Raw genomic sequence first — 182,118 nt, 5'->3', positions numbered from 1 at the left:
CGTGGCCGTTCAGTTGTGCTACAAATCGGGCAATTTTAGGATTACGGGTCACGCTGCTCTGGCCCCAGACCAGCCCGTCTAACCAACTTTCTGAAGCGATTTCCAGCCGGGAGTCCAGCGGGAACAGAATACACTGAACGCGTTATCACTATTGATTAAATTTATGACCTGCCGGGTGACGTTTTTTTCCATTCCGCCATGACCATGCAGCGTTTCGCTTAAGAGAGAGATTTTTTTATGGTTTGCGTCATGCATTTTATCTCATTGAAGTAGGTCACTAGCGCCTAGCCCGATTCCGCGCATTTCTGACCGCTTTCTTCGCACTATCCCTGGTCATCACAATGAGCATAGATAAAGACTCACTGGAGAGGTGGCCTTTCTACCATTTTTGTACTACCCAGGCAACCTGCCTGACTCCAGGAATTAACTGGATTGATATCCGTCAAATTCTGGCAGACACATTTCCTGCAAAATTATAACGATATTAAGGTGTTGCCTCATTTGATTTGCCGCGCACAGCAGAGTAATCTGCTGGGTTTCCTGTCACGACAAAGACCGATTTTATGGCAAGTACACGTTTTTCCGTCCGTTTGCGTCAGACGCTGGCGCTGGCATTACTGGCAGGTTGTGCGTTTGGCGTAAAGGCAAAAATTGATCAGGTGCGTTTCGCCGTTGATATTTCCCTCCTTTCGAATCTAAAACGCCGCAGGGCAAACTGGTCGGTTTTGATATCGATCTGGGTAACGCTCTGTGTGAGCAAATGAAAACCAAATGTGTCTGGGTAGAAAGCGAATTCGACGGCATGATCCCAGCGCTGAAAGCACGCAAATTTGATGCCATTTTGTCTGATATGGGCGTGACTGAAGAACGCCTGAAACAGATCGATTTCACCATGCCGCTATACGATACCAAAACACAGTTGATCGCGCGTAAAGGCTCTGGCCTGCTGCCAACGGCTGAATCGCTGAAAGGCAAAACAGTGGGTGTAGAACAGGGTACCGTTCAGGAACGCTATGCACGTGCCAAATGGCAGCCCAATGGTGTAAACGTGGTGCCTTATGGCGATCAGGCTCAGGTTGAGAACGACCTGGTTTCTGGCCGTCTTGATGCGGTGTTTACCGATGCCGCACAGGCCGCCATCGGCTTCCTCAAACAACCGCAAGGCAAAGACTTTGAACTGGCTGGGCCAACGGTACAGGACCCCATCATTGGACCGGGAACGGCTATCGGCCTGCGTAAAGGTGATACCGAGCTGAAGACCGCGCTGGATGACGCCTTCAATGAAATCAAAAAGAACGGCACCTTCGACAAAATCCAGAAGAAATACTTCGCGACAGATATCTCCATTCAGCAGTAAACCCAGGGCGGCGTTTGCCGCCCTTCTTTTCAATCACACTATAATAATTGCCATTCGGACAACTCTTGCCGGTGTGAGTCAGCCTGCACCGTGGCGAACAACAGGACATCATCAACGTCATGCAACAACAACATCATCCTCTGCTCAGCGCGTCGCTGGGAACACAGCGCGAAATCTATAGCTTCCACTTCAGTGGCGATGGACATAAACGTGTGTATATTCAGGCCGCACTACATGGTGATGAGCTACCCGGCATGGCGGTGGCATGGTATCTGAAGCAGAAGTTGCTGGCGCTGGAGTCTGCCGGACAACTCAAAGCCTCATTCACGCTGGTGCCCGTCGCCAATCCGTTGGCGCTGGGGCAACACTGGCATGGTACACATCTGGGACGCTTTCATACCCTCTCAGGCCAGGATTTCAATCGCCGCTTCCCGGCACTGGGGGAAACACTGGTCGATGAACTGGCTGGAACGCTGACCCACAGCGAATATGAAAACAAGCGGCTGATTCGTGATGCTATCGACCGCCACTACCGCGACAAGATCGCCAAAACCGAGCTGGATGCACAACGTTTCACGCTGATGCGCATGGCTAGCCAGGCGGATTTAATGATCGACTTGCACTGTGACTGGGATGCCCTGCCACATTTGTACACCACACCTCACGCCTGGCCTGATATTGAACCGCTGGCTCGCTGGCTGGGAAGTGAAGTCCAGCTTCTGGCGCAAATCTCCGGTGGTGAACCTTTTGATGAGGCCTGCTGCGAACCCTGGCAGACACTGGCCGAACGCTTTGGTGATGAATATCCCATGCCGCGTGGCTTGCTGCCGGTGACGCTGGAACTTCGTGGTGTAGTGGATGTTGCCGCCGATCAGGCGGAGAAAGATGCCGACGCCATTATCAATGCGTTGATTGAGAGTGATTATATTGCCGGAGAGGTGAAAGCATCCCCTGCCCTGATTAACCCCGCGACACCATTAGCCGGGTGTGAGTATATTTTTGCCCCGCATTCAGGCCTGATTCTTAATCGCTGTGCGCTCGGTGAAAAGATAAAAGCGGGTGAAGTGGTGGCAGAGATTGTTGATCCAATTACTGATCAGGTCACACCGTTGGTGGCGGAATTTGGTGGTGTGCTGTATGCACGTCATCTGATGAAGTTCGCGACAGCGGGCATGCTGGTGGTAAGACTTGCGGGGGAAAGTGCGGGTCGGGAAGGGGATTTGCTGGTGGGTTAAAAAATAAGGCTTCCCGAGGGAAGCCTTATTATGATCAGTCCAGCCACTCAGTGTGGAACACACCGTCTTTATCGATACGCTTGTAAGTATGCGCACCAAAGTAGTCACGCTGAGCCTGAATCAGGTTGGCAGGCAGAACTTCTGAACGATAGCTATCGTAGTAGGCAATGGCGGCGGACAGGGTCGGCGTCGGGATACCGTTCTGTACCGCATAAGCGACGACATCACGCAGTGCCTGCTGATATTCGTCAGCAATGTTCTTGAAGTACGGAGCCAGCAGCAGGTTGGCAATGTTCGCGTTTTCCGCGTAAGCATCGGTGATTTTCTGCAGGAACTGAGCACGGATGATACAGCCCGCACGGAAGATTTTAGCAATCTCGCCGTACTGCAGATCCCAGTTGTATTGCTCAGATGCAGCGCGCAACTGAGAGAAGCCCTGTGCGTAAGAAACGATTTTGCCCAGATACAACGCGCGACGTACTTTCTCAACGAATTCAGCTTTGTCGCCGGTGAAGGCTTTTGCCTGCGGACCGCTCAGCACTTTAGATGCCGCAACACGCTGTGTTTTCAGCGAAGACAGGTAGCGGGCAAATACTGATTCGGTGATCAGAGACAGCGGTTCTCCCAAATCCAGCGAGCTTTGGCTGGTCCATTTACCGGTGCCTTTGTTAGCCGCTTCATCCAGAATTACATCAACCAGATATTTTCCGTCTTCATCTTTCTTGGTGAAGATATCTTTGGTGATGTCAATCAGGTAGCTGCTGAGCTCGCCGTTGTTCCAGTCAGTGAAAGTTTTCGCCAGTTCTTCGTTGGTCAGACCCAGCGCACCTTTCAGCAGTGCATACGCTTCTGCGATCAGCTGCATATCACCGTATTCGATGCCATTGTGCACCATTTTCACGTAGTGACCTGCGCCGTCCGGACCGATATAGGTCACACAGGCTTCGCCATCTTCGGCACGTGCAGCAATTTTGTCCAGAATCGGCGCAACCAGTTCATAAGCTTCTTTCTGGCCGCCAGGCATGATAGAAGGCCCCTTCAGAGCGCCCTCTTCACCACCGGAAACGCCAGTACCAATGAAGTTAAAGCCCTGGTCAGACAGTTCTTTATTACGACGGATGGTATCTTTGTAGAAGGTGTTACCGCCATCGATCAGGATATCGCCCTTATCCAGATGCGGGGTCAGCGAAGCAATGGTTTTATCAGTCGCTTCACCAGCCTGTACCATCAGCAGGATACGACGGGGTTTTTCCAGTGAGTCAACAAACTCTTCAATGGTGTAGTAAGGCGCGAGTTTCTTGCCCTGATTCTCAGCAATGACTTCGTCAGTCTTTTCACGAGAACGGTTGAAGATAGATACAGTGTAGCCGCGGCTCTCAATGTTAAGCGCAAGGTTACGGCCCATTACCGCCATACCAACAACACCGATTTGTTGCTTGGACATTTCTTACTCCTGTCTGGATATAAAAGCTCTAACAGCTTTGGCCTTATCTAAGGGAAGTATCGATTACATTATCAATGACCGCACCATCATACATCACCAATGATGCTAAGTGCTCTCCCAAAAACACGAATCGATAATTTCAAATCACTGATAAAAATGAGGTTTTAATTTGTACAATCTTGACCATCATGAGATTTTATCGTCCGTACAACCTCTTATTATCAGGATGACTTGTCAAACATTTCGTGCCTGAGGAAGCTCTGATAAACAACGCGTGTTCAACGCATCGCGGTCTGTATCCAGGAACCATCCCCACTTATTAAAGTAGCGAACAGCAGAAAAAACATGGTACATCAGGAACTTGATATCACGATATGAGCGTCGCTGCGATTCATGCACCACGGTTGAACCAGGGCAATATTCAACCGGCAATGCCGATGTACAGACCCGACGGCTGAGATCAACATCTTCGAGATAGAGGAAAAAACGTTCATCGAAACCACCGGTCTTTTGCAGAGCCTGCCGGCTGATCAGCATAAAGCAACCTGACAATGAGGGTGCAAAAAAAGAGCAGCTGTAATCGGCCTGGCGAAGTTCGTAATCCTGATTCATTTTGTCAGCAAGTGACGAACCAAAGCGACGGACAAAAAGCTGCCATGGTGTAGGCAGCAGCTTACAACCGTGCTGCAAACTACCATCGGGATAGACAACTTTAGGTATGGAAAGCCCTGTCTGCCGCTGCATGCTGAAGCTATAGAGCTTATCAACCTGCCCGGTAGTAAAAGAGATGTCTGGATTGCACACCAGAATGTAGTCGCAGTCCTGGTTGAACTTTTGGAATACCGCATTGTGACCGCTACCAAACCCACGATTGACCGCTAGCCTGATCACTTCAATTTTAGGGTGGCGTAAACCTTCCAGCCAGCCGCAATGACCACCGTTATCGACGATGCAAATCTTATCGATACTTTGCTCGGAAGATAACGATTCCAGCGTTTTTTCGATATCGGCCTGGCTATGGCGATATAAAACTAAGGAGGCAATAATTTTCACTCAAACACCAGTTGGTTACATACGGTTCAATAGTGTGTAAGACACAGTGGTTAGCGTACCAGCCAACTGTTGGTGATAGACACCAGACTGCCTGAGTAAACATAAACGCTGTATTAATGAGCTATCGCGGATCGCGAGAAAATCATTCAGTCTGCGTTGGTTCTCAGGAGTCATCTGCCCACCTATTAACTCCATCATGGCAATATTAGTATCATTCCAGGCAGCCTTTCGACCATGGTGTGCTTTCCGAAAATTAGCCATACGCGTCATAAGGCCCATGCCATTACCAATAACGTTGTTATCGTGCTGACGATATAAAACGGTTGGTTTACGATCAAAGAAAACGCGGCCACCACAGGCTGTCACGACCAGGTACAATGCCCAGTCATGAATCACCATCTCGGCATCAGCTGCCTGCCTCAACAATTCACGAGCTTTATTATTGAACACCATGGTATTACCGCTGGCGATATTTTGCAGTAAAGCATTAGCGAATGAAGGAGGTTTAGCATAATCAGGAGAAAAGCCAATCTTTTCCCCTTCAGTGTTGATAAGTTCTGTCCGACTGCAATAGAGCGCAGGAACCTCTGGATCAACTGCATCAAGCCACTTTACGGCCCGTTCTAACTTATCATTTATCCAGATATCGTCCTGATCAGAAAAAGCATAATAGGACGCATTAATATTTTCATTATTAATTAATGAAACAAAATTGCGACAAACGCCCTGTCGGGGACCTTCCAACAGGTTAATAGACTGCGGCACAGACAGGGAAAAATCTTTAATGGCTCCTAAGCCCTGATCTGTGGATCCATCGTCTGAAGCCCATAAAGACCAGTTGCTGTACGTCTGTCGCTTATAGGAGTCCAGTTGCTGATTGATGAAATGGGCACCATTATAGGTGCCCAGCAGAATAGCAACAGAAGATGAAGAGTTATTCATCATTAATATTTATGGCTTCTTGAAATAATCTGCAAATTTCACGGTTTGATTGCGAGAGCTCCCCCAGGAATCAAAATTCTCAACCTGCTGAAAAAGTGGATTCTGGCGCCAGCTATCTTTAGTTACCAGCTCGACGAGAGGAGAAGATAACTGCAATGGAGTCAGGCTGACCTGAAGTTTGCCAATCAGATTATGGTAATCGTTGCAAAAGGCATCGACACCAATATTGAGCTTATCATTGATAACGTTATGATCTTTTGCCTTGGAACGCCCCACATCGGTAACAGGAATTACACGCTTCCCAACCGGTTTATAACCAATAACTGTATTATGTGGTGCAGAGAAGAAGAGTTCCACTGCAACGCGGTTTTCATAGACTTTATCAATAACGGCCTGTGGGAATGATTCGGCATTAATCAATGCCTTCATATTCAAATGTGAATCACGGCGTCTACGTTCAATGGTATTGGCAAGGCAAAAATAATAACCCACCACATTGATATTAAAGAAGGACTTCACTGTTTGTTCAAATGCTTCCTGAGTCGTGCCACTCCAACCCACGTCTACGAGGGCAACTGTATCGCCGGGTTTAATGCCAAGATTATTGAGATAAATAAAGAGTCCACGGCGATTACGCTGACAAACTTTTAAAATCTCAGCCTTATAACCAAGAAGGAATTTTTGGACTAAGGCGTAATTCTCTGGTTTGATGATCATTTGTGGCGGCACACCGATGGAATACATCACATCATCGGTGGGCGGCTCAATCCCAATACGTTCCAATAACTCACCGGGTGACAAACCATCGGAACCTGACATCAGAAAATTGATATGTTGGCCAAAATTATCTTCTGTCATCAGTGCCAGATTGAACGCAATGCGAGACCCCATGAAATAAGAAAAATCAGGGAGCCGACCGCTAAAATAGTTCCGGGCCAGACGTTCGAGTGAAAACCCATCGCGAGAGACGAACAGAAGGTTATCAACTTCGTCTTTAATACATTGTTTTCTAATCCACTCAAGAAAACCTAGCGTTGCAGGCCCCTGATAGACATACCCTAACTGCTGAAAAGTATGATTGGGCACTTCTTCAGGCGCACTTGTTCGATAGAGTCCCTCGATCAAAGAGGTGCCAAGCGACTGGCCTTTGAGCTTGGAACGCAGATGCTTAGTGCGGAGATGCTCAGGCTGGTAATGCCAAACTTTTAGCCCTTTCTCCCGCGGACGAACAACATCAGCAAGTTCATTATCGCCAATGTGCAAAATGTCATCTGCTGATACTTCGCAATCCTGAATAATAAAATCAAAAATTTCGCCTGTATCACGTTTGGTTGCATTGCGTGTAGCTGAAATATAAAGGGGAACCTGAGGTATGTTATATTTATCTAATGCAGCACGGAAAAACCCCTCCCCCATATACATGTCTGAAGTAATGACAACTGTTTTTCCCGCTGCCTGCATCTCGTAAAAAAACTTCAGAAAGAAAGGGTTGGGTTCAACAAGTGCCAACTCAATATCATATTCTGCACGAGCCAAAGCACCAACGTCACTTCTTACGTCAGGAAATTGATTATAGATATTCTCTAATGTAATTTCCTTCCTTCCCTCTTTAACCATTTGTTTGAAAGCAAGAGCCTGGGCCTTCCTGCGTAACTGGCGAAAGTTATCAAGGCCAAATTTACAACCAACAAGGTCAAAAGCATCCTCTGGATCATTGAGAGGCCGAACAAACAGGGTATCAAAAAAATCAAAAGAAATAACTCTGGCCTGCTTAGCCTGGTGGCGCAATGATGCCAATTCCATTTCATCATCCTTAAAGTTCATCGTCTTTAATATGTCTTCATCATTCATTTCATGATCTCAAAGTTATAACCATTAGATGAAAAATTGATATTAAAAAATGGATCATACTGATAATACTGCGGGTGTTTATTATTGAGTCGACTTAATTCATTCATCAGTCGATTGTATTTTTCAGCATTCATATGATCCAGGCCACGCGATAACGACTCGTGATGAATCAGCGTTACAGCCTGGCACATCACATTGTAATAGCCTTCTTCAACCAGAAGCATGCAAAGATCAACATCGTTGTATGCAACCGGGAAAGTCTCATCGAAACCACCGATTTTTTCATATTTAGCTCGCTCAACCATTAAACAGGCACCGGTAACAGCAAGCCAGTTATACTCAATTTGGTTTCGCAGGAAATAGCCTGGATGATCTTTATGCTGGCGCAAGTAAGCATGCATCGGACCCGAGTGCAGGTTGATAATGCCAGCATGCTGCATACTATGTCCGTCAGCATAGAGCAACTTAGCACCTACCGCACCAATATGTTTTTGCTGGGCGTAGCCGCCGAGGCGCTCCAGCCAATCGGCCTGCATCACTTCAGTGTCATCATTCAGAAATAGCAACAGTTCGCCTGATGAGTTCGCCACACCAATATTATTGAGTTCCGAAAAATTGAATGGTACATCATGACGAATGACTTTTACGCCTTCACGCTTATTCAGCGTTGCTAAATAATCAAGCGCAGCTGGCTGCTGAGAACCGTTATCAACAACCACGATCTCAAAGTTATGCCAGCGAGTCTTCTCGAAAATAGAATCAATACAGCGTGCAAGTACTTCATGGTTATCCCGACTAGGAATAATGATCGATACCAGTGTATTATCTTTAATATGATAATTAACGCGAAAATAACCTAAATACCCGTTAAGCTCTTCAACTTCACCTTTGACACCACGACGCTCAAGTGCGGCTTCACGTACTGCCTTCGATGCAGCAAGAACGTAAGGTTTTGCCGTAATATCCGATGCTACAGAAGCAGGAATAATACGCCAGTGATAAAGGATTTTGGGAATATGGCTAATTTTATCAGTAATTTCACTGAGACGTAATATGAAATCCCAATCCTGACAACCATTATATTCCGAACGCAATCCACCTAACTCGAGCGCTTTACTGCGGCGAACACAAGCTGCATGGCAGGTATACATCGTGCCCATCATGGTATCAGGTGACCAATCTGGTTTGAAATGGGGTTGTGAGAAATCTCCTTCTGGCGTGAATTTATCTTCATCGCTGTAGATAAAGTCGGGATCTTCCTCATTAATGCATTGCACGAACTCGTACAGGCAATCATCGGTCAGTTCATCATCATGATCCAGGAAGACAATATAATCACCCGTCGCGGCCTCAATTGCCACATTTGTCGCGCCCGCAATCCCCTGGTTTTCAGGCATATGAATCACCTTAATACGAGGATCATTAAACGCATCTAACGCTGGGGCAATCTCAGGCATCGGACTGCAATCATTGGCTAATACCAGTTCCCAGTTTTCATACCATTGATTTTTTACCGAGTTAACCATCAACTCAAGCAGATCTAACGGCGTATTATAAATTGGGACAATGATGCTAAATGTTGGCTTAATTTCCAGCTCAGAAATTAAATCTTCATAATGATGAGGTTTTCTTGCCGGAATATAAACATACTCATCCGGGCGCTCGGCAAAATGATAAGTCCCATCATTATGGTGACTTATAAAGACCGGAGGACGGGATGCATCAATCGGATTTTGCAGTTGCTGGTCATAAGCAGCCTGCATGAAAGATGGATGGTGAGCGAACCAGCTCGGGCGGATTTTCATTGCTAACGTCAGCGCTTTCGCCTTGTAACGCTCAGGTAAACGATAGTAAAGGGAACGGGCACTACTCCGTAAATTACGCTTCAGTTCAGCTACTGCTGAATGTTGTAATACTCTTCTCAACACTTGTCCGGCCTTAACTTTAATACGCTGACCAAGATAAAAACAGCGGAAAAATATCCGTTTGACAGGTCCGCGCACAGCAAATGGCACGCGTCGACCCAACACACGGAAAGGTGCTGAGATTTTCCAACTGGCAGAGGTCAGAAGACTATCCATATCATGCTTATACTGCGCCAGTAAATTGACATCATGCTGATGAGCAGCCTGCATTGCCTGCAGTTGTTGACGTAATTCAGCCGAAATTGCTTCTTCGCGGTTCAGCGATGCCTTTAATTCGTCAATTTGTGCACTATCATTATTATGCGTGGTTTCAGCCTGTCCTTGTAATGAAGAGAAGTCTTCAGCATTTATCCAATATTCAGCACGTACGGTAAGATTCAACGTCTTCAGTGTAGTATAAATTTCCTGTTCATCTTTATGTTGCACCTGAGAAAGAAAGGAGGCCTCTTCTTTTAAATAATTTCTCAGATCTTCACCATCTACCTGAAAACCTACCGCTTTTAACACTGCGAGACACAGTTCTGATATATTGTTGGTCAAACAATAGCGGCTATTACCTACCGATGTGATACGCAGGAATGAGTGGAAAACACCACGGAATGCTAAATAACCTAATGTGACCTTATCAGCAGCTTCCCATTCCTGATCAAAAAACACATAATTACCAGAACTATCCAGAATAACATTAAATGGCAGTGCATCTAAATATTCTACGGGCAATGAGGTCGCAGCATCAAGCTCTAATGATTTTCCTGTACGAAGCAAAACCTGATTAATCCACCCTCTCGCCCAGTCGGCAACCTCTTCAATTCGCCAATGTGGACGATTGATTATATGCACGAAGTCGACCCATAATGACTGACCTTTAATAAAGGCCTCTGAATATTTCACAGGCACAACATCGGTGGTTAAATGGCCACTATCCTGAATAATGCTTGTCGTTAATTCATTATCATTACTAACAAAAGCAATGGTTTTTCGCAGCGCGACCTGGCGGCTGTCAGAGTAATGGAAAGCCGCAACACCCTGATTCAATTCTGGCTGAATCTGAACACTTGCTATCATAAGGAATGAGCTTGACATATCTGCAGCCAGCCCGTTATCCCAGATATTTTTAATACCCTGTTCAAGAGAAAACAAATGCTCAGGTACAGCCTGCTTATCTTTGTGTGCACTTTCAAGCGCCAACTGACTTAACTCTCTGGAGTATTTTTTCCATCCAAGTGGCGTTACGACAGTGCAAGGTAACTTATAATCCGGTAACGGAATATACTCTTCCTGGTGAGAAAAACCACAATCACCCAGCAGCCTGATTAACTCCTGACGACCAAAGGTTACTACCCCTTTTTCATTATAACTATTGTTAATGCCAAACATGGGCAAATTAACATGGTCTTCGCATGCGCCAGAAAAATACTTAATCCCTAATTTGTTTTCGATAGCAACAAATAATTTACCGTCACTATTTAAGCGCTTACGGCAATCTTCCAGCAGGGCATATTCACCATTTTCTGCCACAAAGACTCTGGCATACTCAAGTACACCAATCAAAAGGACTGCATCAAATTCGCCCAGGTCAGGCAAAGTATCCGCAGGTGCACAGATCACTGTTACATTCGGAAGATCGCGGCTGCGTGAACGTGCTATTGATGCACGTCGCAGACTCCCTTCAACAGAAACCACCTGTGCTCCGCATTCCCCCAAAAATCGGGTTATTGCGCCGCAACCGCAGCCAATCTCTAAAACACGCTTGTTTTTGAACCAGGCACTAAAGGGTTTGAGCAAGTTGGAACGAGATGAACTCAAATGATAAATCGATGGCCAGTCAACCATCTTTGCCTCAAGTTCTTCAGAATTGATGCTCAAATCACTGACGCTTGCAATGGCATCAGCAATATAATTTTCTGCATCATCGCCATCACTGTAGCCAAATTCATTGTGCTCAGCCGGATACCAGAGTTGATTATCTTCATGTTGCCTGAAGCCTGAAGTTGACAATATTTCAATCAAATTAGTCTTGTTCAATTTTAATTCTCGCGTTCAAATCGGCCAAACCAGTAAAAGTACCAACCGTGCCTACAGCTAAATGAATGGAATCATATCTGCGATCATGCGGTATTACTTCTCCATGAATATTACTACTGGCAATTCCCACGGATAAGAAGTAGTCACCTTCGAAGAGAAGATTTGGTAGAGAAACAGAGATAATTATTTCCTGTCCCCTTTTCCCTTCATCGATTAACGCAACAGACTGCCATTCGCTGTTGGTGTTATAGATGGTCACACCCTCTTTGGTTTTAACAGCGAAACCAAAAATGGGTCGAAATACCGTATCCTGAAATTCAATTTTAAAATAACAGTCAATCTGCTTGCGTGGTTCTAAACTACCTGGAAATGCTTCACCAGCCTGCTCAAGATAAAAGTCTGTAATTTTCGCCGCCCCATCACCCCATCGATACTCAGCTGGGTTATAGTTTGGCCGCTGGTCATATATACCGTGTAGTTTTGCATGAGAAGATGTTTCGCCATCTTTTTCAGTTGCTACACCCGATTCACGTTCGAGGCGTTCTTTTTCACCTGCGGATGCCTGCTCAATTTGACGATCAACTTCATCTCGCTCGCTGTCATTATTCTTTTTCTTACCAAAAAGAATATCCAGATAGCGGTTAACAATATCGCGTGGTTTGCCGTTAGCCTGACATACACCGCCATCCAGTAAAATTGCACGATCGCAGTGCGTGACGATTTGTTCTGTTGCATGGGAAACAAAAAGTATTGATGTCCCATTTTCCTTCAATTTTTTCAGTCTGGCGAAACATTTAGCCTGAAATTTGGCATCGCCCACAGCCAATGCCTCATCAACAATTAAAATTTCAGGATCGATTTGTGCCTGAACAGCAAAGGCCAGACGCACCAGCATACCACTCGAATACGAACGGACAGGTGAATCAATAAAACGTCCAATATCGGCAAAGGAAAGAATATCGTCTAATTTAGCATCCGTTTCTTCACGAGAAAGGCCAAGTAGTGAGGCATTCAGATAAACGTTCTCCAGGCCTGAAAAGTCACTATTAAATCCAGCACCAAGTTCCAGCAACGCTGCAACGCGCCCATTAACCACCACATGGCCTGCAGTTGGCGTTAACGTACCAGCAATAATTTGCAGAAGCGTGGATTTACCCGAACCATTTCGCCCTACAATGCCCATCGTTTCACCCTTGGGTAAAACAAAGGACACATCATTAAGTGCCCAGAAATCCTCATGATAGACACGCGCTTCACGCCCAACCAGATTATCTATACGGGGCATAATGAACTGTTTCAGGCGACGTGTGGGATTCTCATACACCTGGTAGCACTTGCTGACATTATGAATTTCAATTGCATTGTCTTCAGAGGACATCAGCAAATCCTTTTCTTGTTTTCTGGAACCATGCATAGCACAACCACATAATCACCAATGAAATTAAAGCATAAATACCCAGCCCGGAAAACGAGGGAAGTTTACCCCAAATAAGTACAGCGCGAGCTTGTTCAATAATGAATGTCAGTGGATTTAACATGATAACTGGTTGAAGATTTTTCGGCAGTGAACTAATAGGATAGAACACCGGCGACAGAAACATCATTACCGTCATGATAATTGTGATTGTTTGTCCAACATCGCGCAAATACACACCTAATGATGCGAGGAACCATGAAAGTCCCAGAATCAGCAGCACCAAAGGAAGTAACACTAAGGGAATGAAGACCAGAGTCCAATGAATAAAACCATTGAAGATAAAGAATGCAATCAATAAAACCAGAAGGCTAATAAAACTGTGGAACAGTACGGAGCCAAGGTTAATAATCGGCAGTATTTCTAATGGAAAAACAACTTTCTTAACATAGTTTACATTAGCAAGAATCAACGTGGGTGCCCGATTTAACGTCTCTGCAAATAGACTATGGACAATCAACCCAACAAATAAAATTACGGCAAAGTCTGTTCTCGATTCCTGAACAGCTGAAGCTCCCCAGCGTGCTTTAAATACCACGGAGAAGACAAATGTGTAGACGGTCAGCATAAACACAGGGTTGATAAATGACCACAGCAGTCCCATTGCTGACCCGCGATATCGTCCAACAATTTCACGCTTAGTCATCTGGTAGATAAGATTTCTATTTCTCCAGGAATGAACGATCAATGAGCGCAAGGATGAGGGTTTCGAAATATGAGGATCCATGAATAGTCTCTTATGAACACTGGCACCATTGGGTTAAAGATACGTGCGGTACCATCTGGATTTTACGCAAACACTTCCGTAAGCAATACAAAAATAAAAGCCTCAACTTCTGAGGCTAATTAACATATCAAACTAATTCAGACAATAGTTTGCCCTGAATATCCTTTGCAGATAGCAGAGGTTCAGTAATCGGCCACTCAATTCCGATTTCCGGATCGTTCCACAGTAAGCAACCTTCACTGCCTGGGTCATAATAGTTCGTACATTTATATTCAAAGTCAGCGAAGTCAGAGATCACCACAAAACCATGCGCCAGGCCCGGTGGAATCCAGAATTGTGTTTTATTCTCTTCAGAGAGATACACACCAACCCACTGCTTAAAGGTAGGTGATTCAGGGCGAATATCAACTGCTACATCAAATACTTCGCCTCTTACCACTCTCACCAGTTTTCCCTGCGGATTTTCACGCTGGAAATGTAATCCGCGCAAAACACCTTTAGAGGACCGCGAATGGTTATCCTGAACAAAATCACCCTCAATATTCAGAGCTGACAGGTAACGTTCTTTCTGAAAGGTTTCCAGGAAAAAGCCACGCTCATCGCCAAATACTTTCGGCTCGATAATTTTTACATCCGCAATTTTCGTGTCGATAATCTTCATACTAACTTACCTTCATACAGCGCCATCAAATATTGGCCATATTTGTTCTTCATCATAGGTTCGGCCAGAGATTTCAAACTTTCCCGGTCAATAAAGCCCATGCGATACGCAATCTCTTCCGGACATGCAACCTTCAAGCCCTGGCGTGTTTCGATGGTTTGAATGAAGTTATTTGCTTCAATCAGGCTTTCATGAGTTCCGGTATCGAGCCAGGCGTGGCCGCGTCCCATAATTGAAACGGAAAGCTCACCTTTCTCCAGATAGAGATTGTTGATATCGGTGATTTCCAGCTCGCCACGCGGAGAGGGCTTGAGATTTTTAGCCATTTCAACCACGCTGTTGTCGTAAAAATACAGGCCGGTCACAGCATAATTACTTTTTGGCTCTTTGGGCTTCTCAACCAGTGAAATAGCTTTTCCTGTTTTATCAAACTCAACAACGCCATAGCGCTCTGGATCATGAACGTGATAGGCAAAAACGGTTGCACCCTGCTCTTTATTCGATGCCTCTTCCAACTGCTTATAAAGATCGTGGCCGTAAAAAATATTGTCGCCAAGAATCAAAGCACAGTTATCATCGCCCACAAACTCTTCACCAAGGATGAATGCCTGAGCGAGTCCGTCCGGACTTTCCTGAACTTTATATTGCAGGTTTAATCCCCACTGGGAACCATCGCCAAGCAGGCTTTCAAAACGCGGAGTATCCTGCGGTGTACTGATGATCAAAATATCCCGAATCCCCGCTAACATCAGGGTGCTCAACGGATAATAGATCATAGGTTTGTCATAGATAGGCAATAGCTGCTTACTGACCGCCATTGTTACAGGATAAAGGCGTGTTCCTGATCCACCCGCGAGAATTATTCCTTTTTTACTTTTCACAACGTTTACCCTTCAATTTGTTAATCTGATGTCACAACATTCAGTTATATAATTCATCCAGCATACGAATCACCCCGAACTGCCAATCCGGCAGATTAAGTTCAAATGTGGCAGTGAACTTATCTGTACTGAGACGGGAGTTCGATGGTCGCTTAGCGGGTGTTGGAAAGGCCGAGGTTTCAACTTTATTTACGGTTGCAACTTTCAGCGGCAAACCTTTTTTCCTGACATGTTCAATAACCGTTTCAGCATAGGCATGCCAGGTCGTAACACCTGAGGCAATAAGGTTATAAATTCCAGACTTTTCAGGTTGCGCGACTGTCATACGAATCGCATGAGCCGTGCAATCTGCAATTAATTCGGCACCTGTTGGCGCTCCGTACTGGTCATCAATTACCGATAATGACTCGCGTTCCTGAGCAAGGCGGATCATGGTTTTCGCGAAGTTATTTCCTTTCGCGGCATAGACCCAACTGGTACGGAAGATAAGATATTTTTCAGCGACGCTGATAATCGCGTCTTCACCTTCAAGCTTGGTCAGTCCGTAGGTATTTAGCGGTGCCGTGGCGTCCGTTTCCTTCCACGGTCTGGTACCGCTGCCATCAAAGACATAATCCGTTGAGTAGTGAACCACTAAGGCGTTAATTTCTTTCGCCGCTGCTGCCATCGCTTTGACGCTGGTAGCGTTGATCAGCCGGGCTTTATCAACTTCGCTCTCAGCTTTATCCACGGCGGTATAGGCCGTCGCGTTAACAATGACATCAGGTTTGAGCTTCAGAATACTATCGGCAATACCCACTGGGTTTTCGAAATCACCACAATAGTCCAGAGAGTGACGATCCAGTACCACTACCTTACCTAATGGTGCGAGCGCACGCTGCAGTTCCCAGCCGACCTGGCCGTTTCTGCCAAATAACAAAATATTCATTATTTGCGATTCTCATAGTTTTCTTTTAGCCAGTTCTGATAGGCACCACTTTTCACATGCTCAACCCATGTCTGGTTATCCAGGTACCATTCAACGGTTTTCCTTAATCCGCTTTCAAACGTTTCCTGAGGTGACCATCCCAGCTCTTTCTTGATCTTCTCAGCATCAATGGCATAACGACGATCATGACCCGGACGATCCTGGACATAAACAATCTGCTCTGCATAAGACGCAGCTTTCGGGCGCAGTTCATCCAGCAATTCACAAACCTTCAATACCACATCAAGGTTTTTCTTTTCGTTATGCCCGCCGATGTTATAGGTGGTGCCGGTAGCAGCTTTAGTCACCACGGTATAAAGCGCGCGGGCATGGTCTTCAACATAGAGCCAGTCGCGGATCTGGTCACCTTTACCGTAAATCGGCAACGGCTTCCCTTCCAGCGCATTGCTGATAATCAACGGAATAAGTTTTTCCGGGAAATGGTAAGGACCATAGTTGTTGGAACAGTTGGTGACAATCACAGGCAGGCCGTAGGTACGTCCCCAGGCGCGAACTAAATGATCGCTGGCCGCTTTAGTTGATGAATAGGGGCTGCTTGGTGCATAAGGGGTGGTTTCAGTAAAAAGCGGTAAGTCGCCGGCCATTTCATCCGGGTGAGGAAGATCGCCATAAACTTCATCGGTAGAAATATGATGAAAACGGAATGCGTCTTTCTTTTCGGCAGGCAGCGAAGACCAGTATTGACGGCTCGCTTCCAGCAATGTGTAGGTACCCACAACATTAGTCTGGACAAATTCAGCGGGACCGGTAATTGAACGGTCGACGTGGCTTTCAGCAGCCAGATGCATTACCGCATCGGGTTTAAATTCATTAAAAACTTCCTGCAACCCAGCCCCATCACAAATATCAACTTTTCTAAAGTTATAGCGTGCGCTTTGGCTGACTGCGTCAAGAGATTCGAGATTGCCAGCATAGGTCAGTTTATCAACATTAATCACTTCATCATTGGTATTGTTGATAATGTGGCGAACCACCGCTGATCCGATAAACCCTGCACCACCCGTAATTAAGATTTTCATAACGTCTCGTTTATCCCGACTTACTCAGTAAGACTTACACCAAAATGAAATGGAAAATGCCTGTCTAACAGGCACGCTACCGCCCCTGGGTTACAGCTCCCACATAGCTGAGACGGAATCAAATTGCAGAAGCGGCATATCAAACTTATTTGCAGCTATCTTTCTGAATAATCACTCGTTTATCAAGGTAATTAATAAAGGAGGATTATCTTTAAACAGTCATTAATTCTATCACTCACTAAGATCAATGACGAATAAATTGCATTTCTCATCGGGGAGTTAGTGCAAATATTGACCGCTGTGTAGCGCGGAAGATGGTTACTGAGTCACAGAATCAACTCAATCAGATTTTGATGAAACAGACGTAAGCCTGATTATATGAGAGGGATGGAAGAGATTGGCGGGTTGTAAACCCGCCGGGGAAGAGATTACTTAAACCCATTCGGGTTTTTTGACTGCCAGTTCCAGGTATCACGCATCATCTCATCGATGCCACGCGTTACACGCCAGTCCAGCTCGGTGTTCGCCAGCGATGCATCGGCCCAGAACGCTGGCAAATCACCATCACGACGCGGTTTAAATTCAAACGGGATCTGTTTTCCGGAAGCCTTCTCGAAGGCCTTAATCATTTCCAGCACCGAGAAACCTTTGCCGCCACCCAGATTGTAGGCTTTATAACCGGTGACCTTCGGCAGATGATCCAGCGCTTTGAGATGACCTTCAGCAAGGTCGACCACGTGGATGTAATCACGCTGGCAGGTGCCGTCTGGCGTATCGTAGTCATCGCCAAACACACCCAGTTTGTCCAGACGGCCAATCGCCACCTGAGCAATATACGGCAACAAATTGTTCGGGATACCAGCAGGATCTTCACCGATTTCACCCGACTCATGCGCGCCCACCGGGTTGAAGTAACGCAAAGCAATCGCATTAAAGTTGCTATCCGCTTTGGCGAAGTCACGCATGACCAGCTCAATCATCAGCTTGGAAGTGCCATACGGACTGGTGGTACCGCCAATCGGCGTGGTTTCCACATAAGGAACCGGGGCATCAGCGCCATATACGGTGGCAGAGGAACTGAAGATAAAGTTCCACACACCCGCACTGCGCATCTCTTCCAGCAACACCACCGTACCGGAGACGTTGTTGTCGTAGTATTCAAGCGGCATACGGGTGGATTCACCTACCGCTTTCAGTGCCGCAAAGTGGATAACCGCTGAAATATCATTAGCAGCGAACAGATCACGCAGGCAGGCGCGGTCACGGACATCACCTTCAACAAATACTGCCTTTTTACCCGCCAGCTTTTCAACGCGATCAACAGCTTCGCGCGAAGCATTACAGAGGTTATCCAGCACCACAACGTCGTCACCGCGCTGAAGCAGCGCCAGCACCGTGTGAGAGCCGATGTACCCTGCCCCACCCGTTACCAAAATAGCCATGTTTACTCCTTTCAGCCGCGCAATGGCGCGGCACACGATGAGAAAAGCTTATTTTGCCAGGATTTTCTGAATGGCGGCGCGGAAATCACGGCCCTGGCTGTTATTACGCAGACCGTAGGAGACGAATGCCTGCATGTAACCCAGTTTACGGCCACAGTCGAAGCTGGTACCCGTCAGCAGGGTGGCATCAACCGGTTTTTTCTTGCCCAGCGCAGCGATAGCATCGGTCAGCTGGATACGGCCCCAGGCACCCGGCTCAGTGCGCTCCAGTTCCGCCCAGATATCAGCAGAAAGGACATAACGCCCTACCGCGGCCAGATCCGAATCCAGTGTGTTGACTTCTTCCGGCTTCTCAACAAAGTTGGTGATAGTGCCGACATCGCCAGGGTTATCCAGCGGTTGTTCAGTGGTGATCACCGAGTATTCAGAGAGGTCAGCTCCCGGCATATGTTTAGCCAGTACCTGGCTGCGCCCGGTTTCCTCAAAACGCGCTACCATGGCTGCCAGGTTATAACGCAGGTGATCGGCTGTCGAGTCATCCAGTAGCACATCCGGCAATACCACCACGAAGGGATTGTCGCCGATCATCGGACGCGCGCACAACACCGAGTGGCCGAGGCCCAGCGGATTGGCCTGACGGACGTTCATGATCGTCACGCCCGGCGGGCAAATTGATTGCACTTCGCTCAGCAGCTGACGTTTCACACGAGCTTCCAGCAGGGCTTCCAGCTCGTAAGTGGTATCGAAGTGGTTTTCCACCGCATTTTTGGAAGCATGGGTGACCAGCACAATCTCCTTGATGCCTGCAGCCACGCACTCATCAACGATATATTGGATCATCGGTTTATCAACGACAGGCAGCATTTCTTTTGGAATCGCTTTTGTCGCAGGGAGCATATGCATACCGAGACCCGCAACCGGGATTACAGCTTTAAGCTTGGTCATATTTATTCCATTTCATGAAGTGAATACGTGGGGTCGATTATGCAGGATCGGCCGGAACAGCAAGTATAATCTTTATCTGAAAAACCGGCACTAACTCTCTGTCATAACATGAAAAAACGCTTTTTTCGGCCCCAACCGTGACGCCAATTGGCGGGTAATTAGAATCGCTAACCCACTGTAAAACAGTGAGGGAGCCAGGAGAAAGTCAGAATTGATAAGACCAGCCATTTTCAGACTGATCGTGTCGTCGCGGCGCACTTAATTACGCCGCGACCTTAGGTTGTCAAAGGTTACAACCAGCCTGCAAACCATTCTGGCATCACAAACAGGTTAAAGTGGTTTACCAGCAACATCAGGCCGACAAACACCACCGAGACCGAAACCCACTGGCGCGCATAAGGCATAAAGCGAATACCGATAACGGGTTTGATAAAGAAGGGATGGGCAAAAGCGGAGATCAACACCTGTGAAATCGACAGTGTCAGCGCCACGTAGATGACGTTAGGCCAGATCAGCGTGGTCGCCAGTACCACCAGCACCACCAGGCTGGCAACAACATTCCAGTAAAACTCAACGTTGGTACGCCCGTTCGCCTGGGAAATCGCCCCGGTCAGCCCGCCCATCGGACGCAACATGCCAAACAACAGCATCAGTGGGATTAGATGGTAGACCTGCTCATGAGATGCACCATACAGCAGACGCACAATCACCGGGGACAGAATACCAATCGCCAGATACATGGTACTGCTGAACAGCATGATGACGAGCGTGCCTTTCAGGAACAGCTTCTTCAGCTGTTCCTGATCGTGCTGCTTCTCAGCAAAACGCGGTAGCGCCAGGCGGTTGATCACCGGCGACACCAGTTTCAGCGGTTGCAGGATCAGCTCTTTCGCCAGCGAGTAGATCCCCAGCATATCGGCACCCATTACTTTCCCGACGATCAGGGCATCTGCCTGCGTGCGTAGCTGGTTAATGGTCTGCGACCCCAGCTGATAGATACCGTAACGCACGGCGGCGATAAACGTTGCCCGATCGAATTCCCAGGTTGGACGCCAGGATTTCTCGCCAAAGTAAATCATGCACAGAATGCGCGTGAAGGCATTAATAAACAGACCGAGGATGGCCGCCGCAACGGTCAGCGATGTGAAGTACAACATCGCCACGGTGCAAAGAAAGGCAAACAGCTTGGTCACCATCTCAATCTTTGCCAGCAGCACCATGCGTTTGGTTTTGACAAAGTGCGCCTGATACTGCGAAAGATGCCCGAGAACCAGGAAGTTGAGGCTGGTCAGCATAATCAGCCCGGTCAACTCCGGCAGGTGATAAAACCATGCCACCGGCCAGGCAATCATCAACATAATCAACCCGGTACAGAAGCTGAGCGAAACGTTCACCCAATAAATAGTGCTTTGCTCACGCCGGGTAATGTTCTGACGATGCACGATGTAACTGCTCATCCCCATGTCCTGCAGTACCCCGGCCACCGCCAGAATGGCGTTGATAATCGCCAGTAAACCCAGCTCATGCGCTTCCAGCCTGCGTGCCAGTACGCTGAGTTGTAATACCTGCAACACTGCGGCGAAGCAAGTGCTGCCAAATAGCCAGACGGCTTGCGACTTTAATCCACTCACACCATGCGCTCCAGAATTTTTGCCAGCTCGCCATAGGCGATATGCTGATTGAACTCGGTTTCCACTTTGTGCCGTGCGGCAGCAACGACGGGTGCGATATCCACATCCCCACGCGACAGACGCAACAACATTTGCGCCAGTTCCTCAGGATCGTTTTCCGATACCAGCCAGCCGCTAACATTGTTCTGAATCAGCTCGGGAATGCCGCTGTGGAAGGTGGAAACCACCGGCAGCCCTACTGCCATCGCTTCCATCAGCGCCACCGGAATCCCTTCCATATCGCCGTCCGCTGCAGTTTTGGAAGGCAGCAGGAAGATATCGGCTTCACTTAGTGCCTGACGAATCTCCTCCTGAGGCTTAAAGCCCGGCATGCTGACATAATCTTCCAGACCGGCGCGCGCAATATGTTCGCGCATCATGCCGTCCTGCTCACCGTTACCAATGATGGTGAACTGGAACTGCCCACCTTCATTGCGCAGGATTTCACTGGCTTTCACCGCCACATCCAGACCTTTCTTTTCAGTGAGGCGTGCGACTGAAACAATACGTAGCGGTGTATGGAAAGTTTCACGCGGCTGGAAATTAAATTTCTCCGGCTCAATGCCCATCCGCGTGACGTGTATCTTCTCTGCCGGGCAACCCATCTCAATCAACTTGTTTTCCCACAAATGGCTGATGGGCAGCATCAGCTCGCTCTGGCGGAACAGATTGAGATAGTCCTGTTTATGTTCTTCCAGAATATGACGACGAGAGATGTCCGCGCCGTGGAAGACCGTGGCCTGTTTACCCCGCAGCACACCAAGCTCGCGCAGCTTATTCGCCAGTGCACCTGCGTAGCCAAAGTGCACCAGAAATACGTCAGCGGTGAAGGTTTGCCTGGCATTGGCCACGATCGCGGGCAACAACAGTTTGCTGGATTGTGCGCCATAACGGCGCACGTTGAGGGATTTAAGCAGTGAAGGTTTGCCGATTTTCGGCAGCATCAGTCCGATGCGTTGGGTGAGCTTATCGAGGTTCGATACCTTCTCTTCCGGCAGCAGATAGTGGGTTTTTGCTGCCAGCTTGTAGTCATCAAACGCGGCATGGCGATTAATCAAGTCGCCCGGAAACACGGAGATCACCTCCACGTCATAACCGGCATCAATGAAATGCGTTACCTGATTGAGGACAAAGGTCTCAGAGGCAACCGGAAAACGCATGGTGAAAAAGGTCAGCTTCATCACTTCACCCTAAAACGTTGAGAATTTCTTCAGTGATTCGGTTGCCAATCTCACGCTCCTGCGCCACCGCTGCATCAACTTTCTGCTTCACATTGTCGTAGTCAGCCAGTACGGTCTGCACTTTATCGATGAGCGAGCCATCCATCAGGCTCTGCACATCGGTTGCCATTTGCGGCAGGCCAAGCTGGTTCATCACACCCAGTGACTTGTGTTCATAGTTGATAGCAACGGCAGGTGTGCCGAAATTCATGGAAATAATGGCGGAATGCAGGCGGGTGCCGATCGTCAGATGGCAGTGACTTAACAAAATGCCGAGTTCGAGGTCGTTGAATTCGTCCATGATCACATGGTAATGCTCCGGATGATCAACGCTGTCACGCAGCGTCAGCGCCACCATGCGGTCATCTTTGGCATAGCTATCGATACCGGTGCAGGTTGAGAAGGCCACCACCTGATAGCCGTCGGCGATCATCGCATTGATCACCCGACCAAACGCCGCTTCGTATTCTTTTTGCGTAACGCCGAGACGTTTATCGAACGGGGCCAGCTCACGCACGGTAATCGCGATAGTTTTGCGTGAGCTGATAATCTCTTTCCAGTGCAACAGGTTATGGCTGGGATTTTCTACCTCACGCGCCTGCACCAGAAACGCGGTATCGACACCTTTCTTAACTTTGCTGGTGGTGACGCCATCCTGCTTCAGCCGCTCATAGCTGACCTCTTCACGCAGCACCAGGCTATCAACGCGGTCGAACACGAAGTTAGCCAGTGCATTGACGCGCGGGTTTTCAAAAGGTCCGACGGAATGCCCAATCATATATAGCGGCTTTTTCGCCATGAGCGCGCACAGCGCATGGTCAAACTGAGTCACGCCATACAGATCGACGAAGAAAGATCCCCCGACCTGGATAATGGCATCATAAGGTTCAAGGCTTTTGGTGAATTCGGCCAAATGCGGCGGCACAGAGAATGATTTATATAATCCCCCCTTACCCAGATGCGCCATCATAATATCCGGCATCAAACGGTTAGCCACTTTACGCTTTACGCTTCCCACTAACCCTTTAGCTGATTTGTTATTGTGCAGGAACAGAGAATCCTGCTGGATTTCCTGTTGCAGTAAGTACCCAGAGCTGGTTGGATAACGGCTGATGACGTCGATATCCAGATCACCACGCGCGGACTGAAGTGAATCAATCAGCCCGCGTAAAATCGCGCCATCCCCACGATTTCCACAGGTATGGTTACCCACCAATAAAATCTTCATAAAAACTCCAGATAAATTTTTGTAATTTTCTACAAGCCGCCATTTTCCTGGCCTGGCAAAAGTGAACTCTGTGTAAAAAGGACTGCAAGAGAGGTGAACGCCTGAAAAAAACTGCTCCATTTAATCCGGCCGCACTCCTGTTTGCGGCCGGTTTGCTGATAAACGTATTACGATTTCAGAGCGAAATACGGCAGTGCACAGGGCTCGCCATTAATCACCACCGAGATAAAACCTTTGGGTTCACGGGTATCAACCTGCTCCGGTTTCAGCATGCGTGAGGCCATCAGCAGATCGCCCTGCTCATTGCCGCCAATACCGGCTTTACCGTTGTGCAGACTGAAACGCTGCGGTGCCTGCTGGCTACCGCTGGCAGGCGTTCCCTGCGTCATGGTGGCATCGACGCGCGCACAGCGACCGGCGAGAAAGCGATCCTTCGCGGTACTTTTGATCAGCACAACAGTGGCGGGTGTCCAGCCGGCCAGTTTGACGAACACTTTGGTGTCCGTGTCAGTACGCGGTTCATAGCGCACATCCACCAGCGGTGAACTGCCTTCCGCAGACCAGCTGGCTTCCGCCTTGCTTTTCTTGCGCTGCAAGTGAATAACCGCCCGGCCACCGGTGCCTTTGCCGTCGATCGGGTTCATCAGCGGTTGATTGTCCGTCCCATTACTGAATTGCGCCTGACCAAACACCTCAATTTCCCAGCTATCACCCACGGCAGGTGAATAAAAATTCCCCAGCTCAAACCAGGTTTCCTGATTGGTGTTGTTCGACAGGCGAAAACGTGAAGTGATGTAGTTGTAATTCAGGCTGCCGTCGATGGCGACGCCATAGGATTCAACGCGCGTCGAACCCATCTCCCAGATATTCAGCCAGCGCTCGCCCTCCAGCGAGTTATCGATCCAGCTACCGGCCTGCAGATTGGTCTGGCGCATATTCAGCCGTGAGTTACGGGCAATCAGCGGGTTCTTACAATCTTCCAGGCTCAGTGCATCGATGATCCATTGGCCATTGGAGATATCGCCGGGATTTTCGGTGTGCTCAATCCAGCCGTTATGAATGATCGACTGGCTGCAACGTGGCAGATTCAGCACCATCCCGCCTTTACAGTGCTGGGCATTGAAGTTGGAAAGCTCAATGGCGGTGCTGTGATCCCAGTTGCCCGCTTTCTGCCCGGACCAGCTGGCTTTAATCACATCGCCTGTACAGCCGTTGGCGTACCACTGATCGATTTTGCAATCCAGCGTATCCAGCAAACTCAACGAAACGCCGCCCACCTGGTTAAAGCGCAAACAAGCCCCACGGAAGAACTGGCCTCCCGGGCAGGTATTACGGAATAACCCCTGCTTATTCGGACGCTTGTCGCTGTTACCGTTAAAAATCAGGTTAGAAATTTCGGTCCAGCGGGCATTTACCTGAAACAGGAATTCGGAACGACCATCCGAAACCAGCGTGGTGGCCGGGAAATAGCCAAAGTTCACCATCGCGCCAGAAATACGGAAGAAGCGCTGTTGCTGGTCACCGAAATCACAACCGGAAACAAAGAACGTCCCCGCCGGGAACTGCACGCAAATCGGCTGATTAGCATCCTGCGACCATTGATACATCGCCTTGATGGCAGGTGCGGCATCGGTTTTGCCGTCAGCGATCGCGCCGAAATCGAACAGCGTCAGACGGTTGAAATCTTCCACCACGCGACGCCAGGTAAAACCGTTACCGCTGAACATCACGCCGTTATCGTCTTTGCCATCACCAAAGGCACCGACAAATTCACCACCGCCCACTTCCAGACCTTCATGCCAGCTTTTCAGCTTGATTTTGGCACCGGCAAACAGCGGACGGGTTTTACGCAATTCCTCGACCGAGGGGATTTCCCCGATCAGCTGGTAACCATTGGGTTGCGCCAGGCGCTGACTGAAGTTGCTTTGATTGGGACGACTTACGTCATCAATGGAAAACAACGTATTGCCGCTGTTGTCTTCAACGGCCATCGAGTGGGCAGGATCAGCGATTAATGCCGCATTATCGTGGATAAATTGCGCAAAATTACCCTTATTCAACGCAATCGGCTGACTGATTTGCGATATTTTTCCGCTGGCATCACGCAGATAAACCGGGATTTGGTTACCCGATTTGCTGGCATCGCTACCGGCCTTACCAATCCACAATTTGCCCTCAAAGTTCTGCCAGAATTGCGGCGGCATGGTGTAAACATTTTCCGGCGTGAGAATCGGGACATCTCCCTGCGGTACGCTGGAAGGGTCGACCGCCTTCAATGCTGGCTGGCCATTTTTTGCGGCATAGCTGGAAAATGCACTCACCGAGAGCGCAGCAACAATGGAGGAGGCTGCGGTTTGTAAGACTTCTCTTCTTTTCATGCATCAAATCCCGTGGTCATGGGGCCGCCAGGCGGCCATAAGTGTGTCCCCGAGGTAGCCGTAGGCTTCATGCGGCGCTAAATCAGCGCCAGCCAGCTTTGTTTGATCTCTTTGCCGTCAAACTTCAGCGCCGTTTCTTTGGTTTTCTCGCTCATGCGGTAGAACAACGCATCGTCACTGGCGAGTTGGTCCATACGTGCCAGGAAAGTGGTTTTGTCATTCATGGGTACCAGGAAGCCATCTTCGCCATGATTGATAATTTCCTGCGGTCCGGTCGGGCAGTCATACGCCACCACCGGCAGCGACCAGGATTTGGCTTCCAGCAGCACCAGCGGTAATCCTTCATAACGCGAGGTCATCAGCGCCATGTCGCTGCCACGGTAGTAATCATTGATGTTGCTGACTCTGCCGACGAAATTGACGCTGCCCGTGATCCCGAGCTGTGCAGCCTGATCGTGTAATTGCTGGCGTACCTCACCGTCTCCGGCGACAACCAGCGTCCAGTCAGGGTGGGTTTTGCTGAAATCAGCCCAGATATCCAGCAGCAGGTCGAAACCTTTCTGATGTTCGAGGCGGCCAATGGCCAGCGCCTGACGGGTACGCGTGTGACGCGCAAAAGATTTGTACACCACCGGATTGGGAATCTGCTGGCTGGGAATATTCCAGCGGCTGAAAACCTGATGGTCTTTATCGGTCAGCACGATCACCTGGTCATAGAAGCGCAGCAGCAGCCATTTCAGCACTTTGATCGGTTTACTAAAGGAGTTGATGGCGATGTGCTCGCAGGCATAGGCTTTGAAGCGCTTTTTCTTCATGGACATCAAGTTCCAGAAGGCAAACATCACGCTCAGACGCCCCATGCTGATGAGGAAAACGCTGTCGAACCCTTCCTGCTGGATGCGGGCCACCGCGCTTTTAATCGGATTACTGTGTCCGGCAAAGCTGACAATCTCTTTGGCATGGGTAAAGGGGTAAAACGGCTTTCCGCTACCTTCCAGCGAATAAACGGTCACCTCATGCTGTTCGCCGAGACACTCCGACATAAAGTTGCAGATGTTTTCCGTACCCGCGTACGAATAAGCATCCTTAATCACCAGTACAATCTTTTTCATGAAACGCTTTCCACCTCAAACGCGCAAATGATGCCGGGTATCAACGATGCTTCAGGGTGAAAAGCACACCGTTCACCATATACCAGCCGTAATAGTAATAGATTTTTAAGGGATTGTTTTTATAGATAATTCTTAATAATTCGAGGTGCCATTTTGCCGCTTTATTTTTGTTACGAGACAGCGAATCACCCAACTCGTAGTAGTTCACCAGCGTCTTCTGGATCACCCGGGCTTGCCGGTAACGGAGAAACAGCTCGTAGAGGAACAGGAAATCTTCATGGCCTTTACGCTGAAAGAAGATGCCCTGTGGAGGACGGCGAAAACAAACTGAAGAGAAGCAGACACGATACTGCTTCTTCACGAAGTTTTGCTGTTGCAGATAGGGTTTGCTGTAGATGATATCGTGGTCAGCGCTTTTGGTTTTGTAGTGGTAATGGGTAATAACAAAATCGTCACCGGCAGCAATAGCGGCGGCCTGATCAGCCAGCTTTTCCGCATGCCATTCATCATCGCTATCAAGGAAAGCGATGATCTCTTGCTGTGCTGCACGCAGCCCGACATTACGGGTCTCTGCAGCACCCTGGTTCATCTCATTGTTGAGAATAGTGATACGCGCGTCCTGGCAATGTTCACGTACCAAAGCCAGCGAATCGTCGGTCGATTTATCGTTGATCAGATAGAGATGCCAGTCGCTATAGCTCTGATCGAGAATCGACTGCACCGCACGCAATACCGTCTGGCGCGCGTTATACATCGGCATCACAATGCCGATGGTGCCTACATGATTTTTCATCTGAATACCCGTAAGAGGAGATGACAGGAAGTACAAAAAAATTGCCCCGGTCTGGGAGCAAGTGAAATCAAAAGAACCACCAATCAGGAAACAGCCCTGCTGCCAAAGAAACGGGATTTCACCTTGTTCATCAGACGGCTCATGAAGTAAGCCTGGTTATCTTTGTTAGTCAGGAAGAAGTAACGCGCGAAGCTGACGCTCGCCAGCAGCGAGTTGCCATCCATTTTGTACCGCAGCGGCAGTTTGAACGCTTTGTAGGTGTGGATATCGCGCGCCGTCAGATAGGGTTTCATGGTATCAAGCCAGAAGAAGGAGTATTTCACCGACTCCCCTTTATGCTTCGAGCCAAATTTGGTCACCAGATGGTAGGTCGCCAGCGGTTTATCAATCATGACGAATTGATAGCCCATGCGATCGGCGCGAATGCAGAAGTCATAGTCCTGGTGGCGAATATAGCGTGTATCGAATTTGATCTGTTCGGCATCGGCACGCTTCAGCACGATGGTACTGGTCTGGATGAAGCCATAACAACCAAACAGATATTCAGCCACGGTTTCGTTGTTACCGGGTGGCTGCATCGGCATCACTTTCAGGAAGCTACCGTCCTGGTGAATATTCACCTGACTAAAGATGACATAACGCGACTTGCCCTGTGCCTCAAGATTAGCGATGGTGCGCGAGACTTCCAGCAGCTTGTCCGGATGCCATTCATCGTCGGCATCAAGAAAACTGATGAAATCACCGCTGGCGAGTTCAATCCCTTTATTGCGCGCCCCTGCCCCGTTGAGTTTTACCTCAGAGAGCTCCAGCCTGATGTCCAGGTCCTGATAGCGATCGCTGCGCACCACCTGCGCCAGTTCAGCCGCATCGGCTGATTTGTCATCCACAATGATGACTTCAAAATTGCGATAACTCTGCGCATTGACGCAATCCAGCGTCGTCACAATCGACTTCGACGCGTTATAAGCGGGAATTACAATTGAGAAGTGGATATCCTGCATTGCCAGCACCTCTTAAACAGCTGTTCCAGATTCAACGGTATACTCCGCCACCTGATGATGGGAATCGGCTTTTTTCCTAAAAAATCATGCCGTTATATCCATTCCTCATTAAGCAGTTGCCTACCATTACGGAATTACCTAAGCGTGTGCTGTGTGTATAAGTGTTTAAAAATCAGTGCAAAACGCACGATAAAAACGGGGCGGATAAACCGCCCCGGAAGAGTGTCTGTCTCTTAGCTTTTGGTTTCTTTGCCGTATTCGTAGTTGTAGTAGTCGTAGCCATAACCGTAGACATTCGACGCTTTACGCACCACGGCGTTGAGGATGACGCCTTTGATCTCAATACCGTTCTGCGCAAAGCGACGATAACTGACATCCAGCTCTTTGGTGGTGTTGGTCTCAAAACGCGCCACCATCAGCGAGGTTCCGGCCAGCTTACCGATAATGGAAGCGTCGGTTACGGCCAGGATCGGCGGGGTATCGATCAACACCAGGTCATAGTTTTTACCCGCCCAGTCCAGCAACTCACCCATGCGACGATGCATCAGCAGCTCTGAGGGGTTAGGTGGCACCTGACCACGCGGCAGGAAATCAAATCCGTACGCGCCTTTCTGAATCATGCCCGGAGAGAACTCACTCTTGCCGGATAACACGTTAGACAGGCCAACTTTGTTTTCCGCTCCCAGCAGTTCGTGGGTATAGCCGCGACGCATATCACCATCGATGAACAACACGCGTTGACCCGCTTTCGACACCAGCGTTGCCAGGTTGGCACAGATAAAGGTTTTACCAATACCCGGGCTGGCACCGGTGATCATCAGAATGTTGTTCTTCGCTTCCATCATCGCGAAGTGCAGGCTGGTACGCAGGCTACGAATCGCTTCGATGGAGAGGTCAGTCGGGTTGCCCAGCGCCAGCAGCGTATTGTGCGGGTCACTTTTCTCTTTGTGCCCACGCCGCGCCAGTGCTTCGGTATCCTTCTTACGCTGCCAGTCAGACAACGGCACGCTGGCATAAACGTTCATACCCAGTTCTTCCAACTGCTCCGGGTTTTCAATACCGTGATGGAACACCGCTTTCAGCAGAATAATGCCGACGGACAGCACCAGACCCAGAATCAGGCTGGCGGCAATGATCAGCAATTTCTTCGGTGCGACAGGCGAGCCAGCGGTTTCTGCCTGGTCAATGATGCGCACATCCCCGACGGTACTGGCTTTACTGATACCCAATTCCTGCTGACGATTCAGCAGCTGCATGTAGATTTCCTGCCCTGCCTGCACATCACGGGTCAGACGCAGAATCTCCTGCTGAGTCTGCGGCATCTGCGCAATTTTCTTGTTCAGATTGGCCTGCTCGTCTTCCAGCGTTTTGCGTTTTTCCAGCAGCGCACGGTAAGTCGGATGATCTTTGGTGTACAGCTGCGACACTTCAGCTTCACGGAAGGTCAGCTCATTCAACTGGCTCTGTACGCTAACGGAAGAATCCAGCGCTGATTTCGCCTCCAGTGACATATCTACCGATTCGTTTTCACGACGATAGGCGTTCAGCTTGTCTTCGGCTTCATTCAGGTTATCGCGTACCATCGGCAGCTGATTGCGCAGGAAATCAAGGCTCTTCGCTGCCTGTTCCGATTTGCGCTCAACGTTCTGCAACAGATAGTTGTTCACGATCTGATTCAGCACGCGGCTGGCCTGATCCGGATCTTCGTGCTGGTATTCCAGACCCAACACACCGGTATCTTTCGCTTTATCGGCAACCGTCAGACTGCCCAGCACCGCTTTGATCGCCTGCAGATCGCTCAGCTTGGTGACATCAAAGCTGGTGCCGGCATCCGCCTGAATACCGCTTACCAGCATGGTGACTTCACCGTGCTGTTCCAGCTGGCCCACGCGGCCTTTAAACAACTCGTCCCCATTGCTGGTCACGGTGTAGGTCTGCGGCCCGGTTACTTCCAGCTGCACGGTACGTTTGTCGATTGAACGCGGGATTTCCAGACGCGTGATCGCGATCTGCGCCGGTTTGTTACCCATCAGACGCGACAGACCTTTACCGATGATCGGGAAATAGTTCTGCTGCACCACGGTATCCAGACCAAGATCGTCCACCGTTTTACCGATGACCATGCGCGATTCAAGAATCTGAATTTCGGTATCGGAAGCCGGTGTTGACGGCAGGATATCCTGCAGATCGTTCAGCACCGAGTTGGTGTTCTTCTGCTCGACCTGCACCATGGCATCGGCGCTATAGATCGGCGTGGCAAACAGTGTGTAGAGGGTTCCCACCAACATGAAGAAGGCGGTAACGGCAACAATGACCCACCGATGGTCAATGAGTTGTCCCACAAGATGCGCCAGATCCCATCCATTCGAATCCTCTTTCGGCGCTGTCATAACCTTGTTTTTTATATTCATGGATAATCCCAACTATCGGCTTAGTACGTTGACCCATTTCTGGGTAGCGTGTTCCAGTAACCCGTAAACCTCTTCAAAGGCCTCACGGCTTTTTTTGTACGGATCCGCTATTTCCTGTTGGTTGAGCCAGTGCCCAAGCAGCATGGTTTTCCCGCGTGCGGCTGGATCGATCCGATTTACCTGCTCAACATGACGCTTTTCCATCACCAGAATCAGGTCATAGTCACGGCACATTTCGGCCGTTAACTGCTGAGCCTGGTGACCTGCCAGTGACACGCCATGTCTGGCAGCCACATCACTGGCAGTTTGATCTGCCGGGGAGCCACGCAGAGCACCCAGCCCCGCAGACGCTACCCGGGTTTCAGGTAAAGCGCGTTTGAACAAACGCTCCCCGGTCGGGGAGCGGCAAATGTTGCCGACACAGACGACTAACACGGAGCTAATCATGGTTAAACCTTAGTTATCCCATGTATGGAAACGCAGAGCTGCGGAGCTTGCATCGTCGATACCTACGATGGTTGGCAGCAGCGCGGAAATAACACGGTTCCAGCGGGTGAGCGGAGTGGAGGTGACATACACGATGTCGTACGGCTCCAGTTGGAATTCAGTACCCATCACCATTGATGCAGCATCTTTGGTATTCAACTGATAGATGTTGGCGATCTTGGTACGGTTGCTGCCACGAATAGGACGAATGACGAACACGCCGGTGGCATCTGCCGTGGTCTGATCCATGCCCTGAGCATTGCCCAGCGCTTCAGCCAGCGTCATGCCGCTGCGGTCCATTTTCAGCGTGGTCTGCTGCTTCACTTCACCCATAACGAAGACCTTCAGATCGTCGTTACGTGGGACGTAAAGAATATCGCCCGGATACAGCAAGTGGTTCTGGCTCAGGTCACCGTTTTGCATCAGCGCCTGCAGCGAAATACGCTGTTCACGGCCACCGTGCGTCAGCACCACGTTACGCCAGTCGGCATCCGCCGTCAGACCCCCTGCGGCGTTGACCGCGTCCAGTACCGTAAGCGGTACGTTGGTAATCGCCTGTTGGCCTGAAGTCGTCACCGAACCGCTGATATAGGTTTTTTGTGAACGGAAGGCAGCGACGTTCACATCCACCTGCGGACTTTCGATGTACTGCGCCAGACGGCGCGCGATTTCGGCACGGATCTCAGTCACGGTTCTACCCGCAACCCGCACTTTGCCGATATAGGGATAGAAGATCGTACCATCAGCCTGCACCCAGTTACCGGTGTCGCTGGCACTGCGGTACTGGCCCGCAGGGGTGGTCAATTCCGGGTGATCCCACACGGTGACGTTCAGTACATCACCAATGCCGACACGATATTCATAGCTCTGAATTTCGTTCTGCAACGCCGGGTTGGCTTGCGCCACCAGCGGTTTCGGACGCATCTGCTCAACCAGACGCGGTGTTAAAGGAAAGACGTTAACGTATTTGTCGATGTCAAAATTGCTGTCCTGCTGCTCAATGACATCTTTTCCGCTAGTGGAAAGGCGCTGACCTGGCTCGATCGTGCACCCGGAGAGAATAGTGGCCGATACCAGTAACGGTATCATTTTAATTTTCATTGTAATCATCTGGATCTTCGCTATCAGTTAATGATTGATAGAGGCGAAAACGCCGCTGTGTAAGCGTCTTACAAAAATAAAGCCGACGGGTTAAACACCGAAACTGTGGGTCATTATCATTGGCTCCCTGGGTTTTATGTTGTCGCCGTGCCCTCGCTGTCTATCAATAAGCTCCGTCGCGTTTCAGCACTACGCCAATCGTCTTAAACAGAATCGCGATGTCATTCCACAGCGACCAGTTTTTGACATACCACGAATCGAAATAGACGCGCGTTTCATAGTCAACGTCGTTACGACCGCTGACCTGCCACAATCCCGTCATGCCTGGTTTCGCCATCAGGTAATAATCGACGTCACCGGCATAACGGCAGAGTTCATCTTCGATAACCGGACGCGGTCCCACCAGGCTCATATCGCCACGGACCACGTTCCACAGTTGCGGTAACTCATCCAGACTGGTTTTACGGATAAAGTGACCGACTTTCGTAATGCGGGGATCGTTCTTCAGTTTGAAATCTTTGTCCCACTCGGCGCGCGCCACCGGATCGGTACGCAGTACCTCTTCCAGCACCTCTTTTGAGTTGATCACCATCGAGCGGAATTTGAGACATTTGAACTTGCGACCATTCATACCAACGCGTTCATGGCCGTATATCGGGTTGCCACCGTCACGTCCCACCAGGAATCCCAGTACCAGTAATGCCGGTGACAGCGCAATGATGATGCTGAGCGCGCCAACAACATCGAAGACACGTTTCAGGCAACGCGAAGTCCGCTTCGCCAGGTTGTTATTAACCCGCAGGATCATCACTTCGTGGCTGAAGATATACGCCATATCGGTGCCGTAGAGCGGCACACCACGCAGCGTTGGGATAACGGAAACTGAGCGACAGTTGTGCATAGCGAGCGTCTTCAGCCAGTTATCACGATGCTGGCTCTGCTCAAACTCCACCGCGACGATAAATTGCGTCTCAACGTTGGTGAGCTGCCACAATTCCTGCTCATTACGCAGCACCGGAACACCGGCAATGCTGGTCTGTGGGCAACTGCCATCCACATCGAAAAAAGCGATCACATCAAATCCCATCACTTCTTCGCTTTGCAGTGCCTGCCAGGCTTCCTCGGCATTCTTGTTACTGCCGATGATAATGGTCTGCTTTTTCCACATGCCAAAATGGTTCAGGACGCGTTTTGACAGGGCACGACCCAGTGGAATTAGGATTAATGCCAGAAGCCAGGTCAGTACCCAGACAAAACGCGACATCTGCCACTGTGACAGTGCGGTAATTGACAAATCGATGACAGAGAAAATAAGAATGGTACGAAAGATCTCTTTTAGCTCGAACCAGAAAGGCTTGCGATAGGTGAAATGTCGCAGGCGAACCCAGAACCAGCCAACACAAATAATCGACAGACAGATGTGTGTGGCGATTTTTAAATCGAGGTCTTTTTCAGAAATATCTGCCAGTGGGGAGTTCGTGAGCGAATTAATCAGCGCCAGAGCAATAAACAACGCCGCGTTGAAACAAATTAAATCCGAGCACGCCAGTAAAATTTTAGTGAGGAGACTTTTATAGGTAAATTCGTTATCGCGCATAATTAACTCTTTATTTTATTTCCCTAATCCTTAATGCCACAAGACTGCGTAATAAATGAGCGATATAAAAAACTGTCACGAAAGCAGCAACCTGGGGGGTATATCTTCGGCGTTGATGCCAATTCCTTTGCAGTCACACCCAGAAAATTATGATAAATACCAACAGATTAGTCCGAGTTCCTGCTGATACCCCTGCAAAGCAAATCCCCCGGAGAGAAAAGCACTTCGGACACGCTACCGCCCTTGGCTGTCGCTGCCAATACCGCTTTACTCACCCTATTTCCTGTCTGTGAACGACCTTAAAAGCCATGACAATAACTGGCCTTAACCTGGGCACGATCACAATTCTCAACATTAAGAAGCTAAACAGCGCGCTATTAACAACATAAGCGCAGACATTTACTAACACGTTGCTATACTAGTTATTACTGGCTTGTTTACAAGTAGACCCCGTGTTCCCTGCTCTATTTTAGGAAAAAGACTACCAGTCATTAGTATTGATGCCATCCCTTTCAGGCCATTCCCACGCAAAAATCAGAATAATTCGATACTCACCTTCTGCGCATTTCGCATTAAAAATGCACATCGACGCATGAAGAAAAAAATTAATAGTGGTGATATCAGGCGCATGTTGTTTATCCATACATTCAACTTATCTGTACAAAATAGCGTTTAGGAATATTCCTTATTATCATGAGCACCCTATGTAATACGGTGCTCAGGCGCTATTTGTTCCCTGGCTGAGGATTAACTATGATAAGACTAAGCTCATTCTCAGACATTCAGGTGATGAAAGCATGTTGGCGTGGATCACTGATCCCTCGCTCTGGGCCGGATTAGTCACGCTAATCGTTCTTGAGCTGGTGCTGGGCATTGATAACCTGGTTTTCATTGCCATTCTGGTGGAAAAATTACCTTCGTCGGTGCGCGATCGCGCCCGTGTGATTGGTCTGCTGCTGGCGCTGGTATCGCGTCTGCTGCTGCTGGCCTCGCTTTCCTGGTTGGTTACCCTGACCCAACCCCTCTTTACCTTCTGGCAACATAGCTTCAGTGCGCGCGATCTGCTGCTGTTTGCGGGCGGTGTATTTCTGCTATTTAAAGCCACAACCGAATTAAATGACCGGCTGGAAGGCAGCGACGAAGACGACGGTCAAACTAATAATGGTGCTAAATTCTGGCCCGTCGTGGCGCAAATCGTGGTGCTGGATGCCATCTTCTCGCTTGATGCGGTGATCACCGCAGTGGGTATGGTGAATGAATTGCCGGTGATGATGACGGCAGTCACCATCGCCATACTGCTGATGTTGCTGGCCAGTAAACCCCTCACGCGTTTCGTCAATGGCCATCCCACCATTGTCATTCTCTGCCTGAGTTTCCTGCTGATGATTGGCTTCAGCCTGGTGGCAGAAGGCCTTGGCTTTATCATCCCCAAGGGATACCTGTACGCCGCCATCGGCTTCTCAATCCTGATTGAAATATTCAACCAGCTGGCGATATTTAACCGCCGTCGTTTTCTTTCTGCTGGCCGTCCGCTGCGTCAGCGCACTGCTGAAGCGGTGCTGCGTATTTTACGTGGTGAAGCGCAACGTGCGGAGCTGGACGCCGACACCGCATCGCTCCTCGCGGATAGCGAGGAAGGCGCGCTGTTTAATCGCCAGGAACGGCGCATGATTGCGCGCGTACTGGGGCTGGGACAGCGACAAATCAGCAGCATCATGACCTCACGCCATGACGTTGAACATATCGATTTGAGTGAAGACCCGGCAGAAATTATGGCGAAGCTCGATCGCAATCAGCACACCCGCATTCTGATAACCGAAAAGGGCAATGAGCCACTGGGCGTGGTGCATGTTATTGATCTGATGCATCAGGCTTTGCATGTTAAATCACTCGATTTACGTTCGCTGATTCGTCAGCCGCTGGTGTTCCCCGAACGCCTCACGTTGCTGCAGGCGCTGGAACAGTTTCGCCAGGCACGCACCCATTTTGCCTTTGTGGTCGATGAGTTTGGCTCGGTGGAAGGGGTGGTCACGCTTAGCGATGTGATGGAAACCATTGCGGGCAATCTGCCTAATGAAGGAGAAGAGATTGATGCCCGCTATGACATTCAACCCAGCTCCGACGGCGGGTGGATTGCTAACGGCCATATGCCGCTGGAAGATTTAGCGGTGTATGTGCACCTGCCACTGGATGAGAAACGTAACTATCACACGCTGGCTGGTTTACTGATGGATAGCCTGCAACACGTGCCACACGAAGGGGAAGTTTTACAGGTGGGAGATTACCTGCTGCGGACGTTGCAGGTAGAAAATCACCGCGTGCAGAAGGTGGAGATTGTGCCGCTGGCATCGGAGGTTGTGCAGAACCCGTAGCGGCGCAATAAATCGCGCCGCTACAACATCATCAGGGTTTGGCTTTGGACGGCTGTTGTTTATCCAGCCACTGATCCAGGCGGCTTTTCGCTTCACTCTGCAATTGCTGGCGCAAAACCTGATCCACCGGCAGCGAATATTGCAAATTGTCCCACTGACCGTACATACGCAGCGGGATAGTCTGCTCATTCATCACCGCAGCAAGCTTATCGTCGCCTTTCCAGCCACGCAGCATCATATTAATGGTGACATCCAGCTGACGAGTGGCGAGGTTAATATTGCCCTGGCTCTGCACGGCCAGATGGCTACTGCCACCCTGCAAATCCGGCAGGACGATGTTGCCATGATTCAGACTGATGCGACCGCTCAACTGCTGGATATTCTGGTCGTCGCTGGCGTCGTTGGTGACGCGATTGCTGATACGATCGACGGCACGGCGCACCATCTGCTGCAAATTGATCTGCGCCAGTTGCAGGTTGTTGGCGGTTAATTCCGCACTCCCCTGCCAGTTCTGTTTAGCATCATCGATACTCAGGCCGCTGCCACTCAAATCACCCTGCAGTGACACCGTTCCCTGTAACGCTTCCGGCAGTTCAAATGCCTTCAGCAGCGGCGCAATCGCCACCTGTGACAGTTCCGGTTGCAGCGTCACCTCAGTGACCGGATGACGAATATCTACCGTTCCCGGTATCGAGAACTGCCCGTCGCCCAGCTTGCCCTGCAATTGGCTGAGGGTCATCAGGCCCTCCTGATTGCTGGCGGCCAGTTGCAGATTGCTTAACGTCAATCCACGCCACACCGCTTTGTCCGCGTTGAGGTTCAGTGACAGGTCCATCATATTCAGCGGCGAATCGCTGTTGTCACGCTCACGCGGCTCGGCGATCACCGGGGTGCGTATCACGCTGACATGTTGCGGGGTACCGCTATCACTGACCGGGGCACTGGCCATCAGATTATCGAGATTCAGCGTCGAGGCATGCAGCTTTAGCGCGAACTGCTGCGGCAGAGAAATACGTCCTTGCGCGCTGCCATCAAGCGAACTGTCATTGGCACTCAGTTGCATTTTATTCAAGGCAAACTGCTGGCGGTCATTATTCCATTCACCTTCGCCACTCAGCGTCCCTTTGATTCCCTGGGTCGGCAAATTGGCGCCATCCAGCGTGTAATCCAGCGCATCAATCTGACCAGTCAAACGATGGGGATATTGCGCAGCATCAAGCTGTCCCTTGAGGCTGACCACAAGGTTGCGCTGATTGCGGGAAATACGGGTGCTGAGATCAATGCTGGCTTGCTTGCTGGCATCCTGAATCAGGTTGAGGTTCAGCGCGCGGAAGTTGTATTCGTCACCGCCCTGCTGCTGCCAAATCAGCAGGCTATCGGCAAGGCGCAGCTTACCAATATCAAATGACCAGCCATTGTTACTGGCAACCGGTTCGGCATCACGCGGCCCTACCGGTGCTCCCGTCGGCTTTTTCGCATCACTATCAGGCGTGACGCGGATGATGGCATTTTTCAGCATCACCTGGCTGACGCTCAGTTGATGAGAGAGTAACGGCCACAGGTTAACGTCGAGACGCATATTTTCCGCGATGACCACCGGCTGACTAGCCCCGGGCGCAGTCAGGCTCATCCGGCCAGCCAGAATGCTCAGCTGCGGCCAGACGTGCCAGCGCAGATCGCCACTGACCTGGAGCCGATAACCACTGCGTTGTTCCACCTGTTGTACCATATAGGTACGAAAGTCGTTGGGATTCACCAGCAACACCAGTGCTGTCATTCCCGCTACGACCACCACTAACAGGATGGCCAGCGTGGTTATCACTCTTCTCATTACATCCTCAATATCCGGCGATCAATCTTTGTCGATACGGCTGGCATCAGCACCCTGCTGGCCACGATATTTAGCATCTTCACGACGGTTGTACGGACGCGCCGCCGGGCCGGAGAGCGGCTCAAAACTCAGGGCACCAATCAGCATGCCGGGACGCAGTGCCAGCGGTAGCTTACCGGAATTATAAAATTCCAGCACGATGCGCCCCTGCCAGCCTGGGTCGATACGGTGTGCCGTCACATGCACCATTAACCCCAGACGGGCCAATGATGAACGACCATCCAGCCAGCCGACCAGATCATCCGGCAACGTCACTGATTCCAGCGTCACCGCCAGCGCCAGCTCGCCCGGATGCAGGAAGAACGCTTCCCCTTCCGGCAGCACAATTTCATCGCTCATCACGCGATCCAGTGCAGCACTCACCTCATGCTTTGGACCACTGAGGTCGATAAATGCCGCGGTGTGGCCGCGAAAGGTGCGGAACTGATTGCCGAGGCGCACATCGACCGTGGCACCATTAATACGCTCAACTGGCGGACGTGGCGAGATCGCCAGCTTACCGCTGTCCAGCCAGGTTTCTATATCGCGATCGCATAATCTCATCGCTGTGACTCCATGATTTAAGTGTAGCGAAAGGCTGCCGCTGATGTGACAACCTGAGCGCGTCACGTCCATCCGGACGCGGTTTATTCGAAGAACTGGTTAATTTTTGCCTTGAGGATATCAATGGCAATGCGGTTTTTCCCACCGCGCGGCACAATAATGTCGGCGTACTGCTTGGAGGGTTCGATAAACTGCAGGAACATCGGGCGAACCGTCTTCTGATACTGGCTCATCACTGAATCCATCGAACGGCCGCGTTCGTTAACATCACGTTTCATGCGACGCATCAGGCAGATATCCAGCGGGGTATCGACGAAAATGGAGAAATTCATTTCCTGACGCAGACGCGCATCAGTGAGCAGCAAGATCCCTTCGAGGATAATCACCTTTTTCGGCTTCAGGTGGATACACTCAGTGGTACGGGTGTGCTCAACATAGCTGTAAACCGGCAGTTCGATGTCCTGCCCCGCCTTCAGCGCCTGAAGATGTTGCAGCAGCAGGTCATGATCCATCGCACTCGGATGGTCATAATTGGTTTTGACCCTCTCTTCCATGGTCAGGTGGCTTTGATCTTTGTAGTAGGCATCTTCCGGGATTACCCCGATATGCTCGTCACCGACCTGGTCACGGATTTCACGATAGAGCGTGCTGGCAATAAGACTTTTTCCGGATGCGGATGCACCTGCAATGCCAACGATCACGCACTGATGGGACTTGTCAGTCATACTTTTTTAAGACCTGATAACTGGAGCCTGTTGAAGTCGGAACTTCGACGGGCCGATAATGAGAGGGTTTGGTTGGCGGCAATTATAGGTATTTCACCGGTTTGATGCCAGAGAAATGCGGGCCGTGGCTTTTCAGATTATCCCCTTTTGCAGCAAGCCGCTTAATCGATACACTGTTCTTCTGCCAATATTGCGTGCAATGTTGTGCCTGACCGTGTGTAAGTCCAAAGGAGATGTATGAGCTGGAAAACCCTGACCTATTTCGGTGACAGTATGCTGCTGATCCCCACTGCGGTGATCATCGCACTGGTGCTGCCGTGGAAAAGCGACAACCGCCGTACCGTGTGGTATTGGCTGCTGGCGTTTGGTCTGGCTGGTTTGCTGGTCAGCATTTCTAAAATTATGTTTCTTGGCTTTGGCATTGGCAGCGCCCGGTTTAACTTCACGGGCTTTAGCGGCCACAGCGCGATGTCTGCCACACTCTGGCCGGTAATGATGTGGCTGGTTTCCGGTCGCTGGTCCAGTTTCTGGCGCACGCTGACCATCAGTATCGGTTATCTGATCCCGATGATGGTCGGGTTATCCCGCCTCGCGATCCACGCACATTCACCCAGCGAAGTGATCGCTGGTCTGGCGCTGGGTTTTACACTCAGCAGCGCCTTCCTGCTTAGCCAGCGTGACACCGCGCTGAAAGCCTTTAGCCTGCCGCAGATGGGCGTAGCTTTTCTGGTGCCACTGTTACTCGTCAGCCATGGCCGCGTTGCCACCACACAGCAATTCCTTGAGCGCTTCTCTGCCGACCTTGCCGGTCTGGAAAAACCGTATACGCGTGCCGACCTCTTTCGTCAGTAACCTGACTGGCCCTTTGTTAACAAAGGGCCAGTCAATCTATTGAACAAGGGGCAAAAGTGAATTGGCGGCAGACATCTGTACCAGATGTGCTAGCATGCCTGATAGAGAATGACTGGCGCATTTTTCGTCGTGTTGCGAATGCGCGCTGCTGGATTCGTGCATGACCCTCGACATATTGACCTCGCAGTATGGCTCTAAGAAATATTGGCTCAGCGCCCTCTATCTGGGGGTAATCGCGTTTCTGCTAACGCTGTTTTGTCTGGAGCTAATTGTCGTCAGTGGGCGTATTTCGCCGCTGTGGTATTCCACCGCATTGATGACCATTGTGGTGTTCCGCGCCCCTGCGCCGCGCGTGCCGCTTCTGTTGCTGGGCTGTCTGATTGGCACTGCGCTAGCCAATCTGCTGATGATCGGTCCGGCAGTCAGTAACCTCAAATTTGCCTTACTGAATATGCTACAGGCGCTGATCGGTGGCATGATGCTCCGCGCGTTGCTTAACCGCAATGCACCACTGAATTCGCTGCTCGACTGGGGGCGTTACGTGGTGTGCGCCGGGCTGCTGGCACCGCTGGCAGGTGGGGTGCTGGCGCTGTGGATCCTGCATGTTGATGGCCAAGCCACACTGCCCTTTTTCTCGACCTGGGTAGTTTCAGAGATCATCGGTATGCTGGCGCTCGGTCCGGTGCTGCTGCTGTGGCCATCAGGTAAGCAGGAAAACCCGGTAGCGCGTCATCGCGGTCTGGAGACACTCTTCACCCTCGCCGTTACCCTGATCGCCAGTTATCTGAGCCTGCGCTATCTGCCGTGGCCCTTCACCTTTATTGTGGTGATTCTGTTCTGGTGCGCAGTACGCCTGCCGAAGTTTGAAGCTTTCTTACTTTTCCTGATCAACTCCAGCTTTATATCGTTCCTGCTGGCGTTTGGTCTGGTCAATCTCGGCCATGAGGATCGCATGCTGGGGCAGACCGGGACCTGGCTCCCCTTCCTGCTGGTATTACTCCCCAGCCATGTGATGGCTCTGGTGATGGATGCCTTTCAGCGTGAGAAAAACCATATCTCCGAAAATGAAACCCGCTTCCGTAATGCGATGGAATATTCCGCTATCGGCATGGCGCTGGTATCGCCGCAGGGCGGCTGGTTGCAGGTAAACCAATCGCTGTGTCGCACGCTGGGTTTCCCGGCTGATGAGTTGAAAAAACTCACCTTCCAGCAAATCACCCACCCGGACGATCTGGAATCCGACCTGCAGCAGCTGAACCGCCTGCTGAAGGGAGAAATCATGACTTATACCATGGAGAAGCGCTATTTCCGCAAAGATGGCGATATCGTCTGGGCGCGTCTGACGGTATCCATGGTGCGGGATACACAGCAGCAGCCGCTCTACTTCATTTCGCAGATTGTCGATATTTCCGAGCTGAAACAGAGTGAGCAGGTCAATCGTCGTCTGATGGAACGTATCACGCTGGCAAATGAAGCCGGGGGTATTGGCGTATGGGAGTGGAACCTGCTGACCGGTGAACTGATGTGGGATAAGCGCATGCACGAGCTGTATGGTCTGGCTGCCCATGAAGTGCCAACCTACGACCTGTGGATGCAGCGCGTGCACCCGTCAGAACAGGACTACGCCGCGCTTACGGTACAGGAAGCGATTGAGCGCCGCAGCGCGTTTCACATGGAATATCGCATCAACCTGCCGGATGGCATTCGCTATGTACGCACCGAGGCCAACCGTATCCTCAGCCAGGATGGGCAAATCGAACGCATGCTCGGCATCAGTCAGGATATCACCCATCTGCGTACCCTGAACGATGCGTTGTTCCAGGAAAAAGAGCGCATGGCAATCACCCTCGATTCGATCGGTGAGGCGGTGATCAGTACCAATGACGAAATGTGTGTCACCTTTATGAATCCGGTAGCGGAAATGATGACCGGCTGGACCCAGGATACGGCGGCGGGGCTGCCGATTTCTGAGTTACTCAATATTACGCGCGGAGCCAGTGGCCCTCGTCTCGAAAATTTATTGCTGTGCCAGTTACCGGCGGAAAAAACCACCCCCGGCCTGGAAGAGGAGCTGGTGCTGCATACCGCCGACGGTGGCGTGTTCGAAATCCATTACAGCATTACGCCGTTGAAAACCCTGACCGGCGAAAACATTGGTGCCGTGATGGTGATTCAGGACGTTAGCGAATCACGCAATATGATGAAGCGCCTGAGCTACAGCGCCTCACACGATATGCTGACACGTCTGCCCAACCGGCTGAGCTTTGAACAGCAACTCAAGCGTCTGCTGAGCGATGCCACGGTGCATCAGCATCAACACGTACTGGTGTTTATCGACCTCGATAAATTTAAAGCGGTGAATGATACCGCAGGCCATGCGGCCGGGGACGCGTTGTTGCGCGAGCTGGGTGAACTGATGCAGCATCATTTACGCAGCAGTGATTTCCTCGCCCGCCTCGGTGGTGATGAGTTTGGGCTGCTGCTGCCGGATTGTGAGGTGGACCAGGTTAGGGATGTGGTGCATCGCCTGGTCACGGCGGTCAATCAGTATCGCTTTATGTGGATGGAGAACGTCTACCAGGTCGGTGCCAGTGCGGGTATGACGCAAATTGATGAACATAACTGCATCAGCAACCTGGTGATGTCACAGGCGGATGTTGCCTGTTACAGCGCCAAACACGCCGGACGTGGTCAGTATCACGTTTACCAGGAAATACAGATGTAATCTGCCTTGCCTGCCCGCCTGAGCTGCGCTAAAGTCGCCCCCTTTTTTCAGGCATGGGGGAAATGATGTTTATCGGATTCGATTACGGCACAGCCAACTGTTCCATCGCAGTCAGCGATCGGGGCGTACCACGACTGCTTACGCTGGAGAATGGTCAGCGCCTGCTTCCCTCCATGATTTGCGCCCCGACCCGCGAAGCCATTAGCGAGTGGCTGTATCGCCATCATCAGGTACCTACCCCGGATAACGAAGGCCAGGCGTTGCTGCAACGCGCGTTACGCTTTAACCGCGAAGAAGATATCGATGTCACGCCGGGCAGCGTGCAGTTTGGCCTCACGGCGTTGCAGAACTATATGGTCGATCCGGAAGAGGTGTGGTTTGTAAAATCACCCAAATCCTTTCTCGGGGCCAGCGGCCTGAAACCACAACAGATCGCGCTGTTTGAAGATTTGGTGTGCGCCATGATGCTGCATATCCGTCAGCAAGGCGAAAGCCAGCTGGATCAACCGATTGAGCAGGCGGTCATTGGCCGTCCCATCAACTTCCAGGGGCTGGGTGGCGATGAGGCGAATGAACAGGCTCAGGGCATTCTGCTGCGTGCAGCAAAACGCGCCGGATTCCGCGATGTCGAATTCCAGTTCGAGCCGGTCGCCGCGGGCCTCGATTTTGAAGCCACGCTGGAAAAAGAAACGCGCGTGCTGGTGGTGGATATCGGCGGCGGCACTACCGACTGTTCGATGCTGCTGATGGGACCCGAATGGCGGAACAAAGCCGATCGCCGCGAGAGTTTACTCGGCCACAGTGGCTGCCGCGTCGGGGGTAACGATCTCGATATCATGCTGGCATTCAAAACCCTGATGCCCCTGCTCGGTCTTGGTGGCAGCACGCAAAAAGGCATTGCCCTGCCCGCTTTGCCGTGGTGGAACGCGGTGGCGATTAACGATGTTCCGGCACAGAGCGAGTTCTATTCCGCCGCCTGTGGCAAGTTGTTGCGTGATTTAATCCGCGATGCCCAGAACCCCGACCAGGTCACTCACCTGCTGAAAGTGTGGCAGCAAAAACTGAGTTATCGCTTGGTACGTGCGGCAGAGGAAAGCAAAATCGCCCTGTCCGAGCAGCCGATCACATCCGCCTCACTGGCATTTATTGCCTCACAGTTGCAGGCGGAAACCAGCACCAGCCAGCTGGAAGAGGCGATCAATCAGCCGCTGGAGCGGATTCTGGAACAGGTTCACCTGGCGCTGGCAACCTGCGCCACCAAACCTGAAGTGATCTATCTGACCGGCGGCAGCGCGCGTTCACCGATTCTGCGCGCGGCACTCCAACAAGCATTACCGGATACGCCGATCGCCAGCGGCGATGATTTTGGCTCGGTGACCGCAGGTCTGGCTCGCTGGGCTGAAATTATGTTTGCCTGAGATAAAAAAAGGCGTCCCGCAGGACGCCTTCCGCAAAGTTTCTGATTAGAAACTGATATTTGCCGCGATACCACCAATAAACGCATCTTTCACTTCGCTCACTGCACCCGGCGCCGTGACATATTGCAGGTTCGGACGCAGCTGGAGCCATTTGGTCAGCTGAGCGTTGTAGTAGATTTCATAGTTGTATTCTGAACCATCCTGAATCGGCAGATAGGTCGGGCTGTTGTAGTCCGTCTCACCGTTAGCCGCATTCTGCTGGCGTAATGCTGTGGTGTAAGAGCTGTTGACGTGAATACGTGCCGCACCAATACCAATTTCATCGGCAGGACGCGCGTCAAACGGCCCTTTCCAGGTAAAGCTGATGGATTGATAGTTGTCGGTTTTCGAGGTTTTGTGGTCGTTCATTACCGCCTGAACCGTCACGCCAAGACCACGGCTGGCATCGCCACCCTGTGCAGTCAGCTGTTGTTGCAACAGCACATAACCGCCGTAGGCATGCGCCTGATCCTGGTAACCACCGTTGCGCCAGCTACCGTAGACATCGCCATCTACTGAAGAATAGTAATAACCGATACGGTAGTTACCCGGCAGTTTGTCCGGACCAAAGGTGGGTTTCCAGCCCAATTCCACCGGCACCATATTGCCTAAGGAATTGCCCATATCGAGACGGAAGCCATTGCCGGTATCGTAGTTTTTCGGGTTATCGTTGTAGAAGCCCACCTGGAAGAAGACTTCCGGGGTAATGTTAAATTTGATACGACCGCCCCACTGGGAAACCGGCCAGTTGTACCAACGATCGCCACGCCAGTTACCGGCCTGGCCGCTACCGAATGCCAGGTTCTGGAACTTGCTATCAAAGTTATCGAAGTCTTCGCCCACCGTGACACGACCGGCTTTGATATCAACCACATCGTTAAATAATCCCTGACGTAACCAGAACTGCGTTAAACGCCAGGTCTGTCCACGACCATAAACTTCCTGCACAGAGGAGAGCATGCCGCTACGCGGATCGCCCACCTGATCAGAAATATTCTGGCCATTACGGTCGGTGATGGTCATCTGGAATTCAGCATCCTGCCAGTTCAGCAGTTTTTCCAGGTCTAAATTAACGCCAAACGCCCATTGGTCGCTGTAGCGCATTGAGGTGTTTTTATCGTAACCGCCACCCAGGTTAGAAGCACTTTCCATGGTGTAGTTAACATCAAACTTAACGCCATCATTCTCCAGTTGGGTTCGGTAACCGCCCCAGTCACCGAACATGTAGGGTGAATCGTAGCTGAATGCATCCGCTGCCACGGCAGAGGCACTCAGCAGAGCAAACATAATGGTTCCCGCGGCCAGACGGCTCGGGAGGCGTTGCACTGCTTCTTTTCTGTTCATGATGATTATTCTTTTGTGAGTTTCTGGAAAGATCGAGCAGAGAATAGTGCTGGGGTAGGGGGCGTTTTTGCAAATATGTGCTCAGAGTTCCGTAGAGTGACAGTTTTTTAACGCAATTGTGACAGCGATCTATGAATGAAAATCTTTTGCCGAAAATGGCATTTTTTGACTGGAAAAAATAATCGGACAGTTCCGAACCTATCTTATTGTTACGGCGCGATAAACCGTGCCGTAACCCTTCAATCATTAATTGGCTGCGCTGGCGCGGGACAGTTCTTCAATCTCCTGTTTGCTTAGCGTCAGCTGTGTCGCTTTCACCAGATCATCAATCTGCGACAGCGAGGTCGCGCTCACAATCGGCGCAGTGATGCTCGGGCGCGCAATCTGCCAGGCCAGTGCCACCTGGGTTGGCGATGCATCGTGCGAGTCGGCCACATCGTCCAGCGCTTCCAGAATAAGCAGGCCACGCGGATTGAGATATTTGGCAACCACGCCCTGCCCGCGTGCACTTTTGCTGGCATCCGCGGCTTTACGATATTTTCCACTGAGGAAGCCGCTCGCCAGTGAATAATAATTAATCACGCCCAGGCCATGTCCCACCGCGACCTGCTCCAGGCCGTTTTCGTAACCCTGGCGATCATAAAGGTTGTACTCAGGTTGCAGAGTTTCATAACGTGCTAATCCCTGCTGCTCGCTGATTTTTAGTGCTTCCTGCAAACGGTCGGCGCTGTAGTTAGAGGCTCCAATGGCACGGACCTTGCCCTCTTTGATCAGCGAATCAAACGCGGCCAGCGTCTCGGCCAGCGGGGTATCCTGATCGTCGCGGTGTGCCTGATACAGGTCGATGTAGTCGGTTTGCAGACGGCGCAGCGAATCTTCCACTGCCTGACGAATATATTGTGGCTTCAGGCCGGTTTTTTCCGGTGACAGCTCCATACCCACTTTGGTCGCCAGTACGATGCTGTCGCGTTTGCCGCTTTTCTTCAGCCATTTGCCAATGATAGTTTCGGATTCACCGCCTGCATTACCGGGTACCCAGCGTGAATAAACATCGGCGGTGTCGATGAACCACAATCCCTTCTCCACCAGCGCATCCAGCAGGGAAAACGAGGTTTTCTCATCAACGGTCCAGCCGAAGACATTACCTCCAAAAGTGAGAACCGGCACTGCAATACCACTGTCGCCAAGCTGGCGGGTAGATTGTTGACTCATTTTATTTCTCCTTAATTGAAACGAGACGGTATAGCTTCCGAGCTTAGCAAAGGGCCGAAACATGCTGGTGAAAAAATCCTGATAAATTCGTACAGAATATGAATAATTAGCAGGCTCAGAACGATATTCTTAATTCCTTCAATTTTTGCCCAGACCAGGCGATTACAATTCTTTGGTTTGCGCTCCGGTTGGTTGGGTTGCGCATTTTGGGAAACGACTACGCAGGAGAGCGCATCAATTCATGAAGAACCGACATCCGTTGTGGAAAAAAAGTCTCATCACCCTGGCGATCGTCGCTGTGCTGGCCGGAGGTTATTACTGGTGGCAGCATCCGGCAGAACCGAATAAACAACCACAGGCCGAAGGACAGCGCCATCATGGTCGTGGTGCCGGTGGCGCAAATGGTGGGGGTCGTCCACTGGCGCCGGTGCAGGCCGCAAACGCCGAATTACAAAGCGTTCCGCATTATCTGAGTGGGTTGGGCACCGTCACCGCCGCCAACACCGTCACAGTACGCAGCCGTGTGGATGGTCAGCTCATGGCGCTACATTTCAATGAAGGTCAGCAGGTGACTGCCGGGGCGTTACTGGCAGAAATCGATCCGCGCCCTTATCAGGTCGCATTGATTCAGGCTCAGGGACAACTGGCGAAAGATCAGGCCACACTGGCTAATGCGCGGCGTGATTTAGCCCGTTATGAACAACTGGCGAAAACCGCGCTGGTGTCGCAGCAGGAACTGGATACCCAACGTTCACTGGTGAGTGAAACCCTCGGTACCATCAAGGCCGATGAAGGTAACGTCGCCAGCGCCCAGCTCAATCTGACCTATAGCCGTATCACCGCCCCCATTTCCGGGCGGGTTGGCCTGAAACAGGTTGATGTCGGTAACTACGTGACTTCCAGTGATACCACTGGGTTAGTGGTGATCACGCAAACCCACCCGATCGACGTGGTGTTCAGCGTGGCAGAGAATAATATCAGCCAGATCCTCAAAGCACAGAAAAGCGGCCAGCCGCTGGTGGTGGATGCCTGGGATCGCAGCAATAAAACCCTGCTGACCTCCGGCACCCTGCTGAGTATTGATAACCAGATCGATGTCACCACTGGCACCATCAAACTGAAAGCGCGCTTCAGCAACGAGGATGACGCGCTGTTCCCCAACCAGTTCGTCAATGCGCGCCTGAAAGTCGATACCCTGCAGGATGCGGTGGTGATCCCCACCGCCGCATTGCAAATGAGTAATGAGGGGCATTTCGTCTGGGTGGTGAACAGCGAGAATAAAGTGAGTAAAAAACGGGTCACCGCCGGTTTGCAGGACAGCCAGCAAGTGGTGATCAGTGCCGGGCTGGCCGCAGGGGATCGCGTGGTCACAGATGGTCTGGACCGCTTAACTGAAGGGGCGACGGTCGAAATTGTCGCACCGCAAAGCACCACGCCGCTGAACCGGCGCGCCACCCAACCGGCACGTGGAGAACGTCAATAATGCAGGTGATGCCTCCCGACGCCAGCGGCGGACCGTCGCGCCTGTTTATTCTGCGCCCGGTGGCGACCACGCTGCTGATGATCGCCATCCTGCTGGCCGGTATTCTCGGTTATCGCTTCCTGCCGGTGTCCGCGTTGCCGGAAGTGGATTATCCGACGATTCAGGTCGTTACCCTCTACCCCGGGGCCAGCCCGGATGTGGTGACCTCCTCAATTACCGCACCACTGGAGCGTCAGTTCGGCCAGATGTCCGGGCTGAAGCAGATGTCCTCGCAAAGCTCCGGTGGCGCTTCGGTGGTCACACTGCAATTCCAGCTCTCATTGTCGCTGGATGTGGCGGAACAGGAAGTGCAGGCGGCGATCAACTCCGCCACCAACCTGCTACCCAGCGATCTGCCTAACCCGCCGGTTTACAGTAAAGTCAATCCGGCGGATCCGCCGATTATGACTCTCGCCGTCACCACCACCAGCATGCCGTTAACTCAGGTGCAGGATATGGTGGAAACGCGCGTGGCGCAGAAAATTTCCCAGGTCTCCGGTGTCGGGCTGGTGACCCTTTCTGGCGGGCAACGCCCGGCAGTACGAGTGCAAATGAACGCCCAGGCGCTGGCGTCGCTGGGGCTAACCAGCGAAACGGTGCGCACAGCGATCAGCAATGCCAACGTCAATTCAGCTAAAGGCAGCCTGGATGGCCCCACTCGTTCCATCACCCTGTCCGCCAACGACCAGATGACCTCCGCCGAGGATTATCGCCGCCTCATCATCAGCTACAACAATGGCGCACCGGTGCGTCTGGGTGATATTGCCACCATTGAACAGGGAGCAGAAAACAGCTGGCTCGGTGCCTGGGCCAATCGGCAGCCCGCGATTGTGCTTAACGTACAACGTCAGCCGGGGGCCAATATCATTGCCACCGCTGATAACATTCGCGCCCTGCTGCCATCACTCACCGCAGCGCTGCCTAAGTCGGTTGAGGTCACACTGCTGACCGACCGCACCACCAATATCCGCGCCTCCGTTGCGGATACCCAGCATGAACTGATGCTGGCGATTGGTCTGGTGGTGATGATCATTTACCTGTTCCTGCGTAATGTCCCGGCGACCATTATCCCGGCGGTAGCGGTGCCACTGTCACTGGTGGGCACCTTTGCCGCGATGTATTTCCTCGGTTTCTCCATTAACAACCTGACGCTGATGGCGCTGACCATTGCCACCGGCTTCGTGGTTGATGATGCCATCGTGGTGATCGAGAATATTTCCCGTTATCTGGAGAAAGGTGAGAAACCCCTGACCGCCGCACTGAAAGGCGCAGGCGAAATCGGGTTCACCATCATCTCCCTGACCTTTTCGTTAATTGCCGTGCTGATTCCGCTGTTATTTATGGGCGATGTGATTGGCCGCCTGTTCCGCGAATTTGCCGTTACCCTCGCGGTGGCGATCCTGATTTCCGCCGTGGTGTCGCTGACGCTGACGCCAATGATGTGCGCGCGTATGCTAAGCCTCGAATCGCTGCGTAAACAAAACCGTTTTTCCCGCGCCAGTGAAGCGATGTTTGACCGTATCATCGCCGGTTATGGTCGCTGGCTGACACAGGTACTTCGACATCCCTGGCTGACGCTGTCGGTGGCGCTCGGCACCCTGCTGCTTACCGTGTTGCTGTGGATAGCGATTCCCAAAGGCTTCTTTCCCCAGCAGGACAACGGCATTATTCAGGGGACATTGCAGGCTCCGCAGTCGGTTTCCTATGCCAGCATGGCGCAACGCACGCGTGATGTGGCGTCGATTGTGATGAAAGATCCGGCAGTGCAGAGCCTGACGTCATTTGTCGGTGTTGACGGCACCAATGCCGCGCTCAACAGCGCACGGCTGCAAATCAACCTGAAACCCCTGTCCGAGCGTGATGACCGCATCCCGGCGGTACAAAAAAGGCTACAGGCAGCGGTGGCGCAGATTCCGGGGGTCTCGCTCTGGTTGCAGCCGGTACAGGATCTCACCATCGATACCCAGGCCAGCCGCACCCCCTATCAGTTCACGCTGCAATCGGGTTCGCTGGAGTCGCTCAGTACCTGGGTTCCTGCGCTGCTTAACCAGCTCAATACCCTGCCTGAGTTACGCGATGTCAGCAGCGACTGGCAGGATCAGGGGCTGGAAGCCTTTATTCGCGTCGATCGCGACAGCGCCAGCCGACTCGGCATCACCATGGCGGATATCGACAATGCGCTGTACAACGCCTTTGGTCAGCGCCTGATCTCCACCATCTACACCCAGGCAAATCAGTATCGCGTGGTGCTGGGGCAAAACAACGATGCCACACCCGGCCTTGCCAGCCTTGACGGCATTCGTCTTGCCAGCACCGCTGGTGGCAGCGTACCGCTCAGCGCCATTGCCACGGTGGAGGAACGTCACGCCGCACTGAGCATCAACCATCTTGACCAGTTCCCGTCAGCCACGTTTTCATTTAACGTCGCCGAGGGCTATTCACTGGGTGAAGCGGTTAAAGCCATCAGTGCGGCGGAAGACCAGGTGGGGATGCCTGCCGAGATGATGACGCAATTCCAGGGCAGCACGCTGGCGTTCGAGGCGGCGCTGACCAGCACGGTGTGGCTGATTATCGCGGCGGTGGTGGCGATGTATATCGTGCTCGGCGTGCTGTACGAGAGTTTTATTCACCCCATCACCATCCTCTCAACGCTGCCCACCGCCGGGGTGGGTGCGCTGCTGGCGCTGATGCTGAGCGGTAACGAGCTGGATATTGTGGCCATCATCGGCATCATCCTGCTGATCGGTATCGTGAAGAAAAACGCCATCATGATGATCGACTTCGCGCTGGCCGCCGAACGTGAACAGGGGATGGCACCCTATGAGGCGATTTATCAGGCCTGCCTGCTGCGTTTCCGCCCGATACTGATGACAACCCTGGCGGCGTTGCTTGGCGCGTTGCCACTGATGCTGAGCATGGGTGCGGGTGCTGAGCTGCGGCGTCCACTGGGGATCGCGATGGTAGGGGGACTGATCCTCAGCCAGATCCTGACGCTGTTCACCACGCCGGTGATCTACCTGTTATTTGACCGTCTGGCGCACGCCACGCGCCGCCGCTTCCAACGTTCGGAGGCACAACCGTGAAGTTTTTCGCCCTGTTTATCCACCGGCCTGTCGCTACCACGCTGCTGACGCTGGCGATTGCGCTGGCGGGTATTCTCGGCTTCCGCCTGCTGCCGGTTGCGCCACTGCCGCAGGTGGATTTTCCGGTAATTGTGATTTCCGCTTCCCTGCCCGGCGCCTCGCCGGAAACCATGGCGTCGTCAGTCGCGACCCCGCTGGAGCGCTCGCTCGGGCGTATCGCCGGGGTCAGCGAGATGACCTCCACCAGCTCGCTCGGCAGCACCCGTATTATTCTGGTGTTTGATTTTGACCGCGATATTAACGGTGCGGCGCGCGATGTGCAGGCGGCGATCAATGCCGCGCAAAGCCTGCTGCCGACGGGTATGCCGAGCCGTCCGACTTATCGCAAAGCCAACCCGTCCGACGCGCCCATCATGATTCTGACGCTGACCTCGGACATTTATAATCCCGGTCAGCTGTATGATTACGCCTCAACCCAGCTGGCACAGAAATTGTCGCAGATTGAAGGCGTTGGCGATGTCACCGTCGGGGGGAGTTCATTACCGGCGGTGCGTGTCGATCTCAATCCACAGGCGCTGTTTAATCAAGGCGTATCGCTGGATGCGGTGCGCACTGCCATTGTTAACGCCAACCAGCGCCGCCCGCAGGGTGCGATTGACGATCAGCAACTGCGCTGGCAGCTGCGTACCAACGATGAACTGCAATCGGCCAGCGATTACCAACCGCTGGTGGTGAACTATAACAACGGGGCGTCCGTCAGACTGAGTGACGTGGCCAACGTGCAGGATTCAGTGCAGGACGTGCGTAACGCCGGGATGACCAATGGTAAACCCGCAGTGCTGCTGATCATCCGTAAGTCACCAGATGCCAACATTATCGATACGGTTGACCGCATCCGCGCCGAACTGCCGCTGCTGCATGATGTGATCCCGGCGTCTATTGACTTACAGGTCGCTCAGGATCGTTCGCCGACCATTCGCGCCTCTCTGCATGAGGTGGAGCAGTCGCTGGTGATTGCTGTGGCGCTGGTGATTCTGGTGGTATTTTTCTTTTTACGCGATGGCCGCGCCACGCTGATCCCCGCCGCAGCGGTGCCGGTTTCGCTGATTGGCACCTTTGCCGCCATGTATCTGTGTGGCTTCAGCCTGAACAACCTGTCGCTGATGGCGCTGACCATCGCCACCGGCTTTGTGGTGGATGATGCCATCGTGGTGCTGGAGAACATTGCGCGCCATGTGGAAGCGGGGATGAAACCCCTGCAGGCCGCGTTGCAGGGGGTGCGCGAGGTCGGATTTACCGTGCTGTCGATGAGCCTGTCGCTGATTGCGGTATTCCTGCCGCTGCTGATGCTGGGCGGCCTGATTGGGCGTTTCTTCTCCGAGTTCGCCATCACCTTGTCAGTGGCGATTCTGATTTCGCTGTTTGTCTCCATCACCCTGACACCGATGATGTGCGCGTATTTGCTCAAGCCCCAGGCCCGTCGCGCGCAACCGCGCTTACGGGGTTTTGGTCGGCTGCTGATGGCGGTACAGCATGGCTACGGTCGCTCGCTGGGCTGGGTTCTGGATCATGCGCGTTGGGTACTGCTGGTGTTGATCGCTACCGTCGGTCTGACCATCTGGCTGTTTATTTCTATCCCCAAAACCTTTATGCCAGAGCAGGATACCGGGCGGCTGACTGGCTTTATTTCCGCCGATCAGAGCATCTCCTTCCAGGCGATGCGCGGCAAATTGCAGGATTTCATGAACATCATCAAAGCCGATCCGGCGGTGGATAACGTCACCGGCTTTACCGGCGGTTCGCGTACCAACAGCGGTTCGATGTTCATCTCGCTTAAACCTTTATCTGAGCGCAGCGAAAATGCGCAGCAAGTGATTGCGCGCCTGCGCATCAAACTGGCGAAGGAACCGGGCGCAAATCTCTACCTCAACGCGGTGCAGGATCTTCGCATCGGAGGACGTGAATCCAACGCCAGTTATCAGTACAGCCTGCTGTCCGATAATCTGACGGACCTGCGCACCTGGGAACCGCAGATCCGTCAGGCATTCTCCAGCTTGCCGGAACTGGCCGACGTTAACTCGGATCAACAGGACAAAGGCAGCGAAATGGACCTGACGTACGATCGCGACAGCATGGCACGGCTGGGCATCGATGTCTCCGCCGCCAACGCGCTGCTAAATAATGCCTTTGGTCAGCGTCAGATTTCCACCATTTATCAGCCGCTGAATCAGTACAAAGTGGTGATGGAAGTCGATCCACGCTACACCCAGGATATCAGCTCGCTGGACCAGATGTTCGTGATCAATAGCGATGGCAAAGCTATCCCGCTGAGCTGGTTTGCCCGCTGGCAACCGGCCAACGCGCCGCTGTCCGTTAACCATCAGGGCTTATCGGCCGCTTCGACTATCTCATTCAACCTGCCGGAAGGGGTATCCTTATCCCAGGCGTCGGATGCCATCGACCGCACCATGACGGCACTCGGTGTGCCCGCCAGCGTACGCGGCAGCTTTGCTGGTACCGCGCAGGTGTTCCAGCAATCACAATCCAGCCAGCTGTACCTGATTCTGGCGGCAATTGCGGCGGTCTATATCGTGCTGGGGATTTTGTACGAGAGCTACGTCCACCCGCTGACCATTCTCTCTACCCTGCCCTCGGCCGGGGTCGGCGCGCTGCTGGCGCTGGAGCTGTTTAATACGCCGTTCAGCCTGATTGCGCTGATTGGCATTCTGCTGCTGATTGGCATCGTGAAGAAAAACGCCATCATGATGGTCGATTTTGCCCTCGAAGCTGAACGCAAAGGCAATCTGACCGCACGTGACGCGATTTTCCAGGCCTGCCAGCTGCGTTTCCGCCCGATCATGATGACCACACTGGCGGCGCTGTTTGGTGCACTGCCACTGGTGCTGACCAGCGGCGACGGCGCGGAACTGCGTCAGCCGCTCGGCATCACCATCGCCGGTGGCCTGGTGATGAGCCAGTTGCTGACGCTCTACACCACCCCGGTGGTGTATCTGATGATGGATAAGCTGCGGCGCAGGAAGCGTCCGGTACTGATCAACATTCAGGAGAATTGACGGGATGAAGAAACCATGACCACTCAGAACGCGACAGTGCGCTGGCAGCTGTGGATTGTCGCTTTTGGCTTTTTTATGCAGTCGCTGGATACCACCATCGTTAACACAGCCATCCCGTCGATGGCGCATGACCTTAACGTCAGCCCGCTGCATATGCATTCGGTGATTGTGTCCTACGTCCTGACAGTGGCCGTCACCCTGCCGCTCAGCGGCTGGCTGGCGGACCGCTTTGGCGTGCGCAATATCTTCTTCACCGCCATCGTGTTATTCAGCATTGGCTCGATATTTTGCGCCTTCTCCTCCTCGCTGGATCAACTGATCCTGGCGCGTGTGATTCAGGGGGTGGGCGGCGCGATGATGGTGCCGGTCGGGCGCTTAACGGTGATGAAAATTGTCCCACGCGAGCAGTACATGTCGGCAATGACTTTTGTCACCCTGCCCGGCCAGGTGGGCCCACTCCTCGGCCCGGCGCTCGGCGGCATCCTGGTGCAGTACGCCAGCTGGCACTGGATCTTCCTGATTAATATCCCGGTAGGCATTATCGGCGCGATCGCCACGCTGGCCATCATGCCCAACTACACCATGCAAACCCGGCGCTTCGATTTTCTCGGTTTTGGCCTGCTGGCGGTGGGTATGGCAACTCTGACGCTGGCGCTGGATGGACAGCGCAGCACCGGCGGCTCACCGTTGCTGCTCGGCCTGCTGATCCTGGTTGGCGTGTTTTCCCTGCTGTTCTACCTGATGCATGGTCGCAACAACGACAACGCCTTGTTCAGTCTGAAATTATTCGATAACCGTATCTATTCCATCGGCCTGCTCGGCAGCTTTACTGGCCGCATCGGCAGCGGCATGTTGCCGTTTATGACACCGATTTTCCTGCAAGTCGGTCTCGGGTTTAGCCCGTTTCATGCTGGCCTGATGATGATTCCCATGGTGCTGGGCAATATGGGGATCAAACGCGTGGTGGTCAGGATCGTCAATATGTTTGGCTACCGCAACGCGCTGGTGGGCGGCACCTGCGCGCTGGCGCTGGTGGTGCTGCTGTTTCCAGCGGTGGCGCTGCTCGGCTGGACCTGGCTGTTGCCGGTGGTGTTGTTACTGCAGGGCATGGTTAACGCTATCCGCTTCTCCTCAATGAATACCCTGACGCTGAAAGAGTTACCTGACGATCTGGCGTCCAGCGGCAACAGTTTACTGTCAATGATTATGCAGCTCTCCACCAGTATCGGGGTGACCGTGGCTGGTCTGCTGCTCGGTGCTTTCGGTCATGGCGCGGTGGTGAATAGTGCTGCGGCCCATCAAACCTTTATCTACTCCTACCTGAGCATGGCGCTGGTGATTATCCTGCCTGCGCTGGTGTTCTGGCGCGTGCCGCAGGATGTGAGCAAAAACGTCGATTTGCGACGAAAAAGGAGCGAAGGATGAAGCGGCCAGTAAAACTCGGGATTGGTCCCAAGCTGTTTTTGGCCATTTTTTCCACCTGCATGCTAGTGATTATCATCATGCACTGGGGAGTGCGACTCAGCTTTGAACACGGCTTCGTGGATTACATCCGCAAAGGCAACGAACAACGTTTGACGCTGCTCAGCGATGCGCTGGCCGATCAATACGAGCAGCACGGCAACTGGGATTTCCTGCGCAATAATGACCGCCTGATTTTTACCATCCTGCGTTCGCTGGAGCAGAATCCCGGCAGCGAAAATCAGTTGCCACCCCACGGCTGGCGTACCCAGTTCTGGATCATCGACCAGCAGTACAAAGTGCTGTCCGGCCCGCGTTCACCGGTACCGCCTGAAGGCACAAGGCGCAACATTACCACCAGCAACGGTAAAGTGGTTGGCTGGGTGATTGGTTCTCCGGCGGAACGCCTGACGCGCAGCACCGATATCAATTTTGACCAGCAACAACGCCGTACCAGCTGGATCATTGTGGCGTTTACCGCACTGATGGCGGCGCTGGCGACCTGGCTGATGGCGCGCGGTTTACTGGCCCCGGTGAAACGGCTGGTGGATGGCACCCATCATCTGGCCGCAGGGGATTTCGCCACCCGGGTTGAAGTGGGCAGCAGCGACGAGCTTGGTCAACTGGCGCGTGACTTCAACCAGCTCGCCAGTTCACTGGAAAAAAATGAGAGCAATCGCCGCGCCTTTATGGCGGATATCTCCCACGAACTGCGGACTCCGCTGGCGATTTTGCGCGGTGAGCTGGAAGCGATGCAGGATGGCGTTCGTAAACTGACGCCGGAGGCCATCGTCTCGCTGCAAAGCGAAGTGGTGGTGCTGACCAAACTGGTAGACGATCTGCATCAACTGTCGCTGTCGGATGCAGGCGCCCTTGCCTACCGCAAGCAGACAGTGGATTTGGTCCACCTGCTGGAAGTGGTGGCAGGCAGTTTTGGTGAGCGCTATCGCAGCCGCCAACTGACATTACAGCTGTCGCTGCCTGCTGAGGCGGCCAGTTTCGGCGATCCGGATCGGCTGATGCAGTTGTTCACCAATCTGCTGGAAAACAGCCTGCGCTATACCGATGCGGGTGGTCAGGTACGTCTGACCATGAAAAACCAGGGTGACCATTGGCAGCTGTGCTTTGCAGACAGCGCACCCGGTGTCGATCCGACCCATCAGGCACGGCTTTTTGAGCGCTTCTTCCGTGCCGAAAGCTCACGCAACCGTGCCAGCGGCGGTTCGGGCCTCGGCCTGGCCATCTGCAAAAATATTGCGGAAGCGCATGGCGGCAGCATCAGTGCAGATCTCTCTGATTTAGGTGGACTGCAAATCACGCTAAACTTGCCCTATGTTCCTCACTAAGCGCAGCCTATGAGCACGGAAAAGCAAGACCCTTTAATCCTTGTTGTTGAAGACGAGCCAAAACTGGCGCAGCTGATGATTGATTATCTGCAGGCGTCTAACTACCGCACCCATCACATTGGCGATGGCAGCGAGGTGCTGACTTATGTGCAGCAGTCTCCGCCAGATCTGATGCTGCTGGATTTAATGCTGCCTGGCCGTGATGGCCTGACCCTGTGCCGTGAAATCCGCCGTTTTTCCGATCTGCCGATCATTATGGTGACGGCGCGCACTGAAGAGATCGATCGCCTGCTGGGGCTGGAAATCGGTGCCGACGATTACATTTGTAAGCCATTCAGTCCGCGTGAAGTGGTGGCTCGGGTGAAAACCATCCTGCGCCGTGTCAAACGCTCGCCGGAAGAAGCCCAGCAGGCGTCCCATTTGCTGATTGATGAAAGCCGCTTTCAGGCCAGCTGGCGCGAACAGCCGCTGGAGCTGACGCCCGCCGAGTTTCGTTTGCTGAAGACTCTGGCGCTGGAGCCGGGCAAAGTATTTTCGCGCGAGCAGCTGCTTAACCATTTGTACGACGACTACCGCGTGGTCACCGATCGCACCATCGACAGTCACATCAAAAATCTGCGCCGTAAGCTGGAAAATCTCGATGCCGAGCAACCCTTTATCCGTGCGGTATACGGTATGGGCTATCGCTGGGAAGCCGATGTGTGCCGCTTAGTGTAGCAGGCAGCGCATTACCTTGATCCAGGTCAATTTACTTCGCGGTGGCCCTGCCTAAAATTCCCCACCTTTTGCAGGGCCGTCTGACACGGCCACTGCACATGCTATCCACAATGGCATGCTGACCTGACATCAGTGAGATCCCATGTTTAAACCTGAACTGCTTTCTCCAGCGGGAACGTTGAAGAATATGCGCTATGCCTTTGCCTATGGTGCCGACGCGGTGTATGCCGGTCAGCCTCGTTACAGCCTGCGCGTGCGCAATAACGAATTCACCCATGAAAACCTCGCCAAAGGCATTGATGAAGCCCATCGGCTCGGTAAAAAATTCTACGTCGTCGTTAATATCGCACCGCATAACGCCAAGCTGAAGACCTTTATCCGCGATTTGACGCCGGTGGTGGCGATGCAGCCCGATGCGCTGATCATGTCCGATCCCGGTCTGATTATGCTGGTGCGCGAAGCCTTTCCGGCGATGCCGATTCATCTTTCGGTGCAGGCTAATGCCGTCAACTGGGCGACAGTGAAATTCTGGCAGCAGATGGGCCTGACGCGGGTGATCCTGTCGCGTGAATTGTCACTGGAAGAGATTGCCGAGATCCGCCAGCAGGTGCCGGAAATGGAAATCGAGATCTTCGTACACGGTGCGCTGTGTATGGCGTATTCCGGCCGTTGCCTGCTCTCGGGCTACCTGAACAAACGCGATCCCAACCAAGGTACCTGCACCAACGCCTGCCGCTGGGAATACAAGGTGGAAGAAGGCCAGCAGGATGAAGTCGGCAATATTGTCGGTTTTCATCAGCCGGTGGAGATGCAGGACAGCACACCGACGCTCGGCATCGGTACCCCCACCGACCGGGTGTTTCTGCTGGAAGAAAAGATGAAACCCGGCGAGACCATGAGCGCCTTTGAGGATGAACATGGTACGTACATCATGAATTCCAAAGATCTGCGCGCGGTGGCGCATGTTGAGCGTTTGAGTCAGATGGGAGTGCATTCACTGAAGATTGAGGGGCGTACCAAGTCGTTTTATTACTGTGCACGTACCGCGCAGGTTTATCGTCGGGCCATTGACGATGCCGCCGCCGGTAAGCCCTTCGATCCCGCGCTGCTGGAAACGCTGGAAGGGCTGGCACATCGCGGCTATACCGAAGGTTTTCTGCGTCGCCATACCCATGACAGTTACCAGAATTATCAGCAGGGTTACTCGGTATCCGAACGCCAGCAGTTTGTCGGCGAGTTTACCGGCGAACGCCGGGGTGACTGGGCGCAGGTGGCAGTGAAGAACAAATTCCTGCTCGGTGATGAACTGGAGATTATGACTCCCAACGGCAATCTGAACTGTCGGCTGGAAGCAATGCAGAATGACAAAGGCAACGCAGTTGAGGTAGCTCCGGGTGACGGTCACCGCATCTGGTTGCCGGTGCCGGAACATGTCGATCTCACTTTCGCCCTGCTGCTGCGTAATTTTATCGATGGCGACAGTACGCGCGATCCGCACGCCAGCAATCGCACGTAATGAAAAGAAATGGTTGAAATTAGAACAAGATCACAGACCGCCGTTTCGCCCTGGCGTAAACTCGCTTCCGCTGCTAACGAGTAACAATAAACAGCAGGTAGTACCAGGAACCACCTCATTCACCCGCCCGGCTCCCCCGTGCGGGTTTTCTTTTTTCGTCACCTGCCGATAAAGTTCCCTGCCCAGCTATGCTATAACCACCTGTCTGAGAAAGCATTAAGGGACGAATCATGCAAAACAAACCGCTGACGTTATTGATCCTCAACGGCAAAGGCGCCGGAAATGAGGAACTACGGACCGCCGTCAATCAACTGCGTGACGAAGGCTTTAATCTGGCCGTGCGTGTCACCTGGGAAAAAGGCGATGGTGACCGTTATGTCCAGGAAGCGGTCAGTTTACAGGCTGAAACCGTGGTGGCGGGTGGCGGTGATGGCACCATCAATGAAATCGCTACCGCACTGGCCGCATTAGCGGAATCACAACGACCGGTACTGGGGATTTTACCGCTTGGCACGGCCAATGATTTTGCTACCAGCGCCGGTATCCCGCTGGAGATGGAACCGGCATTGCGCCTGGCGGTGCTTGGCAAGGCCAGCGCCATCGACCTGGCGCGGGTGAATGGCGATCGCTACTTTATCAACATGGCAACCGGGGGCTTTGGCACCCGTATCACCACGGAAACGCCAGAGAAACTCAAATCGGCGCTCGGCGGCGTCTCGTATTTTATTCACGGTTTGACCCGCGTTGATACCTTAAAGCCGGATAGCTGCGAAATCAGCGCCGCGGATTTTAACTGGCAAGGCGATGCGTTGGTGATCGGCATTGGTAATGGTCGCCAGGCGGGCGGTGGGCAGAAATTATGCCCGGATGCGTTGATCAATGATGGTCAGCTCAACCTGAGTATCGTCACGGCTCAGGAGTTGCTGCCTACCCTGCTGCATTCACTGACGCGCGATGATGAAAACCCGAACATAGTCGGCGCGAAGTTACCGTCACTGCATATTCGCTCACCCCATGAGATGACCTTCAATCTCGATGGCGAACCGCTCACCGGCAGTGAATTCCAGATTGAGGTACTGCCAGGCGCGCTGAGCTGCCGTTTACCGCCGCAGTGCCCGTTGCTGGCGTGATCTGAGCAATATCCCCCGAAGCAGCGCGATTTATCGCGCATTTTTTCACCACACCGCGCAAGACGTTGCGCGATAAATCGCGCCGCTACCACTCTGTGTCTGTACCTGCCCATCTTGTGACCCTCTTCACAACTCCGCAACGTAGACTTGTATGGTAGTATTTGTGCGCGTATTTTTTCCTCATTGAATTCCCGTTAATGCCCAATCCCCCCTGAAGAGGATGCCAGGCAAGGAGCTGATGATGAAAAGTGTCGTGATTAAACAACCGGGTGAACTGGTGCTGGCGGAGCGTCCTGTGCCGCAACCTGCCGCCGGAGAAGTGCGCGTTAAAGTCCAGTTTGCCAGCATCTGTGGCTCCGATGTGCATATCTGGCACGGTCATAATCCATTCGCCAGATATCCACGCGTGATCGGTCATGAATTCTTTGGTGTGATCGATGCCACAGGTCTCGGTGTTGATGAACGTCGTATTGGTGAACGCGTGGCCGTCGATCCGGTGGTGAGTTGTGGTCACTGCTATCCCTGCTCCATTGGTCGCCCCAATGTTTGCAAAGAACTCCAGGTGATTGGCGTGCACCGCGATGGTGGCTTTAGCGAGTTCGCTGTCGCCCCGGCCAAAAATGCCTTCCGTTTGCCCGACAGCATTCCCGATAAACTGGCCAGCATGGTCGAGCCTTTCACCATCGCCGCCAACATCACCGCGTTCCTGCAACCGCAGCCGCAGGATGTCGCATTGATTTATGGTGCCGGTCCGATGGGTCTGACCGCCATTCAGGTATTGAAAGGGGTCTACGGCGTTAAACAGGTACTGGTGGTGGACCGTCTGCCAGAGCGCCTGGCGCTGGCGCAACAAAACGGTGCCGACCAGGTGTTTAATAACAGCGAGATCCCGCTGGCTGCCCAGCTTGAAGGGGTGCAGCCCACGCTCATCATTGATGCCGCCTGCCATCCGACCATTCTGGCGGAAGCGGCCGCCCTCGCCTCACCGGCAGCCCGCATCGGCCTGCTGGGCTTCTCAGGCGAACCCTGCAGCATTACGCAGCAGAGCCTGACCAGCAAAGAGCTGTCGCTGTTTACTTCGCGTCTCAACAGCAACCGTTTTCCGCAAGTGATTGAGTGGATGGAAAAAGGCCAGATTCAGCCAGAGAAACTGGTTACGCACTATTTCCCGCTGGCGGAAATTGAACGCGCGATGACGTTGTTCGAAAAAGACCCACGCACCTGCTGCAAAGTGATTCTGCACATGGCCTGAGTTAACCTTCACACCAGGTGTCCTCCTGCCGGTACGTACCCACCGGCAGTACTACTATAAAGATGATGATGTCGGAGTTTCTATGTTGAAGAATCTGCGCTGGACCCTCGTACTGCTGTTGTTCCTGGTTTATATGATCAACTACCTCGATCGTATTGCCTTGTCCCTGACCGTTCCGCTGGTGGAAAAAGATTTGATGATCAATGCCGAGCAGTTCGGCATGATTTTCGGCAGTTTCTTCTTCGGCTATGCCTTGTTCAACTTTATCGGCGGCCTCGCCACCGATAAATTCGGTCCGACCATTGTGCTCGGCACTGCGGTGGGCATGTGGTCGCTGTTTTGCGGTATGACCGCGCTTGCTACCGGCTTCTGGTCGATGATGATCCTACGCGTGCTGTTCGGCATGGCAGAAGGGCCAATCTGCGCCTCGGCCAACAAAGCCATCAATGGCTGGTTCCCGAAAAAACAGGCAGCCACTGCCATGGGCTTATTAAGTGCCGGTTCCCCGCTCGGTGGCGCAGTCGCTGGTCCAATTATCGGCTATCTGGCGCTGTCATTCGGCTGGCGTCCGGCCTTCGTTGCCATCTGCGTGATTGGTCTGGTGTGGATGGCAATCTGGTTCTTTATCGCGGCGGATAACCCGACGAAAAGCAAACGTGTCTCACCGGCAGAGCGTGCGCTGGTGGAAAAACTGAAAGCTGAACAGTCGAATGAAGAAGAGGACCTGGCCGGGGCCGCGCACGGTATGGGTTACTATCTGCGCCAGCCAATCATCCTGGTCACGGCATTCGCCTTCTTTTGCTACAACTACATTCTGTTCTTCTTCCTGAGCTGGTTCCCGGCGTATCTGGTGCAAGCGCATGGTCTGGATATCAAAGCCATGAGTATCACCACCATGATCCCGTGGATTGTCGGTTTCGTCGGTCTGGCGCTGGGTGGCTGGATTTCCGACAAAATTTTCAACATCACCGGTAAGTTACTGTTGTCGCGTAAAATTGTGCTGGTGGTCTCACTGCTGGCCGCCGCAATTTGTGTCGCACTGGCGGGTACGATAAAAGAGGTCAATTCGGCGGTGATCATGATGTCGATCTCCATCTTCTTCCTCTACATCACTGGCGCGATCTATTGGGCGATTATTCAGGACGTGGTGCACAAAAGCCGTGTCGGCAGCATCAGTGGCTTTATCCATCTGGTGGGTAGCCTGTCGGGCATCATTGGTCCTATCGTCACCGGCTTTATCGTCCAGCACACCGGTAAATTTGACAGCGCCTTTGTGCTGGCCGGAGTGGTCGCTGGCCTGGGTGCGCTGCTGGTGCTGTTTGTCATTCGCAGCCCGAAAACCAGCAACAAACCGGTTTCCGCTTAACAGATTGATCATGACGGGGCGGTTCCGCGCCCCGTTTGCTAAAAGGAATGATGATGTTAGAGATTGAACGCCTTCCCGCCGACGTACAACGTCCGAGCTATGACCGCAACAAACTGAAAACCCGCATGGTCCACATCGGGTTTGGTGCCTTTCACCGCGCCCATCAGGCACTGGCGAGCGACAAACTGGCCGCTCAGGGCAGTGACTGGGGTTACTGTGAAGTCAACCTCAACAGCGGCGTATTAATCGAGGCGCTGCGCCAGCAGGACTTACTCTACACCCTGACCGAAATGGCCGATGACAGTCTGCATACCCGGGTGATTGGGGTGATCACCGCCGCCCTGCATGGCAAGGGGGATGGCATCGAGGCGGTGATTGAGGCCATGAGCCAGCCGGATGTGGCGATTGTGTCGATGACGGTCACCGAAAAAGGCTACTGCCACCTGCCTGCCAGCGGCAACCTCAACCCGGATCATCCTGATATCGTTCACGACCTGGCCCAGCCGCAGGCACCACGCTCTTTACCGGGGCTGATTCTGGCTGCGATCATCCGTCGCCGCGAACGGGGTTTAGCGCCGTTTAGCGTGATGTCCTGCGACAACATGCCGGAGAACGGTCACGTGACGCGCAACGTGATCGTCCAGCTGGCGGAACGTCACAGCAGCGATCTGGTCGATTATATTAAAGCCCACCTCTCCTTCCCCTCGACCATGGTCGATCGCATCGTTCCGGCCATGACTGATGCCGCATTCGCCACCCTGGCGGCACGACTCGGCAGCAGCGATCCGGTTGCCGTGGAAGCGGAACCCTTCTTCCAGTGGGTGATCGAAGACAATTTTGTCAGTGGCCGTCCCGCCTGGGAGAATGCCGGGGCTGAGCTGGTGAGCGATGTGCTGCCGTTCGAAGAGATGAAGCTGCGTATGCTGAACGGCAGCCACTCCTTCCTCGCATATCTTGGCTACCTGGCGGGTTACGAACATATCAGCGACTGTATGGCCGATCCCCATTATCGCAGCGCCGCCCGCGCGTTGATGATGCAGGATCAGGCTCCCACCTTGCGTACCCAGGGAGTGGATCTGGCGGCCTATGCCGATTCGCTGATTGCTCGCTACGAAAACCGCGCGATCAAACATCGCACCTATCAGATCGCCACCGATGGCACGCAAAAGCTGCCGCAGCGCATGCTGGATAGTGTGCGCTGGCATTTGCAAAATGGTTCAGGCTGCGATTTTCTGTTGCTGGGGGTGGCGGGCTGGATGCGTTATGTCAGCGGTGTGGATGAACACAGCCAGCCGATTGAGATTCGCGACCCATTGAAAGATGAGCTGGCGCGCATTGTGGCGTCGAGCGAAGAAGGTGCACCTCGTGTTCGCGCCTTACTGGGATTGAAAGCGGTATTCGGTGAGGACTTACTGCATCATGCTGGCTTCGTGGCACGCGTCACCGAACTCTATCAGCAATTGTGTGCCGCAGGTGCTCGCGCCACAGTGCATGCCCTCACCCGGGCTGCAACAAACTTGTAGCGCAGAGGCAGCGTGCTGATTAGACTGCTCCCTTATAACCTCCATAATTCGATACGGATATTGCTGCATGTCGATTGCCTATACCATAACCACCAGCGAACCCGTAAATCAGCAGATTTACCGCTATCTGCGTCGGGATATCGTTACCTGCGCCATCCATCCCGGCTCACTGCTGTCGGAAAAAGAGGTTTCAGCGCGCTTTAATGTCTCACGCCAGCCAGTGCGTGAAGCCTTTATCAAACTGGCTGAGGCTGGACTGGTACAGGTATTACCGCAACGCGGCACTTTTGTACGCAAGATTTCCGCCCAGCGCGTCGCCGATGGCCGGTTCATCCGTGAAGCAGTGGAAATCGCCGTGGTGCGCCGTGCGGCGCAGGAAATCACGCCAGAGGCGCTGATGGCGCTGGAACATAATCTTCAGTTGCAGCGTTTAGCGGCCGAACGCCATGACAGCCAGTCATTCCTCTCGCTCGATGATGAATTTCACCGCCTGATTGCTGAAGGCATCAACTGCCTGCTGGCATGGGAAACGGTGGAGAACATTAAAGCCACCATGGACCGGGTCCGTTTTCTGACACTGAGCGAAGTTTCCCCGCCGGAAAGCCTGATTCAGCAGCATGAAGAGATTTATGCCGCTCTGAAAGCGCATGATGTTGAGGCTGCCGAGTCTGCGATGCGTCGTCATTTGCAGGAAATGATTCTGACCATTACGCCGATTGCGGAACGGAATAGCGAGTGGTTTGAAGCGCCTTGAATCAGTGCCCCTCCCGTTTACGGGAGGGGCACTACTGCACACTATGCAATCGTTACATCTTTGGATAAATACACATCCTGCACCGCGTTAATCAGTTCCACGCCCTCTTTTAGCGATTTCTTAAACGCTTTGCGTCCCAGGATCAGCCCCATACCGCCCGCACGTTTGTTAATCACCGCCGTACGCACTGACTCGGCCACATCGGTCGCCCCGGCGGCTGCTCCGCCAGAGTTAATCAACCCGGCGCGCCCCATATAGCAGTTCGCCAGTTGATAACGCACCAGGTCAATCGGGTTTTCCGTGGTCAGCTTGCTGTAGACACGCTCATCGGTGTGACCGAAGTTGACGGCGGTGTAACCCCCGTTATTTTCCGCCATTTTCTGCTTCACAATATCCGCACCAATGGTCGCCGCAAGATGGTTGGCCTGGCCGGTTAAATCGGCGCTGGCATGATAATCCACACCATCTTTCTTAAAGCCATTATTGCGCAGATAGGCCCACAGCACCGTCACCATGCCCAGCTCATGGGCGCGTTCAAACGCAACGGAAATCTCTTCAATCTGTCGACGAGACTGCTCAGAGCCGAAATAGATAGTTGCACCGACCGCAATGGCCCCCATATTGAACGCCTGCTCCACGCTGGCGTACAGGGTCTGGTCGTACTGGGTTGGATAGCTCAGCGTCTCGTTATGGTTCAGTTTCACCATAAAGGGAATCTTGTGTGCGTAACGGCGCGCAACCGAAGCCAGCACGCCATACGTAGAAGCGACACAGTTGCAGCCCGCTTCAATCGCCAGCTCCACGATATTTTTCGGATCGAAGTAGTGCGGGTTGGCAGCAAACGAAGCACCCGCCGAGTGCTCAACGCCCTGATCAACCGGCAGAATCGACAGATAGCCCGTGCCCGCCAGTCGGCCAGTGTTGTACAAGGTTTGCATATTACGTAACACGACTGGAGAACGATTGTTGTCCGTCATTACGCGATCAACATAATCCGCGCCCGGTAAATAAAGGCTTTCCGCTGGAATGGTCATGCAGCGATGTTGAAGAAGACTGTCCGCTTCTTTGCCCAATAACTGAACGATGTCCGTCATGCTGACTCCTGAATAAATGGCTGGATTGGAACCGACACCTGCCGATTCGCCCCCAACAGCCTGGACCCAAATCCGCCAGGCTGGCAAATTGCTGACTCCATTTTTCAGACAGATGCGCAGGCAAAAAACGGCAATCCGGCGTTACGCCCTACCACCAGCGATGGAAATGGTGCACCGGCCCAATACCTTTGCCGACCTCTAGCGAATCCGCCTGCAACAACGCCTGTTGCAGCCACGCTTTGGCTTCTGCCACCGTGGCTGACCAACTGTCATGCCGTGGGCGCAGTGCCGCCAGCGCCGCTGACAACGAACAGCCGGTGCCATGCGTGTTGCGGGTCTTGACACGAGGTGCGGTAAAGCGCTGGCGTCCGCTGCGAGTGATCAGCCAGTCCGGGCTTTCCGCATCACTCAGATGTCCTCCCTTCATCAGTACCGCTTCACACCCGAGATCAAGCAACGCATCGCCCTGCTGGAGCATGGTGGCTTCATCCTGCGCCATGCTCCGTCCAAGCAACGCCGCCGCTTCCGGTAAATTTGGCGTAATCAGGGAAACCTGCGGTAGTAGCAGTTCACGGATACTGTCGATGGCATCCGGTGACAACAACGCGTCGCCGCTTTTGGCAATCATCACCGTATCCAGCACCACAAACGGCAGGCTGGCACGCTTCAGCTTCGCAGCGACAATTTCCACTATCGCTGTTTCCGCCAGCATGCCGATTTTAGCGCTATCGATACGCACATCATCAAGTACCGAATCCAGTTGTGCACCGACAAATTCCGGATCGATGCGATACACCGATTGCACGCCACAGGTATTCTGCGCCACCAGAGCGGTGATCACGCTGGTGCCGTAAGCGCCGAGTGCCGAAAAGGCTTTAAGATCGGCCTGAATTCCCGCGCCACCGCTCGGATCGGTGCCCGCAATGGTTAATGCATTGATGCGATTCATGGCGTCACCTCCAGCGTCCACAGCTCATCGAGGAAGGCGGCCACAAAGCTCCCTGGTCCCTGCACCTGACGCGCAGCCCTTTCCCCCGCCAGCGACATCACGCGACAGGCGGCAGCCACATGTTGCAGGCGCTCACCCGGCAGGCTGGCAAAGCCCGCCACCACTGCCGATAGTGCGCAACCGGTGCCCACCACCCGCGTCATTAATGGGCTGCCGCCGGGAATTGCCAGGATGTTGTGGCCGTCAGTAACATAATCCACTTCGCCAGTGACCGCGACGATGCTGTGATAATCACGCGCCAGTTGCTGTGCAGCACTGATTGCCGCGTCGGCCTGATGCAGGCTATCCACACCACGCCCGCCTGCCGCCTGATTCGCCAGCGCCAGGATTTCTGAGGCATTGCCACGAATAGCCGCGGGTTGCTGGCTCAGCAGCTGCTGACAAAATTCGGTGCGAAACGTTAACGCGCCGACCGCTACCGGATCGAGCGTCCAGGGCGTCCCCGCCCGGTTGGCTGCGGAGACGGCTGCCTGCATCGCATCACGACGATCGCGTGTCAGGGTACCAACATTGATCAGCAACGCATCGGCGAAACCACTGAACTGTGCGGCTTCATCAGCATCGATCACCATGGCAGGTGAAGCGCGCAGCGCCAGCAGGACATTCGCGGTAAAGGTTTGTACGACGTCATTGGTCATGCAATGCACCAGCGGCATATGCTGACGAAGTAACTGAAGAGATTGCGCGAGTTGCGCTGTGGAGAGAAGGTCAGGCTGTTTCATAAGGCTCCCAACCGGCGATCAAGAAGGCGAATGCGGTCAGGCATCTGACTTCCCTACGCTGGCATTATCCAGATCAGGTCAGCGGGTGTATCTCAGCCCCGTTTAAGAGGGCACCCCGAGTCATTTAAAATCAAAAGGTTGCGTCAATGTTCTTCATTAACTCATGAACAGGATAATGCCAGCAGAAAGCCCGACAAACAAGCGATAAAATCTACGTAAATCCGATGATGATTAACGTTAGCGTCCAACTGGTGGGCTAATCTGCTGCAGACCATTCAATGTTGAAAACACAACGGAAAGGTAACGCCCACTATCAATATCGTTTTTTTCAATCGTGTAATAGGCAGTATATGTATGGTCCCGTTTGAAATCATAACCAAACGTTGGCAAACATTGTCCATTGGTTACATACACAGGTTTTTTGGCTAATGTCCTGAGAAGATGATTATCTTCTCCATCTGATATCTGTACCGCAGAAACATATTCACCCGTTCGTATTGGTGCGGTAATACAAACCCGGTTATCTCTTATCGCGACATTAGCTGGCTCTTTAGGTGGAATTCTATCGCCCGGCCCGGGACAACCGGAAAGCAGAGCGGCTGCCACTATTATTAAATAATTTTTATACACTTACGTTCCCCTGCCTGTCACAATCTTTTTATAAAGTACTGGAACATCTTTTAAGGGGTGTTTGCCCCGGTATTTTCCGAAACGCGAAGCCCTTTGGTAGAAAGGCCACTGTTCGATTCCGTAAACCAACAATTGCCAATAATCAGCAATAATTGATACCTGCTGCTCAAGCGAATAATCTTTTAATCCATTATTTGATGTAGTAAACCCCGCAGAGCGGGGTTTCCAGGCAGAATGGACACCTACTTACCGAGATATTGCTTAACTTTCTGCGTATCCTTACCCACGTTTGCGACTGCGGTTCGTAATTGTGCGACAGAAACATCCAGGGTTTTAGTCCAATATTCGACTTCCCAGGTTTCACTGAGACGAATAACGCGTTTGTCTTCAGGTTGTCTTTTCTTCAAAGCATCAGTCATTTTACAGCTCCTGAGGTTAAATTAAGTGGCATAACGCCCCCTTCAGATCAGCAGCCAGAAGTGTGCTGGCTATCGGCGAAAATCCTAGGCAAAATCCTCATCGAGATCAAGGTATAGAAACTACACCAAAGCACAACAAGTCGTAATTATCATCGATAAGAAAATTTTTATCTTTGGATTCATGAACTCCCTGCTTTGTAAAGAATACACTTCGCCTCCCACCTTTTAGCCTGTCCTGTTTCGCAATGTCATTACCCTCGTCCGCCTGCTGGTCTCATGAAGGGATTCATCACGATAAGAACATCCTCCCCCTGACCTGAAACCTCTTTATTTAATTAAATATCATACAGATAAGACGAACCATCCTGTCTAAACCTGAGATCCTGTGTTTTGCGTGCCGCGTCATAATTTGCAAAAAATGCTATTGATAATTCGCGTCGCGAAAAATAACATCACACCACTTGTTACATGAGGTAACAGTTTCACCAAACATCATCACTAAAGGAATTATCACGGAGGATTTACCATGAACCGGACTCTTCGCACGCCACTGGCTGCTGCTATTGCTTCCATCCTGGCTATTACGGCATTGATTCCCTGCACACCCGCACTGGCGGCAGGCTTTGTTGATGACTCCTCTCTTAGCGGTTCGCTCTTCTACTGGCAACGCCAGCGCGATCGTAAAGAGATGGATCCGCAGCATGGCAAGTACGGTCAGTATGATGCCAACCTGCACCATGCTTCTGCCAATGCCAGCCTGGACTTCTCTTCCGGCTATCTGGAGAATTTTATTGGTCTCGATCTCGCCGCTTTCGGTGCGCTGGAATTAACCAATGGTGGCCCCGCCGCCCCCAATGAAATCGGCTTCAGCGATGCCCGCACACGCTGGGATGAAAAATGGACCGGTGATAAGAGTGGTGCCAGCCTGTACAAGGCTGCACTGAAAACCAAATGGCAGGATAACTGGCTGCGTGCTGGTTATTTGCAACCAACCGGCCAGACGCTGCTGGCACCGCACTGGAGCTTCCTGCCAGGCACCTATCGCGGCGTCGAAGCGGGAACCACCTTCGACTTTGCAGATACCGGCGCGCTTTCCTTCTCCTGGATGTGGACAGATCAGTACAAAGCTCCGTGGTATCAGCACATGTACAACTTCCGCAAAGCGGACGGCAAAACGGGTATTCCGTGGCTGCAATCCTTCGGCGCGAAGTATGACTTTAAAAACGATTTCATCCTGGAAGGCGCATATGGTCAGGCGGCAGATTACATGGATCAGTATTTTGCCAAAGCCTCATATCAGCTGCCGCTGGCCGGGTCACCGCTACGCACCAGCTATCAATTTTACGGGGCCAAAGATCGCGAAAGCGGCGGCACCAGCAATATCAACCATGTCTATGACGGTTTAGCCTGGCTGCAGGCCATGACGCTGGGCTACACACTGGGTGCTTTTGATTTCCGTCTCGAAGGGACCTGGGTCAAAGCCGAAGGCAATCAGGGCTTTTTCCTGCAACGCATGACGCCTTCCTATGCCAGTTCCAATGGCCGCATGGATGTGTGGTGGGATTCGCGTTCAGACTTGAACGCCAATGGCGAGAAAGCATTGTTTGCCGGAGTCATGGTCGATCTTGGCCACTGGCAATTGCCGGGCTGGCAGGCGGGTGGATCTTATGCCTATGGTTGGGATGCAAAACCCTCAACAAATCCCATCTACAACCAGCAACAACGCCTGACGGAATCTGCGTGGAGTCTCGACCTGGTTTATACCCTGCAGGAAACGCGCGCCAAAGGTACTCAGTTCAAACTGCATTACACCCAGTATGACAACCACAGCAACCTGCCCAGCTACAGCGGTGGCTACGGCAATATTTTCCAGGACGAGAAAGACATCAAATTTATGGTCATCGCGCCCTTTACCCTTTTTTGACCCTGAGCTGGCTGGAGCCAGAATTCATCCGCGCATAAGGATAACAGCATGAAAAAATTGAAATTAAGCCTTCTGGCATTGAGCGTCATCGCGCTCGGTGCCTGTAAATCGGTACCACAAAACCAGCAAGCGATCGTGGATCAAATCAGTCAGTTTGGTGTGCAGTACCAGGTAACCGACAATCAGGCCGCCAGCCATGGCGTAGATTGCGCCCAACTTGGCGCTGACTGGGCTTCCTGCAATCGGGCCACCATCAGGCTAACCAACCATGGCCCGGCCATCACCAGCAACAACTGGGCGATTTACATGAGCAACGTGCATGAGACCCTGCGCGTCGATAACGACCAGTTTAAGATGACACATGTCGTCGGCGATTTAACCCGCCTGGAACCGACAGATAAATTCACCGGCTTTGCTGCGGGAGCCACTGTAGAGATCCCCATCGTTAATGAATACTGGCAGCTGTTTATCACCGATGTGATGCCGCGCTGGTACGTCACCGCAGAAGGGGCATCGCCAAAAATTATCAGCAGCACCGACACGGAAAATTTAACTGACTTCGTCCAGCCGTTTGGCGATCAATGGAAGCGTGTGGCTGACGATAAAAACGTGCTGATGCAACCCGGCAGCCGTTTCGCCAAAAATGCTGATATCAAATTGCTGCCGGTAACTACGTTGCGTGGACAAATTACCCCCACTCCACGTTCGGTCAACATCCATGCAGCTGATGTCGATCTGAGCAAGGGTGTGGTGTTGCATCTCGATGCTTTGTCAGCCAACCAGGCTCAGGCAGTACAGCAACGTTTCGCCATGCTGGGTATTCAACCGAATCTGAAGGGCTACGGCATCAAAACCCGTATTGACTCAAGCAAGTTCCACGGCGAAGAGGCGGTATCGGGTGCTTACCAGCTACGCATTACCCCCCGTGGTACCGATATCGTTGGCTATGATGCGGCTGGCGCATACTACGGCCTGATGTCGTTGCTCTCGCTGGTCCCGGCCGAGGGCAAACCCATTATCGCCACGCTGGAAGCGCAGGATGCACCGCGTTTTGCCTATCGCGGGGCTTTCCTGGATGTGGCACGTAACTTCCACAGCAAACAGGCGGTGTTGCGGATGCTGGACCAGATGGCCGCATGGAAGATGAACAAATTCCACTTCCATCTTAGCGACGATGAAGGCTGGCGCATCGAAATCCCCGGTCTGCCGGAACTGACCAATGTCGGGAGCAAACGCTGTCACGACCTGAGCGAACAACAATGCCTGGTGCCGCAGCTCGGTTCCGGTCCGTTCAGCGATAATCATGGTAGTGGGTATTTCAGCCGCACCGATTATATTGAGATCCTGAAATATGCTCAGGCACGCAATATTGAAGTGATTCCGGAAATCGATATGCCTGCCCACGCCCGTGCCGCCGTCATCTCGATGGAAGCACGCTATAACCGGCTGATGGCAGCAGGCAAAACGCACGCGGCCAGCGAATTCCGCCTGGTTGATCCCACCGACACTTCCACTACCACCTCGGTACAACTGTACGATCGTACCAGCTACCTCAACCCCTGCCTCGACTCCTCGCAACGTTTTGTTGACAAGGTGATAGGTGAAATTCAACGCATGCACCGCGAAGCAGGTCAGCCGCTGACGACCTGGCACTTTGGTGGTGACGAAGCGAAAAACATTCGTCTTGGCGCAGGCTACACCGATATAAAAAATCCTGAGGCAGGTAAAGGCATTCTCGATCAGAGTCAGCAAGACAAGCCCTGGGCTAAATCACAGGTCTGCCAGGCATTGGTGAAATCCGGCAAAGTGCAGGACCTGGAACATTTGCCAAGCCACTTTGCGCTGGAAGTCAGCCAGTTGGTCAAAGCGCACGGCATACCGGTGATGCAGGCATGGCAGGATGGCCTGAAAGATGCCACCAACGCTCATGCTTTCGCCACCTCACGCACGCGCGTTAACTTCTGGGACACCTTGTACTGGGGCGGCTTCGACAGCGCCAATGACTGGACACAAAAAGATTACGATGTGGTGATCTCCAATCCGGATTACGTCTACATGGACTTCCCCTATGAGGTTAATCCGCTGGAACGCGGCTATTACTGGGGGACACGTTTTAGTGATGAGCGCAAAATGTTCAGCTTCGCACCGGATAACCTGCCGCAAAATGCTGAGACCTCAGTTGATCGTGATGGCAATCCTTTCGCCACGACGTCAGACAAGCCGTGGGGTGGTGCATATGGCCTCTCTGCCCAGCTATGGAGCGAAACCGTGCGTACCGATCAGCAGATGGAATATATGATTTTCCCGCGTCTGTTAGCGGTTGCGGAACGTGGCTGGCATCGCGCCAGTTGGGAGCTGGATTATCAGCAGGGCCGCAGCTATAAAGGCGGCGAAACCCACCATGTCAACCAGGCACAGCTCACTGGCGACTGGCAGCGTTTTGCCAATCTGCTGGGCCAGCGCGAACTGGGCAAACTGGATAAAGCCGGTGTTCATTACCGTCTCCCAGTCCCTGGCGCGCGCATCAATGCAGGCAGGCTGGAAATGAACATTGCACTGCCCGGTCTGCCGCTGCAATACAGCCTGGATAATGGCAACAGCTGGATTGACTATCATCCGCAGGCACAACCGACCATTGCCGCAGGCGATAAGGTGATGGTGCGTAGCCTGAGTCTGGATGGAAAAAGGGCGAGCCGCAGCGAAAGCCTGTAATCGAATAAATTGCGCTGGATCATTTCTCATCATTGACGTACCAAATCGTCATAACTGATTCAGCGCAAATAACATCCCGGATGTTGAATGGCAAAAAAAGGAGGTGGCACAACAAATAACTCAAAATAGTTATTGGCGTTAATAAAATAAGACCGGGTAAATCAAATTATATTGCGCGCAGGCTGAGTCCCCTGCGCGCTTTTTTATTTGAAATTAATAAATAATTTCAAAATGAGAGCAACATCACTGTTGCTTGATTAACATCAAACTATGAGCGGGTAAAAAACGGCCTAATTTCATTCCGGACCTGAAGAATATAATTAAATCCGGCAGACACCATGAAATTAAAATTACTCAGTTTTATTCCGCACGCGCATAAATGGCGCAATATTCAGATCTCACGTAAAGGCGCAGTTTCACCCTCTGGTCGTCACTATCATTCCACGCATGTCCAGGCACATTGCAAAGGATGCGGCGAGCGTATTCATCGGATTTATTACCGTGATATCAGTGATGCGGAAGCACGCCGCTGGTTAGGATAATCAGGCAGATATCAGCGGATTGTATGTTGCAGAGATGTTATAGCGTGGTAATCTGCCCATATTAACCTCTTGACAATATCACCGCTATGCCTGATCTATTAACCACATTGAGTCACCAGATTTACCTCTCGGCCCCATTATTTATTCTTATTTTTCTCGGTTATTGCCTGACGCGTTTTGGCAAATGGCCCGCCAGTATCAGTGAAGGGATGAACTGTTTTGTGTTCAATGTGGCCCTGCCCTGCATGCTGTTTGATGTAATGAGTGATTTCTACAAAAGCCCACCGGTGGATTTTCGTCTGCTGCTGGCATTTTTTGGCAGCTGTCTGTTGGTGTTTATTGCCGGGCGCGTGATCGCAGCAAAAGTGTTCCGGCTGGAAAGCATTGCCGGGTCGGTGTTTGCGCTGGGTGGTATTTTTTCCAACAACGTGATGCTGGGCATTCCCATCGCCACGGTGTTGCTGGGCGAACAGGCATTGCCATCGGTGGTGCTGGTGTTTAATAGCCTGATCCTCTGGACCCTGCTGACAGTATCAGTGGAGTGGTCAAAGCATGGCAGCTTCTCGGTACAGGGGCTTGGCCGCACGCTGATTAGCGTACTGAAAAACCCGCTAATTATCGGCATCCTGAGTGGTACGGCCTGGAGTTTCCTGCAACGACCGCTACCGCTGATTGCGGCACAACCCATTGATCTGCTCGGCTCCATTGCCGCACCGCTGTCGCTGGTGACGCTTGGCATGAGCCTGGCGCACTATCGGGTGCGTGATGGTCTGAAGGAGAGTTACAGCATCTGCCTGCTAAAGCTGATTTTGCAGCCGATGTGCATCTGGGCGATCGCCTGGCTAACCGATTTACCGGCGCTGGAGAGTAAAGTGGTGGTGCTGCTGGGATCGATGGCGGTAGGCGTCAATGTCTACCTGATGTCGCAAAAATTTCAGGTGCTGACCGGGCCGGCTGCGGCCAGTATGTTGTTTTCCACGCTGTTCGCGGCCGTGACCACACCGGTATGGATGATGCTGATGACACTGGCCGGGTACTGACGTGCAAAAAAAGCCCTGCAACACGGGTTGCAGGGCGCATGCGTGGCTATCGCAACAAAATTATTCAGCCGGATTGGTGCGGATCAGATAATCGAACGCACTCAGTGAGGCTTTGGCTCCTTCACCACTGGCAATGATGATCTGCTTGTACGGTACCGTGGTGCAGTCACCCGCCGCGAATACACCTTTCAGGCTGGTTTCGCATTTCGCATCAATGATGATCTCACCCATGCGGTTGCGCTCAACAGCGCCTTCCAGCCAGGTGGTATTCGGCAGCAGACCGATCTGTACAAAAATGCCGCTCAGCGCGATTTCATGGCTGTTCTGATTGGTGCGATCGGTATAAACCAGGCCGGTCACTTTGCTGCCATCGCCTTTCACTGCCGTGGTTTGTGCGTTAAGGATCACATCCACGTTTTTCAGGCTACGCAGTTTGTCCTGCAATACCTTGTCAGCACGCATTTCGCTGGCGAATTCCAGCAGGGTGACGTGCTCAACGATACCCGCCAGGTCGATGGCCGCTTCAACACCCGAGTTACCGCCACCGATAACCGCCGTACGCTTACCTTTAAACAGCGGACCGTCACAGTGCGGGCAATAGGTGACGCCTTTGGTGCGATACTCTTCTTCACCCGGCACACCCATATTACGCCAGCGAGCGCCGGTAGCCAGGATGATGCTGCGTGATTTCAGCACCGCGCCAGAAGCGGTTTCAATCGCATGCAGACCGCCCTCTTTGGCTGCCGGGATCAGTTTGATCGCGCTCTGGGTATCAATCACGTCAACATCGTAATCATCAACGTGGGCACGCAGTGAACCTGCCAGCTTCGCGCCTTCGGTTTTCGGTACGGAGATGTAGTTTTCAATGTCCACGGTATCCAGTACCTGGCCACCAAAACGCTCCCCCATCAGACCGGTACGAATACCTTTACGTGCCGAGTAAATCGCTGCTGCTGCGCCCGCCGGACCACTACCGACGATCAGCACTTCATAGGCATCACGCTTATTCAATTCTTCCGCCGCACGTTTGTCAGCGTTGGTGTCCACTTTACCGACGATTTCCGCCAGGCTCATACGTCCCTGACCAAACTCTTTGCCGTTCAGATAGACCGCCGGAACGCCCATCACGTTACGTTCGGTGATTTCGTTCTGGAACATGCCACCGTCAATCGCCGTATGGCTGACATTCGGATTGAGGATGGCCATCAGGTTCAGCGCCTGAACAACATCCGGGCAGTTGTGGCATGACAGGGAATAATAAGTTTCGAAATGGAACTCGCCTTCAAGCTGAGCCACTTGCTCCAGCAGGCTCTGCGCTTCTTTCGAAGGGTGTCCACCGGTCTGCAACAGTGCCAGTACCAGTGAAGTAAATTCATGGCCCATCGGCGAACCGGCAAAACGCGGGCCGCTGTGGCTGCCAGGGTTGGTAATCAGGAATGAAGGCTTACGCACCGGACGATCATTCTCTTCGCGGAAGCTGACTTTGTCAGACAGGGTCGCGATATCAGCCAGCAGGGTCCGAATCTCTGCGGATTTGGCGCCATCATCCAGTGTGGCAATTAACTCAACCGGTTTCGTTAATTTCTCAAGGTAAGCCTTGAGTTGGGTTTTTAAGTTGGTGTCGAGCATAATGAGTTCCTGTTGCTGGTCGAAAAATCGGGTGCCGTAGCACCCGATTGGAGAAACATCGAAGGGCTGCGTGGTGGCTTAGATTTTGCCAACCAGGTCCAGTGATGGAGCCAGAGTCGCATCGCCTTCCTGCCATTTAGCCGGGCAAACTTCACCTGGGTGAGAAGCAACGTACTGTGCCGCTTTCACTTTACGCAGCAGGTCAGAGGCGTCACGGCCAATGCCTTCAGCAGTGATTTCGATAGCCTGGATGATGCCTTCCGGGTCAACGATGAAAGTACCACGATCTGCCAGGCCTTCAGCTTCACGCATGATTTCAAAGTTACGGGTCAGTGCACCTGTCGGGTCGCCGATCATCGCATATTTGATTTTAGCGATGGTTTCAGAAGAACCGTGCCAGGCTTTGTGGGTAAAGTGGGTGTCAGTAGAAACAGAGTAGATATCTACGCCCAGTTTCTGGAATTCTTCGTGATGATCAGCCACGTCGCCCAGTTCGGTCGGGCATACGAAGGTAAAGTCAGCTGGGTAGAAGAAGAAAACACTCCATTTACCCTCAACGTCTTTCTCGGTTACGTCGATAAATTCGCCGTTTTTGAATGCTGCGTTTTTGAACGGTTTAATTTTGGTATTAATGATAGACATCGGGTGACCTCCGTTAAAAGATGTGATGCAGGTTACATAATTTTCGGGCCAACATCTAATATGCAGCCGTTATCAATTAGATAAACAAAAGCTATCAAACGCGGCAAGGCCCGATTGCTGCGGCCTGCCGCGGCATTCTACACAGAAACTCCCCTGATTTAACGTGGTTTATCTTTTTGCGCCGGAACTGCTACTTTTGATTGAACTGACTGCTGGAGTTCATCAGTGCATATTCGATTGTTTCAGGAAGCTGACCGCCCTTTTCTGCGTACGCTGTTCCTTGCAGCGCGCCGGACCAACTGGACCTGGCTCGACAGTGATGACTGGCAGCTGGAGGATTTTGATCGGGTGATCATGGGTGAGACCGTGCTGGTCGCGGAAATTGACGGCCATCGTGCCGGTTTTGCCGGTGTGCTCGATAATGATAATTTCCTGCACAGCCTGTATGTCTCCCCCGATTTTCAGGGCCAGGGAGTGGGCAGTGCGCTACTGGACGCGGTACAGGCACGTTTTACCGGCACCGGGGCGCTGAAATGCCTGCTGCTGAACCAGGCTGCACAAACCTTTTATCTGAAGCATGGCTGGCAAAAGGTGGCGCAGGGTGAAAGCGATCAGGGGAAATACCTGTTGATGCACTATCCGCTGACGGCGCGCGCCAGCGGATAATCAGTCGGTTAAACCGCGCGGAAGGCGATATCGTCGGGGATCACTTCCCCATGCCAGTATAGCTGCGACGCCACGCGCCCGGCCAGCTCGCGATACATCACGGTAAACTCACTGTCAGGACGACGAATCACCGTTGGCTCACCGTCATCCAGATCTTCGCGCAGATTAATATGCAGCGGCAGCTGTGCCAGCAGACGGGTGTTGTAATCCTGCGCCAGTTTCTGCGCCCCCCCCGTGCCAAAGATCGGCTCATGATGACCACATTCGCTACAGATGTGGATGCTCATATTTTCCACCACACCCAGCACCGGTACGTTGACCTTCTCGAACATCACTATGCCTTTGCGCGCATCAATCAACGCGATGTCCTGTGGCGTCGTCACTACCAGCGCGCCAGTCACCGGGATATTTTGCGCCAGCGTCAGCTGGATATCACCGGTGCCGGGCGGCATATCCAGCACCAGATAATCCAGGTCCGGCCACATCGTTTCATTGAGTAGCTGCATCAATGCCTTGCTGGCCATAGGGCCACGCCACACCATTGCGTTATCATCAGTCACCAGATAACCAATGGAGTTGGTCGCCAGCCCGTGCGCCATGATCGGGGCCATATGGGTGCCATCCGGCGAAGTCGGACGCTGATTTTCCGTACCGAGCATGTTGGGAATCGACGGTCCATAGATGTCCGCGTCAAGAATCCCCACGCGCGCCCCTTCCGCTACCAGCGCCAGCGCCATATTCACCGCGGTACTGGATTTGCCCACGCCTCCTTTGCCGGAACTGACCGCAATGATGTTCTTCACACCATTGACGCCAGGATGGTTTTTCACCCGCTTCAGGGTGGCGATATCGTGGCGTAGCCGCCAGTCAATCGCCCGGGTTTGCGTCAGGCGCAGCAGCTCGCTGCTGGTTTGTGCTTTCAATTCCTCAAACGCGCTGGCCCAGGCGAAAGGCATCACCAGTTCCAGATGCAGTATGTCATCCAGCAACGCGACATGGCGCAAGGCTTTCAGTGTCGTAAGATTGTGCTTCAGTGTCGGATGTTCAAAGCCACTCAGCACGCCTATCACCACGGCGCGAAGGGCCTCAGGTGAATGTTGTTCCCGGGATTGTGAAGTCATCCCCGCTCCTTACTCTTTATTCTGACGCTGAACTTCAGCGATGTGATTTCAATAATATCAGATAGGGCATAAAGTGACGTGACTGTCAGGTTGTGTTTACGCCAGAGAGTGCTTCGGTTAACATCTTAAGCCCGATTTTTCATTTACAGAAAGCTACGCAAACTATGACTCAAGTCGCTAAAAAAATTCTGGTAACGTGCGCGCTGCCATACGCGAACGGCTCAATCCATCTCGGCCACATGCTCGAGCATATCCAGGCAGACATTTGGGTGCGTTACCAGCGAATGCGTGGCAATCAGGTTTACTTCATCTGCGCCGACGACGCGCACGGCACACCGATCATGCTGAAAGCACAGCAGCTCGGCATTGCGCCTGAGCAGATGATTGCTGAGATGAAGCAGGAGCATGAGACTGATTTCGCCGGTTTTGACATCAGCTATGACAACTACCACTCGACGCACGGCGACGAAAACCGCCAGCTGTCGGAGCTGATTTATGGCCGTCTGAAAGAGAACGGCTTCATTAAAAATCGCACCATTTCTCAGCTGTACGATCCGGAAAAAGGCATGTTCCTGCCCGATCGTTTCGTTAAAGGCACCTGCCCGAAATGTAAATCGCCGGATCAATATGGCGACAACTGTGAAGTCTGCGGTGCCACTTACAGCCCGACCGAGTTGATCGAACCAAAATCCGTGGTATCTGGCGCGACGCCGGTAATGCGTGATTCCGAGCACTTCTTCTTCGATCTGCCTTCCTTCAGTGAAATGCTGCAGGCGTGGACGCGTTCTGGTGCGTTGCAGGAACAGGTGGCGAACAAAATGCAGGAATGGTTCGAATCCGGCCTGCAACAGTGGGATATCTCGCGCGATGCGCCCTACTTCGGCTTCGAGATTCCAGGTGCGCCAGGCAAATACTTCTACGTGTGGCTGGATGCGCCAATCGGCTACATGGGGTCGTTTAAAAACCTGTGCGATAAGCGCGGCAATATCGATTTCGACGAGTTCTGGAAGAAAGATTCCACCACCGAGCTGTATCACTTTATCGGTAAAGACATCGTCTATTTCCATAGCCTGTTCTGGCCCGCGATGCTGGAAGGTAGCCAGTTCCGTAAGCCGACCAACCTGTTTGTGCACGGTTATGTGACGGTTAATGGCGCGAAGATGTCAAAATCTCGCGGCACCTTTATCAAAGCCAGCACCTGGTTGCAGCATCTGGATGCCGACAGCCTGCGTTATTACTACGCGGCGAAACTCTCTTCACGTATCGATGATATCGACCTGAACCTGGAAGATTTCGTGCAGCGCGTGAATGCGGACATCGTCAACAAAGTGGTCAACCTGGCATCACGTAACGCTGGCTTCCTGACCAAACGCTTTGACGGCAAACTATCGTCCGAACTGGCCGATCCGGCGCTGTATCAGACTTTTGTCGATGCCTCGGGGAAGATTGGTGAAGCCTGGTCCAGCCGTGAATACAACCGTGCCATCCGTGAAATCATGGCACTGGCGGATCTCGCCAACCGTTATGTGGATGAGCAGGCACCGTGGGTGGTGGCGAAACAGGAAGGCCGTGATGCTGACCTGCAAGCCATCTGCTCAATGGGTATCAACCTGTTCCGCGTACTGATGACCTGGCTGAAACCGGTATTACCCTCTCTGAGCGCCCGCGCTGAAGCTTTCCTGCAGAGCGAACTGAGCTGGGATGCTATCCAGCAGCCGCTGCTGGATCATAGCGTTGCACCGTTCAAAGCATTGTATGGCCGCATTGAGATGACCAAAGTTGACGCGCTGGTTGAGGCATCGAAAGAAGATGCTGCTGCCGCTAACCAGCCTGCGGTGACCGGCCCTCTGGCTGAAGCACCGATTGGCGACGCGATCACCATTGATGATTTCGCCAAAGTCGATATGCGCGTGGCGCTGATCGAAAAAGCAGAGCTGGTGGAAGGTTCAGATAAGCTGCTGCGCCTGGAGCTGGATTTGGGCGGTGAGAAACGCCAGATCTTCTCTGGCATTCGTGCCGCCTATCCGGATCCGTCAGTGCTGGTCGGCAAGATGACTATCATTGTCGCTAACCTGGCACCGCGTAAGATGCGCTTCGGTGTATCGGAAGGGATGGTGCTGTCAGCGGGTCCTGGCGGCAAAGACCTGTTTGTGCTGTCCGTGGATAGCGGTGCACAGCCAGGAATGCCGGTGAAATAAAGTTCTGAGCCGCCATTTAGGCGGCTCCTGCTCCTCCTGTAGCGGCGCGATTTATCGCGCGTGTTTTGTCGAAAAACAGCGCGATAAATCGCGCCGCTACAGACTGCAAACCTTACCCATGATGCGATCTCTGGCACGCTAAGCGCTTAATGCGTATGATGAAGCCCTATGAAAACAGGAGCCTGTCATGCCCACCGTGCTGTCTGTCAGCTGGCGCTATTTGCGCGCCTTTATCATCATTTACGCTGCTCTTTATGCCGGAATCGGCATTTCTACCCTGCTTCCTATTAACATTCCCGGTAGTATCATCGGCATGCTGCTGTTGTTTATGCTGCTGGCGCTACAAATCCTGCCCGTGGACTGGGTCAAACCCGGTTGTCATTTGCTGATTCGCTATATGGCGCTGCTGTTTGTCCCGATCAGCGTCGGAGTGATGAGTTATACCGATATCCTTACCGCGCAATTCGGTCCTATCGTTGTTTCCTGCCTGATCAGTACTTTCCTGGTACTGGTGGTGGTCGGCCTGAGCGCTGAGCGAATGCAGCGGTCTGGTGTGCCAAAGGAGCCAGGAAATGAGTGATATCTGGTGGTCCCTGCCACTGACGCTGCTGGCCTATTTCCTCGCCCGTAAGTTTGCAGCAAAAATCAAAATTTCCATCGTTAACCCGTTACTGGTGGCGATGGCGATTGTCATCCCCATTCTGCTGCTGACACATATGCCCTATGCCCGCTATTTTGCTGGCAGCGCGCTGCTCAATCAGCTACTGCAACCCGCTGTGGTGGCGCTGGCCTTACCGTTGTATGAGCAGATGCATCAAATCCGCGCCCGCTGGAAAACCATTATCAGCGTCTGCTTTATTGGCAGCATCACGGCAATGATTTCCGGCACAGCCATCGCCTTATGGCTGGGTGCAACGCCGGAGATTGCTGCCACCATCATGCCGAAGTCGGTCACAACGCCGATTGCTATGGCGGTTTCGGCCTCAATGCATGGTATCCCAGCTATCAGCGCCATTTGTGTACTGATTGCGGGTGTGCTGGGCGCGGTATTCGGCCATATGCTGCTCAATCTGTTGCAGATAAAAAGTAAGGCATCACGCGGATTAGCGATCGGCAATGCCTCGCATGCGCTGGGCACCGCGCGCGCCGCAGAGATTGATTATCAGGAAGGGGCGTTCAGTTCTCTGGCGCTGGTGATTTGCGGCATTATTACCTCGCTACTGGCACCGTTTCTCTACCCGGTGCTGATGCACTGGTTCGGGTAAACTTGCGAGAGATCTCGCAAAGTTGAAACAAGCAAGGCGGCTTACATTGTCAGAGCGATATAGATCACATATAACCCTTCAGGCGGCGCACCGCCGCTGACGCGTTAACGAGGCCATCATGCATCCAAGATTCACTTCCGCTTTCTCTGCCCTGCCGGTCAATCTGCAACAGGCGTTGCAACCCATCATGGATGCCGCCGATTTTCATGGTGTCCTGCAGGCCAATGAAGTGACGCAGTTACAGCAGGCTACCGCGCTGGAAGCCGATGCCCTCGCTCTCGCCTTGCTGCCATTAGCGGCGTCCTGTGCCGTCGCGCCGGTTTCAAATTTTAATGTCGGTGCCATTGCGCGTGGCAGCAGCGGTAACTGGTATTTCGGTGCCAATATGGAATTCCGCGGTGCACCTTTACAGCAGACGGTGCACGCGGAACAAAGCGCCATCACCCATGCGTGGCTGCGGGGTGAAACGCAGCTGGAGACCATCACCGTCAATTACACACCGTGCGGCCACTGCCGCCAGTTTATGAACGAGTTGAACAGCGGCACCGCCATTCGCATCAGCCTGCCAGGCCGTGCTGTCAGCACCCTGGGCGATTATTTGCCGGATGCTTTCGGCCCCGCGGATTTGAATATCGCTGAGCGTTTGCTGACCCCGGTCAATCATGGCTTTAGCTTGCAGGGCGACACTCTGCAACAGGCAGCCATTGAGGCAGCCAATCAGAGCCATGCCCCCTACAGCCACAGCTACAGCGGAGTGGCACTGCGTAGCCGCAGCGGGCAGATTTTTACCGGACGTTATGCGGAAAATGCCGCATTCAACCCCAGCCTGCCTCCGCTACAGGCAGCCTTGATTCTGCTGAATATGCACAACGAAGCGCTGGATAGCGTGCAGCAGGCGATACTGGCGGAATGTCAGGGGGCAGTGCTAAGCCAGCATGACGCTACGCGTGCCACACTGGCGGCGCTGGGATGTGGCGATTTTACCGCTGTCACCTTGTCAGTTTGCGCAGTTAAGTGATCCTTTTACCGCTTTTGTGACCTTTTATTAACAAAAGCTGTACATCTGCAGGAAATTTCATAGGATCTGGCGCCAGAAATCACTTCACAATAAGAAAGTCTGGCGTTACCTTTCCCGGCGACACGCCAGAAAACACTGCAACCGGAGCAAAAACTGCATGGAACTCGAGTACGAAAGTAAACGTCCGCTGTATATTCCTTATGCCGGTCCGATCCTGCTGGAATTTCCGCTGTTGAATAAAGGCAGCGCCTTCTCCCTCGAAGAACGTAATGAGTTCAATCTCAATGGCCTGCTACCCGAAGCAGTTGAAACCATTGAAGAACAGGCCGAACGTGCATGGCGTCAATTCCAGGATTTCAAGAACAATAACGACAAACACGTTTACCTGCGCAATATCCAGGACACCAACGAAACCCTGTTCTACCGCCTGCTGGACAATCATCTGGAAGAGATGATGCCGATTATCTATACCCCGACGGTCGGTGCCGCCTGTGAACACTTTTCTGAGATTTATCGTCGTGCGCGCGGCGTATTTATTTCCTATAACAACCGCGATCGCATCGAAGACATGCTGCAAAACGCCACCAAACAGAACGTGAAGGTGATTGTGGTAACCGACGGCGAGCGTATCCTTGGTCTTGGCGACCTGGGTATCGGCGGTATGGGGATTCCGATCGGTAAACTTTCGCTGTATACCGCCTGTGGCGGCATCAGCCCGGCTTACACCCTGCCCGTGGTGCTGGATGTGGGTACCAACAACCAGCAACTGCTGAATGACCCGCTGTACATGGGCTGGCGTCATCCGCGTATCTCGGGTGAAGAGTACGAAGAATTCGTTAACGAATTTATCCAGGCGGTGAAACGTCGCTGGCCGAAAGTGCTGCTGCAATTTGAAGACTTTGCGCAGAAAAATGCCATGCCGCTGCTGGAGCGTTATCGTGATGAGATCTGCTGTTTTAACGATGACATCCAGGGCACCGCAGCCGTGACCGTCGGTACGCTGATTGCCGCCAGCCGCGCTGCGGGCAGCCGCCTGTGCGAGCAAAAAGTGGTGTTCCTTGGTGCCGGTTCTGCCGGTTGTGGTATCGCCGAGCAGATCATCGCGCAGATGAAATCAGAAGGCCTGAGCGATGACGAAGCGCGTGCCCGCGTGCTGATGGTGGATCGTTTTGGTCTGCTGACTGATAAACTGCCGAACCTGCTCGATTTCCAGAGCCGTCTGGTGCAGAAGAGCGACAACCTGAAAGCGTGGGATATCACCAGTGATTCCATTTCCCTGCTGGATGTGGTGCGCAACGCTAAACCGGACATCCTGATCGGTGTTTCCGGTCAGCCGGGCCTGTTCACAGAAGAGATCATCCGTGAGATGAACAAACACTGTAAACGTCCGATTGTGATGCCGCTGTCAAACCCCACCTCACGCGTGGAAGCCACCCCGGCGGATATTATCGCCTGGACCGATGGTGCCGCGCTGGTGGCAACCGGTAGCCCGTTTGCACCGGTTAGCTGGAAAGGCAAAATCTATCCGATTGCCCAGTGCAACAACTCCTACATCTTCCCGGGCATTGGTTTGGGTGTGATCGCCTCTGGCGCCTCACGCGTTACTGATACCATGCTGATGACCGCCAGCCGTGCTTTAGCCGATTGTTCACCACTGGTGAATGACGGCGAAGGCCCGGTGCTGCCGGAAATCAAGGATATCCAGGGCGTCTCCAAAGTGATCGCCATGGAAGTGGGTAAAGCCGCACAGCTGGCTGGTGTTGCCGTGGTCACCTCGGAAGATGTGCTGTCCAGGGCCATCAATAACAACTTCTGGCTACCGCAGTATCGTCACTACCGCCGTACCTCAATCTGATTGAGGTTAATTGCCGGGCAAATCCGCCCGGCAATGCGCAAAAAAACACCAGCTGACTGGCGTTAACTTGCTTCCCGCAGAGGCCTCAAGTAGCCTTGAATCATTCCTTTTTCCGCCAACCGAGTGCCTGCGCGCATGATTAAACGCGTTTTCTTTGGTCTGCTTTTCATCATCTTACTGATGGTGGCGACCGCACTTGGCCTCGATCGCTGGATCAGCTGGAAAACCGCCCCCTTCATCTATGAAAATGTCGCTGCATTACCGCATCGCCAGGTCGGTGTGGTGTTAGGCACGGCCAAATATTACCGCACTGGCGTAATCAACCAGTATTACCTGTATCGCATTCAGGGTGCCCTCAACGCTTACAACAGCGGTAAAGTGAATTACCTGCTGTTAAGCGGCGACAATGCGCAGCAAAACTATAACGAACCGATGACGATGCGCCGCGATTTGATCAAAGCAGGCGTCGATCCGGCCGATATCGTGCTCGATTATGCCGGGTTCCGCACGCTGGATTCGATCGTTCGTACCCGCAAAGTTTTCGATACCAATGATTTCATCATCATCACCCAGCGTTTCCACTGTGAACGCGCGCTATTTATCGCCCTGCATCTGGGGATTCAGGCGCAGTGCTATGCCGTGCCGTCACCGAAAAATATGCTGACGGTGCGTTTCCGCGAAGTGGGTGCGCGCTTAGGGGCGCTGGCAGATTTGTACCTGATGAAACGCGAGCCGCGTTTCCTCGGCCCGCTGGTGCCGATTCCGGCGGTGCATGAAGTGCCCGAGGATGCGCAGAGTTACCCGGCGGTGACGCCAGAGCAGTTGCTGGAGCTGGAACAGAAGCTAAAAAAATAAAAAGGTCGGGATAAATCCCGACCCTGCAAAACGGCAGGGTCACCATTGATGGTGACCCATGCACAGATAAGAACGTTACTTTTTACGGGCGTATTTCAGCGAGTCCAGCGCCACGGCGAAGATGATGATGCCGCCCTTGATGATGTACTGCCAGTAAGGGTTCACGCCGATATAGGTCAGACCGTAGTTGATGACGGTGAAGATGATCACACCGGTCACCACACCTGCGACCGTACCCACCCCACCGGCGAAGGAGACACCGCCGACCACGCAGGCCGCAATCGCATCCAGTTCATACATAAAGCCGAGGTTGTTGGTCGCACTGCCGATACGCCCCGCTTCCAGCATCCCACCAAAGGCATAGAACACCCCGGACAGCGCATATACCAGAATCAGGTTCAGCGGCACGTTAACACCGGAAACTTTCGCGGCTTCCGGGTTACCCCCGATAGCAAAGATGTTTTTACCGAAGCGCGTTTTGTTCCACAGGATCCAGACGAAGATGATGGCGATAATCGCGTAGAAGGTGATGTACGACAGTTTGAAATCACCAAAGCGGAAGAAGCCCTGGGCAAATTTCGAGAAGCCAGCATCAAAACCCGCAATCGGCGATGCACCGACAAAGTCGTAGTACAGCGAGTTAATGCCGTAAACGATAATCATGGTACCCAGGGTGGTGATAAATGGCGTCACTTTCAGATAGGCGATGATCACGCCGTTCACCAGACCGATGATGCCACCAATGATGCACACCGTCAGAATCACCAGCGGAATCGGCACGGTATCCAGATGCGGGAAGACTTTGTTGGCGTTATCCATGGCCTGCAACAAGGTTGCCGCCACCACCGCCGCCAGACCCACCTGACGCCCTGCCGACAGGTCAGTACCCTGGGTAACAATTAACCCGGCCACACCGAGTGCGATAATAATACGCACTGATGACTGGGTCAGAATATTACTCAGGTTCATTAAACTTAAAAATGTCGGATCCTGGAAAATAATAATAGCCAGCAGTACCAACAGGACAACATAAATGCCGCCCTCTTTTAACCAGGTTAGCGCATTCTTTTTAGTAGTCGCTTTCATGTTAAAGCCCTTGCTTCATTAAAGGTGTAATGACGCTAAACGCAGGATTTCATTCTGCGAGGTCGTTTTAGTATCAACAATGCCCGCTACCTGTCCATTACTCATCACCAGAATGCGATCGGTAATGCCCAACAGTTCTGGCATTTCAGAAGAGATAATAATGATGCCTTTTTCTTTCTTCGCCAGCTCGGCAATCAGCTGGTAAATTTCGAATTTTGCCCCGACGTCAATACCACGAGTCGGTTCATCCAGCATCAGAATTTCCGGCTGAGTTAATAACCAGCGACCAATAATCACCTTTTGCTGGTTACCGCCAGAGAGCGATCCAATTTGTGTATGATGGCCCGGAGTTTTCACCCGCATCGCATCAATCACCCATTGGGTATCGCTTTTCATCCGTTTATTGTCCAGCAGTCCCATATTGTTTTTATACTTTCTGATATTGGAAATAAGTGAGTTAAAACCAATATCGAGGTAAGCATAAATACCGGTGGAACGCCGTTCTTCCGTTACCAGGGCAAAACCGTGGTTAATCGCTTCATTCGCACTGTGGTTATTAATCGCTTTGCCATGCAGCTTAATAGTGCCGCCTGATTTCTCGCGAATACCAAACAGGGTCTCGACGATATCAGTACGCTTAGCCCCCACCAGCCCGGCAATGCCAAGAATTTCACCTTTATGCAGATCAAACGAGATATCGCGAATCGACGGCTGGCGCAGCGATGTCAAATGACGCACTTCCAGAATCACTTCACCCGGTACGTTAATTTTGTCCGGGAAGCGCTGGTTGAGTGAACGGCCAACCATCATGGCGATGATCTTATCCATATCCAGCCCTTCCAGCGGCTGGGTAGTAATCCATTGTCCGTCGCGCAGGATGGTGATCTCATCACACAGCTGGAAAATTTCTTCCATCTTATGCGAGATATACACAATACCGCAGCCACGATCTTTCAACTTCCGAATAATAGTAAAAAGATGATTAACCTCTTTTTCCGTCAACGACGACGTTGGCTCATCCATAATAACGATTTTGGCGTCATAGGAAAAAGCTTTGGCGATTTCAATCATCTGCATCTGCGAAACAGACAGATTGGCAACCTTATCGCGCGGATCAATATCAATATCCAGCTCTTCAAAGATCGCTTTAGTATCGCGATACATTTTATCCTGATCGACAAATACGCCTTTGCGTGGATAGCGGCCAAGCCACATGTTATCCATTACGCTGCGTTGCAGAACCAGGTTTAATTCCTGATGCACCATCGATACGCCATTTTCCAGCGCTTCTTTGGAGCTTTTGTAATCAATTTCTTCACCCTGAAACAGGATGCTCCCCGTATCCTTTTTATAAATCCCAAACAGACATTTTAATAATGTGGATTTGCCGGCTCCGTTTTCACCCATCAATGCGTGAACCGAGTGAGGCCGCACTTTTAAATTCACATTATCTAAGGCTTTAACCCCTGGAAATGATTTCGAGACATTCGTCATCTCCAGCAGATATTCACGCTGTGTGGTCGGATTATCACTGGCCATAATTTACCTGGCTAAAAAAAGCGTTGGTCAGATGCAATAAGGCGCGGCGTAATGCCGCGCCCGGGACGGATTACTTCACAAACTGAGACAGATTATCTTTATCTACCGGTACATAAGGAACGCGAACGATCTTATCAACCATCTTGAAGTTAGTGCCTTCAGTTGCTGGCTTACCATCAGCCAGGTTTTTCGCCATATCCAGCGTCGCTTTTGCCTGGTTTTCCGCATCGTTCAGCACGGTACCGGCCAGTGCGCCAGATTTGATCAGCGCCAGCGCTTCTGGCAGGGCATCAACACCGAACACCGGGATAGAGGTCATGTTGTGCGCTTTCAGTGCTTCTACCGCACCCATTGCCATGGCGTCGTTGTTAGCGATAACCACTTCGATTTTCTTCGCATTCGGGCCTGACAGCCAGGCGTCCATTTTGTCTTTCGCCTGTGCGGTATCCCACATCGCGGTATCCATCGCTAACTGCTGCGTTTTGATGCCGTCTTTGTTCAGGGTATCGATAACGTATTTCGTACGGGCTTCAGCATCCGGATGGCCCGGTTCACCTTTCAGCAGGACATACTGAATTTCGCCGTCTTTGTTCAGATCCCATGCCGGGGTGGCTTTCCAGTGTTTCTCAATCAGTTTGCCCTGGATAACACCGGACTCTTTAGAGTCGGTACCCACGTAGTAGGCTTTGTCATAGCTGGCCAGCACTTTGGCGTTCGGTTCTTTGTTAAAGAACACCACCGGCACATCATTGGCTTTTGCTTTATCAATGACCACTGCGGCAGCAGCCGGGTCTACCAGGTTGATCGCCAGCGCTTTCACGCCTTTAGCCATCAGCACGTCAATCTGATCGTTCTGTTTTGACTGGTCATTCTGCGAGTCATTCATCAGCAGCTGTACGCCACCAATTTTCTTCGCTTCACTCTCAATGTCCTTACGCACCATGGACATAAAATTGTCGTCATATTTGTAAATGGTGACGCCAATGCGTGCATCTGCGGCGTGAGCCGTCGCACCAAACATCATGCTGGCAACCAGTGCTGTGAGCGTGAAAACCTTCTTATTCATGGTATCTCCGGTTTTTTTATGCAGGGTATTTCATCGCGCCATGCTGCTCTGTGGCAGACAGCGCAGTCGGTTGAAACTCTCTGGTGGGGCGGATGCATCAAGCTCAAAGCCAAACCACCACCGTTTTCCTGACTTCCCTGTGCGTAACCGCTTCCTGAAGAATGTTGTGAACCATTTCAATCGGCTGCTGAAACCATGTCGGGGAAGGAAAACCCGGCGTTACATAATGTTTCAGTCCGGTAAGACGCTGCCATCATAGTGATCGGCATGTTAATTAACTGTGAATACAATCACAGATTGAAAACGGTTACACAGCCCCATCGCCTGAATTAGTGACAGACTCCACATTTTGCCGCTGGGCCACCGAATGGCGGCGTACCAGCGTCGGCATAAAGCAATGGGTCGCATGCGGATCCAGTTCCCCGGCGGCACCTTTCAGCGCCAGCTCGGTGGCCAGTTTCGCCATAGAAACAATGGGATAACGCACAGTCGTTAACTGTGGATCGGTATAACGTGAGATGGGTATGTCATCAAAACCGATGACGGAGAAATGCTGTGGCACCTGAATACCATTGTCTTTCAACGCAGTGAGCGCGCCTGCGGCCATGCCATCGTTGTAGGAAAATACGGCGGTTAAATGTTGGTTACGTCCCAGTAACTCTACCATGGCCGCCTCACCGCCCTGCATATCCGGCTCGGCCTGGGCGACCCAGCTTTCCGGTGGACGGATCCCCTGCTCTGCCAGGGCCTGCAGCCAGCCTTCACGTCGCTGGGCCACATCTTCAATCGGGTGACTGGAGCTGAGAAAACCAATGCGTTGATGCCCCTGTTGTAACAACATGCGCGTAGCAACCAGCGCACCGGTTACGTTATCGAGACAGACGCAACGGTGTTCAAAACCCGGAATAGTACGATTTATCAGTACCATACCAGGAACCTGTTCGAGGAAATGCGCCAGTTCGGCGTCTGAAAGCGTTTTCGCGTGAACCACCAGCGCGTTGCAACGCTGGCGGATCAGCACCTCAATGGCATGACGTTCTTTCTCTTCCAGATGCCAGGAGTTGCTGATCAACACATGTTTTTGCATGCGCTGAGCAACGGTATCTACCGATTTCACCAGCGCACCAAAAAAGGGGTCGGAGACATCCATGACGACAACGCCAATGGTATCGCTGACCTGAGTTGCCAGTGCCTGAGCATTGGCATTAGGCCGGTAACCCAGCGTATCCACCGCCTGGAGTACGGCTTCGCGGGTATCCGCGGTAACGGCACTGCTGTTATTGAGCACACGCGAGACGGTGGCTACCGACACGCCGGCCTGACGGGCGACATCACGAATCGTTATCATGCAGCTGTTCCACAGAGGAGAAAATGCGCCTGGTGCGCGTAACGGCGCTATTCTGTCAGGGCCTCTGGGGATGCAGCGTGAATTACGTCACACGAATGAAAACGGTTACATACAATTCTGCAACCTTTGTGATGGCCGTCATTATCTTACTGGATCGCGTTACGCGATTTACCCGCCGCTAATGCCGTCAGTTTGCGCCATAACCACTCCATGGGTCCCTGGCGGAACCGGCGCAGCCACAGCACGGAAAACAGGATGTTAACCAGCCACACAGGGGGAACAAAGACCAGCAATTGCAGGCGGTCATACTTCATAAACAGACCGAAACGATAAAACAGCGTGGTGCAGATCAGCGTTTGCAGCAGGTAGTTACTCAACGCCATCCGCCCGACGCACTGAATGGCGAAACTGATACGCGTTGCGGCAATCTGTGGCCAAAAGCCGAGGCACAGCGCGGCATAACCGAGGCTGAGAAACGGGCTGGCGACATCACGCGGTACCTGCAAATAAAATCCGCTCCAGATGAAATCCCAGCCAAGATGCCACTGCCCGATGATACCTGGAATGGCGATCAGCCAGCCCACGCTCAGCAATATCACAGCCGCGCGGCGATAATGCTGCACGCTGAATTGCCCGCTCAACCAGCCGGTACGCATCAACGCAGCACCAATCAGCATCAGGCCCGCCAGCTGCCAGCCATATTGCGAGGCCAGCGCCATCAGGCTGGAAGAAAGATGATCAAGGCGGTTCTGCACCGCTTCCCAGCCCCCCAACAGCTTCCAGTAGCGTTCATACTGGAGATCGGCCACACCCGGCAACCAGGAACGGCTGGGTTGCGGCGAGGAAATCGCACCAAACACCAGCAGCACGCCGCACCCCACCAGATACAGTAGCGCGCCGGTTTGTAATAATGCGCGGTTCGAGGGCACTTCACGTAACATCCGCCAGATAACCAGACCAATCAGGCCATAATCCAGCAGGATATCCCCTTCCCAGAAAAACAGCGCATGGATCAAACCCAACAGCACCAGCAACGACAGACGCGCCGAAATCCAGCGGCTGCCGCGCGGAATCTGCATATGCAGCCCGGCACCAAACAGTAACGCGAACAGCGTGAGGAATTTGAGTTGCGCCAGACCGTCCATCACCGCCCAGGTCCAGGCGTCAGACAACGAAATCTCGCCCTGCCATGCCGGATTGAGATACGCCGCCGATGGCAAGCCGAAGCCAACAATGTTTAACAGCAGAATGCCGAGAATGGCGCAACCACGAATGAAATCCAGCGCGAGATAGCGTTGCATCGGGTGTCCTGAGGGAAAAATGAAAACGGGCGGCAAACGCCGCCCCAAACAGTCTTAGTTATGACGTACCGCGCGCAGAAACTCCTGACGGGTATTCTGGCTGGATTTAAACAGGCCACCTAATGAAGTGGTCGTGGTGGCGCTGGTGGCATCTTTCACACCGCGCGCTTTGACACAGTAATGCACCGCATCAATCGACACTGCCACATTGTTGGTGCCAAGCAGCGTCTGCAACGCAATCAGCACCTGCTGGGTCAGACGCTCCTGCACCTGCGGACGCTGGGCAAAGAACTGCACAATGCGGTTGATTTTCGACAAGCCAATCACTTTATCTTTCGGGATGTAAGCCACGGTAGCTTTACCATCGATGATCACGAAGTGATGTTCGCAGGTGCTGGTCAGGGTGATATCACGTACCGTCACCATTTCATCAACCTTCATCTTGTTTTCGATAACGGTGATTTTGGGGAAGTTGGCGTAGTCGAGACCTGAAAAAATTTCATCCACATACATCTTAGCGATGCGATGAGGGGTCTCCATCAGGCTGTCATCTTCCAGGTCAAGATTCAGCAGCTGCATGATTTCGGTCATGTGACCGGCGATCTGACGCTTGCGGGTTTCATCGTCCATTTCACGCACCGGGGCGCGTAACGGCGTTTCCAGGCCACGCGCCAGCAGCGCTTCATGAACCAGGGCGGCTTCCTGACTTAAGGTGCTCATCGTAATCTTCTCCGGCAGGTGATGCGCCCGCAGGTCGATGCCTGCGGGGGAATTTCTGAGCGCGTATTGTGAAACACTCCGCGCGCTTAATCCAGCAATCAATCTGATTGGAGATGAAAGCTTTTCATGGAGCGCTACGACGAAATACCAGCGCGCCCGCCAGCAGTAAACCGGCCCCGGCAACCCATAAGGCCGGTTCCAGCTGATGCCACAGCAGAGAAGAGACCCACGACAGCAATGGCCCGCCGAGTTGTCCAACGGCATAGCCCGTAGTCAGCAGCCCGGCCAGATAACGCGTATGCTGCGGAGCCAGCTCACGGCCATATTGCAACGTCAGTTGTACCACGCACAGGAAACCACCCCCGATCAACACAGCCCCGATCATCAAACCATTCAGCCCTGGCAGCACGCTTGCGGCGATCACGCCCAGCGCCTGCGCCCACAACACCAGCGCCAGCCGGACATGACTGCTGCCCCAGTGGCGGGTCATGATGCCAAGGAGGATGCCGATGACCGCCGCACCGCCAAACACCGGCCAGACAAACTGGGCGAAGTCGCTATGCGGGAAACGGGCTGCCGCCATTTGCGACAGGAAGGTTGCAGGCAGAATGTAACCAAAGCCGGCCAGGCTGTAACTCAGTACCAATCGCTTCAGGTTACCATTCAACACCAGCGGCGCAGGGGCCTGCTCGGGCCGATGCAGCTGGCCCTGGCGTGGCAGAAAACGGGCGATGGCCGCAATCAACAGCAACGCCAGTAAACCATACGCGCCCCACGCCAGCGCGGCACTGGCACCGGTGGCATGCAACAACACCGCCAGCATCCCGCTGAGGAAGATCCCGGTGCCCGGTCCGGCAAACACCGCCGCTGACAATCCCGGGCGTCCATGATGCAGCAGTTGTTCATTACTCCATGCCGCCACCAGTACCATCGCCCAGCCGCTGGCACAACCGATAAGAAAACGAATCAGACCATGCAACCATGGGCCAGATACGCAGGCAGAGAGCAACGTCAGCACCACCGCGCCCCATACTCCCAGCTGCAAGCGCCATTCGACGCGCGTGCGTGCCCGCATGGCATCAAAGGAGCCGCACAAATACCCCAGATAATTCAGTGCCGCCACCAGGCTGGCACTGGTCAGCGTCAACTGATGGTCCTGAATCATTAATGGGACCTGCGGCGTAAAAGCAAACCGCCCAATCCCCATCGCAACCACTAAACTTAAGAATGCACTGAGCGCGACGCGAAACGCCATAACTAACCCCTGATATTGTTTTATCACTTGCTTCAAGCATGCGCGATGTTTAAACTCACGAAAAGTGAATAATACTAACGAAGTTGTTTACGAGAAGAGAATATGGATCTGGTCCAACTACGCATGTTCTGTTCTGTGGCTGAAACCGGTTCTCTGGTTCGGGCGGCGGAACAGCTGCATCGGGTTCCCTCGAACCTCACCACCCGTCTGCGCCAGCTGGAAGAAGAATTGGGCGTGGATCTGTTTATCCGCGAGAAGCAACGCATCCGCCTGTCACCGATGGGCCATAACTTTCTCAACTACGCCCAGCGTATTCTGGCGTTGAGCGATGAAGCGCTGAGTATGGCACGCGCCGGTGAACCCGGTGGTAACTTTGCTCTCGGTTCAATGGAAAGCACCGCAGCAACGCGTCTGCCTGGCTTGCTGGCGGCATATCACCAGCGTTTTCCCTCGGTAGCGCTATCGCTGATCACAGGCACCTCGGGCGAGATCATCGATAAAGTGCGCGAAGGCACGCTGGCAGCCGCGCTGGTTGATGGTCCGGTGACCCATGATGATCTCAACGGCTGTATCGCTTTTCGCGAAGAGATGGTGTTAATCACCAGCCTTGAACATAAGCCGATCATCAATGCGCGTGATACTCAGGGCGATACGTTGTTCGCCTTTCGTAACAGCTGTTCGTATCGCGTCAAACTGGAATCCTGGTATCGCGACAGCCAGACCGCGCCGGATAACGTGATGGAAATCCAGTCTTATCACGCCATGATGGCCTGCGTTGCAGGCGGTGCGGGTGTGGCGATGATCCCCGCATCGGTGCTGAACCAAATGCCCGGCAAAGTTCGGGTACAGGAACATGCGCTACCCCCGGCGTATCGCGACACCGCAACCTGGCTGATGTGGCGTCGGGATGCGTTCACCCCCAATGTCGAAGCATTGAAGTATTTGATTATTGAATTATTTGATGACCGGCCGCTCAACGATGAGCTGATGCATCCGCTGCATGCGACCGAGTAATTTTAACCGTTATAAAGACCAACGGGCCGCCTGGCCCGCATCTACAGGAAGAGGAATTGCATGAACATGATTAAAACCCGTGCCGCCGTTGCCTGGGCAGCTGGCGAACCACTGAAAATCGAAGAAGTGGATCTGATGCCACCACAGAAAGGCGAAGTGCTGGTACGCATCGTGGCGACCGGTGTATGCCATACCGATGCGTATACCCTGTCAGGTGCCGATCCGGAAGGCGTGTTCCCGGCGATTCTTGGTCATGAAGGCGGCGGCATCGTGGAAGCGGTGGGTGAAGGCGTAACCAGCGTGGAAGTCGGTGACCACGTGATCCCGTTATATACCCCGGAATGCGGCAAATGTAAGTTCTGTCTGTCAGGCAAAACCAACTTGTGTCAGGCGATCCGCGCCACGCAGGGCAAAGGGTTGATGCCGGATGGCACCACGCGTTTCTTCAAAGACGGCCAGCCGATTTTCCACTATATGGGCACCTCGACGTTCTCTGAATACACCGTGGTTCCGGAGATTTCACTGGCGAAAATCAGTAAAGAAGCCCCGCTGGAAGAAGTCTGCCTGCTGGGTTGTGGCGTGACTACCGGCATGGGCGCGGTAATGAACACTGCCAAAGTGAAAGAAGGCGATACCGTGGCCATTTTCGGTCTCGGTGGTATCGGCCTGTCCGCGATTATCGGGGCGAAAATGGCGAAGGCTGGTCGCATTATCGGTATCGACATCAATACCAGCAAATTCGACCTGGCGCGCAAACTGGGCGCAACCGATCTGATTAATCCAAAAGATTATGAGAAGCCGATTCAGGACGTGATCGTTGAACTGACTGATGGAGGTGTGGATTACTCGTTTGAATGTATCGGTAACGTTAACGTGATGCGTTCCGCGCTGGAGTGCTGCCACAAGGGTTGGGGTGAGTCGGTAATTATCGGCGTCGCCGGTGCCGGTCAGGAAATCTCCACCCGTCCGTTCCAGCTGGTTACCGGTCGTGTGTGGCGTGGCTCTGCATTTGGCGGCGTAAAAGGCCGTTCGCAGCTGCCGGGCATTGTGCAGGATTACCTCGACGGTAAATTCGCGCTCAATGATTTCATTACCCATACCATGCCGCTGGAAGATATCAACGAAGCGTTTGAGTTGATGCACGAAGGGAAATCCATCCGTTCCGTGGTGCATTTCAACAAATAACCAGGAGGCGTTATGGCATCCACTCTGGAATTGCTTGAAGAACATCGCATGTTTGGCGGCTGGCAACAGCGCTGGCGACATGCTTCATCGGTACTCAATTGCCCGATGACTTTCAGCATTTTTCTGCCACCGCCCAGGGACGACACACCACCGCCGGTGGTGTGGTTCTTCGCCGGGCTGACCTGCACCGATGAGAACTTCACCACCAAAGCGGGCGCTCAACGCGTGGCGGCGGAACTGGGTCTGGTGCTGATTATGCCAGACACCAGCCCGCGCGGTGACGATGTGGCGAACGACAGTGGCTACGATCTCGGCCAGGGCGCCGGGTTCTACCTCAACGCCACACAGCAACCGTGGGCGGCGCACTATCGCATGTTTGATTACGTCAGCCATGAGTTACCGGCGCTGGTCGCTGCTAATTTCAAGCTGAGTGAGCGACAGTCGGTGATGGGCCATTCGATGGGTGGCCACGGCGCATTGCTGCTGGCGTTGCGTCTTGGCGGGCGTTTTGCTTCGGCTTCGGCCTTTGCGCCCATCGTCAATCCAACTGAAGTGCCGTGGGGACAGAAAGCGTTTAGCGCCTATCTCGGTGACGATCGCGCCAGCTGGCGTGAATACGATAGCTGCCTGCTGATGCGTGAGGTGGAGCATCGTCTGCCAATCCTGATTGACCAGGGCGACAGCGATCAATTCCTTGCCGATCAGCTGCATCCGGAACGTCTGGAAGCCGTGGCGCGTGAGCAGGGTTTCCCGCTGGAATTACGCATTCAGCCGGGATACGACCATAGCTACTTCTTTATCGCCAGTTTTGTGGAAGACCATCTGCGTTTTCACGCAAAACATTTGCTGGTGTAGGGCAAAATAAATCTCAGCCGCGAACGTTCGCGGCTTTTTTTGCTTATAAAAAGCGTGGTATGAAGCTGTGGGGAGTATCGAAATCATGTTTCAAGGTGAAACTTCCCTCTTCGTCCTCAACATTAAAGACTTTATTGGTGGTGATGCTCATCGCCTTTAATGATTTAATCACAATGGTGTCGGCAGAAAAATGTGCGGTTTTATCTGCAAGTAAAGTGTCATAATTCACTATCGGTCGATAAAAATAACAAAAGTCCATCGATTCGCGTTCAGGTATATTATTTGCCACCATCACACGACAACGCACGCCTCCCTCCGGGGCCATGCGCTCTGTGGCGCTGACATGGTAATGCGGCGCGACAATCAGCGTTTTCGTCTCTATCTGTTTTATTTTCTTACGGCCAAACAATATTTTTACCGCATCAAGAATATCCTGCCTGACCGCACGCACCGAACTAATGGGGTTATCGCGGCTGATCAGCATCGCACCCGCTGGGTCAAATATAAGATTTTGACAAACGATATCGTTCGCTCTGACTTGCTCAAATAAAGCGACCGGAGAATTTTTAATTTGTTCGATCATTGCCGTACATTGAAAAATCACTTCCGGCTGGGTTGCAGGGCGCTCTGTCCAAACGGATAGTGACGCACGAGGAATCTTCATCATTTTTTCTCCATAAAAAATGTGTCCCGTGGTTCTATCCTGGATTGGCCTGGCGATCAGTGATTGGTACGACAAAATATCATTAAGAAAGCGGCGCGATAGATCGCGCCGTGATGAAAGGGCTAAATAATTGACTCCGCCACCAGGCCATCAATCATGACCTGCGGCATTCCCTGTGAGCAACATTCGATACGGCCACGCACACCGTAAACCTGCGCCAGCGTATCCGGGGTGATGACCTGCGCCGGTGCGCCATCGGCCAGCAAAGTCCCATTCTTCAGCATCAGGGCGTGATCAGCATGACGCAGGGCGATGTTAATATCATGCACCACCACCACCGTAACGATATTACGCAGCCGCGTTTCACGGCGTACCAAATCCATCACGTGGAACTGGTAATTGAGATCCAGCGCGCTGAGTGGCTCATCCAGCAGCAGCAGCTCGGGACGACGAATCAGGGACTGGGCCAGACCCACCAGCTGCTTCTGTCCACCGGAGAGCTGATCAAGATAGCGCATCGCCAAATGAGCAATACCGAGTTGCTCCAGCAGATGCATGATCTCCGTCTCACTGGCGGCACTATGCAAACCGCCTGAGGCGCGCTGTGCCACGATGATTGATTCCAGCACGTGCAGATGCACCCCGGCAGGCAGCGTTTGCGGCAGGTACACCACACGCTGCGCACGACGGGCAAACGGCTGAGTCATTAACTCTTCACCGTTCAGCCAGAGCTCGCCCTGCCCTTTGCTCAAACCCGCCAGTGCACGCAGCAGCGTCGATTTGCCACAACCGTTCGGCCCGAGCAGCACGGTGATCTTGCCACGCGGCAGCTGTGGAACGTTGAGGTCCTCGATGACTTTACGCTTCGGATAGCCTGCGTAAAAATGGCTGAGACTTAATCCCTGTTCCATTACACATTCCCCCGATGACGCAGAATAATGCTCAGGAAGAACGGCACACCAACCAGCGAGGTGACGATACCGACCGGAATGATGACGCCAGGAATCAGGTTTTTCGATGCCACCGACGCCAGCGACAGTACCAGCGCACCGGTCAGCGCACTGGCTGGCAGATAATAACGATGGTCTTCACCAAACATCATACGGGCAATATGCGGGGCCACCAGGCCAATAAAACCAATCGGCCCGACGAAGGCCACCGCCAGCGCCGAGAGAATGCTGATGCGTAATAATGTGGCGAGACGCAGGCGACGCACATCGATGCCAAAGCTGATCGCGCGGTCTTCGCCAAGGCGCAGCGCCGTCAGTTTCCAGCTGCTGAGCATGGAGAACGGAATCAGGATGGCAAAGGCAGCCGTCAGCACGCCAAGTTTCTCCCACGAGGCGCGCGCCAGGCTGCCCATGGTCCAGAACACCAGTCCCTGCAGGGTATCTTCACTGGCAATAAACTGCATCATGGAGACCAGCGCATTAAAGGTAAACACCAGCGCGATACCAAACAACACCACACCTGAAGTGGAAACCCGTGTCCAGCGCGTCACGCCGTCCAGCATCAGCGCGGCAAACAGCGCAAAGATAAAAGCGTTGGCCGAAATAAACCACTGATCCGGCACACCCGGAATACCAATTCCGAGAATAATCGCCAGTGCCGCACCAAAGGCCGCAGCGGAAGAGACACCGAGGGTAAAGGGACTTGCCAGCGGGTTATTCAGGATGGTTTGCATCTCTGCCCCGGCCAGGCCAAGGGAGAAGCCCACCACAATGGCCATCAGTGCATAAGGCAGGCGGATGTCCCAGACGATGACCCGCGTACCCGCATCAACGCTATCGGGCTGTGTCAGGGTCTGCCACAGGGTGTGCAAAGAAAGCCCGGCCGGACCGAGCGTGAAATCAAGAACTAACGATGCCAGTATTGCCAGCACCAGAACACCGATCAGCAACATCCGCTGACGCAGCACCTGATGATAGTGCGTCATGGTATCGACATCGTTGCCGTTTTCCGCCACCAGCGCGGCTTCCGAGGTACGCATTGTTTTACCTGTTTCTCGTCACAATCATAACGGCAGTCACAATAGAGCAGGTGATAATAATTATCAATTTTATCTGTGTTACTAAACACCAAAAAAAAGCGCGGACATTGCCGCGTCTTTCAATATGTTGCAATCACTCTTTAAACGTCGGGAATTCCATTTCGCTGTATTTCACAAAGCGGGAACCCCGTACCAGTTTGTAACCCAACCAAATCACCAAAAATAGCGGAATACCAATATAGGTTGCCGCTACGCCGTACCAGTCGATACGGTCAGCAAGGAAGGCCTGGTAGTTCTGACCGAGGGTGATAATCAAACACAATATAAAGGCGAAAATCGGCCCGATGGGGAAGAAGCCCGAGCGATAAGGTAAATCTGCCAGATCGCGCCCCTGCGCGGTGTAACCACGACGGAAACGATAGTGGCTGATGGCAATCCCCAGCCAGGCGATAAAGCCGGTCATACCTGAAGTATTCAGCAGCCACAGATACACTTCCTGGTTGCCAAATTTGGAGGTCAGGAAGCACAGGCCAGCCACTACGGTGGTGGCAATCAACGCATTGCGCGGAACACCGCCTTTCGACAGTTTGGCGAAAATACGCGGCGCTTTGCCTTCACTTGCCAGGTTAAACAGCATACGGGTGGAAGCATACATACCGGAGTTGCCGGCTGACAGCACCGCCGTCAGGATAACCGCGTTCATTACCGCCGCAGCCGACAGCAGACCGGCATTCTGGAACACCAGGGTAAACGGGCTGATGCTGATATCTTTGATATCGTTGTGCAGCAGCTTTGGATCGGTGTAAGGCAGAATCAGGCTGATAATCAGAATCGCAAAGACATAAAACAGCAGGATACGCCAGAACACCTGACGCACCGCGCGTGGAATGTTCTTTGCCGGATCTTCTGATTCACCGGCAGCGATACCGATCAGCTCAGTCCCCTGGAACGAGAAACCGACAATCATCGCCACACCAATCATCGCCGCAAAGCCACCGGCGAAAGGCGCATCACCTACCGTCCAGTTGTGCCAGCCTGCGTTTTCCGCGCCGCGCATAATGCCAACGATCATCAGCACACCCACCACGATAAAGATGATGACGGTGGCGACCTTGATCAGGGAGAACCAGTATTCCGCTTCACCAAAACCTTTTACGGAAATGTAGTTGAGCAGGAACATCAGGCCGAGGAACAGCGCGCTCCAGATCCAGCCTGGGGTATCGGGGAACCAGTAGTTCATCACCAGCTGAGATGCGACGAGGTCAACAGCAATGGTGACTGCCCAGTTGTACCAGTAGTTCCAGCCGAGGGCGAAACCGAAGCCTTCCTCAACATATTTTGCGCCGTAAGTCGCGAAGGAGCCGGACACCGGCATAAATGCGGCCAGCTCGCCGAGGCTGGTCATCAGGAAGTAAACCATCAGGCCAATCAGCGCGTAAGAGAGCAGTGCGCCACCTGGGCCTGCCTGTGAAATCGTTGCGCCCGAGGCGACAAAGAGGCCTGTTCCGATCGATCCGCCAATGGCGATCATCGTCAGATGACGTGCCTTTAATTCGCGTCGTAACGCAGGTTGTTGTGTTGTTTTTGAGTCATTATGCATGTGTAAACGCTATGCCGGATAAAAATAAGGCGCGATTGTAGCAGCTAAGCCTGCTCTGTATAGCATTCACGTCGGGTTATTAGTTACCTTCATAATCGCCACGAAATTATTAGCCGCTGCGTTTGTGTTTACTCGCGGCAATAGGTTAAAAAGCGGTTAAGCGCCTTGGAGAGATGTTTCTGGCGATGGTGGATGCGATACAAAGTGCGCGTCAGACGCGGCAGCGGCACCGCCACTTCCACCAACGTGCCCGCCTCCAGCAAATCGGCGATCACCCGCCGTGACAGGCAGCTAATGCCCATGCCGTGGCGTACCGCATGTTTGATCGCCTCCGAGTTGCCCAGCTCCATACCCAGTTGAAACTGCGGCAGATGGGACAACAGCAGATAATCGACGATTTCACGCGTACCGGAGCCACGTTCACGCAGGATCCACGGCGCAGCAGCCAGGCTTTCCAGAGTGACGGGCTGTTGCAGAATGGCGGCATCCGGTGCGGCAAACACCACCAGCTCATCCTCCAGCCATGGCTCGCTGATCAGTTCGGGCACATGGCACGGCCCTTCAATCAGGCCAATATCGACCCGGAAATCCGCCACCGCATTAATGGCATCCTGACTGTTGCCGACGCTTAGCTCCAGCGGCAGCGCAGGAAAATCGCGACGATAAGCAGCGATCATCCCCGGCAGCAGATAGTTGCCGATGGTGCTGCTGGCGAACAGACGAATGGCGCCATTGTCTTCTTTAAACAATTGTTCGATTTCACCCGCCTGTTCCAGTAACCCCACCGCGCGCGGATAGAGTAAGCGCCCATGTTCGTTCAAAACCAGCCGTTTGCCGACGCGGTCGAACAGTTGCACACCAAGCTGGCTCTCGAGGTCCGCCAGCGCAGCACTCACCGCCGACTGGGACAGAGCCAATACCTGCGAAGCCTGAGTCGTGGAACCACTCTTCAGCACTTCGGTAAAAACTTCGATCTGACGCAGCGTAATGTGCACGCGCCCTCCTCACATTGCTTACCACTAATCATGGTTAATTATTAATGTATTATCAATTTTAGTTTTATACCAGCTACACTAGTCATTATATGGAGAATCCAGCTCGGGAATAGCGTTTATCCCCGATTGACGACGCAATGTGGTGTAGCGTGTTGATTGATGTAATGACGATGGCGGGATGCAGAATATGCTGGTATGGCGTAGACGCATTGATTGAGGTGAGGTTTCTTGCCAGCTCACAAATAAATAATCGCCGAGTTATCGTTGCTGGCAATATCACCACCTTCTGAACCCAGATCAATGTGCACTGTCTGGTTCCGGAATGATATACACGCTGGCATTGTTATATCCCGTAATATTGCTGCCACGTTCTATACAACGGACCAGGAGTTTTGTGGCGGAATCCAGACGCGATTTGATTTCTCGCAGGGCAGATAAACATCTGCTTCCGCAGGTATAAAGATCAATACTGATGTAATGACTTTTAGGGTAAGTATGGTAAGAAAGATGAGATTCGCTGAGTAAAAACAAACCGGTTACACCCTCACCTTCTGCCGTGAACTTTTGTGAGAGATAGCCAATAACGTTAAGTTCCGTTACGCTCAGGACTTCTGCGAAAAACTTTTGCAACCGCACTTCATCTTGCAGGAAACACTCATCGTTGATAACAATATCCAAAACATAATGACAGACCTTATCTTCCATAATAAAACCCCATTTACTTTCAATTTTATAAACTCAGGATCTGAAAATCATAAAAACAACTTAGTAAATATACTAACCAATTTAATTAAGATGAGATCGTCAAATACTAATATCTGTGATCGGAATCATGAAAAACATTAATTACATCCAAATGAATGGTTTTTATTAACCATTCAAACCTGATTGATCAACTTGCTCATATCATTATAAACCGAGTCCACTTTAACCCCTCAGCTGTTTCCATTTTAAGCGGACACTCATCCTGCAATAATAAGAGTATGCAATGTCTGGCATTGTTCTTTTCTCAGATTTGGCGTTTTAACGCCCTGAGTCACCCGGGGCAATACCCGGGCTTTGCACATACAAGATATATCTGAGATACTTATTAATATTGCGTTGATTTTAAACTTATTTAAACAACAGAAAAACAGACATGCCGCAGTACATTTCGCGGTTAATAGCAGGAGAATGTCATGAAATATATCGGCGCACATGTCAGTGCATCAGGCGGCGTAGACCAGGCAGTGATCCGTGCCCATGAACTGGAAGCCACGGCGTTCGCGCTGTTCACCAAAAATCAGCGCCAGTGGAAGGCTGCGCCGCTTTCAGGTGAGGTGATTGATGCGTTTAAGACAGCCTGCGAAACCTATAAATTTACGCCGGGCCAGATTTTACCGCACGACAGCTATCTGATTAATCTCGGCCATCCGGTGATGGAAGCGCTGGAGAAATCCCGCGATGCGTTTATTGATGAAATGCAGCGTGCCGAACAGCTCGGCCTGACCTTGCTAAATTTCCATCCGGGCAGCCATCTGCAACAAATTGATGAGCAGGCGTGCCTGAAGCGTATCGCAGAATCTATCAATATTGCGCTGGATAAGACGCACAATGTCACCGCAGTGATCGAAAACACCGCAGGCCAGGGAAGCAACCTCGGTTTTCGCTTCGAACATCTCGCCACCATTATTGAGCATGTGGAAGATAAATCACGCGTCGGTGTTTGTATTGATACCTGCCATGCCTTTGCCGGGGGTTATGACCTGCGCACGGAAGATGCCTGTGTCGCGACCTTTAATGAATTTGAACGCATTGTCGGATTTCAATATCTGCGCGGCATGCATCTGAATGATGCCAAGAGCACGCTTGGCAGCCGTGTTGACCGTCACCATAGCCTTGGCGAAGGTAATATCGGCAAGACGGTGTTTAGCTGGCTGATGAAAGATGCACGCTTTGATGGTATTCCAATGATCCTGGAAACCATCAATCCGGATATCTGGAAAGACGAGATTGCATGGCTGAAGTCGGAGCAACAGAGATAAAAAAAGGGGCGGCCTTGTGGACCGCCCCTTTGCTATGCCTGGTGTTGGCGTCGATAAACGTTATCAGGCGGCTTTAGCCAGCTCTTCTTCCGGACGTTTCAGGATAGCGTAGCCCAGGCCCGCCACCGCAGTACCAATCACGATGGACATCAGGTAACCCAGCACCGGTGTAATCGCTCCCGGAATCAGCAACACAAACAGACCACCGTGCGGTGCCATCAGTTTGGCACCAATCGCCATTGAAATCGCACCGGTCACCGCACCACCAATGATACAGCACGGCAGTACACGCATCGGGTCACGGGCGGCAAACGGAATCGCACCTTCAGAAATGAAGCACAGACCCAGCACCAGCGCTGCCTTACCACCTTCCTGCTGACCTTTGTTGAACTTACGACGAGCCACGATAGTCGCCAGACCCATGGCCAGCGGCGGAACCATACCGGCGGCCATAATTGCAGCCATCGGGGCGTAGGTCTGCGAACTCAACAGGCCAACACCAAACGCATAAGCCACTTTGTTCACCGGACCACCCATATCGGTACACATCATGCCACCGAGGATAGCACCCAGCAGAACCGCGTTAGCCGTACCCATGTTTGCCAGCCAGTGAGTCAGGCCGCTCATGATGCCCGCTACCGGTTTACCCACCACATAAATCATCAGCAGGCCGGTAATCAGGCTGGCAACCAGCGGAATGATCAGTATCGGCTTCAATGCCTCCATACTCTGCGGCAGCTTCACTTTGCTGCTGAGCATCTTCGCGGCGTAACCGGCAATAAAACCAGCGATAATCCCGCCAAGGAAACCGGCGTTAATGCTGGTAGCGATCATACCGCCAATCAGGCCAGGGGTCAGACCGGGACGGTCTGCAATGGAGAAGGCGATAAAACCTGCCAGCACCGGCACCATCAGGGCGAACGCGCTGCCGCCACCAATCTGCATCAATGCTGCCGCCAGGGTACCCGGCTCTTTAAATGCGGTGATACCAAACGCAAACGACAGTGCGATGCTCAGACCACCCGCAACCACCATCGGCAGCATGTAAGACACACCGGTCAGCAGATGACGATACGCGCCCGCTTTCTCTTGTTTGTCTTCCTGACCACCTGAAGCGCGCGCGCCACTCGGCTGGTAAGGTTTGGCTTCAGTCTGTGCTTTATCCAGCTCCTGGGCGGTTTTCTTCAGCGCCAGGCTGGTTGAGGTGCGATACATCGGCTTACCGGCGAATTTCGCCAGATCCACATCGATATCTGCTGCCACCACCACCAAATCAGCCGCCGCCACTTCTTCCGGGGTGATGGCATTGCCAGCACCCACTGAGCCGCGGGTTTCCACTTTCACCCACCAGCCACGTTTTTTGGCTTCGGCTTCAATCGCTTCAGCTGCCATAAAGGTATGGGCAACACCGGTCGGACAGGCTGTCACTGCAACGATGCGCTTCTGACCGCTGCTCTGCGCCACAGCCGGTGCGGCAACAGCCACGTTTTGTACCGTCTGAGCATTAGCTTTTGCCTGATTGATCGTTGCCAGCGGATCGCGCAGCAGCTGCTGCACATCAACCAGCGCCAGTGATTTGCCTGCCAGCTGCGCATCGTGCGGTGCGTTGTGACCCGCCACCAGCACCAGATCGGCGTCAGCGGCGTTTTCGGTAAGGGTAAGACCAGCCTGCGCCGCGACAGCACGCAGACTTTCCATCGCTAAATGTCCTGAGGCGAGGCCCAGGGAAGAATCTTTAATCAGCAGCGTTTTCATTATACCTCTCCTGCTGTTAGTTAACGGGTTGTAAGTCAACACGCGCCATCATCGCGGCCAACTGGGTACGATCGGTAACCCCTACGTTGCTCTGGCTGACAGCCATGGCCGCCACCGCCGTTGCAAGGCGCAGGGTATGTTCACTGGACTCACGCATCAGCAGGCCATAAATCAACCCGCCAACCATAGAATCCCCGGCACCTACGGTGCTGACCACTTCACACGCAGGTGGTTTGGCAATCCATTCGCCTGAAGCATTCACCCACAGCGCCCCTTCTGCTCCGAGTGAAATCACTACATGGGCGATGCCCTGTTCGCGCAGTTCATGCGCGGCGTCAATCACATCCTTCAGCGTCGGCAGCTTGCGTCCGGCCCAGATTTCCAGCTCGCGACGGTTGGGTTTCACCAGCCAGGGCGCGGCTTTCAGACCCGCGACCAGCGCCTCACGGCTGCTGTCGAAAATAATGCATGGACACTGGGTACGCAGATCGCTCATCCATTTTGTGAACGCTTCTGGTGCCACACCCGCAGGCAGGCTGCCGCTGACACACACCATGTCGAACTGACCCAGCCAGGTCAGAGAATCTGCTGTGAAGCGATCCCAGTCCTGGGTGGTAACGTCAAAACCCGAGAAATTCAGGTCGGTCACTTCGCCGTCTTTTTCCGTCAGTTTGACGTTAATACGGGTACGGCCCTGCACCACCTGAAAGCGGTTGGCGATACCCAGCTCGCTGAACAGTTGCTGGAAACCATCCTGGTTCTCTTTACCCAGGAAACCGCCAACGGTGACATCAATACCTAAGTCCTTCAGTACCTTAGCGACATTGATGCCCTTACCTGCGGCATGCAAACCGGTGGTTTTTACCAGGTTCACTTCCCCACGTTCGATCTCCGGCGTAAAGCCAACCAGATCGTACGCCGGGTTCAGAGTGATGGTGGCTACGCGACGACTCATGCTACCCCCTCGCCCAGGCCACTATTAATGGCCTCTTCAATGGCACTCAGTGCCTGCTGTGCATCTTCGCCGCTGGCAGTAAAGCGCAGGCGGTGACCTTTTTTGACGCCAAGCGCCACCACTTTCATCAGGCTGCGGCCATTGGCTGGTTTACCGCTGCCATCGAGGTTAGTGACGGTGATTTCGCTGTTGAACTGCTTGATAACGGTAACCAGCGCCGTACCCGGACGGGCATGCAGGCCATGTTCGTTACGAATGGTGAACTCTGCGGTCAGCACATCGGCCTGCTCATCTACTTCACTGGTCAGCAGCGCCAGAATCCCGGCGGCATCTGCTTTCAGCAGACGTTCAGCTTTGCTGGCATGCAGCAAGCTGCTGAGGTAACCCAGCACTTCCAGCGGACGGTTGTCGCTGGCGGCAACCGTTACCAGCAGCGCTACGTTTGCACCGGCATGGTCAAAAGGCGTTGCTGCACGGCTGACTGCGACGCCGCTGTTCAGGTTACCTACCGGGCTGTCGCTCAGCCAGATACCCTGCCCGAGGTTTAACGGGGCGTTAGACACGACGTTAGCGACGAAACTGGCATCGACGGCCCCTGCCGCCTGCAGGCGACCGGCATTCAGCGCTTGCAGCGTCATCAGATCGCTGGCAGCTACATCAACAGCGATCAGCGAGGTATCGAACTGGAATTCCGCAGCCTGCTTCTCACCCATCAGCAGCGCGCGCAGGTCTTCCGCTGAAGCGGTTTTCAGTTGTTCAGCAATGCTGTCGTCGCTGAGTACATGAGTCAGCTGACGCAACAGCGCGAGATGTTCGTCGGATTTTGCAGCGATACCGATAGCGACATAGGCCGTCTGACCGTCGCCCCATGCCACACCCTGCGGAAACTGGAAAACCTGTACGCCCGTTTTCAGCACTAAATCACGGGTATCCGTGGTGCCGTGTGGGATGGCGATGCCGTTACCCAGGAAAGTGGTGGTTTGCTGTTCACGCGCCAGCATGCCGTTAACGTAGCCTTCAGCTACATTGCCCGCAGCGGTTAATGCCGCCGCAACCTGACGAATGGCCTCTTCTTTATTCTGTGCACTTGCACCGGTATGAATGGCCTGAACTTCGAGCTGGAACATATTTCTCCTCGCTTGCTGAATTGAATCGTTTCAGCTTGATGGCGAAAAAATACGCTGTACGACATCGGCTTAGCCGGGACGACAACGCTGAAACGTTTCAGGGAATATGGTACAGCTGTGCCAGGCAGGCAAGAAAATGCGTAAATGGCGTAGCAGATTTTTGAAGCGACGCACACTTCAGAGGTGATTTAGGAATTTAGCCAAATGCCACGCTGACGTTTTTGCTGTAACGCAAGCGTCATTTAAGGCAAATGCTTCAGCAACATGTCAGCAAAAATTCAGGGAGCGGTATCGGCTTCTAATTTAAGCAGAAAAGTCATGGCATCAGCACGGCTGTTGCCGCACATTTCAGCGCTGGGCTGCAGGCTGCCACACACCGCCGGGCGCAACGGCGAACCGAATATTTTACAACGCAGCTGCGCATCAAGCTGAATGCAAGGGGTATTCGCCGGTTTGCCGTTGGGCATACCCGGGATCGGGGAAGAGATGGAAGCAGCAATGCAACAGGCACCGCAATGGTCACGACACAACATCACGCGCTCCTGCACGGGGATTTCGGCGCGACAATAGCAGGCTGTCCTCAGGAACACCATCCCGCATTCCCTAAATTTTGCGCTAGTCCGCTTGCCTGTTTTTCATCGCGCGGGTAACGTGGCGCGATCTATTCTCTCTTAGCGAGTAACACACGATGCCAAAGGCAAACGAAATTAAAAAAGGAATGGCGCTCACCTGGAACGGCAAACTGCTGCTGGTGAAAGATATCGACATTCAAAGCCCCAGCGCACGCGGTGCGGCTACCCTGTATAAGATGCGTTTTACTGACGTGCGCACGGGCATGAAAGTCGAAGAACGCTTTAAAGGCGATGACATCCTGGAAGCCATCACCCTGACCCGCCGCTTCGTCTCCTTCTCTTATATAGATGGCGATGAGTACGTGTTTATGGATGATGAAGATTTCACGCCATACACCTTCAAAAAAGATCAGATCGAAGAAGAGTTGCTGTTTATTCCTGAAGGCGGCATGCCGGGCATGCAGGTTCTGACAATGGATGGCCAGCTGCTGGCACTGGAACTGCCGCAAACGGTTGACCTGGAGATTGTTGATACTTCACCAGGCATCAAAGGCGCTTCCGCCAGCGCACGCACGAAACCCGCCGGGATGAGTACGGGTCTGGTTATCCAGGTGCCGGAATATCTCAGCAACGGCGACCGTATTCGTATTCATATCGCCGAACGTCGCTATATGGGACGCTCTGACTAAGTAAACCGCGCTGTCCGGCGCGCAGAAAATGTTATAGTATAACAATCTGTTGTGCGCGCCGGATGGATATTTCCCGCGCGCGTTGTTCTCGTTTGCTGAGGCATGATTGTGACGCACGTAAATGTTATTACCGGATTTCTCGGTAGCGGCAAAACCACCGCTCTGCTGCATCTGTTAGCCAGTAAGCCTGCCGATGAAAACTGGGCGGTACTGGTCAATGAGTTTGGCGACATTGGCATTGATGGCGCATTGCTCGCCGATCGCGGTGCCACGCTGAAAGAGATCCCTGGTGGCTGTATGTGCTGCGTTAATGGCCTGCCATTGCAGGTGGGTCTGAATATGCTGCTGAAGCAAACCAAACCTGACCGCCTGCTGATTGAACCCACCGGCCTTGGACATCCCAAACAGTTGCTGAATATGCTGCGCGCTGCGGTATATCAGCCGTGGCTGCAAGTCGATGCCACGCTGACATTACTCGATCCCCGCCATCTGGCTGACCCGCGCATTGTGCAGAATGAAAATTTCCAGGATCAGCTCACCGCCGCCGATATCGTCATTGCCACCAAAAGCGATCGCTGGAGTGACGAGGATCGTCAGTTGCTTGCAGACTGGCGTCAGCAGCAGCTCGGCGATCGTCAGTGGGTGGAAGCAGCCTGGGGAGAGATCGATCCCGCCCTGCTCAGCCAGCGGGGATTGGCCGATCGTGCGGTTCCGGAGGCGTTGCATCATCACGCTGAATCACGTCCACAAGGGCTGGCAGCGCTCAAACTTGACGGCCAGGCACGCTGGCGGCGAGCGCTCAATGAAGGCCAGGGGTATGCCTCCTGTGGCTGGATTTTTGATGGTGATACGGTATTTGATACCATCAAAATCCTTGAGTGGGCGCGGCTTGCGCCGGTAGATCGGGTGAAAGGCGTGCTACGCACTGCGGAGGGTTTAGTCACCATTAATCGTCAGGGTGAGGACTTGTTTATCGAGACGCGCCCGACGACACCACCCGACAGCCGTATTGAATTGATCCATCATCAACCCGTTGACTGGAACCTGTTACAGACCGGGCTGTTGAAGATTCGTTTAAAATAGATGCGGTACGTTTTGCCGTTATTTTTCTTTTTTGAGTTGGACTATGCGCGCTTCACGTTTATTCACCATCCTGCTCCTTAATGTGCTGGGTGTGGTGATTTTCTTTTCCTGGTATCTGCCGCCTGAACACGGTTTCTGGTTTGGTCTCGACAAAGCCATTTTCTTCGGTTTCAACGATCAGATGGTCGTGCATCACGGTTTTGCACTGCTAGTGGCGATCACTAACTTCCGCGGTTTTGACCTGGTTTCACTGCTGGCAATGGGTTCACTCTATATGTGGTTCTGGCGACGCGAAACGCCACAGGGCCGTCGCCGTATGCTGGCGATTGGCATTACCATGCTGCTGACCGCCGTCATCCTCAACCAACTGGGGCATTTAATCCCGGTGCAGCACGCCAGCCCGACGCTGTTTTTTGAACACGTTCATCGCGTGAGTGAACTCACCGGTATTCCGGCTAAAGATGCCTCAAGCGACAGCTTCCCGGGTGACCACGGTATGATGCTGATGATCTTCGCCTGCTTTATGTGGCGCTATTTCGGTTGCCGAGCTTTCCTGATGGGTTTACTGATTGTGGTGGTATTTGGCCTGCCTCGCGTGATGGCGGGTGCACACTGGTTTACTGATATCGCCGTGGGTTCGTTGTCAGTGGTATTAGTGGGCCTGAGCTGGTGGTTGCTAACGCCAGCCAGTGACAAATTAGTTAACTGGCTGTATCGCTCTTTACCGGGCAAACATAAGCCGCAGGCATAATTGTTTAGCGCGAGTGATCAAAGCGTAAAATAGCGATCGCTCGCGCTTAATGAAACCAGAAATAGATTATTAGCCTGCTAATAAATTTCTTATAAAAAGAAAAGATTATGATGGAATTCGCCGCACAATAGCCTTTTTCCTAAGCTGTCCAGTCAGAACCCTCTTAAAATCGGCCTTAACGCCAGAATTAGCCCCTGATCCCACCGCTATTTCCCTGTTTAAACGCTGCCAGTTGTCGATAAAGTAGCCATTGTGTTACGGATTGATTTCACATCGAAAAAACCTATAAAAATTTATATAAAAGCACTCGCCACGCGGTCTGTAATCGGTTAACCTCAAACGCAATTAGTAGGTGAACAGCATAAAATGTGGTTCCGAAGGCAACAAAAGTGTGTTCTTAAACACATTTTGGTAATTAAGGAATTGTCTTAGCTGCTCCCTCTTATTAATCTCGACTCGTTTTGTCATCTGGCTGGCGACATTTTGTCGTAAGGATTTCGAAGGAAAACACCCATAATGGTCAAGTCTCAACCAATTCTGAGATACCTCAGGCGGATTATTCCCGCAGTAGCTCTGGCAACACTTTTATCGGCATGTAGCAGTACCCATAACGGTCAGAACGCGAATAACGAGAATCATGAAGTTAACAACCAGAATGGTTTTTTACTTCAGGCGTCTCAGGACGAATTCGAACAGATGGTGCGGAACGTGGATATCAAATCCCGCATCATGGACCAATACGATGACTGGAAAGGCGTGCGTTATCGTTTAGGCGGTGACACTAAGCGCGGCATCGATTGTTCTGCTTTTGTTCAGCGCACCTTTCGCGAACAGTTTGGTTTAGATCTTCCGCGTTCAACCTATGAACAGGAAGATACAGGTAAGCAGGTTTCACGCACGAAACTGCGTCCGGGTGATTTAGTGCTGTTCCGCGCCGGCTCCACCGGTCGCCACGTTGGCATCTATCTGGGCAATGACAACTTTGTGCACGCCTCCACCAGCAGTGGTGTGATGATTTCCAGCCTTAACGACAGTTACTGGAAAGCACGTTACCGTGAAGCACGGCGTGTTTTGGGACGAAATCCCAGCTAATGAATCCCCTTTGAAGATCCTCTCAGCCAGAGAATCAGAAAACGCTGCCCCGGCAGCGTTTTTTTTCGTCTGTCATTTTTTTCCCCATCAAAATCGATAAAAAGTTTTTGAGAATCAAAAATATAACAAGACTTTTCGCGCGCTCTCGTTATATTCTCGTTTACTTACTTACCCCAACTAATTCGGCTCAGAAGCTGGTGTAAAACACAGCGGTGGCCGGGCTAATGACGGGGCTACACCAGAGAGTAGTAGTGCGCAGTTAACATAATAAAATGGCAAGACAAGGGGAATTCACTCCATGCCACTGTCGGGGACGTTTAAACGTCATGCAACCTATTCGCGCCGAATCGCCTGGAGCAGCGTGATTGTCGGCGTTGTGTTCTTTCTGTTGTTTGTCACTGTGATGTTGACACTGGCCTGGCAAAAAAGAGTACAGCAGCATGCGCTGTTACTGACACACAGTCGGGACGATTTACAGCAGGTGATGACAACCCTGGTCGGTACCCTTTATCCGCTGCAACAATATACTCAGCTGGAGTGCAGCAACGTTGGTCGCGAACTCACCTCACGCGCGGCCTTTGCCGGTAATATTCGCGCCATTTTGCTGGTACGCGATGGTGACGCTTATTGTTCCTCTGCTACCGGTGCCTTCAGGTTACCGGTGAATGATATCTCCCCCGAATCTGAACTTGAACGCGATCGCGATGTGCGCTTGCTGGAAGGCACGCCGCTGCAACCCGCCAAACCTGCGCTGGCACTGTGGCTGAAAACCCCCGGCAAAGCGGAAACCGGCATCCTCACCACCATGAATCTCAGCCTGACACCTTATCAGTTGCTGGCTTCATACCATCCGGAAATCACCGGGATGGCGCTGATCGTGGGTGATCGGGCCATCATGAGTGGTAGCAATCAGGTGGTACGCGTCAGTGATTTGCCGCCGGCACTGGCCTCCATGTCGCTGAATAATGATGCGATGCGCTTTGTCCTGTTCGGTTCCATCCTCGCCTTACGTGATTATCATCTGATTCTGCTGAGTGGCATTCTGTTTGCTCTGGTGGTGGGAGGAACCTGCTGGCTGTTGCTGACGTTGCACCAACGCCCTGGCAAAGAGATAATGCAGGGGATTAAACGCGGCCAGTTCCATGTGGAATATCAGCCGCTGGTGACAGCCCATGATGGCCGACCCTATGGCGTCGAAGCCCTGCTACGCTGGACCCACCCCAGCGAAGGGTTGATCCCGCCCGATGCCTTTATCAGTTATGCCGAAGCACAGAATCTGATCATCCCCCTCACCCGCCATCTGTTTAAATTAGTCGCTCGCGATGCGCATGCCATGTGTGATCATCTGCCGCGCGGTACCCGGATGGGACTGAATTTGTCACCATTGCACCTGGCCTCAGACAGCTTCCGCAACGATGTACAAAACTGGATCGCCGATATGCCTGCTAATCACTTCAACTACGTGTTTGAGATAACTGAACGCACGATGGTGAAGGAAAAAAACGCCGGTGAAATCTTTGCCTGGCTGCATGATAACGATATCAAGATTGCTATTGATGACTTTGGTACCGGGCACAGCGCGCTGATTTATCTGGAAAGATATCCCTTCGATTATCTCAAAATCGACCGTGGTTTTGTGCAAAGCATCGGCACCGAAACCGTCACATCCCCGGTGCTGGATGCCGTGCTGCAACTGGCGAAAAAGCTCAACCTGAAAACCGTGGCAGAAGGTGTGGAAACAGGTGACCAGGCGGCCTGGCTGGTCAATCGTGGCGTCACCCATTTACAGGGCTATCTGTTTAGCCGCCCCTTGAAGCCGGAAAATCTGGTGGACTATTATCAGCAGCAGCAACTGGTTGCTGCCGGTTAACGTCACGCAAACGTCATGAAACTGCTACCATAAGGTGCGGATAACGAAAGGAGAGCGTCCCTCTTATGCTGCTTCGTTTAGTCACAGCGTTGCTGCTTGGCTGTGTAATGTCGCCATTGCATGCGGAAACCATCAACGAAAGCTATGCCTTTGCCAAACTGGGTGAGCCGAAGTATGTGGTGAACTTTACCCATTATGACTATGCCAATCCGGCCGCACCAAAAGGCGGCAAGCTGACCCTGGCCGTCATTGGCACTTACGATAACTTCAACCGTTATGCCTCGCGCGGCAACCCCGGCGCCGCAACCGATACCCTGTATGACGGCCTGTTCACGACCTCAGATGATGAGCCTGCCAGTTACTACCCTCTGATTGCCGAGTCGGCGCGTTATCCCAGCGATTTTCACTGGATGGAAGTCTCAATTAATCCTCATGCGCAATTTCAGGATGGCACACCGATTACCGCTCAGGATGTGGCTTTCACTTTTAACAAGTTCATGACCGAAGGGGTTCCCCAGTTCCGCGTGGCGTTTCGCGGTGTGGAAGTCAAAGCCCTGAACCGTCTGACGGTACGTATCAATCTACCTAAGCCGGATAAAGATCTGGCGTTGAGCTGGCTGACGTTGCCGGTGCTGCCAGAGAAGTTCTGGCAGAACAAAAAATTCAATGAACCCATTGGCTATCCACCGCTGGCCAGCGGGCCTTATCGCGTCACCTCTTACAAACCCGGGCAGTTTATCCAGTACAGCCGGGTGAAAAATTACTGGGCAGCCAATCTGCCGGTCAATCGCGGACGTTTTAACTTCGACACCATCCGCTATGACTACTACCTCGACGATAACGTGGCGTTTGAGGCGTTCAAAGCCGGGGCCTTCGATCTGCGTATAGAAGGCTCCGCAAAAAAATGGGCCACCCAATACCGGGGGCGCAACTTTGACAGCCACGCCATCGTCAAACAGGTGACGCCTAATGATGTCTCCACCAACACCAGTTGGCTGGCGTTCAACAATGAGAAGCCGCTGTTTAGCGATATCAGGGTTCGTCAGGCGCTCAGCCTGGCCTTTGATTTTGAATGGATGAATAAAGCACTGTTCTATGGTGCCTATAAGCGTACCAGTAGCTATTTTCAGAACACCGCGTATGCCGCAGCAGGCTACCCTGATGCCGCACAGCTGATTTTACTGGCACCATACAAGGATCAGTTACCAGCGGAAGTGTTTAACAACGAATACGCCCCACCCCATTCTGACGGCAGTGGTTTTGATCGCGGTAACCTGCTGAAAGCGATGGACCTGCTGAAAGAAGCAGGCTGGGAGATTAAGAACCAGCAACTGGTCAATGTTAAAACCGGCCAGCCGTTTCGTTTTGAACTGTTGCTGAACAGCGGCTCCAGCAATGACTGGACGCTACCATTCCAGCACAGCCTCGCACGGCTGGGTATTCAGGTTTCACTGCGTCAGGTGGATAGCTCGCAATATCTGCGTCGCCTGCGTCACGGCGATTATGATATGACGCCGTCGGTGTATTACGCCATGCCCTGGCCATCGACCGATCTGCAAACCATCTGGCAATCGGAGTACATCGAGTCAACATGGAATACTGCGCGGGTGAAAGATCCGATCATTGATCACTTCGTGCAGCAGATTGTCGCGGACCAGGGGAATGAGAAAGCGCTGCTGCCGCTGGGCCAGGCGCTGGATCGTATCCTGCTGTGGCGTGCCTATATGATCCCGATGTGGTTCAATGCCGAACAGCGGCTGGCTTACTGGGATAAATTCTCGCACCCCGAAATTAAGCCAGCCTTCGCCACCGGCCTGGAAAACTGGTGGTACGATGTGAACAAAGCCGCGCGTTTGCCGGCGGATCGACGCTGAGGAGTGCGGTTTGGGTGCTTATTTCCTGCGCAGGTTACTGCTAATTATCCCCACCCTGTGGGCCATCATCACTCTCAACTTTTTTATTGTGCAGATAGCACCGGGAGGGCCGGTGGATCAGGCGCTGGCGAATATTCAATTCGGTCACAGCAGCATCATTCCTGGTGCTGGCGATAGTGGTAGTGGTGGCACACGCGGTGCGTTGAGCCGGGAAAATCCCGGCGACAGCCAGTATCGTGGCGCACGCGGCCTCGACCCGGAAGTGATTGCCGAAATCAAAAAACGCTATGGCTTCGATAAACCCATGTGGCAACGCTACGTGGAAATGCTGTGGAATTATGTCCGCTTTGATTTTGGCGATAGCCTGTTCCGCAGCGCTTCGGTATTACAGCTGATTAAAGATAGTTTGCCGGTCTCCATCAGCCTGGGGTTGTGGAGCACGCTGATTATTTATCTGGTGTCGATTCCGCTCGGTATCAAAAAAGCGGTACGTAACGGCAGCGCCTTCGATATCTGGAGCAGCAGCTTTATTATCATTGGCTATTCCATTCCGGCATTTCTGTTCGGCGTGATGCTGATCGTGCTATTTGCCGGTGGCAGTTATCTCGACTGGTTCCCGTTACGCGGCCTGACCTCACCCCAGTTTGATTCCCTGCCGTGGTACGGCAAGGTAACTGACTACCTCTGGCATATCACCCTGCCGGTGCTGGCAACGGTGATTGGCGGTTTTGCCACACTGACCATGCTGACCAAAAACTCGTTCCTGGATGAGATCCGCAAGCAATACGTGGTGACAGCTCGCGCCAAAGGGCTGGATGAAAAACGTATCCTCTACGGCCACGTCTTTCGCAACGCCATGCTGCTGGTAATTGCCGGTTTCCCGGCCACCTTTATCAGCATGTTTTTCACCAGTTCGGTGCTGATTGAAGTGATGTTTTCCCTCAATGGTCTCGGCCTGCTGGGCTACGACGCCACCATTCAACGCGACTATCCGGTGATGTTTGGCACGCTGTACATTTTCACGCTGATCGGCCTGCTGATGAATATTCTCAGCGATTTGACCTACACCCTGGTCGATCCACGCATTGATTTTGAGGGCCGCTGATGCGCTTGTCTCCATTGAACCAGCAGCGCTGGCAGCGCTTTCGCCATAACCGCCGGGGTTACTGGTCGTTATGGATATTTCTGGTCATTTTCCTGTTGTCGCTGGGAGCGGAGCTACTGGCGAACGATAAGCCACTGCTGGTGCATTATCAGCAACGCTGGTATGTCCCGCTGCTGTTTAACTACAGCGAAAGTGACTACGGCGGGGATTTTTCCACCCCGGCAGATTATCAGGATCCGTGGCTGAAGCAGCGTATTGATCAACAGGGATGGGCCATCTGGGCACCGATTCGCTTTAGCGACAGCACCATCAACTTTGCCACTCAGGTGCCCTTCCCTTCCCCGCCTTCAACGCAGAACTGGCTCGGCACCGATGCCAACGGCGGCGATGTACTGGCCCGCTTACTCTATGGCACACGAATTTCTCTGCTGTTTGGCCTGCTGCTGACGCTGTTCTCCAGCGTCATCGGCATCGTGATGGGTGCGGTTCAGGGTTACTTTGGTGGACGCGTCGATTTGGTGGGGCAACGTCTGATTGAAGTGTGGTCCGGTATGCCGTCGCTGTTTTTGCTGATTTTGCTTTCCAGTGTGATCCAGCCCGGTTTCTGGTGGCTGCTGCTGGTCACCGTGGTGTTTGGCTGGATGAGTCTGGTCAGCGTGGTGCGCGCAGAATTTCTGCGTGCGCGTAATTTCGACTATATCCGCGCCGCGCGCGCCCTCGGCGTCAGCGACAGCCGCATTATGCTGCGCCATATGTTGCCCAACGCGATGGTCGCTACCCTGACCTTTCTGCCCTTTATTCTGTGCGGATCCATCACCACGTTGACCTCACTGGATTTTCTCGGCTTTGGTCTGCCAGTCGGATCGCCTTCGCTGGGTGAACTGCTGTTGCAGGGAAAAAATAATTTGCAGGCACCGTGGCTTGGGCTGTCGGGCTTTTTTGCGCTGGCGATTTTGCTATCGCTGCTGATTTTCATTGGTGAAGCGGTGCGCGACGCCTTCGATCCAAGCCGGGGAAGCTGAATGAGCAATTTACTCACCGTCAATCATCTCGCCGTCGCCTTTCAGCAGCGTACCGTGGTGGAAGACATTTCGCTGCGGGTAGATGCGGGTGAAACCCTGGCGCTGGTCGGAGAATCCGGTTCCGGTAAAAGCGTCACGGCGTTATCGATTATGCAATTATTGCCTCAGCCACCCGTCACCTACCCGCGAGGCGAAATTCTGTTTAACGGACAGAACCTGCTGCAAGCCAGTGAGCGTTCGCTGCGCGGTTTACGCGGTAACCAGATGGCAATGATTTTTCAGGAACCGATGGTATCGCTTAATCCGCTGCATAGCGTAGAGAAGCAATTGTACGAAGTACTGTCGCTACACCGGGGCATGCGGCGTGAAGCGGCGCGGGCGGAAATTCTCAGCTGCCTCGATCGCGTCGGTATCCGCCAGGCGGCGACACGCCTGCAGGATTTCCCACATCAGCTTTCCGGTGGCGAACGTCAGCGCGTGATGATCGCCATGGCGTTACTGACACAACCTAAGCTGTTAATTGCTGATGAACCGACCACCGCGCTCGACGTCACGGTGCAGGCGCAGATTCTGCAATTGCTGCGTGAATTACAACGTGAACTGAATATGGGCATGTTGTTTATCACCCATAACCTCAGCATTGTGCGTCAACTGGCGCATAACGTGACGGTGATGCGCAATGGCCGTGAAGTGGAACATAACCGCTGCTCCACCCTGTTCAGCCAGCCGCAACATGCTTATACCCGCGAGTTACTCGCCGCCGAGCCAGATGGCCGACCGGCCCCCCTCAGCGACAGCACGCCATTGTTGCAGGTGAAGAATCTGCATGTCGGATTTCCCATTCGGCGCGGTCTGCTGAAACGCACCATTGCCGAAAAGATGGCGGTGCAGGATCTGAGCTTTACCCTGCGGCGTGGCGAGAGTCTGGGTCTGGTGGGTGAGTCCGGCTCCGGCAAAAGTACCACCGGGCTGGCGCTGCTGCGTCTGATCGCCGCTCGCGGGGAAATCTGGTTCGACAATCAACCGCTGCATCAGCTGTCGTCTAAACAGTTGTTGCCGCTGCGGGAAAAAATTCAGGTGGTGTTTCAGGATCCCAATTCCTCGCTCAATCCGCGCATGACGGTGCAACAGATCATTGCTGAAGGGCTGGCGGTTCATCGCCCGACACTGACCGCAGCAGAGCAGGAAGCGAAAGTGATTGCGGTGATGCAGGAGGTGGGGCTGGATGCTGAAACCCGGACACGCTATCCGGCAGAGTTTTCGGGAGGACAACGCCAGCGTATCGCTATCGCCCGCGCCTTGATCCTCGAACCACAACTGATGGTGCTGGATGAACCCACCTCGTCGCTGGACCGTTCGGTACAAAAACAGATCCTCAGCCTGCTACGCCGTTTACAGCAGCAGCATCAACTGGCTTATCTGTTTATCAGTCACGATTTGCAGGTGGTACGCGCCCTGTGCCATCAGCTGATTGTGCTGCGCCAGGGGGAAGTGGTGGAACAAGGAGAATGTGATGCGCTATTCAATGCACCGACGCAAGAATACACCCGTCAGCTACTGGCTTCGGCCCAGGGAGAAAGCCTGACTTAATGGCCGTCAAAGGTTTCGGCGATAGCCACACCCTGATTTTTCAGGCAGCAATTGGTGGCGCTTTCGTCACCGCGCTGGATCAGCAAACAGGGCTGTCCTTCACAATGGGCGATTTTGCATTCCACCTGAATCTGCGCCAGCGTATCCTGCAACTGGCGCAGGATTTCCATCGCCGGATGCCCATCATGACTGAGCAGGCGTAGTGCGACCAGATCCTGGTCATTTTCAGCATCGGCAGATTCCTGTCGCTCAATCTCACCAGCATGATCAACCGACCAGCGATAATGTTGCGGCAGACGATGCACAACCGAAAGTTGCAGCATAGATACGTAATCCCCAGAGACGTTAACATTCACGATTCACTGCGCACCCATGGTGAATCCCTTTCCTGGTTAACTCAGAATACGGACGTCAAGGCTTGCCTTCTCGTTTTAAGCACAAAACATATAGCAGATTTATTATTTGCGAGAATGCTCGCATTTATCGCTATATGTACCTTGTTCGGCGACAGTTAACAATCATTTTAGACGCAATGTGGTTACTTTTTTACTTATTAATTTTCACAATATGGAAACATCACACACGGGAAAGGGTTTGAGAATGGATGAAAATTGCCCGTAACGGCGCGATAAATCGCGCCGCCAGTGACGAAACCGCAGAGAGGATTCAGGCGATATTATGACGAGGTCGTGTAGCGTAACTGAACAACATAATAGAAACGGTGGCGCATAACGCAATGGTCGCGACCATCGGCCAGGCACTGCTGACGTTGACCATAGAAAGCAACGCCCCCACCAGCGCACCGACGCCGAAACGCAGCGTACCGGCCAGCGACGATGCGGTACCCGCCATATGCGGAAACTCATCAAGAATCACCGCCATCGCGTTGGAAGAAACCGTCGAGACACAACCGATAAACATCGCCACGCCCAGCACCAACGGCAGGAAACCCAGGTTGAGTGCACTCGCTACCAGCAGCCAGACGCCCATACAGAACTGAATGACCAACCCGATACGGAACATCGCCAGCGGACCAAAACGACGCACGGCGCGGCTGTTAATCAACGTCATCACAAACAGGAAAACCACGTTAAGGCCAAAGTAGTAACCGAAGTTCTGCGGCGAAACGTGGTTCACCTCGATATACACGAAAGGCCCGGCATTAAGAAAAGCGAACAACCCGGCAAACGAGAAGCCACTTGCCAGCATGTAACTGAAGGCGCGTTTATGTCGTACCAGCGCGACAAAATTCCCCATCGTGGTACGCAGATGAAAACGCTGACGCTGCTCAGGTTTGAGCGTCTCGCGGATCTGGGTCACCACCAGCACGGTGGTCACGATAGCCGCTATCGACAACGTCCAGAAAATGGCATGCCAGCTCCACAACAGCAGCAACCAGCCACCGATAATCGGTGCCAGCAACGGCGCAATGGTGGTAATCAACATGACGAACGACATCATGCGTGAGAATTCCTCTTTCGAGTAGCTGTCACGCATCAGGGCGTTAATCACCACGCTGGCCGCCGCTGCCGACAGGCCGTGCAGAAAACGCATGAAGATCAGTTGATCGATGGATTGCGATAACGCACACGCCGCCGCCGCACAGGCAAAAATCAGCGTACCAAGGGCGATCACCGGTTTGCGGCCATAGCTATCCGCCAGCGGTCCATACACCAGCTGACCAATGGCAAAGCCGAGAATATAAAGGTTAAGCGTCATCTGCACGCTGCCGGATGAAACGGCAAACTGACGTGCAATTTGTGGCATTGCTGGCAGATACATATCGATGGAGAGCGGCATCAACATCGCCAGCAATCCGAGGATAACCACTAACCCGACCGGTGAGTTCTTGTCCTTTGGCACCACGTGCTCCCGCTATTTCTGTTGTTTTAATTCGTCAGGTAAACCAATGCTCGCGACCTCTTCCCCGGTCAATTCACGGTACTCCCCTTCTTCAAGATCGGCATCGAGCGCGATAGCGCCGATACGTTCGCGATGCAGGGTCACCACATGATTACCCACCGCCGCAAACATGCGTTTCACCTGGTGATAACGCCCCTCGCTGATGGTCAGCAACGCTTCCTGCGGGCCGGTAATTTCCAGCGTCGCCGGTTTGGTCAGATCTTTTTCATTGTGCAGCTGGATACCCGCGGCAAAGGTGTCTACCAGCGCCGGAGCGAGTGGGGATTCAACCCCGACACGGTAGGTTTTTTCACAATGGTGACGTGGCGAAGTAATACGATGCGACCACTGGCCGTCATCAGTCAGCAGCACCAGACCGGTGGTATCAATATCCAGACGCCCTGCCGCGTGCAGCTTCCAGGCCATAGGTTCTTCAATAAAGAACAGGATGGTCGGGTGATCCGGATCATCAGTGGAGCAGACATAACCCTGCGGCTTGTTCAGCATGAAATAGCGCGGGCCATGCTGCTGAACCAGTGGATTACCGTCGTATTCCACTTCGTCATCCGGCAGCACTTTATAGGAGGTGTCACGCACCGTTTCGCCATTAATGGTGATTTTTTTTGCACGTATTTCACGTGCGGCAATGGCACGGCTGATTTCCAGTTGCTGAGATATGAATTTGTCGAGTCGCATGAATTCGCTTTGCCTGTTACTGCGGAGGGAAACTGAAACGGTGTTTTTATCCGTTGAAAATGTGAGGGCAGTATAGCCTGAACCATCGGCGGCTAACAGAGCTGATCCTGCGTTTCAGGCGCTTTCATGGCATAATGCGGGTCCGTTTCAGAAAAAAGTTTTGGCCCGATGTCTTTCACCCTGCGCCCCTACCAGCAAGAAGCGGTTAACGCGACCGTTGCTCACTTCCGCCAGCATGCGACACCCGCAGTGATTGTGCTGCCCACCGGGGCAGGAAAAAGCCTGGTGATTGCCGAACTGGCACGACTGGCGCGCGGGCGCGTGCTGGTGCTGGCGCATGTCAAAGAGCTGGTGGAGCAGAACCACAGCAAATATCAGGCATACGGACTGGAAGCCGATATCTTCGCCGCGGGATTACAAAGGAAACAAAGCGAACGCAAAGTGGTGTTTGGCAGTGTGCAGTCGGTGGCACGCAACCTCGATCGTTTCGACAGTGCCTTTTCCCTGGTGATCGTCGATGAATGCCACCGCATCAGCGATCACAGCGAAAGTCAGTATCAGCAACTTTTCACCCATCTGCGCCAGCATAATCCGCAGTTGCGGCTGCTGGGGCTGACGGCTACCCCATTCCGCCTGGGTAAAGGCTGGATCTATCAGTTTCATTATCATGGAATGGTGCGCGGCGATGAAAAGGCGCTTTTTCGTGATTGCATCTATGAATTGCCGCTGCGCTATATGATTAAGCATGGCTTTCTGGTACCGCCAGAACGGCTGGATATGCCGGTGGTGCAATACGATTTCAGCCGCCTGATGCCGCAAAACAACGGTCTGTTCAGCGAAGCCGACCTGAATCGGGAACTGAAACAGCAGCAGCGCGTTACGCCGCACATTATCAGTCAGATCGTGGAGTTTGCCGACGATCGCCGTGGCGTGATGATTTTTGCCGCCACCGTCGAGCACGCGCGTGAGGTGTTAACGCTGTTGCCGGAAAATAGCGCTCTGGTCTCGGCCGAAACGGCGGTGAAAGAACGCGACCGTCTGATTAACGCCTTCAAGGCGCAGCAACTGAAGTTTCTGGTGAACGTCGCGGTGCTGACCACCGGTTTCGACGCCCCCCATGTCGATTTGATTGCCATTCTGCGCCCCACCGAATCTGTCAGCCTGTATCAGCAAATCGTCGGACGCGGCCTGCGCCTTTCCCCCGGCAAAACCGACTGCCTGATCCTCGATTACGCCGGTAACCCACACGATCTCTTCACGCCTGAAGTGGGTGCACCCAAAGGGGCCAGCGATAATCAGCCGGTGCAGGTTTTTTGTCCCGCCTGCGGCTTCGCCAACACCTTCTGGGGCAAAGCCACTGCTGATGGTCATGTGATTGAGCATTTTGGCCGCCGTTGTCAGGGGGTGCTGGAAGACGACGACGGGCAGCGTGAGCAATGTGATTATCGCTTCCGCTTCAAAAGCTGCCCGGATTGCGGTGCCGAAAACGATATCGCGGCGCGTCGTTGCCACCAGTGCGACAAGGTGCTGGTTGATCCCGATGATATGCTGAAGGCCGCGCTGAAACTCAAAGATGCCCGTGTGCTGCGCTGCGGCGGCATGACGCTGACGCAGGGACGTGATGAGAAAGGCGAATGGCTGAAGGCGACTTATTATGATGAGGATGGTCTGGACGTCAGCGAACGTTTTCGCCTGCACACGCCCGCGCAACGTAAGGCATTTGAACAACTGTTTATGCGCCCCCATCAGCGCGCACCGGGTGTGCCACTCGGATGGCAGACCGCCAGCGATGTGGTAGCTCTGCAACCATTATTACGTCATCCTGATTTTGTCGTGGCGCGTGCTAAGGGCCATTTCTGGCAAGTCCGCGAAAAGATATTTGATTATCAGGGCCGTTTTCGTCGGGCCAATGAACTGCGTTGACCCACGGAATCATTTGCCCGTGCGGCGCTTAGCGGCTATAATGCCGCCCGCTTTTGCATTCGCAATGGCGTTTGAATAATCGTTCTGTTGCTGGGTCGCCTGTAACAGGAATCAACGAAGAGATATTAAGATGTTTACTATCAACGCAGAAGTACGTAAAGAGCAGGGTAAGGGTGCGAGCCGCCGCCTGCGCCACGCTAACAAGTTCCCGGCCATCGTTTATGGCGGAACTGAAGCACCGGTTTCTATCGAACTGGATCACGACTCAGTCATGAACATGCAGGCTAAAGAAGGCTTTTACACTGACGTTCTGACCATCGTTGCTGACGGTAAAGAAATCAAAGTTAAAGTTCAGGCTGTACAGCGTCACCCGTTCAAGCCGAAACTGCACCACATCGACTTCGTTCGCGCTTAATCGCCTGACGAGTTGAAGAAAAAACGCCGCATCTGCGGCGTTTTTTTATGGGCGGAAATCAGTTGCCGCCGGTGCGACGTTGCAGCTGATCGCGCAGATTAGGCGGCGTGCCTTTGATGGTCAGCGTATCCGTCGTCGGATCCCAGAAAATACGCTCACCCAACAGCATGGCGTCGAAGTTCAGGGTTAACCCACCACCGCTGCCGGCAAATTTAGTCAGCTGACGTAAGGTGCTGCGATCGGCAGGAAAATGCTCTTCCAGCTCGTAGCCTTGCTCTTGGGTAAACGCCTGAAAAGTCTTTTCGCCCAGCGGCGGCAGTTCGCTGGAAAGGTCTTCCAGCGCAATTTCCTCACCGGCCTGCAGCTGATCGTTACAATAGCTGTAAACCTGCTGACGGTAATTCTGGCGTTCATTTTTATCGAGATTCGATTCCGCACAATAATCATCCACCGCCTGCAATAAGCCGCGGTTTTGTGCTTTGGTATCGAGGCCCACGCTGGCACCGAGGAAATCCATAAAGAAGTCGGCAACTTTACGCCCTATCCGTCCGCGCAAAAACGTCAGATAACGGGTCGATTCCGGGTTAGTTTCCCATTCGGTGAGGTCAATGCGCGCGACGATATCGGCATGATTAATATCGAGATAGTGTGTGCTGCTGATATCCAGTTCTTCGTTAACCCGCATGCTGGACTGGCTGTTCAGCACCGCAACCAGCAGGTATTCCACCGCCAGATAACGATAATGGATAAACAGCACGATACCGCCTTCAGCAAAGGAATATTTGCCGAGTTCATCGCGCAGACGCCCGGTCGCCGCCCGGCTAAAGGCGAGAAAGTCATCTTCCCCTTTGCGGCAATTACGCAGCGCAGCGGCCAGTTCGCTCTCTTCATCGAACAACCCATAGGCTTTGTTCTTGGCGCTGTACACCCGATGCAACTCTTCTGCCATCTCCTCAACCGCTTTGGTGGCAGGCAGCAGGGTATCACGCAGCACCAGCTCAAGCTGGTTCTCATCACGTTTCACTAACTGATGCAGGGCAATCTGGTCGATATCCAGACTCATGATAGACTCTCCTTTAAGCACAGGCGCGTATTCAAACACCGCACGCCGCTGCTTTCAACTCCATACACAACACGAACATTTCGCGTTTGATAAAATTGCGGAAAAAATCGCGTTGTTACGGTAATATACCGCCTTTTGATACTTGATTAGTCGACGATATGCCACAATCATCCCGTTACAGTGACGAACGCGTGGAGAAACTCCTCGCGCAAATGGCGCAGATTCTTGAAAAAGACAAAGCGCCAACCGACCTTTCCCTGATGGTACTGGGGAATATGGTAACCAATTTGATCAACACCAGCGTTTCTCCGGCACAGCGCCGCAGCCTGGCACGATCTTTTGCCGATGCGTTGCAAGCGTCGGTTCGCGATGACAACGCCCATTAATTTGCAGATTTGACCTTATAATATGGTAACCAACCGGCAGCGCTACCGTGACAAAGTCTCCCAGATGATCAGCTGGGGGCATTGGTTTGCCCTGTTTAATATTCTCTTCGCATTAGTTTTAGGCAGCCGCTACCTGTTGGTTTCCGACTGGCCAGCGTCGCTGGCTGGTCGTATCTATGCCTATACCAGCTGGATTGGCCACTTTAGCTTTCTGGTATTTTCCGTTTATCTGCTGGTGATCTTCCCGCTCACCTTTGTGGTGATGTCGCAGCGATTGCTCAGGTTCCTTTCAGCGATCATCGCCACCACAGGGCTGACGCTGATTATGGTCGACAGTGCGGTATTCAACCGCTTCCATCTCCATCTCAATCCGGTGGTGTGGGAGCTGGTGATAAACCCCGACCAAAGTGAGATGGCGCGCGACTGGCAGCTGATGTTTATCAGTGTACCGGTGATATTTCTGGTTCAGATGCTGTTTGCCACCTGGAGCTGGCAGAAGCTGCGCAGCCTCAACCGTCGTTCGTTTGGCAAACCGCTGGCAGCGCTGTTTATCTGTGCGTTCTTCGCCAGCCATCTGCTGTATATCTGGGCTGATGCCAACTTCTATCGTCCGATCACGATGCAGCGCGCTAACCTGCCACTTTCCTATCCGATGACGGCGCGACGTTTCCTTGAGCGTCACGGTCTGCTGGATGCGCAGGCTTATCAGCAGCGTCTGGTGCAGCAAGGCGATCCGGAAGCGTTATCGGTGCAATATCCGTTAAGCGATATCACCTTCCGCGATGGTGGTACACGCCATAATTTGCTGGTGCTGACGGTGGATGGCCTGAATAACGCCAACGTGGAAAAAGCGTTACCGTCGCTGAATCAGTTCGCTACTGGCAACGTGCGCTTTACGCAGCACTACAGCGCCGGAAACCAGCCTGAAAAAGGCTTGTTTGGCCTGTTCTACGGCATCTCATCAAGCTATATGGATGGGGTACTGGCAGCACGTACGCCTTCCACATTACTCAGCGCGCTGAACAGCCAGGGTTATCAGTTCGGGTTGTTCTCCTCCGATGGCTTTAATCAGCCGTTATATCGTCAGGCACTGCTGGCGGACTACTCCCTGCCCGCCATGGACAGCCAGCCGAATAGCGCGACCGTCGCCCAATGGCAAAACTGGCTCAACGGGCAGAAGGACAACAGCACCCCCTGGTTCTCCTGGGTGGCACTGAATGGCGTCACCGTCACTGGCGATAGCCTAAAAGCGCAACAGCGTAGCTATTTACGTCAGGCTGCGGGTGTTGACGCGCAAATCGCCGCTGTACTGCAAACCCTGCAACAGCGCGATTTACTGAAGAATACCGTAGTGGTGATTACCGCTCAGCGCGCCATTGCGCTGGATGGTGATGACAACAATCCGGGCAACCGCGCTACCCTGCAGGTGCCGCTGGTGGTGCACTGGCCGAATACGCCAGCGCAGACTATTGACCGCCTCACCGATCAACAGGATGTGATGGCGACATTGATGCAACGTCTGCTGCATGTGCGGACTAACCCGGTGAACTATTCTCAGGGTGAAGATCTGTTCGCCGCTCAGCGCAGCCATAATTGGGTAGCAAGCAGCGAAGATGGCAGGCTGGTGGTGACCACACCGGACATGACTCTGGTACTGAACAATAATGGCAGCTACCGTGCATACGATGCACAGGGTAAAGCGCTGAAGGATCATAAACCGCAACTGGCGTTGTTGTTGCAGGTACTGACGGAAGAGAAGCGCTTCATCGCAAACTGATTAAATATGAGGCAGTTAAACCGCTCACATCTTGCAATCGTGCGCGGAAACGGTAGTATATGCCTCCACGTTCGGCACGTAGCGCAGCCTGGTAGCGCACTGTCATGGGGTGTCAGGGGTCGGAGGTTCAAATCCTCTCGTGCCGACCAAAATTCCCAAAAAAAAAGCAGCCATTTACGGCTGCTTTTTTATTGCCTGAATATCGTGATGGCAATACCGTGGTCCTGCATGCTAACCTTTACGCCCCTAATTTCCCTTCCATGCGTTGACCAGGATATACGAAGAAGAACAGGACATGATTAATACGATAAACGCAAACTATAATGTTAAATTCTATTTCTTAATCGCCTTTTTCATATTAATAGGCTACAGCCCGATATATCTCTCAAATTATGCTTTTTCTGATGACTGGTTTTACATATATGCATCAAATACGGACCCCAATAGCATATTAAAGTGGGATGTTTTATCTGGCAGGCCATTGTATGGTTCTTTTCGTTATCTTTTTTCATTTTTTATTGACGATGTTAATAGCCTTATCGTTCTGAGAGTATTTTCACTCCTGTCACTGATTGCTCTGGGATGTTATCTCTATTATTTCACCAGCAAACGTCAGATTCTTGAGAATAACCTGCAGCGCTTCACTTTCAGTACGATGCTATGCCTGCTGCCTTCGTTTCAGGTGTACACGGCCTGGTCGGTATGTTTCCCTTACGTACTTTCCGTCATTTTTTCTGGCCTGAGTTATACCTGCCTTACCAGCCACAGAACATCATTAAGCAGATTATTATTATCAGCGATCTTTATCTCGGCTTCTTTTGCCATTTATCAGCCTGCTGGCATGAGCTTTTTATTCTTTGCGATGATTGACTTTTGTCTGTCAAAGCGAGTGGTTGATCGTAAGATTTTCATCAGGACGATATTGATGTTAGGCTTTGGTATGTTCAGCGCACTGCTGTTTGCCAAAGCACTGCCGTACTGGCTTTACCATGACATTCTGGCCAGAACGAATGTAACTCTGGAGTTTGGAAAGAAATTATTGTGGTTCATTAAAGAACCGCTAAAAAACGCCATTACCAATTATGACTTAGGCAGAACGTTATTTTCTGTCATCCTCTCACTCGTTATTATGGGTATTGGTATCGCTGCCATGACAAAACATGGCAGAAACAAACCTTATTTGTTTGCCTTTTTCGTGCTTGCATCCGGATTACCAAACTTACTGGTCAGTGAGAGCTGGGCAGCGTATCGCACCATCGTCGCCATTGCATTGATCACCACGGCAGTATTCATCGTTGGCCTATTGACGATTTTTAAGAACATCAGATACCCGCAAATACCTTATATTATTTTCATCTTACTGACGGTATTTGCTAGCAACCAGAATATCCGCAATGGTTTTTCTCTACCTCAGCAGGAAGAATATCATCTGTTCAACGCTGAAGTCCTGAGAACTGTTCCTGCAGAATTCAAAGGTGAGTTGTATTACAGCATCAACTCAGATAATTTACCGAGAGTTGCAAAATCCACTAAATATGATGAGTTCGGTGCCCTTTCATTAGGCATGCCCTGGACATTTGCGGGCATGGCGTATTCAGCCAGAAAAGAGCACGCGATGAATTATGTCATTCCAGCTGCGCCGGTGATTGGCCTCAACAACACTTGTACTGAGCCTTGTCTGGTCATCAATGCCAGCGCCGTGCTAAATCATGGTGTGAAATAACTCATTAGCCTTAAATCAAATTTCGCTATTTTACACCACCAGGGTATCACCCTGGTGGTGTTCCAGCTCCAATCCGGTGCTACAAATCAAAAATCACCCCTCATTCACCCAAATCCGCATCTCCCCTGCTCCACGATTCGCCCAGCTAAACCACGGAATAAACGTTAAGGTCTGAGTTTGCCGGGTGGAAGGTGCACGATCATAATGCCAGAGCAATTGCTGCTCAGGCTCATGAGAAGTGTGCTTGCTGCCCTCAGCCTGAATGAGCACCTTATGCGCAAACAACCCTTTACCCTCAAAAGTCGTGAAGGTGGCGGAGTCAGACAACCACAGGTTATGCAGCTGCTCGCCGTTATCCGCCTGTTCCAGACAATACACCAGCGGACCGCGTTGAATCGCCACTTTGCCTGCGACGTGACGTACCAGCGGATTGCCATACACACGGCGTACCGGCATGGGCAATGTCAGCGTCAGGGTGTCGCTTTCCACCCAGAGCCGATTGATATGCAGATAACCTTTGCGGATGTCATGCGCTACCGCCACGCCATTAAGCGCCACCTGCGGCGCATCGCACCAGTCCGGCAAACGCAGAGCCAGCGTATGCCGCACCGGCTGCGCTGAATCGATAGCGATGGTCACATTTTCCTGCCACGGGAAGTTGCCGCTGATACGCAGGCGTAGCGTTTGTTCGCCTACCGGCACTTCCACGCTATTGCCGACATAAAGATTGATGTAAAGCGCATCCTCGCGCGGTGTATAGATATAGTGCCCCAGCGAGGTCAGCACGCGGGCGATATTCGGTGGACAGCAGGCGCAGCCGAACCACCGCTGGCGTACCGGTTTAACATGATCGTAGATATGGTTAAAACTGAGGGTCTTAGGATGTACTTCCAGCGGATTGACGTAAAAGAAATGTTTTCCATCCAGCGCCATCCCTCCCAGCACGGTGTTATATAACGCGCGTTCCATCACATCGGCGTACTGGCTGTCGGCTTCCATCTCCAGCATACGCCGGGCAAACATCATCAGGCCAATCGAAGCACAGCTTTCGGCATAGACGCTGTCGTTCGGTAAATCGTAATCGCTGCTGAAGGCCTCCCCGCTGCTTTGCGAGCCGATGCCGCCAGTGATATACAGCTGGCGCTGCGCCATGTTATGCCACAGACGCAGGCAATCCTGCCGTTTCGCTTCATCCTGGCTGAGTCTTGCCAGATGTGCCACGCCAGTCATCAGGTAGACGAAGCGTACCGCGTGACCAATCGCCGTCTGTTGTTCCGCAATGGGTTGATGAGCCTGACTGTAGGCCTTGTCTTTTACCATCCATGCCGGGCCGTAAGTATTCCAGTAGGATGTTTCGCCCCGCTTTTGATACTCAATATCGTAGAAATGCGGCTGCGTGCCGCGCTGTTCGACAAAGTAGTTCACCAGCGTCATATAGCGCGGTTCCTGGGTTACCTCATGTAAACGCATCAGCGCCAGTTCAATTTCCGGATGTCCCGGATAGCCATGCAGCTGTGTGTCCCCCGGACCAAAGACGCTATCAATATGGTCGGCAAGTTTGCAGACCACCTCCAGCAAGCGGCGTTTGCCCGTGGCCTGAAAGAAAGCCACACCGGCTTCAATCATATGTCCGGCGCAGTAAAGTTCATGGCATTCGGCGAGATTGGTCCAGCGATCCGCTGGCGCTTTGACCGTGAAATACGTGTTGAGATAGCCATCGTCACACTGGGCGGCTGCCACCAGTTCAATCACCTCATCTGCGGTTTTCTCCAGCTCCGCGTCGGGTTTCTGACACAAAGACCAGGCGACAGCCTCCAGCCATTTCGCCACGTCACTGTCCTGGAACACCATGCCGTAAAACTCCCCTTGTTGCAGTCCAGCGGCAATTCGGAAATTTTCGATAGCATGGCTGGGATCAGCTTCCGCGATGCGGTCATTGAGCGCATCCCACTGATAAGGGATCACTACATCGCGTACCAGTTGCTGGTACTGGCCGAGGAACGGGTCGCTGATTTTGAGTTTATGCAGGTTAACTTCCATCACAGACATTATGGTCTCCTTAAGACTGAACATGGCGGACGCGCAGGTCACTGGCAATGCGTGCCATCATCGGATTATTAAGTTTGCAGGCACGAATGCTGAACGCCAGCAGCAGGTGAAATAAGGCGGGTAGCAGGGTTTCCATGGTGGTAATTCCCTGCAGTGAAGCGGCGGTCTGATTACCGGCACCTGGCTGGTAGGCCACGAAGATAAACACCAGGCTGATGATCCCGGCACTGGAAGCCCAGGCGAGCTTGATACAGAACAGGTTGAAGGCAAAGTTCATCCCCGACGAGCGCACGCCGGTTTTCCACTCACCGTAATCATCGGCAAACGCCATCAGCGCAAAATGCAGCGGCAGCGTAAAGCCGAGGATAATGCCGTTACCGAGGATCACCGCCAGCCACAGCGTCTGCCACGCCGCGCCAGTGGGCAGCAACCACATCAAAACCGCCAGGGCCGCCAACACAATATTGGTGCGATAGTAAAGTTTGACGGTATCGATGCGTTTTGACAGCGGGCTGACGATGACTGAGCCAAGAATCGAGGCAAAGGTCACCATGGTGAAAAATAGCGAGGTATAGGCAGTGCTGCCCTTCAGCACATAGGTGATGAAGTACATATAGCCACCACCACGGATGTTAAACACATTAATCAGCAGGAAGGACATCAGCAACATCAGCAACAGTTGGTCGTTGCGGCGTAACCCGGCCAGATGTTGCCGCAGGGTAAATTTGCCCATGCTGTCCAGCGGTACGCGCTCACGCACCCAGAAGAAGCAGCAAAGAAACATCACCACCGCCACCGTGCACAGCAGCCCTACGCCCGCCTGATAGCCGAGTGCGGCATTACCTTTACCCAGCGCCGACACCAGCCACGGCAGGCCAACGGAGACCAGAAAACCCGCCACGCCACACAACACAAAACGCCATGACTGACAGGAAAGCACTTCCGTATGGCGGGTGGTCATGGTGTTGATCAGCGCACAGTAAGGCACGTTAATCGCCGTGTAGCTGATCGAGAGCAGCAAATAAGTCCCGAATGCCCAGGCGATTTTCATGTTCATGCTGACATCAGGGACGGTAAAAGTCAGTACGCCAATGATGCCAATCGGCACCGCAATCCACAGCTGCCAGGGGCGGAAACGTCCCCAGCGGCTCTGGGTGCGGTCGGCGATGATCCCCATGATCGGATCGGATACCGCATCAAACACGCGCAGAGCAATAAACAAGGTTCCGACCAGTGCCGGAGTCAGGCCAAAGACATCGGTATAGAAAAACGTGAGAAAATTCATAATCAGGCAGGTGATCACCGTGCCACCGGCGTCCCCCAGCCCATAACCGATTTTCTCGCGCATCGACAGCACATCGCTGGTGGCCTGCTGCGTCAGCTCGGTTTGCGTAATCGGGGTAGAAGTCATCGAAAACTCCTCGTCAGGGTCAGAGTACATTACCCGCATCATGGCGGGCTTATTTACAGGTACCTGACTCATTCTGCCTGCAATCTGGCAACCAACAAGGGAACGGAAAAGTATAAAAACAGGGTAATTCCGACCTGATAGCTGAAATGTGAACTGGATCGGGCATCGCCTCACTTTATGATTAATAATCAGGCACAAAGTGATTTTATGGTCACCAAAAAGCAGGAAATTGAATATCGATGTTCGAATTATCCATAGCGTTTCCGATTCAGGTGCAAAACGGTGGTTTGTTTATTTCCCGTGGCGTGGGAAGCCATCCGGCGCGCACCCTGTCCTCCTGGGAAGTCATCTTTGTCGAGCGTGGCGAGCTGCAAATTCGTGAAGAGGATCGGTTGTTTTCCGTACAGGCGGGTGAAAGCCTGCTGCTGAGACCCGGATATCGGCACGTCGGGGAAGGAACATTTCCGCCAGATCTGAAATTCTACTGGCTGCATTTTGAATGGCTGAAAGGAGCCAGGGAAACCGGGTTGCATCAGGCGCTGTTAACTCTTCCCCAGCACACCCGCGTTGGCGATCCACAATACGTTATTGCGCTGTTTCGGCAGTTTCTTAGCGAACAGGAAAACATTCATCGCAGTATCGCGCTGGAGTGCATTTTGCTGCTGATTCTGCAACAAATCGCTGCCCCAGGCCCGCAGGAAAGCGCCGATGACAGCCCCGGCGTCGCCCTGGCATGGAAAGCGCATCAGATCATCCGCAGCCGATTCCATCTGCCGCTTTCCACTGCGGTGCTGGCAAAAGAGCTGCACTGCAATGCCGATTATCTTGGCCGGGTTTACCGCCGGACATTTCGCCTGACGCTGACGGAAGCCATCCACCGCCAGCGCGTCCTGGCAGCAGAAAAGCTGCTGATCAGCAATTCATTGTCGTTAACCGAAGTGGCCCGACAGTGCGGGTTCAGCGATACCAGCTATTTTCGGCAAATCTTCCGTAAACATACCGGCCTGACGCCAGCAGGCTGGAAGCAACGCTACTGTAAAGAGCACATTAATTCCTGATATTTCGTCTCATCCCTGTAATGCAAAGTAGCGTTGTGGCGTCAGTCCCAGCGTTTTACTAAACATGGCAATCAGCGCACTGCCGTTACAATATCCCAGCTGGCTGGCAATCTCCTCCACCGCCATCCCCTGTGACAGCTGGTTGATTGTCGTTGTAATGGTTAACTGCTGACGCCATTGCGCGAAGCTTAGCCCGGTCTCCTGACGAAACAAGCGGGACAGGGTTCGCGGGGTGATCCCAGCCTGATTGCCCAGGCTCTCCAGCGTAGCGTTATTGCCTGGCTGCTGTAGCAATGCCCCGGTTATCGTCAACAGTCGCGGCTCTTTCGCTACCGGCAAGCAACTGACCTGCGCCGATTGTGCCTGGCTTAATTCATTGAACAGCAACGCCAGGATGAGCAGATTGCGCCGCTGATGCTGGGGTAAATCATCCAGTTCGGTTACCAGCTGATGGACGAGACGGGTGATTAGCAAAGGGCAAAGTGCCTCAATACATTTTTTCTCACCCGCATCGGTCAGATATAAATTATGAGTCTGCGTCCCTGCCTGCGCATGGGTTTGATGCGTGAGCCCGGAGGGGATCCATAACGCGCGGTAAGGGGGTAAGGTCCAGCTTGCCTCGGCGGTATGGATAGTGACCGCCCCACTGCTGCAATATGTCAGCTGCGCCGTGGCGTGTGAATGCCAGGCCTGTGCCTGCTGGCGCGTGTAGAAATAGGACACGACAGAAGGAGCCGGAGTTAACATCTGCGGTTGCAGCTGCGGAATTTTACTTTTCAGTTTGAGTGCGCTATTCATTTCACCACCTGCCATCACCTCTCCCCCGCCTGATACCCGAAAATTTCGCCACTATTTATCGATTGCGACAACCTTTGTCACTTTTTCAGGGTGATTTCTCAGAACACAGAATAACAGACAGCCACCATCTTTTAATAAGAAATAAAATCATTATCATTCGCCTTCTCCTGGTCGGGATTGCCCGTTACGCTGCTGGTGCAGCTTTTGTAACGCGAGTCAAAAAAGCCTTATCCAGACAAACTTTTATGTGGTGAGCATTTATTTAACTTATTAAGAGATAGGGAAAATTGATGTGCAAGATGACAGGCATGGGTAAGGGTCCATTCGTACTGAGTGCGCTTGCGTTAGTGTTGATGGCTGCTAAAGTCAGCGCAGCAGATCAGCAAATGGTGGTGACGGCCAGCCAGGCTGCCCGGCAATCGACAGATGACACCAGCGTGGTATCCACCAGCAGCACCAGCGCGACCAAAACGGCAACACCGAAAATTGAGGTGCCGCAATCAGTATCCAGCGTGACGCGTAAGCAGATGGATCTACAGGCAGCGCAGACCACGGCTGAAGCCTTGCGCTACACCTCCGGTGTGGTGTCAGAGATACGTGGCGCATCCAGCAACGGCGCGAGTTATCTGTTCAGCCGCGGCTTCTATCTGGAACAATTTCTGGATGGTGCCAGAATGCCGAGCGACAGCAGCTTCGGTTATGCGATTGCCAATTATGATACCTATGGCTTTAGCAACATTGAGGTGCTGCATGGACCAGCCTCGGTGTTATATGGCCAGGTCAATCCCGGCGGCGTGGTCAATCTGACCAGTAAAAAACCCACGGCAACGCCAGTAAACGAGGTGTTTGTTACCGCAGGGAGCCACGACCATCTGCAAACCGGTTTTGATGTCGGTGGCAAAGCCAACGACGATGGCACCCTGCTGTATCGCCTGACAGCCAGCGGCACCGACAGTAAAACTCAGGTTGACGATACGCGGCAAAAGCATGTGTATGTCGCGCCCGCACTGACCTGGCAACCCAACGAGGATACCTCGCTGACGGTGCTGGCCAAGTATCAGCGTGATCCGGATATCGGTTATTACAACTTTGTTCCGGCAGTCGGCAGCGTATTCGGCACGGCGAACGGTAAGATCTCGCCACATACCAACCTCGGCGATCCCAACTTTGATCATCATTCACGTACCCAGTTCTCCGTGGGCTATGAATTCTGGCATCGCCTGAATAACACCCTGATGATGCGGCAAAATGTGCATTACAGCGATGTGAAAGATAACCTCGAAAATGTCTTCACCAACGGTTACGCCAGTGGTTCCAGCCGCGTGCTCAACCGTTATGCCTTCTTCAACCATGAACAGGCGAAAACCCTTTCAGTAGATAACCAGCTGGAAGCCGATTTCGATACCGGCGCGATCTCGCACCAGTTGTTGTCAGGTGTTGATTTCCAGCGGGTGCTGTATCGCGAAACTGTGGGACTGGGGGCTGCGCCAACCCTGGATGCCTTTGCGCCAGACTACAGCGCCGTCACCATGCCCAACACCACGTCAGACGATCATATCCGTCAGAAACAACTGGGCGTTTATACCCAGGATCAGATGCGATTTGGCAACTGGAGTTACCTGCTGGGGATGCGTGAAGACTGGGCGCATGCTGATGACGTTAACCCGGTAACAGATTCCTCTACCGAACAATCTGCCCGTGCCTTCACCTGGCGCTCCGGGCTGGTTTATCAGTTTGATAACGGCATTGCCCCGTATGTCAGCTTTGCTAAATCCTTTAATCCGCAGGTCGGTACGCTATATGGCGGCGGCATGGCAAAACCCACTACGGCCAACCAGTATGAAGTGGGGGTAAAATATCAGCCGACCGGCTTTAACGGCTTTATCACCACGTCCTGGTTTGATCTCACTGAAAAGAATGTGCTAACCAGCGATCCGCAACATTCGGGCTATAACACGCAGGCCGGACGCGTCAGATCGAAAGGTGTCGAGGTGGAAGCGCACGCCAACCTGACGCCTTCACTGACGCTGATCAGCGCCTATACCCGGCTGAACGCGGTCACCATTGATTCCAACGACAGCGCCACCACGCTGGACGGCGGCACTACCTCACTGGAAGGCAAACGCCTGTGGGGAATACCACGCAATACGGCATCCGCCTGGCTGGACTACACCTTCCATCAGGGGGTGATGCAGGGATTTGGTGTCAACGCGGGTGTTCGTTACATCGGAGCCAGTGAAGATACGTCAAACACCATTCGTGTGGCCTCCGCCACCGTGATGGATGCGGGTATTCAGTTACGATACCGGTGATCATTGGTTGTTTAGCCTGAACGCCAGCAACCTGCTTGACCGCCATTATGTCGCCTCGTGCTATAGCGCCACGACCTGTACCTATGCCGATGGCGCAAACGTACTGGCCAGCGCACGCTACCGCTGGTAATGGCATGAGAAGACGTACGTTTTTACAGTGGTTCGCGTTGCTCTCCCTGGTGGGGAGCACGCGTTATGTGAGTGCGTCTTCACTCCCGGCCCCACGTCTGGTGGTACTCGACTGGGGGCTGGTGGAAACGCTACTGGCGATAGGTGTGATCCCGGCTGGCGTGGCAGAAATCGAGGGTTATCACGACAACGTGGTGGAACCACGCATTCCCGCCGAGGTGCCGGATGTCGGCCTGCGCCTGACTCCCAATCTGGAGTGGTTACAACAGTTAGTGCCGGATTATATCCTGATCAATTCCAGCCAGGAGTCGCAGCGCGAAATCCTTGAGCGCATCGCTCCGGTGCGGGCATTCACCATTTACAGCGACACAGGGACACCCTGGCAACACGCCATCGAGGCCACCCGCCAGCTGGGTGAACTGTGTCACCGCCAGTCCGCTGCCGCGCAGCTGATAAGCGGTGCCGCAGAAACCTTACGCCAGGCAGCATCAGGCCACGCAACCGACTTAACCGTTTTCCTTATCCGCTTTTTCGATGCCCGCCACATCGGTGTCTATGGTCAGCGCAGCCTGTTTCAGGACGTTCTCACCGCCATGAAAATTAACAATGGCTGGCAGCGAGAAACTGATTACTGGGGAATCAGCGTCGCTGGGCTGGATAGCCTGGCCCCGGCCACTCAGGCACAGATTCTTTATTTCACCCCGTTACCCGCCAGTATGCCGCACGGCCTGGCGGATAATGCCTTATGGCAGGCGCTACCTGCGGTGCAGGCAGGCCATAGCGCGCCATTACCCGCCTTTTGGGGATTTGGCATGCTCCCCTCCGCCATGCGTTTTGCCCGGCAACTGTCCGCAGCACTCAGAGATCGGTCCGCATGAAACCCCTGAACCTGCGCGCCCGGATAATATTGCTACTGGCGTTACTGCTGCCATTGCTGTTGTTGAGTCTGCATAACTTTGCCCAGTTGCTGCCGATGCCAGCGCACTCTATCCGGCAACTGATCGTTTTGCAGGGATGGTTACCGCGTCTGGTGATCAGCCTGTTGTGTGGGGCAGCGCTGGGGTTGGCGGGTCTGCTGTTTCAGCAAACGCTGCGTAACCCGCTGGCAGAACCGATGACGCTGGGAGTGGCTGCCGGTGCCCAGCTCGCGCTCTCACTGGTAACGATATTTCTCCCGCACTGGCTGGTGGCAGGGACGCAAACGGTGACGCTGATCGGGGCGATCACTGCCGCCGGGCTGGTACTGGTCCTTTCAGCCTCACGTGGGCTGGAGCCTTCGCGGGTGGCGATTGCCGGTTTGGTGGTGAGCTTATTCTGTGGTTCAGTGATCACCGTGCTGCAATTGCTCTACGCCCCTTATCTGCACAGCCTGTTTATCTGGGGAGCCGGTTCGCTGGTCCAGGCGGGCTGGGGATCGGTACGTCAGTTGGCCGGGCAGTTGCTGGTTGGCTGGCTGCTGGCGTTACTATTACGGCGTCCGTTGCAGCTACTGGGCCTCGGTGAACTGCACGCCAGCAGCCTCGGACTACGCACCCAATATGCCAGGCTGGCAGGATTTGCTCTGGCGGTGCTGCTGACCGCCGCAGTGGTCAGTGCGGTCGGGGTCATAGGTTTTGTCGGGCTGGCAGCCCCTGCCCTGGCACGGTTGATCGGCGCACGTCGTCAGCTGCACCAGTTGCTACTGGCCCCGCTGTGTGGCGCGCTATTGCTGTGGGGTACCGATCAGGCCGTCCAGCCTTTTGCCAATGCGCTGGGGGAATTGGTACCCACCGGAGCGGCCACCGCGCTGTTTGGTGCTCCGCTGATACTGTGGTTACTGTTCAGGTTGCGCACTACGTCCATGCCGCTGGCCCCGGTGTCTGCGGGTGCTGGCGAGTCGATCCACACAGACCACCGTGTCTCCCCTCTTAGCCTCGGTTTGTTTGTGCTGCTGGCGCTGTGTCTCCTGCTATCGGTGTTTTTTGGTCGCTCCCCCAGCGGCTGGGCGTTCACACCACTCTCGCATCTGACAGCGCTGTTGCCATGGCGTGTACCCCGTGAGGTGGCCGCCTGTGCTGCCGGGATGATGCTGGCCGCAGCCGGGGTGTTACTGCAACGATTAACCGGTAACCGGCTGGCAAGCCCGGAAATGATGGGAGTGAGTGCTGGCGCTGCTTTGGGGATGCTGGCATTGACTCTGATGGTGGGAAGCACATCACATGCGCTGCGTCTTGGCGTTACCACGGGTGGGGCGTTGGTTACGTTGCTGATCATTTTATCTTTTTCCCGCCGTCATCATTTTTCCCCGGATCGCGTTTTGCTGGCCGGCGTGACCATCAGCGCGCTGTTCCAGGCATTGGTGGCGACGGTCATCGCAGCCGGTGATGAACGCGCCATCACCTTGCTGAACTGGTTATCCGGCTCGACTTACTCGATCATGCCGCGCGATGCAGAAGTCGCGGCAGGGATGGCGCTGATATTAAGTGTACTGACGCTGTTTTTCCGGCGCTGGCTGAGCATTCTACCGCTGGGTGCAGCCTGTGCCGCCTCCGTCGGCGTCACTCTGGCGCAGGCCCGCCTGCTCACCCTGACCTTTATCGCCATGCTGACGGCATCGGCAACCTTGATCGTCGGCCCGGTATCCTTTGTCGGCCTCACCGCTCCGCATATTGCGCGCCTGCTGGGTGCGCGGCGTCCGGGGCAGCAACTCCTGCTTGCCCTGCCCAGTGGCGCGTTAATGATGGTAGTGGCAGATTGGGCCGGGCGCACCTTGCTGGCCCCACGCGAACTCCCCGCCGGACTGGTCGCCACCCTGCTGGGCGCACCTTATATGATGTGGCTACTTACCCGGCGTGGTGAGAGATCATAAGAGAGGGTGTTACGCCTGCTTATCTGCTCGGATCCGTAGCGGCGCGATTTATCGCGCTATTATCAGCTGCGCCTCTGCCAAAAGCGCGCAATAAATTGCGCCGCTACGACCTGGTGCGATATTGCATCACGGAGCAGATTTCTGCGTCCGCTGTGCCAGCCACTCTTCCTGCGTGATTTCCCAGTTGCCCGCCAGCATTTCGCCACCGACAAAGGCTTTACTGAAGGTATCGATCAGCCGCATCCCGGTGCGTTCGGAGATGCGTCGAGATGCGAGGTTATCCATCGCTTTGGGCACGCGCAGACGAGGTTGTTTCAGGGTCAAAAACCAGTAGTCAGTCACCACAGCACAGGCTTCGCTCATCAACCCCTGCCCCTGCCATTCTGGCACCAGCCAGAAACCCCGGTTATCTTCCTCACCGGCGCGCAGGGAGATCAGTCCAATCACTGTCTCTGGTGCGGAACGATGGCGTAAACTCCAGTGCCATGCCTGACCGGCCTCCATTGCGGGTAACGCGATGTGGTTAATGTAATAACTGGCCCCATCCGCAGGGTATGGCCAGGGGACAGCATTAGTCAGATGCCGTACGATTTCCCAGCGTGGGAAGATGTGTTGTACCTGGATGGCATCGCTGCTTTGTAGCGGTTCCAGAAGCAATCGTGGCGTTTCGAGCCGGGGTACTGTCATCTCAACCTCCTGTTGTCCAATCCCTTAATGGGTATCAGAAAATAGCCAGAATTAACATTGTTTTCACCAAATAATCAGTAAGTTACCGTGAGCAATAAATTCTGCCCCAGATCACATTTTTGCTAAATTGTGACAGCAATTCATCTGAGTGAAACAAAACTGTCACACTATTACCCTAACCTTTAGTCTCCTGTTTTACGATGGAAAACCGTTATGGTCATCAAAGCAAAAAATCTGCAGGACGCTGAAGAACTCCTGCACTCCGGTATCAGTAAAGTCGAACTGGCTTACGATATTGGCAGCGACGATTTCTTCCGCCTGGCGTCTCGCTGGTGCGATCGCGGTGCGCGCATCAGTAAAGGCCATCAGCATTTTGTGGTATCGATCAAGAGTTTTGCCATTCCCCCTAATGACTAAAGACGGTGAGGGCTGAGCTTGCCCTCTCTCCGGCTGACTGGTTAAATGCCCTTTTCCGTCAGCCGTGATTCCTTATGTTTACACCCGCTACACCGCTTACCGTTCCTGAATCACCCTTTTTGCTCGCCGCTGGCATAACACCGGGCTCCCCGTTGCTCGCCTGGTGTCAGTTCGATAAACAGCACTGGCAGGCCGAGCTGCATCAACGTTGGCAATTGCCACTGCCTGCGGCACTGGAAAAGGCGGTGATTAAGCGTAAGTCCGAACATCTGGCCAGCCGCTGGCTGGCGCGCGAAGTGATGGCACAATTTGGCGTGGCGGATTTTATGCTGCTCAACGCTACCGATCGTTCACCCTGCTGGCCCGCAGGCGTGCAGGCCTCACTTTCGCATAGCCATGATATGGCGGTGATTACGGCAACGCGTGAACCGCTGTGCGTCGGTGTTGATGTAGAACAGGTGATGGCTGCCAGGACGGCGCAGGAAACGGCGGAAATGTTGATGAATGCGCAGGAACGTGCGCTGCTGCAACAGCTTGCGTTGCCCTTTGCTATGGGGGCGACGCTGTTATTTTCCCTGAAAGAGAGTGTGTATAAGGCATTGTGGCCGCAGTTACATCAACCCATGGAATTTCTCCAGGCGGAGCTGATCCATCTCGATCTGACGACCCATACCGCCCGGCTGCGCTTAACCGAGGATTTTTCTGCGCACTTTAACCAGCAAACCTTGCTTCAGGCGCGTTTCAGTCAAAGTGAGCAGCGCGTGGTAACGCTGGTCACGCATCCTCTGGTGCTTCAATAACACATCAGCCGTTAATGGCCGGTATCGGTGCGTTTTACTGCATCCAGCGTTGCCATTTCACGTTCGCTACCGGTCAATTCACTCAGCTTACCGTCACGCATTTCCAGCAGGCGATCGGCGTGAATGAAATAGTGATCGTCATGGCTGATAGCAAACACCGTTTTGCCGGATTCCTGTAACCAGGGCAGCAGCTCGCGATAGAAAATACGGCGGAAATGCGGGTCCTGATCGGCGGCCCATTCGTCAAGCAGCAGAATGTCGCGCTCCTCTGCGGCTGCCAGCAGCAGCGCCAGGCGCTTACTTTGTCCTTTCGACAGTTGCAGATTCAGTACCTTGTTGCCCGTCAGCTTCAGTTTATCCTGCATCTTCAGACGCTCCAGCCAAAGCTGTACCAGCGCCGGATTGGCGGGTTGACCAGCCTGGCCGATAAGACGATCAAACAGATGCACATCGGTGAACACCGCAGAGAAATGCTGGCGATAAACTTCCAGATTGTGCCAGTCAACCGCTTTGCCATTCAGCAACAAGCTACCGGATTGCGGCTGATATAAGCCGGTCAGTAGCATCGCCAGCGTCGATTTACCGCTACCATTACCGCCAATCAGGAACACCAGCTCGCCCCGACGCAGCGTCAGGTTGATCGGCCCCACTTCGAAGCCATGTTCGCCATAATGGAAGCAAACATCACGTAATTCGAGGGATTCCCACTCACTGGCAGCGGGCAAGGCTTTGAACTCCTCTTCATAAGGTGCGAGGTCAAAGGTATTCAGCTTACGAAATGCCACCTGAGCACTGAGCAGCGTAGGTAAAGCGCCCACAGCTGCCAGTAACGGCGTGCGCAGAAACAGCAGCGTCAGCGAGTAAGTTGCCGCCACGGCGGTATTGGCCCAGCCAAGACCATTGGCCATCCAGAACACGATGCCAATCGCCCCAAGCATCATAATGTTTGACCAGTTCACCGCACTGAGATGGAAGGTATCGGCACGCACAATATGGTGACGATAGCTTCTGGCGTTTTCCTGGTAAACGCTGTCGTAAATCTGCTGCGCGCGATCGCGGTTCAGCTGTAGCTCTTTGCGCCCTTCAATGATGGTTTGATAGTCACGATAGAGGTCATCTTCCACCTCGCGCAGCTTCGCCATATGTTGATAAACACGCGACACCAGCAGCCAGCCCCCCACCAGCGTGACCACCAGCCACAACGAGGTCACCGCCAGCATTTTCGGTGATAACCACGCCATATATAGCGCGGAACCAAGGGTAATGATGATGCCCTGGATCAACTCCGGCAGACGGACAAAAGCAATGGTAATGGCACGCACGTCACTGGTCAGCCCGGCCAGCAGTTGTGCGTTGCCGATCTGCTCAATACGCTCTACGCGGGTATCCAGAATACGTTTGATAAATTCGCCACGCAGACGCCAGACGAAGTGATGACCCAGCAGCGTCAGCGACAGCTGTGAGCCGAGCGTCACCGCCATCAGCAGAAACAGCTGCAGCAGGAACGCCGGTAATACGCTAACCGAGGTATTCACCGCCGTGATCAGCTCGTTATTAATCCAGGCAATCATGCCAATGCCGAGCGCGGCGCTAAGTAAAGTAAGAAGGATGACGCCAATAAAAGGCCAGCGATACTGGCGATAGACAACCTGAAGCAGAGCCATTAAACGGTTCCAGCAGTAAACTTTTGCAGCCTGCAGTTTAATGGTGCGTCAGATGATAGCAAGAATAATTCTCATCCAACGCGCCCTCAATGGGCGCGACGGAAAGTGAGGTTATAGCGAAAGGCACCGGCCTGCGGATGCACACCCGGTTTGAGCGGCAGAATGCCGTGATAGCGCAGACGCGAAGGCCCACCCCATACCACGATATCGCCGTGTTCCAGTAACACGCGCTGTGTGGCATCACCACGTTCGAAACCACCAAACTGAAACACGGCGGGCAGCCCGAGCGACACCGAAACGATCGGCTGGCGCAGGTCCTTCTCATCTTTATCCTGATGCAGCGTCAGTTTGGCTCCGGGCTCATAACGGTTGATCAGACAGGCATCCGGGTTAAAACCGCTGAACCCGGCTTCCAGCGCCGTCTGTTGCGCCAGCTCGCGGAACAAGGTCGGCATCGGCGGCCATGTATGTCCGCTGAGGTTATCCTGTTCGGTGTACTGGTAGCCGCGTGAATCGCTCGACCAGCCCAAATTGCCGCAGTTGGTCATGGCGACCGACATACGGTGCCCACCCGGCGTAATGCGATGAGCAAACGGGTTAAGTGCGGCGATGGTATGAATTTCCGCCAGCAATGCATCCGCCTGCTCGCGGGCGCGACGACGCAGGATCACCGCCCCCTCAGCCAACGGTTCCTGCCACGGCGCTTCATCACTAAACAAGTCCAGCATTTGCGCCTCCGTAATCAGTGGTCATCCTGTGAAATCAGGAATGGTTTGAACTGCGGCGACATCCAGTGACTGAAGCCGTCGCCCTGCCTGGTTATCAGATACACCGCCAGATGCTCCTTCAGCGCCAGCGCTTTAGCGCGCTCAGTGCCAAGCACCATCAGCCCGGTATCCCAGCCATCCGCTTCCAGCGCGGTGGTGGCGATCACCGTTGCCGACACCAGTTTATGCTGGATTGGCCGCCCGGTGGCCGGATCGATAACGTGCGAAATGCGTTTGCCATCCAGTTCATAATAGTTGCGATAGCTGCCGGATGTACTGATGCCGTGGCCCTGTAAATCCACCCGCGCTTCCACCGCATTTTCCCGATCGGTTGGTTTCTGGATCGCTACACGCCATGGTTGGTTCTGGGCATTCAAGCCGCGACTCAGTACCGCTCCGCCCACCGATACCAGATAATCGGTGATGCCCTGCTGCTCCATCAGGCGCGCCAGATGGTCGGTTGCATAGCCTTCACCCATGGTGGAGAGATCAACATACAAGCCCGGCAGATCTTTTTGCAGCCACTGGCCGTCAACCGCCTGGATCACCCGCAGATGCTGTAAACCGGTTAGCGCTTTCGCCGCCGCAATTTCAGCATCCGTTGGCGTATGCGCAGGTTGTTTGGTCGGCCCAAAACCCCACAGATTGACCAGCGGTCCGACGGTAATGTCCATCGCGCCACTGGTTTTTGCGCCGATGCGCAATGCTTCGGTAACGATATCCGCCATATCGGCACTGACTGGTTGCGGTGTGTTGCCCTGATATTGATTGAAACGCGATAGCACGGAGTCCGGCTTCCAGGTAGAAAGCTCGCCATCGTCACGATCCAGCTGTTGCTGAATCGCCTGCTGTAATGACGCTTTACGCTGTGCATCAACTCCGGCGAGGCTAACCCGCCATACCGTACCCATGGTTTTACCTTCCAGCACCATACTTTGTCGGCCCGGCGTTTGATCGCAACCACTCAACCCGATCACCATCAGGCTTGTCAGCAGAATATTCTGAAAACGCATTTAATCCTCATCTGTAACGCTTTAATTAAGCCTGTTACAAAGCATAACTCGCTTGTAAATCAGGCTAAAGCTGCTTGAAGTTGACTGAAGGCTGGCACAGGATAACCCGTTCCTGCACAACCGCGCATACGGGAGCGTCAGATGATTTATACAATTCTTGTGGTGGCCACTGGCCTGTTTTTTTACAGCAGCCTGCAATGCTGGCGGCATTATCGTCAGCGTCATCTGCGCGGGCGTTAAATTTCTGCACCAGAAAAACCCGCGTTGCACCGCTTCAGCGCTGGCGCAGTGTAGCAAAGTGAAACCGATCCGCGTGGCGCTGAGAGCGGTGTTGTGGCATGAATTCTGCAATGTTGAAGCTAAGTTGAATATCGCTGAGGCAGCAGAATGGAAAAGTCAAAAACACAACATGGCAAATGGCAGCAGTGGCTGAGTTTCTCAGCCTTTACCCTCGCGGGCGTGGCGCTGGAAGGCAGCCCCCCTCCAGCACAACAGCAAGCGCCAAAAGCGAAGAAGTGGCGCACTGCGCAGTAATGCTGCGTTTATAGCCCCAGTTCACTCAGGCCCGGATGATCAATCGGGCGTGTTCCCAGCGGCCAATGGAATAAACGCTGCGCTTCAGTGATTGCGAGATCGTTGATACAGGCGTAGCGCGTTACCATCAAACCCTCTGCCCCGAAGTGCCAGTTCTCATTACCGTAGCTGCGAAACCAGTTACCACTGTCATCATGCCATTCATAAGCAAAGCGCACCGCCAGCCGGTCGTTATGCCACGCCCATAACTCTTTAATCAGCCGATAATCCAGCTCTTTAGCCCACTTGCGTTGCAGAAACGCCTCTACATCTGCCCGTCCATTGACAAACTCACTGCGATTACGCCAGCGCGTATCTTCACTGTAAACCTGTGCCACCCGGTGCGGATCGCGGCTATTCCAGGCATCTTCCGCCATCCGCACTTTCTGCGTGGCGCTTTTTTCATCAAACGGAGGAATCAGCATCATGGTCTCCTTATTTATGTAGACAGGTCTGTCTACTTGATTCATCCTGCCGTATGTAGACAATTCTGTCTACTTCCTTTTTACGGTGACGCTATGCTCGCTCCTCTGACTTTCGATCCCCAGGCCGCCGCGCGCGACCGCATCCTCAATACCGCCCAGCGCCTGTTTTATCAGCAGGGCATTCGCGCCACCGGCATTGATAAAGTGATTGCCGAAGCGGGCGTTACCAAAGTGACCTTTTATCGACACTTCCCCGCCAAGAACGCCCTGATTGTGGCGTTTCTGCAACAGCGCCATCAACGCTGGATGACAGCATTTCGCACAGCACTGGCGCAGCAGCCTGCGCTGGTGGATGCCCTGCCCGCTGCATTGCAAAGCTGGTTTAGCGAAGCGGATTTCCGTGGCTGTGCCTTTATTAACAGTGCGGCGGAATTGGGAGACACCCTGCCGGAAGCCAGTGCGCTGATTCTGGAGCATAAAAGAGAGATGGCGGCGGCGATTGCGCAGCAACTCACGACAGCACAACAGAGAACAGTTGGGCAGATTGTCTTGCTGGTGGAGGGGGCGATTGTGCAGGTTCAGCTGGGAGAAGTGGCGGAGCAGATTATCGCTGCGTTACATGATGCGCTGACTACGTTGTTAAAAACCGGAGCGTGACCGGCAGGCCACGCTCCGACAAACTTCTTAGAACTGGTAAACCAGACCCAGAGCAACAACGTCGTCGGTGTTGATACCGGCGGCCTGGGTGAAGTTGTTGTCGTCCAGCAGGTTGATCTGGTAATCAACATAGGTGGACATGTTTTTGTTGAAGTAGTAGGTCGCGCCTACATCGATGTATTTTTTCAGGTTCTGAGTGCCGTAGTTCTGAACATCACCGCGTGAAGAGATGAAGGCCAGAGACGGACGCAGACCGAAGTCGAACTGGTACTGTGCAACCATTTCCCAGTTATCCGCACTATCCGCATAACCAAACGCAGAGCTGTCGCTGGAACCGAAGCGTGTTGCGTTGATGGAACGGGTATACATCGCGGCCAGGTAGATGTTGTTGGCATCATATTTCAGACCACCGGTATAAGCCTCGGCTTTGTTACCGCGACCCAGGATACCGTCGTAGCCACCGTTCTGCGAGTTGGTACGATCAGACGACATCATCGCCGCACCGATACCAAAACCAGAACCCAGGTCATAGGTGGTGCTCAGACCAAAGCCATCACCGTTCTCACCCAGCACATCACGGCCAGATGCGGACTCAGTCGGGTTGTCATTTTTGCCCTGGTACTGCACGGCAAAGTTCCAGTCATCCACCAGACCGAAGAAGTTGGTGTTGCGGTAAGTCGCCAGACCGTTGCTGCGCTGGAACATGAACTGGTCAGCGCCGTAGGTATCACCACCGAACTCAGGCAGTACGTCGGTCCATGAACCGATGTCATACAACACGCCGTAGTTACGACCATAGTCGAAAGACCCGGCATCACCGAATTTCAGACCAGCAAAGCCCACACGCGTGAAGCTGTTAGCTGTACCCTGGTTCTCTGTGGTATTCAGAGCCGCCTGGTATTCCCACTGGCCGTAACCGGACAGTTGATCGGTTACCTGCGTCTCACCTTTGAAGCCAAAGCGCAGATAAGACTGGTCACCATCACTGCCAGAGTTGTCAGAAAAATAGTGCAGACCGTCGACTTTGCCGTACAGATCTAATTTGTTGCCATCTTTATTGTAAATTTCCGCTGCGTTTGCAGCACCTGCAACAAGAAGCGCAGGAATCATCAGGGAGAGAACACGAAGTTTCATTTTATTACCCTCTTTAATGTGCCTTTATTTATGCCACTGCTAACTGAACGATTAAAAATTCAGCCGGCAAGCCATTGTTATTTTATAGAGAGCAATAATCTATCACGAAAATGATACTAAATTTCCGAAAGTGTTTCATTGTATGAAATAAATATTTCCAAATGTAAATTCTGGGGAACTAATAAGCAGCACGCATCGGTAAAAAATATAGCACATATTGATAAACCGATTTTTAGTTACTTAATATCAACCAGTTACATTGAAAACCCTTTCAGCACTGAATGATAAAACTTTTCAGCCATCAGAGAATACAATTACTCCCGCTATCATCATTTATTTCATTATTACCTTCATTCACCCCGAATGAGATGTTTACCCTAAATTCCCGCCGGACATGTTTGTCCGGCATTTTTTTGCCTGCCATTTATCGCCTTTTTGTCATCTTCCGTAAACTTACTTGACCACCTTTAATTAAGACAGCCCCCCAATAACATTATTTGTTTATTTCCGCACGTTTTGTTCAATAACAAGTCAAAAACCAGCCATGTTAATTTCCCGCAGTAACAAAGATCATCGTAATTATTTGCGGCCCGTAATATTCACCCTCACATATCGCTTCTTTGCCTTTATTCAGCAAGTTAAGCTCTGCATTCATTACGTCATTGTGACCAGTTCAATTTAAACATGACTTATTCAATCGGGGGAAAATAGCGATTCTCCAAACCGGTACGGCGGTGAGATAACCTTATTGGTTATTCCTCGTCTGATAAATCGCTCAATTAATCTTCCGGAAAAGCTGAAGTTTTCTATTTATCTCGTGATCAACATCACAAATTATTCCGCAGCCGGGAAAGTGTTTTTCAGCTAACCTATTGAATCAACTCATCATGATTTGAGTTAAGTCACACACCCGCACGGTCCCGCCGCCAGGAAAGTTCTGGAAAAAAATTGCAGTGGCTGAAAAGTCGGTAAAATGCCCTTTTTCCGGTTAATTCATGGCATGGGACGAACCCTTAACCTGCCGTTGCAGCGGGTTGATGCTAAAATCGCCCTTTTGACGAGAAAGATAATAACTTCATGACAGCACTGGACGCCGCACAACATCCGCGAGACGCTCGCCTTCTGCACTGGTCAACACGTACCGTGTTTTTAATCAATGGTCTCGGCATGTCCGCCTGGGCTCCTCTGGTACCGTTTGCCCGCGATCGTCTGCATTTAACCGGCAGCATGCTCGGTGCATTGCTGCTGTGTCTTGGCATTGGTTCGCTGGCCGCAATGCCGGTTACCGGAAAACTGGTGGCGCGCTATGGTTGCCTACGAGTCATGCTCTGCTCCACTGCGTTGGTGCTGATGATGCTGCCGCTGCTGGCGACAGCCAGCCAGACCGGAGTGATGGCAGTGGCGCTGATGTTGTTTGGTGCCGGACTTGGCACGCTCGATGTCGCCATGAACTATCAGGCAGTAGAAGTAGAAAAGGCGGCGCGTCGTCCGATGATGTCCGGCTTTCATGCTTTCTTTAGTCTGGGCGGGATTATCGGTGCCGCGACAGTCAGCCTGCTGATGAGCGCCGGATTATCGCCTCTCGCCGCAGTGGGCGTGGTGATGGTGGTAATGGTATTGCTGCTGCTACGCAGCCAGCCGGGGATGATGACCACCCGTTTACACCAGCCTGATCAGCCATGGCTGGTGATTCCACGCGGCTGGGTGGCCTTTCTCGGCCTGCTGTGCTTTATCCTGTTTCTCGCCGAAGGCGCGGTACTCGACTGGGGTGCCCTGCTGCTGCTACAAAGCCCGGAGATGCCCGCCACATGGGCCGGACTGGGCTATGCGGTGTTTTCTGTTGCCATGACCCTCGGACGGTTTACCGGAGATAAAATCATCCAGCGCTGCGGGCGTTATCCGGTGATGCTGGGCGGCGCTCTGGCGGCAGCGGCGGGTATGACGCTGGCTGTCATCATCCCCTGGCCTGGTTTGGCGCTGCTGGCTTTTCTGCTGGTGGGGTTCGGCTTGGCCAATACGGTGCCGATATTGTTCAATGCTGCCGGAAATCAACACGATATGCCGTCAAATCTGGCGATTTCCGCCATGACAACCTTAGGCTATGCAGGTATTCTTTCAGGTCCGGCTTTGATCGGATTAATATCCCAGTGGATCAGCCTGAGCGGCGCATTTCTGCTTATCGCCCTGCTGCTGCTGGCTGTAGCTGCCAGTGCCCGACTGGTTGCGCGATAATTTCAGGTGCCTGAGACGCTATGTTGCCTTACAAATTTCCTCTGACATCCGGCAATGTGACCCGCTTTTTTGTGGTGTTCAATCTGGTGCTGTTCCTCGCGCTGGGCGCGATGGTGCACAACAGCGTTAATGCCTGGATCACCGATAAGCGCTATGCGATGACCGATCTGGCGCGCGCCATGCAGAAACGCATCGATGCGTACCGCTTCGCCACCTGGCAGATTTATGAAAATCTCGCCACCAGCGCTGCCGGTTCCACACCGAACAGCAGCCTGCAGGAAACCCGTCTGCGTCCGGATGTGTATTACCTGGAAAAAACCCGTCGCAAAACCGAAGCGCTGATTTTTGGTTCCCACGACAGCAGCACGCTGGATATGACCATGCGCATGTCCAGCTACCTCGATACCCTGTGGGGGGCGGAAAATCCCACCTGGTCGATGTATTTCCTCAATGGTCAGGATAACAGCCTGATCATGATCTCAACCCTGCCACTGAAAGATATGGCGACACGCTATAAAGAAAGCGCGATCAATTCGCTGGTGGATAGCCGCCGTGCCGAGATGTTGCAGCAGGCTAATGCGCTGGATGAACGCGAGAGCTTTTCACCGCTGCGCCATTTTGCCTGGCAGAATGACCATTACTTCACGCTGCGTACCACCTTTAATCAGCCGGGTCATTTAGCCACGGTGGTGGCTTTTGATTTACCGGTCAACGATCTGATTCCGCGCAGCATGCCGGTGGAGAATTTCCTGCTACGTCAGGACACCACGCAGTCCAGCAGCAGCAACAGCGATGATGAAACCAGCGAAACCACTCATGTTTCACTGGTTAACCCGAATCTGGAGATTGCGGCATCGCTGCCAAGCACCTCGTTGCAGCTGGTATACCGTGTGCCCATCACCAGCCTGATTATTGATAGCCTGCATAATCTGCTGTGGCCGTTACTGGTCAATCTGCTGCTGTTCCTGCTGTCGATAGCCGGTATCACCCTGCTGCGTCAGCAGTCGCTGCGCCCGAATGAGAACCAAAGTGCGGAGCTGGATTCCCTGCGCATGTTGAATGAAGAGATTGTCGCCAGTTTGCCGGTCGGCCTGCTGGTGTACGATTTCGCCACCAACCGTACTTTGCTGAGCAACAAGATCGCTGAACATTTGCTGCCGCATCTGAATCTGCAAAAAATCATCAATATGTCCGATCAACATCAGGGCGTGTTGCAGGCCACCATCAATAACGAGGTGTATGAGATCCGCCACGCGCGCAGCGTGCTGTCGCCGCATACGCAGCTATTTATGATGCGCGATCAGGATCGCGAGTTGCTGGTCAATAAAAAGCTGCAAAAAGCCCAGCAGGTACTGGATCGTAATCACCAGATGCGTCAGCAGTTGATGCATAACCTCGGCCACGCCCTGCACCGCCCTCTGGAAAGTATGGTGGCGCAGCTGGTGCAGCTCAGCCAGCGCGACAGCGATGAAAGCGTGCTCGATCTGCTCGACGAAAGCCAGGGGCTGGCGCGTCTGGTGGATGACATCGTGCTGCTCAACCGTCTGGAGGCCCATGACTGGTCGCCAGATGCCAGCCGTTTCAACCTGCAGGAGCTGCTGGATGAAATTGCGCTGGAAAGCCTTCCGCTGCTGCGCCGCAAAGGCCTGGCGCTGGTGGTGAATAATCACCTCGCCAATGATGAGATCCGCTTTGGCGATCGCCGTGCGCTGCGCAAAGTGCTGACCACCCTGATGCATTACTCGCTGACCACCACGCTTTGGGGCAAGATTTCCCTCGACATTAAGGCCAGTGAAAGCAAGCCAGACCGCATCCTGTTGCAGCTGGTCGATACCGGTTCCGGTCTGACGGTTGACGAGCTGGCAAACGTCGATTTCCCGTTCCTCGGCGATACCACACAGGATCGTTTTGGTCAGGCATCCGGCATGGCCTTCTTCCTGTGCAAACAGCTGTGTAAACAGATGGGGGGTTCTCTGGAAATTGTGGCAAAACCGGATATCGGCACCCGCTACAATATCCAGTTACCGCTGGCGCTGGAACAGCAGACCGAGCAGGAAGAGAAGCTGCTGGAAGGCGTCAATGTGCTGGTCGATATCGCCATGGAAGATGTGCATAAAATTGTTTGTCGCCACCTGGAGAACTGGGGGGCGAAGTGCCTGACTTCTGACGAGCGTTTGTCAGGGCAGGAACATGATGTGCTGGTAACTGACGACCCTTCACGCCTTAACGGCTGGGCGTTGTTACTGGCGGGTGATGAGATGGGTCACCACGCGCTGAACGATCAACAATTCCGCGTTAACTTTAACCTCAGTAATGCATTACTCGATGCGTTGCTGGCATTGATCGAGAAGCAACTGGCCCATGATTTAATGGAGGAGACTAACGAAGATGAGGCTGCCACACCGCTACTAAGCGGAGGCTATTTTCAGCTGTTTACCGAGACAGTTCCGCCTGATGTCAAGAGACTGTATACTGAAGCAGCGGAGAAGGATTACCCCTCGCTTGCTCAGACAGCGCATCGCCTGAAAGGCGTGTTTGCCATGCTAAATCTGGTGCCAGGTAAACAGCTTTGTGAAGAGTTAGAACAGCACATTAAAGTATGTGACGATTCAACCATTAAAAATACCACCAGTGAAATTGACACTTATGTCAATCAACTGCTGCAGCAAGGTAACCCATAAGATGAATAACCTGAATGTAATTATTGCCGATGACCATCCAATTGTTCTGTTTGGTATCCGTAAGTCTCTGGAACAGATTGAATGGGTCAACGTTGTAGGTGAGTTCGAAGACTCAACAGCACTGATTAATAGCCTGTCCAAACTCGATGCCAATGTCCTGATTACTGACCTCTCCATGCCAGGCGAGAAGTATGGTGACGGTATCACCCTGATCAAATACATCAAACGTCATTATCCGGACCTCTCGATTATCGTTCTGACCATGAACAATAACCCGGCGATCCTGAGTGCCGTACTGGATCTGGATATTGAAGGGATCGTGCTGAAACAGGGTGCACCGACTGACCTGCCAAAAGCGCTGGCAGCATTGCAGAAAGGCAAAAAATATACGCCGGAAAGCGTGGCCAAGCTGCTGGAGAAAATCAGTGCGGGTGGTTATGGTGACAAACGTCTGTCACCGAAAGAGAGTGAAGTGCTGCGTCTGTTCGCCGAAGGTTTCCTGGTCACTGAAATCGCCAAGAAGCTGAACCGCAGTATCAAAACCATCAGTAGCCAGAAGAAATCGGCGATGATGAAGCTGGGCGTAGATAACGATATCGCGCTGCTGAACTACCTCTCTTCCGTCAGCGCCACCCAGGTCGACAAAGAGTAACCCCGTTCAGGCGGTGCCGTCGCACCGCCTGTTCTGCCAATCCCTACCCTTCCCGCGTTTTCCGTACCCGCTCTGCGTAGATCGCCAGCGTGGTTTTCAACACATCCAGCGTCACCGGTTTGGACAGACAGTTATCCATACCCGACTCCATACAACGCTGCTTCTCTTCGGCCAGCGCATTCGCCGTCACGCCAATCACCGGGAACGCATGTCCCAGTTGACGCAGGCGTTGTGTCAGACGGTAGCCATCCATATTCGGCATGTTCACGTCGCTGAGTACGATATCAATGTGGGTACGGCTGATGACATTCAGCGCATCAACACCATCCTGAGCGGTTTTCACCTGATAACCCAGCGTACTGAGTTGTTCTGATAGCAGCATACGGTTGATCGGATGGTCATCGACGATCAGGATCATAATATCTTCATAGCTGGCCTGCTCTGTCACTGCGCCCGGCAGCGCCAGCGGCGTAGTGGTTTCGCTATCAATCGCGATGCGATAGATACGCCCCAGCAACACCGGCAATTCGTGCAGCGTAGCGCTGCTGTGCAGCCACTGTCCTGCGGCTATCTCCTGCGGCATATCGATGTGTTCGCCGCTGATGCGGATACGCGCTCTGACGCTTTGCAACGGCAGATCTTCATGGTCGCTGATGATCACATCGTCGCTACCGGCCTGTCCCTGATAACGGGCAACCTGCATGCCCTGCTGTTGCAGCAGGCGCAGCAGGAAGCTGGCGAGGTAATCGTTACGCAGGTCGAGCCAGAGCGCTTTTTCCTGCAACCCCTCCAGCAGAGGCGGCGCAGCCTGTTGTCCGGCGTAAATCGGGATGCGCACCACAAACTGACTGCCCATGCCCGGCTCAGAATCCACCTCAATATCCCCGTCCATCATATTGATCAGCTTTTCGCAGATCGCCAGTCCGAGGCCGGTTCCCTGGAAGTTTCGCTGCACGCCACTGCCGACCTGGAAGAACGGGTCAAACAGCCGCGTCACCTCTTTTGCCGGAATGCCGACGCCGGTATCACGCACGCGAAACGCCAGATAGCCTTCTTTCTCATAGGCATGGAGGATGATACACCCGGTATGGGTAAATTTGATGGCGTTATTCAGCAGGTTAGAGATGACCTGTTGCAGACGTAACGGATCACCATCCAGCGTCAGCGGTACATCATTTTCGATAAACACATACAGCACGAGGCGTTTGCGCACCACCAGCGAAAGGTAGTTGCCGACGATATGGTTAATCACCTCGCGCGGCGAGAAAGGACGCGGTTCAATCTTCAGCTGCTCAGACTCAATTTTCGAGAAATCGAGAATGTCGCTGATAATTTTCAGCAGCAGACTGGAGGAGTTATTCATCGCCGTGACCAGCGAATCCACCCCTTTCGGTAACGCTTTGGTCTGCAACAGATCGAGGTTACCGATGATCCCGTACAGCGGCGTACGTAATTCATGGCTGACGGTGGCGAGGAACATCGATTTCGACGCACTGGCCTGCTCTGCCGCCTGAGCCATCTCCTGTAACGATTGCTCCATACGCACGCGCGCCGAAACATCCACCAGCACGCAGATCGCTACGTTTTCATTGCGATAGCGCGAATGAACAAAGCTGATTTGCAGGTTGGTATTGCTGCCCGTCAGCACATCAACAAAGTTAACCTGCTGGCCACCAATGATTTCGTTCAGGCGCTGCCGGTCTTCCTGGGTAAGCAACGTCAGGTAATTGTGCGCCAGTTCATTGCTGAGAATATTGGTGCCGTCACTGGTGCGCAGGATACAAATCCCCACCGGCGCAGAGGCCACAATTTTACGGTTGAACTGTTCATGTTCTTCCAGCCGATGTGCATTATCTTCCGCAGGCAGAAACATGCGGCGCTCAAATATCCACGCCAGAGTGAACAGCAATAATGCGCTGAGAATATTCAGCAGCAGCGCGTTAATCAGCATCAGTTTCAGCTGATCAACCAGCACATCGGTGGAAAGTGACCAGACAATATTGAGGTCAGACGGCGGCAACGGTTTTTTCAGCACCAGCTGACGGTAACCGTCCAGATAGCCGAACCAGGTTTTGTCGTCAGGCAGATCATCAAGGGAGTAACCCGGGCCACCGCGACGTGTGGTCAGCAGAGGGCGGTAATTCTCATCGGTGATGGTCGCCACCAGCGGCAATCCACCCGGCTGAATAAATTCATCGAGGCGAATATTTTGCTCCACCCCGAGCAGCGCCTGCAGTTTATTCGCCACATAGACTGGCATCACCATATAGAAACTGCCCACCCCTGGCTGGGTGCCTTCGGTGATCCAGTACATCGGATTACGACGCTCGTCTTCGTTGCTGCTGCGATAGTGCAGCACACGCTCGCGCAGTGCTTTCAGGCTACGATCCCGATCCACCGTATTACTGCCAATGGTGAAATCGGCCAGGCACTGATTTTCCCCGCCGATAAAGAACACCCGATTCAGCTCATAGGCCGAAGCAAAATTACTTTTCCAGTAATTGATGTAGTAACTGAGGGAATCGAGGGAGTTACGCCAGGTGCTGCTCATTGAGGTGCAATCACCGTCGGAAAACAGCGGCGTGAATTGCGGCAGCGTGCCTTTGCTGGTGGGCATGCCGTTCAGCACATCCAGACCACTGGCACTGCTGGTGAGGCGGTTTTCCGTGATGTACTTCAGTTCACGCATCACATCCGCTGAGTGGCGGACATACCATTCCGCCTGACCGTAGTTGGCGTCAAACTCCTGGCGAACCGCATTCTCTTTCTCGTGCAGCACATTGATGATGTAAAAGGTGGTCAGCAACGCACCCAGCGACCAAAGCAGCAACGCCAGTGCGCGGAACAGGTAGCGCGAGATACGGAGCGTGGTACGGAAGGAGACGAGATATTTCAATGCAGGCTCAACTCACGGCAAGGGGTAAAGGTCAGGGAATTATTATGCCCATACACTAGCTTTATCATCCCGAAAAAGCCAGACGGAGCGCCGCTTCCGGCCAAAACTCAGAAAAAGAAACGGCAGGTCGGTTGCCCTGACCTGCCGTTGGTTATCACCGAGACAGATTACTCTTCTTCGTCTGCTTCCGGTGCATCGTCGTCGTTGTCTGTTTCCGGCGCGATATCCTCTTCGCCTTCGGCAACGCTACCATCGATGGCGTCGAGTTCTTCCTCTTCCACCGGTTCGACCACACGTTGCAGACCCACCACGTTTTCATCTTCTGCGGTACGAATCAGAATCACGCCCTGGGTATTACGACCCACGATGCTGACTTCCGACACGCGAGTACGCACCAGCGTACCGGCATCGGTGATCATCATGATCTGATCGCTGTCGTCCACCTGCACCGCGCCGACTACCGGCCCATTACGCTCGGTGACCTTAATGGAGATCACACCCTGAGTCGCACGGGATTTGGTCGGGTATTCGCTGTTGGCGGTACGTTTACCGTAACCATTTTGCGTCACGGTCAGGATGGCACCTTCTTCACGCGGCACAATCAGCGATACCACTTTGTCGCTTTCGGCCAGCTTGATACCGCGCACGCCTGAAGCTGAACGCCCCATCGCACGGACGGCACTTTCCGCAAAGCGCACCACCTTACCGGCGGCAGAGAACAGCATGGTTTCATCGCTACCGTTGGTCAGCGCCACACCGATCAGCTCATCATCTTCACGCAGATTGATGGCGATGATGCCAGCACTACGCGGACGGCTGAATTCCTGCAACGCGGTTTTCTTCACGGTGCCGTCAGCGGTTGCCATAAAGATGTTGAAGCCTTCGGTGTACTCGCGTACCGGCAGAATGGCGGTGATGCGTTCGTTCGCTTCCAGCGGTAGCAGGTTGACGATCGGACGACCACGTGCGCCACGGCTGGCTTCCGGCAGCTGATACACCTTCATCCAGTACAGACGGCCACGGCTGGAGAAGCACAGAATCGTATCGTGGGTGTTGGCCACCAGCAGACGGTCGATAAAGTCTTCTTCTTTAATACGTGCGGCGGATTTGCCTTTACCACCGCGGCGCTGGGCTTCATAGTCCGTCAGCGGCTGGTATTTGACATAACCCTGATGCGACAGCGTCACGACCACATCTTCCTGGTTGATCAGGTCTTCGATGTTGATGTCAGCGCTGTTGGCGGTAATCTCAGTGCGACGCTCATCGCCAAACTGGTCGCGCATCGCTTCCAGTTCTTCACGGATCACTTCCATCAGGCGCTCTGCGCTTGCAAGGATATGCAGCAGCTCAGCGATTTGATCGAGCAGTTCTTTATATTCGTCGAGCAGCTTCTCGTGTTCCAGGCCGGTCAGTTTCTGCAAACGCAGATCCAGAATGGCCTGAGCCTGCTGCTCAGTCAGATAGTATTGACCGTCACGAATACCGAACTCGGCTTCCAGCCACTCCGGACGCGCAGCGTCATCACCGGCACGTTCCAGCATCGCGGCCACATTGCCGAGATCCCACGACTGCGCAATCAGGCCTGCTTTCGCTTCTGCTGGCGTCGGGGCACGACGGATCAACTCGATAATCGGATCGATGTTAGCCAGCGCAATCGCCAGACCTTCAAGGATATGGGCACGGTCACGCGCTTTGCGCAGTTCGAAAATCGTACGACGCGTCACCACTTCACGACGATGGCGAACGAAAGCTTCAAGGATCTCTTTCAGCGCCATAATTTTCGGCTGGCCCTGATGCAGCGCCACCATGTTGATACCGAAAGAAACCTGCAGCTGAGTCAGCGAGTAAAGGTTGTTCAGCACCACTTCACCGACCGCATCGCGTTTGATCTCGATAACGATGCGCATGCCGTCTTTATCCGACTCATCACGCAGGGCGCTGATGCCTTCGACACGCTTCTCTTTCACCAGCTCGGCAATCTTCTCAATCAGGCGTGCTTTGTTCACCTGATACGGCAGCTCGTGAATGATGATGGTTTCACGGCCGCTTTTCGCGTCAGCTTCCACTTCGCCACGCGCACGAATATAGATTTTACCGCGACCGGTACGGTAGGCTTCTTCGATACCACGACGACCATTGATAATGGCGGCGGTCGGGAAATCTGGCCCCGGAATGTGCTCCATCAGCCCTTCAACGCTGATGTTTTCATCATCAATATAAGCCAGGCAGCCGTTAATCACTTCGCGCAGGTTGTGCGGCGGAATGTTGGTGGCCATACCTACGGCGATACCGGAAGAACCGTTAACCAGCAGGTTAGGGATTTTAGTCGGCAGAACCTCAGGAATCTGCTCGGTTCCGTCATAGTTAGGAACGAAATCGACAGTCTCTTTTTCCAGGTCCGCTAACAGATCGTGGGCGATTTTGGCCATACGCACTTCGGTGTAACGCATCGCTGCGGCGGAGTCGCCGTCGATGGAGCCGAAGTTGCCTTGACCGTCTACCAACATGTAACGCAGGGAGAAAGGCTGGGCCATACGAACGATGGTGTCATAAACGGCAGAATCACCGTGCGGGTGATATTTACCGATAACGTCACCGACCACACGGGCGGATTTTTTATAGGGTTTGTTCCAGTCGTTACCCAGTTCGCTCATGGCAAAAAGCACACGGCGGTGCACTGGCTTCAGGCCATCACGGACGTCGGGTAAGGCTCGGCCAACGATGACCGACATGGCGTAATCGAGATACGAGTTTTTCAACTCTTCTTCGATATTGACCGGTGTAATTTCTCTCGCAAGGTCGCTCATGGAGCCGCTATCCCTCTACATAATCCCGGAATTCAAAGGTGCGAAAGTATATCACATTGCTTACATGGGGTGAATGTTAAGCGCGGTTTAATCCGGCTTTTCCTTTGTTCTGAGAGGTGCGCAGGCCGCGCTTAAGCGTTTATACTGAAGCCACATTTTGTCAGGAGTCATGATTCAATGAATGAACAACCGCAGGAAAGCCGCCAGAACGTCGATCATAACGAAATTGCCAAGTTTGAGGCAGTCGCATCGCGCTGGTGGGATTTAGAGGGTGAATTTAAGCCGTTACACCGCATTAATCCCCTGCGTCTTGGCTGGATTGCCCAGCACAGCAATGGTTTGTTTGGCAAGAAGGTGCTGGATGTAGGCTGCGGCGGCGGCATTCTGGCGGAAAGCATGGCGCGCGAAGGCGCAGAAGTCACCGGGTTAGATATGGGTGCTGAACCGCTGGAAGTGGCGCGTCTGCATGCGCTGGAGAGCGGTATCAGCGTCAACTACGTGCAGCAAACGGTGGAAGATCATGCCCTCAGCCATGCGGGCCAATATGACGTGGTCACCTGCATGGAGATGCTGGAGCACGTGCCGGACCCACGTTCGGTGGTGCTGGCTTGTGCGCAGCTGGTGAAACCTGGCGGCGAAGTCTTTTTCTCCACCATCAACCGCAACCCGAAAGCCTGGCTGCTGGCAGTGTTTGGTGCCGAATATGTGATGCGCATGGTGCCGCGCGGCACGCATGACGTGAAGAAGTTTATCCGTCCGGCGGAGTTGCTGAACTGGGTGGATGAAACCCCACTACGTGAGCAGGGGATGATTGGTTTGCATTATAATCCGCTGACGAATCAGTTCCGTCTGGGTCGTGGCGTCGATGTGAATTATATGGTGCATACGCACCGGCAGGATTAAGGCGGCCCTGCGCCCATCAGCAGCGGTTTAGCTATGAGAAGGTTCCGCCCGTCAGGCATTGCCGAGTTTCAGGATCGCTGTGCAAGGCCGGGGAATGCAAAGGGGACGGCCAGGTCCCCTTTGCTCGGTCGCCGCACTGGCGAACTGAAACTCCCTCAGCCCATAGCGAACGAAATCACTCAGAACCGAACTCCTTTCGGGCCAGCCCGTAAAATCACGGATATATCCCTTTAAACATCGTTTTCTTTCTTGGTTCGGTCATCAGCGCTTCCAGCGCCTCAACACAAGCCAGATAATGCGGTGTTTTTTTATGGGCCAGCACCGCCGCCTCATCCGCATAAGCTTCATAAATAAAAAAACGCGTCGGCACGTTGCTGTCCTGCAAAACATCAAAACGCAGGTTGCCGGGTTCCTGTACTGCCCCTAGATGATTTGCATGGAATACTCGTAAAAATTCGTCGATACAGTCGGCTTTTACGTTGATTTCCACCAGAGTGACTTCCATTCACGTTCTCCTTAAAAATCGTAGTTGTCGATGTTGTCTTTGGTAAACACCACGCGCTCAGGCAGCAGCACGATACCGTTGCCTTTGGCTTCATAATTGTAGCCCTGCACGCTGTTGTCGGAGACCGTCACTTTGCCCACATCCGGTACCTGTAAACTGTCTCCAGGATTGAGATCGCCTTTCAGCAACTGATTCGCCACCGCAATCGAAATCCGGCCCTGCTTCACCACATCCCACAGGCCGAATTGCTGCACCGTGCCGCGCTTAACATAGGGTCGCATCACGTTCGGGGTACTGAAACCGACAATCGTCACATCCTTCCGTCCGAGATTTTCCGCCGCCTGAGCCGCGGCCGGTAACGCATTGGCATCCGGGGCGATGATCGCATCCAGATCGCTCCAGGATTTCAGGATGCCCTCCGCCGTCTGCAACGATTTGGTGGCATCGTTATAGCCATACTGGGTGGTGACAACCTCCCAGTCAGGGTGATCTTTGGCGATCTTCGCTTTCGCTTCTTTTACCCATTGATTCTGATCGGTCACCGTCGGGCTGGAATAGAAGAACGCAACCTTGGCTTTATCCTTTTTCACCTGGCTGGCAGCCATATCCACCAGCATGCCACCCAGCTGCGCAGGGGTGCCCTGATTGATATAAATCGAGCGGCATTCCGGTTTGGTGTCGGAGTCCCAGGTCAGCACCTTCACACCGCGTTGCATCGCGCGTTTCAACGCCGGGCACAGGCCGTCTGGCGAAACTGCGGCCACTACGATGGCGTTATAACCCTGATTAACAAAGTTATTGATCATCTGCACCTGGCCGGAAACGCTCGGCTCGGTGGGGCCATCATAGGTCACATCAACGCCGAGGGCTTTTCCGGCCTCGGTGGCCCCTTTGCCGCCGCTGGTGAAATACCCTACCCCCACCAGCTTGGGGATAAAGGCGATCCGTTCGGCTGCCTGAACGCTCAGACTGGCACCGAGTACACAGCACAGGGCCAGAGATAACCGCTGCATTTTCATGATTTTTACTCCTGGTAAGATGCGCGATCGCGCGTGAATCGCGCACGCAAACGCCGGCTAAGCTGGCGCACAATGCCTGGATTCAGGCTCCAGGAGCGTCCGATCACCGCAAGAATCAGCAGTGCGCCAGAAAGCGCGCTACTGACCTGACTCGACACTCCCACCATTTGCAAACCCTGCTGCAAAAAGCCGATGACCAGCGTGGCCAGCGCGGTGCCCAGCACCGAACCCGCCCCACCGTAAATATTGGCACCACCCAGCACCACCGCCGTGATCGCAGGCATTAACAGCGGCGCACCGAGGTCGGCACGCGCCGAGCCGAAGTACGCGCTCATTACCGCCGCCGCCAGAGCCGATGCCAGCCCGACCAGGCTGTAAAGCAGCAGCAACGTGCGGTTGACCGGCAACGCGCCATAGCGCGCCGCACGCAGATTCTGGCCGAGCAAAAACACATAGCGTCCGGTGCGCGTCCGGTGCATCAGCAGCCAGAACAGCAGGCAAAGCAACGTAAACAACAGCAGCGGCATCGGGATGCCAAGCGGGGTGAGGTTGGCTAAATCGGTAAAGGTCGCCGGAAAATCCCCGATCCCCTCAAAGCCGGTCGCTCCGGCCAGCCCGGAAAGCAGCAGCGCTCCGCCACCGTAGAGATAAAGCGTGCCCAGGGTGATCACCAGCGGGTTCACGCCGGTCCAGAGGATGAGCGCGCCATTGAGCCAGCCACACAGGCTGCCCAGCAACAGCGTACACAGCAAAGCAACCGGTAACGGCCAGTGACTTTGCAGCATGATACCCAGCGCGATGGCACATAAGCCGGTCACCGCAGCAAAGGAGATGTCGATACCGCCACTGACAATCACCAGCGTCAGCGGCAAGGCGACAATGCCGACAGTGATAAAATCGCTGGTGCTGAATAGCAGGGTGTCGATGTTCAGCATACGTGGATTACCCCAGCCAAACAGCAGGATTTCCAGCACCAGCAGCAGCGCCAGCGCGCCTTCCCAGTTCAGATAGCGCTTCATTCGGTCGCTCCCCGGCGCGAGGCCGCTGTCGGCGGTGGTTTAACGGTTTTTTTTCGTGCCGGAGGAGATAAAAAACGGGCGTACTTTTGCCGATGCAAACGACGGGTCAGCGCCTGGCGTAACCGTCCGTCAATCACCAGCACCGCCAGCAGCACCAGTCCCGAGATAAAATCATTCCACCATGCCGGTAGCCTGAGCAGCACCAGCACACTATCGATTTGCGTCAGGAACCAGGCACCGAGTATCGCCCCCAGCAGGGTGCCGGAACCGCCCAGTAAACTAACACCGCCCAGCACACAGGCTGCGATGGCTCTCATCTCCATCCCGGTGCCGGTTTGATTGGGCACAAAACCAATTTGCGCAGCAAACACCATCCCGGCCAGCGCCGCCAGCGCGCCATTGGCAGTGAAAGCCAGTAAACGCACCTGATTGACCGGCACGCCCAGCTGACGTGCTCCCTGCAAATTATCACCGGTGGCATAAAAGTTGCGACCGGCAGCGGTCCGCGCGAGGAACAACATCATCGCCAGAGCGATAAGCAAAATCATGATGCCCAACGGTGACAGCCCCGCCACCACCGGCGCGGCCAGGGTTTTCAGCTGCTCTGGCAACCCTTCGATCCATTTGCCACCGGTCAGCAACAGCATCAGGCCGCGATAAAGCCCGAGAGTGCCCAGGGTGGCGACAATCGCCGGAATACGCAGCCCGGTGACCAGTACACCATTAAACAATCCGGCTAACATACCGGTGCCCAGCGTCGCCAGACAGGCCAGCGGCAGTGCTACTCCCTGATTCAACAGAACGCCCAACGCCGCAGCACACAGCCCCATGGTGGAACCGCAGGACACATCAATATTGCGCGTCAGCAGCACCAGCGTGGCACCCATCGCCAGCAGAATGGCGATCTGCGCACTGCCAAAAATCATCCCCGCTAATTGCAGGCTAACGTTCTGACGATCCAGCAGCCAGGGCAGCATAAACAACAGCAGGATCGCCAGCAGGGTGCTCAGCTCCCGGTGGGTTTGCAGGTATTTCAGCATCAGTATTCTCCTGCTGCCTGAGCGCTACGTCCCCAGGCCATCTGAATGATATGTTCCGCACTCACCGCCGCCCCGGATAATTCGCCCACCAGCGCGCCCTGGTGCATCACCACCACGCGATCCGCCAGCAGCGCGACCTCATCCAGATCCGAAGAGATAATGATCAGGCCGATCTGCTGCGCCACCACCGATCGCAACAACTGATAGATATCAGCGCGAGCGGCCACATCCACCCCGCGCGTCGGTTCATCGACGATCAGGACTTTCGGCATCGCCTCAAGGCAATTTGCCAGCAATAACTTTTGCTGATTGCCCCCGGAAAGCGTGCGCGCCAGCTGGTCGTTGTGATTGAATTTGATCCCCAGCGCGCGCTGGTAGCGTGTCAGCACTGCCCTCTCCTGCCGGGGCCGCAGCCACCAGCTGCGCCGTGGCAGCGTTAATGCGGTGACGTTCCACGCCAACGGTGCATCCGGATAGAGGCCGGAGGTTTGCCGGTCTTCCGGCAGATAAACCAGCCCGGCGCGCAGACGCGCTGCTGTCGGCAGCGACAACAGATCCTGCTGCTGCAAACGGACCGTGCCGCTGCTGGCGGTGCGTAATCCGTACAGCGTTTCCGCCAGTTCGGTACGCCCGGCCCCGACAATGCCCGCCAGACCGAGGATCTCCCCCGCTTTCACCTGCAACGAAATCTGACGAAAACCTTCACCACTCAACTCATCAACCTGCAATAACACCTGGCCTTTTTGCTCCGCAGGCACGTTACCCGCCTGTAACCACAGCTGCTGCTCAGCGCTCAGTGGGGCTTGTCGTTCGGGCGGCATCATTGCTGCCACCAGCGCGTCATCATCCAGCGCATCAATGCTGCCCTGTAACACCACGCAACCGTCGCGCATCACGCTGACCTGATGTGCCAGCGCCCGAATTTCCGGCAGCTTATGGGAAATGAACACCACTCCCACGCCCTGCCCGGCCAGCTGGCGCACCAGACGGAACAGGCGATCGGTTTCCACCGGGGTTAATGACGCGGTTGGCTCATCGAAAATCACCACTCTGGCGTCGCGCATCAGGCCACGCAGAATCTCCACCTGTTGCTGGTCAGCCACCGCCAGGGTACCGGCCAGTGCGTCCAGCGGCAGCGCGCTGCCCATCTGGCTGAGTAAGGTTTGCAGTTTTTGGTTATCCGCCTGAGCGCTCGGCAGGCGAAACAGGATGTTCTCGCGCACCGTCAGGCTGGGGAACAACAATGGCTCCTGTGGCACCAGGTAGATACCACACTGATGTGCTTTGGCCGGGGTCATTAACGTCAGGGGCTGATTAGCGAGGGTAAGCGTGCCGCTATCCGGTTGCTCGATACCGGCAATGATTTTCATCAGCGTTGATTTGCCTGCCCCGTTGCCACCAAGCAAGGCGTGAATCTGCCCCGCATACAGTTGAAAATCGATGCCACGTAGCACCGGCACACCGGAAAACGCCTTACAGACCGCAGTGATGTGTAACAGCAAACTGGATTGCCGATTGACCTGATCCTGCACCATTGCCGCTCCCGATAAGAACAAATGATTTTTAAATAACATTATGTTCACAATCCTGGATAAGCTTTTTCGATAAAACTCTCGCAGCGGTCACAGATTGTTATTTCGCCAGTATGGCGCGTATGATTGTGGCTGACTTGTTGTGCGAACTGCCAGCACGGTCACATTTTCTTCAACAGCCAAAACGAACAATTGATTTACTTTTTATAAAGTGTTCATCATGAAAAGCGATCTTAGCCCGGCAACGGGTCTCACTGTGGAAAACAGTATGAGTGAAGAAGAGCTACTGGCGCGTACCGCCTGGTTCTATTACCACGACGGACTGACACAGAATGAAATTGGTGAGCGACTGGGTCTGACTCGCCTGAAAGTGTCACGCCTGCTGGAGAAAGGACGCCAGTCCGGAGTGATCCGCGTACAGATTAATTCGCGTTTTGAGGGATGTCTGGCACTGGAACATGCCCTGCTCGAACGCTTCAGTCTGAAGCAGGTACGGGTGCTGCCGCAGCTTCACGGCCCGAATCTTAGCCAGCGGCTGGGGGTGGGTGCCGCCCAGATGCTGATGTCGTTACTCCAGCCACAACAGTTGCTGGGGGTGGGGTTTGGCGAAACCAGTATGAACACCCTGCAACATCTGAGCGGCTTTATCGCTTCGCAGCAGATCCGCATGGTGACTCTCTCGGGCGGTGTCGGGCCGTATATGACCGGCATCGGCCAGCTTGATCCGGCCTGTGGCATCAGCATTATTCCGGCACCGCTGCGCGCTTCCAGCGCCAGCGTGGCGCAAATCCTGCGTCAGGAACGCAGTGTACAGGACGTGATGCTCACCGCCTGCGCCGCCGATGTGGCTATTGTCGGCATCGGTGCGCTCAGCCAAAAGCAGCAGGCCACCATTTTACGCTCGGGTTATATCAGCGAAGGAGAACAGCTGATGTATGGCCGCAAAGGCGCGGTGGGTGACATTCTCGGCTTCTTTATGCGTCCCGATGGACAACTGGCCGAGTCCATGCCAATCCATGATGAACTGATTGCCGTTAGTCCTGCCGAGCTGGCGACGATACCTGTCGTGGTAGGTGTGGCAGGCGGTACCGAAAAAGCAGAAGCCATCATTGCCGCCCTGAAGGGGGCGCGCATTAATGCCCTGGTAACAGAAGAGGACACAGCCCGCGCGATGTTGGCGTTATTGCAGTAGCCCTGCGGCGGGGTCGATCTGGTCAGATTTTTTGCAGGAGTTACTGAGATGACGCTATCCCATGCCCCGCATTTAATGGCGCTCGACGCCGGCACCGGCAGCATTCGCGCGGTGATTTTTAACCTGCAAGGCGAGCAAATTGCCGTCGCCCAGGCCGAATGGCAGCACCTGGCCATACCCGATGTGCCCGGTTCGATGGAATTTGACCTGAGTAAAAACTGGCAGCTGGCGTGCCAGTGCATTCGCCAGGCGCTGCAACAGGCGCAGCTCCCCGCCAGCGCCATCCGTGGTGTAGCCTGTTGTTCGATGCGTGAAGGTATCGTGTTGTATAACAAGGCCGGTGAGGCGATCTGGGCCTGTGCCAACGTTGATGCCCGTGCCAGTCGTGAAGTCAGCGAACTCAAAGAAATCCATCACGGCGAGTTTGAACGCGAAATCTACCAGTGCTCCGGACAAACCCTGGCGCTGGGTGCGATGCCGCGCCTGCTGTGGCTGGCGCATCACCGTCCGGATATCTATCGCCAGGCCGCCACCCTGACCATGATCAGCGACTGGCTGGCAAAATGCCTCAGTGGCGAGCTGGCAGTTGATCCTTCCAATGCCGGAACAACCGGGCTGCTCGATTTACGCAGCCGCAACTGGCGGCCGGAACTGCTGGAGATGGCCGGTTTACGCGGCAATATGCTATCGCCCGTGGCGGAAACCGGTACCCCGCTCGGGTACGTCACTGCCGACGCAGCCAATGCCTGTGGCCTGGCACAAGGCACAGTGGTGGCGATGGGCGGTGGCGATGTCCAGTTGGGCACGCTGGGGCTGGGGGTGGTCAGGGCCGGAGAGACAGCGGTGCTGGGTGGCACCTTCTGGCAGCAGGTGGTGAATCTGCCACAGCCACAGGTCGATCCGGCGATGAATATTCGTATCAATCCGCACGTCATTCCCGGCATGGCGCAGGCGGAAGCCATCAGCTTTTTTACCGGCCTGACCATGCGCTGGTTCCGTGATGCCTTTTGCAGTGAGGAGAAACTGCTGGCGGAGCGGCTGGGGGTTGATTGCTATAGCCTGCTGGAGGAGATGGCCGCCCGCGTTCCGGCCGGTGCCTGGGGGGTAATGCCGGTATTCTCTGACGCGATGCACTTTAATAAGTGGTATCACGCCGCTCCGTCGTTCATTAATCTCTCCATCGACCCGGAACGTTGTAATAAGCAAACCCTGTTCCGCGCGCTGGAGGAAAACGCCGCCATTGTTTCAGCCTGCAATCTTGATCAGGTGGCAGAATTTTCCGGCGTGCGGGCATCGCATCTGGTGTTCGCAGGCGGCGGCTCCAAAGGGAAGCTGTGGAGCCAAATCTTAAGTGACGTGACCGGCCTGACGGTAAAAGTGCCGCAGGTAAAAGAAGCGACTGCACTGGGCTGCGCCATTGCAGCGGGGGTTGCTGCCGGACTCTACAGCAACCTGGCAGAGACCGGACGCGACCTGGTGCGCTGGGAACGGGAATTTCACCCCGATGCCGCTCATCATGCACTCTACCAGCAACAAAAAGCCGTCTGGCAGAAGGTGTATGCTGACCAGCTGACGCTGGTGGATAACGGGCTGACCACGTCAATGTGGAAAGCGCCAGGGTTGTAAAAATCGCGCCACTACAGAGGGATGCATACCCGTAGCGGCGCGGTTTATCGCGCAGGCCGCATCCGAACGTCATAAATAATTCATCAGTGAACTCGGAAAAATCCGTATCTGTGTAGCTTATCCTGCCATTTTTTCACCAGAAATTTGAGTTGGCGGAGTGGATTGAATAAGAAATACGCGCTCGATCAAGTTCTGAAAAAAATCTGCATTCCGGTTGACATGATGTCGGGCCTTATAAGACAAGGCCTAAGAAATTTCGCAAAAATTACAACCCCTGCAAACATCATTTTTTCCTCTTGTTAACCCGCGCTAAAATACTAAAATATGCCTCCATGTTGTTATGGTTTTGCCCTTCACCCCCTAGATATAGTGTTTATCCACAACATTATTCACAATGAATATGCTGTGCATAAACCGGGATTTCTTTTAATTTTTGGATACTCACGCAAAGGTAAAAACGCGACATGAACCAAAGTCTGCTCGTTACTAAACGCGATGGCCGCCAGGAGCGCATTGATCTCGACAAAATTCACCGTGTACTGGACTGGGCAGCCGAAGGGCTGAACAACGTTTCAGTGTCACAGGTTGAACTGCGTTCTCACATTCAGTTCTATGATGGGATTCGGACCTCCGACATCCATGAGACCATCATCAAGGCCGCTGCAGACCTTATTTCTCGCGATGCCCCGGATTACCAGTACCTCGCCGCACGCCTGGCGATTTTCCATCTGCGTAAAAAAGCCTACGGCCAGTTTGAGCCGCCGACGCTGTTCGACCAGGTAGTCAAAATGGTCGAGATGGGCAAATACGATCGCCATCTGCTGGAAGACTACAGCAAAGAAGAATTCGAGCAGATGGACGGCTTTATTGACCACTGGCGCGACATGAACTTTTCCTACGCCGCAGTGAAGCAGCTGGAAGGTAAATACCTGGCACAGAACCGTGTGACCGGTGAAATCTACGAGAGCGCGCAGTTCCTGTATATTCTGGTGGCTGCCTGCCTGTTCTCCGGTTATCCGCGTGACACACGCATGGATTACGTCAAGCGTTTCTATGACGCGGTCTCTACCTTCAAGATTTCGCTGCCGACGCCAATTATGTCCGGTGTCCGTACCCCGACGCGTCAGTTCAGCTCCTGCGTATTGATCGAATGTGGCGACAGCCTGGATTCCATCAACGCCACTTCCAGCGCCATTGTGAAATACGTTTCCCAACGAGCCGGTATCGGTATCAATGCCGGTCGCATCCGTGCGCTGGGCAGCCCGATTCGCGGCGGTGAAGCGTTCCACACCGGTTGTATCCCGTTCTACAAACATTTCCAGACTGCGGTCAAATCCTGCTCGCAGGGTGGCGTGCGCGGTGGTGCAGCGACCCTGTTCTACCCGATGTGGCATCTGGAAGTTGAAAGCCTGCTGGTGTTGAAAAACAACCGTGGCGTCGAAGGCAACCGCGTCCGTCATATGGACTACGGTGTGCAGATCAACAAGCTGATGTACCAGCGTCTGCTCAAAGGTGAAGAGATTACCCTGTTCAGCCCGTCTGACGTGCCTGGCCTGTATGATGCCTTCTTCGCCGATCAGGATGAATTTGAGCGTCTGTACACCACTTACGAGAAAGACGACAGCATCCGTAAACAGCGCGTGAAGGCGGTCGATCTGTTCTCTCTGATGATGCAGGAACGTGCTTCAACCGGCCGTATCTACATTCAGAACGTTGACCACTGCAACACCCACAGCCCGTTTGATCCGGCTATCGCGCCGGTGCGTCAGTCTAACCTGTGCCTGGAAATCGCCCTGCCGACCAAGCCGCTGGATGACGTCAACGACGAAAACGGTGAAATCGCCCTGTGTACGCTGTCTGCGTTCAACCTCGGTGCAATCGAAAGCCTCGACGATTTGGAAGAACTGGCGACCCTGGCCGTACGCGCCCTGGATGCCCTGCTCGACTACCAGGATTACCCGATCCCGGCCGCTAAACGTGGCGCTATGGGCCGTCGTACCCTGGGTATTGGTGTGATTAACTTCGCTTACTACCTGGCGAAAAACGGTGTTCGTTACTCCGATGGCAGCGCCAACAACCTGACGCACAGAACCTTCGAAGCCATTCAGTACTATCTGCTGAAGGCATCTAACGAGCTGGCGAAAGAGCAAGGTGCCTGCCCGTGGTTCAATGAAACCACCTATGCGCAGGGCATTCTGCCGACCGATACCTATAAAAAGGATCTCGACAGTATCTGCAACGAGCCGCTGCATCTCGACTGGGAAACGCTGCGTGAGTCGATCAAAACCCACGGCCTGCGTAACTCCACGCTTTCCGCACTGATGCCGTCTGAGACCTCCTCGCAGATTTCGAACGCCACCAACGGTATCGAACCCCCGCGCGGTCATATCAGCATCAAAGCCTCGAAAGATGGCATCCTGCGCCAGGTGGTGCCGGAGTATGAGCGTCTGAAAGATCAGTACGAACTGCTGTGGGAAATGCCTTCCAACGACGGCTATTTACAGCTGGTTGGCGTGATGCAGAAGTTTATTGACCAGGCGATTTCGTCGAACACCAACTACGATCCGAACCGCTTTGCGAACGGCAAAGTGCCGATGAAGCAGTTGCTGAAAGATCTGCTGACCGCTTACAAGTTTGGCGTGAAAACCCTGTACTACCAAAACACCCGTGACGGTGCTGAGGATGCGCAGGACGATCTGGCCCCTTCCATTCAGGATGACGGCTGCGAAAGCGGCGCTTGTAAGATTTAATTAAAGGGCGGAGCACACGGCTCCGCCCTCCTGTTTCGGGGTCGACAACTGTCGGCCCGTTCACATTTGGACATCCCTATGGCTTACACCACATTCTCGCAAACCAAGAATGACCAGCTGAAAGAGCCGATGTTTTTCGGTCAGTCAGTCAACGTTGCACGTTTCGATCAGCAGAAATATGACATCTTCGAAAAGCTGATCGAGAAGCAACTCTCCTTCTTCTGGCGTCCGGAAGAAGTGGACGTTTCCCGCGATCGCATCGACTATCAGGCGCTGCCGGAACACGAGAAACACATTTTTATCAGCAACCTGAAATATCAGACGCTGCTGGATTCGATTCAGGGTCGTAGCCCGAACGTGGCACTGCTGCCGCTGATCTCGATCCCGGAACTGGAAACCTGGATCGAAACCTGGGCGTTCTCCGAGACCATCCACTCGCGCTCCTATACCCACATCATCCGCAACATCGTTAACGATCCGGCGCTGGTGTTTGATGACATCGTCACTAACGAGCAGATCCTCGCCCGTGCGCAGGATATCTCTAAGTACTACGATGACCTGATTGAGATGACCAACTACTGGCATCTGCTGGGTGAAGGCACTCATCAGGTGGCGGGTAAAACCGTGACCGTTGATCTGCGTGCGCTGAAGAAGCAACTCTACATCTGCCTGATGAGCGTGAACGCACTGGAAGCGATTCGCTTCTACGTCAGCTTCGCCTGCTCCTTTGCGTTTGCTGAGCGCGAGCTGATGGAAGGTAACGCCAAAATCATCCGCCTGATTGCCCGTGATGAAGCACTGCACCTGACCGGGACTCAGCATATGCTGAACCTGATGCGCAGCGGTGAAGACGATCCGGAAATGAAAGAGATTGCCGCAGAGTGCCGTGACGAATGTTACGACCTGTTCAAGAAAGCAGCCGAGCAGGAAAAAGAGTGGGCAGAATACCTGTTCAGCGGCGGCTCGATGATCGGCCTGAACAAAGACATTCTGTGCCAGTACATCGAATACATCACCAATATTCGTATGCAGGCGGTCGGTCTTGATCTGCCGTTCCAGACGCGTTCGAACCCGATTCCGTGGATCAACAGCTGGCTGGTGTCTGATAACGTGCAGGTTGCACCGCAGGAAGTGGAAGTCAGCTCTTATCTGGTGGGTCAGATCGACTCTGAAGTGGGCGAAGACGACTTTAACGACTTCCAGCTTTAAGTATGAGCCGTTCTGTCATCATTCTGCGTAGCTCCGGCACCCGGCTGGAGTGCGCAGAAGAACACCCCAATCTGCTCGCCACGCTCGAAGCGCATAACTTGTGCGTTGAATTCCAGTGTCGCGAAGGCTACTGCGGATCCTGCCGGATGCGTTTGCTGAAGGGTGAAGTGCAGTACGCCGAGGCACCGCTGGCATTTATTCAGCAGGGCGAGTTTTTGCCCTGCTGTTGTAAAGCCAAAGGCGAGATTGAGATCGAGTTGTAACCCCCTGTAGCGGCGCGATTTATCACGCGGGTTTTCCCGTCACAGCGCACGTCATTGCGCGATAAATCGCGCCGCTACGATACCGTTTAAATCTTCACCGTTTCCAGCACATCAATCCAACCGTGTCCGGTGCTGACTTCACTGCCATGCAGCCAGCGGCGCAGCATATTCATTGCCATCATCGCCACCACCTTCTGGCGAATCTCCAGGTTATGCCGCCCATGGTTGAATTTCACCCGCTGACCCCAGCTGGCTTGCGGGGTGTGCAGCGCAATCGACACCTCCCCTTCATGCAAAGTGCCCACGGCCAGCGCCACATCGGCCTGCTGCTGCCCGGCGAAATCACGGATGCGCTGTACCTGCTGCTCCAGCGTTTCCGGCAGCGATGGCAACACATTACCGGCACGTAACGGCACCTCAGCAGAAGCCAGCTGCCACTGCAACAAGCCAGCGGTGTACGATTCGCTGATCGCCAGCGTCAACTCACGCGCTGCCAGCTCACGCGCCAGCAATGCCGGTAACCCTTCGGTGCCATAAAAAATGGTGCATTCTGCCAGTTGCAGTTTGACCTGTTGCCACACCTGCTCCATCGCCACACGCTGGCTGGCCGGGCCGGTGAGTTTGATTTCAATAATCGGCATTGAGGAGCGATACCCCATCACCACGCCATCCGGTAACGGCAACGGCTCCAGTTCCGCCGCTAAATCGCTTTCGCCGCGACCAAAGGTAGTCAGACGCAGGCACAAGGGGGGCTCCGGCAATTCAAAGCGAGCTTTCAGACGCGGCAGGATCTCCTGCTCGACCATCACTTTAAATTCGGAAGGTACGCCCGGGGTGAAGAAGATCCAGCAACGATTGAGTTGCAGTGCAAAACCACAGGCGGTGCCTACCGGGTTATCGATCAATTCAGCGTTGGCGGGAATTTCTGCCTGCTTACGGTTGCTCGGTGCCATGATGCGCCCACGTCCGGCAAACCAGGCCTCCATTTTCTCCAGCCATTCCTGATGCAGCACCAAATGGCTGTCGCTGGCCGTGGCCGCCGCGAGGGCGCTGAGATCGTCGCTGGTGGGGCCAAGGCCGCCATTGACAATCAGCACATCGGCAATCTGGCTACGGCTCTGGAGCGCCTCCACCAGCGATGGCAGAGCATCCCCTACCGTGCTGCGGCTGGTCATCGGCAAACCGTGCTGAAACAACACATCAGCCAGCCAGGCAGCGTTGGTATCCACAATCTGCCCATGTAACACTTCATCGCCCGTTGAGAGCATTTCAACTCGTATCACGTTTATTCTCCTTATTCCCTGTCGCTTTACTGTAGGAACCAGGCGAGAGAAACACAATCACTGTGGGTGCGGAAGCGGAGGATTTTCAGTAAGACAGGATGAATGGGCGCGAAGAATTCACGCCCGGAAAAGCATTAACGGCGGGCTAGCAGCAACCCTAAGAACAGCCCGGCGGCGGCACCGATGCCAATCCCCTGCCAGGGTTTATCATGCACATAATCATCGGCACGATAAGCGACTTTTTTCGCCCGATAGTAATAGCTGTCAGAGGCCTGGCTGACGCGTGATTTCACTTCTTCCAGTGCCTGCTCCGCTTTGGTTTTCAGTTCGATATACTTTTGATCGGCCGGGTCACCTGACGAACGCAGCACTTCTTCCAGCGTTTCGGTCAGCAGGGCCAGATCGTCATCAAGACGGCTTTCAAATTGATCTGAAGATGACATTACGCAGTTCCTCCATGTATTTAACTTACCTGTCGGTTAACTATAGTCACTAAAAACCAGAAGCGGCCAGGAATCGCCCGAGTTTCGTCGCCAAAGCGTAAAGATCTGAAATCTGCTTCGCTTCCCTGATTAATCTGATAAATTTCTTCGGACTGAATTTTTTCATTCGGCGACTGTCGTATCCCCCTGTAGCCTGAAGCTATCAGGTCTGAAATGTGTGCATGATGCACGGCAGTCACCTTAAACCCGAGCAGCTAAGGATTAGATTTCTGGCATGAATCGTAGAAAGTTTATGAAAGCGTCAATGGCCCTCTCTGCCCTGAGCGGCATGACGGGTCTGTCCACGCTGTTTGCGCAGTCCGCCTGGGCCGATGATGGCATCGCCGATGGGACCGCAGTGCGCTTCGATTTCGATGTACTGAAAAAGAAAGCCTCAGCACTCGCCAGACAGCCCTGGGGTGGCGCGCCTGGCCCGCTGCCTGACACCCTGGCCAATCTGACCCCGCAGGCCTATAACGAAATTCAGTACGACGCCAACCATTCGCTGTGGAATAACATCCCCAATCGCGAGCTGGATGTGCAATTTTTCCACGTTGGCATGGGGTTTAAACGCCGTATCCGGATGTTTTCCGTCGATGCCGACAGCCGCGAAGCGCGTGAAATCCACTTCCGCCCGGAGCTGTTCAACTACAACAACGCCAACGTTGATACCAAACAGCTGGTCGGCAAAACCGATCTTGGCTTTGCGGGTTTCCGTGCATTTAAAAAGCCGGAGCTGGCGCGTCGCGATATCGTCTCCTTCCTCGGTGCCAGCTACTTCCGCGCCGTCGATGAAACTTATCAATACGGCCTTTCCGCGCGTGGCGTGGCGGTGAATACCTTCAGCAACGGCCATGAAGAGTTCCCGGACTTCACCGCCTTCTGGTTTGAAACGCCGAAAGCCGAAGACACCACCTTTGTAGTGTATGCCCTGCTGGATGGTGCCAGCGTCACCGGTGCCTACAAGTTCACCATTCACTGCGAAGCAGAACGCGTAGTGATGGAGGTGGAAAACCACCTGTTTGCCCGCAACGAGATCCGTCAGCTGGGTATCGCGCCGATGACCAGCATGTTCAGCTGCGGCACCAACGAGCGCCGTATGTGCAATACCTATCATCCGCAGATCCATGACTCCGATCGTCTGGCGATGTGGACGGGTAACGGCGAATGGATCGCCCGTCCGCTGAACAACCCGCAGCGTTTGCAGTTCAACGCCTATCAGGATGAGAACCCACGCGGCTTTGGCCTGTTACAGCTCAATCATGACTTTAAAGATTATCAGGATGTGATTGGCTGGTATGACAAACGTCCAAGCCTGTGGGTCGAGCCGATTGGCAAATGGGGAAAAGGGGCCATCAATCTGATGGAAATCCCCACCACCGGTGAAACGCTGGATAACATTGTCTGCTTCTGGCAACCGGCTGAACCGGTGAAAGCCGGTAGCGAATTCAACTTCCAGTACAAACTTTACTGGAGTGGCCTGCCGCCAGTGCGCAGCGGTCTGGCACGCGTGGATGCGACCCGTACCGGCATAGGTGGCTTCCCGGAAGGCTGGGCGCCGGGCGAGCATTTCCCGGATCAGTGGTGTCGTCGCTTTGCGGTGGATTTCGTCGGTGGCGATTTGAAAGCCGCTGCACCGAAGGGAATCGAACCGGTGATCACCGTGTCAGCCGGTACCATTAAACAGGTTGAGATTCTCTACGTGGAACCGCTGGACGGTTACCGCATCCTGTTTGACTGGTATCCAAACAGCGATTCCACCAAACCGGTGGATATGCGTCTGTTCCTGCGCACCAAAGACGAAACCCTGAGTGAAACCTGGTTGTATCAGTACTTCCCGCCGCCGCCGGATCAGCGTAAATACGTTGATGACCGGCAGATGACGCCGGGCTGATAAACATGGCGAGGTGCAAACCTCGCCATTATTTTTGCATGTCGATATGCGGAATATCATCCTCCAGATAGATATCGCTGACCGCCACAAAACCATGGCGACCATAGAACGATTGCAGATGCGCCTGCGCTGAGAGGAACTGCGTATGTTGCGGCCAGTGCTGTTGGCAAACCTGCAATGCCTGGGTCATTAAACGGTTACCCAGATTGATACCGCGTGCGCGATCCGAAACGATAACGCGACCTATCTTCACCGGGTTTTGTGCATCCGCAGGTGATAACAGACGCGCGTAGGCCACCAGCTCATCACCATGCATACCTAACAGATGACGGTTCTCCGCCACCAGATCCTGCCCATCGACATCAAGGTAAGGACATTGCTGCTCGACCACAAACACTTCACTGCGCAGCGCCAGCAGCGTATAAAGTTGTTGCAGGCTCAAATCACGATGGTGAATATCCAGCCAGTTAATTTCCATAAAGCCTCCTTGTTGGGTGGTTAATTTACCTCACGTACGTCGTTGTTGTAGTGCAAAACCGGTAAAAAAAGCACATAACAGCGCCGCCAGCCACGGCAAGCCGTGCAGCGTTAGCGACATTGCCAGCCCACCCAATGCCGGACCAATAAAAGCGCCAATCCCCCAAGCCACTGACAACGCGGCATAGGCCGCCGCCAGTTCCGACCCCTGAAAACGCTGCCCCACCAGCGTAATGATAACCGTGTAAATACCGACAAATACCCCGCCCCAGCAAAACAGCAGCAAGCGCGCCAGCCATAGCGACTGAAGCGCGAACGGCCAGGCCAGCGCCCCGAGGGTGGACAACGCCGCCAGCCAGACAATTAAGTGATGACGATCCATACGATCGGCCAGCCAGCCGATCGGGAGCTGCAACAGGATCGCCCCAACCATTAAAATGGTAATCAACGATGTCGCCTGTCCTTCAGACCAGCCAAGATTGATGGCGTAAAGCGCCAGCAGATTCATCCCCGCCGCTTCCAGCGCCGCATTAAGGATGGTCGCCGCCAGCGCCAGGGGTAACAAGCGCAGCCAGCGCGACAATTTTCGCGGTGTCCCCTCTTCCGCGCTGAAATGCAGTTTGCCGCTGGCGCACAGCGCCAACACAGCAAGGGCGGATAAGACTGCGCCAGTGATAAATGCGCCGTCACCACTGCCCTGTATCGTCAGAATAAAAGGACCGAGCGCGAATCCTGCTGACAGCATCGCGGTGTAAGTTGCCAGCATTTTTGCCCGGTTATGCTCCACAGCTTGCTGATTCAGCCAGGTTTCCGTCACCACCAAAATCACTTCTGAGGCCATCCCCAACAGCAGCCGCAGCAAGAAGCTGCTGCTAATAGGTAGCACAGGAAAAAGGATCAACAACAACACCGTGACCAGCAGCGACATAGTAAGTAGGAATTTAGGCGCAAAACGACGGATGAGAGCGGGCAATGCTGGCGCGATAAGCAGCACGCCCAGCGCATGCATCGCCGCATTGATGCCGATTTGCGTTTCACTGTATCCCGCCTTTGATAGCCGCAGCGCAATCAAAGGCGCACTTAAGCCGTAGGTCAAACCAAAGATGGTAATGGCGAGAAGGATCATCGCGCGATTACGCGTCATTTTATCACGCTGCGCGAAGGCGTCCGCTTCTGCTGCCATAAGGTAAAGCGTAAGCGCAAACTCTGCCACAGCCGCACTGGCCACAGCCTGATGGGCTGCGGTTCAATCACCCGCTTGAGCAGACGCACGTAATCCAGCACCAGGCCTGGTGTCCAGGCCATCTCCTCTGCCCTGCCGCGTACCACGCCTAATAGCCAAAAATTAGGGTCAGCCAGCAGGCGTAAGCCGGCATACGGCTGTCGTGCCAGAATCCCCTCAATCGCCACATCCAGCGCCTGTATCACCGCAGATGAGCAATTACGCGCCGTCAGGTTATAGGTACTGTCCAGCCGGTAGCTGTGCCAGAAATTTTGCAGGGCCTTAAAATTGTAATGTGAAAACAGGATCTGTTTATCGGGCTGACACCAGTCAGCCACCTCCAGTGACAAAGAGACCAGGAAACGCCCCGCGACATCGTTATGCTCCCCCGAGCGCAACACAGCACGGAAGTTACTGCTATCGCGATCAATATCGTCGAGCGGATAGTGGCTGATATACAGACCATCTCCGACCGCCAGCGAAGTATGCCCGGTCGAGATCACCCCGTGCTGATCAACCGCAGCGATATAGCGATTAATTAACCGGTAACTCTCGCGCAGCCTGATCGAACCTAATGGGGTCCAGACATAAACCTTGAGCAGTTGGGGAGGTGGCTGAAGGGGAAAAGGGGGATGCACATACTGGCTGCTGTGCCACTGCCGCAATCCGCCCACCTTAAACAGGGGTAGCGTGGTCACCGTGCTGTTGGCCGTCAGCAGGTGTGCCTGACGCGCCATCTGTAGCAACGTGGTGCCAATACTTAGCAACAGTAACGAGAAACACAGTGGTACGGCGATGTGATGATGAAACGGCCAGTCACTGATGATCAGAATACTGATAATCCATTCCACCACGCCGGTAACGCATTGCTTCTTCCAGCGCCAGCCACGTAACACGATGGCGGCCACGAAGCGGAACAAACCATCAACCATAAAGGCGATGCCAAACAGCACTGCCGATACATCATTGTTATCCTGCGGAATATTGAGAATCAAAAAGCCGATACACCACAAGCCCAGCGCCTTGAGCAGGGTCAACCCATCAATGCGCATTTCGCGGATAAAGGCGAGTGTCATCTGCACCATGCCTTCAATAATAAAAAATAGCGCGAGCATATCCAGTGGAACCGAAAGCAAGCCGTCACTGGCAATATCGTAGAAGATCAACGCCGCCAGTAGCAGCAACGCCACGCCAGTCAAAGCCAGCCAATACCAGCGTCGACGGATCACCTGAGCACCGGTCAGCAGAAAGATCAACTTAATCACATTACCTCAGCGCAGCGGGATGAACATGACTTAAAAGTTAGCAATCGGTGGCGGGGTTGTCTGAGATAACAGGCAAAAAAAATCAGGCCCGGAGGCCTGATTTGTCAGTAGCATAATGCTTACATCAGCGGTTGTGCCATTTGCACCAGCGTAATGAGCGGCTGCGGATAGACACCCAACAGCAGGACCAGAATGGCGGAAATCAGTACCACCACCCCACCGGCAGTGAAGGCCCAGTTGGCC

At 53.4% G+C, this 182,118-nt stretch carries 146 protein-coding genes, 1 tRNA gene, 1 pseudogene and 1 riboswitch (1 of these 149 cut by a window edge); of the genes and pseudogenes, 68 read left to right on the top strand and 80 right to left on the bottom strand.

Features of this window, described 5'->3' with window-relative positions; translation table 11 throughout:
- Positions 1–563: 563 nt before the first annotated feature.
- A pseudogene (locus PW844_RS01005) lies at positions 564–1,357 on the top strand (ABC transporter substrate-binding protein).
- A gap of 119 nt (positions 1,358–1,476) precedes the next feature.
- On the top strand, positions 1,477–2,592 hold the full coding sequence (locus PW844_RS01000) for a succinylglutamate desuccinylase/aspartoacylase family protein (protein ID WP_299445625.1): 1,116 nt from the start codon (positions 1,477–1,479) through the stop codon (positions 2,590–2,592).
- A 34-nt stretch (positions 2,593–2,626) separates the two neighbouring features.
- On the opposite strand, the gene gndA is transcribed toward PW844_RS01000, so the two are convergent.
- The 24 genes from gndA to wbaP form a co-directional block, all read right to left on the bottom strand.
- A complete protein-coding gene (gene gndA / locus PW844_RS00995) occupies positions 2,627–4,036 on the bottom strand; it encodes an NADP-dependent phosphogluconate dehydrogenase (protein ID WP_299445623.1) in 1,410 nt (469 codons plus the stop codon).
- A gap of 234 nt (positions 4,037–4,270) precedes the next feature.
- Entirely contained in the window at positions 4,271–5,089 is an 819-nt protein-coding gene (locus tag PW844_RS00990; RefSeq protein WP_299445621.1) for a glycosyltransferase family 2 protein, read from the bottom strand.
- Positions 5,090–5,104: 15 nt separating this feature from the next.
- On the bottom strand, positions 5,105–6,034 hold the full coding sequence (locus tag PW844_RS00985; RefSeq protein WP_299445619.1) for a glycosyltransferase family 2 protein: 930 nt from the start codon (positions 6,032–6,034) through the stop codon (positions 5,105–5,107).
- 6 nt (positions 6,035–6,040) lie between these two features.
- Entirely contained in the window at positions 6,041–7,882 is a 1,842-nt protein-coding gene (locus PW844_RS00980) for a hypothetical protein (protein ID WP_299445617.1), read from the bottom strand.
- Complete coding sequence (locus tag PW844_RS00975; RefSeq protein ID WP_299445616.1) at positions 7,879–11,832, bottom strand: glycosyltransferase; 3,954 nt, start codon at positions 11,830–11,832, stop codon at positions 7,879–7,881. The genes PW844_RS00980 and PW844_RS00975 overlap by 4 nt, the downstream gene beginning before the upstream one ends.
- A complete protein-coding gene (locus PW844_RS00970) occupies positions 11,819–13,210 on the bottom strand; it encodes an ABC transporter ATP-binding protein (RefSeq protein ID WP_299445615.1) in 1,392 nt (463 codons plus the stop codon). The genes PW844_RS00975 and PW844_RS00970 overlap by 14 nt, the downstream gene beginning before the upstream one ends.
- Positions 13,200–14,033, bottom strand: coding sequence for an ABC transporter permease (locus tag PW844_RS00965; RefSeq protein ID WP_299445614.1), 834 nt, complete (start codon positions 14,031–14,033; stop codon positions 13,200–13,202). The genes PW844_RS00970 and PW844_RS00965 overlap by 11 nt, the downstream gene beginning before the upstream one ends.
- A gap of 127 nt (positions 14,034–14,160) precedes the next feature.
- Positions 14,161–14,694, bottom strand: coding sequence for a dTDP-4-dehydrorhamnose 3,5-epimerase (gene rfbC / locus PW844_RS00960; protein WP_299445612.1), 534 nt, complete (start codon positions 14,692–14,694; stop codon positions 14,161–14,163).
- Positions 14,691–15,575: a glucose-1-phosphate thymidylyltransferase RfbA gene (rfbA, locus tag PW844_RS00955; protein ID WP_299445610.1), complete on the bottom strand. Its 885-nt coding sequence runs from the start codon at positions 15,573–15,575 to the stop codon at positions 14,691–14,693. Before rfbA ends, rfbC begins: the two co-directional genes overlap by 4 nt.
- Positions 15,576–15,615: 40 nt before the next feature.
- Positions 15,616–16,503, bottom strand: a complete 888-nt coding sequence (gene rfbD, locus PW844_RS00950; RefSeq protein WP_299445608.1) for a dTDP-4-dehydrorhamnose reductase — start codon at positions 16,501–16,503, stop codon at positions 15,616–15,618.
- A complete protein-coding gene (gene rfbB, locus PW844_RS00945) occupies positions 16,503–17,582 on the bottom strand; it encodes a dTDP-glucose 4,6-dehydratase (RefSeq protein WP_299445606.1) in 1,080 nt (359 codons plus the stop codon). The genes rfbD and rfbB overlap by 1 nt, the downstream gene beginning before the upstream one ends.
- A 428-nt stretch (positions 17,583–18,010) precedes the next feature.
- Positions 18,011–19,024 carry a UDP-glucose 4-epimerase GalE gene (gene galE / locus PW844_RS00940; protein ID WP_084875993.1) on the bottom strand — a complete coding sequence of 338 codons (1,014 nt, stop codon included), beginning with the start codon at positions 19,022–19,024 and terminating at the stop codon, positions 18,011–18,013.
- A gap of 48 nt (positions 19,025–19,072) precedes the next feature.
- Positions 19,073–19,969, bottom strand: coding sequence for a UTP--glucose-1-phosphate uridylyltransferase GalF (gene galF, locus PW844_RS00935; protein WP_084875994.1), 897 nt, complete (start codon positions 19,967–19,969; stop codon positions 19,073–19,075).
- 290 nt (positions 19,970–20,259) lie between these two features.
- Entirely contained in the window at positions 20,260–21,600 is a 1,341-nt protein-coding gene (locus PW844_RS00930; protein WP_299445602.1) for an MOP flippase family protein, read from the bottom strand.
- Positions 21,597–22,820: a glycosyltransferase gene (locus PW844_RS00925; protein ID WP_299445600.1), complete on the bottom strand. Its 1,224-nt coding sequence runs from the start codon at positions 22,818–22,820 to the stop codon at positions 21,597–21,599. The genes PW844_RS00930 and PW844_RS00925 overlap by 4 nt, the downstream gene beginning before the upstream one ends.
- 4 nt (positions 22,821–22,824) lie before the next feature.
- The gene (gene wcaK, locus PW844_RS00920) at positions 22,825–24,087 is read right to left on the bottom strand and encodes a colanic acid biosynthesis pyruvyl transferase WcaK (protein WP_299445597.1); all 1,263 of its coding nucleotides are present in this window, start codon (positions 24,085–24,087) and stop codon (positions 22,825–22,827) included.
- A 167-nt stretch (positions 24,088–24,254) separates the two neighbouring features.
- Positions 24,255–26,465 (bottom strand): phage tailspike protein, encoded by a 2,211-nt coding sequence (locus PW844_RS00915; protein WP_299445595.1) that lies wholly within the window; start codon positions 26,463–26,465, stop codon positions 24,255–24,257.
- A 77-nt stretch (positions 26,466–26,542) separates the two neighbouring features.
- The gene (locus tag PW844_RS00910; RefSeq protein WP_299445593.1) at positions 26,543–27,577 is read right to left on the bottom strand and encodes a glycosyltransferase; all 1,035 of its coding nucleotides are present in this window, start codon (positions 27,575–27,577) and stop codon (positions 26,543–26,545) included.
- A gap of 40 nt (positions 27,578–27,617) precedes the next feature.
- Complete coding sequence (locus tag PW844_RS00905) at positions 27,618–28,370, bottom strand: glycosyltransferase family 2 protein (protein WP_299445591.1); 753 nt, start codon at positions 28,368–28,370, stop codon at positions 27,618–27,620.
- Between the two features lie 83 nt (positions 28,371–28,453).
- Entirely contained in the window at positions 28,454–29,371 is a 918-nt protein-coding gene (locus PW844_RS00900; RefSeq protein WP_084876001.1) for a glycosyltransferase family 2 protein, read from the bottom strand.
- Positions 29,372–29,604: 233 nt separating this feature from the next.
- Complete coding sequence (wzc, locus tag PW844_RS00895; protein WP_299445588.1) at positions 29,605–31,782, bottom strand: tyrosine-protein kinase Wzc; 2,178 nt, start codon at positions 31,780–31,782, stop codon at positions 29,605–29,607.
- Between the two features lie 12 nt (positions 31,783–31,794).
- Positions 31,795–32,229, bottom strand: coding sequence for a protein tyrosine phosphatase (locus PW844_RS00890; protein WP_299445586.1), 435 nt, complete (start codon positions 32,227–32,229; stop codon positions 31,795–31,797).
- Positions 32,230–32,238: 9 nt separating this feature from the next.
- Positions 32,239–33,378 (bottom strand): polysaccharide export protein, encoded by a 1,140-nt coding sequence (locus tag PW844_RS00885; RefSeq protein WP_208715789.1) that lies wholly within the window; start codon positions 33,376–33,378, stop codon positions 32,239–32,241.
- Between the two features lie 154 nt (positions 33,379–33,532).
- On the bottom strand, positions 33,533–34,966 hold the full coding sequence (gene wbaP / locus PW844_RS00880; protein ID WP_299445582.1) for an undecaprenyl-phosphate galactose phosphotransferase WbaP: 1,434 nt from the start codon (positions 34,964–34,966) through the stop codon (positions 33,533–33,535).
- Positions 34,967–35,763: 797 nt separating this feature from the next.
- On the opposite strand from wbaP, the gene PW844_RS00875 reads away from it, so the two are divergent.
- Entirely contained in the window at positions 35,764–37,338 is a 1,575-nt protein-coding gene (locus PW844_RS00875; RefSeq protein ID WP_299445580.1) for a TerC family protein, read from the top strand.
- A gap of 31 nt (positions 37,339–37,369) precedes the next feature.
- On the opposite strand, the gene asmA is transcribed toward PW844_RS00875, so the two are convergent.
- The 3 genes from asmA to udk all read right to left on the bottom strand — a co-directional run bounded on the left by asmA (position 37,370) and on the right by udk (position 40,497).
- Positions 37,370–39,169, bottom strand: coding sequence for an outer membrane assembly protein AsmA (gene asmA / locus PW844_RS00870; protein WP_299445578.1), 1,800 nt, complete (start codon positions 39,167–39,169; stop codon positions 37,370–37,372).
- A gap of 21 nt (positions 39,170–39,190) precedes the next feature.
- Positions 39,191–39,772: a dCTP deaminase gene (gene dcd, locus PW844_RS00865; RefSeq protein WP_013509754.1), complete on the bottom strand. Its 582-nt coding sequence runs from the start codon at positions 39,770–39,772 to the stop codon at positions 39,191–39,193.
- 83 nt (positions 39,773–39,855) lie between these two features.
- On the bottom strand, positions 39,856–40,497 hold the full coding sequence (udk, locus tag PW844_RS00860) for a uridine kinase (RefSeq protein WP_299445574.1): 642 nt from the start codon (positions 40,495–40,497) through the stop codon (positions 39,856–39,858).
- A 237-nt stretch (positions 40,498–40,734) separates the two neighbouring features.
- On the opposite strand from udk, the gene PW844_RS00855 reads away from it, so the two are divergent.
- The 3 genes from PW844_RS00855 to yegD all read left to right on the top strand — a co-directional run bounded on the left by PW844_RS00855 (position 40,735) and on the right by yegD (position 45,492).
- Positions 40,735–41,349, top strand: coding sequence for a phosphatase PAP2 family protein (locus PW844_RS00855; RefSeq protein WP_299445572.1), 615 nt, complete (start codon positions 40,735–40,737; stop codon positions 41,347–41,349).
- A 160-nt stretch (positions 41,350–41,509) separates the two neighbouring features.
- Complete coding sequence (locus tag PW844_RS00850; RefSeq protein WP_299445570.1) at positions 41,510–44,074, top strand: diguanylate cyclase; 2,565 nt, start codon at positions 41,510–41,512, stop codon at positions 44,072–44,074.
- Between the two features lie 65 nt (positions 44,075–44,139).
- Positions 44,140–45,492: a molecular chaperone gene (yegD, locus tag PW844_RS00845; protein ID WP_299445684.1), complete on the top strand. Its 1,353-nt coding sequence runs from the start codon at positions 44,140–44,142 to the stop codon at positions 45,490–45,492.
- A 45-nt stretch (positions 45,493–45,537) separates the two neighbouring features.
- On the opposite strand, the gene PW844_RS00840 is transcribed toward yegD, so the two are convergent.
- Together PW844_RS00840 and PW844_RS00835 are read right to left on the bottom strand one after the other, a co-directional pair.
- Positions 45,538–46,875 (bottom strand): carbohydrate porin, encoded by a 1,338-nt coding sequence (locus PW844_RS00840; RefSeq protein ID WP_299445568.1) that lies wholly within the window; start codon positions 46,873–46,875, stop codon positions 45,538–45,540.
- 246 nt (positions 46,876–47,121) lie between these two features.
- The gene (locus PW844_RS00835; RefSeq protein ID WP_299445566.1) at positions 47,122–48,087 is read right to left on the bottom strand and encodes an aldo/keto reductase; all 966 of its coding nucleotides are present in this window, start codon (positions 48,085–48,087) and stop codon (positions 47,122–47,124) included.
- Positions 48,088–48,328: 241 nt separating this feature from the next.
- Between PW844_RS00835 and PW844_RS00830 the strand changes: the two genes are divergently transcribed.
- From PW844_RS00830 to PW844_RS00775, 12 genes are all read left to right on the top strand, one after another.
- The gene (locus PW844_RS00830; RefSeq protein ID WP_299445564.1) at positions 48,329–49,570 is read left to right on the top strand and encodes an MdtA/MuxA family multidrug efflux RND transporter periplasmic adaptor subunit; all 1,242 of its coding nucleotides are present in this window, start codon (positions 48,329–48,331) and stop codon (positions 49,568–49,570) included.
- Positions 49,570–52,692: an MdtB/MuxB family multidrug efflux RND transporter permease subunit gene (locus PW844_RS00825; RefSeq protein ID WP_299445562.1), complete on the top strand. Its 3,123-nt coding sequence runs from the start codon at positions 49,570–49,572 to the stop codon at positions 52,690–52,692. The genes PW844_RS00830 and PW844_RS00825 overlap by 1 nt, the downstream gene beginning before the upstream one ends.
- On the top strand, positions 52,689–55,766 hold the full coding sequence (gene mdtC, locus PW844_RS00820; RefSeq protein ID WP_299445560.1) for a multidrug efflux RND transporter permease subunit MdtC: 3,078 nt from the start codon (positions 52,689–52,691) through the stop codon (positions 55,764–55,766). Before PW844_RS00825 ends, mdtC begins: the two co-directional genes overlap by 4 nt.
- Positions 55,767–55,781: 15 nt before the next feature.
- Positions 55,782–57,191 carry a multidrug transporter subunit MdtD gene (gene mdtD / locus PW844_RS00815; RefSeq protein WP_299445558.1) on the top strand — a complete coding sequence of 470 codons (1,410 nt, stop codon included), beginning with the start codon at positions 55,782–55,784 and terminating at the stop codon, positions 57,189–57,191.
- Entirely contained in the window at positions 57,188–58,573 is a 1,386-nt protein-coding gene (gene baeS / locus PW844_RS00810) for a two-component system sensor histidine kinase BaeS (RefSeq protein WP_299445556.1), read from the top strand. Before mdtD ends, baeS begins: the two co-directional genes overlap by 4 nt.
- Before the next feature lie 9 nt (positions 58,574–58,582).
- Entirely contained in the window at positions 58,583–59,290 is a 708-nt protein-coding gene (baeR, locus tag PW844_RS00805; protein WP_299445554.1) for a two-component system response regulator BaeR, read from the top strand.
- Positions 59,291–59,432: 142 nt separating this feature from the next.
- A complete protein-coding gene (gene yegQ / locus PW844_RS00800) occupies positions 59,433–60,806 on the top strand; it encodes a tRNA 5-hydroxyuridine modification protein YegQ (RefSeq protein WP_299445552.1) in 1,374 nt (457 codons plus the stop codon).
- 230 nt (positions 60,807–61,036) lie between these two features.
- Complete coding sequence (gene yegS, locus PW844_RS00795; RefSeq protein ID WP_299445550.1) at positions 61,037–61,936, top strand: lipid kinase YegS; 900 nt, start codon at positions 61,037–61,039, stop codon at positions 61,934–61,936.
- Positions 61,937–62,177: 241 nt separating this feature from the next.
- Complete coding sequence (locus PW844_RS00790; protein WP_299445682.1) at positions 62,178–63,188, top strand: Zn-dependent oxidoreductase; 1,011 nt, start codon at positions 62,178–62,180, stop codon at positions 63,186–63,188.
- A gap of 82 nt (positions 63,189–63,270) precedes the next feature.
- Positions 63,271–64,554, top strand: a complete 1,284-nt coding sequence (locus tag PW844_RS00785) for an MFS transporter (RefSeq protein ID WP_299445548.1) — start codon at positions 63,271–63,273, stop codon at positions 64,552–64,554.
- 53 nt (positions 64,555–64,607) lie between these two features.
- Complete coding sequence (locus PW844_RS00780) at positions 64,608–66,077, top strand: mannitol dehydrogenase family protein (protein WP_299445546.1); 1,470 nt, start codon at positions 64,608–64,610, stop codon at positions 66,075–66,077.
- A gap of 67 nt (positions 66,078–66,144) precedes the next feature.
- The gene (locus PW844_RS00775) at positions 66,145–66,831 is read left to right on the top strand and encodes a GntR family transcriptional regulator (protein WP_299445544.1); all 687 of its coding nucleotides are present in this window, start codon (positions 66,145–66,147) and stop codon (positions 66,829–66,831) included.
- Between the two features lie 41 nt (positions 66,832–66,872).
- Here the strand turns inward: PW844_RS00775 and fbaB are convergent, their stop codons facing one another.
- From fbaB to PW844_RS00750, 5 genes are all read right to left on the bottom strand, one after another.
- Entirely contained in the window at positions 66,873–67,925 is a 1,053-nt protein-coding gene (gene fbaB / locus PW844_RS00770; protein WP_299445542.1) for a class I fructose-bisphosphate aldolase, read from the bottom strand.
- A gap of 148 nt (positions 67,926–68,073) precedes the next feature.
- Positions 68,074–68,874: a bifunctional hydroxymethylpyrimidine kinase/phosphomethylpyrimidine kinase gene (gene thiD, locus PW844_RS00765; RefSeq protein ID WP_299445540.1), complete on the bottom strand. Its 801-nt coding sequence runs from the start codon at positions 68,872–68,874 to the stop codon at positions 68,074–68,076.
- Positions 68,871–69,656, bottom strand: coding sequence for a hydroxyethylthiazole kinase (gene thiM / locus PW844_RS00760; protein WP_299445538.1), 786 nt, complete (start codon positions 69,654–69,656; stop codon positions 68,871–68,873). The genes thiD and thiM overlap by 4 nt, the downstream gene beginning before the upstream one ends.
- A 33-nt stretch (positions 69,657–69,689) precedes the next feature.
- Positions 69,690–69,784, bottom strand: a riboswitch (TPP riboswitch).
- 109 nt (positions 69,785–69,893) lie between these two features.
- Positions 69,894–70,286: a putative T6SS immunity periplasmic lipoprotein gene (locus PW844_RS00755; RefSeq protein WP_299445536.1), complete on the bottom strand. Its 393-nt coding sequence runs from the start codon at positions 70,284–70,286 to the stop codon at positions 69,894–69,896.
- Positions 70,287–70,528: 242 nt separating this feature from the next.
- The gene (locus tag PW844_RS00750; RefSeq protein ID WP_299445535.1) at positions 70,529–70,705 is read right to left on the bottom strand and encodes a DUF3606 domain-containing protein; all 177 of its coding nucleotides are present in this window, start codon (positions 70,703–70,705) and stop codon (positions 70,529–70,531) included.
- Between the two features lie 526 nt (positions 70,706–71,231).
- On the opposite strand from PW844_RS00750, the gene PW844_RS00745 reads away from it, so the two are divergent.
- From PW844_RS00745 to PW844_RS00730, 4 genes are all read left to right on the top strand, one after another.
- Positions 71,232–72,629 carry an OprD family outer membrane porin gene (locus PW844_RS00745; protein ID WP_299445533.1) on the top strand — a complete coding sequence of 466 codons (1,398 nt, stop codon included), beginning with the start codon at positions 71,232–71,234 and terminating at the stop codon, positions 72,627–72,629.
- Positions 72,630–72,677: 48 nt separating this feature from the next.
- The gene (locus tag PW844_RS00740) at positions 72,678–75,341 is read left to right on the top strand and encodes a beta-N-acetylhexosaminidase (protein WP_299445530.1); all 2,664 of its coding nucleotides are present in this window, start codon (positions 72,678–72,680) and stop codon (positions 75,339–75,341) included.
- 338 nt (positions 75,342–75,679) lie between these two features.
- Positions 75,680–75,883, top strand: a complete 204-nt coding sequence (locus PW844_RS00735; RefSeq protein WP_299445528.1) for a hypothetical protein — start codon at positions 75,680–75,682, stop codon at positions 75,881–75,883.
- Positions 75,884–75,969: 86 nt separating this feature from the next.
- On the top strand, positions 75,970–76,923 hold the full coding sequence (locus PW844_RS00730; RefSeq protein WP_299445526.1) for an AEC family transporter: 954 nt from the start codon (positions 75,970–75,972) through the stop codon (positions 76,921–76,923).
- Between the two features lie 60 nt (positions 76,924–76,983).
- Here PW844_RS00730 and ahpF read toward each other — a convergent pair whose 3' ends face one another.
- Both ahpF and ahpC read right to left on the bottom strand, forming a co-directional pair.
- The gene (gene ahpF / locus PW844_RS00725; protein ID WP_299445524.1) at positions 76,984–78,552 is read right to left on the bottom strand and encodes an alkyl hydroperoxide reductase subunit F; all 1,569 of its coding nucleotides are present in this window, start codon (positions 78,550–78,552) and stop codon (positions 76,984–76,986) included.
- A 78-nt stretch (positions 78,553–78,630) separates the two neighbouring features.
- Positions 78,631–79,194 (bottom strand): alkyl hydroperoxide reductase subunit C, encoded by a 564-nt coding sequence (gene ahpC, locus PW844_RS00720; protein WP_013509781.1) that lies wholly within the window; start codon positions 79,192–79,194, stop codon positions 78,631–78,633.
- A gap of 225 nt (positions 79,195–79,419) precedes the next feature.
- On the opposite strand from ahpC, the gene PW844_RS00715 reads away from it, so the two are divergent.
- Positions 79,420–79,860: a GNAT family N-acetyltransferase gene (locus PW844_RS00715; protein ID WP_299445520.1), complete on the top strand. Its 441-nt coding sequence runs from the start codon at positions 79,420–79,422 to the stop codon at positions 79,858–79,860.
- An 8-nt stretch (positions 79,861–79,868) separates the two neighbouring features.
- Here PW844_RS00715 and apbC read toward each other — a convergent pair whose 3' ends face one another.
- A complete protein-coding gene (apbC, locus tag PW844_RS00710; protein WP_299445518.1) occupies positions 79,869–80,981 on the bottom strand; it encodes an iron-sulfur cluster carrier protein ApbC in 1,113 nt (370 codons plus the stop codon).
- Positions 80,982–81,145: 164 nt separating this feature from the next.
- On the opposite strand from apbC, the gene metG reads away from it, so the two are divergent.
- The 6 genes from metG to sanA all read left to right on the top strand — a co-directional run bounded on the left by metG (position 81,146) and on the right by sanA (position 88,172).
- Positions 81,146–83,179 carry a methionine--tRNA ligase gene (gene metG, locus PW844_RS00705; protein ID WP_299445516.1) on the top strand — a complete coding sequence of 678 codons (2,034 nt, stop codon included), beginning with the start codon at positions 81,146–81,148 and terminating at the stop codon, positions 83,177–83,179.
- A gap of 187 nt (positions 83,180–83,366) precedes the next feature.
- Entirely contained in the window at positions 83,367–83,759 is a 393-nt protein-coding gene (locus tag PW844_RS00700) for a CidA/LrgA family protein (RefSeq protein ID WP_299445514.1), read from the top strand.
- Positions 83,752–84,444 carry a CidB/LrgB family autolysis modulator gene (locus PW844_RS00695; protein WP_084876040.1) on the top strand — a complete coding sequence of 231 codons (693 nt, stop codon included), beginning with the start codon at positions 83,752–83,754 and terminating at the stop codon, positions 84,442–84,444. Before PW844_RS00700 ends, PW844_RS00695 begins: the two co-directional genes overlap by 8 nt.
- 118 nt (positions 84,445–84,562) lie before the next feature.
- Entirely contained in the window at positions 84,563–85,462 is a 900-nt protein-coding gene (gene cdd / locus PW844_RS00690; RefSeq protein WP_299445510.1) for a cytidine deaminase, read from the top strand.
- 157 nt (positions 85,463–85,619) lie between these two features.
- Positions 85,620–87,317: an NAD-dependent malic enzyme gene (locus tag PW844_RS00685; RefSeq protein WP_299445508.1), complete on the top strand. Its 1,698-nt coding sequence runs from the start codon at positions 85,620–85,622 to the stop codon at positions 87,315–87,317.
- A gap of 135 nt (positions 87,318–87,452) precedes the next feature.
- Positions 87,453–88,172: an outer membrane permeability protein SanA gene (gene sanA / locus PW844_RS00680; RefSeq protein ID WP_084876043.1), complete on the top strand. Its 720-nt coding sequence runs from the start codon at positions 87,453–87,455 to the stop codon at positions 88,170–88,172.
- Positions 88,173–88,247: 75 nt separating this feature from the next.
- Here the strand turns inward: sanA and mglC are convergent, their stop codons facing one another.
- The 7 genes from mglC to PW844_RS00645 all read right to left on the bottom strand — a co-directional run bounded on the left by mglC (position 88,248) and on the right by PW844_RS00645 (position 96,487).
- A complete protein-coding gene (mglC, locus tag PW844_RS00675; RefSeq protein WP_299445503.1) occupies positions 88,248–89,258 on the bottom strand; it encodes a galactose/methyl galactoside ABC transporter permease MglC in 1,011 nt (336 codons plus the stop codon).
- An 18-nt stretch (positions 89,259–89,276) separates the two neighbouring features.
- Positions 89,277–90,797, bottom strand: a complete 1,521-nt coding sequence (mglA, locus tag PW844_RS00670; RefSeq protein WP_299445501.1) for a galactose/methyl galactoside ABC transporter ATP-binding protein MglA — start codon at positions 90,795–90,797, stop codon at positions 89,277–89,279.
- A gap of 70 nt (positions 90,798–90,867) precedes the next feature.
- Complete coding sequence (gene mglB / locus PW844_RS00665) at positions 90,868–91,863, bottom strand: galactose/glucose ABC transporter substrate-binding protein MglB (RefSeq protein WP_299445499.1); 996 nt, start codon at positions 91,861–91,863, stop codon at positions 90,868–90,870.
- 307 nt (positions 91,864–92,170) lie between these two features.
- Positions 92,171–93,211: an HTH-type transcriptional regulator GalS gene (galS, locus tag PW844_RS00660; RefSeq protein ID WP_299445497.1), complete on the bottom strand. Its 1,041-nt coding sequence runs from the start codon at positions 93,209–93,211 to the stop codon at positions 92,171–92,173.
- Positions 93,212–93,357: 146 nt separating this feature from the next.
- The gene (yeiB, locus tag PW844_RS00655) at positions 93,358–94,512 is read right to left on the bottom strand and encodes a DUF418 domain-containing protein YeiB (RefSeq protein WP_299445495.1); all 1,155 of its coding nucleotides are present in this window, start codon (positions 94,510–94,512) and stop codon (positions 93,358–93,360) included.
- A 54-nt stretch (positions 94,513–94,566) separates the two neighbouring features.
- Positions 94,567–95,232, bottom strand: a complete 666-nt coding sequence (gene folE, locus PW844_RS00650; RefSeq protein ID WP_084876050.1) for a GTP cyclohydrolase I FolE — start codon at positions 95,230–95,232, stop codon at positions 94,567–94,569.
- 124 nt (positions 95,233–95,356) lie between these two features.
- A complete protein-coding gene (locus PW844_RS00645) occupies positions 95,357–96,487 on the bottom strand; it encodes a YbfB/YjiJ family MFS transporter (protein WP_299445492.1) in 1,131 nt (376 codons plus the stop codon).
- Positions 96,488–96,589: 102 nt separating this feature from the next.
- Between PW844_RS00645 and PW844_RS00640 the strand changes: the two genes are divergently transcribed.
- Genes PW844_RS00640 through fghA form a run of 3 tightly spaced genes read left to right on the top strand, consistent with a single transcriptional unit; the run spans position 96,590 to position 99,541 of the window.
- Positions 96,590–97,501, top strand: coding sequence for a LysR family transcriptional regulator (locus PW844_RS00640; protein ID WP_299445490.1), 912 nt, complete (start codon positions 96,590–96,592; stop codon positions 97,499–97,501).
- 60 nt (positions 97,502–97,561) lie between these two features.
- Positions 97,562–98,686 (top strand): S-(hydroxymethyl)glutathione dehydrogenase/class III alcohol dehydrogenase, encoded by a 1,125-nt coding sequence (locus PW844_RS00635; protein ID WP_299445488.1) that lies wholly within the window; start codon positions 97,562–97,564, stop codon positions 98,684–98,686.
- 12 nt (positions 98,687–98,698) lie between these two features.
- Positions 98,699–99,541 carry an S-formylglutathione hydrolase gene (gene fghA / locus PW844_RS00630; protein ID WP_299445486.1) on the top strand — a complete coding sequence of 281 codons (843 nt, stop codon included), beginning with the start codon at positions 98,699–98,701 and terminating at the stop codon, positions 99,539–99,541.
- Positions 99,542–99,584: 43 nt separating this feature from the next.
- Here the strand turns inward: fghA and PW844_RS00625 are convergent, their stop codons facing one another.
- The 6 genes from PW844_RS00625 to PW844_RS00600 form a co-directional block, all read right to left on the bottom strand.
- Complete coding sequence (locus PW844_RS00625) at positions 99,585–100,208, bottom strand: hypothetical protein (protein ID WP_299445484.1); 624 nt, start codon at positions 100,206–100,208, stop codon at positions 99,585–99,587.
- Positions 100,209–100,327: 119 nt separating this feature from the next.
- Positions 100,328–101,116 carry an ABC transporter ATP-binding protein gene (locus PW844_RS00620; RefSeq protein ID WP_084876056.1) on the bottom strand — a complete coding sequence of 263 codons (789 nt, stop codon included), beginning with the start codon at positions 101,114–101,116 and terminating at the stop codon, positions 100,328–100,330.
- The gene (locus tag PW844_RS00615) at positions 101,116–102,141 is read right to left on the bottom strand and encodes an iron ABC transporter permease (protein ID WP_208617318.1); all 1,026 of its coding nucleotides are present in this window, start codon (positions 102,139–102,141) and stop codon (positions 101,116–101,118) included. The genes PW844_RS00620 and PW844_RS00615 overlap by 1 nt, the downstream gene beginning before the upstream one ends.
- Positions 102,142–102,328: 187 nt before the next feature.
- Positions 102,329–103,795, bottom strand: a complete 1,467-nt coding sequence (locus PW844_RS00610; protein WP_299445481.1) for an amino acid permease — start codon at positions 103,793–103,795, stop codon at positions 102,329–102,331.
- Positions 103,796–103,923: 128 nt separating this feature from the next.
- On the bottom strand, positions 103,924–104,790 hold the full coding sequence (yieE, locus tag PW844_RS00605) for a DNA-binding transcriptional regulator YeiE (RefSeq protein ID WP_299445479.1): 867 nt from the start codon (positions 104,788–104,790) through the stop codon (positions 103,924–103,926).
- Between the two features lie 297 nt (positions 104,791–105,087).
- A complete protein-coding gene (locus PW844_RS00600; RefSeq protein ID WP_299445477.1) occupies positions 105,088–105,495 on the bottom strand; it encodes an S-adenosylmethionine decarboxylase family protein in 408 nt (135 codons plus the stop codon).
- A gap of 473 nt (positions 105,496–105,968) precedes the next feature.
- Between PW844_RS00600 and nfo the strand changes: the two genes are divergently transcribed.
- A complete protein-coding gene (gene nfo, locus PW844_RS00595) occupies positions 105,969–106,814 on the top strand; it encodes a deoxyribonuclease IV (protein WP_299445475.1) in 846 nt (281 codons plus the stop codon).
- 63 nt (positions 106,815–106,877) lie between these two features.
- Here nfo and fruA read toward each other — a convergent pair whose 3' ends face one another.
- From fruA to PW844_RS00575, 4 genes are all read right to left on the bottom strand, one after another.
- A complete protein-coding gene (gene fruA, locus PW844_RS00590; RefSeq protein WP_299445473.1) occupies positions 106,878–108,569 on the bottom strand; it encodes a PTS fructose transporter subunit IIBC in 1,692 nt (563 codons plus the stop codon).
- A 16-nt stretch (positions 108,570–108,585) separates the two neighbouring features.
- Entirely contained in the window at positions 108,586–109,524 is a 939-nt protein-coding gene (fruK, locus tag PW844_RS00585) for a 1-phosphofructokinase (protein ID WP_299445471.1), read from the bottom strand.
- A complete protein-coding gene (fruB, locus tag PW844_RS00580) occupies positions 109,521–110,651 on the bottom strand; it encodes a fused PTS fructose transporter subunit IIA/HPr protein (RefSeq protein ID WP_299445469.1) in 1,131 nt (376 codons plus the stop codon). The genes fruK and fruB overlap by 4 nt, the downstream gene beginning before the upstream one ends.
- Positions 110,652–110,929: 278 nt before the next feature.
- A complete protein-coding gene (locus PW844_RS00575; RefSeq protein WP_299445467.1) occupies positions 110,930–111,184 on the bottom strand; it encodes a YkgJ family cysteine cluster protein in 255 nt (84 codons plus the stop codon).
- Positions 111,185–111,339: 155 nt separating this feature from the next.
- Between PW844_RS00575 and yeiP the strand changes: the two genes are divergently transcribed.
- The 9 genes from yeiP to yejF all read left to right on the top strand — a co-directional run bounded on the left by yeiP (position 111,340) and on the right by yejF (position 122,299).
- Positions 111,340–111,912 (top strand): elongation factor P-like protein YeiP, encoded by a 573-nt coding sequence (gene yeiP, locus PW844_RS00570; protein WP_084876066.1) that lies wholly within the window; start codon positions 111,340–111,342, stop codon positions 111,910–111,912.
- 108 nt (positions 111,913–112,020) lie between these two features.
- A complete protein-coding gene (locus PW844_RS00565) occupies positions 112,021–112,995 on the top strand; it encodes a GTP-binding protein (RefSeq protein ID WP_299445464.1) in 975 nt (324 codons plus the stop codon).
- 43 nt (positions 112,996–113,038) lie between these two features.
- On the top strand, positions 113,039–113,746 hold the full coding sequence (locus PW844_RS00560) for a phosphatase PAP2 family protein (protein WP_299445462.1): 708 nt from the start codon (positions 113,039–113,041) through the stop codon (positions 113,744–113,746).
- A 516-nt stretch (positions 113,747–114,262) separates the two neighbouring features.
- The gene (gene mepS / locus PW844_RS00555) at positions 114,263–114,838 is read left to right on the top strand and encodes a bifunctional murein DD-endopeptidase/murein LD-carboxypeptidase (RefSeq protein ID WP_299445460.1); all 576 of its coding nucleotides are present in this window, start codon (positions 114,263–114,265) and stop codon (positions 114,836–114,838) included.
- Positions 114,839–115,136: 298 nt separating this feature from the next.
- Positions 115,137–116,708 carry a cyclic di-GMP phosphodiesterase gene (locus PW844_RS00550; protein WP_299445458.1) on the top strand — a complete coding sequence of 524 codons (1,572 nt, stop codon included), beginning with the start codon at positions 115,137–115,139 and terminating at the stop codon, positions 116,706–116,708.
- A gap of 65 nt (positions 116,709–116,773) precedes the next feature.
- Positions 116,774–118,582 (top strand): extracellular solute-binding protein, encoded by a 1,809-nt coding sequence (locus tag PW844_RS00545; RefSeq protein WP_299445456.1) that lies wholly within the window; start codon positions 116,774–116,776, stop codon positions 118,580–118,582.
- 10 nt (positions 118,583–118,592) lie between these two features.
- Positions 118,593–119,687 carry a microcin C ABC transporter permease YejB gene (locus tag PW844_RS00540; protein WP_299445454.1) on the top strand — a complete coding sequence of 365 codons (1,095 nt, stop codon included), beginning with the start codon at positions 118,593–118,595 and terminating at the stop codon, positions 119,685–119,687.
- Positions 119,687–120,709, top strand: coding sequence for an ABC transporter permease (locus tag PW844_RS00535; protein WP_299445452.1), 1,023 nt, complete (start codon positions 119,687–119,689; stop codon positions 120,707–120,709). Before PW844_RS00540 ends, PW844_RS00535 begins: the two co-directional genes overlap by 1 nt.
- Entirely contained in the window at positions 120,710–122,299 is a 1,590-nt protein-coding gene (gene yejF / locus PW844_RS00530) for a microcin C ABC transporter ATP-binding protein YejF (RefSeq protein ID WP_299445450.1), read from the top strand. It begins immediately after the preceding gene.
- On the opposite strand, the gene PW844_RS00525 is transcribed toward yejF, so the two are convergent.
- From PW844_RS00525 to rsuA, 3 genes are all read right to left on the bottom strand, one after another.
- Complete coding sequence (locus PW844_RS00525; RefSeq protein WP_084876074.1) at positions 122,296–122,622, bottom strand: hypothetical protein; 327 nt, start codon at positions 122,620–122,622, stop codon at positions 122,296–122,298. The genes yejF and PW844_RS00525 overlap by 4 nt on opposite strands.
- Positions 122,623–122,965: 343 nt before the next feature.
- Positions 122,966–124,162, bottom strand: coding sequence for a Bcr/CflA family multidrug efflux MFS transporter (locus PW844_RS00520; RefSeq protein ID WP_299445447.1), 1,197 nt, complete (start codon positions 124,160–124,162; stop codon positions 122,966–122,968).
- A gap of 12 nt (positions 124,163–124,174) precedes the next feature.
- Entirely contained in the window at positions 124,175–124,897 is a 723-nt protein-coding gene (gene rsuA, locus PW844_RS00515; protein ID WP_299445445.1) for a 16S rRNA pseudouridine(516) synthase RsuA, read from the bottom strand.
- Positions 124,898–125,065: 168 nt separating this feature from the next.
- On the opposite strand from rsuA, the gene PW844_RS00510 reads away from it, so the two are divergent.
- Both PW844_RS00510 and rplY read left to right on the top strand, forming a co-directional pair.
- Complete coding sequence (locus tag PW844_RS00510; protein ID WP_299445443.1) at positions 125,066–126,820, top strand: DEAD/DEAH box helicase family protein; 1,755 nt, start codon at positions 125,066–125,068, stop codon at positions 126,818–126,820.
- Between the two features lie 130 nt (positions 126,821–126,950).
- Complete coding sequence (rplY, locus tag PW844_RS00505) at positions 126,951–127,235, top strand: 50S ribosomal protein L25 (RefSeq protein WP_084876077.1); 285 nt, start codon at positions 126,951–126,953, stop codon at positions 127,233–127,235.
- A gap of 58 nt (positions 127,236–127,293) precedes the next feature.
- Here the strand turns inward: rplY and yejK are convergent, their stop codons facing one another.
- Positions 127,294–128,298, bottom strand: a complete 1,005-nt coding sequence (gene yejK, locus PW844_RS00500; RefSeq protein ID WP_299445440.1) for a nucleoid-associated protein YejK — start codon at positions 128,296–128,298, stop codon at positions 127,294–127,296.
- A 158-nt stretch (positions 128,299–128,456) separates the two neighbouring features.
- Between yejK and PW844_RS00495 the strand changes: the two genes are divergently transcribed.
- From PW844_RS00495 to PW844_RS00480, 4 genes are all read left to right on the top strand, one after another.
- Positions 128,457–128,684 (top strand): YejL family protein, encoded by a 228-nt coding sequence (locus tag PW844_RS00495; RefSeq protein WP_084876079.1) that lies wholly within the window; start codon positions 128,457–128,459, stop codon positions 128,682–128,684.
- Between the two features lie 22 nt (positions 128,685–128,706).
- The gene (yejM, locus tag PW844_RS00490; protein ID WP_299445437.1) at positions 128,707–130,461 is read left to right on the top strand and encodes an LPS biosynthesis-modulating metalloenzyme YejM; all 1,755 of its coding nucleotides are present in this window, start codon (positions 128,707–128,709) and stop codon (positions 130,459–130,461) included.
- A 72-nt stretch (positions 130,462–130,533) separates the two neighbouring features.
- Positions 130,534–130,610: transfer RNA gene (locus tag PW844_RS00485), tRNA-Pro, on the top strand.
- Positions 130,611–130,756: 146 nt separating this feature from the next.
- A complete protein-coding gene (locus PW844_RS00480) occupies positions 130,757–132,184 on the top strand; it encodes a hypothetical protein (protein ID WP_299445435.1) in 1,428 nt (475 codons plus the stop codon).
- A 93-nt stretch (positions 132,185–132,277) separates the two neighbouring features.
- Here PW844_RS00480 and PW844_RS00475 read toward each other — a convergent pair whose 3' ends face one another.
- Together PW844_RS00475 and PW844_RS00470 are read right to left on the bottom strand one after the other, a co-directional pair.
- Positions 132,278–134,233, bottom strand: a complete 1,956-nt coding sequence (locus PW844_RS00475; protein ID WP_299445433.1) for a glycoside hydrolase family 127 protein — start codon at positions 134,231–134,233, stop codon at positions 132,278–132,280.
- 10 nt (positions 134,234–134,243) lie between these two features.
- The gene (locus tag PW844_RS00470) at positions 134,244–135,644 is read right to left on the bottom strand and encodes an MFS transporter (RefSeq protein ID WP_299445431.1); all 1,401 of its coding nucleotides are present in this window, start codon (positions 135,642–135,644) and stop codon (positions 134,244–134,246) included.
- Positions 135,645–135,883: 239 nt separating this feature from the next.
- Between PW844_RS00470 and PW844_RS00465 the strand changes: the two genes are divergently transcribed.
- Complete coding sequence (locus PW844_RS00465) at positions 135,884–136,702, top strand: AraC family transcriptional regulator (protein ID WP_299445429.1); 819 nt, start codon at positions 135,884–135,886, stop codon at positions 136,700–136,702.
- Positions 136,703–136,711: 9 nt separating this feature from the next.
- On the opposite strand, the gene PW844_RS00460 is transcribed toward PW844_RS00465, so the two are convergent.
- A complete protein-coding gene (locus PW844_RS00460; RefSeq protein ID WP_299445427.1) occupies positions 136,712–137,500 on the bottom strand; it encodes a helix-turn-helix transcriptional regulator in 789 nt (262 codons plus the stop codon).
- A gap of 290 nt (positions 137,501–137,790) precedes the next feature.
- Between PW844_RS00460 and PW844_RS00455 the strand changes: the two genes are divergently transcribed.
- From PW844_RS00455 to fhuB, 4 genes are read left to right on the top strand one after another with little or no spacing between them, the layout of a single operon-like run.
- Complete coding sequence (locus tag PW844_RS00455; protein WP_299445425.1) at positions 137,791–139,812, top strand: TonB-dependent siderophore receptor; 2,022 nt, start codon at positions 137,791–137,793, stop codon at positions 139,810–139,812.
- Between the two features lie 7 nt (positions 139,813–139,819).
- Positions 139,820–139,942, top strand: a complete 123-nt coding sequence (locus PW844_RS00450; protein ID WP_299445423.1) for a hypothetical protein — start codon at positions 139,820–139,822, stop codon at positions 139,940–139,942.
- 4 nt (positions 139,943–139,946) lie between these two features.
- Positions 139,947–140,819: an ABC transporter substrate-binding protein gene (locus tag PW844_RS00445; protein WP_299445421.1), complete on the top strand. Its 873-nt coding sequence runs from the start codon at positions 139,947–139,949 to the stop codon at positions 140,817–140,819.
- Positions 140,816–142,789: a Fe(3+)-hydroxamate ABC transporter permease FhuB gene (gene fhuB, locus PW844_RS00440; protein WP_299445419.1), complete on the top strand. Its 1,974-nt coding sequence runs from the start codon at positions 140,816–140,818 to the stop codon at positions 142,787–142,789. Before PW844_RS00445 ends, fhuB begins: the two co-directional genes overlap by 4 nt.
- A gap of 126 nt (positions 142,790–142,915) precedes the next feature.
- On the opposite strand, the gene PW844_RS00435 is transcribed toward fhuB, so the two are convergent.
- Positions 142,916–143,476: a GNAT family N-acetyltransferase gene (locus PW844_RS00435; RefSeq protein WP_299445417.1), complete on the bottom strand. Its 561-nt coding sequence runs from the start codon at positions 143,474–143,476 to the stop codon at positions 142,916–142,918.
- Positions 143,477–143,689: 213 nt separating this feature from the next.
- Between PW844_RS00435 and PW844_RS00430 the strand changes: the two genes are divergently transcribed.
- Positions 143,690–143,893, top strand: coding sequence for a hypothetical protein (locus tag PW844_RS00430; RefSeq protein ID WP_013509840.1), 204 nt, complete (start codon positions 143,690–143,692; stop codon positions 143,891–143,893).
- Between the two features lie 74 nt (positions 143,894–143,967).
- Positions 143,968–144,693, top strand: coding sequence for a 4'-phosphopantetheinyl transferase (locus tag PW844_RS00425; protein WP_299445414.1), 726 nt, complete (start codon positions 143,968–143,970; stop codon positions 144,691–144,693).
- An 11-nt stretch (positions 144,694–144,704) separates the two neighbouring features.
- Here the strand turns inward: PW844_RS00425 and PW844_RS00420 are convergent, their stop codons facing one another.
- The 3 genes from PW844_RS00420 to apbE all read right to left on the bottom strand — a co-directional run bounded on the left by PW844_RS00420 (position 144,705) and on the right by apbE (position 148,137).
- Complete coding sequence (locus tag PW844_RS00420) at positions 144,705–146,357, bottom strand: multidrug ABC transporter permease/ATP-binding protein (protein ID WP_299445412.1); 1,653 nt, start codon at positions 146,355–146,357, stop codon at positions 144,705–144,707.
- An 86-nt stretch (positions 146,358–146,443) separates the two neighbouring features.
- Positions 146,444–147,085: a DNA oxidative demethylase AlkB gene (gene alkB, locus PW844_RS00415; protein WP_299445410.1), complete on the bottom strand. Its 642-nt coding sequence runs from the start codon at positions 147,083–147,085 to the stop codon at positions 146,444–146,446.
- Positions 147,086–147,099: 14 nt separating this feature from the next.
- Positions 147,100–148,137 carry an FAD:protein FMN transferase ApbE gene (gene apbE / locus PW844_RS00410; protein ID WP_299445408.1) on the bottom strand — a complete coding sequence of 346 codons (1,038 nt, stop codon included), beginning with the start codon at positions 148,135–148,137 and terminating at the stop codon, positions 147,100–147,102.
- 141 nt (positions 148,138–148,278) lie between these two features.
- Between apbE and PW844_RS00405 the strand changes: the two genes are divergently transcribed.
- Positions 148,279–148,377 (top strand): response regulator, encoded by a 99-nt coding sequence (locus tag PW844_RS00405; RefSeq protein ID WP_299445406.1) that lies wholly within the window; start codon positions 148,279–148,281, stop codon positions 148,375–148,377.
- 147 nt (positions 148,378–148,524) lie between these two features.
- Positions 148,525–148,671 (top strand): hypothetical protein, encoded by a 147-nt coding sequence (locus PW844_RS00400; RefSeq protein WP_299445404.1) that lies wholly within the window; start codon positions 148,525–148,527, stop codon positions 148,669–148,671.
- Between the two features lie 8 nt (positions 148,672–148,679).
- Here the strand turns inward: PW844_RS00400 and PW844_RS00395 are convergent, their stop codons facing one another.
- Complete coding sequence (locus PW844_RS00395) at positions 148,680–149,135, bottom strand: nuclear transport factor 2 family protein (RefSeq protein WP_299445679.1); 456 nt, start codon at positions 149,133–149,135, stop codon at positions 148,680–148,682.
- A 93-nt stretch (positions 149,136–149,228) separates the two neighbouring features.
- Between PW844_RS00395 and PW844_RS00390 the strand changes: the two genes are divergently transcribed.
- Positions 149,229–149,792, top strand: coding sequence for a TetR/AcrR family transcriptional regulator (locus PW844_RS00390; RefSeq protein ID WP_299445402.1), 564 nt, complete (start codon positions 149,229–149,231; stop codon positions 149,790–149,792).
- 27 nt (positions 149,793–149,819) lie between these two features.
- On the opposite strand, the gene ompC is transcribed toward PW844_RS00390, so the two are convergent.
- Positions 149,820–150,926, bottom strand: coding sequence for a porin OmpC (ompC, locus tag PW844_RS00385; RefSeq protein ID WP_299445400.1), 1,107 nt, complete (start codon positions 150,924–150,926; stop codon positions 149,820–149,822).
- A 1,077-nt stretch (positions 150,927–152,003) separates the two neighbouring features.
- Between ompC and PW844_RS00380 the strand changes: the two genes are divergently transcribed.
- From PW844_RS00380 to rcsB, 3 genes are read left to right on the top strand one after another with little or no spacing between them, the layout of a single operon-like run.
- On the top strand, positions 152,004–153,158 hold the full coding sequence (locus PW844_RS00380; RefSeq protein WP_299445398.1) for an MFS transporter: 1,155 nt from the start codon (positions 152,004–152,006) through the stop codon (positions 153,156–153,158).
- A gap of 23 nt (positions 153,159–153,181) precedes the next feature.
- Positions 153,182–155,839: a phosphotransferase RcsD gene (gene rcsD, locus PW844_RS00375; protein WP_299445677.1), complete on the top strand. Its 2,658-nt coding sequence runs from the start codon at positions 153,182–153,184 to the stop codon at positions 155,837–155,839.
- 1 nt (position 155,840) lies between these two features.
- Positions 155,841–156,491 (top strand): response regulator transcription factor RcsB, encoded by a 651-nt coding sequence (rcsB, locus tag PW844_RS00370; RefSeq protein ID WP_013509853.1) that lies wholly within the window; start codon positions 155,841–155,843, stop codon positions 156,489–156,491.
- A gap of 43 nt (positions 156,492–156,534) precedes the next feature.
- Here rcsB and rcsC read toward each other — a convergent pair whose 3' ends face one another.
- Positions 156,535–159,387: a two-component system sensor histidine kinase RcsC gene (rcsC, locus tag PW844_RS00365; protein WP_299445393.1), complete on the bottom strand. Its 2,853-nt coding sequence runs from the start codon at positions 159,385–159,387 to the stop codon at positions 156,535–156,537.
- Positions 159,388–159,554: 167 nt separating this feature from the next.
- Positions 159,555–162,194 carry a DNA topoisomerase (ATP-hydrolyzing) subunit A gene (gene gyrA, locus PW844_RS00360; RefSeq protein ID WP_299445391.1) on the bottom strand — a complete coding sequence of 880 codons (2,640 nt, stop codon included), beginning with the start codon at positions 162,192–162,194 and terminating at the stop codon, positions 159,555–159,557.
- 177 nt (positions 162,195–162,371) lie between these two features.
- On the opposite strand from gyrA, the gene ubiG reads away from it, so the two are divergent.
- Positions 162,372–163,097 carry a bifunctional 2-polyprenyl-6-hydroxyphenol methylase/3-demethylubiquinol 3-O-methyltransferase UbiG gene (ubiG, locus tag PW844_RS00355; protein ID WP_299445389.1) on the top strand — a complete coding sequence of 242 codons (726 nt, stop codon included), beginning with the start codon at positions 162,372–162,374 and terminating at the stop codon, positions 163,095–163,097.
- A gap of 214 nt (positions 163,098–163,311) precedes the next feature.
- Here the strand turns inward: ubiG and lsrG are convergent, their stop codons facing one another.
- From lsrG to lsrA, 5 genes are read right to left on the bottom strand one after another with little or no spacing between them, the layout of a single operon-like run.
- A complete protein-coding gene (lsrG, locus tag PW844_RS00350; protein ID WP_299445387.1) occupies positions 163,312–163,602 on the bottom strand; it encodes a (4S)-4-hydroxy-5-phosphonooxypentane-2,3-dione isomerase in 291 nt (96 codons plus the stop codon).
- An 11-nt stretch (positions 163,603–163,613) separates the two neighbouring features.
- Complete coding sequence (gene lsrB / locus PW844_RS00345) at positions 163,614–164,615, bottom strand: autoinducer 2 ABC transporter substrate-binding protein LsrB (RefSeq protein WP_299445675.1); 1,002 nt, start codon at positions 164,613–164,615, stop codon at positions 163,614–163,616.
- Positions 164,616–164,626: 11 nt separating this feature from the next.
- On the bottom strand, positions 164,627–165,640 hold the full coding sequence (gene lsrD, locus PW844_RS00340) for an autoinducer 2 ABC transporter permease LsrD (RefSeq protein ID WP_299445385.1): 1,014 nt from the start codon (positions 165,638–165,640) through the stop codon (positions 164,627–164,629).
- The gene (gene lsrC / locus PW844_RS00335) at positions 165,637–166,680 is read right to left on the bottom strand and encodes an autoinducer 2 ABC transporter permease LsrC (protein WP_299445383.1); all 1,044 of its coding nucleotides are present in this window, start codon (positions 166,678–166,680) and stop codon (positions 165,637–165,639) included. Before lsrC ends, lsrD begins: the two co-directional genes overlap by 4 nt.
- On the bottom strand, positions 166,680–168,215 hold the full coding sequence (gene lsrA / locus PW844_RS00330; RefSeq protein WP_299445381.1) for an autoinducer 2 ABC transporter ATP-binding protein LsrA: 1,536 nt from the start codon (positions 168,213–168,215) through the stop codon (positions 166,680–166,682). The genes lsrC and lsrA overlap by 1 nt, the downstream gene beginning before the upstream one ends.
- Before the next feature lie 217 nt (positions 168,216–168,432).
- On the opposite strand from lsrA, the gene lsrR reads away from it, so the two are divergent.
- The 5 genes from lsrR (at position 168,433) to yfaE (ending at position 175,252) form a co-directional block, all read left to right on the top strand.
- Complete coding sequence (gene lsrR / locus PW844_RS00325) at positions 168,433–169,404, top strand: transcriptional regulator LsrR (RefSeq protein WP_299445379.1); 972 nt, start codon at positions 168,433–168,435, stop codon at positions 169,402–169,404.
- 48 nt (positions 169,405–169,452) lie between these two features.
- Positions 169,453–171,030, top strand: coding sequence for an autoinducer-2 kinase (lsrK, locus tag PW844_RS00320; RefSeq protein ID WP_299445377.1), 1,578 nt, complete (start codon positions 169,453–169,455; stop codon positions 171,028–171,030).
- A gap of 464 nt (positions 171,031–171,494) precedes the next feature.
- Positions 171,495–173,780: a class 1a ribonucleoside-diphosphate reductase subunit alpha gene (gene nrdA, locus PW844_RS00315; protein ID WP_299445375.1), complete on the top strand. Its 2,286-nt coding sequence runs from the start codon at positions 171,495–171,497 to the stop codon at positions 173,778–173,780.
- Between the two features lie 78 nt (positions 173,781–173,858).
- The gene (gene nrdB, locus PW844_RS00310) at positions 173,859–174,989 is read left to right on the top strand and encodes a class Ia ribonucleoside-diphosphate reductase subunit beta (RefSeq protein WP_299445373.1); all 1,131 of its coding nucleotides are present in this window, start codon (positions 173,859–173,861) and stop codon (positions 174,987–174,989) included.
- A gap of 2 nt (positions 174,990–174,991) precedes the next feature.
- Entirely contained in the window at positions 174,992–175,252 is a 261-nt protein-coding gene (yfaE, locus tag PW844_RS00305; RefSeq protein WP_299445371.1) for a class I ribonucleotide reductase maintenance protein YfaE, read from the top strand.
- Between the two features lie 86 nt (positions 175,253–175,338).
- On the opposite strand, the gene PW844_RS00300 is transcribed toward yfaE, so the two are convergent.
- Both PW844_RS00300 and elaB read right to left on the bottom strand, forming a co-directional pair.
- A complete protein-coding gene (locus PW844_RS00300; protein ID WP_299445369.1) occupies positions 175,339–176,535 on the bottom strand; it encodes a nicotinamide mononucleotide deamidase-related protein YfaY in 1,197 nt (398 codons plus the stop codon).
- A gap of 134 nt (positions 176,536–176,669) precedes the next feature.
- Positions 176,670–176,978, bottom strand: a complete 309-nt coding sequence (elaB, locus tag PW844_RS00295) for a stress response protein ElaB (protein ID WP_299445367.1) — start codon at positions 176,976–176,978, stop codon at positions 176,670–176,672.
- A 274-nt stretch (positions 176,979–177,252) separates the two neighbouring features.
- Between elaB and PW844_RS00290 the strand changes: the two genes are divergently transcribed.
- On the top strand, positions 177,253–178,911 hold the full coding sequence (locus tag PW844_RS00290) for a glucan biosynthesis protein D (RefSeq protein ID WP_299445365.1): 1,659 nt from the start codon (positions 177,253–177,255) through the stop codon (positions 178,909–178,911).
- A gap of 28 nt (positions 178,912–178,939) precedes the next feature.
- Here PW844_RS00290 and PW844_RS00285 read toward each other — a convergent pair whose 3' ends face one another.
- From PW844_RS00285 to nuoN, 4 genes are all read right to left on the bottom strand, one after another.
- Positions 178,940–179,389 (bottom strand): GNAT family N-acetyltransferase, encoded by a 450-nt coding sequence (locus tag PW844_RS00285; RefSeq protein ID WP_299445363.1) that lies wholly within the window; start codon positions 179,387–179,389, stop codon positions 178,940–178,942.
- Positions 179,390–179,419: 30 nt separating this feature from the next.
- The gene (locus PW844_RS00280) at positions 179,420–180,532 is read right to left on the bottom strand and encodes an MFS transporter (protein WP_299445361.1); all 1,113 of its coding nucleotides are present in this window, start codon (positions 180,530–180,532) and stop codon (positions 179,420–179,422) included.
- A complete protein-coding gene (locus PW844_RS00275; protein WP_299445359.1) occupies positions 180,529–181,875 on the bottom strand; it encodes a hypothetical protein in 1,347 nt (448 codons plus the stop codon). Before PW844_RS00275 ends, PW844_RS00280 begins: the two co-directional genes overlap by 4 nt.
- Before the next feature lie 119 nt (positions 181,876–181,994).
- A protein-coding gene (gene nuoN / locus PW844_RS00270; RefSeq protein WP_299445357.1) for an NADH-quinone oxidoreductase subunit NuoN crosses the window boundary here: on the bottom strand, positions 181,995–182,118 show its final stretch. Its footprint extends 1,340 nt past the window's final position; 124 of the gene's 1,464 nt are visible here — the last part of the coding sequence; its start codon lies beyond the right edge, outside the window; its stop codon occupies positions 181,995–181,997.

It is taken from the genome of Pantoea sp., from assembly GCF_028283705.1.
In the GTDB taxonomy this organism is placed as follows: domain Bacteria; phylum Pseudomonadota; class Gammaproteobacteria; order Enterobacterales; family Enterobacteriaceae; genus Pantoea.
The sequence above is the reverse complement of the archived record's forward strand: the minus strand, read 5'-3'. Positions and strand labels throughout refer to the sequence as shown.

Coding starts and splice junctions, on each gene's coding strand:
- PW844_RS01000 (WP_299445625.1), top strand. CDS start 1,477: ATGCAACAACAACATCATCCTCTGCTCAGCGCGTCGCTGGGAACACAG.
- gndA (WP_299445623.1), bottom strand. CDS start 4,036: ATGTCCAAGCAACAAATCGGTGTTGTTGGTATGGCGGTAATGGGCCGT.
- PW844_RS00985 (WP_299445619.1), bottom strand. CDS start 6,034: ATGATGAATAACTCTTCATCTTCTGTTGCTATTCTGCTGGGCACCTAT.
- PW844_RS00980 (WP_299445617.1), bottom strand. CDS start 7,882: ATGAATGATGAAGACATATTAAAGACGATGAACTTTAAGGATGATGAA.
- PW844_RS00970 (WP_299445615.1), bottom strand. CDS start 13,210: ATGTCCTCTGAAGACAATGCAATTGAAATTCATAATGTCAGCAAGTGC.
- PW844_RS00965 (WP_299445614.1), bottom strand. CDS start 14,033: ATGGATCCTCATATTTCGAAACCCTCATCCTTGCGCTCATTGATCGTT.
- rfbC (WP_299445612.1), bottom strand. CDS start 14,694: ATGAAGATTATCGACACGAAAATTGCGGATGTAAAAATTATCGAGCCG.
- rfbD (WP_299445608.1), bottom strand. CDS start 16,503: ATGAATATTTTGTTATTTGGCAGAAACGGCCAGGTCGGCTGGGAACTG.
- rfbB (WP_299445606.1), bottom strand. CDS start 17,582: ATGAAAATCTTAATTACGGGTGGTGCAGGGTTTATCGGATCAGCGGTG.
- galE (WP_084875993.1), bottom strand. CDS start 19,024: ATGGCTATTTTGGTAACGGGTGGGGCAGGGTACATCGGCTCTCACACG.
- galF (WP_084875994.1), bottom strand. CDS start 19,969: ATGACCAAGCTTAAAGCTGTAATCCCGGTTGCGGGTCTCGGTATGCAT.
- PW844_RS00925 (WP_299445600.1), bottom strand. CDS start 22,820: ATGAAGCTGACCTTTTTCACCATGCGTTTTCCGGTTGCCTCTGAGACC.
- wcaK (WP_299445597.1), bottom strand. CDS start 24,087: ATGAAGATTTTATTGGTGGGTAACCATACCTGTGGAAATCGTGGGGAT.
- PW844_RS00915 (WP_299445595.1), bottom strand. CDS start 26,465: ATGAAAAGAAGAGAAGTCTTACAAACCGCAGCCTCCTCCATTGTTGCT.
- PW844_RS00910 (WP_299445593.1), bottom strand. CDS start 27,577: ATGAAAAAGATTGTACTGGTGATTAAGGATGCTTATTCGTACGCGGGT.
- PW844_RS00905 (WP_299445591.1), bottom strand. CDS start 28,370: ATGAAAAATCATGTAGGCACCATCGGCATTGTGATGCCGATGTATAAC.
- PW844_RS00900 (WP_084876001.1), bottom strand. CDS start 29,371: ATGCAGGATATCCACTTCTCAATTGTAATTCCCGCTTATAACGCGTCG.
- wzc (WP_299445588.1), bottom strand. CDS start 31,782: ATGAATATAAAAAACAAGGTTATGACAGCGCCGAAAGAGGATTCGAAT.
- PW844_RS00890 (WP_299445586.1), bottom strand. CDS start 32,229: ATGATTAGCTCCGTGTTAGTCGTCTGTGTCGGCAACATTTGCCGCTCC.
- PW844_RS00885 (WP_208715789.1), bottom strand. CDS start 33,378: ATGATTACAATGAAAATTAAAATGATACCGTTACTGGTATCGGCCACT.
- wbaP (WP_299445582.1), bottom strand. CDS start 34,966: ATGCGCGATAACGAATTTACCTATAAAAGTCTCCTCACTAAAATTTTA.
- PW844_RS00875 (WP_299445580.1), top strand. CDS start 35,764: ATGTTGGCGTGGATCACTGATCCCTCGCTCTGGGCCGGATTAGTCACG.
- asmA (WP_299445578.1), bottom strand. CDS start 39,169: ATGAGAAGAGTGATAACCACGCTGGCCATCCTGTTAGTGGTGGTCGTA.
- dcd (WP_013509754.1), bottom strand. CDS start 39,772: ATGAGATTATGCGATCGCGATATAGAAACCTGGCTGGACAGCGGTAAG.
- udk (WP_299445574.1), bottom strand. CDS start 40,497: ATGACTGACAAGTCCCATCAGTGCGTGATCGTTGGCATTGCAGGTGCA.
- PW844_RS00855 (WP_299445572.1), top strand. CDS start 40,735: ATGAGCTGGAAAACCCTGACCTATTTCGGTGACAGTATGCTGCTGATC.
- PW844_RS00850 (WP_299445570.1), top strand. CDS start 41,510: ATGACCCTCGACATATTGACCTCGCAGTATGGCTCTAAGAAATATTGG.
- yegD (WP_299445684.1), top strand. CDS start 44,140: ATGTTTATCGGATTCGATTACGGCACAGCCAACTGTTCCATCGCAGTC.
- PW844_RS00840 (WP_299445568.1), bottom strand. CDS start 46,875: ATGAACAGAAAAGAAGCAGTGCAACGCCTCCCGAGCCGTCTGGCCGCG.
- PW844_RS00835 (WP_299445566.1), bottom strand. CDS start 48,087: ATGAGTCAACAATCTACCCGCCAGCTTGGCGACAGTGGTATTGCAGTG.
- PW844_RS00830 (WP_299445564.1), top strand. CDS start 48,329: ATGAAGAACCGACATCCGTTGTGGAAAAAAAGTCTCATCACCCTGGCG.
- PW844_RS00825 (WP_299445562.1), top strand. CDS start 49,570: ATGCAGGTGATGCCTCCCGACGCCAGCGGCGGACCGTCGCGCCTGTTT.
- mdtD (WP_299445558.1), top strand. CDS start 55,782: ATGACCACTCAGAACGCGACAGTGCGCTGGCAGCTGTGGATTGTCGCT.
- baeS (WP_299445556.1), top strand. CDS start 57,188: ATGAAGCGGCCAGTAAAACTCGGGATTGGTCCCAAGCTGTTTTTGGCC.
- baeR (WP_299445554.1), top strand. CDS start 58,583: ATGAGCACGGAAAAGCAAGACCCTTTAATCCTTGTTGTTGAAGACGAG.
- yegQ (WP_299445552.1), top strand. CDS start 59,433: ATGTTTAAACCTGAACTGCTTTCTCCAGCGGGAACGTTGAAGAATATG.
- yegS (WP_299445550.1), top strand. CDS start 61,037: ATGCAAAACAAACCGCTGACGTTATTGATCCTCAACGGCAAAGGCGCC.
- PW844_RS00790 (WP_299445682.1), top strand. CDS start 62,178: ATGAAAAGTGTCGTGATTAAACAACCGGGTGAACTGGTGCTGGCGGAG.
- PW844_RS00785 (WP_299445548.1), top strand. CDS start 63,271: ATGTTGAAGAATCTGCGCTGGACCCTCGTACTGCTGTTGTTCCTGGTT.
- PW844_RS00780 (WP_299445546.1), top strand. CDS start 64,608: ATGTTAGAGATTGAACGCCTTCCCGCCGACGTACAACGTCCGAGCTAT.
- PW844_RS00775 (WP_299445544.1), top strand. CDS start 66,145: ATGTCGATTGCCTATACCATAACCACCAGCGAACCCGTAAATCAGCAG.
- fbaB (WP_299445542.1), bottom strand. CDS start 67,925: ATGACGGACATCGTTCAGTTATTGGGCAAAGAAGCGGACAGTCTTCTT.
- thiD (WP_299445540.1), bottom strand. CDS start 68,874: ATGAATCGCATCAATGCATTAACCATTGCGGGCACCGATCCGAGCGGT.
- thiM (WP_299445538.1), bottom strand. CDS start 69,656: ATGAAACAGCCTGACCTTCTCTCCACAGCGCAACTCGCGCAATCTCTT.
- PW844_RS00750 (WP_299445535.1), bottom strand. CDS start 70,705: ATGACTGATGCTTTGAAGAAAAGACAACCTGAAGACAAACGCGTTATT.
- PW844_RS00745 (WP_299445533.1), top strand. CDS start 71,232: ATGAACCGGACTCTTCGCACGCCACTGGCTGCTGCTATTGCTTCCATC.
- PW844_RS00740 (WP_299445530.1), top strand. CDS start 72,678: ATGAAAAAATTGAAATTAAGCCTTCTGGCATTGAGCGTCATCGCGCTC.
- PW844_RS00735 (WP_299445528.1), top strand. CDS start 75,680: ATGAAATTAAAATTACTCAGTTTTATTCCGCACGCGCATAAATGGCGC.
- PW844_RS00730 (WP_299445526.1), top strand. CDS start 75,970: ATGCCTGATCTATTAACCACATTGAGTCACCAGATTTACCTCTCGGCC.
- ahpF (WP_299445524.1), bottom strand. CDS start 78,552: ATGCTCGACACCAACTTAAAAACCCAACTCAAGGCTTACCTTGAGAAA.
- ahpC (WP_013509781.1), bottom strand. CDS start 79,194: ATGTCTATCATTAATACCAAAATTAAACCGTTCAAAAACGCAGCATTC.
- apbC (WP_299445518.1), bottom strand. CDS start 80,981: ATGACTTCACAATCCCGGGAACAACATTCACCTGAGGCCCTTCGCGCC.
- metG (WP_299445516.1), top strand. CDS start 81,146: ATGACTCAAGTCGCTAAAAAAATTCTGGTAACGTGCGCGCTGCCATAC.
- PW844_RS00700 (WP_299445514.1), top strand. CDS start 83,367: ATGCCCACCGTGCTGTCTGTCAGCTGGCGCTATTTGCGCGCCTTTATC.
- PW844_RS00695 (WP_084876040.1), top strand. CDS start 83,752: ATGAGTGATATCTGGTGGTCCCTGCCACTGACGCTGCTGGCCTATTTC.
- cdd (WP_299445510.1), top strand. CDS start 84,563: ATGCATCCAAGATTCACTTCCGCTTTCTCTGCCCTGCCGGTCAATCTG.
- PW844_RS00685 (WP_299445508.1), top strand. CDS start 85,620: ATGGAACTCGAGTACGAAAGTAAACGTCCGCTGTATATTCCTTATGCC.
- sanA (WP_084876043.1), top strand. CDS start 87,453: ATGATTAAACGCGTTTTCTTTGGTCTGCTTTTCATCATCTTACTGATG.
- mglC (WP_299445503.1), bottom strand. CDS start 89,258: ATGAAAGCGACTACTAAAAAGAATGCGCTAACCTGGTTAAAAGAGGGC.
- mglA (WP_299445501.1), bottom strand. CDS start 90,797: ATGGCCAGTGATAATCCGACCACACAGCGTGAATATCTGCTGGAGATG.
- mglB (WP_299445499.1), bottom strand. CDS start 91,863: ATGAATAAGAAGGTTTTCACGCTCACAGCACTGGTTGCCAGCATGATG.
- galS (WP_299445497.1), bottom strand. CDS start 93,211: ATGATAACGATTCGTGATGTCGCCCGTCAGGCCGGCGTGTCGGTAGCC.
- yeiB (WP_299445495.1), bottom strand. CDS start 94,512: ATGCAACGCTATCTCGCGCTGGATTTCATTCGTGGTTGCGCCATTCTC.
- folE (WP_084876050.1), bottom strand. CDS start 95,232: ATGAGCACCTTAAGTCAGGAAGCCGCCCTGGTTCATGAAGCGCTGCTG.
- PW844_RS00645 (WP_299445492.1), bottom strand. CDS start 96,487: ATGGCGTTTCGCGTCGCGCTCAGTGCATTCTTAAGTTTAGTGGTTGCG.
- PW844_RS00640 (WP_299445490.1), top strand. CDS start 96,590: ATGGATCTGGTCCAACTACGCATGTTCTGTTCTGTGGCTGAAACCGGT.
- PW844_RS00635 (WP_299445488.1), top strand. CDS start 97,562: ATGAACATGATTAAAACCCGTGCCGCCGTTGCCTGGGCAGCTGGCGAA.
- fghA (WP_299445486.1), top strand. CDS start 98,699: ATGGCATCCACTCTGGAATTGCTTGAAGAACATCGCATGTTTGGCGGC.
- PW844_RS00625 (WP_299445484.1), bottom strand. CDS start 100,208: ATGATGAAGATTCCTCGTGCGTCACTATCCGTTTGGACAGAGCGCCCT.
- PW844_RS00620 (WP_084876056.1), bottom strand. CDS start 101,116: ATGGAACAGGGATTAAGTCTCAGCCATTTTTACGCAGGCTATCCGAAG.
- PW844_RS00615 (WP_208617318.1), bottom strand. CDS start 102,141: ATGACGCACTATCATCAGGTGCTGCGTCAGCGGATGTTGCTGATCGGT.
- PW844_RS00610 (WP_299445481.1), bottom strand. CDS start 103,795: ATGCATAATGACTCAAAAACAACACAACAACCTGCGTTACGACGCGAA.
- PW844_RS00600 (WP_299445477.1), bottom strand. CDS start 105,495: ATGGAAGATAAGGTCTGTCATTATGTTTTGGATATTGTTATCAACGAT.
- nfo (WP_299445475.1), top strand. CDS start 105,969: ATGAAATATATCGGCGCACATGTCAGTGCATCAGGCGGCGTAGACCAG.
- fruA (WP_299445473.1), bottom strand. CDS start 108,569: ATGAAAACGCTGCTGATTAAAGATTCTTCCCTGGGCCTCGCCTCAGGA.
- fruK (WP_299445471.1), bottom strand. CDS start 109,524: ATGAGTCGTCGCGTAGCCACCATCACTCTGAACCCGGCGTACGATCTG.
- fruB (WP_299445469.1), bottom strand. CDS start 110,651: ATGTTCCAGCTCGAAGTTCAGGCCATTCATACCGGTGCAAGTGCACAG.
- PW844_RS00575 (WP_299445467.1), bottom strand. CDS start 111,184: ATGTTGTGTCGTGACCATTGCGGTGCCTGTTGCATTGCTGCTTCCATC.
- yeiP (WP_084876066.1), top strand. CDS start 111,340: ATGCCAAAGGCAAACGAAATTAAAAAAGGAATGGCGCTCACCTGGAAC.
- PW844_RS00560 (WP_299445462.1), top strand. CDS start 113,039: ATGCGCGCTTCACGTTTATTCACCATCCTGCTCCTTAATGTGCTGGGT.
- mepS (WP_299445460.1), top strand. CDS start 114,263: ATGGTCAAGTCTCAACCAATTCTGAGATACCTCAGGCGGATTATTCCC.
- PW844_RS00550 (WP_299445458.1), top strand. CDS start 115,137: ATGCCACTGTCGGGGACGTTTAAACGTCATGCAACCTATTCGCGCCGA.
- PW844_RS00545 (WP_299445456.1), top strand. CDS start 116,774: ATGCTGCTTCGTTTAGTCACAGCGTTGCTGCTTGGCTGTGTAATGTCG.
- PW844_RS00535 (WP_299445452.1), top strand. CDS start 119,687: ATGCGCTTGTCTCCATTGAACCAGCAGCGCTGGCAGCGCTTTCGCCAT.
- yejF (WP_299445450.1), top strand. CDS start 120,710: ATGAGCAATTTACTCACCGTCAATCATCTCGCCGTCGCCTTTCAGCAG.
- PW844_RS00525 (WP_084876074.1), bottom strand. CDS start 122,622: ATGCTGCAACTTTCGGTTGTGCATCGTCTGCCGCAACATTATCGCTGG.
- rsuA (WP_299445445.1), bottom strand. CDS start 124,897: ATGCGACTCGACAAATTCATATCTCAGCAACTGGAAATCAGCCGTGCC.
- PW844_RS00510 (WP_299445443.1), top strand. CDS start 125,066: ATGTCTTTCACCCTGCGCCCCTACCAGCAAGAAGCGGTTAACGCGACC.
- rplY (WP_084876077.1), top strand. CDS start 126,951: ATGTTTACTATCAACGCAGAAGTACGTAAAGAGCAGGGTAAGGGTGCG.
- yejK (WP_299445440.1), bottom strand. CDS start 128,298: ATGAGTCTGGATATCGACCAGATTGCCCTGCATCAGTTAGTGAAACGT.
- PW844_RS00495 (WP_084876079.1), top strand. CDS start 128,457: ATGCCACAATCATCCCGTTACAGTGACGAACGCGTGGAGAAACTCCTC.
- yejM (WP_299445437.1), top strand. CDS start 128,707: ATGGTAACCAACCGGCAGCGCTACCGTGACAAAGTCTCCCAGATGATC.
- PW844_RS00480 (WP_299445435.1), top strand. CDS start 130,757: ATGATTAATACGATAAACGCAAACTATAATGTTAAATTCTATTTCTTA.
- PW844_RS00475 (WP_299445433.1), bottom strand. CDS start 134,233: ATGTCTGTGATGGAAGTTAACCTGCATAAACTCAAAATCAGCGACCCG.
- PW844_RS00470 (WP_299445431.1), bottom strand. CDS start 135,644: ATGACTTCTACCCCGATTACGCAAACCGAGCTGACGCAGCAGGCCACC.
- PW844_RS00465 (WP_299445429.1), top strand. CDS start 135,884: ATGTTCGAATTATCCATAGCGTTTCCGATTCAGGTGCAAAACGGTGGT.
- PW844_RS00460 (WP_299445427.1), bottom strand. CDS start 137,500: ATGAATAGCGCACTCAAACTGAAAAGTAAAATTCCGCAGCTGCAACCG.
- PW844_RS00455 (WP_299445425.1), top strand. CDS start 137,791: ATGTGCAAGATGACAGGCATGGGTAAGGGTCCATTCGTACTGAGTGCG.
- PW844_RS00445 (WP_299445421.1), top strand. CDS start 139,947: ATGAGAAGACGTACGTTTTTACAGTGGTTCGCGTTGCTCTCCCTGGTG.
- fhuB (WP_299445419.1), top strand. CDS start 140,816: ATGAAACCCCTGAACCTGCGCGCCCGGATAATATTGCTACTGGCGTTA.
- PW844_RS00435 (WP_299445417.1), bottom strand. CDS start 143,476: ATGACAGTACCCCGGCTCGAAACGCCACGATTGCTTCTGGAACCGCTA.
- PW844_RS00430 (WP_013509840.1), top strand. CDS start 143,690: ATGGTCATCAAAGCAAAAAATCTGCAGGACGCTGAAGAACTCCTGCAC.
- PW844_RS00425 (WP_299445414.1), top strand. CDS start 143,968: ATGTTTACACCCGCTACACCGCTTACCGTTCCTGAATCACCCTTTTTG.
- PW844_RS00420 (WP_299445412.1), bottom strand. CDS start 146,357: ATGGCTCTGCTTCAGGTTGTCTATCGCCAGTATCGCTGGCCTTTTATT.
- alkB (WP_299445410.1), bottom strand. CDS start 147,085: ATGCTGGACTTGTTTAGTGATGAAGCGCCGTGGCAGGAACCGTTGGCT.
- apbE (WP_299445408.1), bottom strand. CDS start 148,137: ATGCGTTTTCAGAATATTCTGCTGACAAGCCTGATGGTGATCGGGTTG.
- PW844_RS00405 (WP_299445406.1), top strand. CDS start 148,279: ATGATTTATACAATTCTTGTGGTGGCCACTGGCCTGTTTTTTTACAGC.
- PW844_RS00400 (WP_299445404.1), top strand. CDS start 148,525: ATGGAAAAGTCAAAAACACAACATGGCAAATGGCAGCAGTGGCTGAGT.
- PW844_RS00395 (WP_299445679.1), bottom strand. CDS start 149,135: ATGCTGATTCCTCCGTTTGATGAAAAAAGCGCCACGCAGAAAGTGCGG.
- PW844_RS00390 (WP_299445402.1), top strand. CDS start 149,229: ATGCTCGCTCCTCTGACTTTCGATCCCCAGGCCGCCGCGCGCGACCGC.
- ompC (WP_299445400.1), bottom strand. CDS start 150,926: ATGAAACTTCGTGTTCTCTCCCTGATGATTCCTGCGCTTCTTGTTGCA.
- PW844_RS00380 (WP_299445398.1), top strand. CDS start 152,004: ATGACAGCACTGGACGCCGCACAACATCCGCGAGACGCTCGCCTTCTG.
- rcsB (WP_013509853.1), top strand. CDS start 155,841: ATGAATAACCTGAATGTAATTATTGCCGATGACCATCCAATTGTTCTG.
- gyrA (WP_299445391.1), bottom strand. CDS start 162,194: ATGAGCGACCTTGCGAGAGAAATTACACCGGTCAATATCGAAGAAGAG.
- ubiG (WP_299445389.1), top strand. CDS start 162,372: ATGAATGAACAACCGCAGGAAAGCCGCCAGAACGTCGATCATAACGAA.
- lsrG (WP_299445387.1), bottom strand. CDS start 163,602: ATGGAAGTCACTCTGGTGGAAATCAACGTAAAAGCCGACTGTATCGAC.
- lsrB (WP_299445675.1), bottom strand. CDS start 164,615: ATGCAGCGGTTATCTCTGGCCCTGTGCTGTGTACTCGGTGCCAGTCTG.
- lsrD (WP_299445385.1), bottom strand. CDS start 165,640: ATGAAGCGCTATCTGAACTGGGAAGGCGCGCTGGCGCTGCTGCTGGTG.
- lsrC (WP_299445383.1), bottom strand. CDS start 166,680: ATGCTGAAATACCTGCAAACCCACCGGGAGCTGAGCACCCTGCTGGCG.
- lsrA (WP_299445381.1), bottom strand. CDS start 168,215: ATGGTGCAGGATCAGGTCAATCGGCAATCCAGTTTGCTGTTACACATC.
- lsrR (WP_299445379.1), top strand. CDS start 168,433: ATGAAAAGCGATCTTAGCCCGGCAACGGGTCTCACTGTGGAAAACAGT.
- lsrK (WP_299445377.1), top strand. CDS start 169,453: ATGACGCTATCCCATGCCCCGCATTTAATGGCGCTCGACGCCGGCACC.
- nrdA (WP_299445375.1), top strand. CDS start 171,495: ATGAACCAAAGTCTGCTCGTTACTAAACGCGATGGCCGCCAGGAGCGC.
- nrdB (WP_299445373.1), top strand. CDS start 173,859: ATGGCTTACACCACATTCTCGCAAACCAAGAATGACCAGCTGAAAGAG.
- yfaE (WP_299445371.1), top strand. CDS start 174,992: ATGAGCCGTTCTGTCATCATTCTGCGTAGCTCCGGCACCCGGCTGGAG.
- elaB (WP_299445367.1), bottom strand. CDS start 176,978: ATGTCATCTTCAGATCAATTTGAAAGCCGTCTTGATGACGATCTGGCC.
- PW844_RS00290 (WP_299445365.1), top strand. CDS start 177,253: ATGAATCGTAGAAAGTTTATGAAAGCGTCAATGGCCCTCTCTGCCCTG.
- PW844_RS00285 (WP_299445363.1), bottom strand. CDS start 179,389: ATGGAAATTAACTGGCTGGATATTCACCATCGTGATTTGAGCCTGCAA.
- PW844_RS00280 (WP_299445361.1), bottom strand. CDS start 180,532: ATGACGCGTAATCGCGCGATGATCCTTCTCGCCATTACCATCTTTGGT.